Origin of the sequence: Kitasatospora sp. NPDC048286 (genome assembly GCF_043201735.1) — a bacterium.
Taxonomy (GTDB): domain Bacteria; phylum Actinomycetota; class Actinomycetes; order Streptomycetales; family Streptomycetaceae; genus Kitasatospora.
On record NZ_JBICZE010000002.1, the window covers coordinates 167,622 to 395,588 of the forward strand.

Annotated in this window: 206 protein-coding genes, 1 tRNA gene, 2 pseudogenes and 2 riboswitches (1 of these 211 cut by a window edge); of the genes and pseudogenes, 86 read left to right on the forward strand and 123 right to left on the reverse strand. The window is 73.0% G+C overall.

Going from position 1 to position 227,967, the window contains the following annotated elements:
• Positions 1–126: 126 nt before the first annotated feature.
• Complete coding sequence (locus tag ACGF13_RS05060; protein ID WP_392869073.1) at positions 127–585, forward strand: ASCH domain-containing protein; 459 nt, start codon at positions 127–129, stop codon at positions 583–585.
• 64 nt (positions 586–649) lie between these two features.
• On the opposite strand, the gene rsgA is transcribed toward ACGF13_RS05060, so the two are convergent.
• Positions 650–1,789, reverse strand: a complete 1,140-nt coding sequence (rsgA, locus tag ACGF13_RS05065; RefSeq protein WP_392869075.1) for a ribosome small subunit-dependent GTPase A — start codon at positions 1,787–1,789, stop codon at positions 650–652.
• A 293-nt stretch (positions 1,790–2,082) separates the two neighbouring features.
• On the reverse strand, positions 2,083–3,261 hold the full coding sequence (locus ACGF13_RS05070; RefSeq protein ID WP_392869077.1) for a cytochrome c oxidase assembly protein: 1,179 nt from the start codon (positions 3,259–3,261) through the stop codon (positions 2,083–2,085).
• A 302-nt stretch (positions 3,262–3,563) separates the two neighbouring features.
• Between ACGF13_RS05070 and ACGF13_RS05075 the strand changes: the two genes are divergently transcribed.
• Positions 3,564–5,234, forward strand: a complete 1,671-nt coding sequence (locus tag ACGF13_RS05075; protein WP_392869079.1) for an FtsW/RodA/SpoVE family cell cycle protein — start codon at positions 3,564–3,566, stop codon at positions 5,232–5,234.
• A gap of 70 nt (positions 5,235–5,304) precedes the next feature.
• Here ACGF13_RS05075 and ACGF13_RS05080 read toward each other — a convergent pair whose 3' ends face one another.
• The gene (locus ACGF13_RS05080; RefSeq protein ID WP_392869081.1) at positions 5,305–6,714 is read right to left on the reverse strand and encodes a YihY/virulence factor BrkB family protein; all 1,410 of its coding nucleotides are present in this window, start codon (positions 6,712–6,714) and stop codon (positions 5,305–5,307) included.
• 177 nt (positions 6,715–6,891) lie between these two features.
• Between ACGF13_RS05080 and ACGF13_RS05085 the strand changes: the two genes are divergently transcribed.
• The 11 genes from ACGF13_RS05085 (at position 6,892) to ACGF13_RS05135 (ending at position 16,861) form a co-directional block, all read left to right on the forward strand.
• Positions 6,892–6,975, forward strand: a complete 84-nt coding sequence (locus ACGF13_RS05085) for a putative leader peptide (RefSeq protein WP_318264789.1) — start codon at positions 6,892–6,894, stop codon at positions 6,973–6,975.
• Between the two features lie 199 nt (positions 6,976–7,174).
• Positions 7,175–8,899, forward strand: a complete 1,725-nt coding sequence (locus tag ACGF13_RS05090; RefSeq protein ID WP_392869083.1) for a nitrite/sulfite reductase — start codon at positions 7,175–7,177, stop codon at positions 8,897–8,899.
• 100 nt (positions 8,900–8,999) lie between these two features.
• Positions 9,000–9,182 (forward strand): hypothetical protein, encoded by a 183-nt coding sequence (locus ACGF13_RS05095; RefSeq protein WP_392869085.1) that lies wholly within the window; start codon positions 9,000–9,002, stop codon positions 9,180–9,182.
• Complete coding sequence (locus ACGF13_RS05100; RefSeq protein WP_392869087.1) at positions 9,163–9,864, forward strand: phosphoadenylyl-sulfate reductase; 702 nt, start codon at positions 9,163–9,165, stop codon at positions 9,862–9,864. Before ACGF13_RS05095 ends, ACGF13_RS05100 begins: the two co-directional genes overlap by 20 nt.
• A 60-nt stretch (positions 9,865–9,924) precedes the next feature.
• Positions 9,925–10,506 carry an adenylyl-sulfate kinase gene (cysC, locus tag ACGF13_RS05105; RefSeq protein ID WP_392870029.1) on the forward strand — a complete coding sequence of 194 codons (582 nt, stop codon included), beginning with the start codon at positions 9,925–9,927 and terminating at the stop codon, positions 10,504–10,506.
• Positions 10,503–11,441, forward strand: a complete 939-nt coding sequence (gene cysD / locus ACGF13_RS05110; protein WP_392869089.1) for a sulfate adenylyltransferase subunit CysD — start codon at positions 10,503–10,505, stop codon at positions 11,439–11,441. The genes cysC and cysD overlap by 4 nt, the downstream gene beginning before the upstream one ends.
• Before the next feature lie 2 nt (positions 11,442–11,443).
• On the forward strand, positions 11,444–12,769 hold the full coding sequence (locus ACGF13_RS05115; RefSeq protein WP_392869091.1) for a sulfate adenylyltransferase subunit 1: 1,326 nt from the start codon (positions 11,444–11,446) through the stop codon (positions 12,767–12,769).
• A 244-nt stretch (positions 12,770–13,013) separates the two neighbouring features.
• The gene (locus ACGF13_RS05120) at positions 13,014–14,207 is read left to right on the forward strand and encodes an aliphatic sulfonate ABC transporter substrate-binding protein (protein ID WP_392869093.1); all 1,194 of its coding nucleotides are present in this window, start codon (positions 13,014–13,016) and stop codon (positions 14,205–14,207) included.
• A 216-nt stretch (positions 14,208–14,423) separates the two neighbouring features.
• Entirely contained in the window at positions 14,424–15,227 is an 804-nt protein-coding gene (locus ACGF13_RS05125; RefSeq protein ID WP_392869095.1) for an ABC transporter ATP-binding protein, read from the forward strand.
• Positions 15,214–16,116, forward strand: a complete 903-nt coding sequence (locus ACGF13_RS05130) for an ABC transporter permease (protein WP_392869097.1) — start codon at positions 15,214–15,216, stop codon at positions 16,114–16,116. The genes ACGF13_RS05125 and ACGF13_RS05130 overlap by 14 nt, the downstream gene beginning before the upstream one ends.
• A 10-nt stretch (positions 16,117–16,126) precedes the next feature.
• Entirely contained in the window at positions 16,127–16,861 is a 735-nt protein-coding gene (locus ACGF13_RS05135; protein WP_392869099.1) for a sirohydrochlorin chelatase, read from the forward strand.
• Between the two features lie 3 nt (positions 16,862–16,864).
• On the opposite strand, the gene ACGF13_RS05140 is transcribed toward ACGF13_RS05135, so the two are convergent.
• Entirely contained in the window at positions 16,865–17,125 is a 261-nt protein-coding gene (locus ACGF13_RS05140) for a hypothetical protein (RefSeq protein WP_392869101.1), read from the reverse strand.
• 167 nt (positions 17,126–17,292) lie between these two features.
• On the opposite strand from ACGF13_RS05140, the gene ACGF13_RS05145 reads away from it, so the two are divergent.
• A complete protein-coding gene (locus ACGF13_RS05145) occupies positions 17,293–17,682 on the forward strand; it encodes a DUF6463 family protein (protein ID WP_392869103.1) in 390 nt (129 codons plus the stop codon).
• Between the two features lie 20 nt (positions 17,683–17,702).
• Here the strand turns inward: ACGF13_RS05145 and ACGF13_RS05150 are convergent, their stop codons facing one another.
• From ACGF13_RS05150 to ACGF13_RS05170, 5 genes are all read right to left on the reverse strand, one after another.
• Positions 17,703–18,416 carry a ricin-type beta-trefoil lectin domain protein gene (locus ACGF13_RS05150; RefSeq protein ID WP_392869105.1) on the reverse strand — a complete coding sequence of 238 codons (714 nt, stop codon included), beginning with the start codon at positions 18,414–18,416 and terminating at the stop codon, positions 17,703–17,705.
• Between the two features lie 108 nt (positions 18,417–18,524).
• The gene (locus ACGF13_RS05155; protein WP_392869107.1) at positions 18,525–19,301 is read right to left on the reverse strand and encodes a ricin-type beta-trefoil lectin domain protein; all 777 of its coding nucleotides are present in this window, start codon (positions 19,299–19,301) and stop codon (positions 18,525–18,527) included.
• Between the two features lie 343 nt (positions 19,302–19,644).
• Entirely contained in the window at positions 19,645–21,330 is a 1,686-nt protein-coding gene (locus ACGF13_RS05160; RefSeq protein WP_392869109.1) for a DEAD/DEAH box helicase, read from the reverse strand.
• Between the two features lie 158 nt (positions 21,331–21,488).
• Entirely contained in the window at positions 21,489–21,695 is a 207-nt protein-coding gene (locus ACGF13_RS05165) for a cold-shock protein (RefSeq protein ID WP_049657493.1), read from the reverse strand.
• Between the two features lie 297 nt (positions 21,696–21,992).
• Entirely contained in the window at positions 21,993–24,143 is a 2,151-nt protein-coding gene (locus tag ACGF13_RS05170) for an MMPL family transporter (protein ID WP_392869111.1), read from the reverse strand.
• A gap of 617 nt (positions 24,144–24,760) precedes the next feature.
• On the opposite strand from ACGF13_RS05170, the gene ACGF13_RS05175 reads away from it, so the two are divergent.
• The 4 genes from ACGF13_RS05175 (at position 24,761) to ACGF13_RS05190 (ending at position 30,052) form a co-directional block, all read left to right on the forward strand.
• Entirely contained in the window at positions 24,761–27,001 is a 2,241-nt protein-coding gene (locus ACGF13_RS05175) for an MMPL family transporter (protein WP_392870032.1), read from the forward strand.
• Positions 27,002–27,119: 118 nt separating this feature from the next.
• Entirely contained in the window at positions 27,120–28,013 is an 894-nt protein-coding gene (locus tag ACGF13_RS05180; protein ID WP_392869113.1) for a phosphotransferase enzyme family protein, read from the forward strand.
• 172 nt (positions 28,014–28,185) lie between these two features.
• Positions 28,186–29,208 (forward strand): polysaccharide deacetylase family protein, encoded by a 1,023-nt coding sequence (locus ACGF13_RS05185; RefSeq protein WP_392869115.1) that lies wholly within the window; start codon positions 28,186–28,188, stop codon positions 29,206–29,208.
• Between the two features lie 100 nt (positions 29,209–29,308).
• A complete protein-coding gene (locus ACGF13_RS05190) occupies positions 29,309–30,052 on the forward strand; it encodes a DUF3592 domain-containing protein (protein ID WP_392869117.1) in 744 nt (247 codons plus the stop codon).
• A 148-nt stretch (positions 30,053–30,200) separates the two neighbouring features.
• Here the strand turns inward: ACGF13_RS05190 and ACGF13_RS05195 are convergent, their stop codons facing one another.
• From ACGF13_RS05195 to ACGF13_RS05205, 3 genes and pseudogenes are all read right to left on the reverse strand, one after another.
• Positions 30,201–30,902, reverse strand: coding sequence for an exonuclease domain-containing protein (locus tag ACGF13_RS05195; protein ID WP_392869119.1), 702 nt, complete (start codon positions 30,900–30,902; stop codon positions 30,201–30,203).
• A 569-nt stretch (positions 30,903–31,471) separates the two neighbouring features.
• Positions 31,472–31,906 (reverse strand): annotated as a pseudogene (locus ACGF13_RS05200) (GNAT family N-acetyltransferase); the annotation flags it as partial.
• An 83-nt stretch (positions 31,907–31,989) separates the two neighbouring features.
• Complete coding sequence (locus ACGF13_RS05205) at positions 31,990–33,180, reverse strand: SAV2148 family HEPN domain-containing protein (RefSeq protein WP_392870035.1); 1,191 nt, start codon at positions 33,178–33,180, stop codon at positions 31,990–31,992.
• 479 nt (positions 33,181–33,659) lie between these two features.
• Here ACGF13_RS05205 and glgX point away from each other — a divergent pair, with 479 nt between their 5' ends.
• The 3 genes from glgX to treZ all read left to right on the forward strand — a co-directional run bounded on the left by glgX (position 33,660) and on the right by treZ (position 40,118).
• Entirely contained in the window at positions 33,660–35,783 is a 2,124-nt protein-coding gene (gene glgX, locus ACGF13_RS05210; protein ID WP_392869121.1) for a glycogen debranching protein GlgX, read from the forward strand.
• Positions 35,784–35,949: 166 nt separating this feature from the next.
• Complete coding sequence (gene treY, locus ACGF13_RS05215) at positions 35,950–38,385, forward strand: malto-oligosyltrehalose synthase (protein WP_392869123.1); 2,436 nt, start codon at positions 35,950–35,952, stop codon at positions 38,383–38,385.
• Positions 38,385–40,118, forward strand: a complete 1,734-nt coding sequence (gene treZ, locus ACGF13_RS05220) for a malto-oligosyltrehalose trehalohydrolase (RefSeq protein WP_392869125.1) — start codon at positions 38,385–38,387, stop codon at positions 40,116–40,118. The genes treY and treZ overlap by 1 nt, the downstream gene beginning before the upstream one ends.
• 37 nt (positions 40,119–40,155) lie before the next feature.
• Here treZ and ACGF13_RS05225 read toward each other — a convergent pair whose 3' ends face one another.
• Positions 40,156–41,049: a transketolase family protein gene (locus ACGF13_RS05225; protein ID WP_392869127.1), complete on the reverse strand. Its 894-nt coding sequence runs from the start codon at positions 41,047–41,049 to the stop codon at positions 40,156–40,158.
• A 65-nt stretch (positions 41,050–41,114) separates the two neighbouring features.
• Positions 41,115–41,828 (reverse strand): thiamine pyrophosphate-dependent enzyme, encoded by a 714-nt coding sequence (locus ACGF13_RS05230; RefSeq protein ID WP_392869129.1) that lies wholly within the window; start codon positions 41,826–41,828, stop codon positions 41,115–41,117.
• A 57-nt stretch (positions 41,829–41,885) separates the two neighbouring features.
• Between ACGF13_RS05230 and soxR the strand changes: the two genes are divergently transcribed.
• Entirely contained in the window at positions 41,886–42,443 is a 558-nt protein-coding gene (gene soxR / locus ACGF13_RS05235; protein WP_392869131.1) for a redox-sensitive transcriptional activator SoxR, read from the forward strand.
• A 243-nt stretch (positions 42,444–42,686) separates the two neighbouring features.
• On the opposite strand, the gene ACGF13_RS05240 is transcribed toward soxR, so the two are convergent.
• The 4 genes from ACGF13_RS05240 to ACGF13_RS05255 all read right to left on the reverse strand — a co-directional run bounded on the left by ACGF13_RS05240 (position 42,687) and on the right by ACGF13_RS05255 (position 45,079).
• Complete coding sequence (locus ACGF13_RS05240) at positions 42,687–43,193, reverse strand: GNAT family N-acetyltransferase (RefSeq protein WP_392869133.1); 507 nt, start codon at positions 43,191–43,193, stop codon at positions 42,687–42,689.
• A gap of 192 nt (positions 43,194–43,385) precedes the next feature.
• The gene (locus ACGF13_RS05245; RefSeq protein WP_392869135.1) at positions 43,386–44,006 is read right to left on the reverse strand and encodes a formylglycine-generating enzyme family protein; all 621 of its coding nucleotides are present in this window, start codon (positions 44,004–44,006) and stop codon (positions 43,386–43,388) included.
• Positions 44,003–44,575, reverse strand: coding sequence for a GNAT family N-acetyltransferase (locus ACGF13_RS05250; RefSeq protein ID WP_392869137.1), 573 nt, complete (start codon positions 44,573–44,575; stop codon positions 44,003–44,005). The genes ACGF13_RS05245 and ACGF13_RS05250 overlap by 4 nt, the downstream gene beginning before the upstream one ends.
• A 63-nt stretch (positions 44,576–44,638) precedes the next feature.
• Positions 44,639–45,079: a hypothetical protein gene (locus ACGF13_RS05255; RefSeq protein ID WP_392869139.1), complete on the reverse strand. Its 441-nt coding sequence runs from the start codon at positions 45,077–45,079 to the stop codon at positions 44,639–44,641.
• Positions 45,080–45,463: 384 nt separating this feature from the next.
• Here ACGF13_RS05255 and ACGF13_RS05260 point away from each other — a divergent pair, with 384 nt between their 5' ends.
• Complete coding sequence (locus ACGF13_RS05260; RefSeq protein WP_392869141.1) at positions 45,464–46,237, forward strand: class I SAM-dependent methyltransferase; 774 nt, start codon at positions 45,464–45,466, stop codon at positions 46,235–46,237.
• Positions 46,238–46,383: 146 nt separating this feature from the next.
• On the opposite strand, the gene ACGF13_RS05265 is transcribed toward ACGF13_RS05260, so the two are convergent.
• Positions 46,384–46,875: a MarR family transcriptional regulator gene (locus tag ACGF13_RS05265; protein WP_392869143.1), complete on the reverse strand. Its 492-nt coding sequence runs from the start codon at positions 46,873–46,875 to the stop codon at positions 46,384–46,386.
• A gap of 99 nt (positions 46,876–46,974) precedes the next feature.
• Here ACGF13_RS05265 and ACGF13_RS05270 point away from each other — a divergent pair, with 99 nt between their 5' ends.
• A complete protein-coding gene (locus ACGF13_RS05270) occupies positions 46,975–47,358 on the forward strand; it encodes a hypothetical protein (RefSeq protein ID WP_392869144.1) in 384 nt (127 codons plus the stop codon).
• Positions 47,359–47,791: 433 nt separating this feature from the next.
• The gene (locus tag ACGF13_RS05275) at positions 47,792–48,559 is read left to right on the forward strand and encodes a hypothetical protein (RefSeq protein ID WP_392869146.1); all 768 of its coding nucleotides are present in this window, start codon (positions 47,792–47,794) and stop codon (positions 48,557–48,559) included.
• Between the two features lie 225 nt (positions 48,560–48,784).
• On the opposite strand, the gene ACGF13_RS05280 is transcribed toward ACGF13_RS05275, so the two are convergent.
• Both ACGF13_RS05280 and ACGF13_RS05285 read right to left on the reverse strand, forming a co-directional pair.
• Positions 48,785–49,345 carry a GNAT family N-acetyltransferase gene (locus ACGF13_RS05280; protein ID WP_392869148.1) on the reverse strand — a complete coding sequence of 187 codons (561 nt, stop codon included), beginning with the start codon at positions 49,343–49,345 and terminating at the stop codon, positions 48,785–48,787.
• Positions 49,342–50,310, reverse strand: a complete 969-nt coding sequence (locus ACGF13_RS05285; RefSeq protein ID WP_392869150.1) for a LysR family transcriptional regulator — start codon at positions 50,308–50,310, stop codon at positions 49,342–49,344. The genes ACGF13_RS05280 and ACGF13_RS05285 overlap by 4 nt, the downstream gene beginning before the upstream one ends.
• Before the next feature lie 70 nt (positions 50,311–50,380).
• On the opposite strand from ACGF13_RS05285, the gene ACGF13_RS05290 reads away from it, so the two are divergent.
• A complete protein-coding gene (locus ACGF13_RS05290; RefSeq protein ID WP_392869152.1) occupies positions 50,381–51,112 on the forward strand; it encodes a hypothetical protein in 732 nt (243 codons plus the stop codon).
• A gap of 80 nt (positions 51,113–51,192) precedes the next feature.
• Here the strand turns inward: ACGF13_RS05290 and ACGF13_RS05295 are convergent, their stop codons facing one another.
• Positions 51,193–51,747, reverse strand: coding sequence for a GNAT family N-acetyltransferase (locus tag ACGF13_RS05295; RefSeq protein ID WP_392869154.1), 555 nt, complete (start codon positions 51,745–51,747; stop codon positions 51,193–51,195).
• Between the two features lie 102 nt (positions 51,748–51,849).
• Here ACGF13_RS05295 and ACGF13_RS05300 point away from each other — a divergent pair, with 102 nt between their 5' ends.
• Positions 51,850–53,139 (forward strand): sensor histidine kinase, encoded by a 1,290-nt coding sequence (locus tag ACGF13_RS05300; protein WP_392869156.1) that lies wholly within the window; start codon positions 51,850–51,852, stop codon positions 53,137–53,139.
• A gap of 97 nt (positions 53,140–53,236) precedes the next feature.
• Here ACGF13_RS05300 and coaE read toward each other — a convergent pair whose 3' ends face one another.
• The gene (coaE, locus tag ACGF13_RS05305) at positions 53,237–53,836 is read right to left on the reverse strand and encodes a dephospho-CoA kinase (RefSeq protein ID WP_392869158.1); all 600 of its coding nucleotides are present in this window, start codon (positions 53,834–53,836) and stop codon (positions 53,237–53,239) included.
• A gap of 59 nt (positions 53,837–53,895) precedes the next feature.
• On the reverse strand, positions 53,896–54,540 hold the full coding sequence (locus ACGF13_RS05310; protein ID WP_392869160.1) for an MBL fold metallo-hydrolase: 645 nt from the start codon (positions 54,538–54,540) through the stop codon (positions 53,896–53,898).
• Between the two features lie 62 nt (positions 54,541–54,602).
• Here ACGF13_RS05310 and ACGF13_RS05315 point away from each other — a divergent pair, with 62 nt between their 5' ends.
• A complete protein-coding gene (locus ACGF13_RS05315; protein ID WP_392869162.1) occupies positions 54,603–55,034 on the forward strand; it encodes a MarR family winged helix-turn-helix transcriptional regulator in 432 nt (143 codons plus the stop codon).
• Here the strand turns inward: ACGF13_RS05315 and ACGF13_RS05320 are convergent.
• Positions 55,017–57,272, reverse strand: a complete 2,256-nt coding sequence (locus tag ACGF13_RS05320; RefSeq protein ID WP_392869164.1) for an MMPL family transporter — start codon at positions 57,270–57,272, stop codon at positions 55,017–55,019. The genes ACGF13_RS05315 and ACGF13_RS05320 overlap by 18 nt on opposite strands.
• A gap of 209 nt (positions 57,273–57,481) precedes the next feature.
• Positions 57,482–58,972: a 30S ribosomal protein S1 gene (rpsA, locus tag ACGF13_RS05325; RefSeq protein WP_049653883.1), complete on the reverse strand. Its 1,491-nt coding sequence runs from the start codon at positions 58,970–58,972 to the stop codon at positions 57,482–57,484.
• Positions 58,973–59,385: 413 nt separating this feature from the next.
• Here rpsA and ACGF13_RS05330 point away from each other — a divergent pair, with 413 nt between their 5' ends.
• The 11 genes from ACGF13_RS05330 to ACGF13_RS05380 all read left to right on the forward strand — a co-directional run bounded on the left by ACGF13_RS05330 (position 59,386) and on the right by ACGF13_RS05380 (position 70,249).
• Positions 59,386–60,264 (forward strand): class I SAM-dependent methyltransferase, encoded by an 879-nt coding sequence (locus ACGF13_RS05330; RefSeq protein ID WP_392869166.1) that lies wholly within the window; start codon positions 59,386–59,388, stop codon positions 60,262–60,264.
• 8 nt (positions 60,265–60,272) lie between these two features.
• The gene (hrpB, locus tag ACGF13_RS05335; RefSeq protein WP_392869168.1) at positions 60,273–62,783 is read left to right on the forward strand and encodes an ATP-dependent helicase HrpB; all 2,511 of its coding nucleotides are present in this window, start codon (positions 60,273–60,275) and stop codon (positions 62,781–62,783) included.
• Between the two features lie 239 nt (positions 62,784–63,022).
• Positions 63,023–63,766, forward strand: coding sequence for an alpha/beta hydrolase (locus tag ACGF13_RS05340; protein ID WP_392869170.1), 744 nt, complete (start codon positions 63,023–63,025; stop codon positions 63,764–63,766).
• Positions 63,767–64,153: 387 nt separating this feature from the next.
• A complete protein-coding gene (locus ACGF13_RS05345) occupies positions 64,154–64,855 on the forward strand; it encodes an HAD family hydrolase (RefSeq protein WP_392869172.1) in 702 nt (233 codons plus the stop codon).
• A gap of 45 nt (positions 64,856–64,900) precedes the next feature.
• Entirely contained in the window at positions 64,901–66,100 is a 1,200-nt protein-coding gene (locus tag ACGF13_RS05350; protein WP_392869174.1) for a helix-turn-helix domain-containing protein, read from the forward strand.
• A 103-nt stretch (positions 66,101–66,203) separates the two neighbouring features.
• The gene (locus ACGF13_RS05355; protein WP_392869175.1) at positions 66,204–66,638 is read left to right on the forward strand and encodes an ATP-binding protein; all 435 of its coding nucleotides are present in this window, start codon (positions 66,204–66,206) and stop codon (positions 66,636–66,638) included.
• Between the two features lie 14 nt (positions 66,639–66,652).
• A complete protein-coding gene (locus ACGF13_RS05360) occupies positions 66,653–67,240 on the forward strand; it encodes a hypothetical protein (protein ID WP_392869177.1) in 588 nt (195 codons plus the stop codon).
• Positions 67,241–67,314: 74 nt separating this feature from the next.
• Positions 67,315–68,487 carry a cyclophane-forming radical SAM peptide maturase AmcB gene (gene amcB / locus ACGF13_RS05365; protein ID WP_392869179.1) on the forward strand — a complete coding sequence of 391 codons (1,173 nt, stop codon included), beginning with the start codon at positions 67,315–67,317 and terminating at the stop codon, positions 68,485–68,487.
• A complete protein-coding gene (gene amcA / locus ACGF13_RS05370) occupies positions 68,484–68,717 on the forward strand; it encodes a multiple cyclophane-containing RiPP AmcA (RefSeq protein WP_392869181.1) in 234 nt (77 codons plus the stop codon). The genes amcB and amcA overlap by 4 nt, the downstream gene beginning before the upstream one ends.
• Before the next feature lie 92 nt (positions 68,718–68,809).
• Positions 68,810–69,496 carry a pentapeptide repeat-containing protein gene (locus ACGF13_RS05375; protein ID WP_392869183.1) on the forward strand — a complete coding sequence of 229 codons (687 nt, stop codon included), beginning with the start codon at positions 68,810–68,812 and terminating at the stop codon, positions 69,494–69,496.
• 21 nt (positions 69,497–69,517) lie between these two features.
• On the forward strand, positions 69,518–70,249 hold the full coding sequence (locus tag ACGF13_RS05380; RefSeq protein WP_392869185.1) for a hypothetical protein: 732 nt from the start codon (positions 69,518–69,520) through the stop codon (positions 70,247–70,249).
• 155 nt (positions 70,250–70,404) lie between these two features.
• Here the strand turns inward: ACGF13_RS05380 and ACGF13_RS05385 are convergent, their stop codons facing one another.
• From ACGF13_RS05385 to ACGF13_RS05395, 3 genes are all read right to left on the reverse strand, one after another.
• On the reverse strand, positions 70,405–71,283 hold the full coding sequence (locus ACGF13_RS05385) for a glycosyltransferase family 2 protein (protein ID WP_392869187.1): 879 nt from the start codon (positions 71,281–71,283) through the stop codon (positions 70,405–70,407).
• Between the two features lie 232 nt (positions 71,284–71,515).
• Complete coding sequence (locus ACGF13_RS05390) at positions 71,516–71,914, reverse strand: NUDIX domain-containing protein (protein WP_392869189.1); 399 nt, start codon at positions 71,912–71,914, stop codon at positions 71,516–71,518.
• A gap of 85 nt (positions 71,915–71,999) precedes the next feature.
• Entirely contained in the window at positions 72,000–72,611 is a 612-nt protein-coding gene (locus ACGF13_RS05395; protein WP_392869191.1) for a hypothetical protein, read from the reverse strand.
• Positions 72,612–72,920: 309 nt separating this feature from the next.
• Here ACGF13_RS05395 and ACGF13_RS05400 point away from each other — a divergent pair, with 309 nt between their 5' ends.
• From ACGF13_RS05400 to ACGF13_RS05415, 4 genes are all read left to right on the forward strand, one after another.
• Complete coding sequence (locus ACGF13_RS05400) at positions 72,921–73,349, forward strand: WXG100 family type VII secretion target (protein WP_392869193.1); 429 nt, start codon at positions 72,921–72,923, stop codon at positions 73,347–73,349.
• Positions 73,350–73,354: 5 nt separating this feature from the next.
• Positions 73,355–74,986: an alpha/beta hydrolase gene (locus ACGF13_RS05405; protein WP_392870038.1), complete on the forward strand. Its 1,632-nt coding sequence runs from the start codon at positions 73,355–73,357 to the stop codon at positions 74,984–74,986.
• A gap of 86 nt (positions 74,987–75,072) precedes the next feature.
• Positions 75,073–75,501 carry a hypothetical protein gene (locus ACGF13_RS05410; RefSeq protein ID WP_392869194.1) on the forward strand — a complete coding sequence of 143 codons (429 nt, stop codon included), beginning with the start codon at positions 75,073–75,075 and terminating at the stop codon, positions 75,499–75,501.
• A gap of 336 nt (positions 75,502–75,837) precedes the next feature.
• Positions 75,838–76,290 carry a hypothetical protein gene (locus tag ACGF13_RS05415; RefSeq protein ID WP_392869196.1) on the forward strand — a complete coding sequence of 151 codons (453 nt, stop codon included), beginning with the start codon at positions 75,838–75,840 and terminating at the stop codon, positions 76,288–76,290.
• A 24-nt stretch (positions 76,291–76,314) separates the two neighbouring features.
• Here ACGF13_RS05415 and polA read toward each other — a convergent pair whose 3' ends face one another.
• The gene (gene polA / locus ACGF13_RS05420) at positions 76,315–79,053 is read right to left on the reverse strand and encodes a DNA polymerase I (RefSeq protein ID WP_392870041.1); all 2,739 of its coding nucleotides are present in this window, start codon (positions 79,051–79,053) and stop codon (positions 76,315–76,317) included.
• Between the two features lie 278 nt (positions 79,054–79,331).
• Here polA and ACGF13_RS05425 point away from each other — a divergent pair, with 278 nt between their 5' ends.
• The 6 genes from ACGF13_RS05425 (at position 79,332) to ACGF13_RS05450 (ending at position 86,285) form a co-directional block, all read left to right on the forward strand.
• Entirely contained in the window at positions 79,332–79,808 is a 477-nt protein-coding gene (locus tag ACGF13_RS05425; protein ID WP_392869198.1) for a PaaI family thioesterase, read from the forward strand.
• A 608-nt stretch (positions 79,809–80,416) separates the two neighbouring features.
• Positions 80,417–81,634 carry an ABC transporter substrate-binding protein gene (locus ACGF13_RS05430; RefSeq protein ID WP_392869200.1) on the forward strand — a complete coding sequence of 406 codons (1,218 nt, stop codon included), beginning with the start codon at positions 80,417–80,419 and terminating at the stop codon, positions 81,632–81,634.
• A 241-nt stretch (positions 81,635–81,875) separates the two neighbouring features.
• Positions 81,876–82,805: a branched-chain amino acid ABC transporter permease gene (locus ACGF13_RS05435; RefSeq protein ID WP_359819021.1), complete on the forward strand. Its 930-nt coding sequence runs from the start codon at positions 81,876–81,878 to the stop codon at positions 82,803–82,805.
• Between the two features lie 5 nt (positions 82,806–82,810).
• Positions 82,811–84,742 carry a branched-chain amino acid ABC transporter permease gene (locus tag ACGF13_RS05440; protein ID WP_392870044.1) on the forward strand — a complete coding sequence of 644 codons (1,932 nt, stop codon included), beginning with the start codon at positions 82,811–82,813 and terminating at the stop codon, positions 84,740–84,742.
• Positions 84,743–84,750: 8 nt separating this feature from the next.
• Positions 84,751–85,572 carry an ABC transporter ATP-binding protein gene (locus ACGF13_RS05445; protein WP_392870047.1) on the forward strand — a complete coding sequence of 274 codons (822 nt, stop codon included), beginning with the start codon at positions 84,751–84,753 and terminating at the stop codon, positions 85,570–85,572.
• A complete protein-coding gene (locus ACGF13_RS05450) occupies positions 85,569–86,285 on the forward strand; it encodes an ABC transporter ATP-binding protein (protein ID WP_392869202.1) in 717 nt (238 codons plus the stop codon). The genes ACGF13_RS05445 and ACGF13_RS05450 overlap by 4 nt, the downstream gene beginning before the upstream one ends.
• Before the next feature lie 58 nt (positions 86,286–86,343).
• On the opposite strand, the gene ACGF13_RS05455 is transcribed toward ACGF13_RS05450, so the two are convergent.
• Complete coding sequence (locus tag ACGF13_RS05455) at positions 86,344–86,958, reverse strand: ANTAR domain-containing response regulator (RefSeq protein ID WP_392870050.1); 615 nt, start codon at positions 86,956–86,958, stop codon at positions 86,344–86,346.
• 142 nt (positions 86,959–87,100) lie between these two features.
• On the opposite strand from ACGF13_RS05455, the gene ACGF13_RS05460 reads away from it, so the two are divergent.
• Together ACGF13_RS05460 and ACGF13_RS05465 are read left to right on the forward strand one after the other, a co-directional pair.
• Positions 87,101–87,173 (forward strand) — tRNA-Leu (locus tag ACGF13_RS05460).
• A gap of 119 nt (positions 87,174–87,292) precedes the next feature.
• Positions 87,293–88,066: a transcriptional regulator gene (locus ACGF13_RS05465; RefSeq protein ID WP_392870052.1), complete on the forward strand. Its 774-nt coding sequence runs from the start codon at positions 87,293–87,295 to the stop codon at positions 88,064–88,066.
• Between the two features lie 4 nt (positions 88,067–88,070).
• On the opposite strand, the gene ACGF13_RS05470 is transcribed toward ACGF13_RS05465, so the two are convergent.
• Complete coding sequence (locus ACGF13_RS05470) at positions 88,071–88,214, reverse strand: hypothetical protein (protein WP_392869204.1); 144 nt, start codon at positions 88,212–88,214, stop codon at positions 88,071–88,073.
• 84 nt (positions 88,215–88,298) lie between these two features.
• Positions 88,299–89,729, reverse strand: coding sequence for a pyruvate kinase (gene pyk, locus ACGF13_RS05475; RefSeq protein WP_392869206.1), 1,431 nt, complete (start codon positions 89,727–89,729; stop codon positions 88,299–88,301).
• 312 nt (positions 89,730–90,041) lie between these two features.
• Here pyk and ACGF13_RS05480 point away from each other — a divergent pair, with 312 nt between their 5' ends.
• From ACGF13_RS05480 to ACGF13_RS05500, 5 genes are all read left to right on the forward strand, one after another.
• Entirely contained in the window at positions 90,042–91,133 is a 1,092-nt protein-coding gene (locus ACGF13_RS05480) for a hypothetical protein (RefSeq protein ID WP_392869208.1), read from the forward strand.
• On the forward strand, positions 91,130–92,788 hold the full coding sequence (locus ACGF13_RS05485) for an extracellular solute-binding protein (protein ID WP_392869210.1): 1,659 nt from the start codon (positions 91,130–91,132) through the stop codon (positions 92,786–92,788). Before ACGF13_RS05480 ends, ACGF13_RS05485 begins: the two co-directional genes overlap by 4 nt.
• Positions 92,775–93,347 (forward strand): hypothetical protein, encoded by a 573-nt coding sequence (locus tag ACGF13_RS05490; protein ID WP_392869212.1) that lies wholly within the window; start codon positions 92,775–92,777, stop codon positions 93,345–93,347. Before ACGF13_RS05485 ends, ACGF13_RS05490 begins: the two co-directional genes overlap by 14 nt.
• Positions 93,348–93,672: 325 nt before the next feature.
• Positions 93,673–95,505 carry a bifunctional metallophosphatase/5'-nucleotidase gene (locus ACGF13_RS05495; protein ID WP_392869214.1) on the forward strand — a complete coding sequence of 611 codons (1,833 nt, stop codon included), beginning with the start codon at positions 93,673–93,675 and terminating at the stop codon, positions 95,503–95,505.
• Positions 95,506–95,579: 74 nt separating this feature from the next.
• Positions 95,580–96,149, forward strand: a complete 570-nt coding sequence (locus tag ACGF13_RS05500) for a Uma2 family endonuclease (RefSeq protein WP_392869216.1) — start codon at positions 95,580–95,582, stop codon at positions 96,147–96,149.
• A gap of 67 nt (positions 96,150–96,216) precedes the next feature.
• Here the strand turns inward: ACGF13_RS05500 and ACGF13_RS05505 are convergent, their stop codons facing one another.
• The 20 genes from ACGF13_RS05505 to ACGF13_RS05600 all read right to left on the reverse strand — a co-directional run bounded on the left by ACGF13_RS05505 (position 96,217) and on the right by ACGF13_RS05600 (position 117,624).
• Positions 96,217–97,674, reverse strand: a complete 1,458-nt coding sequence (locus ACGF13_RS05505; protein ID WP_392869218.1) for an aldehyde dehydrogenase family protein — start codon at positions 97,672–97,674, stop codon at positions 96,217–96,219.
• 49 nt (positions 97,675–97,723) lie between these two features.
• Positions 97,724–98,590, reverse strand: coding sequence for a helix-turn-helix domain-containing protein (locus tag ACGF13_RS05510; protein ID WP_392869219.1), 867 nt, complete (start codon positions 98,588–98,590; stop codon positions 97,724–97,726).
• Between the two features lie 336 nt (positions 98,591–98,926).
• On the reverse strand, positions 98,927–100,405 hold the full coding sequence (locus ACGF13_RS05515) for a glutamate synthase subunit beta (protein WP_392869221.1): 1,479 nt from the start codon (positions 100,403–100,405) through the stop codon (positions 98,927–98,929).
• Complete coding sequence (gene gltB / locus ACGF13_RS05520) at positions 100,398–104,999, reverse strand: glutamate synthase large subunit (RefSeq protein WP_392870055.1); 4,602 nt, start codon at positions 104,997–104,999, stop codon at positions 100,398–100,400. Before gltB ends, ACGF13_RS05515 begins: the two co-directional genes overlap by 8 nt.
• 418 nt (positions 105,000–105,417) lie before the next feature.
• Positions 105,418–106,155 (reverse strand): VIT1/CCC1 transporter family protein, encoded by a 738-nt coding sequence (locus ACGF13_RS05525; protein WP_392869223.1) that lies wholly within the window; start codon positions 106,153–106,155, stop codon positions 105,418–105,420.
• A gap of 148 nt (positions 106,156–106,303) precedes the next feature.
• Positions 106,304–107,311, reverse strand: a complete 1,008-nt coding sequence (lgt, locus tag ACGF13_RS05530; protein ID WP_392869225.1) for a prolipoprotein diacylglyceryl transferase — start codon at positions 107,309–107,311, stop codon at positions 106,304–106,306.
• Between the two features lie 119 nt (positions 107,312–107,430).
• Complete coding sequence (locus tag ACGF13_RS05535) at positions 107,431–108,294, reverse strand: DsbA family protein (RefSeq protein WP_392869226.1); 864 nt, start codon at positions 108,292–108,294, stop codon at positions 107,431–107,433.
• A 75-nt stretch (positions 108,295–108,369) separates the two neighbouring features.
• Positions 108,370–108,879: a MauE/DoxX family redox-associated membrane protein gene (locus ACGF13_RS05540; RefSeq protein ID WP_392869228.1), complete on the reverse strand. Its 510-nt coding sequence runs from the start codon at positions 108,877–108,879 to the stop codon at positions 108,370–108,372.
• Between the two features lie 128 nt (positions 108,880–109,007).
• On the reverse strand, positions 109,008–109,211 hold the full coding sequence (locus ACGF13_RS05545) for a hypothetical protein (RefSeq protein WP_392869230.1): 204 nt from the start codon (positions 109,209–109,211) through the stop codon (positions 109,008–109,010).
• Positions 109,212–109,465: 254 nt separating this feature from the next.
• The gene (gene trpA, locus ACGF13_RS05550; protein WP_392869232.1) at positions 109,466–110,290 is read right to left on the reverse strand and encodes a tryptophan synthase subunit alpha; all 825 of its coding nucleotides are present in this window, start codon (positions 110,288–110,290) and stop codon (positions 109,466–109,468) included.
• Positions 110,291–110,292: 2 nt separating this feature from the next.
• Positions 110,293–111,555 (reverse strand): tryptophan synthase subunit beta, encoded by a 1,263-nt coding sequence (gene trpB / locus ACGF13_RS05555; RefSeq protein ID WP_392869234.1) that lies wholly within the window; start codon positions 111,553–111,555, stop codon positions 110,293–110,295.
• 67 nt (positions 111,556–111,622) lie between these two features.
• On the reverse strand, positions 111,623–111,772 hold the full coding sequence (gene trpM / locus ACGF13_RS05560) for a tryptophan biosynthesis modulator TrpM (RefSeq protein ID WP_188296911.1): 150 nt from the start codon (positions 111,770–111,772) through the stop codon (positions 111,623–111,625).
• 9 nt (positions 111,773–111,781) lie between these two features.
• A complete protein-coding gene (gene trpC, locus ACGF13_RS05565; RefSeq protein WP_392869235.1) occupies positions 111,782–112,588 on the reverse strand; it encodes an indole-3-glycerol phosphate synthase TrpC in 807 nt (268 codons plus the stop codon).
• Positions 112,589–112,871: 283 nt separating this feature from the next.
• Positions 112,872–113,312, reverse strand: a complete 441-nt coding sequence (locus ACGF13_RS05570; RefSeq protein ID WP_392869237.1) for a DUF2752 domain-containing protein — start codon at positions 113,310–113,312, stop codon at positions 112,872–112,874.
• Between the two features lie 102 nt (positions 113,313–113,414).
• Positions 113,415–113,678 (reverse strand): HGxxPAAW family protein, encoded by a 264-nt coding sequence (locus tag ACGF13_RS05575; RefSeq protein WP_392869239.1) that lies wholly within the window; start codon positions 113,676–113,678, stop codon positions 113,415–113,417.
• Between the two features lie 136 nt (positions 113,679–113,814).
• Positions 113,815–114,345 (reverse strand): TIGR02234 family membrane protein, encoded by a 531-nt coding sequence (locus tag ACGF13_RS05580; protein WP_392870057.1) that lies wholly within the window; start codon positions 114,343–114,345, stop codon positions 113,815–113,817.
• A gap of 53 nt (positions 114,346–114,398) precedes the next feature.
• Positions 114,399–114,986, reverse strand: a complete 588-nt coding sequence (locus tag ACGF13_RS05585; protein ID WP_392869241.1) for a Uma2 family endonuclease — start codon at positions 114,984–114,986, stop codon at positions 114,399–114,401.
• A 20-nt stretch (positions 114,987–115,006) separates the two neighbouring features.
• A complete protein-coding gene (locus ACGF13_RS05590; protein ID WP_392869243.1) occupies positions 115,007–116,530 on the reverse strand; it encodes an anthranilate synthase component I in 1,524 nt (507 codons plus the stop codon).
• Between the two features lie 38 nt (positions 116,531–116,568).
• Positions 116,569–116,940, reverse strand: a complete 372-nt coding sequence (hisI, locus tag ACGF13_RS05595) for a phosphoribosyl-AMP cyclohydrolase (protein ID WP_392869245.1) — start codon at positions 116,938–116,940, stop codon at positions 116,569–116,571.
• A 105-nt stretch (positions 116,941–117,045) separates the two neighbouring features.
• On the reverse strand, positions 117,046–117,624 hold the full coding sequence (locus ACGF13_RS05600; RefSeq protein WP_392869247.1) for a hypothetical protein: 579 nt from the start codon (positions 117,622–117,624) through the stop codon (positions 117,046–117,048).
• A gap of 223 nt (positions 117,625–117,847) precedes the next feature.
• Here ACGF13_RS05600 and ACGF13_RS05605 point away from each other — a divergent pair.
• A pseudogene (locus ACGF13_RS05605) lies at positions 117,848–118,084 on the forward strand (hypothetical protein); the annotation flags it as partial.
• Here the strand turns inward: ACGF13_RS05605 and ACGF13_RS05610 are convergent.
• A complete protein-coding gene (locus ACGF13_RS05610; RefSeq protein WP_392870130.1) occupies positions 118,039–118,185 on the reverse strand; it encodes a hypothetical protein in 147 nt (48 codons plus the stop codon). The pseudogene ACGF13_RS05605 and the gene ACGF13_RS05610 sit on opposite strands and share 46 nt — an antisense overlap.
• 108 nt (positions 118,186–118,293) lie before the next feature.
• On the opposite strand from ACGF13_RS05610, the gene ACGF13_RS05615 reads away from it, so the two are divergent.
• Positions 118,294–118,938 (forward strand): TIGR03085 family metal-binding protein, encoded by a 645-nt coding sequence (locus ACGF13_RS05615; protein ID WP_392869249.1) that lies wholly within the window; start codon positions 118,294–118,296, stop codon positions 118,936–118,938.
• 139 nt (positions 118,939–119,077) lie between these two features.
• Positions 119,078–119,857 carry a VOC family protein gene (locus ACGF13_RS05620; RefSeq protein WP_392869251.1) on the forward strand — a complete coding sequence of 260 codons (780 nt, stop codon included), beginning with the start codon at positions 119,078–119,080 and terminating at the stop codon, positions 119,855–119,857.
• An 87-nt stretch (positions 119,858–119,944) separates the two neighbouring features.
• Here ACGF13_RS05620 and hisF read toward each other — a convergent pair whose 3' ends face one another.
• From hisF to hisD, 8 genes are read right to left on the reverse strand one after another with little or no spacing between them, the layout of a single operon-like run.
• The gene (gene hisF / locus ACGF13_RS05625; protein WP_392869253.1) at positions 119,945–120,715 is read right to left on the reverse strand and encodes an imidazole glycerol phosphate synthase subunit HisF; all 771 of its coding nucleotides are present in this window, start codon (positions 120,713–120,715) and stop codon (positions 119,945–119,947) included.
• The gene (locus tag ACGF13_RS05630) at positions 120,712–121,188 is read right to left on the reverse strand and encodes a RidA family protein (protein ID WP_392869255.1); all 477 of its coding nucleotides are present in this window, start codon (positions 121,186–121,188) and stop codon (positions 120,712–120,714) included. The genes hisF and ACGF13_RS05630 overlap by 4 nt, the downstream gene beginning before the upstream one ends.
• Positions 121,185–121,907, reverse strand: a complete 723-nt coding sequence (gene priA / locus ACGF13_RS05635) for a bifunctional 1-(5-phosphoribosyl)-5-((5-phosphoribosylamino)methylideneamino)imidazole-4-carboxamide isomerase/phosphoribosylanthranilate isomerase PriA (protein WP_392869257.1) — start codon at positions 121,905–121,907, stop codon at positions 121,185–121,187. The genes ACGF13_RS05630 and priA overlap by 4 nt, the downstream gene beginning before the upstream one ends.
• Positions 121,908–121,929: 22 nt before the next feature.
• Positions 121,930–122,565: an imidazole glycerol phosphate synthase subunit HisH gene (gene hisH / locus ACGF13_RS05640; protein WP_392869259.1), complete on the reverse strand. Its 636-nt coding sequence runs from the start codon at positions 122,563–122,565 to the stop codon at positions 121,930–121,932.
• Positions 122,566–122,602: 37 nt separating this feature from the next.
• The gene (locus tag ACGF13_RS05645; RefSeq protein ID WP_392870133.1) at positions 122,603–122,755 is read right to left on the reverse strand and encodes a hypothetical protein; all 153 of its coding nucleotides are present in this window, start codon (positions 122,753–122,755) and stop codon (positions 122,603–122,605) included.
• Positions 122,752–123,345, reverse strand: coding sequence for an imidazoleglycerol-phosphate dehydratase HisB (hisB, locus tag ACGF13_RS05650; protein ID WP_049650368.1), 594 nt, complete (start codon positions 123,343–123,345; stop codon positions 122,752–122,754). The genes ACGF13_RS05645 and hisB overlap by 4 nt, the downstream gene beginning before the upstream one ends.
• A gap of 5 nt (positions 123,346–123,350) precedes the next feature.
• A complete protein-coding gene (locus ACGF13_RS05655) occupies positions 123,351–124,451 on the reverse strand; it encodes a histidinol-phosphate transaminase (RefSeq protein ID WP_392869261.1) in 1,101 nt (366 codons plus the stop codon).
• A gap of 5 nt (positions 124,452–124,456) precedes the next feature.
• The gene (hisD, locus tag ACGF13_RS05660) at positions 124,457–125,764 is read right to left on the reverse strand and encodes a histidinol dehydrogenase (RefSeq protein ID WP_392869263.1); all 1,308 of its coding nucleotides are present in this window, start codon (positions 125,762–125,764) and stop codon (positions 124,457–124,459) included.
• Between the two features lie 90 nt (positions 125,765–125,854).
• On the opposite strand from hisD, the gene ACGF13_RS05665 reads away from it, so the two are divergent.
• The 3 genes from ACGF13_RS05665 to ybaK all read left to right on the forward strand — a co-directional run bounded on the left by ACGF13_RS05665 (position 125,855) and on the right by ybaK (position 128,765).
• Entirely contained in the window at positions 125,855–127,435 is a 1,581-nt protein-coding gene (locus ACGF13_RS05665; protein ID WP_392869265.1) for an oxidoreductase, read from the forward strand.
• An 84-nt stretch (positions 127,436–127,519) separates the two neighbouring features.
• On the forward strand, positions 127,520–128,248 hold the full coding sequence (locus tag ACGF13_RS05670) for an LON peptidase substrate-binding domain-containing protein (RefSeq protein WP_392869267.1): 729 nt from the start codon (positions 127,520–127,522) through the stop codon (positions 128,246–128,248).
• A gap of 22 nt (positions 128,249–128,270) precedes the next feature.
• Positions 128,271–128,765: a Cys-tRNA(Pro) deacylase gene (gene ybaK, locus ACGF13_RS05675; protein WP_392869269.1), complete on the forward strand. Its 495-nt coding sequence runs from the start codon at positions 128,271–128,273 to the stop codon at positions 128,763–128,765.
• Between the two features lie 25 nt (positions 128,766–128,790).
• On the opposite strand, the gene ACGF13_RS05680 is transcribed toward ybaK, so the two are convergent.
• The 6 genes from ACGF13_RS05680 to ACGF13_RS05705 form a co-directional block, all read right to left on the reverse strand.
• Positions 128,791–129,555, reverse strand: coding sequence for a hypothetical protein (locus tag ACGF13_RS05680; protein WP_392869271.1), 765 nt, complete (start codon positions 129,553–129,555; stop codon positions 128,791–128,793).
• Between the two features lie 82 nt (positions 129,556–129,637).
• Positions 129,638–130,447, reverse strand: coding sequence for an ABC transporter permease (locus ACGF13_RS05685; protein ID WP_392869273.1), 810 nt, complete (start codon positions 130,445–130,447; stop codon positions 129,638–129,640).
• Entirely contained in the window at positions 130,444–131,442 is a 999-nt protein-coding gene (locus ACGF13_RS05690) for an ABC transporter ATP-binding protein (protein WP_392869275.1), read from the reverse strand. The genes ACGF13_RS05685 and ACGF13_RS05690 overlap by 4 nt, the downstream gene beginning before the upstream one ends.
• 67 nt (positions 131,443–131,509) lie before the next feature.
• Positions 131,510–132,793, reverse strand: coding sequence for an NYN domain-containing protein (locus ACGF13_RS05695; RefSeq protein ID WP_392869276.1), 1,284 nt, complete (start codon positions 132,791–132,793; stop codon positions 131,510–131,512).
• Positions 132,794–133,103: 310 nt separating this feature from the next.
• A complete protein-coding gene (locus tag ACGF13_RS05700) occupies positions 133,104–134,132 on the reverse strand; it encodes an aspartate-semialdehyde dehydrogenase (RefSeq protein ID WP_392869278.1) in 1,029 nt (342 codons plus the stop codon).
• Positions 134,133–134,246: 114 nt separating this feature from the next.
• Positions 134,247–135,134, reverse strand: coding sequence for a dihydrodipicolinate synthase family protein (locus tag ACGF13_RS05705; protein ID WP_392869280.1), 888 nt, complete (start codon positions 135,132–135,134; stop codon positions 134,247–134,249).
• A 105-nt stretch (positions 135,135–135,239) separates the two neighbouring features.
• Between ACGF13_RS05705 and ACGF13_RS05710 the strand changes: the two genes are divergently transcribed.
• Positions 135,240–136,127 (forward strand): LysR family transcriptional regulator, encoded by an 888-nt coding sequence (locus tag ACGF13_RS05710; RefSeq protein ID WP_392869282.1) that lies wholly within the window; start codon positions 135,240–135,242, stop codon positions 136,125–136,127.
• Between the two features lie 207 nt (positions 136,128–136,334).
• Here the strand turns inward: ACGF13_RS05710 and dnaE are convergent, their stop codons facing one another.
• On the reverse strand, positions 136,335–139,868 hold the full coding sequence (gene dnaE / locus ACGF13_RS05715) for a DNA polymerase III subunit alpha (RefSeq protein ID WP_392869283.1): 3,534 nt from the start codon (positions 139,866–139,868) through the stop codon (positions 136,335–136,337).
• Positions 139,869–139,992: 124 nt separating this feature from the next.
• Positions 139,993–140,838: a hypothetical protein gene (locus ACGF13_RS05720; protein WP_392869285.1), complete on the reverse strand. Its 846-nt coding sequence runs from the start codon at positions 140,836–140,838 to the stop codon at positions 139,993–139,995.
• Between the two features lie 194 nt (positions 140,839–141,032).
• On the opposite strand from ACGF13_RS05720, the gene ACGF13_RS05725 reads away from it, so the two are divergent.
• Together ACGF13_RS05725 and ACGF13_RS05730 are read left to right on the forward strand one after the other, a co-directional pair.
• Positions 141,033–141,452, forward strand: coding sequence for an I66 family serine proteinase inhibitor (locus ACGF13_RS05725; protein ID WP_392869287.1), 420 nt, complete (start codon positions 141,033–141,035; stop codon positions 141,450–141,452).
• Positions 141,453–141,652: 200 nt separating this feature from the next.
• Positions 141,653–142,438, forward strand: coding sequence for a VOC family protein (locus tag ACGF13_RS05730; RefSeq protein WP_392869289.1), 786 nt, complete (start codon positions 141,653–141,655; stop codon positions 142,436–142,438).
• 31 nt (positions 142,439–142,469) lie between these two features.
• Here the strand turns inward: ACGF13_RS05730 and ACGF13_RS05735 are convergent, their stop codons facing one another.
• From ACGF13_RS05735 to ACGF13_RS05760, 6 genes are all read right to left on the reverse strand, one after another.
• The gene (locus tag ACGF13_RS05735) at positions 142,470–143,672 is read right to left on the reverse strand and encodes an MFS transporter (RefSeq protein ID WP_392869291.1); all 1,203 of its coding nucleotides are present in this window, start codon (positions 143,670–143,672) and stop codon (positions 142,470–142,472) included.
• A gap of 49 nt (positions 143,673–143,721) precedes the next feature.
• Positions 143,722–144,447, reverse strand: a complete 726-nt coding sequence (locus ACGF13_RS05740; RefSeq protein ID WP_392869293.1) for an HAD family hydrolase — start codon at positions 144,445–144,447, stop codon at positions 143,722–143,724.
• Positions 144,448–144,592: 145 nt separating this feature from the next.
• Positions 144,593–146,320, reverse strand: a complete 1,728-nt coding sequence (locus tag ACGF13_RS05745) for a carbamoyltransferase (RefSeq protein ID WP_392869295.1) — start codon at positions 146,318–146,320, stop codon at positions 144,593–144,595.
• A gap of 479 nt (positions 146,321–146,799) precedes the next feature.
• On the reverse strand, positions 146,800–147,378 hold the full coding sequence (locus ACGF13_RS05750; protein WP_392869297.1) for a dienelactone hydrolase family protein: 579 nt from the start codon (positions 147,376–147,378) through the stop codon (positions 146,800–146,802).
• Positions 147,379–147,477: 99 nt separating this feature from the next.
• Positions 147,478–148,335, reverse strand: a complete 858-nt coding sequence (locus tag ACGF13_RS05755) for an ABC transporter permease (RefSeq protein ID WP_392870060.1) — start codon at positions 148,333–148,335, stop codon at positions 147,478–147,480.
• Positions 148,336–148,382: 47 nt separating this feature from the next.
• Entirely contained in the window at positions 148,383–151,160 is a 2,778-nt protein-coding gene (locus tag ACGF13_RS05760; RefSeq protein ID WP_392869299.1) for an alpha/beta fold hydrolase, read from the reverse strand.
• 97 nt (positions 151,161–151,257) lie between these two features.
• Between ACGF13_RS05760 and ACGF13_RS05765 the strand changes: the two genes are divergently transcribed.
• Entirely contained in the window at positions 151,258–152,277 is a 1,020-nt protein-coding gene (locus ACGF13_RS05765; protein WP_392869301.1) for a mechanosensitive ion channel family protein, read from the forward strand.
• A 113-nt stretch (positions 152,278–152,390) separates the two neighbouring features.
• Here ACGF13_RS05765 and ACGF13_RS05770 read toward each other — a convergent pair whose 3' ends face one another.
• The 4 genes from ACGF13_RS05770 to ACGF13_RS05785 all read right to left on the reverse strand — a co-directional run bounded on the left by ACGF13_RS05770 (position 152,391) and on the right by ACGF13_RS05785 (position 155,141).
• Positions 152,391–152,855, reverse strand: coding sequence for a GNAT family N-acetyltransferase (locus ACGF13_RS05770; RefSeq protein WP_392869303.1), 465 nt, complete (start codon positions 152,853–152,855; stop codon positions 152,391–152,393).
• 1 nt (position 152,856) lies between these two features.
• Positions 152,857–153,795, reverse strand: coding sequence for an RluA family pseudouridine synthase (locus ACGF13_RS05775; RefSeq protein ID WP_392869305.1), 939 nt, complete (start codon positions 153,793–153,795; stop codon positions 152,857–152,859).
• Positions 153,796–153,859: 64 nt separating this feature from the next.
• Positions 153,860–154,435 carry a signal peptidase II gene (gene lspA / locus ACGF13_RS05780; RefSeq protein WP_392869307.1) on the reverse strand — a complete coding sequence of 192 codons (576 nt, stop codon included), beginning with the start codon at positions 154,433–154,435 and terminating at the stop codon, positions 153,860–153,862.
• Positions 154,436–154,676: 241 nt separating this feature from the next.
• Positions 154,677–155,141: a TraR/DksA family transcriptional regulator gene (locus tag ACGF13_RS05785; protein ID WP_392869309.1), complete on the reverse strand. Its 465-nt coding sequence runs from the start codon at positions 155,139–155,141 to the stop codon at positions 154,677–154,679.
• Positions 155,142–155,826: 685 nt separating this feature from the next.
• On the opposite strand from ACGF13_RS05785, the gene ileS reads away from it, so the two are divergent.
• The gene (ileS, locus tag ACGF13_RS05790; RefSeq protein ID WP_392869311.1) at positions 155,827–158,955 is read left to right on the forward strand and encodes an isoleucine--tRNA ligase; all 3,129 of its coding nucleotides are present in this window, start codon (positions 155,827–155,829) and stop codon (positions 158,953–158,955) included.
• A gap of 210 nt (positions 158,956–159,165) precedes the next feature.
• Here the strand turns inward: ileS and ACGF13_RS05795 are convergent, their stop codons facing one another.
• The 16 genes from ACGF13_RS05795 to rsmH all read right to left on the reverse strand — a co-directional run bounded on the left by ACGF13_RS05795 (position 159,166) and on the right by rsmH (position 177,725).
• Positions 159,166–160,524 carry a DivIVA domain-containing protein gene (locus ACGF13_RS05795; protein WP_392869313.1) on the reverse strand — a complete coding sequence of 453 codons (1,359 nt, stop codon included), beginning with the start codon at positions 160,522–160,524 and terminating at the stop codon, positions 159,166–159,168.
• Positions 160,525–160,583: 59 nt separating this feature from the next.
• Complete coding sequence (locus ACGF13_RS05800; RefSeq protein ID WP_030060143.1) at positions 160,584–160,865, reverse strand: YggT family protein; 282 nt, start codon at positions 160,863–160,865, stop codon at positions 160,584–160,586.
• A gap of 99 nt (positions 160,866–160,964) precedes the next feature.
• Positions 160,965–161,582 carry a cell division protein SepF gene (locus ACGF13_RS05805; protein ID WP_224276937.1) on the reverse strand — a complete coding sequence of 206 codons (618 nt, stop codon included), beginning with the start codon at positions 161,580–161,582 and terminating at the stop codon, positions 160,965–160,967.
• A gap of 310 nt (positions 161,583–161,892) precedes the next feature.
• Positions 161,893–162,681 (reverse strand): YggS family pyridoxal phosphate-dependent enzyme, encoded by a 789-nt coding sequence (locus ACGF13_RS05810; RefSeq protein ID WP_392869315.1) that lies wholly within the window; start codon positions 162,679–162,681, stop codon positions 161,893–161,895.
• The gene (gene pgeF, locus ACGF13_RS05815; protein ID WP_392869317.1) at positions 162,681–163,412 is read right to left on the reverse strand and encodes a peptidoglycan editing factor PgeF; all 732 of its coding nucleotides are present in this window, start codon (positions 163,410–163,412) and stop codon (positions 162,681–162,683) included. Before pgeF ends, ACGF13_RS05810 begins: the two co-directional genes overlap by 1 nt.
• Positions 163,409–164,641 (reverse strand): cell division protein FtsZ, encoded by a 1,233-nt coding sequence (ftsZ, locus tag ACGF13_RS05820; protein WP_392869319.1) that lies wholly within the window; start codon positions 164,639–164,641, stop codon positions 163,409–163,411. Before ftsZ ends, pgeF begins: the two co-directional genes overlap by 4 nt.
• A gap of 364 nt (positions 164,642–165,005) precedes the next feature.
• Entirely contained in the window at positions 165,006–165,782 is a 777-nt protein-coding gene (locus tag ACGF13_RS05825) for a cell division protein FtsQ/DivIB (RefSeq protein WP_392869321.1), read from the reverse strand.
• Positions 165,775–166,881, reverse strand: coding sequence for an undecaprenyldiphospho-muramoylpentapeptide beta-N-acetylglucosaminyltransferase (murG, locus tag ACGF13_RS05830; protein WP_392869323.1), 1,107 nt, complete (start codon positions 166,879–166,881; stop codon positions 165,775–165,777). Before murG ends, ACGF13_RS05825 begins: the two co-directional genes overlap by 8 nt.
• A 6-nt stretch (positions 166,882–166,887) precedes the next feature.
• Positions 166,888–168,201, reverse strand: coding sequence for a putative lipid II flippase FtsW (gene ftsW / locus ACGF13_RS05835; RefSeq protein WP_392869325.1), 1,314 nt, complete (start codon positions 168,199–168,201; stop codon positions 166,888–166,890).
• A 103-nt stretch (positions 168,202–168,304) separates the two neighbouring features.
• Positions 168,305–169,738: a UDP-N-acetylmuramoyl-L-alanine--D-glutamate ligase gene (gene murD, locus ACGF13_RS05840; protein WP_392869327.1), complete on the reverse strand. Its 1,434-nt coding sequence runs from the start codon at positions 169,736–169,738 to the stop codon at positions 168,305–168,307.
• Positions 169,735–170,796 carry a phospho-N-acetylmuramoyl-pentapeptide-transferase gene (gene mraY / locus ACGF13_RS05845; RefSeq protein ID WP_355249882.1) on the reverse strand — a complete coding sequence of 354 codons (1,062 nt, stop codon included), beginning with the start codon at positions 170,794–170,796 and terminating at the stop codon, positions 169,735–169,737. The genes murD and mraY overlap by 4 nt, the downstream gene beginning before the upstream one ends.
• The gene (gene murF, locus ACGF13_RS05850; protein ID WP_392869329.1) at positions 170,796–172,199 is read right to left on the reverse strand and encodes a UDP-N-acetylmuramoyl-tripeptide--D-alanyl-D-alanine ligase; all 1,404 of its coding nucleotides are present in this window, start codon (positions 172,197–172,199) and stop codon (positions 170,796–170,798) included. The genes mraY and murF overlap by 1 nt, the downstream gene beginning before the upstream one ends.
• Positions 172,196–173,761, reverse strand: coding sequence for a UDP-N-acetylmuramoyl-L-alanyl-D-glutamate--2,6-diaminopimelate ligase (locus ACGF13_RS05855; RefSeq protein WP_392869331.1), 1,566 nt, complete (start codon positions 173,759–173,761; stop codon positions 172,196–172,198). The genes murF and ACGF13_RS05855 overlap by 4 nt, the downstream gene beginning before the upstream one ends.
• Before the next feature lie 94 nt (positions 173,762–173,855).
• A complete protein-coding gene (locus ACGF13_RS05860; protein ID WP_392869333.1) occupies positions 173,856–176,075 on the reverse strand; it encodes a penicillin-binding transpeptidase domain-containing protein in 2,220 nt (739 codons plus the stop codon).
• Entirely contained in the window at positions 176,072–176,593 is a 522-nt protein-coding gene (locus ACGF13_RS05865) for a hypothetical protein (RefSeq protein WP_392869335.1), read from the reverse strand. The genes ACGF13_RS05860 and ACGF13_RS05865 overlap by 4 nt, the downstream gene beginning before the upstream one ends.
• Positions 176,594–176,750: 157 nt before the next feature.
• Entirely contained in the window at positions 176,751–177,725 is a 975-nt protein-coding gene (rsmH, locus tag ACGF13_RS05870) for a 16S rRNA (cytosine(1402)-N(4))-methyltransferase RsmH (protein ID WP_392869337.1), read from the reverse strand.
• 538 nt (positions 177,726–178,263) lie between these two features.
• Between rsmH and ACGF13_RS05875 the strand changes: the two genes are divergently transcribed.
• The 4 genes from ACGF13_RS05875 (at position 178,264) to ACGF13_RS05890 (ending at position 183,869) form a co-directional block, all read left to right on the forward strand.
• On the forward strand, positions 178,264–178,806 hold the full coding sequence (locus ACGF13_RS05875) for a beta-class carbonic anhydrase (protein ID WP_392869339.1): 543 nt from the start codon (positions 178,264–178,266) through the stop codon (positions 178,804–178,806).
• A gap of 398 nt (positions 178,807–179,204) precedes the next feature.
• Positions 179,205–180,119, forward strand: a complete 915-nt coding sequence (locus tag ACGF13_RS05880) for an AAA family ATPase (RefSeq protein WP_392870063.1) — start codon at positions 179,205–179,207, stop codon at positions 180,117–180,119.
• 1 nt (position 180,120) lies between these two features.
• Positions 180,121–181,443, forward strand: a complete 1,323-nt coding sequence (locus tag ACGF13_RS05885) for a DUF58 domain-containing protein (protein ID WP_392869340.1) — start codon at positions 180,121–180,123, stop codon at positions 181,441–181,443.
• The gene (locus ACGF13_RS05890) at positions 181,440–183,869 is read left to right on the forward strand and encodes a DUF3488 and DUF4129 domain-containing transglutaminase family protein (protein ID WP_392869342.1); all 2,430 of its coding nucleotides are present in this window, start codon (positions 181,440–181,442) and stop codon (positions 183,867–183,869) included. Before ACGF13_RS05885 ends, ACGF13_RS05890 begins: the two co-directional genes overlap by 4 nt.
• Positions 183,870–183,967: 98 nt before the next feature.
• Here the strand turns inward: ACGF13_RS05890 and ACGF13_RS05895 are convergent, their stop codons facing one another.
• From ACGF13_RS05895 to ACGF13_RS05905, 3 genes are all read right to left on the reverse strand, one after another.
• On the reverse strand, positions 183,968–184,357 hold the full coding sequence (locus ACGF13_RS05895; RefSeq protein WP_074000911.1) for a DUF3040 domain-containing protein: 390 nt from the start codon (positions 184,355–184,357) through the stop codon (positions 183,968–183,970).
• A 479-nt stretch (positions 184,358–184,836) separates the two neighbouring features.
• Positions 184,837–185,589 (reverse strand): methyltransferase domain-containing protein, encoded by a 753-nt coding sequence (locus ACGF13_RS05900; RefSeq protein ID WP_392869344.1) that lies wholly within the window; start codon positions 185,587–185,589, stop codon positions 184,837–184,839.
• Positions 185,590–185,797: 208 nt separating this feature from the next.
• Positions 185,798–186,373 carry an SAV_6107 family HEPN domain-containing protein gene (locus ACGF13_RS05905; protein ID WP_392870066.1) on the reverse strand — a complete coding sequence of 192 codons (576 nt, stop codon included), beginning with the start codon at positions 186,371–186,373 and terminating at the stop codon, positions 185,798–185,800.
• Positions 186,374–186,986: 613 nt separating this feature from the next.
• Between ACGF13_RS05905 and ACGF13_RS05910 the strand changes: the two genes are divergently transcribed.
• Positions 186,987–187,586 carry a DUF4126 domain-containing protein gene (locus ACGF13_RS05910; protein WP_392869346.1) on the forward strand — a complete coding sequence of 200 codons (600 nt, stop codon included), beginning with the start codon at positions 186,987–186,989 and terminating at the stop codon, positions 187,584–187,586.
• Between the two features lie 23 nt (positions 187,587–187,609).
• Complete coding sequence (locus ACGF13_RS05915; RefSeq protein ID WP_392869348.1) at positions 187,610–189,127, forward strand: phytoene desaturase family protein; 1,518 nt, start codon at positions 187,610–187,612, stop codon at positions 189,125–189,127.
• Positions 189,128–189,129: 2 nt separating this feature from the next.
• Here the strand turns inward: ACGF13_RS05915 and ACGF13_RS05920 are convergent, their stop codons facing one another.
• Positions 189,130–190,014 (reverse strand): hypothetical protein, encoded by an 885-nt coding sequence (locus ACGF13_RS05920; protein WP_392869350.1) that lies wholly within the window; start codon positions 190,012–190,014, stop codon positions 189,130–189,132.
• Positions 190,015–190,183: 169 nt separating this feature from the next.
• Positions 190,184–191,098 (reverse strand): methylenetetrahydrofolate reductase [NAD(P)H], encoded by a 915-nt coding sequence (gene metF, locus ACGF13_RS05925; RefSeq protein ID WP_392869352.1) that lies wholly within the window; start codon positions 191,096–191,098, stop codon positions 190,184–190,186.
• 198 nt (positions 191,099–191,296) lie between these two features.
• Here metF and ACGF13_RS05930 point away from each other — a divergent pair, with 198 nt between their 5' ends.
• A complete protein-coding gene (locus tag ACGF13_RS05930) occupies positions 191,297–192,451 on the forward strand; it encodes a polyprenyl synthetase family protein (RefSeq protein WP_392869354.1) in 1,155 nt (384 codons plus the stop codon).
• A 91-nt stretch (positions 192,452–192,542) separates the two neighbouring features.
• On the opposite strand, the gene thiE is transcribed toward ACGF13_RS05930, so the two are convergent.
• From thiE to ACGF13_RS05945, 3 genes are read right to left on the reverse strand one after another with little or no spacing between them, the layout of a single operon-like run.
• Complete coding sequence (thiE, locus tag ACGF13_RS05935; protein ID WP_392869356.1) at positions 192,543–193,190, reverse strand: thiamine phosphate synthase; 648 nt, start codon at positions 193,188–193,190, stop codon at positions 192,543–192,545.
• The gene (locus ACGF13_RS05940) at positions 193,190–193,555 is read right to left on the reverse strand and encodes an Rv2175c family DNA-binding protein (RefSeq protein ID WP_392869358.1); all 366 of its coding nucleotides are present in this window, start codon (positions 193,553–193,555) and stop codon (positions 193,190–193,192) included. Before ACGF13_RS05940 ends, thiE begins: the two co-directional genes overlap by 1 nt.
• 42 nt (positions 193,556–193,597) lie before the next feature.
• Complete coding sequence (locus ACGF13_RS05945) at positions 193,598–194,803, reverse strand: NAD(P)/FAD-dependent oxidoreductase (protein WP_392869360.1); 1,206 nt, start codon at positions 194,801–194,803, stop codon at positions 193,598–193,600.
• Positions 194,804–194,957: 154 nt separating this feature from the next.
• A riboswitch (TPP riboswitch) is annotated at positions 194,958–195,070 on the forward strand.
• Here ACGF13_RS05945 and thiO point away from each other — a divergent pair.
• The 4 genes from thiO to pknB all read left to right on the forward strand — a co-directional run bounded on the left by thiO (position 195,065) and on the right by pknB (position 199,227).
• Positions 195,065–196,249, forward strand: a complete 1,185-nt coding sequence (gene thiO, locus ACGF13_RS05950; RefSeq protein WP_392869362.1) for a glycine oxidase ThiO — start codon at positions 195,065–195,067, stop codon at positions 196,247–196,249. (Overlaps the previous riboswitch by 6 nt.)
• Positions 196,246–196,515 (forward strand): sulfur carrier protein ThiS, encoded by a 270-nt coding sequence (gene thiS, locus ACGF13_RS05955; RefSeq protein WP_392869364.1) that lies wholly within the window; start codon positions 196,246–196,248, stop codon positions 196,513–196,515. The genes thiO and thiS overlap by 4 nt, the downstream gene beginning before the upstream one ends.
• A gap of 3 nt (positions 196,516–196,518) precedes the next feature.
• Positions 196,519–197,316 (forward strand): thiazole synthase, encoded by a 798-nt coding sequence (locus ACGF13_RS05960; protein WP_392869366.1) that lies wholly within the window; start codon positions 196,519–196,521, stop codon positions 197,314–197,316.
• A gap of 129 nt (positions 197,317–197,445) precedes the next feature.
• Positions 197,446–199,227 carry a Stk1 family PASTA domain-containing Ser/Thr kinase gene (gene pknB / locus ACGF13_RS05965; protein WP_392870069.1) on the forward strand — a complete coding sequence of 594 codons (1,782 nt, stop codon included), beginning with the start codon at positions 197,446–197,448 and terminating at the stop codon, positions 199,225–199,227.
• A 13-nt stretch (positions 199,228–199,240) separates the two neighbouring features.
• Here pknB and ACGF13_RS05970 read toward each other — a convergent pair whose 3' ends face one another.
• Positions 199,241–199,870: a sulfite oxidase-like oxidoreductase gene (locus tag ACGF13_RS05970; RefSeq protein ID WP_392869368.1), complete on the reverse strand. Its 630-nt coding sequence runs from the start codon at positions 199,868–199,870 to the stop codon at positions 199,241–199,243.
• 223 nt (positions 199,871–200,093) lie between these two features.
• Between ACGF13_RS05970 and bfr the strand changes: the two genes are divergently transcribed.
• Positions 200,094–200,573, forward strand: coding sequence for a bacterioferritin (bfr, locus tag ACGF13_RS05975; RefSeq protein ID WP_224281434.1), 480 nt, complete (start codon positions 200,094–200,096; stop codon positions 200,571–200,573).
• 18 nt (positions 200,574–200,591) lie between these two features.
• On the opposite strand, the gene ACGF13_RS05980 is transcribed toward bfr, so the two are convergent.
• Entirely contained in the window at positions 200,592–200,882 is a 291-nt protein-coding gene (locus ACGF13_RS05980) for a bacterioferritin-associated ferredoxin (protein WP_392869370.1), read from the reverse strand.
• A 160-nt stretch (positions 200,883–201,042) separates the two neighbouring features.
• Positions 201,043–202,392, reverse strand: coding sequence for a class II 3-deoxy-7-phosphoheptulonate synthase (locus ACGF13_RS05985; RefSeq protein WP_392869372.1), 1,350 nt, complete (start codon positions 202,390–202,392; stop codon positions 201,043–201,045).
• A gap of 302 nt (positions 202,393–202,694) precedes the next feature.
• Here ACGF13_RS05985 and ACGF13_RS05990 point away from each other — a divergent pair, with 302 nt between their 5' ends.
• Positions 202,695–204,632, forward strand: a complete 1,938-nt coding sequence (locus tag ACGF13_RS05990) for an anthranilate synthase family protein (RefSeq protein WP_392869373.1) — start codon at positions 202,695–202,697, stop codon at positions 204,630–204,632.
• A gap of 75 nt (positions 204,633–204,707) precedes the next feature.
• Here the strand turns inward: ACGF13_RS05990 and ACGF13_RS05995 are convergent, their stop codons facing one another.
• The 3 genes from ACGF13_RS05995 to ACGF13_RS06005 all read right to left on the reverse strand — a co-directional run bounded on the left by ACGF13_RS05995 (position 204,708) and on the right by ACGF13_RS06005 (position 207,503).
• Positions 204,708–205,403, reverse strand: coding sequence for a response regulator (locus tag ACGF13_RS05995; RefSeq protein WP_392869375.1), 696 nt, complete (start codon positions 205,401–205,403; stop codon positions 204,708–204,710).
• Entirely contained in the window at positions 205,400–206,626 is a 1,227-nt protein-coding gene (gene macS, locus ACGF13_RS06000; protein WP_392869377.1) for a MacS family sensor histidine kinase, read from the reverse strand. Before macS ends, ACGF13_RS05995 begins: the two co-directional genes overlap by 4 nt.
• A gap of 64 nt (positions 206,627–206,690) precedes the next feature.
• Positions 206,691–207,503: a lysophospholipid acyltransferase family protein gene (locus tag ACGF13_RS06005; RefSeq protein WP_392869378.1), complete on the reverse strand. Its 813-nt coding sequence runs from the start codon at positions 207,501–207,503 to the stop codon at positions 206,691–206,693.
• Between the two features lie 200 nt (positions 207,504–207,703).
• Between ACGF13_RS06005 and ACGF13_RS06010 the strand changes: the two genes are divergently transcribed.
• Entirely contained in the window at positions 207,704–208,498 is a 795-nt protein-coding gene (locus ACGF13_RS06010) for an alpha/beta hydrolase (protein WP_392869380.1), read from the forward strand.
• Positions 208,499–208,508: 10 nt separating this feature from the next.
• Positions 208,509–209,270: a hypothetical protein gene (locus tag ACGF13_RS06015; RefSeq protein WP_392869382.1), complete on the forward strand. Its 762-nt coding sequence runs from the start codon at positions 208,509–208,511 to the stop codon at positions 209,268–209,270.
• Positions 209,271–209,327: 57 nt separating this feature from the next.
• Here the strand turns inward: ACGF13_RS06015 and ACGF13_RS06020 are convergent, their stop codons facing one another.
• The 5 genes from ACGF13_RS06020 to ACGF13_RS06040 form a co-directional block, all read right to left on the reverse strand.
• Positions 209,328–210,155: an endonuclease/exonuclease/phosphatase family protein gene (locus ACGF13_RS06020; RefSeq protein WP_392869383.1), complete on the reverse strand. Its 828-nt coding sequence runs from the start codon at positions 210,153–210,155 to the stop codon at positions 209,328–209,330.
• 164 nt (positions 210,156–210,319) lie between these two features.
• Positions 210,320–211,264, reverse strand: coding sequence for an ROK family glucokinase (locus tag ACGF13_RS06025; protein ID WP_392869385.1), 945 nt, complete (start codon positions 211,262–211,264; stop codon positions 210,320–210,322).
• Between the two features lie 191 nt (positions 211,265–211,455).
• Positions 211,456–211,944: a DUF5304 family protein gene (locus ACGF13_RS06030; RefSeq protein ID WP_392869387.1), complete on the reverse strand. Its 489-nt coding sequence runs from the start codon at positions 211,942–211,944 to the stop codon at positions 211,456–211,458.
• A gap of 148 nt (positions 211,945–212,092) precedes the next feature.
• On the reverse strand, positions 212,093–213,265 hold the full coding sequence (locus ACGF13_RS06035) for an ArsA family ATPase (RefSeq protein WP_392869389.1): 1,173 nt from the start codon (positions 213,263–213,265) through the stop codon (positions 212,093–212,095).
• Positions 213,266–213,290: 25 nt separating this feature from the next.
• Positions 213,291–213,752, reverse strand: coding sequence for an SRPBCC family protein (locus ACGF13_RS06040; RefSeq protein WP_392869390.1), 462 nt, complete (start codon positions 213,750–213,752; stop codon positions 213,291–213,293).
• 336 nt (positions 213,753–214,088) lie between these two features.
• On the opposite strand from ACGF13_RS06040, the gene ACGF13_RS06045 reads away from it, so the two are divergent.
• Entirely contained in the window at positions 214,089–215,882 is a 1,794-nt protein-coding gene (locus ACGF13_RS06045) for an AMP-dependent synthetase/ligase (RefSeq protein WP_392869392.1), read from the forward strand.
• Between the two features lie 58 nt (positions 215,883–215,940).
• Here ACGF13_RS06045 and ACGF13_RS06050 read toward each other — a convergent pair whose 3' ends face one another.
• On the reverse strand, positions 215,941–217,077 hold the full coding sequence (locus tag ACGF13_RS06050; protein WP_392869394.1) for a glycosyltransferase family 4 protein: 1,137 nt from the start codon (positions 217,075–217,077) through the stop codon (positions 215,941–215,943).
• A 216-nt stretch (positions 217,078–217,293) separates the two neighbouring features.
• Here ACGF13_RS06050 and ACGF13_RS06055 point away from each other — a divergent pair, with 216 nt between their 5' ends.
• The gene (locus tag ACGF13_RS06055) at positions 217,294–218,664 is read left to right on the forward strand and encodes a glycosyltransferase 87 family protein (protein ID WP_392869396.1); all 1,371 of its coding nucleotides are present in this window, start codon (positions 217,294–217,296) and stop codon (positions 218,662–218,664) included.
• 12 nt (positions 218,665–218,676) lie between these two features.
• Here ACGF13_RS06055 and ACGF13_RS06060 read toward each other — a convergent pair whose 3' ends face one another.
• From ACGF13_RS06060 to ACGF13_RS06085, 6 genes are all read right to left on the reverse strand, one after another.
• A complete protein-coding gene (locus ACGF13_RS06060; protein ID WP_392869397.1) occupies positions 218,677–219,708 on the reverse strand; it encodes a hypothetical protein in 1,032 nt (343 codons plus the stop codon).
• A gap of 179 nt (positions 219,709–219,887) precedes the next feature.
• On the reverse strand, positions 219,888–220,934 hold the full coding sequence (locus ACGF13_RS06065; protein ID WP_392869399.1) for an NlpC/P60 family protein: 1,047 nt from the start codon (positions 220,932–220,934) through the stop codon (positions 219,888–219,890).
• Positions 220,935–221,160: 226 nt separating this feature from the next.
• A complete protein-coding gene (locus tag ACGF13_RS06070) occupies positions 221,161–222,273 on the reverse strand; it encodes an NlpC/P60 family protein (RefSeq protein ID WP_392869401.1) in 1,113 nt (370 codons plus the stop codon).
• 10 nt (positions 222,274–222,283) lie between these two features.
• A riboswitch (cyclic di-AMP (ydaO/yuaA leader) is annotated at positions 222,284–222,437 on the reverse strand.
• Positions 222,438–222,775: 338 nt separating this feature from the next.
• Positions 222,776–223,813: an NlpC/P60 family protein gene (locus ACGF13_RS06075; RefSeq protein WP_392869402.1), complete on the reverse strand. Its 1,038-nt coding sequence runs from the start codon at positions 223,811–223,813 to the stop codon at positions 222,776–222,778.
• A 201-nt stretch (positions 223,814–224,014) separates the two neighbouring features.
• On the reverse strand, positions 224,015–225,328 hold the full coding sequence (locus tag ACGF13_RS06080; RefSeq protein ID WP_392870072.1) for an NYN domain-containing protein: 1,314 nt from the start codon (positions 225,326–225,328) through the stop codon (positions 224,015–224,017).
• Positions 225,329–225,581: 253 nt separating this feature from the next.
• The gene (locus ACGF13_RS06085; RefSeq protein WP_360353827.1) at positions 225,582–225,845 is read right to left on the reverse strand and encodes a hypothetical protein; all 264 of its coding nucleotides are present in this window, start codon (positions 225,843–225,845) and stop codon (positions 225,582–225,584) included.
• Positions 225,846–226,046: 201 nt separating this feature from the next.
• Here ACGF13_RS06085 and ACGF13_RS06090 point away from each other — a divergent pair, with 201 nt between their 5' ends.
• Together ACGF13_RS06090 and ACGF13_RS06095 are read left to right on the forward strand one after the other, a co-directional pair.
• The gene (locus ACGF13_RS06090) at positions 226,047–226,874 is read left to right on the forward strand and encodes a rhomboid family intramembrane serine protease (RefSeq protein ID WP_392869404.1); all 828 of its coding nucleotides are present in this window, start codon (positions 226,047–226,049) and stop codon (positions 226,872–226,874) included.
• A complete protein-coding gene (locus ACGF13_RS06095; protein WP_224278336.1) occupies positions 226,871–227,152 on the forward strand; it encodes an Lrp/AsnC family transcriptional regulator in 282 nt (93 codons plus the stop codon). Before ACGF13_RS06090 ends, ACGF13_RS06095 begins: the two co-directional genes overlap by 4 nt.
• A gap of 3 nt (positions 227,153–227,155) precedes the next feature.
• On the opposite strand, the gene ACGF13_RS06100 is transcribed toward ACGF13_RS06095, so the two are convergent.
• Positions 227,156–227,967, reverse strand: partial view of an aminotransferase class V-fold PLP-dependent enzyme gene (locus tag ACGF13_RS06100; RefSeq protein ID WP_392869406.1) — the 3' portion only. 631 nt of this gene lie beyond the right edge of the window; 812 of the gene's 1,443 nt are visible here — the last part of the coding sequence; its start codon lies beyond the right edge, outside the window — the gene reads right to left on this strand; its stop codon occupies positions 227,156–227,158.

The following is a 227,967-nucleotide window of genomic DNA, read 5'->3' on the forward strand; positions in this document are numbered from 1 at the left end:
CTGGACCCACCGGCCACCAGCTCCCGGCCCACCGGACCCACCGGCCACCGGCTCCCGCGGCCCGGCCGCGGCCGCCGGGCCCGAAATTCGCGAGCCCGTAGGCCGTCCCGCCGCTACCCTCGCGCCATGAGTGAGCAGCAGTCCTACACCGGTCCGGACGACCCGCGCGTCGTCGCCCTGCCTCCGGCCGAGTTCGCGTTCCCCGGCCCGCTGCGGGACCAGCTGGTCGCCGCGATCCTCGACGGCGCCAAGACCAGCACCACCGGCCTGGTCGCCGACTACGAGCACGAGGGCGAGCCCCTGCCGCTGCCCGGTGAGTGCGCCGCGGTCCTCGACTCGGACGGCCGCAGGGTCGCCGTGATCGAGACCACGGACGTCCGAGTGGTCCCGCTCGCGGAGGTCGACCTCCAGCACGCCCTGGACGAGGGCGAGGGGTGCACCAGCGTGGCCGAGTGGCGCGCGGCCCACGAGGAGTTCTGGAGCAGCCCGGAGCTGCTCGACGCCCTCGACGACCCGGAGTTCACCGTGGACGACACCACTCCTGTGGTCCTGCAGCGCTTCCGCCTGACGGCCGACCTCCGCTGAGCCGGGCGAGCCCGGCGGAGGCCGACCGGCGGCCGTTGCGCGGCGGCCGGTCGGCGCCGGGGGGTCAGCGCTTCACCGGACCTCCTGCGGCTCGCATCGACTTGTTGATCGTCTTCCACTTGTTCAGCCGCGCCTTGGCCACCCGGGCGTCCGAGCGCGAGGCGATCCACTCGTTCTCGCGCTGGAGCTTGAGGTAGCTGTCCATCCGGCGCTGCGGCAGGGTGCCGTCGGCCAGCGCCACCTGCACCGCGCAGCCGGGCTCGGTGTGGTGGCCGCAGTCGTGGAAGCGGCATTCCTCGGCCAGCTCGGCTATGTCGGCGAAGGCCAGGTCCACGCCCTCGCCACCGTAGAGGCCGACCTCGCGCAGCCCGGGGGTGTCGATCAGCACGCCGCCGCCGGGCAGCGGGATCAGCTCGCGGGTGGTCGTGGTGTGGCGGCCCTTCTGGTCGACCGCGCGGGCCTCCTGGACCGTCATCACGTCGATGCCGACGAGCGCGTTGGTGAGCGTGGACTTGCCGACGCCGGACTGGCCGATCACCGCGGTGGTGCCGGGGGTGCAGGCGCGGAGCACGTCCATGCCCTCGCCGGTTTCGGCGCTCACCACGACCACCGTGACCCCGGGGGCGACCGCCTCGACGTCGGACCGGATGAAGTCGGCGTCGTCGACGAGGTCGGCCTTGGTGAGGACGACCAGCGGGTCGGCGCCGGACTCCCAGGCCAGGGCGAGGAAGCGCTCGATCCGCCCGAGATCGGGGTCGGTCGCGAGGGAGGAGGCGATCAGCACGGTGTCGACGTTGGCGGCCAGCACCTGGCCGTCGGAGCGCTTGCCGGCCACCTTGCGGATGATCGCGGTGGAGCGCGGCATCAGGGCGGCGACGGAGGCCATCGGCTGGGCGTGCAGGTCGACCGCCGCCCAGTCGCCCGTGCACGGGCAGTTGATCATGTCGGCGTCGCCCACCGGCCGGGTGTCGAACCGGACGGTGCGCAACTCGCCCGTCTCCGGGTCGGCGATGACGGCGTCGCACTGGCCGCGGTCGACCCGGACGATCCGGGCCGGGAGCAGCCCGGCCTCGCCGAACGGGGTGAACAGCTCTGCGAGCTCGGGCGTCCAGCCGTAGCCGGCCAGCGCGGAGGCGTCAGCGGAGGGCGACGGGGACGAGGAAGAGAGAGAAGAGAACGACGGAACGGAGGCAGCGTTGAACAACGCAGTGGCCCTTCGGGAGGAGATGGTCCCGGCGGGCTACGGCTGGCGTGAAGGGCTCAGCCGGCGGCCGGGGAAAGGAGGTGAACGCGAGTGCTGCCCTGGGCAGCTATCGGGGCGACAACGACCACTGGGGTTCACCTCCTGCTCTCTACTCCTCGGGCGGCCCAATGGCCCCCGAACCGGATGTGTCACACGCTAGCGGGGCGGGGGATTTTGGCCAACCTATTTTTGACCTGCGGAAACGTGGCGAGGGGGGCGCCGGGGAGGCCTCAGCGGGCCAAAATTGGCCCGCCCTATCCTCTTCCGTACCGGTGCTTGAGGTTCGGGTCGTCCAGCCACCACGGCCGCATCCCCGTCTCCTCTTCCTCCGGCTGCCCCGCCGCCCGTGCCCGCGCGGCCGCCGCCGCGAAGCGGGCGTCCAGTTCGGCGTCCACCGCCTCGGTCTCCTCCCGCCCCTGCACGACCATCCGCCGCACCAGCGCGGCCAGGAACGGCAGCCCGACCAGGTCCCCCAGCACCCAGAACGCGTTGCCGCCCCAGGTCTGGTCCTGTGCCAGGCTCGGGCCCCACGGCCGCCCGAGCGCCAGGTAGTGGTGCTCGGCGACCAGGTGCCCGCCGTAGATCAGCACGATCCCGAGCCCCGCGTCGAAGATCACCTCGGCGAAGGTGATGAACAGCCCGACCAGGTGCGGGTACTCGTGCCCGACCGGGTCGATCTGCAGGCGCGGCCAGAAGTACGCGAGGCCCAGCAGCACCAGCGCCAGGTGCAGCACCGTGTTCCCGAGCCCGCTGGACACCGACCACTCGTACCAGGGCGTGAAGTAGAGCAGCCACGGCGGCGCCATCAGCAACGCCGTGGAGACCGCCGGGAACATCAGCACCTTGGACGGGCGGCTGCGCAGCGCCCGCAGGAGGCGCTCCCGCCGGGCCGCCGGCGCCGACTCGACCAGCAGCGAGACCGGCGCGCCGAGCGCGAGCAGCAGCGGGACGACCATCAGCAGCAGGACGACCTGCACGGCCCGGTCGGTGAAGAGGATCCGGTCGTACACGCCGAGGCCGGAGCAGGTGCACCAGATCCACAGCAGCAGCCCGCCGAGGAACGCCGCGGTACGGGTGGGCTGCCAGCGCCCACCCCCGGCCCCGGCCCCGGCCCCCGGCCACCCGCCAACGCGCCGCGCACCGCCGCGCCGGTCTCCGCCGCCCCCCGCGACCGCCCGTTCCCCGGCCGCCCGCTCCCCGCCCGTCCGCTCCCCGGCCGCCCGGCCGACCCTGCGCACCGCCGCCAGGTACCAGACGGCGAGCAGCACCGACAGCGTGAGCACCAGCGGCTCCGCCGTCCAGGACGTCGCCAGGTCGGACCACCGCCACGGCGGCGGCCCGCTGTAGGCGAGCACCGAGGCGGGGCCGCCCACCAGGCCACCCACCGGGCCACCCGCCAGGTCGCCCGCCGCGCCGTGCACCACTGCGTCCATCCGCCCGCTCACCTCGCTCGTCCCGGCGGCCCCGCCCGGTCGGCAACCCCGGGTCGGCTGCCCCGGCGCCGGGGCACCCCGGCGCCCGGCCATGATGTCCCTGCGCGGCCGCCCCGCCGCATCCGGGGCCCGCCTCTATACCCGGACCTGAACAAGGCTTTACCCGACCCCAACAAAGCTTTGCCCAGGCAAAGTTCTGCCCTCCTGCCGCTCCTTCCGGCAACCGCGGCGAAGACACAAACGTCTGGCAGGATGCGCCGTCGGCGAGACCCGCCACGTGCTCGACAAGGGGATGACAAGAGGTGCGAACGACTGCACGCGGCGACGGCCGCCGCCTCGCGGCGCGCCACCGCAACATCGAACTGGGCCTGTTGGCCCTCGCGGTGGCCGTCTGTCTGGCGGGACACATCGACGCCGACCTGGCGCTCACCGGCCGGATGCCGCCCGGGCTGCTGGTGCACGGCCTGTCGCTGGGCGCGCTGGCCGGGGTGGCCCATCTGGCGGTGCGCCGGTTCGCCCCGTACGCGGATCCGCTGATCCTGCCGCTGGGCGTCTTCCTGACCGGTTTCGGGCTGGTGCTGCTGGACCGGCTGGACTTCAGTTACAAGGCCGCGCACGCCGCGAAGGGCGACTACCAGAAGATCCCGGCCGCGCCGTCCCAGCTGATGTGGGTGTTCGTCTCGGTGGCGGTGGCGCTCGCGCTGATCGTCCTCGTCAAGCACCACCGTTTCTTCCAGCGTTACGTCTACCTGCTGATGGCGGGTGCGCTGGTCCTGCTGGCCGCGCCGGTGCTCTCCCCGGGCGACAGCTTCGGCGCCAAGCGCTGGATCCGGCTGTTCGGGCTCTCCTTCGAGCCGGACGAGTTCGTGAAGGTCGCGATCACGATCTTCTTCGCGGGGTACCTGATGGCCTCCCGGGACGCGCTGGCGCTGGCCGGGCGGAAGGTCTGGGGGCTGACCCTGCCGCGCGGACGGCACGCCGGCCCGGTGCTGGCGATCTGGGTGGTCAGCCTGCTGGTGCTGATCTTCGAACGCGACCTGGGCACCTCGCTGATCTTCTTCGGCGTCTTCATCGTGATGCTGTACGTGGCGACCGAGCGCACCAGCTGGGTGGTGCTCGGCCTGCTGATGGCGGTCGGCGGCGCGGCGGTGGTCGGCACCGTGGAGCCGCACGTGCACGGTCGCGTCGAGGCCTGGCTGCACCCGCTCGACTACTACAAGCCGGTGCACGACCAGGCGATCTCCGAGCAGCCCGCCGAGGCGCTGTTCAGCCTGGGCACCGGACACCTGACCGGGACCGGCCTGGGCTCGGGGCGGCCCTGGCTGATCGGCTTCGCCGGGCGCAGCGACTTCATCTTCACCACCATCGGCGAGGAGCTGGGCCTGGCCGGGGTGACCGCGGTGCTGCTGGTCTACGTGCTGCTGATCCAGCGCGGTCTGCGCACCGCGATCGGCCTGACCGACCCGTTCGGCAAGCTGCTGGCGACCGGCCTGTCGGCGGCGCTGGCGCTCCAGGTGTTCGTGGTGGTCGGCGGGGTGAGCGGGCTGGTGCCGCTGACCGGCAAGGCGCTGCCGTTCCTGGCCGCGGGCGGTTCGTCGTTGCTGGCGAACTGGTTGATGCTGGCGCTGCTGATCAAGCTGAGCGACTCCTCCGGTCGCACCGCGCTGGACCCGCCCCAGCCCTCCCCGGAGCCGCTCCCGGCCCAGGCCCAGGGCCGTGCGGCGGAGGCACTCGCGACCGACCCGTCGCCCTACGACCCGTACGGCCTGTACGACCCGTCAGCCCCGAACCCGCAGGCCCGGAACCCGCAGGCCCAGGACCCCACGGACCCGGCGGCCCCGACCGGCCCGGTCCCCGCCGCCTACACCCGCACCGCCTACACCCCCGCCACCTACACCCCCGCCGCCCCGGCCGAGCCGCACCCCGGCCACGGCCTCCCGCCGGACCAGGCCGTCCCCCGGTCGGCCACCTGACCCACCGACGCGACAGGGCCTCCCCCGCACCCGCGGGAGAGGCCCTGCCCGTCTCCTGTCGTCCGCCCGCCTACCGCTGTTCCCACGGCGGCCGGGGCGGCCGCGGCGGGAACCCCGGCACCGGCCCCGGCTGCGAACCCGCCGCACCAGGCGCACCAGGCCCGCCCGGCTGCGCACCAGGCGCTCCGGGCTGCCCGCCCGGCTGCGGCCCCGGCACACCCCCCGGCGGCGGCCCCGCCGGCCGGTCGCTGTCCGGCGGCGGCGGTCCGGGCCGGTGGTGCGGCCCGCCGCGGGCGGTGAGCCGCCCGCGCACGTTGTCCGCGGCCAGCACGTCGGCCCACCGCTCCGGGTACTCGGAGGGCGCGTCGACGTCGTCGCCCTCGTCCTCGCCCCACTCCTCCTCGACGCCCTCGGCGAGCCCGAGTTCGCGGGCGCGCCGGGCCCGTTCGACGGCCCGCCGGGCGGCGACCTCGCGGACCACGGCGGCGGCCGCCTCCTCGTGGGCGCGCTCGTTCTCGGCGCGCGCGTCGGCGGTCTCCAGGGTGGGCCAGCGGCGGTCTATCGCGGCGTTCATCGCGGCGCCGATGAGCACCGCGAGCGCCACCACGAAGATCCACAGCAGGACGGCCACCGGCGCCGCCAGCGAGCCGTACACCGAGGGGCCCTCGCCCGAGCGGCCCTCGATCGAGCTGACCAGGTAGACCCGCAGGCCGACGCTGCAGAAGACCAGCACCACCAGGGCGACCAGGGCGCCGGGGATGTCCTCGCGCCACGGGGTCGAGACCGGGACGGCCAGGTGGTAGAGGGTGGTCAGCGAGACGATCAGCAGCACGATCGCGACCGGCCAGTAGAGGGCGCCGACCAGCCCGGCCACCCCCGGCACGGCGTTCTCCACCAGCCCGGGCCCGGCCATCAGCAGCGGCAGCACCAGCGAGCCGATCACCAGGGCGCCGAAGTAGAGGCCGAGTGACATCAGCCGGGTCTTGACGATGCCCCGCTTGCCGTCGAGCCCGTACATGACGGTGATGGTGTCGATGAAGATGTAGAGGGCTCTGGAGCCGGACCACAGGGACAGCAGGAAGCCGATCGAGACGAGGTCGGGCCGGGCGGTGTCGAACACCTGGTTGAGCAGCGGGACCACGACGTCGTTGACGGAGGAGTCCGACAGGACCGTGCCGGAGGCCGAGACGATGTCGTGCTTGAGCCGCTCGATGGTCTCCGCGCCGAGGAACTGGTCGAGGTAGCCGAGGGTGCCGGCCAGGCCGAGCAGCAGCGGCGGGATCGACAGCAGGGTGAAGAAGGCCGCCTCCGCGGCGAGCCCGGTGACCCGGTACTCGACGCAGGTGTTGGTGGTGTCCTTCACCAGGTCCCACGCCGTGCGGTACCAGGTGGCCTGTTTGGCCGCGCGCCGGGAGCCCTTGCCCCGGCGTCGGGAGGGCCGCTCGGCGTTCGGTCTGCTCGTATCGCCTGCTGCTTGCACAGGGCCAACCGTATCGGGCCGGGGCCGCGCGGTTGATCTCCCCGGGGCGGGGACGTGCGGCCGGGCGTCCGGGCGGGGAGCGGCGGGAACGTCCGGGTGTCCCATATGACGAAACCTCAGCGTCCACTATTCGGATGTTAGTGGACCGCGAGTCCCGCGCCATGCGAATCTCTTGCCATGTCTAGCGCCGGAACCACCTTGGTAGGTCGACTCCACGTCGATCTCCTTCGCGTGTCCAGCGCCATCTGTCCGGTGACCTGAGCCCAACGCCGCCCGCACCACCGCACCCGGCGTCGACCTTCCCCGCCATCCCCGCCGCAGCGGATGCGCAGGAGCCCGCCCGGTCCCGGCCACTGCCCTCAAGGCCTTGAGAAATCCGCAGGTCAGAGCAGCACCGCACGGCCGAGCACGCCCCGCGACCCATTCGGCGCCAGCGCCACCTGCCCCGAAGGACTTCACCATGGCCACCTCCCCCGAGACCGTCGAGCCCATGGCCGACCGCGCCGCCGAGCGCCGCCCCGCGGCGGCCCGCAAGGTGACCCGCCACCGCGGCGAGGGCCAGTGGGGCATGGGCCACCACACCCCCCTGAACGCCAACGAGCAGTTCAAGAAGGACGACGACGGTCTCAATGTGCGGACACGCATTGAGACGATCTACGCGCACCGGGGCTTCGACTCGATCGACCCCGCCGACCTGCGCGGCCGGATGCGCTGGTGGGGGCTCTACACCCAGCGCAAGGAGGGCATCGACGGCGGCAAGACCGCGATCCTGGACCCCCACGAGCTGGACGCCGAGTTCTTCATGCTCCGGGTGCGCATCGACGGCGGCCGGCTGACCGTCCCCCAGCTGCGGGCGATCGCCGAGGTCTCCGAGGAGTACGCCCGCGGCACCGCCGACCTGACCGACCGCCAGAACATCCAGTACCACTGGATCCGGATCGAGGACGTCCCGGCGATCTGGCGGAAGCTGGAGGCCGTCGGCCTGTCCACCACCGAGGCCTGCGGTGACACCCCGCGCGTCATCCTCGGCTCCCCGGTGGCCGGCATCGCCGAGGACGAGATCATCGACGGCACCCCCGCGATCGAGGAGATCCAGCGCCGCTTCATCGGCAACCCGGACTTCTCCAACCTGCCGCGCAAGTTCAAGAGCGCCGTCTCCGGCTCCCCGCTGCTGGACGTCGCGCACGAGATCAACGACGTCTCCTTCGTCGGCGTGGTCCACCCCGAGCACGGGCCCGGCTTCGACCTGTGGGTCGGCGGCGGCCTGTCCACCAACCCCAAGCTGGGTGTGCGGCTGGGCGCGTGGGTCCCGCTGGACAAGGTGCCCGACGTCTACGGCGGCGTCATCGGCATCTTCCGCGACTACGGCTACCGGCGCCTGCGCAACCGCGCCCGGCTGAAGTTCCTGGTCGCCGACTGGGGCGTGGAGCGGTTCCGCCGGGTGCTGGAGGAGGAGTACCTCGGGCGCCCGCTGCTCGACGGCCCCGCCCCCGCCGAGCCCGCCGCCCGCTGGCGCGACCACGTCGGCGTCCACCGGCAGCGGGACGGCCGGTTCTACGTCGGCTTCGCGCCGCGCGTCGGCCGGGTCGACGGCAAGCTGCTCGGCCGGATCGCCGACCTCGCCGCCGCCCACGGCAGCGACCGGGTGCGCACCACCGCCGAGCAGAAGATGCTCGTCCTCGACATCGCCGAGGAGCACGTCGAGGCCGTGGTTGCCGGCCTGGAGGCGCTCGACCTGCGGGTCACCCCCTCGCCGTTCCGCCGCGGCACCATGGCCTGCACCGGCATCGAGTACTGCAAGCTCGCCATCGTCGAGACCAAGGAGCGCGGCCGCACGCTCATCGACGAGCTGGAGCAGCGCCTGCCGGACTTCGCCGAGCCGCTGACCATCAACATCAACGGCTGCCCGAACGCCTGCGCCCGCATCCAGGTCGCCGACATCGGCCTCAAGGGTCAGCTGGTCACCGACGAGCACGGCGACCAGGTCGAGGGCTACCAGGTGCACCTCGGCGGCGCGCTCGGCCTGGAGGCCGGCTTCGGCCGCAAGGTCCGCGGCCTCAAGGTCACCAGCGCGGGCCTGCCCGACTACGTCGAGCGGGTGCTGACCCGCTACCAGGCCGACCGCGCCGAGGGCGAGCGCTTCGCCCAGTGGGCGGCCCGGGCGACCGAGGAGCAGCTGTCGTGAGTGAGCGATGGGGGCACCCCCGGCCGGAGGCCGGGGGAGAGGGAACCGATCAAGCAGGGTGTCGTTCGCGAAGCGAACGCCGAGCGCAGCGAGGTGGGCGATGAGTGAACGAGCCGCCCCCTTCTTCTGCCCGTACTGCGGCGACGAGGACCTGCGCCCCTCCGAGGCCGGGCACGGCGCCTGGGAGTGCCACGGCTGCCGCCGCGCCTTCCAGTTGAAGTTCCTCGGCCTGCTGGCACCGACCGACCACGGGGGTACGTCACATGAGCAGCACCGTTCCTGACCACGCGTCGGTCGCGGAGCGGGCCGGCCACGAGCTGGAGGAGGCGAGCGCGCAGGAGGTCCTCCGGTGGGCCGCGGACACCTTCGGCCCGCGGTTCTGCGTCACCTCCTCGATGGAGGACGCGGTCGTCGCCCACCTGGCGTCCTCGGTGTTCCCCGGGGTGGACGTGGTGTTCCTGGACACCGGCTACCACTTCCCGGAGACCATCGGGACGCGGGACGCGGTGGCCGCGACGATGCCGGTCAACGTCATCACGCTCACCCCGCTGAAGACGGTGGCCGAGCAGGACGCCGAGCTGGGGCCGCACCTGCACGACCGCGACCCGGACCTGTGCTGCTCGCTGCGCAAGGTCGAGCCGCTCAACCGGGGCCTGGCCGGCTACGACGCCTGGGCGACCGGGCTGCGCCGCGACGAGTCGCCGACCCGGGCGAACACCCCGGTGGTGTCCTGGGACCCGAAGCGCCGCAAGGTCAAGATCGCACCGATCGCCCGCTGGACCCAGGAGGACGTGGACGCCTACGTCGCCGCCAACGGCGTGCTGCTCAACCCGCTGCTGTGGGAGGGCTACACCTCGATCGGCTGCTCCCCGCTGTCCTGCACCCGCAAGCCCGGCGAGGGCGAGGACGCCCGGGCCGGCCGCTGGTCCGGCTCCGGCAAGACCGAGTGCGGCATCCACCTCTGACGAACCCGTCGGACGAACCGTCAACCACTGCGTAAGGAAGAACCCGTGACAGCTCACACCCTGGCCGCCGACGGAGCCGCAGAGGCGGCCCCCACGGCCGCACCCTGCGAGCGCGGCGCCACCGTGTGGCTGACCGGGCTGCCCAGCGCGGGCAAGACCACCCTCGCGTTCGCCCTCGCCGAGCGGCTGCGCGCCGAGGGGCACCGGGTCGAGGTCCTGGACGGCGACGAGATCCGCGAGTTCCTCTCCAAGGGCCTGGGCTTCTCCCGCGAGGACCGCCACACCAACGTCACCCGGATCGGCTTCGTCGCCGAGAAGCTGGCGGCGAACGGCGTCAAGGTACTGGCCCCGGTGATCGCCCCGTTCGCGGACTCCCGCGCCGCGGTGCGCGAGCGCCACGCGGCGAACGACACCGAGTTCCTGGAGGTGCACGTCGCCACCCCCGTCGAGCTGTGCGCCGAACGCGACGTCAAGGGCCTGTACGCGAAGCAGGCCGCCGGGGAGATCTCCGGCCTCACCGGGGTGGACGACCCGTACGAGGCGCCGAAGGACCCCGAGCTGCGCCTGCAGACCCGGGGCCGCGAGGTGGCCGAGTCCGCCGCCGAGCTGTACGTCTTCCTGACCGAGAGGGGTCTGGCATGACCACCGCGACGGACAGCCCGGTCCGGACCGACGACGCCCCGTTCGCGCTGTCCCACCTGGACGCGCTGGAGGCCGAGTCGGTGCACGTCTTCCGCGAGGTCGCGGGGGAGTTCGAGCGCCCGGTGATCCTCTTCTCCGGCGGCAAGGACTCCATCGTCATGCTGCACCTGGCGCTCAAGGCCTTCCACCCCGCCGCCGTCCCGTTCTCCCTGCTGCACGTCGACACGGGGCACAACTTCCCCGAGGTGATCGCCTACCGCGACCGCGTCGCCGCGCGGCACAACCTGCGCCTGCACGTCGCCCACGTCCAGGACTTCATCGACCGCGGCGTCCTGCGCGAGCGCCCCGACGGCACCCGCAACCCGCTGCAGACCGTGCCGCTGCTGGACGCCATCGAGCAGAACCGCTTCGACGCGGTCTTCGGCGGCGGGCGCCGCGACGAGGAGAAGGCCCGCGCCAAGGAGCGCGTCTTCTCGCTGCGCGACGAGTTCGGCGCCTGGGACCCGCGCCGCCAGCGCCCCGAACTGTGGTCGCTGTACAACGGCCGGCACGCCGTCGGCGAGCACGTGCGCGTCTTCCCGCTGTCCAACTGGACCGAACTCGACGTCTGGCAGTACATCGAGCGCGAGGGCATCGAGCTGCCGGAGATCTACTACGCCCACGAGCGCGAGGTCTTCGCCCGCAGCGGCATGTGGCTCACCGCCGGCGACTGGGGCGGCCCCAAGGACCACGAGCCGGTCGAGCGGCGGCTGATCCGCTACCGCACCGTCGGCGACATGTCCTGCACCGGCGCCGTCGACTCCGACGCCACCACCATCGAGGCCGTCATCGCCGAGATCGCCGCCAGCCGCCTCACCGAGCGCGGCGCGACCCGCGCCGACGACAAGCTCTCCGAGGCCGCGATGGAAGACCGCAAGCGCGAGGGGTACTTCTAACCATGACCAGCACCGCCACCCAGCACACCGCCGCCACCTCGCTGCTGCGCTTCGCCACCGCCGGCTCCGTCGACGACGGCAAGTCCACGCTCGTCGGCCGTCTGCTGCACGACTCCAAGTCCGTCCTCGCCGACCAGCTGGAGGCCGTCGAGCACGCCTCCCGCAGCCGAGGCCAGGAGGCGCCCGACCTCGCGCTGCTCACCGACGGCCTGCGCGCCGAACGCGAGCAGGGCATCACCATCGACGTGGCCTACCGCTACTTCGCCACGCCGCGGCGGCGGTTCATCCTCGCCGACACCCCCGGCCACGTGCAGTACACCCGCAACATGGTCACCGGCGCCTCCACCGCCGAACTCGCCGTCGTCCTCGTCGACGCCCGCAACGGCGTCGTCGAGCAGACCCGCCGGCACGCCGCCGTCGCCGCGCTGCTGCGCGTGCCGCACGTCGTCCTCGCCGTCAACAAGATGGACCTGGTCGACTACGCCGAGCCGGTCTTCGCCGCCATCGCCGCCGAGTTCACCGCCTACGCGGCCTCCCTCGGCGTCAAGGACGTGCTGGCCGTCCCGATCTCGGCGCTGGCCGGCGACAACGTGGTCGAACCCTCCGCGCACATGGACTGGTACGGCGGCCCGACCCTGCTGGAGCACCTGGAGACCGTCCCCGTCGGCAGCGACCCGGGCGCCGAACCCGCCCGCTTCCCCGTCCAGTACGTCATCCGCCCGCAGACCCAGGAGCACCCCGACTACCGCGGCTACGCCGGCCAACTGGCCTCCGGCGTCCTGCGGGTGGGCGACACCGTCACGGTCCTGCCCTCCGGCCACACCACCACCGTGGCCGGGATCGACGCGCTCGGCCGGGAGACGGACCTCGCCTGGGCCCCGCAGTCGGTGACCGTCCGCCTCGCCGACGACATCGACATCTCCCGCGGCGACCTCATCGCGGCCGGCCCCGCGCCCGTCCCCACCAAGGACATCGAGGCCACCGTCAGCCACCTCAACGAGCGTCCGCTGCGCGCCGGCGACAAGGTCCTGCTCAAGCACACCACCCGGACGGTGCGGGCGCTGGTCAAGGAGATCACCTACCGGATCGACATCGACACCCTGGAACAGCGCTCCGGCGCCGACGGGCTGGACGTCAACGACATCGGCCACATCGTGCTGCGCACCGCCGAGCCGCTGGCCCTCGACAGCTACACCGACAACCGCCGCACCGGATCGTTCCTGCTCATCGACCCGGCCGACGGCACCACCCTCACCGCCGGCATGGCGGGCGAGGCCTTCGACACCGCACCCACCACCGGCACACCCGACGAGGAGGACTGGGTCTGATGCCCAGCGAGGCGTTCTCGGGCATGGACAAGGAAGGCGGCCGCATCGGCAGCGGCGTCCTCGGCAGCGGCCAGGGCGGCCTGACCCGATGTGCGGGCCGACAGGGCTGAGTTCGCCCTGCCACCGGGCTGGCTTCCCCCACGGCCGCCCGGCCTGCCCCGGCACACCGCTGCCGCGCGCACCACCTTCCGCACCTTCCGCCCGAGACCGCCTCCTGACGGTCCGTCCGCGAACAGGACTCACCATGGCACCGAACCCGGCACCCTCGCACGGCACGCCCCCGCACGGCCCGTCCGCCCATAGCCGCCCCCGCCCCCGCGCCGGGCGGATCAGACGGCCCGCCGCCGCGGCCGCGGCCGGCCTGACCGCGGTGGCCCTGCTGTCCGCCTGCGGCTACGGCTCGCAGGCCGACGGCAAGTCCTCCGACACCAAGGCCGACACCGCGGCCACCGCCGGGGATTCCGGCGCGAAGCTGTCCGCGGACACGGTGAGGATCGGCTACTTCGCCAACCTCACCCACGGCACCCCGCTGGTCGGCCTCCAGGAAGGCATATTCCAGAAGGAGCTCGGCTCCACCCAGGTCAAGACCCAGGTCTTCAACGCCGGACCCGCCGAGATCGAGGCCCTGAACGCCGGCTCCATCGACATCGGCTGGATCGGCCCCTCCCCCGCGATCAACGGCTACACCAAGTCCGACGGCAAGTCCCTGAAGATCATCGGCGGTTCCGCCTCCGGCGGTGTCAAGCTGGTCGCCAACCCGGACAGGATCGCCTCCCTGGACGACCTCAGGGGCAAGAAGATCGCCACGCCCCAGCTCGGCAACACCCAGGACGTCGCCCTGCTCAACTACCTCGCGGGCAAGGGCTACAAGGTCGACGCGGCCTCCGGCGCCGGTGACGTCTCGGTCGTGCGCACCGACAACAAGGTCACCCCCGACGCCTACAAGTCCGGCTCCATCGACGGCGCCTGGGTGCCCGAGCCCACCGCCTCCAAGCTGGTCACGCTCGGCGCGAAGGTCCTGCTCAACGAGAAGGACGTCTGGCCGGACAAGCAGTTCGTGATCACCAACATCATCGTCTCGCAGAAGTTCCTCAAGGAGCACCCGGACGTGGTGGAGGCCGTGCTGCGCGGCTCGGTGAAGACCAACGCCTTCATCAAGGCGAACTCCGACAAGGCCAAGGCCGACGCCAACGAGGCGATCAGGAAGGAGGCCGGCAACTCCCTGGAGCCCGCCGTCCTCGACCCGGCCTGGGCCGACATCGACTTCCTGGACGACCCGCTGGCGAACACCCTCCAGGCCGAGGCCGACCACGCCGTCACCGCCGGGCTCCTCAAGAAGCCGAACCTGAACGGCATCTACGACCTCACCCTGCTGAACAAGGTGCTCGCCGCCCAGGGCCGGCCGGCCGTCGCGGACGCCGGACTCGGCGCCAAGTAGCGCCCGCGGCAAGGCCATTCATACCGGCACCGCCGTTCGCCGCGGCATCGCCGCCAGGCCCGGCGCCGCCGCCCGTCCCGACTCCGCGGTCCGGCCCCCGCCCGCCCGGTCGATCCCCGATCGATGCCCACCGGGACGGGCGGGGCCCGGGCCCCGGCCCAGACCTCTCCCTCCCGCCCGGAGGACCCCATGACCACTCACGCAGGAGGTGCCCGGATGACTCCGGCACTGACCACCTCGGCGGACGCCCCCGGCGCCGACGCCCCCGGCGGCGCGCCCGCCGTCCGGATCTCGCACGTGCACAAGTCCTTCGGCCGACCCGGCGCCCGGACCCACGTCCTGGACGACATCACCCTCGACGTCGCCCCCGGCGAGTTCGTCACCCTGCTCGGCGCCTCCGGCTGCGGAAAGTCCACCCTGCTCAACCTGGTCGCCGGCCTCGACCGGCCCAGCGCCGGCACCATCGAGGTGCCCGGCGGCCGCCCCGCCCTGATGTTCCAGGAACACGCCCTGTTCCCCTGGCTCACCGCCGGCCGGAACATCGAACTCGCCCTCAAGCTGGCCGGCGTCCCCCGCCCCGAGCGCCGCGCCGAGGCCGAGCGCCTCCTCGAACTCGTCCGCCTCGCCGGCGCGTACGGCAAGCGCGTGCACGAGCTGTCCGGCGGCATGCGCCAGCGCGTCGCCATGGCCCGCGCCCTCGCCCAGGGCAGCCAGGTGCTGCTCATGGACGAACCCTTCGCCGCCCTCGACGCCATCACCCGCGACGTCCTCCACGACGAGATCACCCGCATCTGGGCCGAACGGCAGCTGTCCGTCCTCTTCGTCACCCACAACGTCCGCGAGGCCGTCCGCCTCGCCCAGCGGGTCGTCCTGCTCTCCTCCCGCCCCGGCCGGGTCGCCCGCGAGTGGCACATCGACCTGCCGCAGCCGCGCCGCATCGAGTCCGCCGGCGTCGCCGACCTGTCCATCGAGATCACCGAAGAACTGCGTGGGGAGATCCGCCGCCATGGCCAGCACTGACACCACGCTCACCAAGCCCACCGGGAGCGCGAGCGACACCGCCGACGTCGGCGCGGGCCTCGACGCCCTCGACGCCGTCACCACCCAGCGCGGATCCCTCGGCGAGGCGCTGCGCGGCAAGGTCCTGCCGCCGCTGATCGGCGTCCTCGTGGTGCTCGCGCTGTGGCAGGGCGCGTACAGCCTGCAGCTCACGTCCTCGTACAAGCTGCCCAGCCCGGCGGACGTGTGGCGCTCCGCCCAGGACCTCTGGTACCAGGGCACCCTGTTCTCGATCATCTGGACCAGCGTCTGGCGGGGCCTGTCCGGCTTCCTGCTCGCCGTGGTCATCGGCACCCCGATCGGGCTGGTCGTCGCCCGGGTCCGGCCGGTGCGCACCGCGATCGGGCCGGTCCTGCAGGGCCTGCAGTCGCTGCCCTCGGTGGCCTGGGTGCCCGCGGCCGTCATCTGGCTCGGCATCAACGACTCGATGATGTACGCGGTGATCCTGCTGGGTGCCGTCCCGTCGATCGCCAACGGGCTGGTGGCCGGCATCGACCAGGTGCCACCGCTGTTCCTGCGGGCCGGACGCACCCTCGGCGCCACCGGCCTCACCGGGGCGCGCCACGTCCTCATCCCCGCGGCCCTGCCCGGCTACCTGGCCGGCCTCAAGCAGGGGTGGGCGTTCTCCTGGCGCTCCCTGATGGCCGCCGAACTCGTCGCGTCCTCGCCCGACCTGGGCCGGGGACTCGGCCGCTTCCTGGAGGACCAGCGCGAGTTCTCCGACATGTCGGGCGTCCTGCTCGGCATCATCCTCATCCTCTTCGTCGGCATCGCCATCGAGCTGCTGGTGTTCACCCCGGTCGAGCGCCGGGTGCTGCGCAACCGCGGGCTGCTGGCCGCGAGCAAGTGAGGCACCGCTGATGCCCGCCCTCCTCCTGATCGCCCACGGCAGCCGCGACCCGCGCCACGCCGCGACGGTGGCCGCGCTCGTGGAGGAGGTGCGGGCACGGCGGCCCGGCGTCGAGGTCGCCACCGCCTACCTGGACCACTGCGCGCCGCGGATCCCGCAGGTGGTGGGACGGCTGGCGGACGCGGTGGCGGTGCCGCTGCTGCTGAACCGGGCGTTCCACGCCAAGCACGACATCCCGGCCGCGCTGCGTGCCGCCGGCTCCCGGCTGCCGGTGGCGGACGTCCTCGGCCCCTCGCCGCTGCTGCTCGCGGCCCTGGACCGGCGGCTGGCCGAGGCCGGTCTGGAGGTCGGCTCGCCGGCGGTGCGGGCCCGTACCGGGGTCGTGCTGGCGGCGGCCGGCTCCTCCGATCCGGCCGCCGACGCGGCGACCCGCGCGGTCGCCGCGCAGTGGCGGCGCACCCGCGGCTGGGCGGGCGTCGAGGTCGCCTACGCCTCCGCGGCGGGCCCGCGCGTCCCCGACGCGCTCGCCGCCCTGCGCGCCGCCGGCGCCGGGCGCACCGCCGTCGCCCCGTACCTGCTGGCCCCGGGGCTGCTGCCGGACCGCATCGCGGCCGCCGCCGGGGCCGCCGGGGCGGACGTCCTGGCCGGCGTCCTCGGCGCGTGCCCCGAGGTGGCCGCACTGCTCCTGGAACGCCACGCCCAGGCCCTGCGCGCCACCGCAACGGCCCCCGCGCTCACCGCCTGAGCCTCACGAGGCCCTGCGGTGCTGGTACTCGGCGACCGCCGCGGTGATCACGCTGAGCGGCACCGGCTTCAGCCCCCGTTCCCGCGCCCGGCGCCGGACCTCGTCCATCACCGGCTTGGGCAGCCGCAGCGAGGTGGTGATCATCACCGACTCGGCCGCCACCGGTTCCCCCGGCTCGGCGCTCATGATCTCGTCCTCGGTCAGTTCGTGCGTCTCGTGGTACTCGGCAATCGCTTCGAGGTCCGCACCGTCGTCACCGTCCACGAGCAGCAGCGTGATGCACCTGCATTGCACGACTCAAGGCACTGTCGCTCCCCCGGGTGACGGCTCGCAGGGGCTCGCAGGGGCGCGGGCGGCGCGGCGGGCGCTGGTTCGGCGGCCGTAGCATACGGCGGGGTACGAAGCATTCGGCGCGGCGCGGGGAGGGCATCATGACCAGGGGCCTGGCCCGCTGGATACCGGGGCTGGTCATCGGCACGGCGGTGCTGCACCTGGTGTTCGGGCTGTGGCGGCCCTACGCCTGGGGGGCGATCGTGCGGGACGGGGTGCTGGCCGCGGTGGTCGAGCCGGGTGCGGCCGGGCGCGCGTCCCCCGCTGCCGCGGTCGGGTTCACGCTGGGCGGGGCGGCCGTGGTGGTGCTCGGCCTGCTGGCCCGCCGCAGCCTCCGGGCCACCGGTGAACTGCCCGCCCTGATCGGCTGGTCGCTGATCGCGGTCGGCCTGCCGGTGTGCGTCGTCTGCTTTCCCGGCAACGGCGGCTGGATGCTGCTGGTGATCGGTGTGCTGGCCCTGGTGGCGGCCCGGAAACCGGGCCGCCACTGAGTGCGGGCCTACCGGGGTCGTCAGACCGGCAGGTTCCACTTCTGGTTCTCGGCGCCGTTGCAGTCCCAGATGCCCAGCTGGTTGCCGTTGGCGGTGGAGAAGCCGAGGTCGTCCAGGCAGCGGCCGGACTGCGGGTTCAGCAGCGAGCCGTCACCGCGGGCCTGCCACTGCTGGGCGCCGGTGCCGTTGCAGTCGTAGATCTGCACCAGGGTGCCGTTCCCGGTGTTGCCACCGGAGACGTCCAGGCACTTGCCGAGCGCGCGGATGGTGCCGTCGACGCCGATCCGCCACTTCTGCGCGACCGTGCCGTTGCAGTCGTAGATCTGGACGGGGGTGCCGTTGCCGATGTTGGCGCCCTTCACGTCGACGCACTTGCTCGCGTAACCGGAGATCTGGCCGGTCGGGCCGGCCGGCGGGGTGGCGCCGAGGATGATGCGCGGGAACTGGACGGCGTCGCCGATGCCGCAGGCGGCGGAGGCGCTGCCGTCGCCGATCGCCAGGCCGCCGATGGCGGGGCGGGAGAACTGCACGGTGTGGGTGGAGTTCCAGTAGAGGCAGTTGGCGGTGACGGACCAGGTCTGCATCGGGTCGAGGCCGCTGCAGCTGCCGACGGCGTTCCAGGCGGAGGCCCAGGCGGAGCAGGCGGGGGCGGCCTGGGCGGCGGTGGCCGGTGCGGCCAGGGAGGCGGCCCCGGCGAGCAGGGCGGTGGTCAGCAGGGCGGAGGTGCGGCGCATGGGAAAGTCGTCCTTCCGGATCGAGGGGTGGGAACGCCAACTCGTCTTCCAGGGCGTCATGGTGACGATCCGTCGGACCGCTGGCGCGAGGTCGGGCCGGGGCGGCCGTCAGACCGGCAGGTTCCACTTCTGGTTGTCGGCGCCGTTGCAGTCCCAGATGCCCAGCTGGTTGCCGTTGGTGGTGGAGAAGCCGAGGTCGTCCAGGCAGCGGCCGGACTGCGGGTTCAGCAGCGAGCCGTCACCGCGGGCCTGCCACTGCTGGGCGCCGGTGCCGTTGCAGTCGTAGATCTGCACCAGGGTGGCGTTGCCGGTGTTGCCACCGGAGACGTCCAGGCACTTGCCGAAGGCACGAATGGTGCCGTCGGTGCCGATCTTCCACTGCTGGTTGGCGTTGCCGAGGCAGTCCCAGATCTGGACGGGGGTGCCGTTGGAGTTGATGCCGCCGCGCACGTCCACGCACTTGCTCGCGTAGCCGGAGATCTGGCCGGTCGGGCCCGCCGGGACGGCGGGGCCGGAGACGATCCAGCCGGAGGTCGGCATCGCCGGCCACATGCACACCGCGGTGGCGGTGCCGTTGCCGGTGGCCCAGGCACCGTACGCCGCCGAGAAGACGGGGAACCCGTTGGCGCCGATGCTCTGGCAGCTGCCGGCGACGCGCCAGGTCTGATTCGGGTCCAGGCCCGAGCAGGTGCCGACGAAGCCGTTGCCGCCTCTGCCGACGGAACAGCTCGCGGCGGCCAGGGCGTTGGCGCCCGCCGCGGTCTGAGAACTCTGGGAGATCTGGGAGCCCTGGGTGGCCTGCTCGGTGGCGTTGGCGGCCGGCGCGGTGAGTGCGGCGGCTCCGGCCAGCAGGGCGGTGGCGAACACGGCTGCGATACGGCGCATGGAAGGTCCTTCCGGGTCGTGGGATCACGTCGACCCACCGTCGGCGCGACCGTGGTGACGGTGCGTCGGATGTGTGGGCCGCGTGAAAGACTCGGGGGTGCGCGGTCGGCCGTCAACCGGCAGGTCACCGGCAGCTGCCGGGCGTGGGCGCCCTGATCAGGGCCGTCGCTCCGAGCGGCAGTTTCGCCGGGCCTGTTCGACTCCCCGCCGCCGGACAACCGAACAGGCCCGGAGAGCCGGACGGGCCCGCAGAACCGAAACAGGCCCGGAAAGCCGGACGGGCCCCGCACGCCCCCCTGCCGTGGGGAGGTGCGGGGCCCGTTCGGTGCGGGTCGGACGGCCGTCAGTCGGCCTTGCGGCGCTGGCGGCCGGTGCCGTAGTTGGAGCCGGACTTGGAGCCGCTGCCGGGCTTGGCCCGGCCCGAGGAGCGGCCGATGAAGCCGGCCGCCTGCGGGCGCTCGCCCTGGGCGGCGCCGCCCATGCGCTGCTTGGGGCGGGGGCGGCGCGGGTTGCCGTTCATGTCGACGTCGGTGGGCAGCCCGGAGCGCTTGCCGGAGCGGCGGCGCGGGGAGCCGGACTTGGCCCCGGCGGGCTTGTCGGCGCCGGCCTGGGCCGCGGCGCCGGAGGCGGCCTGGTCCGCGGGGACCGGCACGGCCAGCGTCACCGGGACGCCGCTGGGCGTGCGGGCGCCGGTGATCCGGGCCAGGTCGGCGTCGCCCGGGCGGATCTTGGTGATGGTCGGGCGGATGCCGGCCACCGTCATCAGCCGGTTGACCTCGCGGCGCTGCTCGGGCAGCACCAGGGTGACGACCGTCCCGGACTCGCCGGCGCGGGCGGTGCGGCCGCCGCGGTGCAGGTAGTCCTTGTGGTCGACCGGCGGGTCGACGTTGACGACCAGGTCCAGGCCGTCGATGTGGATGCCGCGGGCGGCGACGTTGGTGGCGATCAGCGCGGTGACGTGGCTGTCCCGGAACTGGTCGAGGACCCGGTTGCGCTGCGGCTGGGACTTGCCGCCGTGCAGGGCGGCGGCCTTCACGCCGTTGGCGAGCAGCTGCTTGGCCAGCCGGTCGGCGCCGTGCTTGGTGTGCACGAACATGATGACGCGGCCGTCGCGGGAGGCGATGTGCGCGGTGGCGGAGGCCTTGTCGGCGGGCTCCAGCTGGAGGACGTGGTGGTCCATGGTGGTGACCGCGCCGGCCGAGGGGTCGACGGAGTGGGTGACCGGGTCGGTCAGGAAGCGCTTGACCAGCCGGTCGACGTTGCGGTCCAGGGTGGCGGAGAACAGCATCCGCTGCCCGCCCTCGGCGACCTGCTCCAGCAGCTTGCTGACCTGCGGCAGGAAGCCCATGTCGGCCATCTGGTCGGCCTCGTCGAGGACCGTGATCGCGACGTCGGAGAGCTTGACGTCACCGCGCCCGATCAGGTCGTCCAGCCGGCCGGGGGTGGCCACCAGCACCTCGGTGCCGCGGCGCACCGCGTTGGACTGCCGCCCGATCGACATGCCGCCGACGACGGTGGTGATCCGCAGGTTGACGGCGGTGGCGTACGGGGTGAGCGCCTCGGTGACCTGCTGGGCCAGCTCGCGGGTGGGCACCAGGACGAGCGCCAGCGGGTGCCGGGAGTCGGCGCGGCGCCCGGCGGTACGGGCGAGCAGCGGCAGGCCGAAGGCCAGGGTCTTGCCGGAGCCGGTGCGACCGCGGCCGAGCACGTCGCGCCCGGCGATCGAGTCGGGCAGCGTGGCGGCCTGGATCGGGAAGGGCTCGGTGACGCCCTGGCGGGTGAGCGCGGAGAGGAGCGCCTTGGGCAGTTCCAGCTCGGCGAAGGACGCCGCCGGGGGCCGGGCCGGGGTGCCCTGGACCACGGTGAAGTCGGTGGCCTCGGGGGCGGCGGCGGGGCGGTTCTGCCGGGGGGCGCCGGCGCGGCTGCGCGGCTTGCGCCGACCGTCGCCGGAGGCGGTGCCGGCGGTGCGGCGGGCCTGGTCGGACTTGCGGGGGCCGCGGTCGCGCGGCGGGCGGGCAGGGGTGGTCACGGGATCTCCATCCATCGGTCTACAGCCCGGTTCGCGGGCTGGGTCGGCCGTCGGAAGGGAGAGTGCGCCGCCCCGGCCGTACGGCGGCATGAGCGGGGGCCCGCACCATGGGTGCGGGCCCCGCTTCGCGATGATCGCGAGTCAGCGTGAAGCTGACGTCAGCCGATGATCTGGATGTTCTCGGCCTGCGGGCCCTTCTGGCCCTGGGTGACGTCGAACTCGACCTTCTGGCCCTCGAACAGCTCACGGAAGCCCTGAGCCACGATGTTCGAGTAGTGGGCGAACACGTCGGCGCCGCCACCATCCTGCTCGATGAAGCCGAAGCCCTTTTCGCTGTTGAACCACTTCACGGTGCCGGTAGCCATAACCGTCTCCTCTAACTGGGGCATCAGGGACCCACACCTCGTGGATCCCCAAGTAGCCGCGATCCCCATCCGGAGACTGAAACACCGGACAAAACAAATGCGCCTGTCGGTTGGAACCAGCAGGCGCACACCACGTTCATGGGAACCAAAACTGCAACTGCTTCGACTGTAGCACGGTGGAACCGGGGTTGACCGGGGATTTTCTGCCCGGGAGATCACGTTTGGCGGCCCGGGGTAAGGGGCAGGCGGCGCCCCGCCGAAGCGGGACGCCGCCTGCCCCTTACCGATCCGTCCGGGTCAGCTCCGGCCGGCCGGCTCCGGCACGCCGTGGGCGTCGGCCAGCGGGGTCGGGCCGTGGCCGTGGCCGTGGCCCGGGCTGTCCGCGCGGCCGGGCCACCAGGCGCGGTGACCGAGCAACGCGGTGAGCGCAGGTGTGAAGAACATCGCCATCACGAAGGCCGCCAGCACGATGCCGAAGGCCAGCGAGAAGCCGAGCTCCATGAAGAGCACGTTGCCCGCGAACATGAAGGTCGCGAAGGACGCCGCCAGGATGAAGCCGGCCGCCGCGACGGTCGGGCCGCCGTGCTTGACGGCCTCGCGGGCCGCGTCGCGCGGGTTGCGGCCCTCACGGGCCTCCTCGCGGAGGCGGGCGATGATCAGGATGTTGTAGTCCGTGCCGATCGCCACCACGAAGAGGTAGATGAAGATCGGCAGCATGAACATCAGGCCGGGCTCGCCCTTGACGTTCTGGAACAGCAGGGTGGTGGCGCCGAGGGTCGCACCGAAGCCGAGGCCGACGGAGGCCATCAGGTACCAGGGGGCGACCACGCTGCGCAGCTGGAGGCCCAGGATGAGCATGATGAGCACGGCCGCGATCGGGAAGACCAGCGTGTAGTCGTGCACCATCGCGGTGTTGATGTCCTTGTACACCGCGGTGACGCCGCCGACCAGCGCCTTGCTGCCGGACGGGGCCGACGCGTGGGCGGTGTCCCTGACCTTCTCGATGGTGTCGATGGCCTTGTTGGAGGCCGGCACGTCCTTGAGCAGGACGGTGAAGTCACCGGTGGCACCGTCGGCGCTGATCGTCTTGGCCTCGGCGCTCGGCGCGACCACGCTGGCCACCCCGGGGACGCCCTGGAGCTTGTCGGCGAAGTCCTTGATCGCCGCGTCGCCGAGCTTGGCTCCGCCGCTGCTGGTCAGGAAGACGTGGCTGGGGTCGGCGGCGCCGGCCGAGAAGGCCGACATCAGCTTCTCCTCGACGACGATCGACTCCTTGCCCTTGGGCATCGAGCTGCCGGCCAGGTCGTAGGTGCCGTTGTAGTTCACGCCGGCCAGGGCAAGCACCAGCAGGACGCCGCCGGAGACCAGGGCGACCAGGCCGGGCTTCTTGCCGGTCATCCGGCCCAGCGCGGCGAAGCGGGCGTTCGACGGCTCCTGCATCCACTTCTTACCGGGCCAGAACACGCCCTTGGACGGGATGACGGCGAGCACGGCGGGGGCCAGGGTCAGCGAGACCAGGGCGGTCGCGATGACGGCGATGGCCAGTGCCGGGCCGAGCGCGGTGAACATGCCCAGGCTGGAGAGGACCAGGACGGCGAAGGCGACGGCGACGGCACCGGCGGCGGAGGCGATCGCCTCGCCGACCCGGCCGACGGCGTTGGCGACGGCCGTCTTGCGGTCCTCGCCCAGGCGCAGCCGCTCGCGGTAGCGGAACGCCAGGAAGAGGAAGTAGTCGGTGCCGACGCCGAGGACCACGATGATCAGGATCGCCGAGGTCATCGGGGAGGACTTGAGGTCGAACATCTTGATCGCGTCGGCGATCAGGCCGTTGGCCACCGGCATCGCGATGGCCAACGAGAGTATGACCGGCAGGATGCCGGCCAGGATGCTGCGGAAGATGATGCCGACGATCAGGATGACCAGCAGCAGGCTGCCGAACATGACGATGGCGTCGGTGGCGCCGGAGGCGTCCTGCTGGTCCAGGGCGCTCGCGGCCCCGCCGCCGACCTGGAACTTCAGGCCGGAGCCGTCGGCGAGCTTGGTGCCCTCGCTGCGCAGCTTCTTCGCGGCTTCGGTGTACTCCTCGCTCTGCATCTTGGTCTTGTCGATGGCGACCATGGACAGCGCGTACTTGCCGTCCTTGGACATCGAGGTCTTGGGGTCGACGGGCACGACCGTCTCGACGGCGGGGATGTGCGCGTCGGTGAGGCCCTTGACGACCTTGTCCATCGTGGCCTGGTCGGCGCCGTTCAGCGCCTGGCCGTCGTTGCGCTCGAAGAGCAGCAGCGCGGCCGGGGTGAAGCTCGACGGGAAGGCCTCTCCTTGGAGCTGCGCCGCCTGGATGGACTCGTAGTGCTTGGGCAGGAACGCGGACTCGTCCGTCTGCGAGGTGACCTTCGGCGCCGTCATGACGATGGCGAGCATCGCGACGACCCATGCGGCGATCACCCACCACGCACGGCGAACGACGAATTGTCCTAGTCGGTGGAACATGCTCGTGATGCCTCCTGGGCATGGTTCACCGCAGCCCTCGGGGGACGGGTTTCGGGGCGACGGCAAGGCCGGCTCGGGAGCGCCCGCGGGCGCTCACTTGCCGGTCGGCAGGTAAGTGAATCTGGGGCATCATCCTACGAGCACTTGCTTGCCGCCCGGCAAGGAGCCCCCGCGTGTTTCAACCCCCGTCGGGCCGCCACGAAGCGGCCCCGGCCCAGTTTCTCCCGGGCGCGGGCCCGTTGACCTCGTACTGCGGGTGGAGACTTCTCCCCCTCAGGGTGGAGGTGGATCCCCTACCCCCCAGGAGGAGATCTCGGGGTCGGGGGGTAGGGAAAACCCCACCCGGGCCCCGAGGAGAGCACCAGGAAGAGGCCACCCGCCAGCCGGATTAACCGCCAACCCCCGCTTCCCTACTGTCGATCGGGACGCCGGACCGCAGTCGGCGCACCGCGATCGGCGGCTCCCGGGACCCGGGGCCGCCGCCGCTCCCGTCCGGCGACGACCGCCGAATCTCCCAGGGGGGAAGAACCACCGTGAAGCCCGTGAAGCCCAGACTCGGCCTGGCGGCGGCGATGGGCGCCTGGAGCGCCCGGCACCGCAGGACGGCCGTGTTCGGCTGGCTGCTGTTCGTCGTCCTGACCGCCGTCCTCGGCGGCCTGCACGGCAGCACCAGGATCACCGAAGCCGAGCAGGTCCCCGGGCAGGTCTCCCGGGCCGCGCGGATCCTCGACGAGGCCGGTCTGAAGAGCCCGGCCGGCGAGACCGTGCTGGTCCAGAGCGCCACCCGCAGCGCCGACGACCCGGAGTTCCGCGCCGCCGTCGCCCAGGTGGTCGCCGCCGTCAACGGCACCGGCGAGGCCGCCGAGGTCCACTCGCCGTACGACACCAAGGCGGTCTCCGCGGACGGCCACTCCGCGCTGGTGACGCTGACCCTCAAGGGTGACGCCACCGAGGCCGTGGACCACGTCCAGCCGGTACTGGACGCGGTGGCCGGCGTGCAGAAGCGGAACCCCGACCTGACCGTGGTCCAGCTCGGCGACGCCAGCTCCGGCAAGTGGGTGCAGGACCAGCTCACGAACGACTTCGCCCGCGCCGAGTGGACGGCCGTGCCGCTCGCCCTCGGCATCCTGCTGGTCGCCTTCGGCGCGCTGGTCGCCGCCGTGCTGCCGGTGGTGCTGGCGCTCACCGCCTTCGTCGCCGCCGCCGGGCTGGTCGCGCTCGGCAGCGGGTTCCTGCACACCAGCGGCGACGCCAGCTCGGTGATGCTGCTGGTCGGCCTCGCCGTCGGCGTCGACTACTGCCTGTTCTACCTGCGCCGCGAACGCGAGGAGCGGGCCGCCGGGCGCGACGCCGCCACCGCGCTGGCCGTGGCCGCCGCCACCAGCGGCCGGGCGGTGCTGGTCTCCGGCATCACCGTGGTCGTCGCCATGGCCGGCATGTTCCTCACCGGGATCTCCACCTTCAAGGCGATGGCCTTCGCCACCATCGTGGTCGTGATCACCGCCGTACTCGGCTCGCTCACCGTGCTGCCCGCGCTGCTGTCGCTGCTCGGCGACCGGGTCGAGAAGGGCCGGGTCCCGTTTCTCGCCAAGCTGCGCCGCCCGGACACCGGACAGGACGGCGGACGGTTCTGGAACGCGGTGCTGACCCCGGTGCTGCGCCGCCCGCTGGCCGCCACCGTGCTCGCCTGCGCCTTCCTGCTGGCCCTGGCCGCACCGCTGCTCACCATGCACACCGCCAAGCTGACCTTCCAGCAGCAGTTGCCCAGGGGCAACGCCCTGGTCGCCGCCTCGCAGAAGATCGAGGCCGCCTTCCCCGGCAGCCCCGCCCCCGCCACCGTGGTGATCAGGGCCGCCGACATCGACTCCCCCGCGATGACCGCCGCGATCGCCGAGCTCCAGGCCAGGGCGCTGGCCGGCGGGCGGATGCACGGCCCGGTGGAGGTCGCCGTGCACGCCGACCGGAACGTGGCCGTCGTCAACATCCCGCTCAACGGCAGCGGCAACGACGCCACCAGCAACGACGCCCTGAAGAGCCTGCGCGAGGACCTGCTGCCCGCCACCGTGCTCAAGGTGCCCGGCAGCGAGGCGCCGGTCACCGGCCAGACCGCCGCCTCGTACGACTTCAACCGGAAGATGACCGGCTCGATGCCGCTGGTCTTCGGCTTCGTCGTCGCCTTCGCCTTCCTGCTGATGCTCACCTCGTTCCGCTCCCCGGTCGTCGCGGCCACCGCCGTGGTGCTCAACCTGCTCTCGGTGGGCGCCGCGTACGGGGTGCTGACGCTGGTCTTCCAGCACGGCATGGGCGCTTCGCTGCTGGGCACCGCCGGGGTCGGCGCGGTGGAGTCCTGGGTGCCGCTGTTCCTCTTCGTGATCCTCTTCGGGCTCTCGATGGACTACCACGTGTTCGTGGTCTCCCGGATCAAGGAGGGCCGTGACCGCGGCCTGCCGACCCGGGCCGCCGTCGCCCACGGCATCCGCTCCACGGCCGGGGTGGTCACCAGCGCCGCGGTGATCATGGTGGGGGTGTTCTCGGTCTTCGGCTCACTGTCCATGCAGGTGATGAAGCAGATGGGCGTGGGCCTGGCGGTCGCGGTGCTGATCGACGCCACGGTGATCCGCGCGGTGCTGCTGCCCTCGGTGATGACGCTGCTGGGCGAGCGCAACTGGTACCTGCCGCGCTGGCTGCACTGGCTGCCGGACCTCTCGCACGGCGAGTCCGTCCCGCCGCTCGGCGCCGACGGGGCCGCGCCGCCCGCCCGGCCGGCCGCCGCGGCGACGGAGGGGGCGCGCCACCGCCGGGCCGGGGTCTGAGCCCCCCGCCGGAACGCCCCGACGCCGGGTCCCGCAACGCGCGGGGCCCGGCGTCCGTGCGTCATGATGATCACCGTCCGGGATCCTCCGGACGAACGTCGGCGGAACGGAACCAGTCATGATCCCCTTCGACGAGGGCCGCGCCCGGCTGCTGCTCGCCCAGGCCTGCGAGTCGGCCGGACTGGCCGCCCCCGACGGGGCCACGCTGCTCGCCCTCGGCGAGAACGCCGTCTTCGACCTCGGCGTCCCGGCCGTGGTCGCCAAGGTCGGCCGCGGTCCCGAGCTGTACGACCGGGCGCACCGCGAGCTGGCCCTCGCCCACTGGCTGGCCGGGCAGGACGTGCCGGTGGTCCGCCCGTACGACGCGGTGGCACCCGAGCCGCAGCTCGCCGACGGCCACCCGGTCACCTTCTGGCACCGGCTCGCGCCCGCCGTCCGGCCCGCCCGCCCGGTCGACCTCGCCCCGCTGCTGTGCGTCCTGCACCGGCTGCCGCTGCCGCCCTTCACGCTCGGCCGGCGCGACCTGCTGGCCCCGGTCGAACGCTGGCTGGCCTCCGCCGAGGGCCACGTCGACCCGGCGGACGTCGCCTTCCTGCGCCACCGCCGGGACGCCTTCGAGGCCGCCCTGCCGGACCTCGTCCCGCAGCTGCACCCCGGGGTGATCCACGGCGACGCGCTGCCGCGCAACGTCCACATCGGCCCCGAAGGCCCGGTGCTGCTCGACCTGGAGTTCATGGCGAACGACCTGCGCGAGCACGACCTGGTGGTCCTCGCGCTCAGCCAGGACCGGTACGGCGTGCCCGCCGAGGAGTACCGGGCGTTCACCGAGGCGTACGGGTGGGACGTGCGCGAGTGGCCCGGCTTCACGGTGCTGCGCGGCGCCCGGGAGACCGCCAGCGCCTCCTGGGTGGCGCAGCAGGCGGCCAGCAACCCGGCCGCGCTGAAGGAGTTCCGGCGCCGGGTGGACTCGCTGCGGGACGGGGCCACGGAGGTGCGCTGGTACCCGTTCTGACGGCCCTCCCGTTACCCGTGGCGGGGCGGCTCTGCCAGCGGGGCGGGTGTGAGAAGACTCTTACGGCGGTTCGGTCCGGTCAGCAACCGAGGAACGTACGATCGGCGTCCTATCGGACAGTCGTCCTGACCCGAGAGATCGGCACCGTACTCGCACCTCAGGAGCCGCCGCCATGCACCGGACCGCCCGCCGCCGCCCCTTCGCCCCGACCCGACCGTCCCGCTCCCGGCGCCGGCTGCTGGCGGGCTGTGTGGTGGTGGCCGCCGCCCTGGGGCTGGCCGCGTGCGGGACGGCCGGCAGGACGCCCCAGGCGGCGCCGAGCGCGGCCGCGGCCGGGACACCGTCCCCGGACGCCGCCCGGCCGAGCGGGACGGCGGCGACCACCATCGCGCCGGCACCCGGCTCGGACGCCGCGCCGCCGGTCTCCCCCGCGGCCCCCTCCGCGCCCGCCGCCGCCCCGTCGGCGCCGGCGAAGCCGAACCCGCCCGCGGCCACGGGCTCCCCGGTGTCCACCGCGCCCGCCGCGCCGGCCGCTACCCCGACCGCACCGGCCGCCGACCCGTCCTCGCCCGCCGCGCCGCCCCCGCACACCGGGGCGGGCACCGTGATCGGCTCCACCGCCTCCGGCGGCCGCACCGTGGCGCTCACCTTCGACGACGGCCCCGGCCCGGCCACCGGCCAGATCCTGGACCTGCTGGCCCAGTACCACGCCAAGGCCACCTTCTGCGAGATCGGCCAGAACGCCGCCGCCAACCCGGCCATGGTCAAGCGCGTCCTGGCCGCCGGGCACCGGCTCTGCGACCACAGCGTCCACCACCCGCAGCCGTTCGCGAAGCTCCCGCACGACAAGGCCGTGCACGAGATCACCGCCGCCCGGGACATGATCGTCCAGGCGGGCGGCCCCGGCACCGAGGTCGGCTGGTTCCGCGCCCCGGGCGGCGGCTTCAACGCCGACAACGAGCAGATCACCGCGAGCCTGGGGATGTCCTCGCTCGGCTGGTCCGTCGACCCGCGCGACTGGGCGCGGCCGGGGACGCCGGCGATCGTCTCGGCCGTGCAGAAGCAGCTCAAGCCCGGCGGCGTCATCCTGATGCACGACGGGGGCGGCGACCGCGGCCAGACCGTGGCCGCGCTCAAGCAGCTGCTGCCCTGGCTGGTCGCCCAGGGCTACACCTTCGACTTCCCGGCCGCGTAGGGCCGCCGGGGCCCGCCACCGCGGGATGTTTCCCCCTCGTTCACCGGCCGGACGGCGGCCCCCACACCGCCCGCCCCGGCCGCCGCACTAGCCTCCCGGCATGACTGCCGGCGCTCCGTCGAGCTCCCGACTCCCTTACCTCGAACGGCGCCTGGGCTTCGGACGGGCGCTCGCGGCGCTGCTCCTGCTGGCGCTGTGCGCGATGGCCGGCCGGCTGTTCGCGGCCGGGGTGGTCGCCTACCGCGACCCGGAGACCTGCTCACGGCTCTGCCTCGGCTCGCCCTACACCCAGGCGTACTGGGCCGGCGCCGCGCTGTGCTGGCTGACGGGCATGGTGGGCGCGGCGATGGTGGGCCGCTCCCCCGGCGCCGGCGCCCCGAACCGGCTGCCCGCCGGCGGGGTCCTGCTCCTCGCCATCCTGGCCGGGGCGCTCGGCGCGGTCTATGGGCCCGGCGGGCCGTACCGGGCCGCGCTGCCCGCCGTCGGGCTCCTGGCGGCACTCACCCTGATCCTGGTCACCCTGTCCGAGTCCCGGCTCCGGGCGCAGTACCGCACGTACCGGGCCGCCCGGACGACCGCCGACCGGCTCGCCGCGCACGGGGTGAGCACCACCGGCACCGTCACCGCCGTCCAGCCCGGTGAGCCGACGGGCTTCGCCCAGCCGCAGTTCCGGCTCACCGTCGGCTACGCGGCCCCCGACGGCGTCGCCCGCAGCCTGGTCTGCGTGGTCCGTGTCCAGGCCTACCTCGCGCCCCGGGTCGGGCAGTTGATGACCGTCCGCTACGACCCGCTGGCGCCGGACACCGCCGAGGCCGCCATCGTGGCCCCGCCCGAGGGGGTCTGACGCCGCAGGCGGGCCCGGGGCCCGGGCCCGGCGCGGTGGAAGCCCGGCTCGGCGACCATCGGGCCGGACCGGTGCTCGACCTCGGCGGCGAGCGCGAGGAAGCCGGGCAGGTCCGCGGGGCGGGCGGGGCGTACCGCGCGGACGTCCGTCACCGGGCGGGCCAGCGCGGGTCGACCACCGCCTGCGGGTCCTTGCCGCGGCGCAGCCAGGCCTGGAGGCCCTCGGCCCACTGCCGGTACCAGTCGATCTGCCTCCGGTGCAGCTCGGCCGGGTCCAGCGCGCCGACCTCGTTCGGGTAGCGGCCGGCCAGCGCGACGGCGACCCGGACGGCGGCCAGCGCGTCGCTGCCCGCCTCGTGGGCGTCCGTCAGCTCCACCCCGTACAGCTCGCAGACCCGCTGCAGGGTGCGCGAGCCCTTGCGGTACTTGTCCACGGCGCGGTCGATCACCAGCGCGTCCAGCACCGGCCCGACGGGGCGGCCCAGGCGCTCGGCGAGCGTCGCCAGCCCGTGCCGGCGCAGCTCGGCGTCGAGCAGCGACAGGTCGAACGGCGCGTTGAACGCCACCACCGGCCGCCCGTCGGCGATCCGCTCGCACAGCGCGGCGGCTATCTCCTCCACCGCCTCCTTCGCCGGTCTGCCCTTGCTCCGCGCCACCTCGTCCCCGATCCCGTGGATCGCCTCCGCCTCGGCGGGTATCGGCACCCCGGGGTCGAGCAGCCAGTGCGCGGCGCCCACCAGGGCGGCCCCGACGGTGTCCACGAGCGCGGCCGTGACGATGCGGTCCACGGCCGGGTCGGTGCCCGTGGTCTCCAGGTCGAAGCCGACCAGTGGCTGCTGCCACCAGCTCATCAGGTGTGTCCTTCCGTCCTGCCTCTCGAAACAGCCCCTATCATCACCCGCCCCACCGACAGCCCGACCCACGGGGAGCCCGGGCCGGGTCGCTACGAGGCCAGGCGCCGGGCTTCGGCGAGGACTTCGGCGTCCACCTGATCCCGGGTGCGGGTGCCGTACTCGAGGGTGTCGTACTCGTCGTCGAGTTCGGCGAGTCGTTCGGCCGGGCCGTGGTCGTGTCCGAAGCGTTCGTGGACGCGGCGGGTGAGGTCCTGGGGTCCGTAGTGGCCGTCGAGCAGCCGGGTGGCGAGCGCGCGCAGGACGGTCTGTTTGGCGAGCATGCCGCCGGGCGGGTGGTGGAGCAGCCCGAACTCGGCGAGGGCGGGCGGCAGCAGGTCGGGCACGCGGTCGGAGGCCTCGGCGTCCGGGCAGGAGGCGAGGGCGAGGAGCGCCTCGTCGCCGGATCCGGCGACGAGTGCGGCGCAGGCGGCGTCGACGACCTCGCGGGCGGTGAGTTCCCCGGCGCTCCACAGCAGGGCGGTGTCCCGCAGCCGTTCGGCGGCCGGGTCGGTGCACGGCGTCGGCACCGGGCGGTACAGGAAGGCGTCGACCGGGTCCTCGTGTTCGAGCCGGAAGCCGTGCCGCTCGTAGAGGCGGCGGGCGGCGCTGCCCTGCAGGACGTTCAGGCGGACGGGTTCGCCCGCCGCGTCGGCCTCGGCGAGCACGTGTCGCAGGACGGCCGTGCCGAGGCCCCGGCCCTGGTGGCTCGGGTGGAGGTAGAAGTGCTCCAACAGGCGGCCGCCCCGTTCGGCGGGGCGGACGGTGACGGAGCCGGCGAAGTGGCGGCCGAGGAAGGTCTGTCCGACCAGGACGATCGAGGTGTGTTCGGGCGAGAAGCCGTCGCGCAGCCGTTGGCGGACCCGGTGCTCGTCGTAGCGGCCGAGGCGTTCGAGGTCGGCGCGCATGACCCGGGCCCGCAGTTCGGCGACGGGTTCGAGGTCCTCGGGTGTGGCGGGGCGCAGGCTCCAGTCTGGTTCGCTGTTCACGGCCGCAGTCTGGCAGCGGCGCGACCGCCCCGACCAGCGCCTTTTCGAGGGCGCGCGGCTCAGGAGACGGGCCGGGAGTCGGCCCAGACGCCCTCGAACTCCTCGCGGTAGACCTCCAGCAGTCCGGGTTCGGTGCCGCCGGGCTGCTGGCCGGCGCCGCCGCGCAGCACCAGGGCCGGGGACTCCATGCCGCGGGCGCGGCGCAGGTAGGGCTGGACGACGCCGAGGTCGCGGCCCTGCCGTCGGCCGCCGGCCTGGCCGGCGGTGCGGGGGCCCTCGACGAGGTAGGCGGTGAAGCGCGGGGTCTCGTCGAAGACCCGGATCTCGAAGCCGCCCTGGTCCCGCAGCCGGGCCCGCACCCTCCGCACGTGCATGATGTTCATCTCGATGGAGCGGGACAACTCGCTGCGCCCGAGGCCGAGTTCGCGTTCGCGGCGGCGCACCGCGCTGCTCGCCGGGTTGAGGAAGAGCAGCCGTACCCGGCAGCCCTCGCCGGCCAGGCGCACCAGGCGCTTGCCGGTGTAGTTCTGGCAGAGCATGCCGAGGCCGATGCCGAGCGCGTCCAGGCGCCGGGCGCCGTCCAGCAGGTCCTCGACGGGCAGGTCGCGCTGGAGCCGGACCCGGTCGGCGTGCACGGCGACGACGTCGGCGTACCGGCCGGCCACCAGGGACTCGACCACGTCGGCGGGCACCCCGCCGGCGCCGCCGTCCAGCACGGCCAGCAGCCGGGCGGCGGCCCGTTCGGTCTGGGCGAGCACGGTCTGGGTGAGCACCCGGTTGCGGGAGACCACGTGCCGGGCCACCTCCAGCTCGTCCAGCGCCAGTTCGATCTCGCGCCGGTCGGCCAGGTACGGCTCGAAGCAGGGCCAGTGCTGCACCATCAGTTCGCGCAGCTGGGGCAGGGTGAGGAAGACCAGCGGGTCGTCGTCGGCCGGGTCGAGGAGGTAGCCCTTGCGGCGGCTGACCTCGCGGACGGCTCCGGCCCGGTGCGCCCATTCCTCGCCGGCCGGTCCGGCGGCGGCGGTGACCCAGTCCTCGCCGTGGGCGGGGGCGTAGATCGGGTGCAGCACCTCGTCGACCAGGGCGCGCAGCCGCTGTTCGACGAGGTTGAGCCAGACGTAGGCGCGGCCGGACAGCCGGACCCGCTGGTAGGCGTCCTCCCATTCGCCGGCCGACCAGGCCAGGGCGGGCACCTCGACCGGGCCGCCCTGGGCGGGCACCAGGGCCCGGCCGGTCAGGGTGGGGCGCATGACGACCGTGGGCGCCTCGCTGCGGGCCGCGCCCCGGCCGGGGCCGTCGGCGGGGAACACCATGCGCCACCTCGTCTGGTCTGCTGCGGCCGACCCCCGCGGGCGCGGGGGCCGCTGACTCCCTGTGACTTCCTGGAGGCCCGCCCACGCGGCCGGACGATCAAGGGTACTGCCCGTCGCGAGCCGTTCGCAGCCGGATGCCCGGGGGCTCCCCCGCACCACCGGTCGCACTCTTCACACGAATGCCCGGTGGACGCTCGTTCGGCCCAACCCGGGCCGGATGTCCCGGCCGCCGGGGACGGGCTCGGGGAGTATGCGCTGTGCCGCCCGTCGCGGCCGCTGTGCCGTGCGTCACGGCGCCCGGTCGCGCACATGCCCGGCCGCCCGGCCGGGAAGAGAGCGTCCGGTCCGGGCAGGCGATCCGGATCACCCTCGGATCACGTGCCAGTTTCCGTCGCCAGGAAGGAAGTTGAGGAGTCATGCAGGTCTGGCCCGGTACGCCCTACCCGCTCGGCGCCACCTACGACGGGGCCGGCACCAACTTCGCGGTGTTCTCCGAGAGCGCCGACCGGATCGAGCTGTGCCTGATCGCCGAGGACGGCTCCGAGACGGCCGTCGAACTGCGCGAGACGGACGCCTTCGTGCGGCACGCCTACCTCCCGGGCGTCCAGCCCGGCCAGCGCTACGGCTTCCGCGTGCACGGTCCGTACAACCCGGGCCTGGGCCAGCGGCACAACAGCGCCAAGCTGCTCCTGGACCCGTACGCCAAGGCGATGAGCGGGCACGTCGACTGGGACGAGTCGGTCTACGGCTACCACTTCGGCGCCCCCGAGCGCCGCAACGACCTGGACTCCGCCCCGCACACGATGCACTCGGTGGTCATCAACCCGTACTTCGACTGGGGCACCGACCGCCCGCCGCGCACCGACTACCACCGCACCGTCATCTACGAGGCCCACGTCAAGGGCCTCACCCGGCTGCACCCGGGCATCCCCGAGGAGATCCGCGGGACGTACGCGGGCCTGGCCCACCCGGCGGTGATCGAGCACCTGGCCAAGCTCGGCGTCACCGCGATCGAGCTGATGCCGGTGCACCAGTTCGTCCGTGACCACCGGCTGCGGGACCTCGGCCTGGCCAACTACTGGGGCTACAACACCGTCGGCTTCTTCGCCCCGCACTCCTCCTACTCCTCCACCGGCGACCGCGGCCAGCAGGTGCAGGAGTTCAAGTCCATGGTCAAGGCGCTGCACGCGGCCGGGATCGAGGTGATCCTGGACGTCGTCTACAACCACACCGCCGAGGGCAACCACCTGGGGCCGACGCTGTCGCTGCGCGGCCTGGACAACGTCTCCTACTACCGCCTCGCCCGGGACCAGCGCTTCTACGAGGACACCACCGGCACCGGCAACAGCCTGCTGATGCGCAGCCCGCACGTGCTCCAGCTGATCATGGACTCGCTGCGCTACTGGGTGACCGAGATGCACGTGGACGGCTTCCGCTTCGACCTCGCCGCCACCCTCGCCCGGCAGTTCCACGAGGTGGACCGGCTGTCCTCCTTCTTCGACCTGGTCCAGCAGGACCCGGTGGTGTCCCAGGCCAAGCTGATCGCCGAGCCCTGGGACCTCGGCGAGGGCGGCTACCAGGTGGGCAACTTCCCGCCGCTGTGGACGGAGTGGAACGGCATGTACCGGGACACCGTGCGGGACCTGTGGCGCGGCGAGAACGCCACCCTCGCCGAGTTCGGCTCCCGGCTCACCGGCTCCTCCGACCTGTACCAGGACGACGGCCGCCGCCCGATCGCCTCGATCAACTTCGTGACCTGCCACGACGGTTTCACCCTGCGCGACCTGGTCTCGTACAACGAGAAGCACAACCAGGCCAACGGCGAGGACAACCGGGACGGCGAGTCCTTCAACCGCTCCTGGAACTGCGGCGTCGAGGGCCCCGGCGCCGACCCGGCCGTCGAGGAGCTGCGGGAGCGCCAGCAGCGGAACTTCATCGCCACCCTGATGCTCTCCCAGGGCGTGCCGATGCTCTCGCACGGCGACGAGCTCGGCCGCACCCAGCTGGGCAACAACAACGCCTACTGCCAGGACAACGAGCTCACCTGGGTGCACTGGCCCGAGGGCGACGGGCCGCAGGCGCGGCTGCTGGAGTTCACCCAGGGGATGATCTGGCTGCGCCGCGACCACCCGGTGTTCCGGCGGCGGCGGTTCTTCCACGGCCGGCCGGTGTCCGCCTCCGGCGGCTTCGACGACCTCACCGACATCGCCTGGTTCACCCCGACCGGGGAGGAGATGACCAAGCGCAACTGGGGCGCCAGCCACGCCAAGTCGCTGACCGTCTTCCTCAACGGCTACGCGATCTCCGAGCCGGACCGGCGCGGCGGGCGGATCGTCGACGACTCCTTCCTGCTGATGTTCAACGCCCACTTCGAGCCGCTGGAGTTCACCGTGCCCGCCGACCACGGGCAGGAGTGGCAGGTCGTGGTCGACACCGCCCGGCCACGGCTGCCCGCCCCGGGCACCGGCGCGCGGGTCAAGGCCGGGGACAGCCTGTGGCTGACCGACCGCTCGCTGATGGTGCTGCAACGGCCCGCGTAGCCGGCGCGCGCGGGCGGTGCCCGAAGGCGGTCCTCGAAGCGGGTCCTCGAAGGCGGTGCCCGGCCGCTCCCCGGGGGTGGCGCGGCCCTTCGGACGGTCGGACAGGTCACCTGTTCGGGTCAGCAGCGGGTCTTGGCGGCGCCCTCCCCCGGGTACCTATGGAGCTATGACCCCCGCCGCCGAGCCCGCGCAGCCCCGCCCGGCCGCCGCCGTCCCCTCGTCGTCGTACCGCCTCCAGCTCCAGCCCGGCTTCACCCTCCGCGACGCCGGCGCCGCCGTCCCCTACCTGGCCGCCCTCGGTGTCTCCCACCTGCACCTCTCCCCGCTGCTGGAGGCCGTCCCCGGCTCCACCCACGGGTACGACACCGTCGACCACACCCGGATCAGCGAGCAGCTCGGCGGGGAGCCGGCGCTGCGCGAGCTGGCCGCCGCCGCGCACCGCCACGGCCTGCGACTGATCGCCGACGTGGTGCCCAACCACATGGCCGTGCCCGCCCCCGAGCGGCTCAACCGGCCGCTGTGGCAGGTGCTGCGCGACGGGCCCGACTCGCCGTACGCGCGCTGGTTCGACATCGACTGGACGGCCCAGGCGGGCCCCGTCGACGCCCCCGGGCGCGGTCGGGTGCTGCTGCCGCTGCTCGGCGACCGGCTCGGCGCGGTGCTGGACCAGCTCACCGTGGACGCCGGGGTGCTGCGCTACCACCGGCACGAGCTGCCGCTGCGCCCCGGCACCGAGGAGCTGCCGCTGCCGGAGCTGCTCGCCCGCCAGTGGTACCGGCTGGCCTGGTGGCGGCTGGCCCGCACCGAGCTCAACTACCGGCGCTTCTTCACCGTCAACGAGCTGATCGCACTGCGCGCCGAGGACCCGGAGGTGTTCGCCGCCACCCACGCCGTCCTCCTGCGGCTGCACGCCGACGGCGTCCTGGACGGCTTCCGGATCGACCACCCGGACGGGCTCGCCGACCCGCGCGGCTACCTGGAGCGCCTGGCTGCGGCCACCGGCGGGGCGTACGTCGTGGTCGAGAAGATCCTCACCGGCGAGGAGCGGCTCCCCGCGGACTGGCCGGTGGCCGGCACCACCGGCTACGACGCGCTGCGCCGGATCGACGGCGTGCTCACCGACCACGCGGGTGCCTGCCGCCTCGCCGGGGCGTACGAGTCCTTCCTGCACGGCGGGCCGGTCCGGGACCTCTGTGTCGACCCGCACCCCGCGATCGCCGAGGCCCGGCGCGGGCGCGCCGACATGGCCGGGCCGGACGGCGAGCTCGCCGCCGAGGTCGAGCGGCTGGTGCGGATCGCGCTGCGGATCGGCGCGGCCGAGCCCGCGCACGCCGACCACGCGCCCGGGCAGCTGCGCGCGGCACTCGGCCGGCTGCTCACCGGCTACCCGGCGTACCGGCCGTACGCCCGGCCCGGCGAGGCGCCGTCGACGGCGTCGGTGGAACAGCTGCGGGCGGCCCTGGACGGCTCCGCCGACCCGACCGACCGGCTGGTGGCCGCGCTCGCGCTCGGCGAGCTGGGCCGCGGCGCCGACAAGGACGAGTTCTGCGCGCGCTTCGCCCAGACCGCCGCCGCGGTGGCCGCCAAGGGCGTCGAGGACACCGCCTTCTACCGCTGGAACGCCCTGCCGGGCCTCAACGAGGTCGGCGGCGAGCCCGCCCGGCCCGGGCTGCGCCCGGCGGAGTTCCACGACTGGTGCCGCTACCTGGAGCGCACCTGGCCGCACAGCATGACGGTGCTCTCCACCCACGACACCAAGCGCAGCGCCGACGCCCGGGCCCGCCTCGCCGTGCTCGCCGAGCGGCCGGACGCCTGGGCCGCCGAGGCCGCCGCGTGGTCCACCGCCGCGGGCCCCGGCTTCGACCGGGACGCCGACTGGCTGCTCTGGCACACCCTGGTCGCCGCCTGGCCGATCGACCCGGACCGGCTGGTCGCCGCCCTGCTCAAGGCCGCCCGGGAGGCCAAGCTGCGCACCTCCTGGACCAACCCCGACCCCGGCTACGAGCGGGCCCTGGAGCAGCGCGCCCGCTCCGTCCACGGCAACCCCGGGCTGCTCCCCAGGATCGAGGGCGCCGTGCACGCCCTCGCCCCGTACGCCCGCGCCAACACCCTCGCCGCCGCGCTGCTGCACCTCACCGTGCCGGGCGTGCCGGACCTCTACCAGGGCAGCGAGGAGCCGCTGTACACCCTGGTGGACCCGGACAACCGGGGCGTGGTGGACTTCGGGGCGCTCGCCGTGCGGCTGACCGACGCGGCCGCGCCGCGCCCCGGCGACCTCGCCCGGGAGAAGCTGCACCTCACCGCCACCGCGCTGCACCTGCGCCGCGCCCGCCCGCTCGGCCCGTACCGGCCGCTGCACGCCGTGGACCTCTCCGGTGACCACCTGCTGGCCTTCGCCCGGGGCGAGGACGTGGTCACCGCCGTCACCCGGCTGCCGTACGGGCTGGAGCGGGCGGGCGGCTGGCGCGACACCGTGCTGGAGCTGCCGGCGGGCGGGCCGTGGACGGACGAGTTGACCGGGCGGGGCTTCCCGGCGGGCGCGGTGCCGGTGTCCGAGCTGCTGGCGGCCCTGCCGGTGGCGCTGCTGACGAGGAGGGGATGATGCCGGCCTACGAGGTGTGGGCGCCCAACGCGGCTGACCGCGTGCGGGTCGAAGTCAACGGTTTCGCCTACGAGTTGGCCCGCTGCCCGGACCGGGACGGCTGGTGGTCCGGCGAGGCCCCGGCGGGCGACTACGCCTTCCGGCTCGACGACGGCCCGCCGCTGCCCGACCCGCGCTCGGCCCGGCAGCCGCACGGGCCGGACGGGCCGAGCCGCGCGGTGGACCACGCCGCGTTCCGCTGGTCGCAGGAGGGCCGGCGCGGCCGGCCGCTGCCCGGCGCGGTGCTGTACGAACTGCACGTGGGCACCTTCACCGCCCGCGGCACCTTCGACGCCGCAGCCGAACGTCTGGACCACCTGGTCGAGTTGGGCGTGGACTTCGTCGAGCTGATGCCGGTCTGCCCGTTCCCCGGCAAGCACGGCTGGGGCTACGACGGGGTCTCACCCTGGGCCGTCCACGAGCCCTACGGCGGCCCCGACGGACTCAAGCGCTTCGTGGACGCCGCCCACCGCAGGGGCCTCGGGGTGGTGCTGGACGTCGTCCACAACCACCTCGGCCCCTCCGGCAACCACCTGCCCGCGTACGGCCCGTACTTCACCGACCGGCACCACACCCCGTGGGGCTCGGCGGTCAACCTGGACGCGCCCGGCTCGGACGAGGTGCGCGCCTACCTGATCGGCAGCGCGCTGGCCTGGCTGCGCGACTACCGGATCGACGGGCTGCGGCTGGATGCCGTGCACGCCCTCGTGGACCACAGGGCGGTCCACTTTCTGGAGGAACTCTCCGGTGAGGTACGGAAGTTGGCTGTCACGACCAACCGGCCGCTGTTCCTGGTCGCCGAGTCCGACCGCAACACCCCGGCCACCACCGCCCCGCCCGAGGCCGGCGGGCAGGGCCTCACCGCCCAGTGGAGCGACGACTTCCACCACGCCCTGCACTGCGCGCTCACCGGCGATTCCCAGGGCTACTACCGGGACTTCGCGCGCGCGCCGCTCGCCGCCCTCGCCAAGGCGCTCACCCGGGGGTTCTTCCACGACGGCACCTGGTCCTCCTTCCGCGGCCGCACCCACGGGCGCCCGTTCGCCCCGCTCGGCGACGGACACCGGCTGCTCGGCTACCTCCAGACCCACGACCAGGTCGGCAACCGGGCGCTCGGGGACCGCGTCTCCACCAGCCTCTCCCCCGGCCGGCTCGCCTGCGGCGCGGCACTGGTGCTCACCTCGCCGTTCACCCCGATGCTCTTCATGGGCGAGGAGTGGGGAGCCGCCACCCCCTGGCAGTACTTCACCGACCACACCGACCCGGACCTCGCCGAGGCCGTCCGGCAAGGCCGGCGGCGGGAGTTCGCCGAGCACGGCTGGGCCGCCGAGGCCGTCCCCGACCCGCAGGAACCCGCCACCGTACTGCGCTCGGTCCTCGACTGGACCGAGCTCCGGCGCGCCCCGCACACCGAACTGCTCGCCTGGTACCGGCAGTTGATCCGGCTGCGGCGCGAGCGCCCGGAACTGTCCGACCCCGACCTCGGCGCGGTGCGGGTGACGCACGACGAGGCGGCGGGCCTGCTGGTGGTGCACCGGGGGCCGTACCGGATCGCCGTCAACCTCGGGCCGGGCGAGGCCGCGCCGGCACTGGGGGCGACCGGGCGCGAGGTGGTGGCGGCCTTCGGGGCGGCGGCGCTGGAGGGGCCGGCGGTGCGGCTGGCGGCGGACGCGGTGGCGATCGTCGCCGTCTGAGAACCCTCCTCCGGCAGGAACCCGCCGTGGGAGTCGCCTACCAGAGGAAGGTGCCGATCCGCTCCCGCAGCGACGGGGCGTCCAGGCCGTAGGCGGCCAGGTGCTCCTCGATCGAGCCGTAGTGCCGGTGCTCCTCGCGCGGCACGCCCAGGCCCAGCACCCGGTGCGGGCGGTCGGCGAGCGCCGCGTGCGCCTCACCGGCGGAGGTGCCCGCCAGGTACGGCTCGACCAGCACCACATCGGCCCGGTCGCCGAGCGCCGCCCGCAGTCCGGCGGCGTCGAAGGGGCGCACCGTCGCCGCGTACAGCACGGAGACGTCCAGGCCCTCGGTGGCCGCGAGCACCGCGTCCAGCATCGGCCCGACGGCGAGCACCGCGCCGCGCGAGCCCGTCCGGACGGTGGTGAAGCGGCCCGGTTCGACCGGCAGCGGGGCCGCGTTCTGCTGCACCGACAGCCGGACGTACACGTTGCGGTCGCCGTCCGCGTAGGCGTGGCGCAGCAGTTGCTCGGCCTCGTCCGGGTGGCCGGGGACGTGGACCGTCCAGCCCGGCAGGGTGTCCAGCAGGGCGACGTCCCCCGGGGACATGTGGGTGCGGCCGCCGGCCGGCCAGTCGTACGAGCCCGCCGCGCTCACCAGCACGGCGCCGACGCCCTGGTGGACGAGGTCCAGCTTGACCTGTTCGAAGGGCCGCTCGATCAGGAAGCTGGCGAAGGTGTGGGCGATCGGGCGCATCCCGGTGAGCGCCAGGCCGCCGGCCGCGCTCACCAGCAGCTGTTCGCGGATGCCCACGTTGACCACCCGGTCGGGGTGGAGTTCCTGGGCCGGGGCGAAGGCTGCCGCGGTGATGTCGGCGAGCACCAGGGCCAGCCGGGGGTCCTCGTCCAGCAGGCGGGTGGTCACGGCCACGAAGCGGTCGCGCATGGTGTCCATCGGTGAAGGTCCTTTCGTCGCCGGGAGGTCGGCGGTGCTCGGCGTGTTCAGGAGTACGTGGGTGCTCAGGAGTTCTTGGGCTCGACCCGGGCGACCACCACGTGCGGGCGGCCCGGGTGCTCGGCGGTGTAGGCGCGGTACAGCGCCTCGTGGTCGCGGCCGTCCACCGTCGCGGTCGACCAGCCCTCGGCCGCGAACCGCTGGGCGATGCCGCCCTGCCAGCCGTGGGTGGCGGAGGAGTTGTCGATCACCACCACGTGCAGCCGCTCCAGCCCGTAGGCCCCGGCGAAGGCCACCGCCTCGGCGTTGGAGCCCTCGTCGAACTCCGCGTCGCCGACCAGCACCCAGACCGCGGGGTCGGTCAGGCCCTGGGCCCGCAGCCCGAGCGCGGTGCCGACGGCCAGCGGCAGGCCGTGGCCGAGCGACCCGGAGGCGATCTCCACGCCGGGGACCAGCGTGCGGTCCGGGTGGTGGCCGAGCGGCGAGTCGTAGCCGCCGAAGCTCGGCAGCACCTGCGGGTCGAGGAAACCCCTGGCCGCCAGCACGGCGTAGTACGCCATCGGGCCGTGGCCCTTGGAGAGCAGGAAGCGGTCGCGGTCCTGCGCGTCGGCGGTCTCCGGGGCCACCCGCAGCACCCGGTCGTAGAGCACCCAGAGCGCGTCCAGGGTGGAGGTGGCGGCGGGGCCGTGCTTCTCGTCGCCGGTCATCAGGCTCATCAGGGCGGGCAGGTCCTCGAAACGGGTGCCGGTCCCGGCCTCGGCCGTCGGGTTCGTCGTCATGCCCCCGATCGTGCAACTTAAAGCCGACTTGAGGTCAAACGGCTAGAGTGGGTCCCCGTGACCGCCCGCCACGAAGCCCGCCCCGAAGCCCGCCACGCCCCCGGCCCGCACCACGGCGACCTGCTCACCATCGGCCAACTCGCCCGGCGCAGCGGCCTCGCCCCCTCCGCGCTGCGCTACTACGAGAGCCTCGGCCTGATCCACGCCACCCGCACCACCGGCGGCCAGCGCCGCTACACCCGCGGCACGCTGCGCCGGATCGCCTTCGTCCGCGCCGCCCAGCGGGTCGGCCTCTCGCTGGACGAGGCGAAGGTCGCCCTCGACCGCCTCCCCGACCGCCCGGCCCCCAGCCGCACCGAGTGGGACCGGGTGGCCGAGTCCTGGCAGAGCCGGATCGACGAACAGATCGCCGAACTGCGGCGACTCAAGGAGAAACTCTCCGGCTGCATCGGCTGCGGGTGCCTCTCGCTGTCGCGCTGCGCCCTCTACAACGCCGCCGACCGTGCGGGCGAGGCCGGTCCCGGCGCCCGCTACCTGCTCACCCGCGACCCGTCCACCCCGGAGCCGGTCGCCACGGACGCCGACGCCTGCGGCAGCCGCCGGGACGGGGACTGAGAACCGACGCCGCGCAACGGCGCCGCGTTCACCACCCGGACCGACCCGCACCCGCTCGGACACCTGCCGGACGCCCACGGGCGCCGCGTCGAGCCCCGCCTGCCGATGGCGTGCACCCTGCTCCACGTGTACGGCAACCTGCCGTGGCACCTGCGGGAGTTGAGGCCCTCGGCGCGGACGCTGGACGCCCTCGCCGAGGAGTGGTTCGGCGTCCAGGTCCGCCGGCGGTCGGGTCAGGGCCGGTCAGGGCCGCGGGTCGGTGCGCAGCAGGCTGTACCGGACGACGTCGCGCCACTCGCCGCCACGGAAGGTCACCGCGCGCTGCACACCCTCCCGGGTGAAGCCGAGCTTCTCCAGGACGCGCTGCTCGGCCAGGTTGCCGGCCTCCGTGTCCGCCTCCAGCCGCATCACCGGCGAGTGCGCGAACAGGTAGTCCACCAGCAGCCGTTGGGCCCGGGTGCCGATCCCGCGCCCGCGCACCTGGGGCCGCAGCTGCACGCCGATGCTCCAGTACGGGGCGGACGGCCGCACCCCGCTGCGGCTGGCGGCGACGAAGCCGCCGAACCCGCCCCCGACGACGACCGCCAGCATCCACTGCCGGTCGTCCAGCAGCCCGCCCTCCACCCACTGGCGGCGGAACCGCTGCGGGTCCCGCCAGCCGTACCACTGGAACTCGCCCAGGGCTTCCGGGTCGTTCACCATCTCCTCGATCACGGCCAGGTCGGCCTCGGCGATCGGGCGCAGGGACACCGGCTCATCGGATCTCTCGTCACTCATGCAGGCGCCAACGCCGGTCCGTTCGTGACGGTTCCTCGATTCCGCGAGAAATTCCGGACGGATGTCCGGGAGCCCGCGATTCACCGCACCGGAGGGCTTCCACCGCACCCGGCCCGTCCTTCACCGCGCCCGCCTTCACCGCACCCGTCTTCACCGCGCCCGTCTTCACCCGGCGATCGAGCGCGCGAGCCGGAATCCCACGTCGTCGATCCGCAGGGTCGGATGGCTGCGGCGGCGGACGGAGGCGCGGCAGCTCCAGTGCTCGTCGAACCAGCCGCCGCCGCGCAGCACGCGGTAACTGCCGTACACCTCGGGGTCGTAGTGGTCCCAGCACCACTCCCAGACGTTGCCGAGCAGGTCGTACAGCCCGTAGGCATTCGGGCGCAGCCCGCCCACCTCGTGCGGCCGCTCACCCGAGTTTCCGCGGTGCCAGGCGATCTCGTCCAGCGGGCCGTAGCGCGGGCCGTCCGTGCCGGCGCGGCAGGCGTGCTCCCACTCGGCCTCGGTGGGCAGCCGGTAGCCGTCGGCGGCGCGGTCCCAGGAGACCTCCTCGCCGTCCACCGCGTAGGCGGGTACGAGGCCTTCGCGGCGGGAGAGTTCGTTGCAGTGGCGGACGGCGTCGAGCCAGGAGACGCTGTGCGCGGGGCGGTGGTCGCCGCTCGCGCCCTCGTACTGCTCGCGGGTCACCGGGCAGGCCGCCAGCCGGTACGAGGCCACGTCGACGGTCCAACTGCGTTGGGTGCGGCGGTCGGAGAGGGTGACCCGGCCGGCCGGAACGGTGATCATCGGCCGGTCCCGGGCCGTTCCGGGCGGGGGTGGTTCCCGTCCGGCTTCCAGTCCCGGTCCAGCAGCCCGAGCACCACCTGGTCCACGAACTCGCCCATCACCCAGACCGCGGAGCGCAGCACGCCCTCGCGGACGAAGCCGTTGCGCTCGGCGGAGCGCAGCATCCCGGCGTTGTCCGCCAGCGTCTCGATCTGCAGCCGGTGCAGGCCGCGCACGACGAAGCCGTAGTGGCAGAGCACCGCGACCACGTCGGTGCCGTAGCCCTTGCCGCGGCAGGAGGGCAGCATTCCGAGGCCGATGTGCGCGGACCGGTGGTGGGTGTCGATGCCCCACAGCGTCGCGGTGCCGACCAGCGCGCCGCCGTCCAACTCCACGACGGAGAAGGGCACGTGGGTCGGTACGGTGTCGTCCACCACGAGCCGGCGGTCCTTCGAGCCGGGCGGGATCGGCCGCCACGGGGCGCCCTCGGACCGCGCGGAGGTGGCCACGTCGTCGAAGAGTTCGGTCCGCAGGACCGGGATGTCTTCCTCGTGCCGGGCCCTGAGCCCGACCTTGCTTCCCCTGAGCATGCGAGTTTCCTATCCGACCGGGCCGTGGGGCGGCAATCCGATTGATCTCTCGGGGTCCGGCGCTCAGGCCGTCGCGAGGCCGCCGATGTACCCCCAGCCGGTCACCGTGATCGCCGTGGCCGCCCAGGCGACCGCGACCGCCCGCCGACCGCTGTCGCGGCCCTTGGCCCGCTGGAAGCCGGCGATCAGTGCGGCGATCGCGGTGACCGGCAGGGCGAGGAAGGCGAGGTAGAGCAGCCAGCCCCAGCCCGGCGCGAACACCGCGAACAGGAGGCCGAGGACCCCCGGCGGAGCCGACACCGCCGCCACCGTCATCCCGGCGGCCGCGCAGGCGATCCGGAAACGGTCCCGGCGGCGGAAGAACGACGGCACGGCACAGACCGCGACGCACAACAGCGCGGGCAGGTAGAACGCCGGCGCCGACATCCTGCGACTCGCCGCCATGGCGAGCATCGGCAGCAGGAACGCCACGATCCCCAGCCCGGTCAGCCACCGGGCACTCATCGGCACCGCCACCATGCTTCCCCCCGTGCACACCGGACCGTTCGAATGCGCGCGAACCTAGCACACGGGCGGCGCGGGCCGTCACGGTCCCAGCGGGTTCTCATCGCCGTCAGGTCCGGCCCCGGCGCGCCGTTTCGACCGGTTCCGCGCACCCTTCGGCCCTTCACCCGGAAGTCCCCGGAGGAATTTCCGGAACGCTCCCCCGAGCGCCTCTCCCCGCCCCGCGGAAACGGCCTTTCCCGGCTCCCGGCGGGGGCGCCGCCGCCCGTCGACCCCGAACCTGGACCCTCGTCCCGACCTGGCCTTCGACAGACCCAACAGGCCTCCGTACAGCGGTTATTGCGCCCCGCGCGCCCGCCCGGCGAGCCGCCTAGGCTCGGCCGCATGAACCGTACGATCCGCACCACCGAAGACGTCCTCACCCTCCTCGACGGCCTCTTCCCGCCGGCCGAACCGTTCTGGGACCGGTTCTACGCGGACCGGTCCGCCGGGCGCCCGTTCTTCGCTCCCAAGCCGGACGAGAACCTGGCCCACTACCTCGACCGCGGTCTGCTCGCCCCCGGCCGGGCGCTCGACCTCGGCTGCGGCAACGGCCGCAACGCGATCCACCTGGCCTCCCTCGGCTTCGAGGTGGACGCCGTCGACCTCTCCGTCACCGCCATCGCCTGGGCCGAGGAGCGCGCCCGCGAGGCGGGCCTCGGCCTCGACACGGGCACGGGCACGGGCACCGGCACCGGCACCGGCACCGGCCCGAGGTTCCACCGGGCGAGCATCTTCGAGGCCGAACTCCCGCACACCCGCTACGACCTGGTCTACGACTCCGGCTGCCTGCACCACCTCCCGCCGCACCGCCGGGTCAGCTACCTGGCCCTGCTGGACCGGGTCCTGGCGCCGGGCGGGCACTTCGCCGTCACCGCCTTCGCGGCCGGCGCGACGGGGTCCGAGCGGCCCGACGAGGAGCTCTACCGGCTCGGCGCGCTGGAGGGCGGCCTGGCCTACTCGCCGGACGAACTCCGCTCGCTGTTCCGCGGGTTCACCCCGCTGGAGATCCGCCCGATGGCCGCCCAGGACCCCGACTCGGCGCTGTTCGGCGTCCCCTTCCTCCTCACCGCGCTCTTCCAGCGAACCGTCAGCCTCCGACCGGCCGCTCGTCCGTAGACCGCGCTCGCCCACCACCCCCGGTTCCAGGGCGTGTCCGGCCGCTTCGCCCGGGCCCTTCCCCGGCTCGCCCGGCAGCTCGGCGTCCCCGGCGCCCGCGGACAGCTTCCCGCGCCCCGGCCACCGGCTCCGCGTCGCCCCCGCGGTCAGTCCCGCTCCCGCCCCACCGCCGCCTCGTACGCCAGCAACGTGTCCACCACCAGGCGCCGCTGCTCCGCGCCGAGCGGTCCGAGGGCCGTGCGCCAGGCGGCGGCCCCAGGGGCGAGCCAGGCCTCGATGGCGGGCAGCCGGTCGGGGGTGATCGCGGCGATGCGCCGCCGCCGGTCGACCTCGTCCTCCCGCCGTTCGAGGACGCCCTGCCGGCTGAGGTCCCCGACCATCAGGCTGACCGTGGTGGGGGCGACCTCCAGCCGGGCGGCGAGCTCGTTGACGCCCATCGGCCCGTCCAGCAGCAGGCAGGCCAGCAGGGACAGGTGCCGGGGCGCCAGCGCGAGGCCGCGCAGCGCTTCGGGGACGGGGATCCGTTTGGCCCGCCCGACCAGCCGGGGCATCAGCAACAGCATCGACCGCACGGCGTCGTCGAGCCCCTCCCCGCCCGCCGCTCCCGCGTTCCGCGGTTCTCCCTCGGGCGTTGACATCGCCCACCTCTCCCCAACTATCTTTGAAATCAAAGCTATTTTATGTGCAAAGCGAACCCGTCAGCCCATGGTACGAACCGAGCCGAACGGAGCTCCACCATGCCGCACCTGAGCCTGCACATCCGCGAGGAGTCCCTCACCCCCGCCGTCGAGCCGACGCTCATCGCCGGCCTCACCGACGCCGTCACCTCGGTCTTCGGCGAGCAGTTCCGTCCCCTGGTCGCGGTCGAGCTGATCGGGGTCCCGCAGCGCCGCCGGGGCATCGGCGGGGTGCCGACCGACGAGGCCGCCCCCGTGGTCACGCTGAGCATGCGGGAGGCGGCGTACCACCTGCCGCAGTTCCCGGACGCGCCCGCCCGGCTGGTCGCGGCGGCGGCCGGGGCGATCGCCGCCGTGTTCGGCGAGGCCGTCGGCCGACAGACCGTGGTCACCCTCGACGGCGTTCCGGCGGGCCGCTCCGGCATCGGCGGCCTGGTCGCCTGACCAGGCCGGACGCGTCCCCGGCCGGGGCCCGCGCGGGGGCGATCACGCGCCCCGGGGGCCATCCCGAACCCCGTCCACGGCCCCCGCCGCATCCGATCACATCCACCACACAGGCCCAATCAGCACCATCGGCCACAAAAGGGAATCCGGGCGTCCGGCCCGGAACCCGGCTTTGCGACCGACGGTCCGTTGACATAGGTTTTCGATCGCCGTCGATGCGCATCGGCCCTGACCACCCCTCAATCCCGGGGCGGCGGGCGGGGCGAGGAGCCAGGCGGCCCCAAGCACAGGGGGAGGAGCCGCCATGCCGCACGCCCGTGACCACGGGTCGACCGGGCGGCGAGGACGGACGGACGGCGCCGCGCACCAGCGGCCCGCGGCCGGCGCGCGCCCGACCCCGACCCATGCCACCGGACATCCGAGGAACCGTCAGTTGCGCACCACCAGAGTCGTCACCGCCACCGCCGCAGCCCTCGTCTGCCTGGGCGCGCTCAGCGCCTGCGGGCCGGACAACGGTCAGGACGGCGGCACGATCGCCGCCCCGGCCGGGGCCACCACCCCCGCCACCAACCCCACCAAGCCCACCGGAAGCGACAAGGGCATCCCGGACAAGGCCTGGATGGATACCAAGAGCATCCCGATGGACGAGAGTTACCACTACACGCCGCTGGCGGCCAACGCCAAGCCGGTCTCCGGCGTCACCCAGTTCAAGGGCATGGAGCTGTGCCGCGCCGCGGTCGCCAAGGACGACGAGGCGCTGTTCACCGGCGCCGCCGCCGCGAAGTCCGAGGTCGGCTTCGGCGGGGACCGCTGGGCGGCCCAGCAGACCCTGCTGTTCCACGGTGACCCGACCCACAGCAGCGGCGCCAAGCAGTCCACCAACCTGGCCCAGGCCCGCCTGACGGAGGCCGTCAAGTCCTGCGCCAAGACCGTGCCCGGCGCCACCGTGAAGGTCGACAGCGCCCCGGAGGCGCCCTACTTCGCGGCCGTCCTGACCGTCCCGCAGGCCGACGGCGGCACCGTCACCCTGCACGAGTACGTGGTCAGCGACGGCGGCGTGGTCAGCGAGCTGACCGTCTGGGCCACCACCAAGGCCGGCGCCCAGCCGAAGGACGCCTGGAAGGCGCCCGAGGACAAGTACGTCGGCACCGGCATGACCGCGCCGATGTGCGAGGCCCTCCCGGGCTGCGACGGGCACTGACCCCCGGCGGGCACCCGCCCGCACGGCACGGAGGAACCGCACCGCACGGAAGGCCGCCCGGCCCGTTCACGCCCCCAGGGGACCGGACGGGCCGGGCGGCCCCTTCACGCCCGCTCCCGGGGAGCCGGGCGACTGTGCTCATGGCAGCACCTCACGGCCGACCACCGTCAGGCCCGGGGCGTGAACGCCTGGTGCCCGGGTCTCCACAACCGACCGCCCCCCGGGTCAGCTCCGGAGCACCGCGAGTTCGATCTCCCGGCCGGCCCCGCCGCCGGGCACCGGCAGCGCCACGCCGGAGGGCTCGAAGCCGGCCTTGCGGTACATCGCCTCGGCCCGCGGGTTGTCCTCGTGGACGAACAGCCGCACCCGCTCGATCCTGGGCTCGGTGAGCGACCACGCCCAGTCCTGGACGGCCCGGATCAGGTCCCGCGCCAGCCCGGTGCCGCGCGCCTGGGGCCGGACGTAGACCCCGACCACGTGGACCTGTTCGACCTCGATGACGTCGCCTCCCAGCGCCCCCTCCCCGCCGGACCGCTCGACCACCCCGGTCATGGAGCCGAGCAGGCGCCCGTCCTGGGTCTGCGCGACGAGCTGCGCCACGTCCGGACTGGTCGCGGCCCGGGTCACGCGGTCCTGCCAGAACTCGTCGGGCTTGGTGACGGCCAGCTCGTACGTCTCCAGGAAGGCCACGGCCGCGACCGGGTCCTGCAGCGCTTCCAGGCGGAGGTCCCTGAGCGACTGCCACTCCTCGGCCCGCACCCGTCTGATGATGATTCCGGTACTCATCGCGTGATCATTTCATCGGGGCCGACGCCCCGTGCAACCGAATTCGGCGCCGCCAGCCGGTCCCGATCGCCCCGGGATCCCTCCAACAGCCGCACCAGCAGCGCCGCCGGGCCCTCCGGCAGGCTGCCGTGGACGAGTTCGGTGCGGTGTGCCAGCCGGGGCACCGCGATCGGCGCGGACCCGACCCCGGGCGCCCGCGCGAGCACCGGCTCGGGCAGCAGGGTGAGCCCGTGCCCGGCCGCCACCAGCGCGAGCAGTCCGTGCAGGTCGGTGCCCTGGTAGCGGACGGCGGGCCGGAAGCCGTCGACGCCCGCGGCGGCACGCAGCCGGGCCGCCGTCGGGGTGAGGTCGGGCGCGTCCAGCCAGCGGGCGGCGGAGAGGTCGGCGAGCGCGAGGCCGCGGTGGCCGGCCAGCGGGTGGCCGACGGGCAGGGCGACGGCGACCGGCCGCTCGGCCACCGCGACGGTGCGCAGCGGGCCGACGTCGGGCAGCGCCAGCGGGTCGCTGGGCGCGGCCAGTCCGTCGATCAGCGCGAGGTCGACCTCTCCGGTGGCGACCTGGGCGGGCAGCACGTCCTGGGCGAGCACCCGGACCACCGGCTCCACCCCGGGGTAGATCCGGCGCACCTCGCCGAGCGCGCGCCCCAGGGTCGCCCCGACCGCCAGCGGGGTGGCACCGAGCACCAGCCGGGCGCTCGGTGCGCCCGCCAGGCGCGCGACGTCGGCACGCGCCGCCTCCAGCCGGACCAGCAGCGGCGCGGCGTGCTCCAGCAGCCGCCGCCCGGCGCCGGTCGGCCCGACCGGACGGCGGACCAGCAGCGCCGCCCCGAGGTCCGCCTCCAGCGCGGCGATCTGCTGGGAGACCGCGGACTGGGTGTAGCCGAGCTCCCGCGCGGCCTCCGAGAAGGAGGCCAGGCGGGCGACGGTGACGAAGGTGCGCAGCTGCTGGGGGTCCACGGCGACCATCAACCGATCTGATCGAAGCTTAAGGAATCATCGTTGGCACTGATCTCGGGTGCGGGGTCAGGATAGCCCCATGACCTACCTGCCCCCGCGGATCGCCCTGGTCGGCGACCGCTCCCCCGCCGTCCGCTCGCACGCCCGGATCCCGGGCCTGCTGGACGCCCTCTCCGAGCACGACCACCTCGTCCTGGACGCCTACTGGATCCCGACCGGGGACGCCGCCGCGCCCGACGCCCTGGCCGGTTTCGACGCGGTCTGGCTGCTGCCCGGCAGTCCGTACCGCAGCGAGGCGGGCGCGCTGGCCGCCGTCCGGACCGCCCGCGAGCGCGGCATCCCCTTCCTCGGCACCTGCGCCGGGTTCCAGCACGCGGTGCTGGAGTACGCCCGGAACGTCTGCGGCCTGACGGACGCCGTCCACGGCGAGGCGCACCCGGACGCGGAGCAGCAGGTGATCGCGCCGCTGGCCTGCTCGCTGGTCGGCCACGAGGGGCCCGTCACGGTCACCCCCGGGAGCCTCGCCGAGCGGGTCCTCGGCGCCACCCGCACCCTGGAGCGCTACCACTGCGCGTACGGCCTCGACGGCGCCTACCTGGACCGGCTGTCCGCGCACGGCCTGCGGTTCAGCGGCGCGGACGGGTCGGGCGAGGCGCGCATCCTGGAGCTGCCCGGCCACCCGTTCTTCCTGGCCTCGCTGTTCCAGCCGGAGCTGTCCGGCGACGGCACCCGGGCGCACCCCATGATCCGCGCCCTGGCCGGCGCCGCCCTGGCGCACGCGGACGCGGGCACCCCGGCCACGAGGGCCTGACCCCGGCCCTGAACGGCCGGCCTCCTCGCCGCGACGACCCGAGCCAGGCCCGGGGCGGCCCGGGGCGGCCCGGGCACACCTCACATCGGCAGCGAGCGCAGCCGTACCGGGCCCTCCGGCCACCCGGCCCCGGCGGCCAGCGGCGCCCACATGGTGCGCAGCGGCATCTCCGCCAACCGCCCCTCCGGCTGTTCCACCGTCACCCCCCGCACCACCTCCCGGAACCCGAGCCCCCGATAGAACGCGGCCAGCGGCGGGCGGCAGAACAGCAGCGCGTACCGGTGGCCGAGCGTGCGCGCGTGGTCGAGGGCGGCCCCGACCACGGCCTGCGCGAGGCCGCCGTGCCGCCGGTCGGGGGCGACGCAGACCCCGCCGACGCCCATCACCGTCAGGTCGGTGCCGCCGGCGGTGAGCGGCAGCGGCACCAGCCCGGTGTGGGCGACGAGCCGGCCGTCCGCGGCCCGGATGCCGAAGTGGATCTCCTTGGGCCGGAAGGTCAGCCCGGTGTACGCGACGCCGTACGGGTCCTCCCCCGGGCCGAGGACCTCCTCCTGCTCGGCGCGGCCGTACCGCGCGAGCCGTTCGACCACCGGCGCCCCGGCGAGGGCCGGCTCGGGCGAGAAACGATCATCCATCCCGCCATGCTCCCCTCCCGCCCGGGCCTTTCACCAGTCCCTTCCCGGCCACTCGATCCGACGACCGTCCCGGCGCCGCGCCGGTGTGGAAGCATGCCCCTCATGCAGCAGCCCACCGACCGGTCGGCCACCGGCGAGTCGGCCACCGGGCCGTCAGGCGCCGGACGGTCAGCCGGTCCGTCGGCCGAGGACCTCGCCGCACCGCTGCCCGGCCCACCGCTGCACCTGCCACGCCCGGTCCGGGCGCTCGCGCCGACCGCCCTGGTGCTGCTGCTCCTCGTCCCGCTCGCCGCCGGCGACCCGGACTTCGGCCCGACCGCCTCACCGGCGACCAACACGGGCCTGATCGCGATCGGCGCGCTCGCCCTGGCCCTGCGCCGCCGCCACCCGGCCGCGGTCACCGTGGTCACCCTGGTGAGCGGCCAACTCCCGCTGGCCGTCGCGCTCTACGGGCTGGCCGCGCGGCGCGGCGGCACCGTGCCGGTGTCCGTCCTGGCGGCACTGGCCCTGCTGCGACTGTTCGTGCCGTTCGATCTCGGGGACGTCGGCAACCCGTCCGGACTCGCCAACCTGGTCGAGGACCCTCTGGTCTTCGGCGCCGTGCCGCTCGCCCTCGGGCTGACCGCGCACCAGCGCGCCCGCACCGTCAGCGTGCTGGCCGAACGCAACCGGCTGCTCGGCGAGCGCAACCGGCTGCTGGAGGAGGCCCGCCGGCACGCCGAGGAGCGCGCGGTGGCCGCCGAACGCGCCCGGCTCGCCCGGGAGATGCACGACGTGGTGTCCAACCGGGTCTCACTGATCGCCCTGCACGCGGGCGCCGGGCAGGTCGCCCTGGCCGAGGACCCGGCTGCCGTCCGGGAGACGCTCGGGCTGATCCGCACCCTCGGCCTCCAGGCGCTCACCGAACTGCGCGCCCTGCTCGGCGTGTTGACCACCCCAACCGCGCAGGTGCCGCCCTCGCTGCGCGGGCTGCCCGCTCTGGTCGAGGAGTCCCGGCAGGCCGGGTTGGCGGTCGGGCTGACCGTCAGCGGCCCGGCCGAGGGCCTGCCCGACCCGGGGCCCGCCGTGCAGTACGCGGCGTACCGGATCGTCCAGGAGGCGCTGACCAACGCCCACAAGCACGCCCCGGCCGCCGAGGTGGCCGTCACCGTCGAGGTCGCACCGGACGCGCTGAGCCTGGCGGTGGTCAACTCCCCCGCCGCCCGCGCTCCCGAAATAGACGGCGCCGGAGCCGCCGACGGGCGGGCCGAGCGCCCCGAACTGCCCTCCGGCGGCCACGGCCTGCGCGGCATGCGCACCCGGGCCGGGGACCTCGGCGGCACCCTGCACGCCGGGCCGACCCCGGAGGGCGGCTTCGCCGTCCGGGCCCGGCTGCCGCTCGGCGCCGCCTGAACCCCGACACCGCACCCCGGCACCGAACCCCGGCCGTATCCGCGGGCCGTATCCGCAGCGTGTATCCGCGGCCCCGGCCCTCAGCCGAAGCCCGGGCTCAGGCCGCCGCGCGCCGCGCCAGCTCCGCCCAGACCTCGTCCACCCGCGCCTCCAGCTCCGCCAGGCCGGCGCTGTTGTCGATCACCAGGTCGGCGATCGCCAGCCGGTCCTCCCGGGAGGCCTGTGCGGCCATCCGGGCCCGGGCCTCCTCCTCGGCCATCCCGCGCAGCCGCACCAGCCGGTCCACCCGCACCTCGTCGGCCGCGTCCACCACCGCGACCAGGTCGTACAGCGGCGCCAGGCCGTTCTCGGCCAGCAGCGGCACGTCGTGCACCACAACCGCGTCCGGCGCGGCCGCCGCCTCCAGCTCGGCGGCGCGGTCCCGCACCAGCGGGTGGACGATCGCGTTGAGCGCCTTCAGCCGCTCCGGGTCGGCGAACACGACCGCCCCGAGCGCGGGACGGTCCAGTGTGCCGTCCTCGCGCAGCACCTGCGGTCCGAACTCGGCGACCACGGCCGCCAGACCGTCCGTCCCGGGGGCGACCACCTCGCGGGCGATCACGTCGGAGTCCACGATCACCGCGCCGCGCGCGGCGAACAGCCGGGACACCTCGCTCTTGCCCGCGCCGATGCCACCCGTCAGTCCGATCTTCAGCATGGCGTCAGGCTACCGGCGCGGCACCGGGCCCGTCAGTACGGGCCACCCCCGGAGCCCGCTCAGTCCAGCTCCAGGCTCTCGCCCTCCCCCAGCACCGTCAGCTCCGCCCCCGTCCCCGGCCCCTGCGGCCCGACCAGCCGGGTCTGCACGGCGAACCCGATCGGGCTGAGCACCGCCTCGTGCACCGGCACCGCCCGGCGCGGACCGGCCTCCCGGACGTAGTCGATCACCTCGGAGGCCTTGCTCCACGGCGCCGCGAGCGGCAGCAGCAGTGTCTCCACGGCGTGCGGCGGCACGGTGAACTCGTCGCCGGGGTGGAACAGCCGACCGTCGAAGAGGAAGCCGATGTTGTGCACCCGCGGGATGTCCGGGTGGATCACCGCGTGCCACTCGCCGTGCACCGAGACCCCGAGCCCGCCGATCTCGAAGGCGTCGCCCTCGCCGACCACGGTGACCCGCCGCGCCACGCCGTCCAGCTGTGCGGCGACGGCCCGGTTGGTCCACACCCGCAGCGCCGGGTCGGCCTCCAGCGCGGCGCGCAGCCCGGACTCCTCGAAGTGGTCCATGTGCTCGTGGGTGATCAGGACGGCGTCCGCGCCGGCCAGCGCGGCGGCGGAGTCGGTGAACGCCCCGGGATCGACGACGACGGTGGTGTCGCCGTGCTCGACGCGTACGCAGGCATGTCCGAACTTGGTGATTCGCATGGCGGGAACCATACAGCAAGACTGTACAGCGATGCTGTAGATCTTCCCGGTAGACTCATCCCATGAGCAGCGAAGCCCCGCACCCGGACACCCTGGAACTCGCCGCCGACCTGCGCGCCGCCCTCGGGGGCCTGGTCCGCTCCCTGCGCGACGGCGACGAGCTGCCGCAGAACCAGGCCGGCGTCCTCGGCCTGCTGGTCCGCGACGGGCGCACCTGCACGGTCGCCGAACTCGCCGCGCTCCAGCGGGTCCGCCACCAGTCGATGGCCCGCACCGTCGCGCTGATGACCGAGGCCGGACTGGTCACCCAGCAGCCCCACCCCACCGACGGCCGCAAGCTGCTGATCACCGCCACCGAGGCCGGCCGCAGCGCCCTGCTCGACCAGCGCGCCCGCCGCGAGCACCGGATCGCCACCGCCATCGAGGCCCGGCTCACCCCCGAGGAGCAGCACCGGCTGCGCGCGGCGGTCGACCTGCTACGCCGACTGGGCTGAGCCCACCAGGTCCTTGCCCGCCGGCGCCTCTCCCACCGGGCCCTCTCCCACCGGCTCCGCCACCGGCCGCGGCACCGGGACCGCCGCCGGCCGGACCTCCGGCAGGTCGACGTGCTCGCTCAGCCCGAACCGCCGGTGCAGCCGCCGCAGCGGAGCGGGCGCCCACCAGTTGAACTCGCCGAACAGGCTCATCGCGGCGGGCACCAGCAGGCAGCGCACCAGGGTGGCGTCCACCGCGACGGCGACGGCCAGCGCGATGCCCATCTGCTTGACCATCAGCATGTCCCCGAGCGCGAACCCGGCGAAGACGATCACCATCAGCAGCGCCGCCGAGGTGATGATCCGACCGCTGCGCTGCACGCCCAGCTCCACCGCCCGGACGCAGTCGTGCCCGCGCAGGGTCAGCTCCCTGATCCGGGAGAGCAGGAACACCTCGTAGTCCATCGACAGCCCGAAGGCGAAGGCGAAGACCAGCACCGGGATGAAGGTCTCCAGCCCGCCGGTCGGACTGAACCCGAGCAGCCCGCTGAACCAGCCGTCCTGGAACACCAGGGTGAGCGCGCCGAGCGAGGCGCCCAGCGAGAGCAGGTTCATCAGCAGCGCCTTGACCGGCATCACCACCGAGCCGGTCATCAGGAACAGCAGCACCAGGGTGCCGACCGCCACCAGGCCCAGCGCCCACGGCCCACGTGAGAGCAGCTCGTCCTGGAAGTCCACCACCGAGGCCGCGCCGCCGGTGACGTAGGTGGTCAGCCCGCCGCGGTCGGCCCGCAGCTCCTCCACCACCTGCTTGGCCTGTGCGCCCTGCGGGTCCCCGTGCACCAGCACGTCGATCGTGGAGACCGTGTCGCCCACCGGCGACACCGCCCGCACCCCGCTCACCCCGGGCAGCTTGGCGATCACGTCGTCCGCGTACGCCTGGGCCACCGACGCCCCGCCCTCGACCACCACCGTGATCGGCGCGGCCGAGACCTGCGGGAAGCGCTGGTCGATCGTCTCGGCGACCTGCCGCCCGGCCGAGGAGGCGGGCAGCACCGCGGCACCGGAGTTGCGCATGTCGGCGTGGAGGAACGGCACCCCGGCCGCGATCAGCAGCGCGACGGAGGCGAGCGTGACGGCGACCGCCCGCTTGCGCACCCGGCGCACGGTCCGGCTGAAGAACCCCTCGTCCGCGACGGGCGCGGTGGGCGTCTTGATCCGCGCGCCGGCGAAGCCGAGCAGCGCGGGGATCAGGGTGAGCGCCGCGGCGACGGCGATCACCACCACGCTCACTCCGGCCGCCGCCACCGCGCCGAGCACCGGGCTGGTGAAGACGAACAGGCCGGAGAGCGCGACGGCCACGGTCAGCCCGGAGAAGGCGACGGTGCGTCCGGCGGTCGCCGCGGTCCGCTCCACGGCGGCGGCGATGCCCGCGCCGAGGCCGCGTTCCTCGCGGAAACGATTCACCATGAGCAGCGCGTAGTCGATCGAGAGCCCGAGCCCCAGCACCGTGGCGATCGGCAGCACGCTGGTGTCGATGTCCATGATCCGGCTGAAACCGAACATGGCCAGCAGCGCGCCGCCCACCGAGGCGACCGCCCCGATCACCGGCAGTGAGGCCGCCGCCAGCCCGCCGAAGACCAGCACCATGACGATCAGCGTGAGCGGCAGCGTCACCAGCTCACCGAACCGGGTGTCCTTCTCGGTCTGCTGCTTGACCTCCTGCTGGAGCACCAGGTCCCCGCCGACCGTGACGTGGGCGCCGCCCACTCCGTCCAGCGCGGCGAGCCGCGCGGTGACGGCGTCGGTCTGGGCGGTGCTCGCGGTGTCGGCCATCCGAACGGTGACCAGGCTCGCCGTCCCGTCGGCGGAGCTCAGCGCGGCCGCCTCCGGGCCGGTGCCGTACGCGTCGAGCGAGGAGGAGACCCCGGGCAGGGCGGCGATCTCGGCGGTGGCCCGCTCCACGGCGGCCTTCACCGTCGGATCGTCCACCGGCTTACCGTCCACCACGGCGGTGACGGTGCCCTTGGCCGGGTCGGCCGCGGCGACCACCGCGCTCCCCCGGTCGGCCTCGGCGCTGGCGGAGGACGCCCCGGCCACCGAGCCCTCGAAGACCCGGCCCCCGATCAGGACGCCGACCACCAGGACGACGGCCCACAGGCCGAGTACCCAGCGACGGTGACGGAAGCAGAACCGGCCGATGGCCGCGAGCCGGCCGCCGACCACGGCGGTGGGGGCGACGGAGGAGGTATTGCGCATGAGAAGCCTTTCGGGCAGCTCCTCTCAATCTAGGTGGAACCCGAACCAAGGCCTATAGATGGGCAATGAGCCTCATCTCACACTTTTCTTCACATCAGCTTCACATAAGTCAAGCCGGTATAAAACATCGCGAAAAACGAAATGGGCCCCACCCGGAAATTCCGGGTGGGGCCCACCGTCTAGCTATCGGCTAGCGGGAAGCGAGAGCCTCAGCTCTGGCCGCCGGCCAGCTTCTCGCGCAGGGCGGCCAGGGCCTCGTCGGAGGCCAGGGCGCCCGAGCCCTCGTCGCTGCTGGACGAGTAGGAGCCACCGGCGGCAGCGGCGACGGCGTCGCCACCCTCCTCGGCAGCCTGGGCGTCGGCCTCGCGGCTCTTGATGACCTGGGCCTGGTGCTGCTCGAAGCGGGACTGCGCCTCGGCGTACTGGCGCTCCCACTCCTCGCGCTGCTTCTCGAAGCCGGGCAGCCAGTCGTTCGCCTCGGGGTCGAAGCCCTCCGGGTAGATGTAGTTGCCCTGGTCGTCGTACGAGGCGGCCATGCCGTACAGGGTCGGGTCGAACTCGACCTCGGCCGGGTTGGCACCCAGGGCCTCGTTGGCCTGCTTCAGCGACAGGCTGATGCGACGACGCTCGAGGTCGATGTCGATGACCTTGACGAAGATCTCGTCGCCGACCTGGACGACCTGCTCCGGGATCTCGACGTGGCGCTCGGCCAGCTCGGAGATGTGGACCAGACCCTCGATGCCCTCGTCCACGCGGACGAACGCACCGAACGGAACCAGCTTGGTGACCTTACCCGGAACGACCTGGCCGATCTGGTGGGTACGGGCGAACTGCTGCCACGGGTCCTCCTGGGTCGCCTTCAGCGACAGGGAGACGCGCTCGCGGTCCATGTCAACGTCGAGAACCTCGACGGTGACCTCCTGGCCGACCTCGACAACCTCGGACGGGTGGTCGATGTGCTTCCAGGACAGCTCGGAGACGTGAACCAGGCCGTCGACGCCACCCAGGTCCACGAAGGCACCGAAGTTGACGATCGAGGAGACGACGCCGGAGCGCACCTGGCCCTTCTGCAGGGTGGTGAGGAAGGTCTGGCGGACCTCGCTCTGGGTCTGCTCCAGCCAGGCACGGCGGGACAGGACCACGTTGTTGCGGTTCTTGTCCAGCTCGATGATCTTGGCCTCGAGCTCCTTGCCCACGTAGGGCTGGAGGTCGCGGACACGACGCATCTCGACGAGCGAGGCCGGGAGGAAGCCACGGAGGCCGATGTCGAGGATGAGACCACCCTTGACGACCTCGATGACGGTACCGGTGACGATGCCGTCCTCTTCCTTGATCTTCTCGATCGTGCCCCAGGCACGCTCGTACTGAGCGCGCTTCTTGGACAGGATGAGACGACCCTCCTTGTCCTCCTTCTGGAGAACCAGGGCCTCGATGTTGTCACCGACGGCGACGACCTCGTGCGGGTCAACGTCGTGCTTGATCGAGAGCTCGCGGGACGGGATGACGCCCTCGGTCTTGTAACCGATGTCGAGGAGGACCTCGTCACGGTCGACCTTCACGATGACGCCCTCGACGATGTCGCCATCGTTGAAGTACTTGATGGTCTCGTCGATCGCGGCGAGGAACGCCTCCGCGTCGCCGATGTCGTTGACCGCGACCTGCGGGGTGGTGCTGAGGGAGGAGTCGGTGGGGCTCGTCATTAGGAAAAGGGCTCCGGTACGGACATGAAAGTCGTAGGTAATGCCACGCGGAGGGCCTGTATCGCTCCCACCGAAAGCCGGACAGCCAAGAACACGGCACACCAGGATCCCGTACAACGAGAACCGGCGTCCGTCTTGCGACCGTGGGGTCTTCGACAGATGCGAGCGCGACCTGCTCCGTCCGAGGCGCGCAGGCCCGCAGCGCAACTTGTAGCATACGGGGACGGCCAGGCACGGTCAATGCCGAAGGACGGCAAGACGGTGGAGCCCGGTACGGATCAGGCCATATCCTCCGAATGCGCGCCTCGCGGCGGCGCCCGAAGGGGCCCTGTCCCCGGATGCCACCGCCAGGATCCGGACCCTTACGGGCCGGTTCGCGGCAGCGGCGCTTCCGCACTTACATACCCTACGCGATGGGCATTGTCACCGTGGCCACCACCCCCCAGTCAGACCTGCACGATCTTGACACCTCCCCCGCGCGGGCCGAGGAGGAGGACGGCGACGAGGCCACCCGCAGGGAGGCCGGCACCGGGGAGAGCAGCCGGGCCAGCCGGCACTGGTGGGACCGCAACGCCGACGAGTACCAGGACGAGCACGGCGAGTTCCTCGGCGACGACCGCTTCACCTGGTGCCCCGAGGGCCTGGACGAGGCCGACGCCCACCTGCTCGGCGAGGTGGCCGGCCGGGACGTCCTGGAGATCGGCGCCGGCGCCGCCCAGTGCTCCCGCTGGCTGGCCGCCCGGGGAGCCCGACCGGTCGCCCTGGACATCTCCTACCGCCAGCTCCAGCACTCCCGCCGGATCGACCTCGGCCGCGGCACCGCACCCGTCGCGGTCGTCCAGGCCGACGCCGCCGTACTGCCCTTCGCCGACGCGTCCTTCGACCTCGCCTGCTCCGCCTACGGCGCCGTCCCGTTCAGCGCCGACACCGTCGCCCTGATGCGCGAGGTGCACCGGGTGCTGCGGCCCGGCGGGCGCTGGGTGTTCTCGGTGACCCACCCGATCCGCTGGGCCTTCCCCGACGAGCCGGGCGTCGAGGGCCTCACCGCGACATCCTCCTACTTCGACCGCACCCCGTACGTCGAACAGGACGAGCAGGGCCGCGCCACCTACGTCGAGCACCACCGCACCCTCGGCGACCGGGTCCGCGAACTCGTCACCGCCGGCTTCCGCCTGGTGGACCTGGTCGAGCCCGAGTGGCCGGCCGGCCTGGAGCAGGAGTGGGGCGGCTGGTCCCCGCTGCGGGGGCGGCTGATCCCCGGCACCGCGATCTTCGTCACCGAGCGGGGCTGAGCGCCCCGATGAACCCGGCCTGGCGCGAACTGCCCGTCCGCACCGCCCTGCCCGCCCTGCACGACGCGCTGGACGAGCACGGCGCCGCCGTCCTCGCCGCACCACCCGGCACCGGCAAGACGACGCTGGTGCCGCTCGCCCTGGCGGGGCTGCTCTCCTCCGAGGGCCCGGTACGGCGGGTGCTGGTCGCCGAACCGCGCCGGCTCGCCGTACGGGCCGCCGCCCGGCGGATGGCCTGGCTGCTCGGCGAGGCCGTCGGCGGCCGGGTCGGGTACACCGTGCGCGGCGAGCGCCGGGTCGGGCCGGAGACGGTCGTCGAGGTGGTCACCACCGGAGTGCTGCTGCAGCGCCTCCAGCGCGACCAGGAACTCCCCGGCGTGGACGTGGTCGTGCTCGACGAGTGCCACGAACGGCACCTGGACGCCGACACCGCGCTCGCCTTCCTGCTCGACGTCCGGGCGGCGCTGCGGCCCGAACTCCGGCTGGTCTGCGCCTCGGCCACCTCCGACACCGAGGCCTGGGCCGACCTCCTCGGCGGCGCGCCCGTGGTGGAGGCGCACGGCGTCTCCCACCCGGTCGAGGTGCTCTGGGCGCCACCGCCGCGCGCCGTCCGGCCCGCCCACGGCACCCGGGTCGACCCGGCGCTGCTCGACCACGTCGCCTCGGTGGTGCGGCGAGCCCTCGCCGAGCAGGACGGGGACGTGCTCTGCTTCCTGCCCGGCGTCGGCGAGATCGCCCGGGTGGCCGGGGCGCTGGGCGCAGTGGGCGTCGACGTCCTGCAACTCCACGGCCGCGCCCCGCAGGCCGTCCAGGACGCGGCCCTCTCCCGTGGGGAGGGCCGCCGGGTCGTGCTGGCCACCGCCGTCGCCGAGTCCTCGCTCACCGTGCCCGGCGTACGGGTCGTCGTGGACGCCGGGCTCGCCCGCGAGCCGCGCACCGACCACGCCCGCGGCCTCGCCGGGCTCGTCACCGTCCGGGCCTCCCTCGCCGCCGCGCGCCAGCGGGCCGGCCGCGCCGGGCGCGAGGCGCCCGGCACCGTCTACCGCTGCTGGAACGAGGCCGAGGACGCCCTCGCGGCACGCTTCCCCACCCCGGAGATCGCGCTCGCGGACCTCACCTCGTTCGCCCTCCAGGCCGCCTGCTGGGGCGACCCGGACGCCACCGGCCTCGCCCTGCCCGACGCGCCACCGGCGGGGGCGATGGCCGCCGCCCGGCAGACCCTCCAGGCGCTGGGGGCGGTCTCCTCCGACGGGCGGGCGACGAAGCGCGGCATGCGCCTCGCCCGCACGGGGCTGCACCCGCGGCTCGGCCGCGCCCTGGTCGACGGAGCGGCGGCGGTCGGGGCTCGGCGGGCGGCCGAAGTGGTCGCGCTGCTGTCGGAGGAACCGCCGCGGGCCCTGGGGGACGACCTCGGCGCGGTGTGGCGGACCGTTCGCTCCTCCCGGGACCCGTACGCGGGCCGCTGGCGCGACGAAGTCCGCCGCCTGCTGCGCGCCACCTCCGACGAACCCGCCACCGACCTGCCCGACTCGACGGCCGCAGGGCTGGTCGTCGCCCTCGCCTTCCCGGAACGGATCGCCCGCGCCCGGGTCGAGCGGCCCGCGCCGGGCGAGCGCAGCCCGTACCTGATGGCGAGCGGGACCGCCGCCGAACTCGCCCCGGGCACGGCACTCGGCGCGCTGCCCTGGCTCGCCGTCGCGGTCGCCGACCGCCCGGCCGGCTCGCACTCGGCACGGGTGCTGCACGCCGCGGCGCTGGACGAGGACACCGCGCTGGCCGCCGGAGCGGCGCTGGTGACTGCCCGCGAGGAGGTCCACTGGGACAGCCGGCGAAGTGAGGTCGTCTCCCGCCGGGTGGAATCCTTGGGCGCGATCGAACTCGCCGAAAAGCCCCTCAACCGCCCCGACGCCCAACTGGTCCGCGCCGCCCTCCTCGAAGGCCTGGCTCGCGAAGGCGTCAGCGCGCTGCTGACGTTCCCGTCCAACCTGCGCGAGCGTCTGGCCTTCCTCCACACCGCCATCGGTGAACCCTGGCCCGACGTCTCCGACGAGGGGCTGTTGGACCGCGCCGACGAGTGGCTGGAACCCGAACTCTCCCGCGCCCGCCGCCGATCCGACCTCGCCAGGATCGACACGACGTCAGCCCTCCAGCACCTCCTCCCCTGGACCACCGGCGAGGCGGGCCGCCTGGACGAACTCGCCCCCGAACGCATCACCGTGCCGTCAGGATCCAAGATCCGCGTCGACTACACCACCGAACGCCCCGTGCTGGCCGTCAAGTTGCAGGAACTCTTCGGCTGGACGGCCGCTCCTGCCCTGGCCGGCGGACGCGTCCCGCTGACCATCCACCTGCTCTCCCCCGCCGGCCGCCCCGCCGCCGTCACCGGTGATCTGGAGTCCTTCTGGCGCGACGGCTACCGCGCCGTCCGCGCCGATCTGCGGGGCCGCTACCCCCGCCACCCCTGGCCCGAAGACCCGACGACGGCCGAGCCCACCCGCCGCACCAACGCCCGGAAGTAGCCTGCGCGACTGACGCCGCCCGGCAGCGGAGTCAGTCGCGCCGCCCGGATCCCCGTTCGCAACAACCCGCTTGGCGGACCACGGCGACCACTGCTACCTTTCCGGAGGCCGTGTGAGAGAACGAGGAGGTGGTACCCGTGAACGCAGTATCGACATGGGTGCTCCCCTCCGGGGTCACGGTCGGGCGATAGGTCGTCGTCCGGGAGCGCCATCTCTGAGCACTCCCGAAAGGCACGACCATGCACTTCACTTCTGAGCAGCGTTTCGACGACGGCGTCATCGAGCGCGAGTTCACCCTCGGCGAGATCCCCGGCATCCTGTGGACGCCCGCGTCCGCCTCCGTGTCCGCACCGGTGCCGCTGATCCTGATCTGCCCCCCGCCGCTCGGACTGGGCAAGATGTACCCCCGGCTGGCGGGTCGGGCCCGGTACTACGCGGCGGAGTACGGCTTCGCCTCGGCCACCATCGAGCTCCCCGGAAGCGGTGACCGTCCCCGTTGGGCCGCCGCCGATCAGGCCCGCGCCGACCTGCGCCGGGTCATGGAGGCGGGGGAGCCGGTCAGCGACGAGATCATCGACGCCCTGATCCTCCCGCTGGTCGAGAAGTCCGTCCCGGAATGGCAGGCAGCGCTCGACGACCTCCTTGCGCTGCCCGAGATCGGCGGCCCGGTCGGATACGAGGGGGGAATCATCTCCATCGGCGTCCGGCTGGCGGTGGTCGAGCCGCGCATCGCGGCCGCCGGTCTCTTCGCCGGGAGTCTCGTGCCCGCCGCCATCTTCGAGGAGGCCCGGCAGGTCACCATCCCGCTGCAGGTCCTGCTGCAGTGGGACGACGAGGGGAACCCCCGGCAGGCAGCCCTGGACCTGTTCGACGCCTTCGGCTCCCAGGAGAAGACCCTGCACGCCAACATGGGCGGGCACACCGGCGTCCCGCAGCACGAACTCGACGCCGGAGCCCGCTTCTTCGCCCGCCACCTGAAGTGAGTCCGGGCCGTCAGGCCGGCGGTAGGCGGTAAGGACGCCGCTCATCGAGGACGGGCCGCAGCTCCCTACACCGCGGGCCCCTGCCACGTTGGCAGGGGCCCGCGGTACCCGAAGCCCCCAGAAGTAGTCGCAGAAGGCCCCACTGCCCGACTGGCGGGCAACCAGCCTGAGTTCACCCCGTGAGTACTGGACCACCCTCGTCACCACCGGCGAGCTCCCGCACCACCACCCCCACCCCCAACCCCGCCCCGCCCCGCCCCGCCCCAAGTACGCCCTCACTCACTGCCGCACGCGACGGCCGGAAGTGACAGAAGTCCAGCGGGTACGGTCCTGGAGAAGCCACTCCACCGGAGGACGACACCCGCCATGGCACCGACTGCCCCGACCGTGACCCGTCCCCGCGAACCCGAACTTCCCTTCGCGGCTCTGATCCTGGACTTCGTCGGCGTACTGACAGCCAACGCCGGACCCGCTCACCGCGCATGGTGCCTCGCCCAGGGCCTCGATGCCGGGGCATGGCGGCACACGCTCGGCCATGACCCGGAGGCAAGCCAGCTGTACACCGAACTCGAAGCCGGACGCCTGAGCCAGGCGGAGTGGAACCGGCGGGTGGCTCCCATCCTCGGCGTGCCACAACACGAGAACCTGATGGGCCGGGCGTGGTCGGGCGTCCGTGCGGCCGACGACATGATCGCGCTCGCCCGCTCGGCACGTCAGGCCGGCCTGGCGGTCGCGCTGCTCTCCAACTCCTTCGGCCTCGACCCGTACGACCCGTACGAGGCCCTGGGCGTGTGGGAGTTGTTCGATGTCGCGGTAATCTCCGAGCGCGAGGGCATCGCCAAACCCGATCCGGCGATCTACCAGCTCACCCTGGATCGGCTCGGACTACCCGGCAAGGCGTGCCTGTTCGTGGACGACCACCCGAGGAACCTTCCCCCGGCCGAAGCGCTCGGCATCACCACCGTCCTCGCCGACGGCACACCCGGCACTGCCGCCCGCATCACAACCCTGCTCGGCGTCCCCGCCACGACCCGGGCCGTCGTCAACACGGATGACAGTCAAGCCGTTCCGGTACCGGGCGCGAAGTGACGGAGGTACGGTCCGCTTCGAGGCCGCTCACCTTCGGAGGCACCCATGACGCAGTGGTCCGACTACTCCACTGGCCAACGCATCAAGATGTTGCGAGCAGGCATGACACAGGAAGAACTCGCCGAGGCTGCCGGGGTGTCCGTGCCGACTGTCCGCAAGGCCGAGAAGGCAGGAGGCAGCATCGGGCTGCCGTCGCTACTCAAGCTGTCCGCCGCGCTGCACGCGGACGTCTCGGTGATCCTCGGGCAACAGGCACCCCGCAGGGCGTCACTGATCGGTGACCGGGCGATGCTGCACAGCTTGTCCCGGACCGTGCACGACACCGCCGCAGGGGTCGGAACCGATGTCGAACCACCGGACGCCGCAGCACTGCGGGCCGATCTGGCACGAGCCTGGGCGGACTACCGGGCCGGGGACTACACCCGCGCCGGCGGCCTCGCCGCCCCCGCCATCACGGAGGCCGCCGCCCTACTGCGCTCTGCCCCGGACGGCGAGCAGTGCTCGGCCCACGGCATCCTCGCCGACGCCTACCGGCTCGCCTCCTACGCCGCCCAGTTCCATGGCGCCCGAGACCTCGCGTACGCGGCGATCGGACACGCACGTCGCCACGTCCTCAAGGCCGCCGACCCGCTACGGGCAGCCATGGTGGACTGCGGCCGGTCATGGATCTACATGCGCGACGCACGACTCGACCAAGCCACCACGATCGCCGAGAACGCGTTCATGTCCATCGAACCCCGCTATACAGAACGTGATCCTGAGACGCTGGCCACCTATGGATGGCACGTCACCTTCGCCGCTGTCGTCGCGACCCGCCACGGCGACACCGACCGGGCCCGCGACCTGCTCTCCCAGGCACACGCGGTCGCCGCCCGGATGGGCCGCGATGTGATGATCAACGGCACCAGCTACGGGCCGACCACGGTCACCGCACAGGCCGTCGGCATGCACACCGTCATCGGCGAACCCGGAAAGGCCCTGACGCTCGCCCGCTCCCTTGGGGACCTGGCCCCGCTGCCACAGGCCGCTCGCAACCGGCTCGCTCTGGACATCGCACTCGCGCAAGCCGACACCCGCCAGTACGACGCCGCTCTGGACACCTTGCTCCAGGTATGCAGCACACACCCCGACTGGGCCCGCCACCAGGCCCTACCGGGAGCGATCATGCAACGGGCCGGCCACGCCAGCACCACGCGCGTGCGCAAGCTCGGCAGCATTCTCGGCATCAGCCTCTTCACGTACTGAGATCAAACCGATACGGGGCGTATCATCCGGGGCCGATACGACTTCCGAAAGTGGTACGCGCCGCACGTTCACAGGCTCCCGATTCGTCGGCAGCCTAGGCACCATGCTCACTGCCAGCCGGCCCCGCGTGTTCGTCGCACGTCTCGACTCGCGGACCGAATCCACGCCCCTGGCCCGCTATTTGCTCCGGGCCTACCTCTCCGGGCTCCCCTCGGGCGAGCGCTATGGCGACACCGCCGAGTTGATCCTCGGCGAGCTGTTCGCCAACGCTGTCCAGCACTCCGACGCGCCCGACGACCGGCACATCGAAGTCCGCTTCTCCCTGGTCAACTCCCGCCTGCGGATCGAAGTCCACGACACCGGCTCCGAGCACCCCGCCCTCCACGTGCCGACCCTGGACGACGAGCACGGGCGCGGACTGTTCCTCGTCAACAGGCTCGCCGAGCGCTGGGGCTGCACCTTCCGGCCGGGCGGGATCGGCAAGTTCGTCTGGGCCCACGTCGCCCCCATCCCGGCCCCCGCGCTCGTCACCGTCTGAAAGTCCACTCCCCCGTGAACCTCTCAACCCTCGCCCGCCACACCCTCTCCCGCGGCGCCACCCCCGCCGCCACCTACGCCCTCCTCGCCCGCCTCGGTCACCAGCCCCTGCCCGTCGCCCGAGCCGTCTGCCTCGCCCTCGACATCCCCCACGCCGAGACCACCCGACGCCTGGCCGACTGCCACGACGCCCTCCTCGCCGACCCCCGCCCCAACTCCGAAGCCGACACCGGCGAACTCCTCGAAGCCCTCGGCGTCTTCGACATCCCCAAACCCCTCACCCCCACCCAACACACCATCGTCGCCCTCCTCATCACCGCCATCGACGCCATCGGCGGCATCCGCCCCGGCCACCACCACGGCCTCAACCGCTGGTTCACCACCGGCAACCTCACCACCGCCTACCTCTCCCTCACCGCCACCCACCCCCTGCCCCGCACCGGCGACCCCACCACCTACTGGACCACGCTCACCACCGCCGGCGAACTCCTCACCACCACCACCAACCCCGACCCCCGCCTCAAGTACGCCCTCACCCACTGCCGCACCCAAGCCACCGCCCAGCACCAGAAGTCGACCCCGCCGACTTCCTGCGCGCGGTAAGAACCGATGCGACGGCCCAGGAGCGGAATCGCACACGTCCACACCATCCTCGCGCCGTACGGAGAGGACCGACCGTGAACACCGCGCCACCCCATCAACAGGCGGCCCTGCTGCGCCGCTACCAGCATCGGATCCACCGCGTCCCCAGAAACCTTGTGGTCCAGCCGACCGGCTTCTGCAATCTGGACTGCGCGTACTGCTACCTGCCCGACCGCGACGACAAGACCCCCATGCCGACAGCGGTCGCCGAGGCCGTCGCACGGTCAGCGAACGAGCTGGTCGACAACCACCGCAAACCCCTCGGCCTGATCTGGCACGCCGGAGAGCCGCTGGCACTCGGACGGCGACGGTTCACGGAACTGCTCCAGCCGTTCGAGGAACTGCGCCGCAAGGGCGTGCTGGAGCACGCCGTCCAGACGAACGCCACCTTGATCGATGACGAGTGGTGCGACCTCCTGACCGAGTACGGGTTCCGGGTCGGCGTCAGCATCGACGGCCCGAAGGATCTGACTCTGCGGCGCACCGACCGCAGGGGTCGCCCGGCATTCGACCGGATCATGAAGGGAATCGAGCGGCTGCAGCACCGCGGTGTTCCGTTCTCGTTGATCGCCGTCGTCAGCCGGGAGAACATCACCTGCCCTGACCGGCTCCTCGACTTCCTTGCCGCGCTCCGGCCGGTCAGTATCGGCCTCAACATCGAGGAGTCGGAGGGCGTCAACACCGAGCGCCACCCACCCACCCGAGAACAGGCCATCGAGTTCTGGCGCAAGGTTCTTGCCTGGTCGCGCCGCCAGCCGGGCGGCACCGCCCCGGTACGGGAGCTGGAACGTCTCGGCCGGTACCTGAGGATGAGCCGCACCCAGCGCGCGGACCGCGCGCACCTGAGCCGAGTGGACCCGTTGCCGACCATCGCCAGGAACGGCGACGTGTTCCTGCTGTCTCCCGAACTGGCGGGCATCACCGCGCCCACCTACAACGACTTCCGGGCCGGGAACGTCCTCGAACAGCCGATCAGCGCCATCCTGCGCGAGGCGCACCGGCTGAGCTACGTGGGCGAGTTCCTGACCGGCCTGGAGGAGTGCGAGTCCACCTGCGAGTTCTTCGACTACTGCCGAGGCTCACAGGCCGGAAACCGCTACTTCGAGCACCAGACCTTCGCCGTCGCCGAGACCGACTACTGCCGCGTCACCGAGCAGGCCCCGGTCCTGGCACTGGCCGACACCGTACGCAAGGAGCAAACCACGTGACCGTTCTGGAACAGCTCTCCGCCGCCGACAACGCTTCCGCCGTCGCGGATCTGATCACCGCCGTGGCCCCGTCGGACGGGACGCCCACGATCGAGTGGGGCAACCAGCCGACCTGGGACAACAGCGGCGGAGGCCCGTGGAACAACGCCCCGTCCTGGGACAACTGGCAGAGTGCCCCTTGGGACAACTGGAACAACGGACCGTCCTGGTCCGACTGGTCCAACCGCTGACACCACGGCAGCACCATGGGCCCTCCCCAACCCATGCCGCCCGCTGCCTCCCAGGGCAGCGGGCGGCACCCGACCACCGACCGGAGAACCCCGTGCCCACCCGCCGTTACGGCCGCACCACCGTCACCCTCCCGGACCTGGCCGACGACCCGTACCTGGGCGTCATCAGCTCCCCGCCCAGGCCCGGCAGCACGGTCACCGAGTTCCGCTACACCGACCAGGACCTGCGGGACCTCGACCTCACCGAGGCCGATCTGCGCAACGGCATCCTGCACAACGTCACCGCCCGGCGGACCACCATCGAGAACGTCCGGTTCAGCTCCGTCCAGATCACCGCCGGCGACCTCGGCTCGCTCCAGCTGACCGGCACCAAGGCCTCCCGCACCCTGATCCGAGACTGCCGGCTCATGGGTGCGGCCATCACCGGCACCGTCCTGGACAGCGTCCTGTTCGAGAACTGCCGCCTCGACTACGCCACCTTCGACCAGGTCCGCGCGAGCGGCCCCCTCGTCTTCGACCGGTGCGTGCTCACCGAGGCCACCTTCACCGGCTGCGACCTCACCGGCGTGGTGATGCGCGACTGCACGCTACGCGCCACCGCATTCGAGACCGGCAGCTACAAGGACCTCGACCTCAGCGGCAGCGACCTGTCCACCGTCCGTGGCGTCGGCAACCTACGGGAGGCCGTGATCAGCCGCACCCAGCAGTACCAGCTCACCGATGCCCTCCTCGCCGAACTGAACGTCACCTTCAGCGAGGACCTGCCGCAGCACCACTGACCGTCACCCGGAGGGGCCCACGTGCGGCCGTTCATCGTCTTCACCGACTACGCCAAGCTCCGCGACCGCTGCCAGATCACCAGCACGACCGTCGCCCACGACCACCCAGCTCACGAGGACGGGACGGTGGTCCCGACCGGCCAGTGGACACCCATCAGCCCGGCCGAGGCCAATCTCCTACGCGCACCGCACCACGCACCGGAAGCCGAGGCCGTCGAACTCGTCGCCTTCCCCACCCTCCGCACGCTGGACGCCGTGGACGGCCCCTGGTGGACCGCCCATCCGCCCTTCGCCCCCTCAGCACGTACCTGGTACGCCAACCACGCCACCACCCCCGCGGGCGATCTCACCGCCACGGTGAACCCCGCGAACGGGAAACGGCTCGGCATCCACCTCGACAACTGGGACCGGCTCCCCTACGCCCACCGCCGGCTGTCCCGCCGCAGGCTCTGCTTCAACGCGGGCCCTGGCTCCCGCTACCTCCTCGTCGGCGACACCGACGCGTTGACCATCTGTCGCCGCCTCGGCAGGGACGATCCAACGCACCACCCTCACACCGACGACATCCGAGCCTACGTCCACGCCGGGCATCCGCTGCGCTGCCTGCGGCTGTGGCTCGACCCCGGCGAGGGATACCTCGCCCCCACCGAACTACTGCCCCACGACGGCTCCACGATGGGCCTCCCCGAGCCCTCCACCGCCGCGTTCTGGCTCGACCACTGGCCGATCGGGGCGTTCCCGTCACTGATCTGACCGACCGGACGCGGCAGCCGTGTGCGGTCCAGGAGAGCGAGCGCCTTGCGCCTGCGTGGCAGCACTCGAAGCTTCCTGCATCCGCACCGCGGGGCGCTGCCACACACAGGAAGTCGGCCCCGCCGACTTCCTGCGCACCCCCACAGCCTTACCGCTCAGAACACCGGCGGTCGGCCCAGCTTCGCCATCCGCCACACCGTGCTCCACCGCATCGGCCGCCTCGGCGGGTACGGCGTGCGCACGCCCTCGAAGAAACCGGACCACCACGCCTTGAGGCCGGACAGCGGCGGCCGGCGGAGCAGCGTGTACAGCGCCCAGGAGGTGAGGTAGACCGGCACCAGCGCCGCGGGCAGGTGGCGCTTGGCCAGCCAGACCCGGTTGCGGGCCGTCAGCCGGTAGTAGGTGGTGTGCCGGGCCGGGTCGGTGCGGGGGTGCTGGAGCAGCATGTCGGCGCGGTAGTCGATGCGCCAGCCCGCGTCCAGGGCGCGCCAGGCGAAGTCGGTCTCCTCGTGGGCGTAGAAGAACTCGGCGGGGAACAGCCCGATCTGGTCGATCACGCGCATCCGGATGGCGTGGCCGCCGCCAAGGAACGTGGTGACCGGCCCGGACCGCATCGGGTCGCCGGCTCCGAGGCGGGGGACGTGTCGGCGCTGGGTGTGCCCGGTCTCGTCCGCGATGCGGAAGGCCACGATCCCCAATCGCGGTTCCTGCTCGAAGGCTTCCCGGATCAGCCGGAAGGTGTCGGTGCGCGGCAGCAGGCCGTCGTCGTCCAGGACGACCAGCACGTCCGTGCCGCCCAGTTCGCGCAGCCGCTCGACGCCGGCGTTGCGGCCGCCGGGGATGCCGAGGTTCTCGGGAAGTTCCACGGCGTCCACCCAGTCCGGCAGTTCGGGCAGCTTCGCGCCCTGGCCGAGCACCACGGTCCGCACGCCGCTGCCGCTGCCGTCCTGGGCCCGCATCGAGTCCAGCAGCGCCGTCAGCTCCGCAGGTCGATCTCCCATCGTCAGCACCACCACGCCCAGCGTGACGCCCATCGCACCCGACCCCAACGTGAGGAACCCATAACGATCTTGCCTGCGACGCGGCCCAGGCCCGCGTCGATACGCGGGCCGGCCGGCTCCCGGGCCACCATCCCACACCGTCCGCTCCTGCCGGCAGGCGAAGGCTCCCGGTTCACCTGTAGGGAGGTCCCCCCACCCCTGAACCCCACCGCGCAGGTCGGCCCCTCCGACTTCCTGAGCGACGCGCCCCGGGCCTGACGTCAGCTCAGCACCCCACCGCATGCAGGTGGTCGAAGATGATCCGGTCGACGGAGGACGTACGATGCCAGTCGCGGTACGTGAGCCGGACCGCCTCCTCGATCTCGCCACTCGCCTCCGGGCGCCCCTCGAACTCCGCGGTGTAACAGGTCATCCGGACGACGACGAAGCCGTCCGGGTGACCGTGGGCCTGGGCCTCGAACACGCCCAGGAGGGTCCCCGACTCCGGTGCGATGGCGGCCCTGAGCTCCTCGCCGATCTCCCGTACCAGGGTGTCGATGCCGCTCTCCCCGAGCTCCCGCTTGCCACCCGGCAGGTAGCAGGTGCCCTTGCCTCGCGACCGCGCACTCAGCGCCCTCCCGCCCTCGGTGTGCATCCAGGCCACTTTGTCGATGACGACTGCCACGCCTCTGCCGCACTCTCCGACTGGTCCGCCTGGGCTCAACCCCGGGAACACGCTACGGACTTCGCACGCCCGGGTCGCACCCGCGTCAGTGGGTGTGGTCGGGCCGGCCGGGTGTGGGGGTGGAGAGCGTCTGGCCCGGGCGCGGGATCGGGGTGCCGATCTGGACGGGGCTGCAGGTGAGGATCCGGCCGGCCGCGTCGTGGATGCACGTGTGCTGCGGGTCGGGTTCCTGCGGGTTGGTGTGGCAGTCGGCGCAGGCCGTCGGCGGCAGGTTGTGCGGGTCCTGCGCCGCCGGGGCCTTGGGCTTCCCGGTGGACGCGCCTTGAGGCTTGGCGGCAGGGGTGGGCTCGGCCTTCCCGGTTGGCTTCCGGGCGACGGACGGGGCGCCGCTCCCGGGCTCATCAGCATCGGACTCGGGCTCGCGCTCGGGCTCGACAGAAGCGGAGGCGGAGGCCGGGGCGGGCTCCGGCACCGCGGAAGGGCTCGGCGAGGGCTGCGCCTGCGCTGCTGCCGGCGGCGTCACCGACGGCTCGGCGGTCGCCGTCGCACCCGAGCCGGCCGAAGCCGTCGACCCGCCGCCGCCGGACACTGCCCAGACCGACCCGCCCACCAGCACCAGCACCGCCAGTGCGGCCGGGATCACCAGCCGGGGCCGCAGGAGTCTCCGCTGCCTGGCCGCGCCCTCGTCCGTTTCCACCGTCGCCGCTCCCCCAATCCGCACCGCGCCCACTGCGCGGCGGACCGGCAGGATCGTAGCGACGGGCCCGGACTCCCACGCAGCCGGGTCCACTCGAAGATCACCACGCCAGTACGGGGCAGCGGCCTCCCAGTTCCCCTTTTCGCGGCGGCGACCGGTGCAGGCGCCCGAAGGGCGACGCCTTCCCCGCAGGGTGGCACCGAGGCCGACCGGCACGATGTCACTCTCCGTGTCTGCAATGAAATTGTCTGACGATAGCTCTTATGCTGACGAGCGCCAAGGACCGCACTTCGAGACACGGGGGGAACCGTGCCGAGTCCCTATTCGTCATCCGCTGTCGCCGTCAACCCGTCGGTGCTGGAGGGCTGCGGACAAACCGCCCAGCACCTGGGCGGCCAGATCCCACCCGAGACGGCGAAGATCGCCGAGCCCAACGACCAAGCCGCATCGACTCTCCAGGGCTGGCTGACCGGGCCCGCGATCCACAACTGTGCCGCCAACTGGAAGACACTGCTGGACAAGCTCGCCGGCGACATGGGCAGCGCCGGCGCCAAGCTCACGACCACTGCCACCGCCTACCGGCAGAACGAGCAGAACGTGTCGGTGTCCATGAGTGGGAACACCGACAACGGCACCCATCGGCCTTCGGTGAAGGACCCGTTCAACACCGTCCTCACCAGCGACCTGTCCCCGGCCGCCGAAGCCCGCCGAGCTGCCGGCGCAGGAAAGGCCCAGTGACACCGATGGACATCGCCACCCTCAAGAACGCCAACATCAACAACATCACCACGGCGAAGAACTCCTACGACATCCTCATCACCGCGTTCGGACAGCACGCCGAGTCCTGGCAGCACGAGGTCGTCGACCGGCTCGGCTCCTCCCAGTGGACCGGAACCAGCGCCGACAACGCCACGGCCGAGATCAAGTCGCTCGCCACCAAGCTCCAGAACGCCAAGCAGGAACTCTCCTTCGTCAGCCGTGCCCTCGCCGAAGCCGCCGAAGGCTTCGCCGCCGCCCAGGCGCACCTGATCGGTGCCCTGGACGACGCCAAGGCGGGGAAGTTCACGGTCGCCGCGGACGGCGCCCTCACCTGGGACAACGAGCCCACCTCGGCGAACTACGCCGGCGACAAGGCCGAGGCGACCGCCAAGGAACTCAGTCGACGGATCACGGCCGCCCTCAACGAGGCAGCCCACGCCGACTCGGAGATCGAACAGCGGCTCAGCCATCTCGCCTACAACGCGAGCAGCGGCACCGGGCTGGACGCGGCCACCGTCAAGAAGGACCAGGAGGCGGTCGCCGCCCGCGACGTGGTACCCCCGGCCGGAACCGACACCGATACCGTCAAGCGCTGGTGGGACAGCCTCACCGAAGCCCAGCAGCAGCGCTTCATCCTCAACCACCCCGACCAGGTCGGAAACCTCGACGGCATCCCGGTCGTGGCCCGCGACCAGGCCAACCGGATCAACCTGGCGCGGAGCAAGCAGGACCTCCAACTCCAGCTCGACCACCTGGGCCCCGAGCCCAAGCAGTTCAGCGGATGGGTCAGGGGAGAGCCGATCCCGAACCCCGACTACGACGAATGGCACCGCAAGCAGAAGGACCTGCGGGAAAAACTCGCGTCGATCAACGACATCGAAAGCCGGCTGACGGGCGACAAGCTGAAGTCGCGCGGTGCGCCTGCCTTCCTGATGGGCTTTGACACAAAGGGCAAGGGCCGGGCGATCATCTCCGTCAACAACCCCGACACCGCCGACAACGTCGTGACCTTCGTCCCCGGCACCACCTCCCGGTTCGGTGTGGCCAGCGGCGACGTGGACAAGGCGGACGAGATGGTGAGGGCTGCCAAGGACTCGGACCCGGGCAGCCCCAAGACAACGGCCGCCATCGCCTGGGTCGGCTACGACGCTCCGCAGAACCTCGCCGAGGCCTCGACAAACTCGTACGCCGACAACGCCGAGAAGGACCTGGCACGGTTCCAGACCGGCCTGCGCACGACCCACGAGGGCAATCCCTCGCACAACACCCTCATGGGCCACAGTTACGGAACCGTCGTCGTCGGCTTCACCATGCGCGACCACACACTTCCCGTGGACGACGTGATCCTGGTCGGCAGTCCCGGCGTCGGCGTCGACCACGCCAAGGATCTGAACATCGACCCGTCCCACGTCTACGTCGCCCGGGGCAGTGAAGACACGATGATCAAACATGTAGCGGGCACCAGTCTGCTCTTCGGGCTGGACCCAGTGGACAACGGCTTCGGGGCCCAGCACCTGCCGGCCGGTAGTACCGACCACTCGCACTACTGGCAGCCGGGCAGTACGTCCGTCAAGGCGTTCGGTGCCGTGATCGCGGGCAACGGGATCGGCCGGTGAGGCGACACCGGGCGATCACGGCAGCGGTGGCCGCCGGACTGCTGTTGACGGTGGCAGCGTGCAGCAAGGAGTCCGATACCCCGACCATGACGCAGGCGCAGGCGAAGCAGCAGACCGTGGACTACATGGGTCAGGCCCTCGCCGAGCTGCCCCAGCCGGTCACCACGGCCAGCGAGCGGGAGGACGGCACCAACTGCTTCAAGAACGACGCCCCCTCCGAGTACGACGGCCGGGTCGTGGAGGTCACGGAGAAGCGACTCTCCGGCATCCCGGTGGACCGTCAGGCCGAATACGTCGAACACCTCCGGAGCCGGATCGAGTCCATGGGATTCCAGCGGGACGACTCCGGCGCCCTGCGAACCTCCGCCCACTTCACGAACCCGACCAACAAGTTCGCCGGCTCCATCGACGGGATCGGCAGCTCGTACGGGACGCTCGTGATCGGCTTCTTCTCCCCCTGCGTGTGGCCCAACGGCACCAAGCCTCCACAGCCGGCCGCTTCTGAGCGGCGATGAACTCCGAGGTGTCTTGTCGATGCCGGCTGCCACGCCTCTGCCCCGCTCTCCGACCGATCGCCGGCGGACGGCTCCAGACCCGACCAGGCTTCGAAGCCAACTCCGTTCCGATGCACGGCTGTTGCCGTTCGTGAACGCTACCCGGCCGCCGCGATGGGAAGAACGAGGGAAACGGCACGGGGGGAGAGAGGCACGGTGGGACGAAGAGCGTGGGCGGCAGCGGCGGCAGCGGCACTGGTGCTGGGGGCTTCGGCCTGCACGGAGCGGTGGGGTGGTGACGGCGGGGCGATCCAGCCCGTCGTCACCGCGAGACCGGCATCGGCCGGGAGCGGGTACGTGCTGTCCCAGGCGGCTCCGGCGTCGACGCAGTGGATCGTGGATGCTCTGACCAGTCCGGGCGCGAGCCTGGACATGTGTCCGGCGCTCTCCCGGCAGAACATGATCGTGCTCGACGCCGGAGGCGTATTCGGCCCCGCGGTCGTGGCGTGGCCGGGCGACGACAAGGTGATCTGCCTGGGTGGGCTCATGAGGGATCGCCAGCCCGGCATGGCCGTCCTCGCCAGTCCTTCGATCGACTACCTGGCGGACCAGGCCAGGCCGATGGCCTTCGGGAACGGGAGGTTCCTCGCCTGGTTCGCCGTCTTCCCCGGCGCCGTGTGGAAGGTTGCGATCGGGGACGACGCCCACGCGTTCGGGCCGCTGCACCAGCGAACGGTGGACTTCGGCGCTGGCCGGGAGTTCACGATCGTCGAGTACATCGACCTCAAGCTGGGCTCGGGCACTCCGTAGCGCCCCGAGCCCAGCCGAGGAACGTCAGTGCGCCGCGGCCTCCCAGTTGGGGCCGACGCCGACGGAGACGTCCAGCGGGGCGCGCAGCGGGTAGGCGCCCGCCATCTGCTCGCGGACGACGGCCTCGACCTGCTCGCGCTCGCCGGGGGCCAGCTCCAGCACGATTTCGTCGTGCACCTGGAGCAGCATCCGGGAGGTGAGGCCGGCGGCGCGCAGCGCCTCGTCCACCCGGAGCATGGCGATCTTGACGATGTCGGCGGCCGAGCCCTGGATCGGGGCGTTGAGGGCCATCCGCTCGGCCATCTCGCGGCGCTGGCGGTTGTCGCTGTTGAGGTCGGGCAGGTAGCGGCGGCGGCCGAGCAGGGTCTCGGTGTAGCCGGTCGCCCGGGCCTCGTCGACGACCCGGCGCAGGTAGTCCCGCACGCCGCCGAAGCGCTCGAAGTAGGTGTCCATCAGGCCCTGGGCCTCGGCCGGCTTGATGCCGAGTTGCTGCGAGAGCCCGTACGCGGACAGCCCGTACGCCAGGCCGTAGGACATCGCCTTGATCTTGCGGCGCATCTCGGCGTCCACCGCGGCGCGCGGCACCTCGAAGACCTGGGAGGCGACGGTGTTGTGGAGGTCCTCGCCGGAGGCGAAGGCCTCGATCAGCGCCTCGTCCTCGGACAGGTGCGCCATGATCCGCAGTTCGATCTGCGAGTAGTCGGCGGTGAGCAGCGACTCGTAGCCCTGGCCGACGACGAAGGCGCGGCGGATCGCCCGGCCCTCCTCGGTGCGGACGGGGATGTTCTGCAGGTTCGGGTCCTGCGAGGAGAGCCGGCCGGTGGCGGCGACCATCTGGTTGAAGGTGGTGTGGATCCGGCCCTTGGGCGAGACGGTCTTGAGCAGGCCCTCGACGGTGGTGCGCAGCTTGGCCTGGTCGCGGTGGCGCAGCAGGATGACCGGCAGCTCGTTGTCGGTCTGGGTGGCCAGCCAGGTGAGCGCGTCGGCGTCGGTGGTGTAGCCGGTCTTGATCTTCTTGGTCTTGGGGAGCGCGAGCTCGCCGAAGAGGATCTCCTGGAGCTGCTTGGGCGAGCCGAGGTTGAACTCGCGCCCGGCGGCGGCGTGCGCCTCCTCCACCACGCGCTGGATCTCGGCGGCGAACTGGGCCTCCAGGCCGGTGAGCCACTCGCGGTCGGCGGCGATGCCGTAGCGCTCCATGCGGGCGAGCAGGGCGGCGATGGGCAGTTCCATGTCGTGCATCAGCCCGGCGGCGCCGACCTCGGCGAGGCGGGTGTCGAAGAGCGCGGCGAGGTCGAGCACGGCGCGGGCCTGGAGCATCAGCGACTGGGCGTGCGCGGTCGGGTCCTCCTCCGGTGCGTCGAAGGCGAGTTGGCCGCTCTCGGTGGCGGGTGCCGGGGTGAGCGAGCGGGCCAGGTACTCCTCGGCGAGCACCTCCAGGGTGAAGGTGCGGCGGCCGGGCTTCTCCAGGTAGGCGGCGAGCGCGGTGTCGGCGACGACGCCCTCGATCGTCCAGCCGCGCTCGGCGAAGGCGCGCATGACCTGCTTGGCGATGTGCAGGGCCTTGGGGGCGGTGGCGTCGGCGAGCCAGGCGGCGAAGGCCCGCTCGTCCTCCTCGGCGAGCAGCGCCGGGTCGAACCAGGCGGCCGACTCGCCCTCCCGTCGCCCACCACCGCCCTTGTCCGAGGCGCTTTGCGCCGCCCCTACTGTTGCGAGGGCGACTTCGGTGACCTCGCCGGCGCCGAGCGCCCACTGGTAGACGGCGGTGAGCGCGACGGTGGTCTTGCCGTCGGCGGCGTGCTCGGCGAGCCAGGCGGCGAGGGTGCCCGGGTCGGTGAGGAGTTCGCCGTCGACCTCGACGCCGGGGGCGAGTTCGGCTTCCGCCGAGTCCTCGCCGGCGGACGGGTCGATGCCGTAGACGCGGTCGCGGAAGTTGGCGTTGCGGAACTCCAGCGACTCCATCAGGGTGCCGACGGCGTCCCGGTCGAACGGCTTGCGGTCCAGCTCGGCGACGCCGAGCGGGAGTTCGACGTCGCGGACCAGCTCGGTGAGCACCCGGTTGCGCTTGACCGAGTCGAGGTGGTCGCGCAGCTTCTCGCCGATCTTGCCCTTCACCTCGTCGGCGCGGGTGACGAGTTCGTCGAAGGAGCCGAACTGGTTGACCCACTTGGCGGCGGTCTTCTCGCCGACGCCGGGGATGCCGGGCAGGTTGTCGGACGGGTCTCCGCGCAGCGCGGCGAGGTCCGGGTACTGGCGCGGGGTGACGCCGTACTTCTCGGTGACCTTCTCCGGGGTGAAGCGGGTGAGCTCGGAGACGCCCTTGGTCGGGTAGAGCACGGTGACGTGGTCGGTGACCAGCTGCAGCGAGTCGCGGTCGCCGGTGACGATGTCGACGTCGAAGCCGGCCGCCTCGGCGGCGGTGGCCAGGGTGGCGATGATGTCGTCGGCCTCGAAGCCCTCGGCCGTCAGCCGGGGGATGTTCATGGCGTCGAGCAGTTCGCCGATCAGGCCGACCTGGCTGCGGAACTCGTCCGGCGTCTTGGCGCGGTTGGCCTTGTAGTCGGGGAACTCGACGGAGCGGAAGGTCTGCCGGGAGACGTCGAAGGCGACGGCGAGGTGGGTGGGCTGTTCGTCGCGGACGGTGTTGGCGAGCATCGAGGCGAAGCCGTAGACCGCGTTGGTGGGCTGGCCGGTGGAGGTGTTGAAGTTCTCCACGGGCAGGGCGTAGAAGGCCCGGTAGGCCATCGAGTGCCCGTCGAGCAGCATCAGCCGGGGCCGCGGGCCGGCCCCGCCGCCACCCGTCGCGCCCTTGTCCGTACTCTGCGTAGCCACGTCAACGTCCGTTCCTGCCGATTCCACTACCGGCCACCGATCCTATGGCCCGGCACCGACAAAAAGGGCGCCGCGCCGGCCCGGCCGCAGCTGTTACCTACGAGTAGGACGGTCGTACGATCACAGGCAGCACACCCCCGAACAACCCCCCGAGCAACCCCCGAACATCGCCCGAGCGACACCCGGCGTCCCCCAGCGGCAGGAGCACCCCCATGACCGACGCGGCCCCCGACACCGCCCCCGACACCGAGCCCGTCCTGAACGTCCCGCAGGACGTGCTGGACCACTTCGCCAAGCTCGGCGTGAGCCCGCAGACCTTCTCCGGCGGCCACCTCGGCGAGAAGATGGGCATCCGGATCGTCGAGGCCTCCGCCGACCGCGTGGTCGGCACCATGCCGGTGGAGGGCAACCAGCAGCCGTACGGGCTGCTGCACGGCGGCGCGTCGGCGGCGCTGGCCGAGACGCTGGGCTCGATCGGGGCGATGCTGCACGCCGGCCCCGGCCGGTACGCGGTCGGCGTGGACCTCAACGCCACCCACCACCGCTCGGCCACCTCCGGACTGGTGACCGGGGTGGCGACCGCCGTGTTCAAGGGCCGCACCGCCGCCACGTACGAGATCGCGATCACCGACGACACCGGCCGGCGGATCACCAGCTGCCGGCTGACCTGCATGCTGCGCGACCTCTGACCGGCCATACCCCGAAAGCTCCCGACAACGTCCCTACGGCGTCGGCGAGTTCACTCCGGACAACATCAAGTCCCTTTTCCGCCCCCTTGTTTGACCATCCGCCGGCCTGGGCAGGCGTTGATCTGGACAAGGGGGCGTTCGCATGTCCGGGCGCGGCGGGCACGAATCCCGCGCTTGTAACGCTGCGTAACAAGTAGGAAATCCGATCAATTGCCGGCTCCGAGGCCTTCAGGCGCCCCGGAGCGACTCGGCCGCGCCCTCCCTGTCCGCAATACGGACGCTCAAGGCCGGAACCAGGGCATCGGACACAGGTGTCCGATAATCGACGCTGCCAGCTGCAACCCCTATTTCTGGGCCTTACATCGCCCTACCAGCGCGTAAACGCCCGTCATCGCGGGATCGATCGAGCCGGAACGACCACATCGTGAGACATATACTCCGTGTGCTCATAACAAGAGAATCACAGCCTGCTCGCAGCACTGCCCGAGTCGCCCAACGGCATCTAGAGTCACGGCCAGTCACCGCGCCATTCGATTGGGCCAGGCCCTCCGCGCACTCCGGCTCCCGCCACTCCGGCGCGGGCGCCTCCCGAACCGAAGGGGACCCTCGTGCGTCATCGTTCAGCAGTTGTCGTGAGCATTGCCGTGATCGGCGCCCTCAGCCTCAGCGCCTGCGGCTCCCGCGGAGAGAAGAACAGCGGCAACGGCGGCGACTCCGCCTCCACCACCGTCGTCATCGGGGTCGACGCCCCGCTCACCGGCGACCTCTCCGCCCTCGGCCTCGGCATCCGCAACTCCGTCGACCTCGCGATCAAGAAGGCCAACGAGACCAACGAGGTCCCCGGCGTCAAGTTCGAGATCAAGGCGCTGGACGACACCGGCAAGCCCGCCCCCGGCCAGCAGAACGCCACCCAGCTGGTCGGCGACTCCAAGGTCCTCGGCGTCGTCGGCCCGCTCAACTCCAGTGTGGCGCAGTCGATGCAGCAGATCTTCGACGACAAGAACCTGGTCGAGGTCTCCCCCGCCAACACCGGCGTCGCCCTCAGCCAGGGCGAGAAGTGGGCCAGCGGCGAGAAGAAGCGCCCCTTCAAGTCCTACTTCCGCACCGCCACCACCGACGCCGTCCAGGGCCCGTTCGCCGCCCAGTTCCTCTACAACGACGCCAAGAAGACCAAGGTCTTCCTCATCGACGACCAGAAGACCTACGGTGCCGGCCTGGCCGGCACCTTCAAGGGCGAGTTCACCAAGCTCGGCGGCACCCTCGTCGGCGAGGAGCACGTCAACCCCGACGACCGCGACTTCGCCGCCATCGCCACCAAGGTCAAGAGCTCCGGCGCCGAAGCCGTCTACTACGGCGGCGAGTACCCCGCGGCCGGCCCGCTCTCCCTCCAGCTCAAGGAGGCCGGCGCCACCATCCCGCTGATGGGCGGCGACGGCATCCAGAGCGGCGACTTCATCAAGCTCAACCCCAAGAGCCAGGGCGACTACGCCACCGCCGTCGGCCTGCCCGTCGAAAGCCTCGACACCGCCAAGAAGTTCATCGCCGACTACAAGACCGCCGGCTACAAGGACGCCTACGAGACCTACGGCGGCTACTCCTACGACAGCGCCTGGGCCGTCATCCAGGGCGTCAAGGCCGTGAAGGCCAGCGGCAAGCCCCTCACCCGCGAGGCCGTCCGCGACGCCGTCCAGAACGTCTCCTTCGACGGCGTCACCGGCAAGGTCTCCTTCGACGAGTTCGGCGACACCACCAACAAGCAGCTCACCGTCTACACCGTCAAGGACGGCAAGTGGGCCGTGGAGAAGTCCGGCACCTTCAAGGGCTGACACAGGCCCGCACAGGCCCGCACGGGCTGACACGGGCCCACCCGGGCCGACGCAGCCCCGCACGGGCCGCGCAGGCCCACCCGGGCCGGCACAGACCCAAGCAGCCTGACGCACTGTCACCACCCGCACCACCAGCGCCACTTCACCACCACCGCGCGCGGGGGCTCCACCAGTGCCCCCGCGCGCACCCACATCCACCACCCACGCGGACAACCCCCGAACGCACTACGGAGGCCCAGCGGTGCACGACCTACCGCAGCAGCTGGCCAACGGCCTGATCCTCGGCGCCCTCTACGGGCTCGTCGCGATCGGCTACACGATGGTCTACGGCATCGTCCAGCTCATCAACTTCGCCCACGGCGAGATCGTCATGGTCGGCGGCTTCGGCGCCCTGACCGCCTACCTCGCCCTCCCCGGCGGCACCACCCTGTGGCTGGCCCTGCCGCTCATGCTGATCGCCGGCATCCTGGTCTCCACCCTCACCGCCGTCGCCGCCGAGCGCTTCGCCTACCGCCCCCTGCGCAACGCCCCCCGGCTCGCCCCGCTGATCACCGCGATCGGGCTGTCCATCTTCCTCCAGCAACTCGTCTTCTCCTTCTACCCGGACGCCAAGAAGGCCCGCGTCTTCCCCAAGCTCCCCGGCGACCCCTTCAGCCTCGGCTCCGTCACCATCCAGCGCAGCGACCTCTTCCTGATCATCGCCGCCCCGCTGTGCATGCTCGCCCTCGGCTGGTTCGTCACCCGCACCCGCTCCGGACGCGCCATGCAGGCCACCAGCCAGGACCCGGACACCGCCAAGCTGATGGGCATCGACACCGACCGCATCATCGTCATGGCCTTCGCCATCGGCGCCGCGTTCGCCGCCGTCGCCGCCGTCGCCTACGGACTGCGCAGCGGCCAGGTCGACTTCCGGATGGGCTTCATCCTCGGCCTCAAGGCCTTCACCGCCGCCGTCCTCGGCGGCATCGGCAACATCTACGGCGCCATGCTCGGCGGCCTCGCCCTCGGCCTCGCCGAAGCCCTCGCCACCGGCTACATCCAGCACCTGCCCGGCATGCACCTCTTCGGAGGCGGCGCCTGGAAGGACGTCTGGGCGTTCGTTCTCCTCATCCTCGTGCTCCTGATCCGGCCCCAAGGCCTGCTCGGCGAGCGCGTCGCGGACAGGGCGTGACCACCATGACCACCACCCACACCGAAACCACCCCGGTCATCCCGCTGCCCGCCCGCGCCGCCGCGGCCACCACCGGACTCGGCGCCCTCGCCACCACGGCCTCCGCCGCCATGTCCTGGACCTGGACCCCCGACTTCCCCGGCGACCTCACCTACTACGGCTCCCCCGCCGGACTCCAGTGGCTCGCCCTCGCCGCCGGCCTGCTCACCCTCGTCCTGCTGCTCGCCTGCCAGGGCCTCCCCGGCCTGCGCTGGGCCGCCCCCACCCGCAGCAACAACGCCGTCCTGTACGCCGCCACCGGCGCCCTCGCCGTCGCCGTCTACGCGGTGTCCGCCATCTCCGCCGAACTCGGCGGCCTCGCCAACCTCGAACCCGGCGGCTGGGTACTCGCCGCGGGCGGCCTGATCGGCGTCCTCGGCGCCCTCGGCCTGCCCCTCGACCGCCGCACCGCCGTCCCGCTGCGGATCCTCGACAAGCGCCTCTTCCTGCTCGTCCCGATCGCCCCCGCCGCCTGGTTCGGCGCCCACGCAGTCCCCACGGACCAGCCCGTCGCCCCCGTCCTCACCGCCCTGGCCGGCGGCCTCGCCATCGCGGCCGGCGTCGTCCTGCTGCTCCAGCTCGGCCACCTCGCCAACAGCGGACTGCGCCTCGGCCGGGCCGACCGCCCCCTGGCCGCGCCGCGCGCCCTCCCCTCCTGGATCGAGGTGCTGCTGATCGTCCTCGCCTTCGGGCTCGGACTGTTCGCCATCACCTTCGGCATCGACACCGAGTACGGCGAACTCTTCACCGGCTACCTGCTGTTCGTCGCCCTCGCCGTCCCCGCCCTCACCAGGTCCGGCCTGATCGCCCGGCTGCGCGCGCTGACCGTCAAGCACCGCCCCGTCACCACCGGCGCCGCCTTCGCCGCCGCCGCCAGCTTCCCGTTCACCCAGACCAGCGACCAGTACACCTCCGTCGCCACCAACATCCTGATCTTCGCCACCGTCGCCCTCGGCCTCAACATCGTCGTCGGCCTGGCCGGCCTGCTCGACCTCGGGTACGTCGCCTTCCTCGGCGTCGGCGCCTACGCCGCCGCCCTGGTCTCCGGCTCCCCCGCCTCGCCCATCCACGTCCAGTTCCCGTTCTGGGCCGCGATGCTCACCGGCGCCGTCGTCTCCATGGTCTTCGGCGTCCTCATCGGCGCCCCCACCCTGCGACTGCGCGGCGACTACCTCGCCATCGTCACCCTCGGGTTCGGCGAGATCTTCCGCATCACCATGCTCAACCTCAACGGCACCACCGGCCCCAAGATCACCAACGGCTCCAACGGCATCCCCCGCATCCCGGACCTGGAGATCCTCGGCTTCGACCTCGGCAAACCGCACACCGTCGCCGGCATCGAACTCGGCCGCTTCTCCAACTACTACCTGCTGATGCTGCTGGTCACCGCCCTCGTCGTGCTGGTCTTCGCCCGCGTCGGCAACTCCCGCATCGGCCGCGCCTGGGTCGCCATCCGCGAGGACGAGACCGCCGCCGAGGCCATGGGCATCAACGGCTTCCGCCTCAAACTGCTCGCCTTCGCCCTCGGCGCCCTGCTCGCCGGCCTGGCCGGCACCGTCCAGGCCCACGTCAGCTACACCGTCACCCCCGACCAGTACACCTTCGCCGAAGCCCTCCCCCCGAACTCCGCCTTCCTGCTCGCCGCCGTCATCCTCGGCGGCATGGGCACCATCAGCGGCCCGCTGGCCGGCGCCACCCTGCTCTTCCTCATCCCGAAGAAGCTCGAATTCCTCGCCGACTACCAGCTCCTCGCCTTCGGCGCCGCCCTCATCGTCCTGATGCGGGTCCGCCCCGAAGGCCTCATCCCCAACCGGCGCCGCCAGTTGGAGTTCCACGAGACCGCCCTCCCGGCCCAGACCGCCGGCGAGCCGACCGCACTCACCAAGGCAGGGGCGTGACCGACCCGATGACCACCACCGCCGCACCCCTGCTCGAAGTCACCGGCGTCACCATGCGCTTCGGCGGCCTCACCGCGGTCAACGACGTCTCCCTCACCGTCGGCGAAGGCGAGATCATCGGTCTCATCGGCCCCAACGGCGCCGGCAAGACCACCTTCTTCAACTGCCTCACCGGCCTCTACGTCCCCACCGAGGGCGCCGTCCGCTTCCGCGACACCCTGCTGCCGCCCAAGCCCCACCTGGTCACCCAGGCCGGCATCGCCCGCACCTTCCAGAACATCCGGCTCTTCGCCAACATGACCGTCCTGGAGAACGTCCTCGTCGGCCGGCACACCCGCACCAGGGAAGGCATCTTCTCCGCCATCCTGCGCGGCCCCGGCTACCACCGCGCCGAGGCCGAGAGCCGCGCGAAGGCCATGGAACTGCTGCAGTTCACCGGCCTCGCCGAGAAGGCCGACCACCTCGCCCGCAACCTCCCGTACGGCGAGCAGCGCAAACTGGAGATCGCCCGCGCCCTCGCCTCCGAACCCGGCCTGCTGCTCCTCGACGAACCCACCGCCGGCATGAACCCCCAGGAGACCCGGGCCGCCGAGGAACTCGTCTTCGCGATCCGCGACAAGGGGATCTCCGTCCTCGTCATCGAGCACGACATGCGGTTCATCTTCAACCTCTGCGACCGCACCGCGGTGCTCGTCCAGGGCCAGAAGATCGTCGAGGGCGACCGCGAGACCGTCCAGAGCGACGAACGCGTCATCACCGCCTACCTGGGCGCCCCGCTCGAAGGCACCGCCCCGGCTGCCCCGGAGAACGTTACGGAGTCCGACCAGTGACCGCACTTCTCGAGGTCCAGGACCTCCGCGTCGCCTACGGCAAGATCGAAGCCGTCAAGGGCATCAGCTTCACCGTCGAGCAGGGCGAGGTCACCACCCTCATCGGCACCAACGGCGCCGGCAAGACCACCACCCTGCGCACCCTGTCCGGCCTGCTCAAGCCCACCGCCGGACGGATCACCTTCGACGGCCAGGACCTCTCGACCGTCCCCGCCCACCGCATCGTCGCCCTCGGTCTCGCCCACTCCCCCGAGGGCCGGCACATCTTCCCCCGGATGACCATCGAGGAGAACCTCCTCCTCGGCGCCTTCCTGCGCACCGACGCGGCCGGCATCGCCGCGGACGTCGAGCGGGCCTACGGCCTGTTCCCGATCCTCGGCGAACGGCGCCGCCAGGCCGCCGGGACGCTCTCCGGCGGCGAGCAGCAGATGCTCGCGATGGGGCGGGCGCTGATGTCCCAGCCCAAGCTGCTCATGCTGGACGAGCCCTCGATGGGGCTCTCCCCGCTGATGATGCAGAAGATCATGTCCACCATCGTGGAACTGAAGTCGTCCGGTACGACCATCCTCCTGGTCGAGCAGAACGCCCAGGCGGCCCTCTCCCTCTCCGACCGCGGCTACGTCATGGAGACCGGCCGCATCGTCCTCTCCGGCACGGGCGCCGACCTCCTGCACGACGAGTCCGTGCGGAAGGCCTACCTCGGCGAGGACTGAGCCCTCCGCGGACGCGAAAGGCCCGGCAGAAACGTTCTGCCGGGCCTTCGTACGCGCGTTACTCGGACTGGCCCTCTTCCGCCTTCTTGCGGTCCTGGGCCTCGCCCTCCTCGATGACCGCCTCGGCCACCGCCGCCATCGTCATCCGACGGTCCATCGACGTCTTCTGGATCCATCGGAAGGCCGCCGGCTCGTTCAGCCCGAACTTGGTCTGCAGCACACCCTTCGCCCGGTCCACCAGCTTCCGCGTCTCCAGCCGCTGGCTGAGATCCCCGATCTCCTTCTCCAGCGCCCGCATCTCCGCGTACCGGGACACCGCCATCTCGATCGCCGGCACCAGGTCCGACTTCGAGAACGGCTTGACGATGTACGCCATCGCCCCGGCGTCCCGCGCCCGGTCCACCAGCTCCCGCTGCGAGAACGCCGTCAGCATCAGCACCGGCGCCAAGTGCTTCTCGTGGATCTGCTCGGCCGCCGAGAGCCCGTCGAGGATCGGCATCTTCACGTCGAAGATCGCCAGGTCCGGCTTCAGCTCCTCCACGAGCCGCACCGCCGTCTCCCCGTCGCCGGCCTCACCGACGACGGTGTACCCCTCCTCCTCGAGCATCTCCTTGAGGTCGAGACGGATCAGCGCCTCGTCCTCGGCGATCACAATCCGCGTGATCTGGGGCATATCGGTCTCAAGCGGCTGCGCCTGCTCGTCGGCGGTGCTCACGGGGCTCCTAGTTCCGGCGGGGTACTGCATGCACGAGGGTACCCAGACACGGTATGTTTGAGACCAGCGGGTCCGAAGTTCAACCTTCGAATCCATGGGCGCCCCGGTAGCCCAGCGGGAGAGGCGATGGTCTCAAACACCATACAGCGTGGGTTCGAATCCCACTCGGGGCACTTATCCTTCGATTCGCAAGCCACTTAGGTCAGCCTAACCGTTGGCGATCTTCATCAATCCGGATGAAAATCGCCGCATTCACCAGATCCACCGGTGCGATTCGCACACGCTCGGCCGTATGTACGACATGGCCGCACGCCAGCGAGCACTCGATCTGCACGCCTCCGGGCTGACATTCAGCCAGGTGAGTCGTGCGACCGGGATCTCCCGCTTCTCGATCCGTCAGTGGGCATCCGGCGCAGTGCCCGGTCCACGCATGACCGCCGAATGCCCGGTCCGCAGCGGTCGGCTCGATCCCTCAAGGCCACGCCCCCTGTACTCCTACCTGCTCGGCCTCTACCTGGGCGACGGCTGCATCAGCGAGGGCCGCCGCCATGTCCACGCCCTCCGTATCGCATGCTGCGACACCTGGCCGGGCCTCATCCTCGAGTGCGAGCGGGCCGTCGCCGCCGTCATGCCGCACAACAAGGTCAACCGGGTCCAGGCGCCCGGCTGTACCAGCGTCATCAGCACCAGCAAGCACTGGCCCTGCCTCTTCCCCCAGCACGGCCCCGGCCCGAAGCACCTGCGGCCGATCGTCCTCACACCGTGGCAGCAGGAGATCGTCGATGCCCACCCCTGGGAGTTCCTGCGTGGCCTGATCCACTCCGACGGCTGCCGCATCACCAACTGGACGACCCGCACCGTGCGCGGTGTCACGAAGCGCTACGAGTACCCGCGTTACTTCTTCACCAACACCTCGGCCGACATCATCGGCCTCTTCACCGCCACCCTCGACGCCGTCGGCGTCCACTGGAAGGCCGCTTCACGCCTCACTGGCGCCACGAACGTTTCCATCGCCCGCAAGGACTCCGTCGCCCTCATGGACGCCCACATCGGGCCCAAGTACTGACGGTTCAGGTGTCCTCGGACTTCTCCGCCCGCTGCTGCTCCTCGCACTCGAAGCGAGCCTTGGCGGCCTCATAGGCCGATCCGGCGCCGGGGCGGTTGAGGACCTCTTCGCGAAGCTCGCGCCAGAACGTGTGGCTGTGATCGCTCATCTCGCCGATTCTCTCCCGAACCAGCACGCGGGCGGCATCCCTCACACGAGGGATGCCGCCCGCGGAAGACCGAGAGAATCCCGCTCAGGCGTCCAACGTCCCCACGTGGTGGACGCGGACGAGGTTGGTGGAGCCGGCCAGGCCGGGGGGTGAGCCGGCGGTGATGACGACGATGTCGCCCTTCTGGCAGCGGCCGAGCGAGAGCAGGGCCGCGTCGACCTGTTCGACCATCTGGTCCGTCGTCGGGGCGAACGGGCCGAGGAAGGTCTCCACGCCCCAGGTGAGGGCGAGTTGGGAGCGGACGGCGGGCTCGTAGGTGAAGGCGAGCACCGGGATGGGCGAGCGGTAGCGGGTGAGCCTGCGCGCGGTGTCGCCGGACTGGGTGAAGGCGATGAGGTACTTGGCGTGCAGGAAGTCGCCGATCTCGGCGGCCGCGCGGGCGACGGCGCCGCCCTGGGTCCGCGGCTTGCTGCCGGTGGTCAGGGGCGGCAGCCCGGCCGCGAGGATGTCGTTCTCGGCGGCCTCGACGATCCGGGCCATGGTCTTGACCGTCTCGACCGGGTACTTGCCGACGGCGGTCTCCCCGGAGAGCATCACGGCGTCGGTGCCGTCCAGCACGGCGTTGGCGACGTCGGAGGCCTCCGCGCGGGTGGGCCGGGAGGTGTTGATCATCGAGTCGAGCATCTGGGTCGCGACGATGACCGGCTTGGCGTTGCGGCGGGCGAGCTTGATGGCGCGCTTCTGGACCAGCGGGACCTGTTCGAGGGGCATCTCCACGCCCAGGTCGCCGCGGGCCACCATGATCCCGTCGAAGGCGTCGACGACGGATTCCAGGTTCTCCACCGCCTGCGGCTTCTCGATCTTGGCGATGACCGGGACGCGGCGCCCCTCCTCCGCCATGATCCGGTGGACGTCCTCGACGTCCCGCCCGCTGCGGACGAAGGAGAGCGCGACGAGGTCGGCCCCGGTCCGCAGTGCCCACCGCAGGTCGGCGACGTCCTTGTCGCTGAGCGCGGGGACGGAGACGGCGACGCCGGGGAGGTTGAGGCCCTTGTGGTCGGAGACCAGCCCGCCCTCGATGACGAGGCACCGCACGTGCGGACCGTCGACGGCGACGACCTCCAGGGCGACCCGGCCGTCGTCGACCAGGATGCGCTCGCCGCGGCTGACGTCGGCGGCGAGCCCGGAGTAGGTGGTTCCGCAGCGGTCCTTGTCCCCCACGACGCCCTTGTCGGTGGAGATGGTGAACTCGTCGCCGCGTTCGAGGAGTACGGGTCCGTGGGCGAAGGTGTCGAGCCGGATCTTCGGGCCTTGAAGGTCGACGAGGATGCCGACGCTGCGGCCGGTCTCGTCGGCGGCCTTGCGGACGCGGCGGTAGCGTTCCTCGTGCTCGGCGTGCGAGCCGTGGCTGAGGTTCAGTCGGGCGATGTCCATCCCGGCGTCGACCAGGGACTTGATCTGGTCGTACGAGTCGGTGGCGGGCCCGAGGGTGCAGACGATTTTTGCTCGGCGCATAGTGCTGAGACTAGGCATTACCGGTGCGTAACCGCGACGCGGGTCCGGACTGCGGGATGACCGTTTCTGTAAGGCGAGTTGAACAATCTGACACATCCTCGGACCGCAGTGCGAACGCCCTTCGCCGCGCGCCCTCCGCACGCCCTGCGCGCCCCCGTCGATGCGATTCCGTGAAGGGGTGTTCACCCCTGGTTCACCGCCGCTTCCGCCCCCGCTCCCCGCCCGGCGGGACGCTCGTCACCCCCGGGTGGCTACCCGGGCGCCCCGGGTCACCACCCGGACGAAGTAGCGGACGAGGGGGAGGCGTTCGGTATGCGACGCGCACTGGGGGTGGTTGCGGCCCTGGCGCTGCTGGGCGGGGTCGCCTTCGCGCTGATCCCCGACGACGACCCGAAGAAGGACACCAAGACGGTCACCGTCACCGGCCTGATCGGCTCGGAGAAGCGCGCCTTCTTCGAGAACGACGAGGTCAAGGCCGAGTTGGCGAAGCAGGGCCTGGTGGTCCGGGCGGACTCGACCGGCTCCTGGACGATGAGCGACCAGGCGGACAAGACCCCGGGGCTCGACTTCGCCTTCCCGGCGAGCGCGGCACCGGCCCAGGAGATCCAGCGCATCTGGAAGTTGAAGGACTCCCCGCCGGTTCCGTTCTACTCGCCGCTGGTGATCGTGGCCCACGGGCCGGTGGCCGACGTCCTGAAGCAGAACAAGCTGGCCGACAAGGACTCCACCGGCGTCTGGACGTTCCGGATGGACGAGTACGTCAACGCGCTGCGGAGCAACCGCAGATGGGAGGACCTGGCGGGCGCCCGCGAGCACCCGGAGCTGTCCGGCCAGCTCTTCGTGACCACCACCGACCCGGAGAGCTCGTCCTCCGGGGCGATGTACCTCGCGCTGCTCTCGTACATCGCGAACAACCACCAGGTGGTGTCGGACGACGCCGGCGTCGCCGCCGTCAAGGACGTCCTGCACACCGCGAACGCGCTGCAGGGCATCCAGAAGAGCAGCAGCGACGAGCCGTTCCGGGACTTCGGCGCGGGGATCGGCAGCCCGCTGATCTTCGCGTACGAGTCGCAGGCCGCCGCCCTGTCGCTGCAGGGCAAGCCCACCGGCGACATGGTCGTGCTGTACCCGGACACCACGGTCTACTCGGACCACACCGTCGTGGCCCACACCGACGACGGCCGCAGGCTCGCCGAAGTCCTCCAGAACGACGAGGTGCTGCGCGGCCTGGAGGCCAGGTTCGGCCTGCGGCCGCAGGCCAAGCCGGAGGCCTTCGCGAACCTGATGCGGGACAGGAAACCGACCTTCGCCCCCGATCTGAACGCCGCCAGGATCAAGCAGGCGACCCTGCCCTCGCTGGACAACCTGATCAAGCTGACCGCCGCGGCGAAGGGGACCAAGTGACCATCCCGAAGAAGCGGCGCGGCCGGCTCGTGGCCGCGCTGGCCGCCGTGCTCGTCGCGGCGACCGCCTGCACCTCCGGCGGCTCCGGTTCCGGGCCGGGCCCCGACCCGAGCGGCCCGCCCGCCGAGACGGCCCGCCCCGGGGTGCTGCGCGTCCTGGCGGGCAGTGAACTCCAGGACCTGGCACCGGTCCTGGAGGAGGCCCGCAAGGCCACCGGGGTGACCGTGCAGTTCTCCTGGACGGGCACCCTGGACGGCGCGGACACCGTCGCCTCGGGCCGGGCCGACGGCAAGTACGACGCCGTGTGGTTCCCGTCCGACCAGTACCTGCGGCTCGATCCGGCCGGCCGGTCCAAGGTGGTCTCCGAGATCCCGGTGATGGTCTCGCCGGTGGCGATCGGGGTGCGTTCCTCGACGCTCGGCGAACTCGGCTGGGGCGACGGCTCGAAGGTCACCTGGGCGCAGGTCGGGGACGCGGCCGCGGCCGGCAAGCTGGCGTACGGGATGGCCGACCCGTCCCGTTCCAACTCGGGCTTCTCCACGCTCGTCGCGGTGGCCTCGGCCTTCTCCGGCGCGGGCGCGGCGCTGACCGACGCGGACGTGCAGAAGGCCTCGCCGCAGCTGAAGCAGTTCTTCAAGGGCCAGAAGCTGACCTCCGGTTCCTCCGGCTGGCTGGCGCAGGCGTACACCCGGGCCGAGTCGGGCACGGTGGGCGCGCTGGTGAACTACGAGTCGGTGCTGCTGTCGCTGAACCGGACGCTGCCGCCGCAGCAGCAGCTGACCGTGGTGCGGCCGCTGGACGGCGTGGTGTCGGCGGACTACCCGCTCGGGCTGATGTCCTCGGCCGCGCCGGAGCAGCGCGACTCCTTCCAGCGGCTGACGGCGTACCTGCTCAAGGAGGACGTGCAGAAACGCATCTCCGAGGCGACGCTGCGCCGCCCGGTGACGGCGGGCGTGACCCCGGCGGCCGGGCTGCCCGCGGACCGCCGCAAGGAGCTGCCGTTCCCGGGCACCAGGGCGGTCGCGGACGGCCTGCTGGCCGCGTACCAGAACGAGCTGCGCCGCCCGTCCCGGACGGTGTACGTGCTGGACACCTCGGGCTCGATGGAGGGCTCGCGGATCGCGGCGCTGAAGACCGCGCTGGGCCGGCTGACCGGGGCGGACGACACCCGCGGGGTGCGCCGCTTCCGGGACCGCGAGGAGATCACGCTGCTCTCCTTCGCCTCCGAGGTGAAGTGGACCAAGACCCACGTGGTGCCGGCCACCGGGAGCCAGCCGGGCCCGCAGGCGGAGTTGGCGTCGATCCAGGCGGACGTGCAGTCGCTGGCGGCCGCGGGCGGGACGGCGGTGTACTCCTCGCTGGAGGAGGCGTACCGGGTGATCGAACGTCAGCAGGCGGCGGCCGGTGACGACCGGTTCACCTCGATCGTGCTGATGACCGACGGGGAGAGCAACGCCGGTGCGACGGACGGCGACTTCAAGCGCTTCCACGACGCGCTGCCGGCCGGGGAGAGGTCGATCCCGGTGTTCCCGATCAAGTTCGGGGAGGCGGCGGTGGGCCAGCTCCAGGGGATCGCGGACCTGAGCGGCGGCAAGCTGTTCGACGGGACGGGTTCGCTGGACGGGGTGTTCGAGGAGATCCGTGGCTACCAGTGACGGGTTCGGCCCCCGGGTGCTGCGCTACCTGGAGTCGGCCAGGAACCTGGTCGGCTGCGCGGGTGGCGCGGTCGGCCTGGGGCTGCACTTCGCGGGGCTGGGCGGGGTCTGGTGGCCGGGGGTCGTGGCGGGGCTGTACGGGGTGGGCGCGCTGCTGACGCCCGGCCCGGGGCCCCGCCAGGGCCCGGGGCCGGATCCCGGTGACCCCGAGCTGCCCGGCGCGCGGGTGCCGGGGCGCGAGGAGCCGCGGCCTCCGGCGCCCAAACCCAAGCCGGAGCCCGAGCCGGCCCCCGTGCCCGATCCGGAGCTGGTGGCGCTGGCCGCCTACCTGGACACGGTGCCGCTGCCGCCCTCGGCCGGGGTGGACGGCCTGCTGGCGGCACTGCGCGCGGCCGGTCCGGGGCCGGTGGCGGAGCGGATCGTCCGGCACCGGCTGCCGGTGGCGGTGGCCGGCTACCTGCGGGCGCGGACCTGGCAGCCCTGGGCGGGGCCGGGTGATCCGGATCCGGCGGTCCAGCTGGGCCACGAGGTCGACCGGCTCACGGCCGAACTGTCCTGACCGGCCGTCCGCCCCGGGACGGGCGGCGGCCTCCCGCCCGTCCGTCCCGGGGCCGCCCCTCGGGAGCCCGACATTCGCCCCCGTCCCGGGGTCGGTCTCCGGAAGTCCGCCCTCCGCCCTACCACCCGGTACCTCCCCCGTCCCGTCACGAACGAGTCGTTAAGATCTCACCTCCTGGACAGGTCTGGGGGCTATCCAGCGCCCCGACCTGCACGGCACACTTCTACGCGCGTCCTTCTACGCGCGTCGACGCGTACACGCACACCTGCCAACGAATGCCAGTTGACGGTCCATCCGCCGTCGGTCCCACTCGGGAGAGTCGTCCATGCCCCTGAACCGCCGTGACTTCGTCACCCGGTCCGCCGCCACCGCCGCCGGCGCCGCCCTGGCCGGCGGTGCCACCCTGGCCGCCGCCCCCTCCGCCGCGGCCGCCCAGCCGGACACGGCGGCCGCCAAGGGCCGGCCCCAGCCGCACAAGCAGGCCTTCACCGTGATGGGCACCACCGACCTGCACGGCCGGGTGCTCAACTGGGACTACTTCACCGACGCCGAGTACACCGACAAGGGCCACAACGCGGTCGGCCTCGCCAAGATCTCCACCCTGGCCAACCAGGTGCGCGAGGAGAAGGGCTGGGACCGCTGCCTCCTGATCGACTCCGGTGACACCATCCAGGGCACCCAGCTGTCCTACTACTACGCCCGGATCGAGTCGATCGACACCGAGGCGAACACCGTGCCGGACCACCCGATGGCCGTCGCCATGAACCTCATGGAGTACGACGCCGCCGCACTCGGCAACCACGAGTTCAACTACGGCATCCCGCTCCTGAAGGCCTACCAGGACCAGCTGGAGTTCCCGCTGCTGGGCGCCAACGCGCTGAACGCCAAGAACGAGAAGCCGGCCTTCAAGCCGTACGTGATCAAGGAGCTGCGCCTGGGCGGCGGCCGTCCGGTGCGGGTCGGCATCCTCGGCCTCACCAACCCGGGCATCGCGATCTGGGACAAGGCCAACGTCAGCGGCAAGCTGGTCTTCCCGGGCATCGTCGAGACCGCCGCCACCTGGGTGCCGAAGATGAAGGCCGCGGGCGCGGACGTCATCGTGGTCTCCGCGCACTCCGGCTGCGACGAGGCGACCACCTGGGGCGACCAGCTGCCCTGGGCCGAGAACGTCTCGGTGGCCCTGGCGGAGACCGTCCCCGACATCGACGCGGTGCTGGTGGGCCACGCCCACAAGGAGATCGCGCAGCGCCTGGTCGTCAACAAGAAGACCGGCCGGACGGTCGTGCTCTCCGAGCCGCTCTGCTACGGCCAGCGGCTGACCTGCTTCGACTTCGAGGTCGAGTTCGCGGCCGGTGTCTGGAAGGTCACCTCGGTCTCCTCCCGGCTGCTGAACTCCAACACGGTGCCGGAGAACCCGGAGATCACCAACGCGATCGCCGAGCAGCACAAGAAGGTCGTCGCGTACGTCAACCAGAACATCGGCACCAGCAAGATCGCGCTCTCGATCGCCGAGGCGCCCTTCAAGGCCACCCCGATCATCGACCTGATCGGCCGGGTCCAGGCCGACGCCGTCAAGGCCGCGCTGGCGGGCGGACAGTACGCCAACCTCCCGGTGCTCGCCCAGGCCGCCCCGTTCAACCGCACCGCCCTGATCCCGTCCGGTCAGGTCAAGCTGCGCGACGCCGCGGGCCTCTACATCTACGAGAACACCCTGGAGGCCCGCATCATGACGGGCGCCCAGCTCAAGGACTACCTCGAGTACTCGGTCAAGTACTACAACCAGCTCGCCCCGGGCGCCCCGGTCGACAAGGACAAGCTGACCGGCGCCGAAGCCACCCCGGACTACAACTACGACTCGCTCTACGGCCTGAGCTACGACATCGACATCGCCCAGCCGAAGGGCCAGCGGATCGTCAACCTGTCCTTCCAGGGCAAGCCGATCGACCCGGCCGCCGAGTTCGTCCTCGCCGTCAACAACTACCGTGCCAACGGCGGCGGCAACTTCCCGCACGTCGCCAAGGCCAAGATGGTCTGGTCGAACTCCGACGAGATCCGCAACACCATGATCGCCTGGGTGAAGGCCAAGGGCACCATCGACCCCGCGGACTTCTTCACCGACTCCTGGCGCCTGGTCCGCGCCGGCCAGCCGGTCTTCTGACCCGCACGACCCACCGGAAGGCCGTCGCCCCGCAGGCGACGGCCTTCCGGCCCGTTCAGTGGAAGAATGGCGCCATGAGCGAGTCCCGGATCCCGGAGCGCCACGCGCGGCTGCTGGCCTACGCGCAGAGCCTCACGCCTCCAAACGGTTGGAAGATCGAGATCTCCGGCGACGAGATCATCATGACGGCCGGGCCGTCGGTGATCCACCAACGCAACCTGCTGCTCGTACGCGAGCAGTTCGACGCCCACCGCCCCACCGACACGATGCCCAGCGAGAACACCGACCTCGCCTCCCCGAACGTCGGCAAGCTGCGCAACCCCGACCTGACCTACATCCCCCTCTCGGCGCTCGAGGAGGGCGGCAACCAGGTCCCCGCCGAACAGGCGGCCATCGCCGTGGAGATCGTCTCCCCGTCGAACCCGGAGAACGACCTGGTCGGCAAGGTCCGCGACTACCCGCTCATGGCCATCCCGCTCTACCTGGTGATCGATCCGCGCGAGGGCGATCTGACGCTCCACTCCGAGCCATCCGGCAGCGGCTACCACCGGCAGTGGAACGGCAAGTTCGGCGACCCGGTCCCGATCCCGGCCCCCTTCGGCTTCGATCTCGCCACCGACGGCCTGCTCCGCTACCAGGTCTGAACGGTCAAGCGGCAAGGGCCTCCTGGCGGCTGCCGCCAGGAGGCCCTCACCGTTCGGCGGCCCGTGGTCAGAACGGGAAGACCGCGCGCTCGTGCTGGACGGAGATCCACTTCACGGTGGTGAAAGCGTCCACCGTGGACTCGCCGTTGAGGCGGCCGACGCCGGAGTTCTTCTCGCCGCCGAAGGGCACGCCCGGCTCGTCGGCGATGGTGCCGCCGTTGACGTGGATCATGCCGGTCTCGATCCGCTGGGCGAGCCGCACGCCGCGCTCGACGTTCGCGGTGTGCACCGCGCCGCTGAGCCCGAACGGGGTGTCGTTGGCGAGCCGCACGGCCTCGTCCTCGCCGTCGAAGGGCACCAGCAGCACGACCGGGCCGAAGAGTTCGTTGCGCAGGATCGGCGCGTCCTGCGCCAGGCCGGTGAGCACCGTCGGCGACATCAGGCTGCCGACCGTGCCGCCGCGCAGCAGCGCGGTGGCGCCGGCCGCGACCGCCTGGTCGACCTGGGCGAGGAGGTTGTCGGCCTGGACGGGGTTGATCAGCGGGCCGATGTGGGTGGCCGGGTCCTTGGGGTCGCCGACGGTGAGCGAGGCGACCTTGGCGACGAACTTCTCGGTGAACTCGGCCTCGACGCTCCGGTCCACCAGCACCCGGTTGGCGGCCATGCAGACCTGCCCCTGGTGGACGAAGCGGCTGAACACGGCGGCGTCCACGGCGTGGTCCACGTCGGCGTCGTCCAGCACGATCAGCGCGCTGTTGCCGCCGAGCTCCAGGACCGTCCGCTTGAAGTGCGCGGCGGCGACGGTGGCGACGTGCCGGCCGACCTTGTCGGAGCCGGTGAAGGAGATCACCTTGGGCACCGGGTGCTCCAGGAAGCTGTCGCCGATCTCGGCGATGTCGGTGACCACCACGTTCAGCAGGCCGGGCGGCAGCCCCGCGTCCTCGAAGAGCTTGGCGATCAGCCCGCCGCCGACCACCGGGGTCTCCTGGTGCGGCTTGAGGACGACGCCGTTGCCGAGCGCGAGCGCCGGGGCGACGGCCTTGAGCGCCAGGAACAACGGGAAGTTGAACGGGCTGATCACGCCGACGACGCCGACCGGCAGCCGGTAGAGCCGGTTCTCCCGGCCGTGGGCGGGCGAGGCCAGCAGCCGGCCCTCGGCGGCCACCGACAGGTGCAGGCACTCCCGCAGCACGTCCTTGACCAGCGACAGCTCGAAGCCCGCCTTCAGCGCGGTGCCGCCGAGTTCGAGCATGATCGCCTGGACGATCTCCGGCTCGCGCTCCTCCAGCAGCCGCAGCGCGCGCTCGAAGACCAGCCGCCGCTGGTACGGGTTGGCGGCGGCCCACCCCTTCTGGGCGCGCTCGGCGGCGCGGTAGGCCTGGTCGACCTCGGCGACGGTGGCGACGGTGATGGTGGCGAGCTTGTCACCGGTGTAGGGATCGACGTCGACGATGTCCCAGGAGCCGCTGCCGCTGCGCCACTCGCCATCGATGTACTGCAGCGCCAACTCGGAGAAGTACGACATCTGTTCCCTCTCATACACCGACCTGATGGGAAATCATCGTACTGACGGATCAGAGCTCTTGGCGCACCGCGTGCAGCAGGTCGCGGGTCCGCTCCGGGCTCAGGCTGTCGGCGAGCAGGTCGTCCATCGCCTTGCGGTACTCGGCCACCTCGGCGGGCTTGTCGAGGTAGAGCGCGGTGGTGAACTGTTCCAGGTACACCACGTCCGCCAACTCGGCCTCGGAGAAGCCCAGGACGGTGAAGGCGCCGCTCTCCGCGCTCAGTCCGGCGTTGCCCAGCGGCAGCACCTGGATCCGGACGTTGGGCAGTTCGCCGGCCTCCAGCAGCCGGTCCAGCTGGCCGCGCATCAGCTCCGGTCCGCCCCAGGGTCGGCGCAGCGCGGCCTCGTCCAGGACGGCGACCAGGTGCGGTGCCCGCTCGCCGGTCAGGACCGCCTGCCGCTGGAGCCGTACGTCGACGCGGCGCTCGATCTCCTCCGGCCCGTTGGCGTGGCAGCCGGCGGTGACCACGGCGCGGGCGTAGTCGGCGGTCTGGAGCAGCCCGTGGACGAACTGGACCTCGTAGCTGCGGATCTCGGCCGCGGCCTCCTCCAGGCCCAGGTAGTTCTGGAACCAGCCGGGCAGCACGTCGCCGTACTCGTTCCACCAGGAGCTGGCGTTGGCGTCGCGCAGCAGGCCGAGGACGGTGGCGCGTTCCTGTTCGGCCTCGACTCCGTAGAGGGTCAGCAGGTCGGCGACGTCCCGTTCCTTGAAGCCGACCCGGCCGAGTTCCATCCGGCTGATCTTGGATTCGGAGGCCCGGATCGAGTATCCGGCTTCCTCCCTGCTGACGCCTCTGGCCTCGCGGAGCTTGCGCAGCTGGGTGCCGAGCTGCAGACGCCGTACGGTGGCGCCCCCGCCTGCCTGAGTCGTGCCCATCGAAGTCGTCCTCCGCACTCGCCCAGCCCCCCGGCCGTCGGCCGCAGTCTGCCACCTGGCACCGACGAACAACAGTCCGCTGCCTTGCGAACCGTGGGGGTTGCGGTCGGCTCCGGCCGGGTTCCGGGAGACGTGCCCCGGGTGTCCGGTGGGTTGTCGCGGTTGCGGGGTCCTGGCCCCGGGAAACGCGACGGCGCCCGCCCTCCAACTGGTCGGGGAAGAGGGCAGGCGCCAGGAGACCGCGTTGGCCCGGCGACGCTGGCGGGGGCAGCGGGTTGAGCTCCCGGCGATGCGGCGCCGGGGGTTCGGTGGGGGCCGGTCGGAGACCGTCCGCCGTCAGACCACCAGGGGGCGGTCGGTGGGCCGGATCGGGGCGGGAAGCGGGGTCTTGCCGCCCAGGTACCTGTCCACCGCGGCTGCGGCCGAACGGCCTTCCGCGATGGCCCAGACGATCAGCGACTGGCCACGGCCGGCGTCTCCGCAGACGTACACGCCATCGACATTGGTGGCGAACCGGCCATCACGGGCAATGTTACCGCGCGCGTCGAGGTCCGCTCCCAGCTGCTCGACCAGCCCGTTGCGCACGTCCGTCCCGGTGAAGCCCATGGCCAGGGTGACGAGCTGCGCGGGGATGGCCCGCTCGGTGCCGGGCACCGGCTCGAACCGGCCGTCCTTGAACTGCACCTCGACGAGGTGCAGTTCCTGGACGTTGCCGACCGCCTGTCCCTCTTCGGGGGCGGAGCCGGTGAAGCGGGTGGTGTTGACGGAGTAGACCCGTTCGCCGCCCTCCTCGTGGGCGGAGGTGACCTTGTAGGTCATCGGCATGGTCGGCCACGGCTGGTGCCCGGGCCGTTCCTCGCCGGGCCGGGGCATGATCTCCAGCTGGGTGACGGAGGCCGCCCCCTGCCGGTGCGCGGTGCCGACGCAGTCCGCGCCGGTGTCGCCGCCGCCGATCACAACGACGTGCTTGCCCTTGGCGCTGATCGGCGACTCCACGAAGTCGCCTTCCTGCACCTTGTTGGCCAGCGGCAGGTACTCCATGGCCTGGTGGACGCCCTTGAGCTCGCGTCCGGGCACCGGCAGGTCGCGAGCGGTGGTGGCGCCGGCCGCGACGACCACGGCGTCGAAGCGCTCGCGCAGCTGCTGTCCGGTGATGTCCTCGCCGACGTGGACGCCGGTGCGGAACCGGGTGCCCTCGGCCCGCATCTGCTCGATGCGGCGGTTGATGTGGCGCTTCTCCATCTTGAACTCGGGGATGCCGTAGCGCAGCAGCCCGCCGATCCGGTCGGCGCGCTCGTACACCACGACGGTGTGCCCGGCGCGGGTGAGCTGCTGGGCGGCGGCGAGGCCGGCCGGTCCCGAGCCCACGACGGCGACGGTCTTGCCGGAGAGCCGCTCGGGCACCTGCGGGGTGACCCCGCCGCGGTCCCAGGCCTTGTCGATGATGGTGACCTCGACGTTCTTGATGGTCACCGCGTCCTGGTTGATGCCGAGGACGCACGCGGACTCGCACGGGGCCGGGCAGAGGCGGCCGGTGAACTCCGGGAAGTTGTTGGTGGCGTGGAGCCGCTCGATGGCGCCGACGAAGTCGTCCCGGTAGGCGAGGTCGTTCCACTCGGGGATGAGGTTGCCGAGCGGGCAGCCGTTGTGGCAGAAGGGGATGCCGCAGTCCATGCAGCGGCCGGCCTGCTTGGTGATGATCGGCAGGAGGCTGCGTTCGACGTAGACCTCGTTCCAGTCCTTGATCCGGACGTCGACCGGGCGGCGCTCCGCCAGCTGCTTGGGCGTGGTCAGGAAGCCCTTGGGGTCAGCCATTAGCCGCCTCCATCATCTTCGCGGTGGTCTCGGCCTCGGAGAGGCCGTCGCGCTCAGCGGCGTCCTTGGCGGCGAGCACTGCCTTGTAGTCGGTCGGCATGATCTTGGAGAAGCGGGAGACCCCGCTGCCCCAGTCCGCCAGGAGCTCGGCGGCGACGGTGGAGCCGGTCTCCTCGTAGTGCTGCTGCACGGTCTCGCGCAGCCAGTCGCGGTCGGCGGCGGTGGGGGCCTCGATGCCCACCATGCCGTCGTTGACGTTGGCGGGGCGCAGGTCCAGGACGTACGCGATGCCGCCGGACATGCCCGCCGCGAGGTTGCGTCCGGTCTCGCCGAGGACGACGACCCGGCCGCCGGTCATGTACTCCAGGCCGTGGTCGCCCACGCCCTCGACGACGAGGGTGGCCCCGGAGTTGCGGACGGCGAAGCGCTCGCCGGCCTTGCCGCGCAGGTGGACGCGGCCGGAGGTGGCGCCGTAGCCGATGGTGTTGCCGGCGATGACGTGGTTCTGCGCGTCGTTGCCGATGGCGGCCGCCTCGCGGGCCGGGCGGACGATGACGACGCCGCCGGAGAGGCCCTTGCCGACGTAGTCGTTGGCGTCGCCCTCCAGTCGCAGGGTCACGCCGCGCGGCAGGAACGCGCCGAAGGACTGCCCGGCGGAGCCGGTGAAGGTGACGTCGATGGTCCCCTCCGGCAGGCCCTCGCCGCGGTACCGCTTGGTGACCTCGTGGCCGAGCATGGTGCCGACGGTGCGGTTGACGTTGCGGATCGGCAGCTCGATGCGGACGGTCTCGCCGCGCTCCAGGGCGTCCTGGGCGAGCTCGACGAGCTGGTTGTCCAGGGCCTTGTCGAGCGCGTGGTCCTGGGCGGTGGTGCGGTGGCGGGCGGCCCCTTCGGGCAGCTCCGGCACGTGGAACAGCGGGGCGAGGTCGAGCCCGGCGGCCTTCCAGTGGTCGATCGCGGCCCGGGCGTCGATGTGCTCGGCGTGGCCGACGGCCTCCTCGATCGAGCGCAGGCCCAGCGAGGCCAGGATCTCCCGGACCTCCTCGGCGATGAACTCGAAGAAGTTGACGACGAACTCGGGCTTGCCGGAGAACCGTTCGCGCAGCACCGGGTTCTGGGTGGCGACGCCGACCGGGCAGGTGTCCAGGTGGCAGACGCGCATCATGATGCAGCCGGAGACGACCAGCGGGGCGGTCGCGAAGCCGAACTCCTCGGCGCCGAGCAGCGCGGCGATCACGACGTCGCGGCCGGTCTTCAGCTGGCCGTCGGTCTGGACGACGATGCGGTCGCGCAGCCCGTTGAGCAGCAGGGTCTGCTGGGTCTCGGCGAGTCCGAGTTCCCAGGGGCCGCCGGCGTGCTTGAGCGAGGTGAGCGGCGAGGCGCCGGTGCCGCCGTCGTGTCCGGAGACCAGGACCACGTCGGCGTGGGCCTTGGAGACGCCCGCCGCGACCGTGCCGACGCCGACTTCGGAGACCAGCTTCACGTGGATGCGGGCCGCCGGGTTGGCGTTCTTGAGGTCGTGGATCAGCTGGGCGAGGTCCTCGATCGAGTAGATGTCGTGGTGCGGGGGCGGGGAGATCAGGCCGACGCCGGGGGTGGAGTGCCTGGTCCTGGCGACCCACGGGTAGACCTTGTGGCCGGGCAGCTGGCCGCCCTCGCCGGGCTTGGCGCCCTGGGCCATCTTGATCTGGATGTCGTCGGCGTTGACCAGGTACTCGGAGGTGACGCCGAAGCGGCCGGAGGCGACCTGCTTGATCGCGGAGCGGCGCTCCGGGTCGTACAGGCGGTCCGGGTCCTCGCCGCCCTCGCCGGTGTTGGACTTGCCGCCGAGGCGGTTCATCGCGATGGCCAGGGTCTCGTGGGCCTCGCGCGAGATCGAGCCGTAGGACATGGCGCCGGTGGAGAAGCGCTTGACGATCTCGGAGACGGGCTCGACCTCCTCGACCGGGATCGGCTCCCGGTCGAGGCCGTCCAGTCGGAACAGGCCGCGCAGGGTCATCAGCCGCTCGGACTGCTCGTTCACCCGGTCCGTGTACTGCTTGAAGATGTCGTACCGGCGGTTGCGGGTGGCGTGCTGGAGGCGGAAGACGGTGTCCGGGTCGAACAGGTGCGGTTCGCCCTCGCGGCGCCACTGGTACTCGCCGCCGATCTCCAGGGCGCGGTGCGCGGCCGGGATGCCGGAGGCCGGGTACGCCTTGGCGTGCCGGGCGGCGGTCTCGCGGGCGATCTCCTCCAGGCCGATGCCGCCGAGCTTGGTGGTGGTGCCGGCGAAGTAGCCGTCGACGAGGTCCTGGGCGAGGCCGATGGCCTCGAACACCTGGGCGCCGCGGTAGGAGGCGACGGTCGAGATGCCCATCTTGGACATGACCTTGAGGACGCCCTTGCCGAGTGCCTTGATCAGGTTCCTGATGGCCTTCTCGGCTTCGAGGCCCTGGATGAAGACGCCCTGGGCGACGAGGTCCTCGACGGTCTCCATCGCCAGGTACGGGTTGACGGCGCCGGCGCCGTAGCCGATCAGCAGGGCGACGTGGTGCACCTCGCGGACGTCGCCGGCCTCGACGAGCAGTGACACCTGGGTGCGCTGCTTGGTGCGGATCAGGTGGTGGTGGACGGCCGAGGTGAGCAGCAGGGAGGGGATCGGGGCGTGCTCGGCGTCGGAGTGCCGGTCGGAGAGCACGATGATCCGGGCGCCGTCGGCGATCGCCGCGTCGGCCTCGGCGGCGATCTCGGCGAGGCGGGAGGCGAGGCCCTCGCCGCCGGAGGCGACCCTGTAGAGGCCGGAGAGCGTGACGGCCTTGAGGCCGGGCTGGTCGCCGTCGGCGTTGATGTGGACGAGCTTGGCCAGTTCGTCGTTGTCGATCACCGGGAAGGTGATGCCGACCGAGCGGCAGGACGCGGCCTCGGCGGTCAGCAGGTTGCCCTCGGGGCCGAGGTTGGAGAGCAGCGAGGTGACGAGTTCCTCGCGGATGGCGTCCAGCGGCGGGTTGGTGACCTGTGCGAAGAGCTGCACGAAGTAGTCGAACAGCAGGCGGGGCTTCTCGCTCAGCGCGGCGATGGGCGAGTCGGTGCCCATCGAGCCGAGCGCCTCGGCGCCGGTGCGTGCCATCGGGGCGAGGATGACGCGCAGTTCCTCCTCGGTGTAGCCGAAGGTCTGCTGGCGGCGGGTGACGGAGGCGTGGGTGTGGGCGATGTGCTCGCGCTCGGGGAGCTTGGCGAGCTGGATCTGTCCGCCTTCGACCCACTCCTCGTAGGGGTGCTCGGCGGCGAGGGCGGACTTGATCTCGTCGTCCTCGACGATGCGGCCCTCGGTGGTGTCCACCAGGAACATCCGGCCGGGCTGGAGGCGGCCCTTCTTGGCGACCTTCTCCTGGTCGATGTCGAGCACGCCGACCTCGGAGGAGAGGACGACCAGGCCGTCCTCGGTGATCCAGTAGCGGGCGGGGCGCAGGCCGTTGCGGTCGAGCACGGCGCCGATCCGGGTGCCGTCGGTGAAGGTGACGCAGGCCGGGCCGTCCCAGGGCTCCATCAGGTTGGAGTGGTACTGGTAGAAGGCGCGGCGGTCGGGGCTCATGGTGGCGTGGTTCTCCCACGCCTCCGGGATCATCATCAGCACCGCGTGCGGCAGCGAGCGGCCGCCGAGGTGGAGCAGTTCCAGGACCTCGTCGAAGGAGGCGGAGTCGGAGTGCTCGGGGGTGCAGATCGGGAAGATCCGGCTGAGACCCTGCCCGTTCCTGTTGGCCGGGATGAGGTCGGTGGCGAGCTGCGACTCCCGGGCCCGCATCCAGTTGCGGTTGCCCTTGACGGTGTTGATCTCGCCGTTGTGCGCGACGAAGCGGTACGGGTGGGCGAGCGGCCAGCTCGGGAAGGTGTTGGTGGAGAACCGGGAGTGCACCAGGCCGATCGCGGAGGCGTAGGTGCGGTCCGACAGGTCGGGGAAGAAGGGTTCGAGCTGGCCGGTGGTCAGCATGCCCTTGTAGACGATGGTGCGCGCGGACAGCGACGGGAAGTACAGCCCGGCTTCGCGCTCGGCGCGCTTGCGGACCACGAAGGCGATCCGGTCCAGCTCGATGCCGGCCAGGCCGTCCTTCGCCAGGAAGAGCTGCCGGAAGCGCGGCATCACGCCGCGTGCGGTGGCGCCGAGCAGGTCGGGGGTGACGGGGACGTCGCGCCAGCCGAGGACGGTCAGGTCCTCCTCGGCCGCGATGGCCTCGACCTGCGCGACGGCGGCGGCGTCGGCGGCGTCCTCGTCCGGCAGGAAGGCGATGCCGACGGCGTAGGCGCCGGCGGCCGGGAGTTCGAAGTCGACCTTCCCGCGCAGGAAGGCGTCCGGGACCTGGGTCAGGATGCCCGCACCGTCGCCGGAGTCGGGCTCGGCGCCGGTGGCGCCGCGGTGCTCCAGGTTGCGCAGGACGTTCAGCGCCTGCTCGACGATGGTGTGGTCGGCGATGCCGGTCAGCGTGGCGACGAAACCGACGCCACAGGCGTCGTGCTCGTTCCGCGGGTCGTACAGGCCCTGAGCAGCAGGTCGCGCATCCGGCACGAGCGCGTAGGGCCGGCGGGCGGTGCCGGCCTGGGGCTCGTTGGCGGAGTGCATGGATGCAGACAGCATCGGCTCTCCCGTCGTCGTCTTTCGGCAAGTTGGTGCAAGTAGGGACGACGTTGGCCCTGATGCGATGGTGCGGTGTCGTGCAAGTTACATGATGCCCGTGATCCCGAGAAGCGGAAATATCCCGTCCAGATGGCGGGACGACGCGCAGGCCAGGCGGTGTGTGAGAGGACGCGCCACAGTGCACGTCCCGACGATTGTGCCCAACCGTCCACGGCCTGAAACAGGGGCGAAACCGGCTCGCCACGGAAGCCGATCATGGATGCCTGGGATTCCATTCCGGGAGCCCGTCCGCGGATACGAATCCGCGGCTCGGGGGCCCGAATGATGAGACACTGCCAGGCGCCGCCCGGCGCTCATGTGTGAAACGTCACGCACTAGTCAGCATAGTCATGCACTGCCGCGCTCAGCCCACGTGGCCGCCGATCAGCCACCCGAGCAGGTAGGTCACCCCGGCGGCCGCGCCGCCCAGCACCAGCTGCCGCAGCCCGCTGAACCACCAGCTGCGGGCCGTCACCCGGGCCACCACCGCGCCGCACAGGAACAGTCCGGCCCCCGCCAGCAGCAGGGCGGGCAGCAGCGCGGTCGCCCCCAGCAGGTACGGCAGCAGCGGCAGCAGCGCGCCGAGCGCGAAGCACAGGAACGACGAGCCGGCCGCCACCAGCGGCGAGGGCAGGTCGGTCGGGTCGACGCCCAGCTCCTCGCGGGCGTGCACCTCCAGGGCCAGCTCCGGGTCCGCGGACAGCTGCCGGGCCACCTCGTGGGCCAGTTCCGGGTCCACCCCGCGCGAGACGTACAGCTGGGCCAGCTCGGCCAGCTCGCCGTGCGGGTTGCGACTCAGTTCCAGCCGCTCGACCTCGATCTCGGCCTGCACCAGCTCCCGCTGCGAGGCCACCGAGGTGTACTCCCCCGCCGCCATCGAGCAGGCGCCGGCCGCCAGGCCCGCCAGTCCGGTCAGGATCACCGTCCCGTTGGACGCCGCACCGCCGACCACCCCGGTCATCAGCGCGAAGTTGGACACCAGTCCGTCCACCGCGCCGAACACGGCCGGCCGCAGCCAGCCGCCGTTGACGTCCCGGTGGTGGTCGGCCGCGGGTATCCGCGGCTGGTGCCCGGCGTCGGCCTCCACAGCGGTCGCACTCATCGTTCTTCCCCTCCGTCGTCGTTCCTCGGCCCTGACCGTAGCCCGCCTGACCTGGGCATTTCCAGCAAAGTAAGGCTGTCCGAACACCACTGAGGCCACCCTTCGCGGCGTTCGCGAAGGGTGGCCTCAGTCGGGGGAAAACCCCTGGTCAGATCGGGTTCTTGGCGTCCTTGCCGGCCGTCCCGGCGGCCGGTTCCGCGTCCACGGGCCCGGCCGGCTCGCGCAGCACCGGCTTCCCGTCAGCCTTGTCCACGGCCTTCCCGTCGGCCTTCTCCCCGGCGCCCTTCCCGCCCTTGTCGGCGGGCTCGGCGTCCTCCGCCAGGTGCGCGGCCGGGTCGATGCTCGCCGGGTCCTCCCGCCCGGGCCGCGTCCGGCCCACGATCACGAAGTACGCCACCGCGCCCGCGAACACCGCGATGGACACCCAGTCGTTCAGCCGCAGGCCGAAGTAGACGTGGGCGTCGTCGATCCGCAGCCACTCGATCCAGAACCGGCCCACCGTGTACGCGGCCACGTACAGCGCGAACGCCCGGCCGTGGCCCAGCGTGAAGCGGCGGTCCGCCCAGATCACCAGCAGCGCGACACCGACGCACCACAGCGACTCGTACAGGAAGGTCGGGTGGTAGACACCCTTCACGACCTCGCCGTTCGCCAGCGTCTTGTCGATCTCCAGGCCCCACGGCAGGGTGGTCGACCGGCCGTACAGCTCCTGGTTGAAGTAGTTGCCCCAGCGGCCCAGCGCCTGCGCGAGCGCGATGCCCGGCGCGATGGCGTCGGCGTACGCGGGCAGCGGCACGCCCCGGCGGCGGGCACCGATCCAGGCGCCGACCGCGCCCAGCGCGACCGCGCCCCAGATGCCGAGGCCGCCCTCCCAGATCTTGAGGGCGTCCCAGGGGTTCTTCCCCTCGGCGAAGTACAGTCGGCCGCCGTCGGTGATCACGTGGTAGAGGCGGCCGCCGACCAGGCCGAACGGCACGGCCCACACGGCGATGTCGCCGACGGTGTGCTTGGCACCGCCCCGGGCGACCCAGCGCTTGCTGCCGAGCCAGACGGCGACGACGACACCGAGGATGATGCAGAAGGCGTAGGCGCGCAGCGGGATCGGTCCGAGGTACAGGACGCCCCGCGACGGGCTGGGAATGTAGGCGATATCCATGGCAGTTCCGACGCTACAGGGTCCGGCGGCCCGCTCGGACACCCCTGGGGTCACAGAAACCGAACAACGGACGGCGCCGCCCCCTCCGGACGGGGAGGGGGCGGCACGGTGGAACGGGCTCAGCCGGCCGTCGGCGACGGGTTGTTGGCCTCCGAGGCGGCGCTGGTCGGCGCCGGGCTCTGCCCGTGCGAACCCGGCGTGCCCAGCTGCTTGCCCTGGTTCGCGGCGTCCACCCACTTCGCCAGGTTGGCGGGGGTGATCTCCTCGCTGCCGTTCTTCGGGTAGATCGGTTGGCCGTTGAGCAGCACCGTCGGGGTGGACTTGAAGCTGGACTTGTCGAAGTCCTGCTGCACCGCGGACACCCACCCGCCGAACTTGTTGTCGTTGACGCAGGCCTGGAACTCGGGCGTGTCCAGGCCGTTGACCTGCTTGGCGAGGCCGAGCAGCACGTTCTTGTCGCCGAAGGCGTCGTTGGTCTCGTCCGGCTGGTTGCGGTACAGCACGTCGTGGAAGTCCCGGAAGTGCCCGGCGTCCTGGGCGCAGCCGAGCGCGTTGGCGGCGGTCCTGGAGCCCTTGCCGCCCACGGCCCGGTCGATGAACGACACGATGTGGTAGTTCGTGTAGATCTTCCCGGCGTCCTCCATCTGGTCGATGGTGGACGAGAACTCGCGCTCGAAGGTGCCGCAGGCGGGGCAGCGCGGGTCCTCGTAGACCGTGAGGACGGAGGGCGCGTCGGCGGCGCCGACGGGGATGACCAGGCTCTTGTCGCCGATCGTCCCGGCCGGGGCGGCGGTGGGCGTCTCCGGCTTGGAGCGCTGGTTCTGCACCACGACGCCGGCGATCACCGCGGCGGCGATCACCGCAAGCACGGAACCGCCGACGATCAGCTTCTTCCTGCGCTTGGAGGTGGCCTCCTCGGCCGCCCGCTGCTCCAGCATCCGCTCGCGGGCGGTGCGCTTGCCTTCTCGGTTCTTCTCGCTCATTGCGTTGACGTCCACGGTCGGGGGCCTTCGTCGGGGTGCGGGATGTGGGGGCGGGGTCGTGGGGGGCGGGTGGGGTCAGCTCGCCAGCCAGCCGTCCACCGACAGCCGGGTGCGGGGCCGCCAGAGCAGCCATCCGGCCATCAGCAGGAACCCGGTGTCGCGCAGGATCTCCTGGAGGTACTTCGTCTGGGACTCGTCGACGTGCCCGCCGCCGCCGAAGCAGCCGCAGTCGATCGAGATGCCGCGCGCCCAGGCGGAGGCGATCCCGGCGATGAAGACCAGCAGCAGCACGGCGGAGATCCCGGCCACCAGTCGGACGCCGAGGCCCACCAGCAGCAGCACGGCCAGTGCCAGCTCCAGGAACGGCAGGCCGTAGCCGATCGGCTTGACCAGGCCTTCGGGGAGGATCTCGTAGGCGCGGACGGCCTGCGCGGCCTCCGCCGGGTCGGAGACCTTCGCCAGCCCGGCCCACCCCCAGACCACCGCGAGGCCGAGCCGGACGACCGTGCCGAGCCACTCGCTCCAGGCCGGCACCGGCCGACGCGCCGTCGGCGCGGGCGCGGAGCCCTCGGGCTGCGCGGTCATCAGGGAAACCCCCTCGGGAAGCTCGTTCACTCCCTGATGAACCGTGGGGGATGAAGAGTGGTTCCTCCGTATTCAGGAATTAAGCCGGACGAGTGACGTTCTGTCCGAATGTGACGAACATCCGTGCGTCAGCGACATCCGGCCAACCACCCCGCCTCGAACAGCTCGGGGTGCCGGGCCGCCTGCGCGCACGCCACCGCCTCCCGCTCCGCCCGCTCGGCCCCCCGTCTGGCCAGCGCGTGCCCCACCTGGACGTGCACGCCGACGGCGGCGCCGAGCACCAACACGGCCGTCGCCGCCCGCAGCAGGACGGCCCGCTGGAGACTCCGCACCGGCTCACCCCTTCCGCTCGACCGCGAAACCGTTCGTGCACTCGTCCCTCCTCTCAACGTCCGTCAACCCCGGCTGATGCGTGTCCCCACCCCTTGTTCACCCGTTCGGGTCCGCGAGCCCGGCCGGGAGCGCGGAGCGGAGCCGCACGCCCGTGCCCGCGCCCCGCAGCGGACCGGCGACGCCGGGTGGAACGCCGACGGCCCCCCACTCCCGCTGGAGTGGGGGGCCGTCGGCCGGATGTCCCTGCCGCGCGTCAGTGCCGGCGCACGCCCTCGGCCAGCTCCCCGGCCAGGGCCCGCACCGCGTCCAGCGCGGCCGTCTCGTCCTCGCCCGCGGCCAGGATCCGCTTGACGAACGCCGACCCGACGATCACCCCGTCCGCGAACCGGGCGACCTCCGCCGCCTGCACCGCGTCCGAGACCCCGAGCCCGACGCAGACCGGCAGGTCCGTCGTCGCCCTGGTCCGGGCGACCAGGTCCTCGGCCATCGACCCGACGGCGGACCGCGTCCCGGTCACGCCCATCACCGCGGCCGCGTACACGAAGCCGCTGCCGGCCGCCGTGACCTCCGCCAGCCGGGCGTCCTTGCTGCTGGGGGCGACCACGAACACGGTGTCAAGACCGTGCTCGTCCGCCGCCTTGCGCCACTCCTCGGACTCCTCCACCGGCAGGTCCGGCAGGATGCACCCGGCCCCGCCCGCGGCCGCCAGGTCGGCCGCGAAGCGCGCCACGCCGTAGCGGTCGACCGGGTTCCAGTACGTCATCACGAGCACCGCGGCCTCGGGGTGCGCCGCGGCGACCTCCCGGACGGTCCGCAGCACGTCCTTGATCCGCACTCCGCCCCGCAGGGCGATGTCGTCGGCGGTCTGGATGACCGCGCCGTCCAGCACCGGGTCGGAGTGCGGCAGCCCGACCTCGACCACGTCGCAGCCGCCCTCGATGAGCGCGTTGATCGCCCGGATGCCGCCGTCCACGGTCGGGAAGCCGGCCGGCAGGTACCCGATCAGCGCGGCCCGGTCCTCGGCCTTGGCGGCCGCCAGCCGGCCGCTCAGCTTGCTGGTGCTCAGCTTGGAAGTCATGGTCACTTACCCCCCTCGGCGGAGGCGTCGCCCGAGCCGCCGGCCTGCTCGTCGTACAGTCCGAAGTACTGGGCCGCGGTGTGCATGTCCTTGTCCCCGCGTCCCGACAGCGAGACCAGGATGGTCGCCTCCGGCCCGAGCTCGCGCCCCAGCTCCAGCGCCCCGGCGAGCGCGTGGGCGCTCTCGATGGCCGGGATGATCCCCTCGGTGCGGGACAGCAGCCGCAGCGCCTGCATCGCGGCGTCGTCGGTGACCGGCCGGTACTCGGCCCGCCCGGTGTCCTTCAGCCAGGCGTGCTCCGGGCCGACGCCCGGGTAGTCCAGGCCCGCCGAGATCGAGTGCGACTCGATGGTCTGCCCGTCCTCGTCCTGCAGGACGTACGTCCGGGAGCCGTGCAGCACCCCCGGGTCGCCCTTGGTGAGGGTGGCCGCGTGCCGGGGCGTCTCGGCGCCCTCGCCCGCCGCCTCGAAGCCGACCAGCCGCACCCCGGCGTCCGGGATGAACTCGTGGAAGATCCCCATCGCGTTGGAGCCGCCGCCGACGCAGGCCACGACCGCGTCGGGCAGCCGGCCGGTCCGGTCGAGCACCTGCTGCCGCGCCTCGACCCCGATGATCCGGTGGAAGTCCCGGACCATCATCGGGAACGGGTGCGGCCCGGCGACGGTGCCGAACAGGTAGTGGGTGGAGTCGACGTTGGCGACCCAGTCCCGGAACGCCTCGTTGATGGCGTCCTTGAGCGTCCGGCTGCCGGACTTGACGGCCACCACCTCGGCGCCGAGCATCCGCATCCGGGCGACGTTGAGCGCCTGGCGCTCGGTGTCGACCTCGCCCATGTAGATGGTGCAGTCGAAGCCGAACAGCGCGCAGGCGGTCGCGGTGGCCACGCCGTGCTGGCCGGCGCCGGTCTCGGCGATGATCCGGGTCTTGCCCATCCGCTTGGTGAGCAGCGCCTGGCCCAGCACGTTGTTGATCTTGTGCGAGCCGGTGTGGTTGAGGTCCTCGCGCTTGAGCAGGATGCGCGCGCCGCCCGCCTCGGCGGAGAAGCGGTGCACGTCGGTCAGCGGGCTCGGGCGCCCGGTGTAGTCCTTGAGCAGCGCGTCGAGCTCGGCGGCGAAGGCCGGGTCGGCCTTGGCCTTCTCGTACTCCTCGGCGACCTGCTCGACCGCGGCGACCAGCGCCTCGGGGATGAAGCGGCCGCCGTACGCGCCGAAGTAGCCGCGCGCGTCCGGCACCTGGGCACCGGGCAGGTAGTCCTTCTCGGACATGGTGGTTTCCCTTGAACGGAGATGAACGACGATGACGTCTTCTCGGCCGCTCCGGCTGGTGGGCCGGTCAGCCGGACGTCACGCGCCATCGCCGTCCCGGTACCTGCCCGGGCTCGCACCCGATGACGTACCGCACCCGACGCCCCAACACCCGGCGTGCGGGTGCGCGGCAGCCGCGCGGGCGGCAACCGGGGGCGAGTCGGGCGGCGATCTTCATCGGGTGGCGTCAGTCCTTGTGCCGGACGGCGGGGTGGGCCCCGGCGGCGACCAGGTCGGCGACCGCGGCACGCGGGTCCTTGCCGGTCACCAGGGTCTCGCCGACCAGCACCGCGTCGGCGCCCAGGTTGGCGTAGTTGATCACGTCCAGCGGGCCGCGCACGCCGGACTCGGCGACCTTGACGATGCCGTCCGGGATGGCGTGGACGACGTTCTCGAAGGTGTTGCGGTCCACTTCGAGCGTCTTGAGGTTGCGGGCGTTGACGCCGATGATCCGGGCGCCGGCGTCCACCGCGCGCTTGATCTCCTCCTCGTCGTGCACCTCCACCAGCGGGGTGAGGCCGATCGACTCGGCGCGCTCGATCAGCGACACCAGGGCCGACTGGTCGAGGGCGGCGACGATCAGCAGCGCGAGGTCGGCGCCGTGCGCGCGGGCCTCCCACAGCTGGTAGGCGGTGACCATGAAGTCCTTGCGCAGGACCGGGGTGTCCACCGCGGCGCGGACGGCGTCGAGGTCGGCCAGCGAGCCGCCGAAGCGGCGCCGCTCGGTCAGCACGCTGATCGCGGCCGCACCGCCGGCCGCGTAGTCGACCGCCAGGGCGGCCGGGTCGGCGATCGAGGCCAGGGCGCCCTTGGACGGGCTGGAGCGCTTCACCTCGCAGATCACCCGGACCCCGTCGCCCCTGAGGGCGGCGACGCCGTCCTTGGCCTCCGGGGCCCTGGCGGCGAGCTCCTTGAGCTCGTCCAAGGAGACCCGGGCCTGCCGCTCGGCGAGGTCCTCGCGGACCCCTTCGATGATCGAGTCGAGCACACTCACTCAGGAGCCCCCATCTTTTCTGCCAGTTGGTCGGCGCGAGTCGGCGGGCGACAGCCCACCGGCTCTTCGATGGTATCGGCACCCGGCGGCGGGGGGCGCATCGGTTCGAGCCGCGTCTCGCGGACCGGACGTCCGCACCGACGGCCCCCAGCTGCGGCTTCACCGGTCCCGCACCGGTTTTCGGCCGGCCTTCGCACTGGTTTTCGGCCGGTCTTCGAGCCCGGCGACGGCGGCCCGGGAGGGCGGCGGTCCGGTGGCCGGAAGGGGCGCCCGGGTGGCCGGATCAGACCAGCGGCGGTGCCAGCCCGGCACCGATCCCCGAGTTCCGCACCACGGTGAACACCAGCACCAGCAGGGCGATCAGCGCCCAGCGCCGGGCCCCGACGGTGATCCTGGGCGGCGGACCGCCGGTCAGCGCGGCCCAGCCCCAGCGCAGCCAGAGCACCGCCAGCACCCCGACCAGCAGGACCAGGACGGCGTTGTCGTGCAGGGCGCCGGTGAGGTCCCCGTGGGTCAGCGCGTGGACGCAGCGCAGCCCCCCGCAGCCCGGGCACCACCAGCCGGTGGCGGTCAGGAACGGGCAGTCGGGGTAGTGCCCGGGGGTGTTCGGGTCCACCACGGCGACGTACGCGGCGGGGACGGCCACCGCCGCCAGCGCGGTCAGCGGCGGGCTCAGCCGGCGCAGCACGGGCGGCGGGGCGGAGGCGGTGGGGGCGGAGGTCACGCCCCGATTCTGCCCGGGTCGGGCCCGGACACGACGAAACGGCGGGCGTGGCGCGCCCGCCGTTCCGATGTACGACAAACGTGTGGTGCGACGAGCCGTTCGTCAGGCGGCGACGACGGCGCGGGCCTCACGGGCCGCGATCTGCTCCTCGGCCGACTTGTACACGTTGGTGCTGGCCTGCTGGCCCATGCCCGCGAGGGACATGGCCTTGCCGACCACGCCGCCGGCCAGGACGACCGCCAGGCCGACCCAGACGAGCAGCACCGACGGCAGGATCATCGCGACGCCCGCGACGCCGAAACCGACGAAGGAGATGACGACGCCGGTCCAGGCGGCGGGGGTGTGGCCGTGTGCTGCTGCTGCCATCTGAGTGGTGCTCCTTGGCTCTCGGGGCCCGGCCGGGCCTGCGGGGCCGCCGGCGGGTTGACGGGTTCCATTGTGCCGGGCCACACATCGGTGACCCAAAGCGGGTGGCGGGTCTATCGCGTCACATGCCCGCGGCTCACACCGCGGTCGGGTCCTCGCCCCGGTCCAGCGCCTTCCACAGGTCGCCCGGCGTGTCGGACTTCACCGGGGCCTTGCGGGTCGGCGCCTCGTAGCGGCTGCCCATGGCCGGCCAGCCCCGGCCGTACCGCAGGGTGAGCACGCCGGCCAGGGCCAGCAGCAGCCCGCCGACCAGCGCGACCCACGGCCAGGCGGTGTGCGCGACCTCGGTGGCCGCCGATCCGGTCAGCGCCAGCTTGCGGGCGGCCTCGGCGTCCAGCGCGGCGGTGTCGCCCGCCCCGGCCACCGAGGCGGCGGCCGCGCCGAGCCCGGCCAGCAGGGTCAGCGCGCCGACCGCCAGCCGTCCGACGCCGCGCACCGCGAACACCGCGACGGCCGCGGCGAGGCCCACCAGGGCCAGCCCGCCGGGCAGTTCGGAGATCTTGCCGCCGGTGACGGACACGTCCAGGGTGCCGGCCCGGCCCTCGGCCCAGGTCCGCCCGGCCGCGGTCAGCACCAGGACGGCGCTCAGCACCGTCAGCAGCAGCATCACGCCGAGGGTGCGGCGGCTGGGAGCGGCGGGGGCGGGAGTCTGCTCTGCGGTCACCCGTCCACTATCCCCCGGCCGACGCCCGGGTCCGTACCCGGGGTGGGGAACGGCGCCGGGTCCGGAGCGTCGGGCGGCGCGGCGGACGGAGCGGGTGACGGCGTCGGGAACTCGTCCGTCCGCAGCACCACCGTGCGGCCGCCGAGCGCCAGGAACAGGTCGTTGCCGAAGGGCACCCGCTCGGCCTCCCGGTACACGCCCTCGGGGGACGGCGCGGTGTGCAGGGTGCAGACCGCCGCCGCCGGATCGACCACCAGGTACAGCGGCACGCCGCTGCGCGCGTACGCCCTCGCCGCCTCCGCCAGACCGGGCCGGGCCACCTCCAGCACCGCCTCGACCCCGGCCGCGCCGAACCGGCCCCGCCCGCCGCGCACCGCGTCCCGGGCGAGCACGGCCAGGTCCGGGGCGAGCACCACCCGGTCCGGCCGGTCGGGCCCGTACGGCCCCGGACCGCCGGGCGCCGCCGGGAAGTCGATCGCTACCCCCGACAGCACCCGCCCGTGACCGGCCGGCTGCTCGCCGAGCTGTCCGGCGGCGCCGAGCACGACCGCCCAGCGCAGCTCGTCGTACGGCACCTCGGGCATCCCGGCCGCCTCCTCGCGCCTCAGGACAGTTCCGGCCTCCGCAGCGTATTGGCGGTGGCGACGGCCCGCAGCACGGCGGCCGCCTTGTTGCGGCACTCGGTATCCTCGCCGTGCGGGTCGGAGTCGGCGACCACGCCCGCGCCGGCCTGCACGTACGCGGTGCCGTCGCGCAGTACCGCGGTGCGGATCGCGATCGCGGTGTCCGAGTCCCCGGCGAAGTCCAGGTAGCCGACGCAGCCGCCGTACAGGCCGCGGCGGGTGGGCTCCAGCTCCTCGATGATCCGCATCGCCCGCGGCTTGGGCGCGCCGGACAGGGTGCCGGCCGGGAAGCAGGCGGTCAGCACGTCGAAGGCGGTGCGCCCGGGCGCCACCTTGCCGGTGACGGTCGACACGATGTGCATCACGTGGCTGTAGCGCTCGATCTGCATGAAGTCGACCACCTCGACGCTGCCCGGCTCGCAGACCCGGCCGAGGTCGTTGCGGCCGAGGTCCACCAGCATCAGGTGCTCGGCCCGCTCCTTGGGGTCGGCGAGCAGCTCGGCGGCCAGCTCCGCGTCCTCGTGCGGGGTGGCCCCGCGGTGCCGGGTGCCGGCGATCGGGTGCACCATCGCCTCGCCCTCGGTGACCTTCACCAGCGCCTCCGGGCTGGAGCCGACCACGTCGAAGCCGCCCTCGGCGGCGCCGTCCGGCCCGGGGAAGCGGAACAGGTACATGTACGGGCTGGGGTTGGTGGTGCGCAGCACCCGGTAGACGTCCAGCGCGGAGGCCGGGCAGGGCGCCTCGAAGCGCTGCGAGGGCACCACCTGGAAGGCCTCGCCGGCCCGGATCCGCTCCTTGACCTCCTCCACCGCGGCCCGGTACGGCTCGCCGCCGAACGGCGAGTGCACCTCGCCGGGGCCGGCCGGGGTGAAGGTGGCCAGGCCCGGGTCGACCGGCTTGGACAGCTCGGCCTCCATGGCGTCCAGCCGGGCCACCGCGTCCGCCCAGGCCTCGTCGGCGCCGCTGGCCAGGTCGTTGTGGTTGACGGCGTTGGCGATCAGCAGCACCGTGCCGTCGACGTGGTCGAGCACGGCGAGGTCGGTGGCGAGCAGCATCGTCAGCTCGGGCAGGCCGAGGTCGTCCGGGTTGAGGTCGGGGAGCTTCTCCAGCCGGCGGACGATGTCGTAGCCGAGGTAGCCGACCAGGCCGCCGGTGAGCGGCGGCAGGCCGTCGTCCGTCATGCGCGGGGTGTGCAGCGCCTGGAGGGCGGCGCGCAGCACCTCCAGCGGGTCGCCGTCGGTGGGGATGCCGACCGGCGGGGTGCCGAGCCAGCGGGCCCCGCCGTCCGGGCCGACGGTGAGCACGGCGGCGCTGCGCACCCCGACGAAGGAGTAGCGCGACCAGCTGCGGCCCTGCTCGGCGGACTCCAGCAGGAAGGTGCCGGGCCGCTCCTCGGCGAGGCTGCGGTAGAGGCCGATCGGGGTGAGGCCGTCCGCGAGGAGCCTGCGGGTGACCGGGATGACCCGGGTGTCGACGGCGAGCTTGCGGAAGGCTTCGAGATCCATGACGGGCGGCACCTTCTGGAGTTGTGGACGGGGTGGGGTCAGGACAGCGGGAGCACGTCGGCGTCGAAGCAGGTGCGGTCGCCGGTGTGGCAGGCCGCGCCGCTCTGGTCGACCCTGACCAGCAGGGTGTCGCCGTCGCAGTCCAGGGCCACCGACTTGACCGCCTGGACGTGGCCGGAGGTGTCGCCCTTCACCCAGTACTCACGGCGGCTGCGGCTCCAGTAGGTGCAGCGGCCCGTGGTGAGGGTGCGGTGCAGCGCCTCGTCGTCCATCCAGCCGAGCATCAGCACCTCGCCGGTGTCGTACTGCTGGGCGATGGCCGGGATCAGCCCGTCCTCGGTGCGCTTGAGCCGCGCGGCGATCTCGGGGGCGAGGGCGGTGCTGCCGGGAGTGGCGGGTGTGGTGGACATGAGCCCCATTGTGTCAGCCCGCCCCACCGCCCCGGCGTGCCCCGCCCCGCTCCCCCGCGGGGGCACGGATCGCCCGCGGGGGAACCGCTGGGAATCGGGGAACCGCTAGGAATGCAGTTGCCCGGTGAGCTTGGGGCCGCCCTGCTTGTTGCTGACGGCCAGGGCGCAGGTGTAGTCGCGCCAGCCCTGCTGGTAGTTGGCCATCGCCGGGCCGAACTGGCGGCCGTAGTAGGTCCTTCCGTCGGTCTGGTGGGCCCTGGCGGCGGCTTCGACGTCCTTGCACCCCTCCCGCATGGCGAGGGCGACCTGGATCTCACCGGTCAGGCCGTCGGCGAGCCTGAGGTCGGCGATCACCTCGCCGTCGTGCTCGCCGGCGCAGGGCCGCTCCTCGGGCTTGGTGATCACCGGGCTCAGCTGCGGGTGGTCGAAGCAGGCGCCGACCGGGAAGAAGGCGTACGGCGGCTGCGGCTTGGCCGGCGTGGGCGTCGGGGTGGGTGTCGGCGTCGGGGTCTCCGTGGCCGTGGGGGTGGGCGGGGGCGGCGCGGCGGCCGGCTTCCTGTCGTCCGGCCACAGCACCGCGGTGGCCACCACCGCGAGCAGGACGACCAGCACGACGGCGACGGTGAGGACCAGGCCCCGGGACGGACGGGAGCCGGCTGCGGGCGGCGGCTGCTCGGAGGTCATGGCCAAGAGGATGGCCCACCCGCCCCGTCCCCGGCAGGCGGTTCGCCGAACTCACCCCGTCCGGGCGGCGGCGCCGGGGGTCGAACGGTCGCGCTCGAGGGCGGACGGGGGTTCGGGTGACGCGCCTTCGGCCGGGTGAACGGGGGTGGCCGCGGCGGCCCGGCTGCGAGGGTGACGCCGGGCCCGGCCGCGGACGCCGCCGCCGGACTGGCCGACGGAACGGGTGCGGACGGCGCCGGCCGGCCGGCCGCCGTCGAGTTCGAGGCCCGTTGCGGCCGTCGTCGGGCGGGCCGCCATCGCGGCCGCGGCCCGTACCCTCGTCGACGACTACGACCGCCGCGGCGTTCAGCGCCGGCACTGGCTCGGCATGGTCGACGTCGAGTCCGGCGACGAGGACGAACTGCGGGTCAGCGGCTACGCGTTGGTGCCGGGGATCCCGCGCGGCAACACGCCGACGATCCGTTCCAGCAGCACCTGCGACGACGTCCCGGTGCGGCGGGACGGCGTCTGGCTGGTGAGGGCCGCCGGATCAAGCGCGACGACCTGCCGAGGTAGCCCCACCCGTCGGCCACCGGTGCTCCCGGACGCCACCGGGGCGGGGCCGTCTCCGCTCCCCCGAGCAGGAACGGCCCCGCCCCGGCGCGGATCCGCAGGCCCTAGGCTGACGCCATGTCGAACCACGCCCTCGCCGAACGCCACCGCCTCGCCCGGCTGCTCACCGCCGCCGGCCCGGACGCCCCCACCCTCTGCGCCGGCTGGACCACCCGGGACCTGGCCGCCCACCTGGTGATCCGCGAGCGCCGCCCCGACGCGGCGGCCGGCATCCGGGTCGGTGCCCTCGCCGGGTGGACGCGGCGGGTGCAGGACGAGTACGCCGAGCGGCCGTACGAGGAGCTGGTGCGGCTGTTCCGGGCCGGCCCGCCGGTCTACTCCCCGTTCGCGCTGCCCGGCGCCGACGAGGCGGCGAACACCATCGAGTACTACGTCCACGCCGAGGACGTCCTGCGCGCGGCCGAGGACTGGACCCCGCAGCCCGTCCCGCCGGGCCGCGCCGAGGCCCTCTGGCGCCGTATGCCCCTCATCGCCCGCATGGAGGCGGGCCGCCGGTCCCCGGTCCGCCTGGCCCTCACCCACCCCGACGGCCGCTCCCTCACCGTCGGCCCCGCGGGCTCCCCCACCGTCCGCCTCGCCGGCGAACCCGCCGAGCTCGTCCTCTTCACCTACGGCCGCGGCGCCCGGACCACCCTCACCGTCGATGGCGCCCCGGACGCCGTCGAGGCCCTGCGCCACGTGCTGCCGCTGCCGCCGCGGTAGCGGCCCGGGCCGTCCGGCGCGGACGGCCTCCGGCTGCGGATGTCCGGGCCCGGGTGCAGACTCGCAGGTGGCCGGGGTGGCGCGTGGGCGCGCCCGATGGAACCGTCCCGGTCCCTCCGCGTCGAAGGAGCACCCCGCAATGCTCACCACCGACTTCCCCATCGGCTCGCCCTGCTGGATCGACCTGGGCAGCCCGGACATCCCCGCCACCGCCGCGTTCTACGGCAAGGTGTTCGGCTGGACCTTCCAGGAGATCCCCGAGGCCGGCGGCTACGGGTTCCTCCACTTGGACGGCAGGACTGTCGGAGCCCTCGGCAACCTCGACCCGGGCGCCCGGTCCGCCTGGACGACGTACTTCCGCACCGGGGACGCGGACGCCACCGTGGAGGCCGCCGAACAGGCCGGCGCGACCGTCCGGGTGCCGCCGATGGACGTGATGCAGGAGGGCCGGTTCGCCGCCCTCACCGACCCCCAGGGCGCCGAGTTCGCCCTCTGGCAGTCCGGCGGCACCACCGGGCTGGGCGCCGTCTCCGAGGAGGGCGCCCTGGTCTGGGCCGAGCTGCACACCTCCGGCCCGGACGCCGCCCTCGCCTTCTACGAGAAGCTCTTCGGCTGGCGGATGCAGAAGTTCGAGCCGTCGCCGGGCATGACCTACCGGGTGCTCTCCACCGCCGAGGGCGACCAGGAGGACACCAGCTTCGGCGGCATCGCCCCGACCATGTCCCCGGAGCAGCCCTCCGCCTGGACGCCGTACTTCGCCGCCGAGGACGTGGACGCGCGGGTGGCCGCCGCGACGGCGGTCGGCGGCTCGGTGCTGATGGCGGCCTCGGACGTGGAGAACGTCGGCCGGATCGCCTGGCTGGCGGACCCGAACGGCGCCCCGTTCGCGCTGATCCACGGCGAGCCGCAGGAGTCCTGAGCACGCGGGACTCCCGGGCACACGGGAGTCCCGAGCACACGGCGAGGGCCCGCCCCGGAACCGCGGGCCCTCGTCACGCACGCAGCGTCACCGCACCGGGTGCCCGGCCTCCCGCAGCGCGCCCTTGACCTCGCCGATCCGCAGGTCCCCGAAGTGGAACACGCTGGCGGCCAGCACCGCGTCCGCGCCCGCGTCGACGGCCGGCGCGAAGTCCGCGAGCTTGCCGGCCCCGCCGGAGGCGATCACCGGCACCGAGACGGCCTTGCGCACGGCCCGGATCATCTCCAGGTCGTAGCCGTCCTTGGTGCCGTCCGCGTCCATCGAGTTGAGCAGGATCTCGCCCGCGCCCAACTCGGCGGCGCGGCCCGCCCATTCGACGGCGTCCAGGCCGGTGCCCTGCCGCCCGCCGTGGGTGGTGACCTCGAAGCCGGACGGCGTCTCGGTGCCCTCGGGGCAGCGCCGGGCGTCCACCGAGAGCACCAGGACCTGCCGCCCGAACCGCTGGGCGATCTCGCGGACCAGCTCCGGCCGGGCGATGGCCGCGGTGTTGACGCCGACCTTGTCGGCACCGGCCCGCAGCAGCTTGTCGACGTCCTCGACGGCGCGGATGCCGCCGCCGACCGTCAGCGGGATGAAGACCTGCTCGGCGGTGCGGCGGACCACGTCGTAGGTGGTCTCCCGGTCGCCGGAGGAGGCGGTGATGTCGAGGAAGGTCAGCTCGTCGGCACCCTCGGCGTCGTAGAGCTTGGCCATCTCGACCGGGTCGCCCGCGTCGCGCAGGTTCTGGAAGTTGACGCCCTTGACCACCCGCCCGGCGTCGACGTCCAGGCAGGGGATGACACGTACTGCGAGGGTCACGGCTGTTTGCCTTCCAGGGGTTCCGGGGATTCCAGGGGCTTCGGGGGCTCCTGGGTTTCCAGGATCCTTGCCAGCCCGGATCGGTACGCGTCGAGTTCGACCTCGACCAGCATCCGGGAGTCGATCAGTCCCTCGACGACCACCATGGTGGCCGCCGGGCGGGCGGCGTCGAAGAGTTCGCGGTGGGCCCGGCCCACGTCCTCGGCGTCGCGGACGTGGGTGATGTACATCCGGGTGCGCACCACGTCCTGCGCGGTCAGACCGTACGCGGCCAGGGCGTGGAGCCCGACGCCGAACGCGGCGAGGGTCTGCCGGTACGGGTCCCCCTCGTGCTCGATCCGGCCGTCCACCCAGGCGGTGGAGCCGGCCACGTGCACGTGGTCACCCGCGGCGACCGCCCGGGCGTAGCCGAACTCGTCCTCCCAGGGGGAGAATCCAGCGACCCTGCCGCGTACGATCCGACCGTCCGTCATCCGGAAACCGCCTCCAAGGCCTCTTCGAGGGTGAACTTCTGCTCGTAGAGTGCCTTGCCCACGATGGCGCCCTCGACACCCTCGGCGACGAGCGAGGCGATCGCCCGCAGGTCGTCGAGCGAGGAGACGCCGCCGGAGGCGACGACGGGCTTGTCGGTCGCGGCGCAGACGTCGCGCAGCAGCTGGAGGTTGGGGCCGGTCAGGGTGCCGTCGCGGTTGACGTCGGTGACGACGTAGCGGGCGCAGCCCTCCCGGTCCAGGCGCTCCAGCACCTCGAAGAGCTGGCCGCCGTCGCGGGTCCAGCCGCGGCCGCGCAGGGTGGTGCCGACCACGTCCAGGCCGACGGCGATCTTGTCGCCGTGCTCGGCGATGGCCTTGGCGACCCACTCCGGGGCCTCCAGGGCGGCGGTGCCGAGGTTGACCCGGGTGCAGCCGGTGGCGAGCGCGCGGGCGAGCGACTCGTCGTCGCGGATGCCGCCGGACAGCTCGACCTTGACGTCCAGCTGTGCGGTGACCTCGCGCAGCAGCTCGTAGTTCGAGCCGGTGCCGAAGGCGGCGTCCAGGTCGACCAGGTGCAGCCACTCGGCGCCGGCGTTCTGCCAGGCGAGGGCGGCGGCGAGCGGCTCGCCGAAGGAGGTCTCGGTGCCGGAGGCGCCCTTGACCAGGCGGACGGCCTGACCGTCGCGGACGTCGACGGCGGGCAGCAGTTCGAGGCTCATCAGAGATCCAACTCTCAGAAAGTCAGAGGGTGTTGACCCAGTTGGTCAGCAGGGCGGCGCCGGCGTCGCCGGACTTCTCGGGGTGGAACTGGGTGGCCCAGAGCGGGCCGTTCTCGACGGCCGCGACGAACGGCTGCCCGTGGGTGGCCCAGGTGACCAGCGGCGCGTTGATCCGCGCGCTGTGGGCTTCCAGTTCCCAGTGCCGCACCCCGTAGGAGTGCACGAAGTAGAAGCGGGTCTCGGGGTCGAGGCCGGCGAACATCCGGCTGCCCTCGGGGGCGTCCACGGTGTTCCAGCCCATGTGCGGGACGACGGGGGCCTCCAGCGGCTCCACGGTGCCTGGCCACTCGTCGCAGCCGGCCGTCTCCACGCCGTGCTCGACCCCCTTCTCGAAGAGGATCTGCATGCCGACGCAGATGCCCATGACCGGTCGACCCCCGGCGAGCCGGCGGCCGATGATCCAGTCCCCGCGGACGGACCTGAGTCCGCGCATGCAGGCCTCGAAGGCCCCCACGCCGGGGACGAGCAGGCCGTCCGCGGCCATCGCGGTGTCGTAGTCGGCGCTGACGGTGACGTCCGCTCCGGTCCGCTCCAGGGCGCGCTGCGCGGAGCGGAGGTTGCCGGAGCCGTAGTCGAGGACGACGACGTTCTTGCCCATGTTCAGGTGTCCAGTCTCTCTGCGGCGGGCGGCGGGTCTACAGGCGCATGAGGCCGGAGGCCAGGCACATCACGGAGCCGAAGGCGAGCACCAGGATGACGCCCTTCGACTGCTTCTGCTTCCAGAAGGAGATGACTCCGCCGGCCAGGAAGAGGCCGACGAAGACGAGGATCATCGCGGTGTTGCTCACAGCGCACCCTTGGTCGACGGGAGGATTCCGGCCGCGCGCGGGTCGCGCTCGGCGGCGTAGCGCAGCGCCCGGGCCAGCGCCTTGAACTGGCACTCCACGATGTGGTGCGCGTTGCGCCCGTACGGCACGTGGACGTGCAGCGCGATCTGCGCCTGGGCCACGAAGGACTCCAGGATGTGCCGGGTCATGGTGGTGTCGTACGAGCCGATCATCGGCGCGATGCCCTCGGGCTCGGTGTGCACCAGGTACGGCCGGCCGGAGAGGTCCACGGTGACCTGGGCGAGCGACTCGTCCAGCGGCACCGTGCAGTTGCCGAAGCGGTAGATGCCCACCTTGTCGCCGAGCGCCTGCTTGAAGGCGGCGCCGAGCGCGAGGGCGGTGTCCTCGATGGTGTGGTGGGTGTCGATGTGCAGGTCACCGTCGGTCTTGACGGTGAGGTCGAACAGGCCGTGCCGGCCGAGCTGGTCGAGCATGTGGTCGTAGAAGCCGACGCCCGTGGAGATGTCGGTCCTCCCGGTGCCGTCGAGGTCTATCTCGACCAGGACCGAGGTCTCCTTGGTGGTGCGCTCGACGCGTCCGATGCGGGACATGGGGGTTACAGCTCCTTGATCACAGTGCGGACGGCGTCCAGGAAGGCGTCGTTCTCGGCGGGCGTGCCGGCGGTGACGCGCAGCCACCCGGGGACGCCGTTGTCGCGGACCAGGACGCCCTGGTCGAGGATCGCCTGCCACACCGCGTGGGTGTCGGCGAAGCGGCCGAACTGGACGAAGTTGGCGTCCGAGTCGGTGACCTCCAGGCCCATCCCGCGCAGCGCGTCGACCAGCCGGTCGCGCTCCTCCTTGAGCCGCCCGACGTACCCGAGCAGGGTGTCGGTGTGCTCCAGGCAGGCCAGCGCGGTGGCCTGGGTGACGGCCGACAGGTGGTACGGCAGGCGCACCAGCTGCACCGCGTCCACCACGGCCGGGTCGGCGGCCAGGTAGCCCAGGCGCAGCCCGGCCGCGCCGAAGGCCTTGGACATGGTGCGGCTGACCACCAGGTTGGGCCGGCCCTCGATCAGCGGCAGCAGCGAGGCGCGGTGCGAGAACTCGACGTACGCCTCGTCCACCACGACCAGGCTGGGCCGGGCGGCCTGCGCGGCCTCGTACAGCCGCAGCACGGTGTCGGCGTCCACGGCGGTGCCGGTCGGGTTGTTGGGCGAGCAGATGAACACCACGTTGGGCCGGTGCTCCGCGATGGCGGCGACGGCGGCGTCCACGTCGATGGTGAAGTCGTCGTTGCGCGGCCCGGAGATCCAGGCGGTGCCGGTGCCCCGGGAGATCAGCGCGTGCATGGAGTACGAGGGCTCGAAGCCGAGCGCGCTGCGGCCGGGGCCGCCGAAGGTCTGCAGCAGTTGCTGGAGCACCTCGTTGGAGCCGTTGGCGGCCCACACCTGCGCCCGGCCGACCGGGAAGCCGGTGGTCTCGGCGAGGTACGCGGCGAGGCCCTCGCGCAGCTCGACCGCGTCCCGGTCGGGGTAGCGGTTCAGCCCGCGGGCGGCCTCGGCGACGCGCTCGGCGATCCGGGCCACCAGTTCCTCGGGCAGCGGGTACGGGTTCTCGTTGGTGTTCAGCTGGACGGGCACGTCCAGCTGCGGCGCGCCGTACGGGGACTGGCCCCGCAGCTCGTCCCGGACGGGGAGGTCGTCGATGCGAGTCATGTGAGTCACGAGCCGGGCACCGTCCAGTCGAAGCGGGCCTTGATCGCGTCCCCGTGCCCCGGCAGGTCCTCGGCGTTCGCCAGGTTGACCACGTGCGCGGCGACGTCCGCCAGCGCGTCCCGGTCGTACTCGACGACCTGGACACCGCGTAGGAAGGTCTGCACCGACAGCCCGGAGGAGTGGCAGGCGCAGCCGCCGGTCGGCAGCACGTGGTTGGAGCCGGCCGCGTAGTCGCCCAGCGAGACCGGGGTCCAGCGGCCGATGAAGATCGCGCCGGCGTTGACCACCCGGGCCGCCACCGCGTGCGCGTCCCGGGTCTGGATCTCCAGGTGCTCGGCCGCGTAGGCGTTGACCACGGCGAGGCCCTGCTCCAGGTCGTCGACCAGGATGATGCCGGACTGCTTGCCGCCCAGCGCCTCGGCCACCCGCTCGGCGTGCTTGGTCCGCGCGACCTGCGCGGCCAGCTCGGCCTCGACGGCGTCGGCGAGCGCCGGGGAGTCGGTGACCAGCACCGAGCCGGAGGTCGGGCCGTGCTCGGCCTGGCTGATCAGGTCGGCGGCGACGTCGGACGCCAGCGCGCTGTCGTCGGCGAGGACGGCGATCTCGGTCGGGCCGGCCTCGGAGTCGATGCCGATCCGGCCGGCGAAGTAACGCTTGGCGGCGGCCACGTAGATGTTGCCCGGACCGGTCACCACGTTGACCGGCGCGCACTCCTCGGTGCCGAGGGCGAACATCGCGACCGCCTGGGCGCCGCCGACGGAGTAGACCTCGTCCACGCCGAGCAGCGCGCAGGCCGCCAGGACGGCCGGGTGGACGCGTCCCCCGAACTCCTTCTGCGGCGGGGAGGTGACCGCGATGCCCCGGACGCCCGCCTCCTGGGCCGGCACCACGTTCATCACCACGGAGGACGGGTAGACCGCCAGCCCGCCCGGCACGTACAGGCCGACCCGCTCGACCGGCACCCAGCGCTGGGTGACGGTGCCGCCCGGCACCACCTGGGTGGTGTGCCCGCTGCGGCGCTGGTCCGCGTGCACGGCGCGGGCCCGGCGGATCGACTCCTCCAGCGCGGCCCGTACCTTCGGGTCCAGCGTCTCCAGCGCGGCGGTGAGCTGCTCGGCCGGGACACGGGTCGACTCCAGCCGGACGCCGTCGAAGCGCTCGGTGATCTCGATCAGCGCCGCGACCCCGCGATGGCGTACGTCCTCGGCGATCGGCCGCACCTTCTCCAGGGCGGCCGCGACGTCGAACTCGGCACGGGGCAGCAGGTCACGCGGGTCGTCCAGCGAGCCGCGGAGGTCGATTCGAGAGATCACGCCACCCAGTGTAAGGAGTGGCCGGAACCGCTGGTCCCGCATTTCAGTCCGTGATACGAAAGGCGAGACGACCGGGGGACGGGGGAAACCATGGCGGAGCGTGCTCCGGAGGGCTGGACGGGGGTCGAGCAGCGGCTCTGGGAGGCTTACCGCCAAGGTGTGATCCTGGACCTGCGAACGGGCGACGCGGACGCCGACGACCCCTTCGGCGACGCCGACTGGGGCCCCGAGCGCACCGTCCGCGCCGAGGTGCTCGCCCACCTGCTGCTGGCCGGCCCGCGGCCCGCCCCCGGGCGGGTCGCCTCGCTGCGGTTCAGCGGTGTGCTGGTCACCGGCGCGCTCAACCTGGCCGGCGCCGCCATAGACCGCTACATCGAGCTCCACGAGTGCCGCTTCGAGCACAAGATCCTGCTCTCCGAGGCCTCGGCCCCGACGCTGCGCTTCGTGAACTGCCTGATCCCCCGGCTGGAGGCCTCCCGGATCTCCACCACCGGCGACCTCCACCTGGCCCGCTGCCGGCTCCCCGAGGGCATCCGGCTCACCGACGCCAAGATCGGCACCGACCTGCTGCTCAACCAGACGCACGTCGGCGGCGACCGCTACGGCCGGGCCGTCTCCGCCGACGGGATCACCGTCAACCAGGACTTCGAAGCCGAACGCCTGGAGACCCGGGGCGAGTTGAGCATACGCACGGCCCGGATAGGCGGCCGGCTCTCGCTGCGCGGCGCCCAGCTGCACGCCGACCGCCGGCACAACCAGACCTGCCTCAACGCCGTCCGGGTCACCATCGGCCACACCCTCTACCTGACCGGCTCCGCCGACCTCGGCTGGATCGGCTCCCGGGGCTACTACGGCTCCGGCTACGGCCAGGTCCCGCCGCCCGACGGCCCCGTCACCCCGTTCCGGGCCTTCGGCCGGGTCCGGCTGTCCGACTCCCGCTTCGAGGGCGCCTGCCTGATCTCCGGCGAGTTCCACCTGGAGGACGACGACGAGCTCTCGCTGCGCCGCATCCAGACCCCCGAGCTGCGGTTCTCCTGCGACTTCCGCCCCACCGGCACCGTCTCGCTCTCCCGCGCCCGGGTCGGCAACCTGGTCGACCGGCCGCACGCCTGGCCGCTCGGCAAGCACCTGGGCCTCACCGGCTTCGTCTACGAGAACCTGCGCCCGATCAGCACGTTCACCGTCCAGCAGCGGATCGCCTGGCTGGAGGGCTCCTCGGTGGACTTCCAGCCCGAGTCCTACGAGCAGCTGGCCGCCGCCCTGCGCCGCGACGGCGCCGACGACGACGCCCGCGAGGTGCTCTACGCCAAGCAGCGCCGGCGCCGCCGCACCCTGCCGCTGCCCGCCCGCGCCTGGGGCGCGGTCCAGGACGCCACCGTCGGCTACGGCTACCGGCCGGGCCGGGCGGGCCTGTGGCTGCTGCTCGCCTGGATCCTCGGCAGCCTCTGGTTCGCCACCCACCCGCCGGAGCCGCTCAAGGCCGACGAGCGCCCGCACTGGAACGCGGTGCTGTACACCCTGAACCAGCTGCTGCCGATCGTGGACCTCAACCAGGGCGGCTGGAACCCGGGCGGCCTCTCCCAGTGGATCTCCGCCGGGCTGGTCGTCATCGGCTGGTTGCTCGCCTCCACGGTCGTCGCCGGCGCCACGCGGATGCTCCAGCGTGGCTGAGCCGGGCGGCGGCGGGGGCCGCCGACCGGGTGGCCTCGTCATCCGTGCGACAAGGCCCCCGTCCGGGGAACTACGCTGTCCGCCGTGACAGAACGGCTGCCGCTCTTCCCGCTGAACACCGTGCTCTACCCGGGCCTGGTGCTGCCCCTGAACGTCTTCGAGGAGCGCTACCGCCGTCTCGTCGCCGACCTGCTCGAACACTCCGAGGACACCCCCCGGCGGTTCGGCGTGCTCGCGATCAGGGACGGCCGGGAGGTCGCGCCGGTCAGGCCCGAGGAGGGCCCGGCCGGCCCGTTGGACGGCCTCGGCACCGCCACCGGGGACCCGTTGGAGGCGCTGTTCCACATCGGCTGCGTCGCCGACGTCGCCTCCGTCGAGCACCAGCCGGACGGCCGCTACGAGCTACTGGTCACCGGCACCACCCGGTTCCGGCTGCGCTCGGCGGACGTCTCCGGCCCGTACCTGACCGGCGAGATCGAGCCGATCGAGGAGCTCCCCGGCGAGGGCTCCGGCGCCCTGGCCTCCGAGGTCGAGCGGGCGTTCCGGGTCTACCAGAAGCGCCTGGCCGGCGCCCGCGAGGCCAGCACCGTCGGCCGCCAGGAGCTCCCGGACGACCCCCAGGTGCTCTCCTACCTGGTCGCCGCCGCCTCGGTGTTCGAGACCCCGGTCAAGCAGCGGCTGCTCGCCTGCCCGGACACCGCCCAGCGGCTGCGCGCCGAACTCGACCTGCTGCGCCGCGAGACCGCCGTCCTCAGCTGGCTGCCCTCGCTGCCCGCCGCCGACCTCACCCGCCAGCGCTTCAGCCCCAACTGACCGAGGAGCCCGAGGACCCCGCATGGCCAAGAAGAGCAGGAAGGGCGGGCAGGGCACCCCCGCCACCGTCGCCCTGGAGGCCGCCGCCGTCCCGTTCACCGTGCACGCCTACGACCACGACCCGGCCGCCGCCTCCTACGGCGGCGAGGCCGCCGAGGCCCTCGGTGTCACGCCCGAGCGGGTCTTCAAGACCCTCGTCGCCGACGTGGACGGCACCCTCACCGTCGGCGTGGTCCCGGTCGCCGGCCAGCTCGACCTCAAGGCCCTGGCGGCGGCCGTCGGCGGCAAGCGCGCCGCCATGGCCGACCCGGCCGCCGCCGAGCGCAGCAGCGGCTACGTCCGCGGCGGCATCTCCCCGCTGGGCCAGCGCCGCCCGCTGCGCACCGTCGTCGACGCCAGCGCGCTCGGCCACCCCACCGTCTACGTCTCGGCCGGCCGCCGCGGCCTCGAAGTGGAACTCGCCCCCGCCGACCTGGTCGCGCTCACCGGGGCCCACACCGCCGCCATCGCCCGCTGAGCGCACCCCCGCCCGCGGGCAGCGGTCAGCGCTCCGGGCCGCTCCCCGTCCCCGGCCCGGCCCACTGCCCCGTCGGCGCACCCGTCGGAGTCCCCGTCGGCGTGCCCGTCGGCGGCACCCCCAGCGGAGCCTGCGCGACCGGCGCCCAGTACGGCGGCGGGTCCTCCTCGCGCTTCCCGAACGCGGCCGAGAGCAGGAGCAGCACCACCATCGCCGTCATCGGCCAGACCAGCAGCGCCCCCAGCGCCCCCAGGTCGATGCTCGCGTCGAAGTGGCCGCCGTCGCCGACCCGCCGGGCCTGGCCGATCAGGTCGCCGCTCGGCCCGAGCCACCGCCCGATCCGCCAGGCCCCGATCGATCCGAGCAGCCCGCCGACGGTCAGCCCCACCGCGACCGCGATGCCGCCACCGCGCCGCCGGGTCACCAGGAAAGCCCCGAGCGCGGTCAGGATCCCGGCCCCCAGGGCGATGAGCACGAACACCGCGTCGGCCCCGGCCCGCTGCTCGCCCTCGGGGTCGGCGTAGAGGATGCGGTCCCCGTCCACCAGCAGCGGCACCTTCGGCGCCAGCCAGACCCACAGCCCGGCCACCACCAGTGCGGCCACCAGACAGGCGACCACGACACCGGCACCGACCCGCACCTCCGGCAGCAGCCGCTTCCCCAGCGGAGTCGTCCCCTCCCCGAAGGCGGTGGCGCCGTGCGCCGGCGGCGCGAACGGGTCGGGCGCTGCGTCCGGCTCCGCCTGCGCATCGGCGGGGGCGGGATCCGGAGGTGTGTTCGGTACGGTCACAGGCCCCATCGTTTCACGACGGCCACTCGAACGACCCACCACCGTACCCACGGAACCGGGACGGTCCCGCCACGGGACGCCCCTACCGCGAGACCGCCCGCCGGTACGCCCAGGTGGCGACGGCCAGCGACACCACGCCCACCCCCGCGCAGACCGCGAGGTCCCCGAGCACCAGCGCCCAGTCCGGATCCGGCGCGAAGGTCCGCGCGAAGGCGTCCACCCCGTACGTGGACGGCAGCAGGTCCCGCAGCCACTGCACCGGCTGCGGCAGGTGCTCCGCCGGCAGCACGCCCAGCAGCAGGGCGGCCGACATCCCGAGCTGCCCGAGCATCGTCGCGATCTCCTGCCGCGGCGCCAGCAGCCCGCAGGCCGCCCCCAGCCCCGACAGCGCGGCCCCGGCCAGCGGCACGACCGCCAGCAGCACCCACAGCTGCCCGAGCGGCAGCCCGAACGTCACCGCCCCGAACGCCGCCGTGGCGAGCGTCCCGGGCAGGGTGAAGGAGGCGTACGCGGCGGCCGTCCCCAGCACCACCGAGGCGGCCGGCACCGGCAGCGTCGCGTAGTGGTCGAGCCCGCCGGTGGCCCGCAGCTTCCCGAAATACTGGGCGAGCAGGTTCAGCGCGACGAAGGCCACCACCAGCACGCTCGCGCCGGCGACCACCGACCGCGCCTCCGAGGACTGCCCGGCGTCCACCACGCCCCGCATCATCACCAGGATGCCGACGGACTGGAAGGTGGCCACGAACAGCAGCGGGATGCGCGCCACCCGCGCCCGGGCGAGCTGCGCCCGGTACACGGCCGCGAGCGCCGGCAGCAGCCCGGCCGCGGGGGCGAGCGGAGCGGGGGCGGCCGTGGACCGGCGGGTCTCCGGCGGCACCGAGAGCAGTGTCACTTGGCCAGTCCTCCGTGGCGGCCGCCCAGCTTGAGGTAGGCGTCCTCAAGGCTCGGGGTGGCGAGGGTGAAGTCGTCGAGCGCGGCGAAGGCCGGGCCGGTGGTGACGGCGGCGACCAGTTCGCGGGCCTGCTCGGGGGTGGTGCGGACGGTCCAGCGGCGCCCGGTGCACTCGGCCCGTTCGCGCAGCGCGGCGACGGCGGGCACGCCGACCGGCGCCTCGTCCCGCCAGACCAGGTCCAGCCGGACATCGCCGTCCACCAGTGCCTTGAGCCCGCCGGGCGTGTCGCAGGCGATCACCCGGCCGTCGTCGACCACGGCGACCCGGTCGAGCACCGTCTCCGCCTCGATCACGTTGTGGGTGACCAGCAGCACCGTCGTCCCGTGCTCGGCGCGCCGCCGGTCCACGGCGCTCCACACGGCCCGCCGGGCGACGGGGTCCATGCCGGTGGTGGGCTCGTCCAGGACGAGCAGCGGCCGCTCCCCCACCAGGGTGGCGGCGAAGCAGGCGAGCCGCCGCTGTCCGCCGGACAGCTTGGCGAGCGGCCGGGTGGCGATCGGCTCCAGCCCGAGTTCGGCCAGCACGTCCGCGGCCGCGCCGCGGGCCTGCGCCCGGGTGAGTCCGCGCAGCCGTCCGGTGGTCTCGGCGGCGAGCGCCACCGTCAGCTCGTCCAGCGCGGTGGATTCCTGCCCGAGGTAGCCGAGCAGCCGGGCGGCCCGGTCGGGGTGGCGCACGATGTCGTGACCGAGGAGTTCGACGGATCCCGAGTCGGGGCGCAGCAGCCCGGTGAGCTGGCGCACCAGCGTCGACTTCCCGGCTCCGTTCGGCCCGAGCAGCCCGAAGATCTCGCCCTGGCGGACGGTGAGGCTGATGCCGTCGTTGGCCCGGATCTCGGTGGCGGCCGCGCCGCGTCCGCTGCGGTAGGTCCTGACCAGGTCGCGTACGGCCACGCACGGCTGGGGTTCCTCGGGTGCTCGCCCGGCCGTCTCGTTCACGACCGACGACTCTACGCGCTCATACGGGCGAACCGGACAAGGGGGCCCTCGGACCGGTCGGGTCGGCTCAGTCCTCGACGACCATCGACCCGCCCGGTACCCGCGCCGCCAGTTCCTTCCAGAACCCGGCCCGGATGGCGTAGCGGTCGTGTTCGTCGATCTGGTCGTCCTTGTGCGCCAGCAATCCGAAGCGGGCCGCGTAGCGCAGCAGCTCGCCGTCCACCCGGTGCGGGATCCGCGGGTAGTCGGGCCAGAGCACGGTGAGTCTCTCGTTGTCGCCGAGGCGTTCGCTCCAGCGGCGGGCGAAGACCTGCCCGACCTCGTGGGCGTCGCCGCCGATGGAGGTGATGTCCTCCTCGCGGTCGGCCCAGCGCTGCTCGGCGGTGGTGAGCTGGGCGAGGGTGGGCAGGCTGTCGCCGGCGGTGACGGCGGGCTCCGGGGCGGGCCGGTCCACCCAGCCCCGGTCGGAGGACCAGCGCAGCACCGGCCCGCCCTGCGCGGCGGCGGCGTGCCCGTTGGTGGCGTGGCCGTTGGTGGCGCCGGCCACCGGGGTGACCGGGGTGACGGAGGGGGCGCGCCCGGCCAGGTCCTTCGGTGTCGGTACGACCTTGAGCGCGGCCGCGGCCGGCTGCGGCCGTCCGTCGACGGCGGCGGCGGCGCTCTCCGGGGCCGCGGCGGCGGCTGCCTCGGCGGCGGCCGGGCGGACCACCGGCGGCACCACGGTGGGCAGCGTGGCGGGCGGGGCGGCGAGGATCTTGGCGATCTCCTGCCGGGCGCCCGGGGCCGGGAACAGGCTGGAGTGCTCGCGCAGCGAGAAGGACCCCTCGATCCACTCCCGGTCCAGCACCCGCCGCTCGTCCGCCTCGCCGACCAGGTCCTCAGACTGGTTGAAGTCGCCGTCGGCGGCCTGCAGGGCCCACAGGTGGACGGCCACCCCGTGTTCCTTGGCGGTCATCATGCCGGGCAGCAGGTCCCCGTCGCCGGTGATCAGCACGACGTCGGCGCAGGCCCGGTTGCGGGCGAGTTCGGAGAGTTCGGCGTGCATCGCGGCGTCCACGCCCTTCTGCACCCAGCGCCCCTCGGCCCGGGTGAGCGCGCCCAGCCGTACGGTGACCCGGGGCAGCACCCGCAGCCGCCGGTGCTCGGGCATCGGGCGCCGGTCGGGCGCGGCGTCGAACCAGTAGATCCGCAGCAGCGGCAGCCCGGTCTCGGCCTCGGCCCGCTCGCGCAGTGCGGTGATCAGGGCTGTGTGGTTCACGGTGACCCTGGAACGGGACGGATCCCCGGCGAGCAGGCTGGCGGCGGCGCCCAGCAGGTATCCGGCGTCCACCAGGACGACACAGCGGTCCATCGCGCACCTCTTTTCGCTCGCCCTCGGAATCAGTCGGGTGGATCGATTCGGGAACGGGCCGGTCGGCCCGTCGTCCGGACGTGCCGAGGTGAGGGGCCCCCGTCGCCGCCCGATCGTTGGGTCAGCTTTTACCCGCGGTTCGCCCGCCGAACCTCGCCGCTTGTCCCGGTACCGCAACAGCCGCCCCGGCCGGGAGCGGACAGAAGCGAGGGCGGGCCCCGTACAACGACGGGGCCCGCCCTGGGTCACGCGGCGGTGTTCCGGACGGTGGACACCGGTGGTCCGGCCGGTGCGGCTCGGCCGGGGACGCTCAGCCCCTGAGCTCGGCGGCGACCAGCTCGGCCAGCTGGACGGCGTTCAGCGCGGCGCCCTTGCGCAGGTTGTCGTTCGAGACGAACAGCGACAGGCCGTTGTCCACCGTCTCGTCCGCCCGGACGCGGCCGACGTAGCTCGGGTCCCGGCCGGCGGCCTGGAGCGGGGTGGGGATGTCGGACAGCTCGACGCCGGGGGCGCCATCGAGCAGCTCGACGGCGCGCTCGGGGCTGATCGGGCGCTCGAAGCGGGCGTTGATCTGCAGCGAGTGGCCGGAGAAGACCGGGACGCGCACGCAGGTGCCGGAGACCTTCAGCTCGGGGATGCCGAGGATCTTGCGGCTCTCGTGGCGGAGCTTCTGCTCCTCGTCGGTCTCGTTGGAGCCGTCGTCCACGAGGGAGCCGGCCAGCGGCACCACGTTGAAGGCGATCGGCCGCGCGTAGACCCTGGGCTCGGGGAACTCGACGGCACCGCCGTCGTGGGCGAGCCCGGCGGCGCCCTCCACGACCTTGGCGGCCTGGTCCTGCAGCTCGGCGACGCCGGCCACACCGCTGCCGGAGACGGCCTGGTAGGTGGAGACGACGAGCGCGGCCAGGCCGGCCTCCTCGTGCAGCGGGCGCAGCACGGGCATGGCGGCCATGGTGGTGCAGTTCGGGTTGGCGATGATGCCCTTGGGGCGGTCCGCGACGGCCTCCGGGTTGACCTCGGAGACGACCAGCGGGACCTCGGGGTCACGGCGCCAGGCGGAGGAGTTGTCGATCACGACGGCACCGGCCGCGGCGACCTTGGGGGCCAGGGCCTTGGAGGTCGAGCCGCCGGCCGAGAAGATCACGATGTCGAGGCCGGTGTAGTCGGCCGTGGCCGCGTCCTCGACGGTGACCTCGGTGCCCTGCCAGGGCAGCGTGCGCCCGGCCGAGCGGGCCGAGGCGAACAGCCGCAGCTGCTCCACCGGAAAGTTGCGCTCCGCCAGGATCTCGCGGACCACGCCGCCGACCTGGCCGGTGGCGCCGACAATGCCGATCTTCATCTCCGACTACTCCTCTGAATGGTGCTGTTCACGGCCGCACTCCGTCCATCATGCCTTGTCACGCGGGTGGGGCGGCCTGGCGTTCCACGGTGTGAGAGGCCGCCCGGACGGACTCTAGTGGTCCAGACCACTGGCGAGGGCCAGTGCGGCGCGGACCTCCGCCTCCCCGGCCGGCAGCAGGGGCAGCCGCACGTCGGGGGTCGGGATGCGGCCCTGGGCGTGCAGCACGCCCTTGGTCACCGTCGGGTTCGGCGCGGTGAAGGCGGACAGCGCCAGGCCGGTCAGCCGGTGCCCGAGCGCCCGAGCCCGCGCCACGTCCCCGGCCTGCCAGGCCTCGACCAGCTCGACGAACCGGCCGGTCGCCAGGTGGGCGGAGGCGAGGATGCCGCCGGCCGCGCCGAGCGCCAGCATCGGCGAGAGGTACGCGTCCTCGCCGGTGAGGAACGCGAACCCCGCGGGGGCGTCGGCGAGCAGTTCGGCGGCCGTCTGGTCCAGCCCGCCGGTCGCGTACTTGACGCCCACCACGCCCTCGATCGCGGCGAGTTCGCGCAGCGCGGCGGTGGAGAGCTGCTGCCCGGTGCGGTACGGGATGTGGTAGACGACCAGCGGCAGCGGGCTGCTCGCGGCCAGCGCCCGGAAGTGCGCGACCGTCCCGGCCTCGCCGGCCCGGACGAAGGACGGCGTGGTGACCAGCGCCGCGGCCTGCGGCACCCGCGCGCCGAGCGCGGCCAGCGCCTCGCCGACGACCCGGGTGCCGCCGCCAGAGGCGCCGACGGTCAGCTGCGCCCCGCGCGCGGCGCAGGCGGCCGCGGCGACGTCCACCACCGCGTCCCGCTCCCCGGCGGTCAGCGCGGCCGGCTCGCCGGTGGTGCCGAGGGCGACCAGCCCGGCCGCGCCGGCGTCCAGGAGCTCGTACGAGAGCTTCTCCAGCGCGTCGAGGGCGACGGAGCCGTCGGCGGCGAAGGGGGTGATCAGGGGGACGTGGATGCCCTTGAGTTCCATGCCCACGATCCTGCGGCGCGCCGATCGCCCAGGTCCAGTTCACATTTCCGACGCTACTCGTAAGCTGAGCCGATGCTCGGGCCGGTGCCCGACTAGGCTGGACCGATGCTGGACGTCCGACGCCTGCGCCTGCTGCGCGAACTCGCCCACCTCGGCACCATCGCGGCCGTCGCCGAGGCACTCTCCTTCAGCCCCTCGGCCGTGTCCCAGCAGCTGTCCGTCCTGGAGAAGGAGGCGGGCGTCCCACTGCTGGAGCGCACCGGGCGGCGGGTCACCCTCACCCCGGCCGGGCGCAACCTGGTCCGGCACGCCGAGGCGGTGCTCGCCCTGCTGGAGCAGGCCGGCGCCGAACTCGCCCACACCAAGCGGGGGTTGGCCGGTCCGCTGCGGATCGGCACCTACCCCTCGGCGGCCCGGGCGATCATCCCGGGGGTGCTCGCCGAACTGGCGAGCTGGCACCCGGGACTGGAGCCGATGGTCACCGAGGTGGACCCGGCGGCCGTCGGCGCGGCGCTGCGGGCGGGCGAGCTGGACGTGGCGCTGGTGCACGAGTACGACCTCGTCCCGACCGACCCCGAGCCGGGCCTCGCGGTGACCCGCCCGGTCTTCACCGAGCCCATGTACCTGGCCGCCCGCGTCCCGGGCACCGTCGCCGAGCAGCGCGCCGCGCCGTGGATCATGTCCCCGCCCGACACGCTCTGCCACACCATGGCCGTCCGCGCCTGCGAGGCGGCTGGCTTCGCACCCCGGATCCGGCACCAGATCGACGACTTCACCACCGTGCTGGCCCTGGTGGCGGCCGGCCAGGGCGTCGCCCTGGTGCCCCACCTGGGCACGGCCGGACTCCCGCCCGGCGTCGTCCTCACCCGCCTGCCGATGTACCGCCGCACCCGCGCCGCCTTCCGCGCCGGCGCCGGCTCCCACCCGGCCATCTCCGCCTTCGTCTCGGCCCTGCACACGGCCGTCCCACCCGGCCTCGGCAGCGGCACCTGACACCCCCACACCCTCCCGACGCCGCCCACCGCCACTCCCCCAACAGCAGCTCCCCGCGCCCCCTCCCCTTCCCTCCCGCCCCCGCGCCTCCTTCCCCTCCCCACAACAGAAGTTCCCCGCGCCCGAAGGGGCGCGGGGAACTGCGCGAAGCGGAAGGCCGCTACCCGCACTCAAGCACCGGCAGCCGCTCCCGGCAGCCGCCCGGTCTCACCCCGCCAGACAGCTCGGCCCGAGCAGCTGCTTCAGGTCCCCGAACAGCGCCGGGTCCGACTTCACCCGGTGCCGGTCCAGCCGCAGCACCGTGGTCTTGTTGCGGCCCTCCAGCCGCACCCGCACCTCGGTGGTGCCGCGGTGGCTCCCGAGCACCTCGCCGAGCCGGGCCACCAGCGGCGGGGTGACCTTCCCGCTCGGGATGTTGATGGTGATCGGCGCCTCGGCGTGGGCGTTCGACAGGTCGGGGACGGACAGCTCCATCCCCATCAGCCGCGGCACGTCCTCCCGCTTGTCCAGCTTGCCGCGCACGAACACCACGGCGTCCTCGACCAGTTGCGAGGACACCAGCTGGTAGCTCGCCGGGAAGAACATGCAGTCGATGGACCCCGCGAGGTCCTCCACCGTCGCGATCGCCCACGCGTTGCCCTGCTTGGTCATCTTCCGCTGGAGGCCCGAGATGATGCCGCCGATGGTGATGATCGTCCCGTCCGGCCGCTCCGCGAGGTCGGCCACCGCGCAGTCCGCCTTGTCGGCGAGCACGTGCTCGATGCCGTGCAGCGGGTGCGAGGAGACGTACAGGCCGAGCATCTCCCGCTCCTGGGTGAGCAGGAAGGACTTCTCCCACTCCTCCTCGGAGAAGACGACGTCCAGCCCGAAGCTCGGCTCGTCCGTGGTGGCGTCGCCGCCGAAGAGGTCGAACTGCCCCTCGGCCTCCTTGCGCTTCACGCCGACGACGTTGTCGATCATCGGCTCGAACTGCGCGCTCAGGCCCTTGCGGGTGTGCCCGAGCGAGTCGAACGCACCGGCCTTGATCAGCGATTCGACGGTCCGCTTGTTGCAGACCACCGACTCCACCTTGTCCAGGAAGTCGGGGAAGGACGCGAACTTCCCCTTCGCCTTCCGGGTCCGGATCATCGAGTCGACCACCGGCCCACCGACGTTGCGGATGGCGGTCAGGCCGAAGCGGACCAGGGTGTCACCGTGCGGGGTGAAGTCCGAGTCCGACTCGTTGACGTCCGGCGGCAGCACCTGGATGCCCATCTTGCGGCACTCGTTGAGGTAGACCGCGGACTTGTCCTTGTCGTCCTTGACGGAGGTGAGCAGGCCGGACATGTACTCGGCCGGGTAGTTGGCCTTGAGGTAGGCGGTCCAGTACGAGACCAGCCCGTAGCCGGCGGTGTGCGCTTTGTTGAACGCGTAGCCGGAGAAGGGGACGAGGACGTCCCACACGGCCTGGATGGCCGCGTCGGAGTAGCCGCGCTCGCGGCAGCCCTTCTGGAAGGGGACGAACTCCGCCTCCAGGATCTCCTTCTTCTTCTTGCCCATCGCCCGGCGCAGCAGGTCGGCCTGGCCGAGGGAGTAGCCGGCCAGGATCTGCGCGGCCTTCTGCACCTGCTCCTGGTAGACGATCAGGCCGTACGTCGGCCGGAGTACCTCCTCCAGGGGCTTCTCCAGCTCCGGGTGGATCGGGGTGATCTCCTGCTGCCCGTTCTTGCGCAGCGCGTAGTTCGTATGGGAGTTGACGCCCATCGGGCCCGGGCGGTACAGCGCCAGGACGGCGGAGATGTCCTCGAAGTTGTCGGGCTTCATCAGGCGCAGCAGCGAGCGCATCGGCCCGCCGTCGAGCTGGAAGACGCCGAGCGTGTCGCCGCGGGCGAGGAGTTCGTAGGTCGGCTTGTCGTCCAGGGGCAGATCAAGCAGGTTGATCTTGACGCCCTTGTTCTTCTCGATCGCCTTGACTGCGTCGTCCATGATCGTCAGGTTGCGCAGGCCGAGGAAGTCCATCTTGAGGAGGCCGAGGCCCTCACAAGTGGGGTAGTCGAACTGCGTGATGGTGACGCCGTCGGTGTGCCGGGTCCAGACCGGGATGTGGTCGGTCAGCGGCTCGGCGGACATGATGACGCCCGCGGCGTGAACGCCGGGCTGGCGGATCAGGCCCTCGATGCCGCGCGCGGTGTCGATGACCTTCCGGACGTCCGGGTCGGTCTCGTACAGCCCGCGGATCTCCCCGGCCTCGCTGTAACGCGGGTGCGAGGAGTCGGTGATGCCGGACAGCGGGATGCCCTTGCCCATGACGTCCGGCGGCATCGCCTTGGTGATCCGGTCGCCCATCGCGTACGGGTAGCCGAGGACGCGCGAGGAGTCCTTGATGGCGGCCTTCGCCTTGATGGTGCCGTACGTGACGATCATGGCGACCTTGTCGGATCCCCACTTCTCGGTCACGTAGCGGATCACGTCACCGCGCCGGCGCTCGTCGAAGTCGATGTCGACGTCGGGCATGGAGATGCGCTCGGGGTTGAGGAAGCGCTCGAAGATCAGGCCGTGCGGGATCGGGTCGAGGTCGGTGATGCCCATCGCGTACGCGACCAGCGAGCCGGCCGCCGAACCACGGCCGGGGCCCACCGCGATGCCCTGGCTCTTGGCCCACATGATGAAGTCGGCGACCACGAGGAAGTACGCCGGGAACCCCATCTGGATGATGGTGTCCATCTCGTACTCGGCGAGCTTCTTGTGCTCCTCGTCGTACCCGTTCGGGAAGCGCCAGTCCATGCCCTCCCAGACCTTGGACTTGAAGAAGTCCGCCTCGGACTCGAAGCCCTCCGGGATGGGGAAGCGGGGCATCAGGTTCTTGAACTTGAACATGCCCTCGGTGTCGACCCGGGAGGCGACGAGCAGCTGGCTGTTGCGGCAGCCCTCCTGCCAGGCGTCGGAGGAGTCGAGGGCGTACATCTCGGCCGCGGACTTGATGTAGTAGCCGGTGCCGTCGAAGCGGAAGCGGTCCGGGTCCGAGAGGTTCTTGCCGGTCTGGACGCAGAGCAGCAGGTCGTGCGCGCCGGCGTCGGCCTCGGTGGTGTAGTGCGAGTCGTTGGTGACGACCGGGGGGATGTCCAGCTTCCGGCTGATCTCCAGCAACCCGTCGCGGACCCGCTTCTCGATGTCGAGGCCGTGGTCCATCAGCTCCAGGAAGTAGTTCTCCTTGCCGAAGATGTCCTGGTAGTCGGCGGCCGACTTGAGGGCCTCGTCGAACTGGCCGAGGCGCAGCCGGGTCTGCACCTCGCCGGAGGGGCAGCCGGTGGTGGCCATCAGGCCGCCGGAGAGCTCGGAGATCAGCTCCTTGTCCATCCGGGGCCACTTCACCAGCCAGCCCTCGGCGTAGGAGCGCGAGGTCAGCTTGAAGAGGTTGTGCAGGCCCTCCTTGTTGCGGGCCCAGATCGTCTTGTGGGTGTACGCGCCGGACGCGGAGACGTCGTCCCGCTTCTGGTGCGGCTGGCCCCACAGGATGCGCTTGGTGTTGGAGCGGGACTCGGGGGCGACGTACGCCTCGATGCCGATGACGGGGGTGATGCCGGCGTCGGTGGCCTGCCGGTGGAACTCGGCGGCGCCGTACATGTTGCCGTGGTCGGTCATCGCCACGTGGGTCTGACCGAGGCGCTCGACCTCCTTGAACATCTGCTTCAGCCGGGCGGCGCCGTCCAGCATCGAGTACTCGGTGTGGACGTGCAGATGCGCGAACGGCTGGTCGCTCAAGGCGGGGCCTCCGGAGGCTCTGGTGCTGGTCTGGTGGGCCGGTGAACGCGCAGGTCACAGGGGATGCCCTGGAAATGGATGTGGCCCGGAGCGCCTCTCGGGGCCCGGACCACCACTCACACGTTCACGCGTCTACTCTAGCCCCCTCGAACAGCTGACGACCCAGTCCCGAGAGGCGCGCCGCGGCGGCCTCGCGGACCTCCGGCACCTCCAGCGGATCGTCCCGCAGGCGGCCGAGGCGGGCCCGCACGGCGGGCCGGTCGGGGGCGTGGCGGACGGCGAGGAGCCGGGCCCGCGGTTCGCAGTCGTCCAGCGACTCGACGTACACCTCGGGCATGCCCGCGGCCCCCATCGCCGCCAGCGCCTCCAGGTAGGCGGGGCGCTCGGACGAGTGCGGGGTCGAGAGCCAGAAGCGGCGCAGCAGGGAGACGGCGTCGGCGGCCCGCGGGCCGAAGCGGGTTAGGTCGCGGGCGAGGGCGGCGGGGCCGCACCAGGCCCGCGCCACCCAGCACCGCTCCAGCTCGGCGACCAGGGCCGGTATGTCGCGCTCGTCGCCGGGGCCCGCCGGTGGGTACGCGTCGCCGCGGTCCGGGCAGGCCTCCTTCGCGGGGTGGTGCGGGGTCGGGCCGTCCGGCGCCGGGGCGGGGTCCGGCAGTGCCGCCCGGGCCTGCGCCGAGCCGCCGAGCGCGAGCAGTTCCAGGACGCGGGTGGCCCGGCGCCGGGTGCCCTCGTCGCCGGGCAGGAGCTCCACCACCGGCGCGAGCGGCAGCCCCAAGTCCCGGATCAGGCGGGCGAGGTAGCGGTCCCGGTCGTCGGCCGTCGGGTCCCACCGCCAGTCCCAGCGGATGCAGCCGTACACCAGCTCGGCGACCGACGGGCCGTCCTCGGCGGCGATCAGCGCGCCCTGGCCGCGGCCGCGCTGCAGGAGCCCGGGCAGGGTGGTCGTCGGCGCGTAGTGGTCGCTGTGCATGGGGTCCATCGTGCCGCAGCCCCCGGGGCACGGGCGGCGGGGCGGGCGATCGGGCGGCGGTCGGACGGCGGTCGGACGGCGGGCAAGGGGGCGTAGCTCGTTCAGGTGATGACACGCCGAGGCCCGCTCCCCGGCTTCCTCCGAACACGTACAACTGTCCTGCACCTCGCCCACACCGCGAAGGAATGACAGCCATGGCCCAGCTGGAGTCCGGCCTCTACACCATCCAGAACGGCGACGCCAGGATCGGCCGAGCCCGCCACGAGGCCCTGGACCTCGCCCCCAAAGCCGTCTTCGCCAACACCGACGACGAGGACGCGGTCTGGGTCGTCGAGGCCTTCCCCAACAACCACTACCGGCTCTACGCCAAGGGCGCCCCGACCGCCGTGGAGGACCTCAAGCCCGCCGGCCCGCTGGTCTCCCTCCTCCTCGACCAGGGCGACGCCACCGAGTGGGAGCTGATCCCGGTGGCCGGCGCCCCGGACACCTACCGGATCAAGTCCCCGCACGGTTCGTCGTGGACCGTCCTCGAACCCGGCAGGCAGAGCCGGATCGAGGTCATCCCCGTCCTCGAAGGCTCCACCGCCTTCACCTTCGAGAAGATCGACGTGTAAACCCCCGCCCCCGAGCCGCGGCCCCTCGCCCAGCCCCCGCGCGGGGCCGCACCCTCCCCGCCGCCGCTGCCGCTGTCGGCGGGCAAGCGGCCCCGCCGCGCCGGTCCGCCCGGGCCCGGCGGGGCGGGTGGCCCGAGTGGCGAACCGCCGGGCGCGAGGAGATGGTGGCCGGGAGAGACTCCTCACCAGAAAGGGCGATCATGCCCGAGGTCACCTCCCCGTACGCGACCGGCACCCCGTGCTGGGTCGATCTGATGGCCAAGGACCAGCAGGCCGCGCTGGACTTCTACCGCGACCTCTTCGGCTGGCAGGGCCAGGTCGGCAAGAAGGAGTTCGGCGGCTACGCCGTCTGCGAGCTCGACGGCAAGGCCGTGGCCGGCATCGGCGCGGCGGTGTCCCCCGACGGGGCCCCGGAGCCGCCGACCGTCTGGACCAGCTACCTGGCCACCACCGACGCCCAGGCCACCCAGGACGCGATCGTCTCCGCGGGCGGCACCCTGCTCGCGCCGGCGATGGACGTCGGCACCCTGGGCCGGATGCTGATCGCTGCCGACCCGCAGGGCGCGGTGTTCGGCGCGTGGCAGCCGGGTGAGTTCTCCGGCGCCAAGGTCGTCAACCAGGCCGGTGCGCTGATCTGGAACGAGCTGCACACCAGTGACATCCCGGCCGCCACCGCCTTCTACGGCGAGGCGTTCGGCATCGAGATCGAGCCGCTGGAGGGTGTGGACTCGTACTGGGAGCTGCGCGTCGGCGGCCGCCCGGTGGGCGGCGCCACTCTGCTCTCCAACGACCCGCCCGGCATCCCGTCGCACTGGCTGACGTACTTCTCGGTCGACGACGTCGACTCCACCGTGGACGCCCTGGTCAGGAGCGGCGGCTCTGTCTTCGTCCCGCCCTTCGACATGATGGCCGGCCGGATGACCGTGGTCGCCGACCCGCAGGGCGCCCCCTTCGCGATGATCAAGCCCAAGCCGCTCCGACCCTGAGGATCTCCCGACCGCCCGGGCCGGCCGGCGCTCACCGCCGTACGGCCCGCAGCCATCCCGCGAGTCCGAGGCAGAGCAGGCACGCCCCCGCCAGCACCACCGGGATCACCACCGGCCCGCCGGACCCGCCGAGCGCCCCCACCACCGCCGGTACGACGGCGTTGCCGAGCATGCAGCAGAGCGTCAGCACCGAGGTCGCCTGCTGCGGCACCTCCGCCACGCCGGAGACCCAGGCGATCAGCGTCGGCAGCACCGGCGCCAGCGCCAGCCCGGCCAGCGGGTAGGCCGCCACCGCGAGGTGCGGCACGGCGGCGAGCGCCAGCGCGCCGAACGCGGCCGCCAGGTAGGCCGGCAGCGCGGTGCGGCCCGGCACCCGCCGGGTCAGCTGCGGGATCACCAGGCGGCCGACGGCCAGCCCGGCCCAGAACCCCGAGGCCGCGGTGGTCGCCGCCTGGGTGCTCCAGCCCTCGCGGACCAGCTGGGTCGACTGCCAGGCGCCGATGCTGGTCTCCAGGCCCGCGTACACCAGGCCGACCAGCAGGAACGGCAGGAACGCCACGACGACCCCGCCGCGCCGTCCGCCGGCCTCGCCGCGGTCCTCGGCCTCGGTCCGGGGCGTCGTGGCGAGCACCGCCCCGGCCCGCCCGACCAGGAAGCACGGCAGCGAGCACACCGCCGCCGCCAGCGCCAGCAGCCGGATGTCGGTTCGGCCCAGGGCCCCGGCGGCCAGCGGGCCCAGCATCGCGCCGATCCCGAACACCGCGTTCAGCCGGTTGACCATCACCACGCTGTTGCCCGCGAAGCCGCGCGCGAACGCCGTGTTGAGGGTGAGCGCCAGTCCGCCGTACCCGACGCCGGCCACCGCCGCGCAGCCGAGGTAGCCGACCCAGCCGGGGCTGGCCGCCATCCCGGCCGCGCCCGCCGCGAAGACGGCGAGCAGGACGGGCGGCGCCGCCCTGACGTTCAGCCGCCGCCCGAGCAGGCCGATGCCGACGGTCGCGGCGAGCGCGCCGAGGTTGTAGGCGGAGACCACCCGTCCCACCTCGTGCTCGGCGCCGAAACGTTCCCGCAGGAAGGGCAGCGAGGCTCCGAGCGAGGCGGTGAGCACCCCCAGGACGAGGAAGACGCCGAACGCCGAGACGGCCGCCGACCCGGCCATCACCGGCGTGTCCGCCGCCCCGGACGCCACCCCCGCCGGCGCCCCTGCCGGCACGTCCGCCGACACGTCCGCCATCGCATCCGCCGAAGCGCCCGACGGCACGTCCGCCGCCGCCCGCCCCGGCTCAGCCACCGTGCGGCCCGGCCGTCAGCACCACCGCCACCAGCCCGTCCGGGTCGGTCAGCACGAGCGGCCCCGCGTCACCGGCGTGGTCCACCACCAGCGCGGTGAAGTCCGGCACCGCGACCACCGCGCCCGCCTCCACCAGGGCCGGCCCGCCGATGCCGACGCACACCGCCCCCGCGTCAACCGCCGAGCGGACCCCGCTGACCGAGTCCTCGAAGACCAGCGTGCGCTGCGGCCGGATCCCGAGCCCCCGACAGGCCGCCAGGTACGGGTCCGGGTGCGGCTTGCCCCGCTCGACGTCGTCCCGGGTGACGCGCACCCGGAAGACGTCGAGCAGGCCGAGCCCGCCGAGCGCGTTCTCGATCTTCCGCGGCCAGCTGCTGGTGGCCAGGCCGACCGGCACGCCCGCCCGCCGGAGCCGGGTGGCCAGCCCGTCGGCCCCGGGGATCACCGGGTACGGGGCCTCCTCCTCGACGGTGTCCACCTCGGCCCAGATCGCCTTCCGGTCGGCGTCCGAGTGGTCCGGGAAGATCAGCCGGACCGTCTGGTCGCCGGTCCGCCCGTGGACGTACTCCTCCAGCTCCGGGTCCGTCAGTACCCGGCCGTGGCGCCGAGCCGCCGACCGCCACGCCTCCTCGATCACCGGCCTGGAGTCGATCAGGACCCCGTCCATGTCGAAGACGACGGCCTCGACCTCGTACCGCGTTCCGGCTTGCGGCTGCATCGGTCTCCTCACTCGGCGCTCGCGCCATACGGTCTGACGATGGTTCACACTCTCCCGGCCGACGGGCCGGACGGTCAATTGGACTAGACCTCGCTCCACGATCCAGGCCCCTCGCCCGCCCGGCCCGCCCCCGGGTCGGGCCCGGTCAGACCGACTGCCGCGCCATGAAGCCCTCGGCGGAGTCCTTCCAGACCAGGTACACGTCGTCCACCAGCAGCAGGTCGACCACCTCGTCGAGCACCGGGTCGAGCGCGTCGCGGTGCGAGCCGACGATCGGCTCCTCGTGCTTGTTGAACGAGGTGTTCACCAGCGCGGCCTGCCCGCTGCGCTCGTACCAGGCCATCAGCAGACCGTGCAGGAACGGGTCGTCCTGGGCCCGGACGATCTGCGGCCGGGCGGTGTTGTCGACGTGCACCACCGCCGGGCAGGCCTTGGCGAAGGTCTCGTGGCAGTCGTAGGTGATCGTCATGAACAGCGCCGAGGGCTGCTCGGGGTCCCAGCCCACGTAGCAGTCGGCCGCCAGGTCCTCGGCGGTGATCGGCGCGAAGGGCATGAACTCGGTACGGTTCAGGCGCTTGTTGAGCCAGTCGTTCATCGTCACGTCGGCGGTGCCGTAGATGACGCTGCGCCGCCCGAGCGCGCGCGGGCCGAACTCCATCCGGCCGCGGTAGGTGCCGATGACCTGGTCCGCCTCCAGCGCGGCGAGCAGCACCTCGCGCATGTCCTCGCCGATCCGCCGGTAGCGCAGCTCGGGGTAGTCGTTCAGGATCTCCTCCAGCCGACCCTCGGAGATCGCCGCGTCCGGCCCGAGCGCCATCGAGGGCACCCGCGGGCGCTCGCCGGTCTCCCGGTGGGCCACCACCACGGCGGCCTGCAGCGGCAGCCCGCCGTCGCCCATCGGCGGCAGCACGTAGATGTTCCGCACGCCCGGGGTCTCGAAGATCCGCTGGTTCAGCTTGACGTTGGCGAAGACCCCGCCGGACAGGCAGACGTTGCCGCTGGGCACCCGGCCGATGTGCCGCGCCACCACCGCGGTCAGCAGGTTCTCCACGTGCCGCTGGGCCGCCGCCGCGACATCGGCCGGCTCGTGGGTCGCGATCTCGCGCAGCAGTTCGTCGGAGTAGCCGTCGTAGGACGGCTGGTACCAGTCGCCGCAGCGGGCGCGGATCGAGCCGTCCTCCTCGACGTCGATCATCCGCCGCATCAGCGGGAGGAGCTTGTCCGGGTCGCCGTTGGCGGCCAGGCCGGTGATCTTGCCCTCGTGACGGTTGGGGCGGAAGCCGAGCAGCTTGGTGATCCGGCCGTAGAAGTAGCCGAGGCTGTCGATCGAGGTCTCGCGCTGGAGCACCTCCTCGCCGCCGGGGTGGTAGTGGGTGACGGTCAGGGACTGGAAGTCCCCGCGGCCGTCACAGGTGACCACGAGCGCCTCGTCGAACGGCGAGCACAGGAAGGCGCCGAGCCCGTGGGACTCGTGGTGGTCGACGTGAACCACCTTGGCGCGCAGCCCGTTGTCCTCTGTGAAGGCGTCGAACTCGGCGCGCTTCGCGCGGTCGTTGCGAATTTCGTCGGATATCCGCTTACGGAGGTGCGGAAGCGCCTCGGGACGCCGCAGGGCCTCCTCCGAAATGCGGTCCACATAGAGCAGCAGGTGCTTTTCGGCGTCGAATCCGGCCTGCCATCCGTAGGCCACCCGGTCGACCTCGGAAAGCGTGACCCCGGCCTCCTTCAGAACGTACTCGATGGATTGCTCCGGCCAGGCCCTGTGGTCCTTGACCCGGCTGAACCGCTCCTCACTGACGGCCGCGAGGACGGTCCCGTCCTGAACCAGACAGGCGCCGGCCAGGTCATTGTTGGTAATTCCGAGAACAAGCATGTGCCGCTCCAAGCTGGGTTCGCGGGAAATGGCCCGAGGTAGGACTCGAAGGCATTTCCACGGATTCGTCAGGCAAGTGAGGGTTGGAGTGCACACCGATGCTATGAAGGCAATTCACGGGAGATCAACAACGCCCTGGGAATTCCGGCCGTCCGGACGGGCCCGCCGACTGTTACGCGCGGGCGGCCGCACGGTGAACTATCGTCCACGGTCCGGCCATCAGTGCTGGCCGGGCGGCGCGGGGCGCCCGAGAGGTCTGGACCACTCGGGCCTCGATCACGCTCCGTAGCTGTCCGGAAACAGTCCTTCCGGCCCGGAGCGCGGCCCCACCCGCCACCGCGGCGTCAGCGGTCCGGGCCGCGGCGCCGGCCGCCCCGGTCACGGCGCCGCGTTCCGTCTCGACGTCGGCTCCCGGTCACGGCGCCGGGTTCCGTCATGGCGCCGGCTCCCGGTCATGGCGCCGGCTCCCGGCCGAGGCGTCAGCCGTCCAGCTCCGCCAGGAAGTCCAGCGACGCCGCCCAGGCGCGCTCGGCCGCCTCCTCGTCCCAGTCCGGCAGCTCCGGGTCGGTGAACAGGTGTCCGGCGCCCCGGTAGCGGTGCACCTCCACCTCGGCCCCGGCCCGCCGCATCCGCAGGTACCAGGCGTTCAGCCAGTCCTCCGGCTCGAACGGGTCCGGCTCCGCGATGTGCAGCTGCACCGGGATCTCGGTGGCCGCGTCCTCCCGCAGGTCCGAGGTGCCGTGCAGGAGCAGCAGTCCGCGCGCCTTCTCGTCGGCCAGCGCCAGGTTCTGCGCCACCGCGCCGCCGAGCGAGAAGCCGGCGTACACCAGCCCGCCCTCGGACACCGGCGCGGCCGCCGTCACCGCCCGCCGCAACAGCTCGTCGCGGCCGCCGAGCTCCTCCTGGAACTCCTGCGCCTCCTCGACGGAATCGAAGGTCCGCCCGTCGAACAGGTCCGGCGTGTGCACGGTGTGCCCGGCGGCGCGCAGCCGCTCGGCGGCGGCGTGCACGGCCGGGCGCAGTCCGTAGGCGGAGTGGAAGAGGATGATCTGGGCCACGGTCGGGGTCCTTCACCAGGGAGGTCAGCTACCCACCCATGATCGCGCATCCCCCGCCGGGCCCCGCGAACGCACGTCCGGCCGGGGCCCGGCGGTCGTTCAGGACACCACGTCCTTGCGCGCGAAGCCGCGGAACGCCAGCGCCAGCAGCACCACCGCGTACGAGAGCGACAGCGAGACGCCCTGCACCATGCCGCCCCACTCCAGCTGCGGCTGCAGGGCGTCCGCCCAGGAGTACTGCCAGTGCGCCGGCAGCCACTCCCGCAGGTCGCCCAGCGCGGTGACGGCGTCCAGCACCCCGGTGATGATCGAGGCGAACACGGCGCCGCCGACCGCGCCCAGCGGCGCGTCCGTCGCGGTGGAGAGCCAGAACGCGAGCGCGGCGATCACGATCTCGCCGAGGAACACGAAGGCCACCGCGATGGCGATCCGGGGCAGCGCCTGTCCGGCCGGCAGGCTGACCCCGGCGGGCAGCTTGAGGTCTCCCCAGCCGTACGCCGCCGTGCCGACGACCAGTCCGATCGCGGGCAGCATCGCCACCGCCACCGCCGAGAACGCCAGCCCGACCGCGAACTTGCGGGCCAGCAGCCGGGCCCGGGGCACCGGCGCGGCCAGCAGGTAGCGCAGCGAGGACCAGCTGGCCTCGGAGGCGACGGTGTCCCCGCAGAACAGCGCGACCGGGATCACCAGCATGAAGCCGGTGCCCACGAACAGCATGGTGACCGCGAAGTTGGCCCCCGAGGCGGTGGCCAGCTCGATGAAGGTGGTGCGGCCCGGACGGCCGGGGGTGCCGCCGATCTGGAACGCGGCCAGGATGACGAACGGCATGGCGGCCAGCACCCCGCCGATCACCATGGTGCGGCGCCGGCGCAGTTGCCGCATCGCCTCCACCCGCAGCGGCAGTGTCCGGCTCGCCCGGTACCCCTCGGCGTGGTCCGTCGACCCTGCGTGGTTCATCGATCCGGCACGGTCCTTCGACTCGGCGCGGTCCTCGGGAACGACGCTCACGCTCCACCTCCGATCAACGACAGGAACGCGTCCTCCAGCCGCCGCTGCGGCCCGGCGCTCTCCACCGGCACCTCCAGCCGCACCAGTTCGGCCAGCAGCGCACTGGCCGCCAGTCCGTCCAGGCGCACCAGCAGTCCGCCCTCGACGGCCTCCACCGAGCCGACCCCGGCCAGCGCGCCCACCTTCTCGACCACCGGCACCGGGTCGTACGGCCCGGCGATGCCGATCATCAGCAGCTCGCCGGCGCCCACGATATCCGCGACCGGGCCGGCCGTGACCAGCTGCCCGCGGTCCATCACCACCAGGTCCGTACAACTCTGCTCGACCTCGGACAGCAGGTGGCTGGAGACGATCACGGTCCGCCCGCCGGCCGCGTACCGGATCATCACCTCGCGCATCTCGCGGATCTGCGGCGGGTCCAGCCCGTTGGTCGGCTCGTCCAGGATCAGCAGGTCCGGCATCCCGAGCATCGCCTGGGCGATCGCCAGCCGCTGCCGCATGCCCTGTGAGTACGTGCGCACCGCGCGGTCCAGCGCCTCGCCGAGCCCGGCGATGGCCAGCGCCTCGTCGAAGCGCGCGTCGGCCTCCGGCCGTCCGGTCGCCTGCCAGTAGAGCCGCAGGTTGGCCCGCCCGGTGAGGTGCGGCAGGAAGCCCGCGCCCTCCACGAACGCCCCGACCCGCGACAGCACCGGCGCGCCGGGCCGCACCAGGTGCCCGAAGATCCGGATCTCCCCGGCGTCCGGCCGGATCAGCCCCATCAGCATCCGCAGCGTGGTGGTCTTGCCCGCGCCGTTCGGCCCGAGCAGCCCGAGCACCTGCCCCTGCTCCACCCGGAAGCTCAACTCCCTTACGGCGTAACGGTCCTGGGCGCCCTTGTAGCGCTTGCTCAGCCCGTTGATCCACAGTGGCACCGCGGCCAGCTCCGGGTCGAGGGCGGGGCCGGTGGCGGTCCGCCGGCGCCGCAGCCGCGGCGCCAGTACCAGGGCCGCGGCCACCAGCACGGCGATCACCGGCAGCACCCACGTGCGCGAGGGCAGCGGCGCCGCCCCGGTGACGAGCTCCTCGACGGTCGGCGCGGTGAGCGCCCCGGCCGGCGCCACCCGGTAGGTGGCCGGCTCGACCGGCGAGGCGTACGCGAGGTCGGTGCTCGCCAGCACCAGCCGCACCCGGTGCCCGGCCGGGAAGGTGTGGTCCACGGTCGGCAGCGCCACCGTGACGGTCTGTCCGGCGTCCGCGCCGGTGACCCGCAGCGGGGCGGCGAGCTGCTGCGGCAGCACCGCCTTGCCGTCCGACCCGACGTCGTACAGCTTCGCGAACAGCACGGCGTCCGGCCGGTCCGCCGTCACCCGCACCGGGACGGTCGGCTGCCCGGTCAGGTGCAGCGGCGAGTCCAGCGGCGCCGAGTCGAAGGCGGCGTTCTGCCCGGGGAAGTCCAGTGAGAGCCCGGCGCCCAGCGAGGCCGCCTGGCTGAGTGCGCCGACGCCCGGCAGCGTCGAGATCCCGGGCGGCGCGCCGCCGGGCGGGTTGGCGAGGGTCCGCTCGCCGCCCGTCAGCTCGACGGTCCGCGAGCCGGTGCCGCCGAGCCCCGGGTACCGGTCGGCGGTGGCCCCGCGCAGCACGGCCTGGAAGCCGGTCGAGTCGACCCCGCCGGTGCGGGTGACCCGGAACGCGGCGCCGGTGTCGTTCCCCCGCTCCTTCAGATAGTGGTCGAACCAGGCCGTCACCCGGTCGTCGACCCTTGCGCTGGTGTCCGTCCCTCCGTCGTGGCCGCCGGCGAACCAGTCGACCGCCACCGGCGCGCCGTTGGCGGCCACCGCCCGGGCGATGCGGTCCCCCTGGTCCAGCGGGAACAGCGAGTCCTGCTGCCCCTGCACCACCAGCGTGGGCGCCTTGAGCTGCGCCGCCACCGAGGACGGGCTGGAACGCTCCAGCAGCGCGACGGCCTCCGGATCGGCGTGCCCGGCGGTGGCGACCCGGTCGTACATCCGGCAGAGCGACTCCAGGAACCGCCCGCAGCCGACCGGCCCGTCCGTCTTCGGCTCCGCCCCGCCGCTCTCCCGCGGCGCCTCGCCGGAGGGCCCGAGGTCCCCGGCCGCGCCGGTGGTGAAGAAGATCCCGGCCCACAGCTTCTTGAACACGCCGTCCGCCGCGCCCGAGCCCTGCACGCCCTGCGGGAACAGCGCGTCGGCCAGGTTCCACCAGGTGATCTGGGTGGCCACCGCGTCGATCCGGTGGTCGTACGCGGAGGCCAGCAGCGACACCGCCCCGCCGTACGAGGCGCCGGTGATGCCGACCTTCGGATCGCCGGGCGCGTCCAGCCGCACCTCGGGCCGCTGAGCCAGCCAGTCCACCAGGTGCCTGACGTCCTCGACCTCGCGGTCCGGCGCGTTCAGCCCGATCCGGCCGCCCGAGTGCCCGAAGCCGCGCGCCGACCAGGTCAGCACCGCGTACCCCTGCCGCGCCAGCTGCTCGGCGCGCTCGCGCTGGCCCTCCTTGGAGCCACCGAAGCCGTGCGCCAGCAGCACCGCCGGGCGCGGTCCGCCGCCCTCGGTGGTGAAGAACGAGGTGTCCAGCTGGACCTGCTCGGCGCTGCCGGGGGTCTCCGGCATGCCGAGGAAACGGTCCTCCCGATGAACCGCCTGCTCACCGCCGGACGCCACCGTCGCGGTACCCGCCGCGGCCACCGCCACCAGGGCCACCGCCCCGGCGAGCAGCCTGCGTCTGACCGCTGTTCCCCGGGCGCGCCAGCGACGCCATGCCCCACCGAACTCCATGGGCGCTGATCGTATCGGCCATCCGGGTAGGCGTCCGATAAGGCCACCACACCATTTCGCCCGTTTCACCCCGCTGTGCCCGAGTATCGTACGGCCCATGCCCTGGCTGCTGATCTCGCTCCTCGCCACCGTCGCCGCCACCCTGGCGGTCGGCTGGATCGTCGACCAGGCCCTCCAGCGGACCGCCGCCCGCCACCCCTCGGCCCCGGTCTGGCCACTGCTCCGCAGATGCCGGATCCCGCTCCAACTCACCGTGGCGTCAGCCCTGTTGCTCGCCAACAAACCACTCCAGCGGATCCTCCGCACGGCGGGCGACGACGGCGCGCACCACCTGCTCCTGCTGCTCCTGATCGCCTCGCTGGGCTGGCTCACCGTCCGCGTGGTGGCCGCCGCCCTGGAGGCCCTGCTCAGCCGCTACGAGACCCGCGTCGACGACCCGGCCCGGATCCAGCGGGTGCACACCCAGATCAGCATGCTGCGCCGCGTGGTCAGCGCGCTGATCGTCGTGGTCACGGTGGCCGTGATGCTGCTGACCTTCTCCGCCATGCGCACCGTCGGCGCCAGCCTGCTCGCCTCGGCCGGCCTCATCGGCATCGTGGCCGGCATCGCCGCCCAGAGCACCCTGGGCAACTTCTTCGCCGGCCTCCAGATCGCCTTCAGCGACACCGTCCGGATCGGCGACACCGTGGTGGTGGACGGCCAGCAGGGCACCGTCGAGGAGATCACCCTCACCTACCTGGTGGTCCGGCTCTGGGACTACCGCCGACTGGTCGTCCCGGTCTCGTACTTCGTCAACAAGCCCTTCGAGAACTGGACCCGCCGCGACCCCGGCCTACTGGCCGCCGTCCTGCTCCACCTCGACCACACCACCCCGGTGGACGAGCTGCGCACCACCCTGCGCGCCCGCCTCGACCGGCACCCGCTCTGGGACGGCGCCGAGTGGGCCCTCCAGGTCACCGACACCACGCCCAGCACCATCGTCGTCCGCGCCACCATGACCGCCCGCACCCCCGACGACGCCGCCCAGCTCCGCTTCGACATCCGCGAACAGCTCATCGCCCACCTGCGCGACGAACACCCCCACACCCTCCCCCGCCTGCGCACCACCGACTCCTGACCCGAAAGACAGAGCTCCCCGCGCCCCGTCAGGGGCGCGGGGAGCTGCGCGCAGCGGAAGGCGACCACCGGAAACCCACCCCCGGAGGTCCAGCCCCACCCGCCTCGATCGCCTCAGAGCACCCGCGTCATCGTCCGGTGCGCGATCCCCGCGTCGTCGTACACCGGCCCCTGCGCCACGTACCCCAGCCGCTCGTAGAACCCGAGCGCCTGCACCTGGGCGTGCAGCTCGACCTCCGCACCCCCGTGCTCGGCCCCCGCCGCCTCGACCGCCCGGACGAGCTCCGCGCCCAGCCCCGTCCCCCGGGCCGCCGCGACGACCGCGAGCCGCCCCAGCAGCACCCGCCCGTCGACACCGCCCGTCAGCTTCCGCGCCGGCTCGCCGTGGATCAGCCGCGCCGTCCCCAGCGCGGCCCCGTCGGCCCCGACGGCCAGCAGGTGCACCGAGGTCGCGTCGTACTCGTCGTACTCCAGCTCCTCCGGCACGTTCTGCTCGACGACGAAGACCTCGTGCCGGACGGCGCGCACCAGCTCCAGGTCCGCTTCCCCCACGGCGACCCGGATCGCGGCGACCGTCACCTCAGCTCTCCGCCGTGATGATGTCCAGCGCCTTCCGCAGGTCCTCCGGGTACTCGCTGGAGAACTCGACCCACTGCCCGTCCGACGGGTGCTCGAAGCCGAGCGACACCGCGTGCAGCCACTGCCGGGTCAGCCCGAGCCGCTTGGCCAGCGTCGGGTCGGCGCCGTACGTCAGGTCGCCCACGCAGGGGTGGCGCAGCGCGGACATGTGGACGCGGATCTGGTGGGTGCGTCCGGTCTCCAGCTTGATCGCCAGCAGCGACGCGGCCCGGTACGCCTCGATCAGGTCGTAGTGGGTGACGGACGGCTTGCCGTCCTGGGTGACGGCCCACTTCCAGTCCGAGCTGGGGTGCCGCCCGATCGGCGCGTCCACCGTCCCGCTCATCGGGTCCGGGTGGCCCTGCACCAGCGTGTGGTAGCGCTTCTCGGTGATCCGGTCGTGGAACTGCCGCTTGAGGTCGGTGTAGGCGCGCTCGGACTTGGCGACCACCATCAGCCCCGAGGTACCGACGTCCAGCCGGTGCACGATGCCCTGGCGCTCGGCGGCGCCCGAGGTGGAGATCCGGTACCCGGCCGCGGCCAGTCCGCCGATCACGGTGGGGCCGGTCCAGCCCGGGCTGGGGTGCGCGGCGACGCCGACCGGCTTGTCCACCAGCACGATGTCCTCGTCGTCGTGGACGATCCGCATGCCCTCGACGTGCTCGGCGACGACCTGCACGGGGGCGGCCGGGGCGGGGATCTCGACCTCCAGCCAGGAACCCGCGGTGACCCGGTCCGACTTGCCGGCCACGGCGCCGTCGAGCGTGACCTTGCCGTCGGCGGCCAGCTCGGCGGCCTTGGTCCGGGAGAAGCCGAACATCCGGGCCAGGGCGGCGTCGAGGCGCTCGCCCTCCAGGCCGTCGGGTACGGGGAGGCTTCGGTTCTGCGCTGCGGTACTCACCCGTACGAGTATGCCGGAAACGCGGCCCGCCCCCGCCCGCCGGTGGCCCGGCCCACTTCTAGGCCTACTTCTCGGCCTGCTCCGTCTTCTCGGCCTTCTCGGTCGGCTGGTGGACGGTCCCGTCCGGGTTGCTGCCCCGGAAGGAGAGCAGGACCACCAGGATCCCGCCGCAGACGATCGCCGAGTCCGCGAGGTTGAAGACCGCGAAGTGCTGGACCGAGATGAAGTCCACCACGTGCCCGCGGAACACGCCGGGCGCGCGGAACAGCCGGTCGGTGAGGTTGCCGAGCGCCCCGCCGAGCAGCAGCCCGAGCGCGATCGCCCAGGGCAGGCTGTACAGCCGGCGGGCGATCCGCCAGATCACCACGATGACGGCGGAGGCGATCATCGTGAAGACGACGGTCAGCGCCTGCCCCATCCCGAAGGCCGCGCCCGAGTTGCGGATCACCTGGAAGGTGACGACGTCCCCGATCACCTTGATCGCCGCGTGGTTCTCCAGCCGGGCGACGACCAGCAGCTTGCTGCCGAGGTCGATCAGGAAGGCGAGTACGGCGACGACCAGCAGCACGCCGACCCGGCGCGGCCCCTTGGGCTTCTCGGCCGTGGCGGCGTCCGCGGACGCCCCGGTCGGCTCGGCCACGGGCACCTCCACGGCATCGGCGGGGGACGGGACGGCGTCGTCCCGGGTCTGGGGGGAACCTTGCGTACTGATGATCCGCTCCGCTGCCGATGGAGCTCCCCCGGTCCGCTGGAGGGGGAGGGTGGTGGGCCCGTGACGGCCTGCCCGCGTTCACGAACGCGTCAGGCGGCGTTATTCAGGCGACGTTACGGGGTCGAGCGTACGGCAAGCCCGACCCCCCGCGTCGCTCCGGTCGCCCGGTTCAGCGGCGTTCCTGCTTGGCCTTGCACTGCACGCAGAGCGTCGCCCTGGGGAAGGCCTGCATCCGGGCCTTGCCGATGGCCTGGCCGCAGGACTCGCAGGTGCCGAAGCCGACGCCCTCCAGCCGCTCCAGCGCGCGCTCGGTCTGGGCCAGGCTGTCCCGCGCGTTGTTGGCGAGCGCCAGCTCGCTCTCCCGCGAGATGTTCTTCGTACCGGCGTCCACCTGGTCGTCGCCGGCCCCGTCGTTGGAGTCGCGCATCAGGCCGGAGATGGCCGTCTCGGCGGCGTCGATCTCGCTCCGGAGCCGGTCCAGCTCGCTGATCAGCTCGTCGTGCAGCTCGTGGACCTCCTCGGTGGTCCACGGGTCCTCGCCGGGCCGGACCGGCAGCGTGGCCGGGTCCACCGACTCGGCGCCGCGCGACGCGGTGACGGTGTCGGTGCTGCTCTTCGGTGCGGTAGTGGTCACGGTCCCCTCCCCTGGGTCGACCGCCACGGCCTTGCGTGCCCGCTTGGTGGCGGTACCCGCGCCGGTTCCCTTCTCAGCCATGGCTTTCGACCCCATCTACGAACGAATCGAGCCGCCGGTTCCCGGCGGCTCCCAGTGCCGGAACGATAATCCCGATCAAAACCGGTCACAACATGACATACCGGCGCCTCATAACGTTCCCACCCAGGCAGCCGCCCCAATCGTCACGCCCCGTGTGCTCAGAGATTTGTGCCCAGATCGACTCCGGCTAACCTCCGTCGCCGCACGCCCTCGCAGTGCTTCGGGAGTGCCCCGGAAGTGCTCCCCGAGCGCCCCGGGGAGCGCTCCCACCCGCCCGCCGGAAACGGTTTGGACAAACCGACTCACCCGGCCGATACACTGGCCGTGCAAGGCGCAGATGGGACGAGTACCGACGTACGCAGCCACCAGCGACCCGGGGACGGTGTGAGCCCGGGGGTGTGCACGACGGGAAGATCACCCCGGAGCCGCCGGAAGAACGGCCGCCGCGATCACCGCGGTGGCCCACTAGACCCGGCAGCAAGCCCAAACAAGAGGGCCGCGAACGCATCACCGCGGCCAAGGAGGGTGGTACCGCGGGGCGGCAGGTCCGTCTCGTCCCTCCGGAGGATCCAGTCCCAGCATCCGCCGGAGGTAGACGCCCGCGATGAGCTCCTACAACCCCGTTCCCGCGCAGGTGGATCTGCCTGCCCTGGAGCACCAGATCCTGTCCTTCTGGCAGGACAACAAGATCTTCCAGCGCAGCCTGGAGCAGTCCGAGGGCCGCCCCGAGTGGGTGTTCTACGAGGGCCCGCCCACCGCCAACGGCATGCCCGGCGCCCACCACATCGAGGCCCGCGTCTTCAAGGACGTCTTCCCGCGCTACCGGACCATGAAGGGCTACCACGTCGCCCGCAAGGCCGGCTGGGACTGCCACGGCCTGCCGGTCGAGCTCGCCGTCGAGAAGGAGCTGGGCTTCTCCGGCAAGCAGGACATCGAGGCGTACGGCATCGCCGAGTTCAACGCCAGGTGCCGCGAGTCGGTGACCCGCCACACCGACGCCTTCACCGAGCTGACCACCCGCATGGGGTACTGGGTCGACCTCGACGAGGCCTACCGGACGATGGACCCGTCGTACGTCCAGTCCGTCTGGTGGTCGCTCAAGCAGATCTTCGACAAGGGCCTGCTGGTCCAGGACCACCGGGTCGCCCCCTGGTGCCCGCGCTGCGGCACCGGCCTCTCGGACCACGAGCTGGCCCAGGGCTACGAGACCGTGGTCGACCCCTCGGTCTTCGTCCGCTTCCCGCTGACCAGCGGCCCGCTGGCCGGCCAGGCCGCCCTGCTGGTCTGGACCACCACCCCGTGGACCCTGGTCTCCAACACCGCCGCCGCCGTCCACCCTGAGGTCACCTACGTGGTGGCCACCGACGGTACCGAGAAGCTCGTCGTCGCCGAGCCGCTGGTCGCCAAGGCGCTCGGCGAGGGCTGGGAGACCACCGGCGAGTCCTTCACCGGCGCGGAGATGGAGCGCTGGAACTACCGCCGCCCCTTCGACCTGGTCGAGATCGAGAACGCCCACTACGTCCTCACCGCCGACTACGTCACCACCGAGGACGGCACCGGCATCGTCCACCAGTCCCCCGCCTTCGGCGCGGACGACCTCGCGACCTGCCGCCGCTACGGCCTGCCGGTGGTCAACCCGGTGCTCGGCGACGGCACCTTCGCCCCCGAGGTCCCGCTGGTCGGCGGCCAGTTCTTCAAGAAGGCCGACGAGGCCCTGGTCGCGGACCTCAAGGAGCGCGGCCTGCTCTTCCGCCACCTGCCGTACGAGCACAGCTACCCGCACTGCTGGCGCTGCCACACCGCGCTGCTCTACTACGCGCAGCCGTCCTGGTACATCCGGACCACCGCCGTCAAGGACGCGATGATCCGCGAGAACGAGGCCACCAACTGGTTCCCGGAGACGGTCAAGCACGGCCGCTTCGGCGACTGGCTGAACAACAACATCGACTGGGCGCTCAGCCGCAACCGCTACTGGGGCACCCCGCTGCCGATCTGGCGCTGCGAGGAGGGCCACCTCACCTGCGTCGGCTCGCTGGCCGAGCTGTCCGAGCTCACCGGCACCGACCAGAGCGGCCTCGACCCGCACCGCCCGTACATCGACGCGGTGACCTTCGCCTGCCGCGACTGCGGCGGCACCGCCACCCGCGTGCCCGAGGTCATCGACGCCTGGTACGACTCGGGTTCGATGCCCTTCGCCCAGTACGGCTACCCGTACCAGAACAAGGAGCTGTTCGAGAAGCGCTACCCGGCGCAGTTCATCTCCGAGGCGATCGACCAGACCCGCGGCTGGTTCTACACGCTGATGGCCGTCGGCACCCTGGTGTTCGACAAGAGCAGCTACGAGAACGTCGTCTGCCTGGGCCACATCCTGGCCGAGGACGGCCGCAAGATGTCCAAGCACCTGGGCAACATCCTCCAGCCGATCCCGCTGATGGACCAGCACGGCGCCGACGCCGTCCGCTGGTTCATGGCAGCCGGCGGCTCGCCCTGGTCGGCCCGCCGGGTCGGCCACGGCACCATCCAGGAGGTGGTCCGCAAGACCCTCCTCACCTACTGGAACACCGTCGCCTTCCAGGCCCTGTACGCCCGCACCGCGAACTGGGCGCCCTCGGCGAACGACCCGGCCCCGGCCGACCGTCCGCAGCTGGACCGCTGGGTGCTCTCCGAGCTGAACACCCTGGTCCGCGAGGTCGACGCCGCCTTCGAGGCGTACGACACCCAGCGCGCCGGCAAGCTGCTCTCCGGCTTCGTCGACGACCTGTCCAACTGGTACGTCCGCCGCGGCCGCCGCCGCTTCTGGCAGGGCGACGCCGCCGCGCTCGCCACCCTGCACGAGGCCCTGGAGACGGTCACCCGCCTGATGGCCCCGCTCACCCCGTTCATCACCGAGCGGGTCTGGCAGGACCTGATCGCCCCGGTCGCCCCGGACGCCCCGGCCTCGGTGCACCTGGCGAGCTGGCCGACCGCCGACGAGTCGCTGATCGACACCGAGCTCTCCCGGCACATGGCGCTGGTCCGCCGCCTGGTCGAGCTGGGCCGGGCCACCCGCGCCGAGTCCGGCGTGAAGACCCGCCAGCCGCTCTCCCGCGCGCTGGTCGCCGCCCAGGGCTGGGAGGAGCTGCCCGCCGACCTGCGCGCGCAGATCGCCGAGGAGCTCAACGTCTCCACCCTGGAGTCGCTGGCCGAGGTCGGCGGCTCCCTGGTCGACACCAGCGCCAAGGCCAACTTCCGCGCGCTGGGCAAGCGCTTCGGCAAGGGCGTCCAGGACGTCGCCAAGGCGGTCGCCGCCACCGACGCCGCCCGCCTGGCCGCCGAACTGCGTGCCGGCGGCGAGACCTCGGTCGAGCTGGACGGCGAGACGGTCACCCTCTCCCCGGACGAGGTGATCATCACCGAGACCCCGCGCGAGGGCTGGGCCGTCGCCAACGAGTCCGGCGCCACCGTCGCGCTCGACCTGGCCATCACCCCGGAGCTCAAGCGCCTCGGCATCGCCCGCGACGCCATCCGCCAGATCCAGGAGGCCCGCAAGAACTCCGGCCTGGACGTCGCCGACCGGATCGTCCTGCGCTGGCGCGCCACCTCGGAGGAGACCGCCGAGGCCGTCGCCGAGCACGGCCCCCTCGTCGCCGAGGAGGTCCTGGCCACGGACTTCGCCGCCGGTGCGGCCGACTGGGAGTCCGAGACCTTCACCGACGAGTCCCTCGGCCTGGCCTTCCAGCTTCGCAAGGCCTGACGCCCCACCACGAAGCCGCCGTCACCCCCGGGGTGACGGCGGCTTCGCCGTACCCACCCACACCCCACGCCCCCAACTCCCGCACGCCCCCTCCGAGTTCCCCACGCCCGCGCCCCGTACCCACGAGCACGCCCCCACGCACGCCAAAGGGCGCCCCCTCCCCGACCGTGGGTCGGAAAGGGGGCGCCCTCAGAAGGCCCTGCTACAACCTCAGTTGTCGCCGTCCTCGTCGATCAGGAAGCCCCGCATCGGCGCCGGAGCCTGCTGCATCGGCTGCGGCGGCTGCGGACGGACGGCCGCCATCGGCTGGGTCATCCCGGCCGGCTGCATCTGCGGAGCACCGCTGTTGCCACCGGTCGACTGCCCGCCGAAGCTCGGCGCGGAGGAGCCGCCACCGAAGGAGCTGTTCCCACCGAAGGACGGCGAGCTGCCCCCGAAGGACGGCTGGTTGCCACCGAAGCTCGGCGCGCCACTGCCCATCGCACCGGCACCGGCCGGAGCCATCGACGAGGCCGCCGGCGGCAGCGACGCGGTGGCGGGGATCCGCGGCGGAGCGAGCGAGTCGTCGGCCTGCGACTCCAGCTGACGCAGCTGGGTCTCCAGGTACGACTTCAGACGCGTGCGGTACTCACGCTCGAACGCCCGCAGGTCCTCGACCTTGCGCTCCAGCGTGGCCCGCGCCGACTCCAGCGAACCCATCGCGACGCGGTGCTTCTCCTGCGCGTCCCGCTCCAGCGCGTCGGCCTTGGCACGGGCGTCGCGCTCCAGGCCCTCGGCCCGGCTGCGCGCCTCGCCGACGATCTTGTTGGCCTCGGAACGGGCCTCCGAGATCGCCTGGTCGGCGGTCTGCTGAGCGAGCGCCAGCACGCGGGCGGCGCTGTCGCCACCGGGGCCCTGCTGCTGCATCGGGGCGCCCATCGGGCCGCCCATCTGCTGCGGGCCGCCCATGGGGCCACCCATCGGCTGCATCTGCTGCTGGCCCATGCCCTGGCCCATGCCCTGGCCCATCGGGTTGCCCATCTGCTGCGGGCCACCGGGGCCGCCCATGGGCTGGAGCATCTGACCGCCCATCGGCTGGACCAACTGCTGCTGGCCACCCATGGTCTGGTTCATCTGCTGCTGCGGGCCGCCGGCAGCGGGAAGCTGCGGGGCGGAGCCGGCGGGCAGGCCGAGGGGCTGGTTGCCCATCTGCTGCTGGGGGCCGCCGGGGCCCATCTGCTGCGGACCACCCGGACCCATCTGCTGCGGACCACCGGGGCCCATCTGCTGGGGGCCGCCCGGACCCTGCTGGCCGGGGACCGGCGGGCCGGATATGGCGGCGGGCACCGGAGCGCCACCCTGTCGGGGGGCCTCCTGCTGCGGTTCCTTGCGCAGGTTGGCCTGGTTCTGCGCGGCGGCACGAGTCGCGGCGGCCAGCTTGGCGCGCAGGTCCTCGTTCTCCCGGAGGAGGCGGGTCAGCTCCGCCTCGACCTCGTCGAGGAAGGCATCGACCTCGTCCTCGTCATAGCCTTCACGCAGGCGGACGGTCGTGAACTGCTTGTTCCGAACGTCCTCGGGGGTCAATGGCATCTCTTCACCTCAACGTGATCGTCGGCACACCGGCATCCTGTCGCATCGCTCACCTACGACTAGGGGTGCACAAGCGAGATCAGGACATACACAATGATCATCAGTACGAAGAAGGACAGGTCGAGCGCCACGCCCCCGAAACGCAACGGCGGAATGAGCCGCCGAAGAAGCTTGAGCGGCGGATCCGTGACAGTGTACGTGGCCTCCAGGACCAGGACCATGGCCTTGCCGGGCCGCCACGAACGCGCGAACTGGAAGACCCAGTCCATGACCAGTCGTACGAGCAGGAACACCAGGAAGACGGTCAGGGCGTAGTAGAGCACCGCCCACACGATGTCCATCGCGTTTCCCTCTCCCCGGTCCCGATCCCTCGGGCCTGCCGCTCGTCACCTGTCGCTAACCCACTGTTGATCAGATCCACACGTAAAGTCGTGGCCGGGTCAGCTCTGGTTGAAGAACCCACCCTCGGCGATCCGAGCCTTGTCCTCCGCCGTGACATCGACGTTAGCAGGCGACAGCAGGAACACCTTCTGTGTCACGCGCTCGATACTGCCGTGCAGACCGAAGACGAGTCCAGCGGCGAAGTCTACGAGTCGCTTCGCGTCGGTGTCGTCCATCTCGGTCAGATTCATGATCACGGGAGTCCCGCCACGGAACTGTTCCCCGATGGTACGGGCCTCGTTGTAGGTTCGGGGGTGCAGCGTGGTGATGCGGTAGGGCTCTCGTTCGTTCACGACCTTGGGCATGATCACCGGTGCGCTCTTCTCCAGGTTGTGGCGGCGTTCGGGTGTGATGGACGACACGGGGGCCATCCTCGGAGTCTCCTGCCGGATCGGCACCGCCGCGGGCACCGGCTGCGGGGTGATCGAGGAGACCGGGGCGGGCGCGGCGGCCGCGGGGGCCGGAGCCGGCCGGGGGATGTCCTCGGTCCGCTGGCCCGTCCGGATCGGTTCGGGATCCGCGTCGTAGTCGTCGTCGGGGTCGTACCCCTGGCCGTCGTACGTCTCGTCCTCCACGAGGCCGAGGTAGACCGCCATCTTGCGCATTGCGCCGGCCATGCTCCTGTCTCCTCCGCTCATAGCCGCCTCGCTGACGCTCGGCGGCAGCTTCGCGACGCGCGCACCTTCTGACGGTCGCCCGCTTCGCTCGCTCCGTGCGGACCGGCGCTCCGTCCCGGCAGCCCGGGCTCGTATGACGGCCCCGCCTGCGGATTCCGCGGTCCCTCCACGACGGCGTGTCAGCCCGACGGCCGGTCAGATGCGTGGAGCGGGGGCCGCGGAGCTGCGATCCACGGTTCGCTAGCACTCCGAAGAGCTGCTAGATTCTGTCCTATTTTGTCCTGCTGTCTGATCTACTTACCCGGTGACGTTACCTGAGGGGTGACCTCACTCCGAGTACCGCCGTTCCGACGCGCACATGTGTCGCTCCGGCCGCGATCGCCTGCTCAAGGTCGCCGCTCATCCCTGCGGAGACCATGGTGGCAGCCGGATGGTCCGCCCGTACGGCGGTTGCGATTTCCGCCAGTCGATCGAAGGCGCGGGCCGGATCTCCGGCCAACGGGCCGGCCAGCGGAGCGACGGTCATCACACCGTCCAGTCGCAGCCCGGGCGTGTCGGCGATGGCGTCGGCCAGTCGCGCGACGTCCTCCGGCGCGACCCCGGCCCGGTGCTCGCCCTCCCCGTGCGCCTTGTCCAGCGCCACCTGCACCAGGCAACCCAGCTCCGGGCGCTCCGACTTGAGCACCGCCGCGGAGAGCGACTCGACCAGCCGGAGCCGGTCCACCGAGTGCACGTGGTTCGCGTACCGGACGACCGAGCGGACCTTGTTGGTCTGCAGCTGGCCGACGAAGTGCCAGTCAAGAGGAAGGTTTCTGCACTGCTCCGCCTTGGGAGCGGCGTCCTGGTCGCGGTTCTCGGCGACGTCCGTCACACCGAGTCCGGCCAGCAGCGCGGTGTCCTCGGCGGGGTAGGTCTTGGTGACGACGACCAGGGTGACCTCGTCCCGGGCGCGCCCGGCGGCCGCGCACGCGTCCGCGATCCGGCGCTCGACCACCTCGAGGTTGGTGCCGAGTTCCTCGTACCGGGCCCGCTGGCCCTCCGTCAGCGCCGCCACGAACTCGGTGCTTCCCGGGAACGGTCCGTAGATGTCGTTCGTCATCAGTGATCAGAGCCCAACCAGACGTAGCTCGCGAGCCGGCCGGTGCGCTGCTCGCGGCGATAGGAGTAGTGATCGGCGGATTCGAGGGTGCAGACCGGTGACCGCACCAGCTCGTTGACCCCCGCCGCGGCCAGCTGGGCCGCGACTCCCTCCGGAACGTCCAGGGCCGGAGTCCCCCAGGAGGTCTCCGCGAAGGCCTCCGGCACCACCGCCGCGACCTCGTCGCGCAGCCCGGCCGGCACCTCGTAGCAGCGGCCGCAGACCGCGGGTCCGGTGGCGGCGGTGATCCGCGAGGGCTCCGCGCCCAGTTCGACCATCGCCCGGACGGCCGCGGGCACCACCCCGGCCGCCAGCCCGGGCCGGCCCGCGTGGGCCGCGCCCACCACGCCCGCCACCGGATCGGCCAGCAGCACCGGGGTGCAGTCGGCGGTCAGCACCGCCAGCGCGAGCGGCCGGTCGGAGACCACCGCGTCCACCGTCGGGGCCTGCCCGAGCTGCTGGCGCTCGGTCACCACGGCGACCTCGGCGCCGTGCACCTGGTTCATCCACACCACGTCGGCCGGGTCGAGCCCCAGCCGCCGGGCGGCCAGCGCCCGGTTCTCCCGCACGGCCCGCGGGTCGTCCCCCACGGCGCCGCCGAGGTTGAGCTCCCCGTACGGCGAAGTGCTCACCCCGCCCCACCGGGAGGTGAAGGCGAAGTGAGCACCCGCGCGGATCGCGTGATCGATCACTTAAGGAAGTCCGGGACGTCGAGCTCCTCGGCCGGGCTCTCCACGAACGGCTGCCGGGCCGGCTGCACCTGCGGCGGCACCGGGGCGGCGGCGGTCGCGGTGACCTGGGTCTCGGCGGTCCGGCTCGACCCGGAGGTCGAGGACTCGCCCTCCGAACGGGACGTCACCGAGCCGATGCTCCCGTACGGGCGGCCGGCCGGGCGCTCCGGGGCGGCCGGCGGAGTGGCCGGGCGCTCCGGGGTGGTGGACTTGACCACGGGGTCGCGGACGATCGCCGGCGGCTGCCCGCCGTCGAAGCCGGCCGCGATGACGGTGACCCGGACCTCGTCGCCGAGCGCGTCGTCGATGACCGCACCGAAGATGATGTTCGCCTCGGGGTGGGCCGCCTCGCTGACCAGCTGGGCCGACTCGTTGATCTCGAACAGACCGAGGTCGGAGCCGCCCGAGATGGACAGCAGCACGCCACGGGCGCCGTCGATCGAGGCCTCCAGCAGCGGCGAGGAGATCGCCATCACGGCGGCGGCCTTGGCGCGGTCCTCGCCGCGGGCCGAGCCGATGCCCATGAGCGCCGAACCGGCTTCCGACATGACGGACTTGACGTCGGCGAAGTCGAGGTTGATGAGACCCGGGGTGGTGATCAGGTCGGTGATGCCCTGGACACCGGAGAGCAGGACCTGGTCGGCCGAGCGGAAAGCGTCGAGCACGCTGACCTGGCGGTCCGAAATGGACAGCAGCCGGTCGTTGGGGATCACGATGAGGGTGTCGACCTCTTCGCGCAGGGCGGCGATGCCGTCCTCGGCCTGGTTGGCCCGGCGGCGGCCCTCGAAGGTGAACGGGCGGGTGACCACGCCGATGGTCAGGGCGCCCAGCGAGCGCGCGATGTTGGCGACGACGGGAGCGCCGCCCGTGCCCGTGCCACCGCCCTCACCGGCGGTCACGAAGACCATGTCGGCCCCCTTGAGGACCTCCTCGATCTCCTCGCGGTGGTCCTCGGCGGCCTTGCGGCCGACCTCGGGGTTGGCGCCGGCGCCGAGGCCCCGGGTGAGTTCACGGCCCACATCGAGCTTGACGTCGGCGTCGCTCATCAGGAGGGCCTGCGCATCGGTGTTGATCGCGATGAACTCGACGCCCTTGAGACCGACCTCGATCATCCGGTTGATGGCGTTGACACCACCGCCGCCGATTCCGACGACCTTGATGACTGCGAGGTAGTTCTGCGGTGCTGCCACGTCGAAGGCCTCTCGCCTCGAATTTCCGGGTCGGCCCGACCCGGGGCGGGGCCGTACCGACGGATGTCGATGGGTAGGGAGCCTGGTTTCTGACTGAATGTCCGAAATGCCGACCGCCGACCCCAACCCTAAACTTGACCTTTAGGGTTAGTTCTGTGTCTCCGTCACATCACCAGGAAACACAGTCTGGTGACACAGGACACTAGGTGGCTCCAGGCACGTGTTTCAACGAACACGCCGAGCTTCCCTTTTTCTTTTGAGCCTATGTGATCATCGGCCGGCTTAGGAAACCGGGGGTGACCACCAAGAGTCGGGCCGACACTTCGAGGCGTCAACCCCACCCTCAGGCAGAGAACCTACCGGATCATCCCGACACCGCCGGCGCCTCCGGCGCCGTCACGTCGAAGTTCGTGCCCTTCTGTTTCATCAGGGCGACCAGGACCCGGGCCTTGCGGTCGATCTGCTCCGGACTCCCCCAGCGCACCGTCGCACCCCCGCTGAGCTGCAACTCGATGTCGTCGTACGAGTGCACCAGCACCGATCCCGCCCGCTTGGCGACCTCCGGCGGCAGCCCGGCGGCCACCGCCACCGCGCCCTGCACCAACTGCGAACGGGAGATCACCCCGTCCGCGTCGTTCGCCTGCTGACTGAGCCGCAGCTCGACCACGGGAAGGCCCTCCGGCGGGGCCGGTTCGGTGGCGAAGCTCACGCCCCCGGCATCCACCTGGGTGAACTGGCCGTCATCCCCCTTGACCGCGGCCACCGCCTTGCGTTCGACGACCTTCACCCGCAGGGTGTGCGGCCAGCCCCGCCACACCTCGGCCGTGGCCACCCGGGGGATCGTCTCCACCCGGTGGCGGACGTCGTCCAGGTCCACGCGCGCCAGCGGGCCGTCGCCGAGCCCGCCGATCGTCGCGCGGACCTGGTCCGCCGTCAGCTTGTCGTCGCTCGTCCCCTGGACGGCGACGTCGCGCACGTCCAGGACCGAGGAGAAGAACACCAGCCAGGCCAGCACGCCGAACACCGCGGCGCCGAGCGCGCCCAGCACCACGATGCCCCGCCGGGAGAGCCGGAGGCGGGGAGCGGACTCCTCCTCCTCCAGCTCCTCCTCCAACGGGTCGGCGAGCCGGCCGTCAGCCACGGCGGCGGCCGCCGCGGTGGGCCTGGATCGCCTCGTAGACCATGCCGACCAGCAGGTCGTCGGCGTCCCGGCGACCGAACTCGGCGGCCGCCCGGCTCATGTCCCACAGCCGCTGCGGGTCGGTGAGCACCGGCAGCACGTTCTGCAACACCCAGTCCGGGGTCAGCTCGGCGTCGTCCACCAGCAGACCGCCGCCGGCCTTGACCATCGGCTGGGCGTTCAGCCGCTGCTCGCCGTTGCCGATCGGCAGCGGGACGAAGGCGGCGGGCAGGCCGACGGCCGCCAGCTCGGCCACCGTCATGGCACCGGCCCGGCAGAGCATCATGTCGGCGGCCGCGTAGGCCAGGTCCATCCGGTCCAGGTACGGAACCGGGCGGTACGGCGGCATCCCGGGGACGTCCGCCACCTGCGGCAGCTCGTTCTTCGGGCCGACCGCGTGCAGGATCTGCACGCCGTACTGCTGGAGCCGCGGGGCGATCGCGGTGATCGTCTCGTTGAGCCGGCGCGCGCCCTGGGAGCCGCCGGAGACCAGCAGGGTGGGCAGCCGCTGGTCGAGGCCGAAGTACTGGCGGGCCTCGGGGCGGGCGGCGCCGCGGTCCAGGGTGGCGATGGTCCGGCGCAGCGGGATGCCGATGTACCGGGAGTCGCGCAGCTTGCTGTCCGGCGTGGAGACCGCCACGAAGTCGCTGTAGCGGGCGCCGATCTTGTTGGCCAGGCCCGGACGGGCGTTCGCCTCGTGCACCACGATCGGCACGCCGGCCCGCTTGGCGGCCAGGTAGGCGGGCATCGCGACGTAGCCGCCGAAGCCGACCACGGCGTCCGCGTTGACCCGCTCGATGATCTCCTGGGCGGCCCGGACGGTGCCGCGCAGCCGGCCGGGGACGGTGATCAGCTCCGGGGTGGGCTTGCGGGGCAGCGGGACGGCCGGGATGAGCTCCAGCTGGTAGCCGCGCTCGGGTACCAGCCGGGTCTCCAGTCCGCGCTCGGTGCCCAGGGCGGTGATCCCGACGGACGGGTCGTGCCTGCGGAGGGCATCCGCGAGGGCCATGGCCGGCTCGATGTGACCGGCGGTCCCCCCGCCGGCGAGTACGACATGCACCGAAATTCACCGCTCCCTGCGTGCCGGCCCCGGGGCCGGGCGCGCTGTGGTTCGTCGTCGTGGCAGCACCCGGGCCAGTTGTCTCCTGATCCGGGAGTTCTTGGTCCGGGCGGCCAGGGCCGCCTTCGCGCCGGAGGAACTGCGCGCCAGGCACAGCAGCACTCCGATCGCGGACATGGCCGACAGCATGGCGGAACCGCCGTAGGAGAACAGCGGGAGCGGGACGCCCGCGATGGGCAGCAGTCCCAGTGCCGACCCCAGGTTGATCATGGCCTGCGCCATGATCCAGGTGGTGGCGGCTCCCGCGGCGTACCTGACGAAGGGGTCCTTCGTGCCGATGGCCACACGGATACCCGCGTAGCCTAGTGCCGCGAAGAGGCCGAGGACCGACAGCGTCCCCACCAGACCGAGTTCCTCGCCGGTCGCGGCGAAGATGAAGTCGGTGTGCGCCTCGGGCAGCTGGCCCCATTTCTCCACGCCGGCGCCGAGGCCGGTGCCGAAGCCGCCGCCGTTGGCGAACGCGAAGGCGCCGTGCAGGGCCTGGAAGCAGGCGCCCTCCGGGTCGATCTTGGTGACGCCGATGCAGCTCAGCCGCTCCGCCCGGTGCGGCACGGTGACCACCAGGGCGGTGCAGACCACCACCGCCACCCCGAGGGTGGCCACGAACAGCCGCAGCGGCGCGCCGACCATCCAGAGCAGCGCGAACACCATGGCCACCAGGATCATCGAGGTGCCCATGTCGCCGCCGAACATGATCAGCGCGAGCAGCAGCAGGGCTCCCGGCACCAGCGGCACCAGCAGGTGCTTCCAGGAGGTGAGGGTGCCGGCCTTCTGCTTGCGGGCGAGCAGGTCGGCGCCCCAGAGCACCAGCGCGAGCTTGGCGAACTCCGAGGGCTGGAACTGGAAGAAGCCGAAGTCCAGCCAGTTCTGGTTGCCGTTGATCCGCACCCCGATGCCGGGGATGGCGACCAGGGTGAGGGCGCCGATCACCCCGATCATCACCGGGTAGACGATCACCCGCAGCACCGCCAACGGGACGGAGGCGAAGCCGATCAGCAGGACCAGGCCGAGGATGGCCGCGATCAGCTGCTTGAGGAAGTAGTACTGCGCCGTGTGGTGCTGGTTCAGGGCGAGGATCTGCGAGGCCGAGAAGACCATCATCAGGCCGAGCACGACCAGCAGCAGGGTGCTGCCGACGATCAGCAGGTACGGGGTGAGCGGCCGGTCCAGCCAGTACCGCACCCGGGCCCGGAGGGCCTGGACGCGGGCCAGTGGACCGGCCGACTTGTACTTGGTCGTGGTGGCGGAGATCACTCTCATCGGCTCGGCGGCATCCCGCTTCACGACGCCGGAATCCGCTCTGCCCTGCCCCGCCACCGCTCCCCGCTCACTCTCTTCCGTCCGACGCTCCGCGCCGACCCGCCTACTCGCCCGCCAGCTCCCGGACGGCCGCCGCGAAGAGGTCGCCGCGCTCGCCGTAGTTGGTGAACATGTCCATCGAGGCGCAGGCCGGTGCCAGCAGCACCGTGTCACCCGATCGGGCGAGCGACGCGGCCGTTCGAACGACCTCGGCCATCGCCACCGCGCCAGTCTGGCCCTCGGCCGCCTCGATCACCGGCACATCCGGAGCGTGTCGCTCCAGTGCCTCGCGGATCACCGCCCGGTCCTGCCCGATCAGCACCACCGCGCGCAGCCGCTCGGCCGCGCCCTGCACCAGGTCGTCGAAGGTCGCGCCCTTGGCCAGGCCCCCGGCGATCCAGACGATCGGCCGGTAGGCGGCCAGCGAGGCGGCCGCCGCGTGGGTGTTGGTGGCCTTGGAGTCGTCGATGTACGTGACCTCGCGGACCGTACCGACCTCGGCGATCCGGTGGGCGTCCGGACGGAAGGCCCGCAGGCCCTCCCGGACGGCCTTCGGCTCGACGCCGTACGCCCGGGCCAGCGCCGCCGCGGCGAGCGCGTTGGCGATGTTGTGGGGCGCCGGCGGGTGCACGTCGGCGACGGCGCCCAGCTCGGCCGCGTTCTTGGCCCGGTCCTCGACGAAGGCGCGGTCCACCAGCAGCCCGTCCACCACGCCGAAGTTCGACGGGCCGGGCGCGCCGAGGCCGAAGCCGATCGCCCGGCAGCCCTCCTCGACGTCGGCCTCGCGGACCAGCGCCTCGGTGGCCGGGTCGGCCAGGTTGTACACGCAGGCGACCACGTTGCCCTCGTAGATCCGGCCCTTGTCGGCGGCGTACGCCTCCATCGAGCCGTGCCAGTCGAGGTGGTCGGGCGCCAGGTTGAGCACCGCCGCCGAGTACGGGCGCAGCGAGGGCGCCCAGTGCAGCTGGTAGCTGGAGAGCTCGACGGCGAGCACGTCGTAGGGCTCCTCGGCGAGCACCGCGTCCAGCACCGAGACCCCGACGTTGCCGACCGCGGCGGTGCGCTTGCCGGCGGCGGTGAGGATCGAGGCGAGCATCTGGACGGTGGTGGTCTTGCCGTTGGTGCCGGTGACGGCCAGCCAGGGGGCTGGCTCGCCGGTGCCGGGCAGCGGTTTGCGCAGCCGCCAGGCCAGCTCGACGTCGCCCCAGACCGGCACCCCGGCCGCCTCGGCGGCGGCGAACAGCGGGCTGTCCGGCGCCCAGCCGGGCGAGGTGACGATCAGCTCGGTGCCCTCGGGCAGGCTCGCGCCGTCGCCGAGCCGCACGGTGACGCCCAGCGCCTCCAGCTCGGCGGCCCGGGCGGCCAGGCCGGGCCCGCTGCCGCCGTCCACCACGGTGACCCGGGAGCCGAGGCCGTGCAGGACGCGCGCAGCACTGATGCCCGAGACGCCGAGCCCGGCCACGACGACCGGCAGGCCCTGGAAGTCGGGGTTGGTCATCCGGTCACCCATCCCGCGTAGAACAGGCCGAGGCCGACCGCGACGCACAGGCCCTGGATGATCCAGAACCGGACGACGATCAGGACCTCGGTCCAGCCCTTGAGTTCGAAGTGGTGCTGCAGTGGCGCCATCTTGAAGACGCGCTTGCCGGTCATCCGGAAGGAGCCGACCTGGATGATCACCGAGAGGGTGATGATCACGTAGAGGCCGCCGAGCAGGGCGAGCAGCAGCTCGGTGCGGGAGCAGATCGCCAGACCGGCCAGGGCGCCGCCGAGGGCGAGCGAGCCGGTGTCACCCATGAAGATCTTGGCGGGCGAGGTGTTCCACCACAGGAAGCCGAAGCAGGAGCCCATCAGGGCGGAGGCCACGACGGCGAGGTCCAGCGGGTCGCGGATGTCGTAGCAGTTGGCGGTCGCGGTGATGGCGTAGGCGCAGCTCTGGGTGTGCTCCCAGATGCCGATGAAGGTGTAGGCGCCGAAGACCATCACCGAGGCACCGGTGGCGAGGCCGTCCAGACCGTCCGTCAGGTTCACGCCGTTCGACATCGCGGCGATCATGAAGTACGCGAAGATGACGAACAGGACGGGGCCGATCGCCCACTTGAAGTCCCGGACGAAGGACAGGCTCTGGGACGCCGGGTTGAGCCCGCGGTCGTCCGGGAACTGCATCGCCAGCACGGCGAACCCGAGGCCGACGATCGACTGGCCGGCCAGCTTCGCCTTGGCCCGCAGGCCCAGCGAGCGGCGCTTGACCACCTTGATGTAGTCGTCCAGGAAGCCGACCAGGCCGAGGCCCGCGGTCAGGAAGAGCACCAGCAGCCCGGAGGCGGTCGGGCTCTCGCCCGTTATCGCCTTCGTGGCGAAGTACGCGATCAGGGTCGCCAGGATGAAGGCGATGCCGCCCATGGTGGGCGTGCCCTTCTTGCTGTGGTGCGCCTTGGGGCCGTCGTCACGGATGTACTGGCCGTAGCCGTGCTTCGCGAGCAGCTTGATCAGGGCCGGGGTGCCGAGCAGCGACAGGATGAGACCGATCATCCCGGAGAAAAGGATCTGCTTCATTATTCGGCCACACCGTCCGCCAGGAGGGCCTCGGCCACCTTCTCCAGCCCCACCGAACGGGAAGCCTTCACCAGGACCACATCCCCCGGCCGAAGCTGACTGCGCAGCAGCTCGACCGCCGCGTCCGCGTCGGACACCAGCACCGACTCCTCACCCCACGAACCTTCGTTCCTCGCGCCGAGTTCCATGCAGGCCGCCTCGCGTCCGCCGACCGCCACCAGCTTGGTGACGTCCAGCCGGACGGCGAGCCGCCCGATGGCGTCGTGCTCGGCCAGGCTCTCCTCGCCGAGCTCCCGCATCTCGCCGAGCACCGCCCAGGTGCGGCGGCGCTCCGGGCCCCGGCCCCCCATCGAGACGAGCGCCCGCAGCGCGGCCCGCATCGAGTCGGGGTTCGCGTTGTAGGCGTCGTTCACGATGGTGACACCATCGGCCCGGTCGACGACCTCCATGCGCCAGCGGGACAGCGCACCCGCTTCGCCCAGGGCTGCCGCGGTGTCGTCGACGGACATCCCGAGCTCCACCGCCACCGCGGCGGCGGCGAGGGCGTTCGAGACGTGGTGCTCACCGTACAGGCGCAGCTGCACGGGCGCGGAACCGGCCGGGGTGGTGAGCGTGAACGATGGCCGCCCGGTGGCGTCCAGGCGAACGTCGGTGGCCCGTACGTGGGCGTCCGGGGATTCCCCGAACAGGACCACCTTCGCCCTGGTACGGGAGGCCATCGCGCGCACCAGCCGGTCGTCCGCGTTGAGGATCGCGGCGCCGTCGGCGGGCAGCGACTCGACCAGTTCGCCCTTCGCCTCGGCGATCGCCTCCTGGGAGCCGAACTCGCCGACGTGGGCGGTGCCGACGTTGAGGACCAGGCCGATCCGGGGCGGGGTGATCGAGGTGAGGTACTCGATGTCGCCCTTGTGCCGGGCGCCCATCTCCATGACCAGGTGCCGGGTGCCGGCCTCGACCCGCAGCGCGGTCATCGGGTGGCCGATCTCGTTGTTGAGCGAGCCGGGCGGGAAGACGGTCTGGCCGCGGCGCTGGAGCAGCTGGGCGATCAGGTCCTTGGTGCTGGTCTTGCCGGCCGAGCCGGTCAGCGCGACCACGGCGGTGCCCTCGGCGCGGGCGACCACGGTGCGGGCCAGCCTGCCGAGCGCCTCCACCACACTGTCCACCAGGACGGCGGGCACGCCGACCGGGCGGGAGGCCAGCACCGCGACGGCGCCGTCCTCGACCGCCTTGGCCGCGTAGTCGTGGCCGTCCACGTGCTCGCCGACGAAGGCCGCGAACAGGCCGCCCGGGCCCACCTTCCGCGAGTCGACCTCGACCGGGCCGGTGACCAGGGCGTCCGGGTCGGCGCCGTCCAGCGTGCCTCCGACGGCGGCGGCCACCTCGGCGAGGGTCAGTGCGATCACTGCTGCTCTACTCCTCGGTCGCCCCGTGCGGCCGTGGTCCGCACGATGGATTCGCGCAGCACCTCCCGGTCGTCGAAGGGGCGGATCTCGTCTCGTACGTACTGGCCGAGCTCGTGGCCCTTGCCGGCCACCAGCACGGTGTCCCCCGCCTGGGCGCGGGCGACGGCGAGCCCGATCGCCTCGGCCCGGTCGGGGACGACCAGGACGGCGCCGCGCTCGGCCTCGGGCACCGTGGCGGCGCCGGTCAGCATGCTGGCGAGGATCGCCAGCGGGTCCTCGCTACGCGGGTTGTCGCTGGTCAGCAGGGCGGTGTCGGCGAGACGGGCGGCGATGGCGCCCATCGGGCCGCGCTTGTGCGGGTCGCGGTCGCCGCCGCAGCCGACCACGACGTGCAGCCGGCCCTCGGTGACCTCGCGCAGCGAGGCGAGGACGGCCTTGAGGGCGTCCGGCTTGTGCGCGTAGTCGACGACGGCGACGAACGGCTGTCCGGCGTCCACCCGCTCCAGCCGGCCCGGGACGCCGGGGACGGCGGCGACGCCGGCCACGGCCCGGTCCAGCGGCAGCCCGGCGGCGACCAGCGTGGTGATCGCGGCGAGCGCGTTGGCGACGTTGAACGGGCCGGGCAGCGGGACGGAGGCCTCGGCCTCGGCGCCGTCCGGGCCCAGCACCCGGAAGGTGGAGCCGACCGGCCCCAGCCGGACGTCCACGGCCCGCCAGTCGGCCTCGGCGGCGCCGGTGGCCGAGAAGGTGGTCACCGGGATCTTGGCCTCGGCGGCGAGCCGGCGGCCGTACTCGTCGTCGAGGTTGACCACGCCGTGGCGGGACTTGCCGGGCTGGAAGAGCCGGGCCTTCGCCTGGAAGTAGTCCTCCATGTCCGGGTGGAAGTCGAGGTGCTCGGGGGTCAGGTTGTTGAACAGCGCGACGTCGTACGCCACCCCGTCGGTGCGGCCGAAGACCAGGGCGTGGCTGGAGACCTCCATGGTCACCGCGTCGGCGCCGCGCTCGGCCATCACGCCGAGGATCGCGTGCAGGTCGGTGGCCTCGGGGGTGGTGCGCTCGCTCTTGATCCGCTCCTCGCCGACCCGCATCTCGACGGTGCCGATGACGCCCGGGCTGCGCCCGGCGCCGCGCAGACCGCCCTCGACCAGGTAGGAGGTGGTGGTCTTGCCGTTGGTGCCGGTCAGCCCGATCATCAGCAGCCGCCGGGAGGGGCGGCCGTAGACGATCGCGGCCAGCTCGCCCATGACGGCCCGCGGCCGGTCGACGACCAGCAGCGGCAGGCCGGTGGCGGCCGCGATCTCGGCGCCGGCCGGGTCGGTGAGCACCGCCACCGCGCCGGCCTGGGCGGCCTTGGCGGCGAAGGCCGCGCCGTGGTGGTTGGCGCCCGGGAAGGCCACGTACACGTCGCCCGGCCGGACCGCGCGGGAGTCGTGGGTGACGCCGCTGACGGCGCCGCCCTCGACGGGCGCGAGGCCCAGTTCGGCGGCCAGCTCGGCGAGCGGAAGGGCGGTGGTCCCGGTCGGGCGGGGCGGACTCACGGTGGTTTGATCGGGTTTCGGCACGGCGGGAAGGCTATCCGCCGAAGGGTGTCCAGGGCCAAACCGGCCCTCCGCCGCGCCGTGCTCCGGCCCCGTCCGTTCGTTGCTCATCGCTCGCTCACGGCTTCCAGTCGACGGTGAGGTTGGGCGCCTGGCTGCCGCTCGGCGGGACCTGCATGGTCTTCAGGGTGAACTCCATCACCTGCTTGAACACCGGGCCGCAGAGCTGGCCGCCGAAGTGGCCGTTGACCGGGCCCTGGAGGGTGCAGGAGACGGTGTACCGGGGGGCGTCGGCGGGGGCGAAGCCGATGAAGGAGGCGGTGTAGCCGTCGTAGCCGACGCCGTTGGCGGCGCCCCGGTTGGCGGTTCCGGTCTTGCCCGCGACCCGGTAGCCGGGGATGGCGGCCTTGCCGCCGGTGCCCTGCTCGTCGTCGACGACCGACTCCAGCATCGAGGTGAGGGTCTTGGCCGTCTCCGGGCTGACCACCCTCGTCTGCTCCCCCGGCGCGCTCGGCTTGTACGTGCCGTTCGGGTCGGTGACGCCCTGGACGATGCTGGGCGCGACCCGCACCCCGCCGTTGGCGATGGTCGAGTAGACCGAGGTGGCCTGCAACGCGTTCATCTGCATCGGGCCCTGGCCGAAGGAGATGTTGTACTTCTCCGAGGCGACCAGGTCCTCCGGCTTCTTGAGCATCCCGGGGGTCTCCCCGGGGAAGCCCAGGCCGGTCGGCGCGGCCACGCCGAACTTGCGCATGTAACCGTCGAGGGCCTGGTTGGCCTTCAGCTGGTCGCCGTCGCCGAGGGTCTCGACCGCCTCGATGGTGCCGATGTTGGAGGACTTGGCCAGCACCCCGGCCAGGGTCAGGTACCAGGTGTCGTGGTCGACGTCGTCCTTGAACTGCTGCCCGGCGCGGACCAGCCGGTTGGGCACGGTGACCTTGGTGTCCCAGGTGGCCTTGCCGGAGTCCAGCACGGCGGCCATGCTCATCAGCTTGGCGGTGCTGCCCGGCTCGTACGCGTCGCCCAGGGCGGGGTTGCCCAGCTGGGCCTGCTTGGACAGGCTCAGGTCGTTCGGGTTGAAGCCGGGCGCGGAGGCCATCGCGAGGACCTGGCCGGTCTTCACGTCCTGGACGACCACGTAGCCCTTCTCCGCGCCGGAGTTGGCCACCTGGTCGGTGATCGCCCGCTGGGCGGCCCACTGGATGTCCCGGTTGACGGTCAGCTTCACGTCGCTGCCCGACACGGCCGGCTCCATCGAGCCCCCGGCGGTGGGCACCAGCCGCCCGCCCGACTGGGCGTAGCTGCTGTGGCCGTCCTTGCCGGCCAGCAGCTTCTGGTACTGGAGTTCCAGGCCGCCGGTGCCCTCGCCCTCGGCGTTGACGAAGCCGACCAGGTTGGCGGCCAGGCCGTCCGCCGGGTAGATCCGCTTCTGGGTCTCCCGGTTGAACACCCCGGCCAGCGGGTTGGCGCACTCGTTGTCCACCCGGGTGCGCCCGCCCTGGTCGGCGGGCTTGCCGAGCAGCTTCTTCTGGGCCTGGCAGGCCCGCGATCCGGCCTGCTTCTCCAGGCCCGACTTGAGGTCGCTGATCTGCTTCTTGGCGGCCGGGGTCTGCTGGGCCGCGAGGCGCTTGTAGCGGCTCTTGGGGGTGTGCAGGTCGGCGGCGATCTTCTCCTTGGGCACGCCGAGGATCGGCGACAGCAGCGCGGCCGCCTGCTCCGGCGCGTCCGGGATGCCGGTCGCCTCCGGGGTGAACATCGCCGGGTCGGCGGTGATGTCGTACGCGTCCACGGTGGCCGCCAGGGCGACCCCGTCGGAGGACGTTATCGAGCCGCGCTCGGCGGTGATCGGGATGTTCAGGTAGCGGTTGGTGTTGGCGTCGGCGGCCAGCGCGTCGGCGTCCACCAGCTGGAGCTGCACCAGGCGGCCCGCGAAGACGGAGAACACCAGCGACAGCACCACGGTGATCACCCGCAGCCGGCGCTTCGGCTCGGCCAGCTTGAGCGCCTTGGGGCGCAGCGGCGGACGGCTCTTCGGGCGCACCGCCGCCTGACTGCGGGCCGGCGGGCGGCCCTCGGGGCGGCGCTGCTGGGGCGCCCGCGGGGTACGGCCGACGGAGCCCGACTTGGCGGGCTGGGCCTTGGCCGACTGGCTGCGGGCGGGCTGGGCCTTCGCGGGCTGCGGCTTCGCGGGCTGGGCCTTGGCCGACTGACCCCGGGCGGGCTGGCCCTTGGCGGGCTGGCTGCGGCCGGAGGCGGACTGCGCGCTGCCCCGGGGCACCGGACGGCGGCCGTTGCCGCTGCCGGATTCGGAACCGGAGGGCTGACGTGGAGGAGTCATCGGCCGGCACCCCCGCTCGGCTTCGCGGCCGCGGTGGGCTGGACCGGGTTGAGCTGGATCACCGAGTCACCGGCGGAGGCCGCCGGGGTCGGCGCGGGCGGCGCAGGCGGCGGGGCGGCCGGCGACGGGGCCCCGCCCGGCTGCGGCACGGCCGGCGACGGCCCGGCGGCGGGCTGGGCCGCGCCGGACTGGGCCCTGGTCGGCCACGGCTCGGCCGTGGAGCGCTTGACCGGCGGGCTGTCCTGCGCCGCGCCGGGGGTGCCGACCACCTTGCCGCCGTTCGGGACGTCCAGGAAGGCCATCCCGCCGGCCGGGACCAGGCCCAGCTCGGCGGCGCGCCTGGCCAGCGCGTCCGGGGCCGAGTTCTTGTCGATCTCGTGCTGGAGGCTCTGCTGCTCGTCGGTCGCCGCGGTGGTCTGCTTCTGCAGCCGGGACAGCTCGAAGGAGCCCTCGTTGAGCGCAGTGTTCAACGCGAGCAGGCCGAGCAGCCCGGCCGCCAACAGCACCACGATGAGCACGGCGAACGGCGTACGCCGCCGTACCGGACGCCTGCCCGGCCGGACCGTGATCCGCGCCCTGCCCTGCCCGGGGAGTCCACCCCGCCCCGCCCGGACCTCACCGGCCACCGGCCCCACTGCTTTCCTCCGCCCTTCGGACCCCGCTGGGGCCGGTTCGTCAGCCCCGCTTGCTTCGGTCCCTGATCCTCTCCGCCACCCGCAGCCGTACGGGCGCGGCGCGCCGGTTCTCCTCGATCTCCTCCTCGGTGGCCAGCTCGGCACCGCGAGTGATCAACTTGAGCCAGGGCTGGTGCTCCTCCGGGATGAACGGCAGCCCCGGCGGGGCGGTGCTGGTCGCACCGGCGGCGAAGTACTGCTTGACCAGCCGGTCCTCCAGCGACTGGTAGGACATCACGGCGATCCGGCCGCCGACCGCGAGGGCGTCCAGCGCGCCGGGGATGGCCCGGTCCAGGACCTCCAGCTCGCCGTTGACCTCGATCCGCAGCGCCTGGAACGTCCGCTTCGCCGGGTTCCCGCCGGTCCGGCGGGTCGCCGCCGGGATGGCGTTGCGCACCAACTCGACCAGACGCGCGCTGTTGGTGAACGGTTCCTTCTCCCGCTCCCGCAGGATCACCGAGGCGATCCTCCCGGCGAACCGCTCCTCGCCGTACACCTTGAGGATCCGGGCCAGGTCGCCGTGGCTGTAGGTGTTCAGCACCTCTGCGGCGCTGATCCCCCGGGTCTGGTCCATCCGCATGTCCAGCGGCGCGTCCTGCGCGTACGCGAAGCCGCGCTCCGCCTCGTCCAGCTGCATCGAGGAGACGCCGAGGTCGAACAGGACGCCGTCCACCCGGTCGATGCCCAGGCGCTCCAGCACCTCGGGGATCTCGTCGTAGACGGCGTGCACCAGGGTGGCCCGGTCGCCGAACGGGGCCAGCCGCTCGCCGGACAGCTTCAGCGCCACCGGGTCGCGGTCCACCGCGACCAGCCGCACGTCGGGGAACTGGGTGAGCAGCGCCTCGCTGTGCCCGCCGAGGCCGAGGGTGGCGTCCACCACGACGGCACCGGGGCGGGAGATCGCCGGGGCCAGCGCGTCCATGCACCGCTGGAGCATCACCGGAACGTGCTTGGGGCCCGGTTCGTTGGTGGTCATGCGCGGTGGCGCCCTTCCTCGGTGCGGAGCAGCCCGACGTCCGGGAGCTGCGACCATTCTCGCCCACCGCGCCCCGGCACGACGAAGCGGCCCGTGGTCCCCGCCCGCTCGAGGGGAAGATCGTGACCGCCCGGCGCCGGGGAAGGTGCGCCAGGTGGGCACGGAGCGGGAGGAGGCCACGGGCCGCGTCGACCGGGCCGCACCGGCCGGGAGGACCCCGTTGACGGGCCCCGGCGGGTGTGCTCCACTGCGCCGCAAACTCTATCGCGCGGGTCCTGCCAGTCAATGGCCCGCTCCGGCGCACCACCCGGGCGGCGGTACGGATCACCGCAGGTCGCAGCCGTCGGGGCGGCCCGGCGGCGGTGCGGACTGGGGGCCTTCGGCGGCGGACGCGCGCCCCCTGTCCGCCACCGCGTGCGGGCACTGTGGGACCAGCCCGGACAAACCCTCCGGTTGTGGCTATGCGCTCGATCACAGCGCCAGGTTCTGTCGCCACTCTCCCCACCGCGCGGGCCCGATCCGCACTAACGTCGCCACCATGACAGTGACACCTGACCGGCCCTCGCCGAACGCCGCTGCCGCCCCTGCCAGACCCACCGTCATCGACCGCTTCGTCACGGCCAACCGCGGCTACGCGGTGACCTTCCAGGACGGCGGCATGGACGCCCGTCCGGTGCAGAAGATCGCCGTGGTCGCCTGCATGGACGCCCGCCTCGACCTGTTCGCGGCGCTCGGCCTCGAACTGGGCGACGCCCACGTCATCCGCAACGCCGGCGGCGTCGTCACCGACGACACCATCCGGTCCCTGACCATCAGCCAGCGCGCCCTCGGCACCCGCTCGATCGCGCTGATCCACCACACCGGCTGCGGCCTGCTCGGACTCACCGAGGACTTCCGCCGCGAGCTGGAACTGGAGGTCGGCCAGCGCCCGCAGTGGGCGGTGGAGGCCTTCGTCGACCTGGACGGCGACGTCCGCCAGTCCATGCAGCGCGTCCGCACCTCTCCCTTCCTGCTCCACACCGACGACGTCCGCGGCTTCGTCTTCGACGTCCACACCGGCCTGCTGCGCGAGATCGACTGACCCGCTCCGCCCGACCCGGCCCGGCCGACGACGTCCGGGCGCTCGGGCATTCGGGCGTCTCCGAATGGTGACTTCCGGCCATCCCGCGGGGGAGAATGCGCCTGCCGGTCGGACCCCGAACCACCTGGGGCGGCCAGGCCGCAGGCCGCCTTCCCGGCGCCGGATCCCTCGTGCGGAACCGCCCCCGGGACGGCCGCGTCAAGCATGGGGTGGGGTCCGGCCTCGGGACGGGGCGGGCACAGGGTGCCAGGGAGCGTAAACGGGTGACGAGCTACAACGACCAGGCCGGTCTCGGCAGTCCTGCGGGGGACGAGAAGCAGAGGGCGAACGGGTACCGGCAGGTCGGGCTCCCCGAGCTCGCCGCGGTCGTCGACCGCGTCCGCGCCAACGTCGAGAGCGTGATCGAGGGCAAGCCGGAGGCCGTCCGGATCGCCCTGACCGTCCTGCTCGCCGAGGGCCACCTGCTGCTGGAGGACGTGCCCGGCGTCGGCAAGACCATGCTGGCCAAGGCGCTCGCCCGCTCGCTCGACTGCACCGTGCGCCGCATCCAGTTCACGCCCGACCTGCTGCCGTCGGACGTCACCGGCACCAACATCTACGACCAGCAGCGGCACGACTTCGAGTTCCGCCCGGGCGCGATCTTCGCCCAGGTCGTGGTCGGCGACGAGATCAACCGCGCCTCGCCCAAGACCCAGTCCGCGCTGCTGGAGTCCATGGAGGAGCGCCAGGTCACCATCGACGGCACCAGCTACGAACTGCCCTCGCCGTTCATGGTCGTGGCCACCCAGAACCCGGTCGAGATGGAGGGCACCTACCCGCTGCCGGAGGCCCAGCGCGACCGCTTCATGGCCCGGATCTCGATCGGCTACCCCAGCCCCGAGGCCGAGCTCGCGATGCTGGACGTGCACGCCGGCGCCAGCCCGCTGGAGGACCTCCAGCCGGTCGCGCACGCCTCCGACATCCTCAAGCTGATCGACCTGGTCCGCGGTGTGCACATCGCCGACCCGGTCCGCCGCTACGCCGTCGACCTGGTCGGCGCCACCCGCACCAGCCCCGAGCTGCGCCTGGGCGCCTCGCCCCGCGCCACCCTGCACCTGGTCCGGGCCGCACGCGCCGCCGCCGCGCTGGACGGGCGCGACTACGTCACCCCGGACGACATCCAGCGCCTCGCCGTCCCGGTCCTGGCGCACCGTCTGATGCCGACCGCCGAGACCCAGCTCAGCCGCCGCACCTCCGAGCAGATCGTGGCCGACCTGATCTCCCGGCTGCCGCTGCCGCGCCCGCAGGGCGGCCCGGCCGTCCGGAGGGGCTGAGGTGGCCCAGTCCGACTCGGCATCGGGACTGCGGGCCGGGTTCCGCGGTCTCACCACCCGGGGGCGGTCCTTCCTCGCCGCCGGGGTCACCGCGGTGGTCTGCGCGTACCTGCTCGACCAGAACGCCCTGCTGCGCGTCGGCGTGCTGCTCGCCGCGCTGCCGCTGGCCGCCGTGGTGGTGGTCGCCAACACCCGCTACCGGGTGGCCAGCGGACGCCGGCTCAGCCCGCGCCGGGCGGTCGCCGGCCAGGAGGCCCGGGTCCACCTGCGGGTCGACAACGTCTCCCGGGTGCCCACCGGCGTGCTGCTGCTGGAGGACAAGGTCCCGTACGTGCTCGGGCCGCGCCCGCGCTTCGTGCTGGACCGGGTCGAGCCGCGCGGCCACCGCGAGGTCTCCTACCGGGTCCGCTCCGACCTGCGCGGCCGCTACCCGCTCGGGCCGCTGCAGCTGCGGCTGTCCGACCCGTTCGGGATGTGCGAGGTGACCCGCGCCTTCACCGCCTCCGACGTCCTCACCGTCGTCCCCCAGGTCCAGGCCCTGCCGTCGGTACGGCTCAGCGGCGAGTGGATCGGCCAGGGCGAGAGCCACAGCCGCACCCTGGCGCTGGCCGGCGACGACGACGTGATCCTGCGCGAGTACCGGCCCGGCGACGACCTGCGCCGGGTGCACTGGCGCTCCACCGCCCGGTACGGCGAGCTGATGGTACGCCGCGAGGAGCAGCCCCAGCAGGCCCGGGCCACCGTCGTGCTGGACACCCGGGAGATCGCCCACCGGGGCAGCGGCCCCGCCTCCTCCTTCGAGTGGGCGATCGGCTGCGCCGCCTCCGTCGCCGTGCACCTGCTGGAGCGCGGCTACCAGACCCGGCTGCTCACCGACACCGGGCAGTCCGTGCCCGGGCCGGGCGCGGGCGGAAGCCACAGCACCGCCGACGCCTCCGGGCTGGTCCTGGACGCCCTCGCGGTCGCCGACCTGTCCGACGGCGGCACCCTCTCCCGCGCCGAGGACCCGCTGCGGGCCGGCGGCGAGGGCCTGCTGGTCGCCGTCCTCGGCGAGCTGGACGAGGCCCAGGCCACCCGGCTGGGCCGGCTGCGCAGCCGGGCCGGCGGGGCGATCGCCTTCCTGCTGGACACCGGCACCTGGGCCGGCCTGCGGATGCTCGCCCCGCACACCGGCGGCGACGACTTCGAGGCCAGGGTCCGGCAGCTGCGGGAGTCCGGCTGGACGGTCATCCCGGTGCGCGCCGGGGACTCCGTACCGGACCTGTGGCGGGCCGCCGACGGCAGCAGGACGACCGCCCCCTACCGAGAAGAGGCCGGCGCGTGACCACCCGGGCCAAACTGACCGCGTACTCGGCGCTGGCCACCGCCCTCGCCGCGCTGTGCATGATGCCGCTGCTCACCACCCGCGGCTGGCTCACCCACGCCTTCCTGGTGGTCGCCGTGATCGCCGCGGTCGGCGCGGGCCTGCGCCGCGCCCCGCTGTACCGCTGGACGGTGCCGCTCGGGCAGCTGCTGGTGCTGTTCCTGCTGATGCTGCTCGGCTTCGCCGGCGCCGGCGGGGTGCTGCCAGGACCGGCCACCCTGCGGGTGCTGGGCCAGGTCTTCAGTGCCGGCCTGGACGACATACAGCAGTACGCCATCCCGGCTCCGCCCAGCGCCGGACTGCGGCTGATCCTGGTCTCGGCGGTCGGTCTGATCGCCGTCGCGGTGGACACCGTCGCGGTGACCTACCGGCGCTCGGCGCTGGCCGGGCTGCCGCTGCTGGCGCTGTACTCGGTCGGCAACGGCCTGGCCGGGGAGCACAGCAGCTGGGTCTGGTTCGCCGCCGCCGCGGTCGGCTACCTGCTGCTGCTGTTCGCCGAGGGCCAGGACCGGGTCTCCCGCTGGGGCCGGGTGTTCTACGGCGGCGCGCGCGGCGCCGCAGAGTCCGGCAAGGTCAACCCGGGCGGCCGCCAGGTCGGCGTGCTGGCCCTGGCGGTGGCGCTGCTGCTGCCCGTCGTCCTGCCGAACTGGAGCTCCGGACTGCTGGACTCCGGCTCCGGCGGATCGAACGGCAAGCGCGCCGGCGGGAGCCTGTCGACCAGCCTGGACCCGCTGGTCAGCCTGGAGGCCGCGATCACCAAGCCGACCGACGCGGAGCTGCTCACCTACACCATGGAAAGCCCGCTGGCCGACCAGATCTACCTGCGGACCGGCTCGCTCGACCAGTTCGACGGCACCAACTGGAAGCTCGGCAGCACCGCGGTCACCGACCTCCCGGCGACCCTGCCCACCCCCGAGGGCCTGCGCAACGCCCAGGTCCCGCGGATCGAGGGCGAGTTCAAGGTCACCGAGCAGCTGGGGGGCAGCAGCTGGCTGCCGATGCCCTACCCGGCCGCCACCGTCCAGGTCCCCAACCGCGGCGACTGGAAGCTCGACCCGCTGACCCGCACCGTCCTGCCGGCCAACGACAAGGCGATCCGCGGCCTGGAGTACCACGTCAGCGCCCTGGACCTGCGGCCCACCGCCACCGAGCTGCGCCTCGCGGCCTCAGCGCCGTCCGACATCAGGGAGCACTACACCGCCGTCCCGGCCGACCTGCCGCCGGTGGTCGCCGAGAAGGCCAAGTCCGTCACGGCCGGCGCGCGGAACGACTACGACCGGGCGACGGCACTGGTCAACTGGTTCACCGGGCCGGACTTCACATACGACACCTCGGTCAACGGCGGCACCGGCAACAACGCGATCGCCGTCTTCCTGCAGGACCGCCGGGGCTTCTGCGTGCACTTCGCCTCCACCATGGCGGCGATGGCCCGGGTCCTCAAGATCCCGGCCCGGGTGGCCGTGGGCTTCACCCCCGGCGACAGCAAGGGCGGCGACAAATACTCGGTGACCGGCCGGATGTACCACGCCTGGCCGGAGCTGTACTTCGCGGGCTACGGCTGGCTGCGCTTCGAGCCGACCCCGAGCCGCGGCGTCCCGGCCCGCTACACCGACACGTCCGGCGCCCCGACCACCGCGCCGACCCAGCAGGCGACCTCCGCCCCGCAGACCGCGTCGGCCGCCCCGGCGCCGACCTCCAGCTCGGACTGCACCCCCAAGCAGCGCCAGCTGGGCGAGTGCGGCACCAAGGACAAGGCCGTCTCCACGGCCGCCGAGGAGTCCTGGCTGCTCTCCGGCCAGGTGCTCGGCACCCTGGCCGCGGTGCTCGTGCTGATCGCCCTCATGCTCGTCCCGATGCTCTGGCGCACCGCCCTGCGCCGCCGCCGGCTGGGCGGCGGCGGGCGGCGCGGGCCCGGCGGCGGACCGGCGGAGCTGACCGACGCCCAGGTGCTGGCTGCCTGGGACGAACTGATCGACTCCGCCTGGGACCTCGGAATTCCCCCGGACGAGTCACGCACCCCGCGCTCGGCGGCACGCCGGATCACCGAGAAGGCGAAGCTGGACGCGGACTCGGCGGCGGCCACCGGCCGGCTGGCACTGGCCACCGAGCGGGTGCTCTACGCCCCGCCCGGGCAGGCCGCCACGGAGCCGCTGGCCGCCGACGTCCGCACCGTCCGGCGGGGGATGCTGGCGACGGCCGGGCGGGCCGGGCGGACCCGGGCGCTGCTGCTGCCGCCGTCCTCGGCGCAGCTGTGGTGGCGGATCTCCGACGCGGTGCGGGCGGCCCGGACGGCGGTCGGCACCGCGGTCGAGCGGATGGTCGAGACGCTCTCCGCGCCGGCGCGGCGGGTGCGCGCCCGGCGCAAGCGGTCCACTCCGGAGTCCTGACTCCGGCGTCCGGTCCCGGTACGAGGGTCCGGACACGAAGCCGGGGCGGGCAGTCGATCGACTGCCCGCCCCGGCTTCACACGTATCGGCCGGGCGGCTCAGAAGCCCCCGGTCTGCTCGTCCCGGCGGCGCTGCCAGCGCTGCTCCACCCGGTCCATCATCCCGGCCTTGCGGCGCGGGGCGGCGGCCGGGCGGGCCCCGGCCCCCTGGCCGGCGGGCCCACGGCGCCAGCCGGTCACGGCGAACACCGCACACCCGAGCATCACCAGGAAGCCCACGACGCTGACCCAGATCTGGTCCGGCACGACCATGCCGCCCATCAGCAGGCCGATGCCCACCACGAAGCCGGCGACGGCCAGGTAGACCCGCCGACGGGTGTAGGTGCGCAGCCCGGTTCCCTCAAGCGCAGACGCGAATTTGGGATCTTCGGCATACAGCGCTCGCTCCATCTGGTCGAGCAGTCGCTGCTCGTGCTCCGAGAGCGGCACGGAGTCCTCCTACTCGTCGGTCGCGGGTGCGACCGGTCCGCCCACCCCGGTCGGGGAGGCAAGTCCAATCAGCCTTGGGGCACACGGTCGGACGCCCGTGTGGGGGACCCGGCCCGTGTCGTCCATATGCCCCACGCGTCCGGCTGTCATGCTTTCCGGCTTTACCCAGATCATACGGTCCGTGGGCCCGTTACGGAGTGGTCGGCGCCGCGTGGGACGGGCCACTTCGTGCGGGGACGGCCGCACCGGTGTCAACGCACCACGCCCCGGACAAGTGCCCGATCGGATGGAATCGTCCCGGACCTGGGCAGGTTCGCCGCCGGGCGCCGTGGCAGGGCCGGAACCGGGCGGCGCGGGGCGGGATCACGGCCGGGAGAACCGACGGCTTCAAGATCATGAACCGCCGCCGTACGGAGTGCGAAGAAGCCGTCCGGCGGCGGGAGAGTGGGTGAAGGGGCGCGCGGGCCCGGAGGGGCGCCTCAGCCCAGGGTGGCCAGCAGGTGCAGCTGGGTCGCCACGGCGTGGAAGGCGGGCTGCGCGGCGGCGGCCTCCTCCAGCTTCAGCAGCGCGTCCAGCGCGCCCGGCTCGGTGTCCACCAGCACGCCGGGGACGAGGTCGGAGAAGACCCGTACGCCGTGCACCGACTCCACCCGCAGGCCCGCGGCCTCGGCCAGCCGGCCCAGTTCCTCGCCGGTGAAGCGGCGCGGCATCGGGTCCTGCTCGCCCCAGCGGCCGTCGGCGGCGGTGAGCACGGTGCGGGCCTCGTTGAAGTGGCCGGCCAGCGCGCGGGCCAGCACGGCGCCGTTGCGGTTGGCCGCCAGCAGGCTGACCACGCCGCCCTCGCGCAGGGTGCCCGCCAGGCTGCCGAGCGCCTCGGCCGGGTCGTCCACCATCTCCAGCACGCCGTGGCAGAGCACCGCGTCGACGCTGCCGGCGGCGACCAGCTCGGGCAGGGTCTGGGTATCGCCCTGGACGGCCCGCACCAGGTCCGTCACACCGGCCTCGGCGGCCCGGCGCTCCAGCGCGAACAGGGCGTCCGGGCTCGGGTCGACCACGGTGACCCGGTGGCCGAGCTTGGCGACCGGCACGGCGAAGTTCCCGGTGCCGCCGCCGGTGTCGACCACGTCGAGCACCGGCTGGTCCAGCTTGGCCGACCGCTTCTCCAGGGCCGCCCGGACCACCTCCCACACCACGGCGGTACGCAGGGCACTGCGGGGACGCGTCGGGTACAAGGTGGGGCTCCTTGGCACGTGCAGTTCGATCAGGATGCCTCCACCTTAGAGCCTGTCTCTCGGATCCTTGCCGGGCCCACGACGCCGGGGCACGCACCTCGCCGCGTTGTCGTCAGTCGCCAATGCTCCGCAGTGGCTCCCTCCTCCGCCTTGCGATGCACGCACCCCAACGCCGCGCCCTGATCCGACAAAATCCAAGAGACAGGCCCTAGACCGGCCCGGCGGGGACCCCGCCCACGCCCGGCGGCTCGCCGCCGTCCGGCGGCAGCCGGGGCGGGGGCGGGGCGGCGTGCAGGCCGAGCAGGCGCTCGACCAGGCGCAGGAACAGGGCGGAGTTGCGGATCAGGTCGTCGGCGTCGCGGGCCGAGGCGGCGCCCCTGATCCCGGCCTCGGCGGCGGCCCGGCGGCGGGCACCCGCACCGTAGTAGAGCGCCCACTCGGCGAGCTCGGGGGCCACCTCGGGCAGCACCTCCCAGGCGCTGCGGATGGCCTTGCGGCGGCGCGGGCTCTTCTCCGGGCGGCCGCGCACCGCCAGGACGGCGGCCACCGTGCGCAGCGCGGCCAGGTGGGCGGTGGCGTAGCGCTCCAGCGGGTCCTCCAGGGCGCGGGCCCGGGCGAGGGTGCGGTGGGCGTCGGCGAGCAGGTCGAGGGCGGCCGGCGGCGCGGAGACCCGGCGCAGCACGGGGTGGACGTCCGCTGTGGCGGGGCGTCCGGCGGACGGACCCGGGAAGAGCGGCAGGGCGGCGGAGTGGAGGCGGGCGGTGACGGGCTCAGGACGGCTGATGGTCATGGTCTCCCCCGTTCCGAGGCAGCGCGCGGACCGGGTGGTCCGTGCGTCTCCATCGTGAACGGCGGCACTGACAATCCGGGCCCCCGGTGAGCCGGAAGCGGGCAAGGGTGGCCGGAAAGGCTCCGGAAACGGCGTAAGGCGGCGGGCGCGGTCCTCCCCCTGTTCCGCGCCGCCGCCATGCCGTCGCTCCGCCGATCCCACGGTCGGCGGTGCGACTCCCCCGTACGGCCGGTCTCCCCCCGGCCCGCTCCGCCGCCCCGTGTCGGCGGTGCGAGGACCGTGACCAGCCCCGTGGCGGTCCGTCCGCCGCCTCCCCCTGGCGTTTCGCTTCCGGGGGACGGACGGATCCGCCGCCCGGGTGGGCCCGGCGCCCGACGCGCCGCCCTCCCGGGTACCTCCACTCTCCCGTCTGCGCAGGTCGGCGGCCATCCGCTGAGGTACTCAACCGTGGATCTGAGTATCCGTACTCAGTCCGCCCCGGCCCGCCGGCCGCCGGAACCGGGAGGTGCGCCCGCCGCGTCCCGGCTGCCGGTACGGTACGGCGGAGCCGGGCACGGACCGGCCCCACCGGACGACGAGGGGACGCGATGACGAGGAGGGGGACGAGATGACGGTCCTGCCGCTGATCTTCACCAGCGGACTGGCCAGCGGCGTCAACGCCTACGCGGTGGTGCTGCTGCTCGGCCTGCTGGGCAGGTTCGCCGACGCGGACTCGGTGCCGCGGGCGCTGGAGCGCACGGACGTGCTGGTCGTGGCCGGCGTGCTGTTCGCGCTGGAGGCGGTGGCCGACAAGATCCCGTACGTGGACAGCGTCTGGGACGCCGTGCACACGGTGATCCGGCCGGTCGCCGGCGCCACCGTCGGCGTGCTGATCGCGAGCAACGACCCCGGCTCGCTGAGCGAGGTCGCGGCCGGCGCGATGGGCGGCACCTCGGCGCTGGTCAGCCACCTGGTGAAGGCCTCGCTGCGGATGGCCGTCAACACCTCCCCCGAGCCGGCCAGCAACATCGTGGTCAGCCTGGCGGAGGACCTCTCGGTGGCCGGTCTGATCACCCTGGCGATCTTCCACCCCTGGCTGGCCGCCACCGCGGCCGCCGTGGTCCTGGCCGTCGGGTTGCTGCTGGTCTGGCTGGCGATCAGCAGGGTCCGGGCCTTCCGGGCCCGCCGTCGCGAGCGCCGGGCCGCCCGGGCGGCGGGAGTCGCGTAAGGGTCGTCCTAGGATCTGGTGCCATGGCACGGATCGTCATCATCGGCGCAGGAATGAGCGGGCTCGCGGCGGCCTCACGGCTGGCGACCATCGGCCACCGGGTGACGGTCTGCGAGGCGGGCGGCACCCACGGGGGCATGGTCGGGCGGTACGAGCGCGAGGGCTTCGCCTTCGACACCGGGCCCGGCCTGCTCGCCCTCCCCGCGGTCTACCGCGACCTGGCGCTGAAGACCGGGAAGGAGCCGCTGGAGCAACTGGTCGAGCTGGCCCCGGTCGACCCGGAGAGCCGGCACCTGTTCGCCGACGGCACCGTCGTCACCCTGCCGAACGCCTCCCGCGGCGGTGTCAGCCAGGCCCTGGACGCCGCCTTCGGCGCGGGCTCCGGCGCCCGCTGGAGCGCGGTGATGAACCACGGCCGGACGGTCTGGGAGGCCACCCGCCGCCCGCTGCTGGAGGAGCCGCTGCCGGCCGAGCGCGGCGTGCTGTCCGCGGCCGACCGGGCCCTGCTGGGCACCGACCCGTACCCCGTCCCGCCGCGCACCGGCCTGGCCCGGCTGCGCCGCGCGCGGCCGTGGTCCCTGGAGCACGTGGCCGCGCGCGAACTCGGCGACCACCCCGGTCTGACCGCCCTGCTGTTCGAGTCGGCCCTCCGGTACGGCTTCAACCCGGCCGAGGCGCCCGCCGGGGCCACCGTGCTGCCGTACATGGAGCAGTCCTTCGGCGTCTGGTACGTCCGGGGCGGCCTGCGGGCGCTCGCGGACGCGGTGTTCCGCCGCTGCGAGCTGCGCAAGGTCGAGTTCCGTTTCGACACCCCGGTCACCCGGGTGGTCGTCGAGGGCGGCCGGGCGCGCGGGGTCGAGACGGCGGGCGGCCGGATCGACGCGGACCTGGTGGTCTCCGCGATGGACACCGCCGCCCTGTACCACCACGGCCTCTCCGAGTGGCCGGGGGTGCCGGCCGGGGACTGGGAGCCGCAGGAGGTGCCCGGCCGGTTCAGCGTGCTGCTCGCGCTGCGCGGGCCCCGCCCGGCGGGCATCGCGCACCGCACGGTGGTGCACGCGGCCGATCCGGCCGACGAGGCGAACGCCCTCACCCTCTCCGTCCCGCCCTGCGAGCGCCCCACCGTCCAGGTGCTGCGCCCGGACGACCCGGAGCTGCGGCCCGACGACGACCACGAGAGCGTGGTGCTGACCGCGACCGTCCCCGCCCAGGGCGAGTTCGACTGGACGGCGCCGGGCGTCGCCGACCGCTACGCCGACCACCTGCTCGCCCATGTGGACGCGGCCGGCCTGGGCCTGCGCGAGCGGGTGCTGTGGCGGGTCGTGCGCACCCCGGAGGACACCCGCCGGGAGACCGGAGCCCTCGGCGGCGCGGTCGCCCGCCCGGCCCTGGCCGGCTCCGGGGGCTCCTGGCTGAAGGCCGCCAACGAGTCCCCCGTCCCCGGGCTCTACCTGGTCGGCGGCAACGCCCACCCCGGCGGCGGCCTCGCCCGGGTCGGCATGTCGGCCTGCATCACCGCCGGGCTGATCGGCCCGGCCTAGGGTCAGCCCTGGTGCCAGGTGTGCTGCTGGTAGCCGTGGTTCTGGTCGTACGTCGGCTGCTGCGGGATGCCCTGGACGTTCGGGTCGGGCTGGGGCTGCCACTCCTGCTGGGGCTGGGGCTGGGGCTGGGCGTGCTGGTCCCAGGCCTGCTGGTGCTGCGGCTGCTGGTAGCCCGCGTACGGGTCCTGCTGCGGGTAGCCGCCGTACGGGTCCTGCTGCTGCTGGGGGTAGCCGCCGTAGGACTGCTGGTCGTAGGACGGCTGCTCGTAGGGCTGCTGCTCGTAGCCGAAGGCGGGCTGCTGCTGGGTCTGCCACTGCTGCTGGTCGTAGCCGGCCTGGTAGGCGCCGGCGTACGGGTCCTGGGGCTGCTGCTGGACCTGCGGCTGCTGCTCGTAGTACGCGGAGGCGTAGACGCCGTCCTGGGCGAGTTCCTGCATCTCGAAGGCGGCGGTCTGCTCGACCTCCGGCACCTCGTCGGGCACCGGCAGGGGCTCCGGGGTCTCCTCGACGGCGCTGACCTCGCCGACCCGCTTCCGGGTGGCCGCGGCGGCCGCCACCGCGGCGACGCCGCCGGTGAGGGCGCCGAGCAGCGGCACCTTGGCGAGCGGTCCGGGCAGGCTGCCGTCGGGCTTCCGCAGGGACCAGCCGGTCTGGTAGCCGCGCTTGACCGAGAGGGTGACGAAGGTCTGGCCGACCGCGAACAGTGCGGCGCCGGCGCCGATCACCACGACCGAGCCGAGGATCATCCCGACGGCCACGCCCAGGAAGCCGACCAGGGCCAGGACCCGCCAGTGCACCGGAGCCCGGTTCTGCAGCAACACCTCCGCGACCAGCCAGAGCGCCACCACCGCCAACGCGGCGTACAGCAGCAGGTATCCGATGCCCATCCGCCCGCTACCTCCAGTCGCGTGCCCGCGCGTGTGCGCCGCGCGTGTGCGGCGACTGTACCGGTTCAACGGCCGGGGTACCGCATCGCGTTCCCCGGCCCCCGGACACCGGCCGCACACGACCGAGCCCGCCACCCCGGTACGGTGACGGGCTCGTGAACACCCGGCGTCAGCGCTGGTGCAGCCCCAGGTTCTGGTAGATCTCCAGCGTCGCCGTCGAGTGGTTCAGCGTGATGAAGTGCAGACCGGGCGCACCCTCGGCGAGGAGGCGCTCGGCCATCGCCGTGGCGTGCTCCATGCCGATGGCCCGCAGGGCCGCCGGGTCGTCGATGGCCGCCCGCAGCCGGGCCTCCAGGTCGGCCGGGAAGGCCGAGCCGCTGAGCTGCGGGAAGCGCTCCAGCTGCTTGGCGTTGGTGACCGGCATGATCTCCGGGATGATCGGCGCCTCGCAGCCGGCGGCCGTCACCCGGTCGCGCAGCCGCAGGTAGTCGTCCACCTCGAAGAACATCTGGGTGATCGCGTAGTCGGCCCCGGAGCGGATCTTCGCGACGAAGTGCCGGATGTCCTCGTCCCAGTCGGTGGAGCGCGGGTGCATGTTCGGCGAGGCCGCGACGCCGACGCAGAAGTCGCCGATGCCCTTGATCAGCTCCACCAGCTCGTACGCGTAGGTGACGCCGTCGGGGTGGCTGACCCACTCGCCCATCGGGTCCCCGGGCGGGTCGCCCCGGACCGCGAGGACGTTGCGCACGCCCTGGTCGGCGTACTGGCCGATGATGTTGCGCAGCTCGGCGATCGAGTGGTCCACCGCGGTGAGGTGGGCGACCGGGGTCAGGGTGGTCTCGGTGGCGATCCGGCCGACCATGTTGACGGTGCGCTCGCGCGAGGAGCCGCCGGCGCCGTACGTCATGCAGACGAAGTTGGGGTCGAGGGGCTCGAGCCGGCGGATGGCGTCCCAGAGCTTCTGCTCGCCGACCTCGGTGCGCGGCGGCATGAACTCGAAGGAGAAGGAGCGCTTGCCGGCCGCCAGGAGTTCGCGCACGGTCAGTGCGCGATCCGTTCTCGTGGAAGCGATGCCGAGTGCCATGCTGGCAGGCTATCCGGCGGTCGGAGGGGCCGGACATCGGATTCCATCTATTGAGACAACTGATGGACGGCGCTCCGGTTCACCCCGGTAGGGCTCTCCGCGGCGCCTCCCACGTGCCCCCGGCGGGGCCGCTCGCACGCCCGTTCCCAGCCGCCCCGCTACGCTTGCTGCACCCCAGAGAACCAGCGGAGCCCCATCGTGACCTCGTCCAGCACCCGGCCGGCCAACCCCGGTTCGGCCATCAGTGCGGCCAGCAGTGCGGCCAATCCCATTGACGTGGAGGACGTCCGCACCCGCGTCAACGCGGCGCTCGCCGCGTTCATGGACGACCAGTCCGTGCTGCTCGACAAGATCTCGCCCCGGCTGGCCCCCGCCGCCGACGCGCTGCGCGACTTCCTGCTGGACGGCGGCAAGCGACTGCGCCCGGCGTTCTGCTACTGGGGCTGGCGCGGCGCCGGCGGCCCGGCCGGGGGCGCCACCGGCGAGGCGATCGCCAACGCGGCCGCCGCCCTGGAGCTGCTCCAGGCGAGCGCCCTGGTCCACGACGACCTGATGGACCGCAGCGACACCCGCCGCGGCCTGCCCTCGGTCCACCGCCGCTTCGAGGCGCTGCACCGCGACAACGGCTGGCGCGGTGACCGCGAGCAGTACGGCACCTCGGCCGCGGTGCTGCTCGGCGACCTGCTGCTGATCTGGTGCGACGAGCTCTTCCTGCGCTCCGGCCTGGAGCCCGCCGCCGTCCTGGCCGCCAAGCCGGTGTTCGACCTGATGCGCACCGAGGTCATGCTCGGCCAGTACCTGGACGTGCTGGAGCCGGTGGCCGGCGACTCGACCGACGAGGGCGCGCTGGACCGCGCGCAGACCGTGCTGCACTACAAGTCCGCGAAGTACACCATCGAGCGGCCGCTCCAGGTGGGGGCGCTGCTGGCGGGCGCCGGCCCCGAGCTGGTCGAGGCGTACGGGGCGTTCGGGCTGCCGCTGGGCGAGGCCTTCCAGCTGCGCGACGACCTGCTCGGCGTCTTCGGGGACCCAGCCGTCACCGGCAAGCCGGCCGGGGACGACCTGCGCGAGGGCAAGCGCACCCTGCTGGTCGCCCACGCGATGCGGGGCCTGTCGGCCGCCGACGCCCGGCACCTGGACGAGCGGCTCGGCGCACCGGACCTGGCCGCCCCCGAGGTCGCCGAACTGCGCGCGCTGGTCGCCCGCAGCGGCGCGCCGGAGGTGGTGGAACGCCGGATCGAGGAGCTGATGCGGCAGTCGCTGGCCGCGCTGGAGGCGGCGCCGCTCGCCGACGGGCGGGCCCGTACGGTGCTGCTGGCACTGGCCGAGGCCGCCACCGTCCGCAAGTACTGACGGACGGCGACGGCCTCGGGCGGGTCCTACCGGTTCGGAGCGGGGCCCCGCGGATCCGGGCGGATCCGGCGGGTTCCGCGGATCCGGGCGGTCAGAGCGCGGCGCGCACCCGGCGGGACAGCTCGGCGGCGGCCGCCCCCGGGTCCGCCGCGGCGGTGATCGCCCGCACCACGACGACCCGGCGGGCGCCGGCGGCCAGCACCTCGTCCAGGTTGCCGAGGTCGATCCCGCCGATCGCGAACCACGGCCGGTCGGTGGCCTGCTTCGCCGCGTACGAGACCAGGCCGAGGCCCGGGGCCGGGCGGCCCGGCTTGGTCGGGGTCGGCCAGACCGGGCCGGTGCAGAAGTAGTCCACGCCGGGCTCGGCGATCGCCGCGTCCACCTCGGACTCGGCGTGGCAGGAGCGGCCGATCAGCACGTCCTCGCCGAGGATCGCCCGGGCGGCCGGTACCGGCAGGTCGTCCTGGCCGAGGTGCAGCACGTCCGGCCGGGCCGCGTGGGCGACGTCGGCGCGGTCGTTGACGGCCAGCAGCTTGCCGTGCCGGCGGCAGGCGTCGGCGAAGACCTCCAGGGCCGCCAGCTCCTGCCGGGCCTCCAGGCCCTTGTCGCGCAGCTGGACGACGTCCACCCCGCCCGCCAGCGCCGCGTCCAGGAACTCGGCGAGGTCGCCCTGCTCCCGACGGGCGTCGGTGCACAGGTACAGCCGGGCGTCGGCGAGGGCGGCACGGGGGTCCGTCATCACAGCGCCATGGCCTGGGCGCGGCGCTTGACCTCGGTCGCCCGGTTCTCCCACAGCGCCTGGATCGGGCTGCCGGGCAGCGACTCGTCCTCGGTGAACAGCCACTCGACGATCTCGTCGTCGGAGAAGCCGCTGTCCCGCAGCACGGTCAGCAGGCCGACCAGGTGCTTGACCGGGCCGGTCTCGTCGATGAAGGCCGCCGGGACCTGCAGGGACTTGTTGGGACCGCGGCGGACCGCGATCAGGTCACCCTGCTTGACCATGTTGCGGACCTCGGTGACCAGCACACCCCACCGCTCGGAGATGTCGGGCAGGTACAGCCACTCGGGGACCAGGGCTTCAGTCTTGGCATCGATCTCACTCACGGCACCAGACTGCCACCTCCACGGCCCACCGCGCACATGGCCCTACGCCACGGCCGCCTTCAGTGGCACCGACGGGTCTGCCGCGCGGGCCGGATCCAGCGCCGTGCCGCGCTCGATCAGCCTGCGCCCCTGGGTGAGGTCGCGCGGCCGGTCCACGGTCAGCAGCGCGCTCGGCACGCCGTCGCGCAGCCAGAGCACCGACCACTCGGCGTCCTGCGGACCGCCGCGCCAGAGCGGCACGTCGCCCTCGGCGTGCCGGCCGGCGTACTGGACCATCCGCCCGAACTGCTCGGACCAGAAGTACGGCACCGGGTCGTAGTCCGGCGCGTCCGCGCCCAGGACGGCGGCGGCCACCGCCTCACCGGACTGCAGGGCGTGGTCCCAGTGCTGGACGGCCAGCCGGGCGCCGGCCCGGGCCGACGGGTAGCTGACGCAGTCGCCGGCCGCGAAGACGCCGGGCACCGAGGTGCGCAGCCGCCCGTCCACGACGACGGCGCCGGTCGCGTCCAGCTCGACCCCGGAGCCGGCCAGCCAGCCGGTCGCGGGGCGGGCCCCGATGCCGACCACCACCTCGTCGGCGGGCAGGTGCGAGCCGTCCGCCAGCAGCACCGCGCCGGGCTCCACGGCGGCCACGCCGACGCCGCAGTGCAGCTCGACCCCGGCCGCGGCGTACCAGGCGGCCATCGCCGAGCCGATCTCCGTCGGCAGCGCGCCGGGCAGCGGCGCCGGACCGGCCTCGACCACCGTCACCTCGCAGCCTGCCGCGCGGGCCGCGGTGGACACCTCGGCGCCGATCCAGCCCGCGCCGACCAGCACCAGCCTCAGCCCGGGGCGCAGCAGCGCGCGCAGCGCCAGGGCGTCGTCCAGGGTGTGCAGCAGGTGCGCCCGCTCGGCGCCGGGCAGGGCGCGCGGCACGGCGCCGGTGGCGATCACCAGCGAGCCGTACGGGAGGTCGCCGCCGTCGGTGTGCAGCACGCCGGGGGTGAGGCCGGTGGCGCGGCGGCCGGTGAGCAGCTCGATGTCGAGCTGCCCGTAGTCGATGCCCAGGGCGGTGGAGTCGGCCTTGCCGAGCAGCACGTCCTTGGAGAGCGGCGGCCGGTCGTACGGCGCGTGCGGCTCCTCGCCGACCAGCACGATCCGCCCCCGCCAACCGCCCTGCCGCAGCTTGAGGGCGCACTGCGCCCCGGCCAGCCCGGCTCCGACGACGACCACCTGATCCGTTCCGCTCAGCTCTGCCACGCCCGTCACTGTACTCAGCGGCCGACCGGCGGCCGGGGGTGGGCCGGGAGGTGCGGGCGGTCCCTCTCCGGTACGGGCCTGCGGCCGGGCGGGTCCCACCGCCCACACCGCTGTCCACCCTGCGTACGGGCCTTCGGCCGGGCCGACCCCCGGCGTTAAGGTGGGGGCACCACACGGGAGCCCGGCGGACCGGGCTGAGAGGCGGGCTGACACGGCCTGCGACCGTCCGAACCTGATCCGGGTCATACCGGCGAAGGGAGAAGAGCAGCTTTGTCACGCTTGCCATCGCCCGCCCACGCCGACGTGCTGGTGATCGGCGGGGGCATCATCGGCCTCGCCGTCGCCTGGCGCGCCGCCCAGCGCGGCCTGCGGAACGTGACCGTGGTCGACCCCTCCCCCGGCGGCGGCGCGGCCCGGGTCGCGGCCGGCATGCTCGCCCCGGTCACCGAGCTGCAGTACGGCGAGGAGCCGCTGTTGCGCCTCGGCATGGCCTCGAACGAGCGGTACGCGGACTTCGCCGCCGAGCTCACCGAGGCCGGCGGCGGCCGGGACACCGGCTACCGCCGCTGCGGCACGCTCGCCGTCGCGCTGGACTCCGACGACCGCGCGGAACTGCGCGAACTGCACGCCTTCCACCAGCGGCTCGGCCTGGACTCCGGCTGGCTGACCGGCCGGGAGGCCCGCAAGCTGGAGCCGATGCTCGCCCCCGGGGTGCGCGGCGGCCTGCACGTGGCCGAGGACCACCAGGTGGACGGCCGCCGGCTGCTGGACGCCCTGGTCTTCGCCTGCGAAGGCGCCGGGGTCCTGTTCCACCGGGCCGAGGCCGTCGAGCTGCTGGTCGGGAACGGCCGGGCGACCGGCGCCCGCCTGAGCACCGGGGAGACGGTGAGCGCCGAGCAGGTCGTGCTCGCCGCCGGCCCGCACAGCCACCGGCTGCCCGGCCTGCCCGAGGGGGTGCTGCCCGCGATCCGCCCGGTGAAGGGGCAGGTGCTGCGGCTGCGCGTCCCGGACGCCTACCGTCCGTTCCTGTCCCGCAACGTCCGTGCCGTCGTCCGCGGCCGGCACCTGTACCTGGTGCCGCGCGAGAACGGCGAGCTGGTGGTCGGCGCGACCACCGAGGAGCAGGGCTACGACACCACCGTCACCGCCGGCGGGGTGTACGAACTCCTGCGCGACGCCCACGAGTTGGTCCCGGGGATCACCGAACTCCCGCTGCTGGAGACCTCAGCCGGGCTGCGCCCGGGATCACCGGACAACGCCCCACTGCTGGGCCCGACCTCGCTGCCCGGGCTGGTCGCCGCCACCGGCCACCACCGCAACGGCGTGCTGCTCACCCCGGTGACCGCCGACCTGGTCTCCGAGTACCTGGCCACCGGCGAAGTCCCCGAGCTCGCAAGGCCGTTCACGCCCCTGCGCTTCTCCCCCGACCGCTCCACGACGAAGGCCTCCGCATGACCGAGACCACCCGGACCGGGATCCCGCAGAACGGGACCGCCCCGACCGAGATCACCCCGACCGAGATCACCCTGACCGTCAACGGCGAGCCCCGCCGACTGCCCGCCGGGACCACCCTCGCCGAGGTGGTGGCCTCCGTCAGCGCCGCCAACACCGGCGTCGCCGCCGCGCTCAACGAGGCCGTGGTGCCGCGCGGTTCGTGGCCCGCGACGGCGCTGGACACCGGCGACCGGATCGAGATCCTCACCGCCGTCCAGGGAGGCTGAACCATGGCCGACGACCTTCTGACCATCGCCGGGACGTCCTTCTCCTCCCGGCTGATCATGGGCACCGGCGGCGCCCCCAGCCTGGAGGTCCTGGAGCGCGCGCTGCTCGCCTCCGGCACCGAGCTGACCACCGTCGCGATGCGCCGGCTCGACGCCGGCACCCAGGGCTCCGTCCTGGACGTGCTGACCCGCAACGGCATCCGGGTGCTGCCCAACACGGCCGGCTGCTTCACCGCCGGCGAGGCCGTGCTGACCGCGCGACTGGCCCGCGAGGCGCTCGGCACCGACTGGGTCAAGCTGGAGGTGATCGCCGACGAGCGCACCCTGCTGCCCGACCCGATCGAGCTGCTGGACGCCGCCGAGACGCTCGTCGACGACGGCTTCACCGTCCTGCCGTACACCAATGACGACCCGGTGCTGGCGCGCAAGCTGGAGGACGTCGGCTGCGCGGCCATCATGCCGCTGGGCTCGCCGATCGGTTCGGGCCTGGGCATCCGCAACCCGCACAACTTCCAGCTGATCGTGGAGGGCGCCGGCGTCCCGGTGATCCTGGACGCGGGCGCCGGCACCGCCTCCGACGTGGCGCTGGCGATGGAGCTGGGCTGCGCCGCGGTGATGCTCGCCTCCGCGGTGACCAGGGCTCAGGACCCGGTACTGATGGCCGAGGCGATGCGGCACGCCGCCGAGGCGGGCCGGCTCGCCCACCGGGCCGGCCGCATCCCGCGCCGCTTCCACGCCGAGGCCTCCTCCGCGATGGCCGGCCGGGCCGACCTGGACACCCGCGAGCACCCCGCGTTCTGAGCGTCCGGCGCGCCCACGGCACCGGCCCCCGCGGCGCGAAGCCGTGTCACAAGCAGGGCACAGCCGGGCCCGGAGACGGTGTCCTCCGGGCCCGGCTTCGCCCGGCGGCACTAGACTCACCGGGTGGACATGGCACTGCACGACCCCCTGATCGGCAGCCTGCTCGACAACCGGTACCGGGTCGAGCAGCGCATCGCGACCGGCGGGATGTCCACCGTCTACCGGGGCACCGACACCCGCCTGGACCGGGTGGTCGCGCTCAAGGTGATGCACCCCTCGCTGGCCGGGGACGAGGGCTTCACCGCCCGCTTCATCCGCGAGGCCAAGGCGGTCGCCAAGCTCACCCACCCCAACGTGGTCAACGTCTTCGACCAGGGCGCGGACGGCGGCCACGTCTTCCTCGCCATGGAGTACGTGCCCGGCCGCACCCTGCGCGACCTGCTGCGCGACCGCGGGGCGCTGTCCGTCCGGGCCGCGCTGGACGTGCTGGAGCCGGTGCTGGCCGCGCTCGGCGCCGCCCACCGGGCCGGGCTGGTCCACCGCGACGTCAAGCCCGAGAACGTGCTGATCACCGAGGGCGGCCTGGTCAAGGTCGCCGACTTCGGTCTGGTCCGGGTGCTCGGCACCGCCGACGGCGCGCCCACCTCGACCACCACCGCCACCGGCGGCACCGTCCTGGGCACCGTCTCCTACCTGGCTCCCGAGCAGATCCTCCCGGACGCCCCCACCGACCAGCGGGTGGACGTCTACGCGGCCGGCATCCTGCTGTACGAGATGCTCACCGGCCACCGCCCGCACACCGGCGACAACCCCGTCCAGGTCATGTACAAGCACCTGCACGAGGACGTCCCGGCCCCCTCGCTGGTCGCCCCCGCCGTGGGCCCCGAGCTGGACGCGATCGTGGCCGGCGCCTGCTCCCGGTCCGCCGACGCCCGTCCGTACGACGCGGTCGAGCTGCTCGCCGCCGTCCAGCGGGTCCGCCGCACCCTCGCCCCGGCCGAGCTGGACGCCGAACCGCCGGCCTCCACCCGGCCCAGCCCGCGCTACCCGACCAGCGAGCCGACCTCGGTGATCCAGCCGCTGCCGCGGCCCGCCGACGAGCCGCCGACGGAGCGCACCAGCGTGCTGGACATGCCGCCGGAGCTGATGGACGAGCTGCTCGCCGAGCCGCGCCCGTACGACGAGCCGACCCCGGTGCACCGGCGCCGGCCGGGGCGGCCGCGCCGCCGTCTGCCCCGCAGGCCGCTGATCTGGACGGCCGCGGCGGTCGCCCTGGCACTGGCGATCGGCGGCGCCACCTACGGGATCTCCGAGGGGCTGTACGGTTCGGTGCCGGGCGTGCTCGGCACGGACCGGGCCGAGGCGCAGCGGGTCCTGGACAGGGAGGGCCTGCACGGGAAGTTCGTCGAGGTGTTCAGCGAGTCCGTCCCGTCCGGGCAGGTGATCTCCACCGACCCCGGGGTGGGCGCGCGCACCCGCAAGAGCGACAGCGTCACCGTCACCCTGTCCAAGGGCCCCAAGCGGATCGCGGTGCCGGACCTCGCCGGGAGGAGCGCCGCCGACGCCGCCTCGGCGCTGACCGGCGCCCAGCTGACCAGGGGCACCGTGACCGAGACCTACGACGACACGGTGCCCGAGGGCTCGGTGATCAGCAGCTCGCCGGCGGCCGGGCAGCTGCTGCAGGAGAACTCCGCGGTCTCGCTGGTGGTCAGCAAGGGCATGGTGCCGGTCCCGAACGTCACCGGGATGAGCAAGGACGAGGCGCAGAAGGCGCTCCAGGCGGCGGGCTTCACCATGCAGACCAGCGGCTGGGACGTGTTCGGCGCGGTCACGTCGTCCGGCCAGAGCCCGGCCGCGGGCGAGCGGCGCCCGCAGCGCAGCACGGTGACGGTCAAGTTCTCGCTGTTCTGAGAACCGGACGGGGTCAGCGCAGCGGCCCGTCGCCGGGCTCCTCCTGGTAGGAGTAGCGCTGCTCCCGCCAGGGGTCGGCGAGGTTGTGGTAGCCGCGCTCCTCCCAGAAGCCGCGCCGGTCGGCCCGCATGTACTCCACCGCGCGCACCCACTTGGGGCCCTTCCAGGCGTACAGCCGGGGCACCACCAGCCGGACCGGGAAGCCGTGTTCGGCGGTGAGCGCCTCGCCGTTGCGGTGGGTGGCGAGCAGGGTGTCCGGGTCGGCGAAGTCGGCCAGCCGCAGGTTGGCGCTGTAGCCGTACTCGGCCCAGACCATGACGTGGGTGACGCCGGGAGCGGGCGGCACCAGGTCGAGCACGGCGGCGGCCGACACGCCCGTCCACTCGTTGCCGAGCACCGAGAACTTGGTCACGCAGTGCAGGTCCCCGACGACGGTGGTGCGCGGCAGGGCGTTGAAGGCGTCGAAGTCCCAGCTGTGCTTCTCCGCCGAGGCGGTGGCTCCGAACACCTGGAGGTCCCAGGTCAGCGGCTTGAAGCGGGGCACCGGCCCGTAGTGCAGGGCGGGCCAGCCGCGCTGCGCGCGCTGTCCCGGGGGGAGCCTGGGGTCAGACGGCGGAAGCGGTTCGTGTTTCGACTGACCCATGGATCCATGGTGACAGACGGCGGGCAGGCCTCGGCGCGCGCCCCTTCGCGCTGATTCGCGCCCCCGCCCGTACGGACCGGCGGTCGCCCGCCCACCAGCACGTTTCGGCATGAATCGGATATTCCGACACATGTCCTAGTGAGTGTGAACTTACTGGAATTTCCTCCCAAAGCGGTGCCAGGATGCGCAGCACACCGGCAGCACGAGCGCAGGAGGCATCACCATGCAGGGCGATCCCGAGGTCATCGAGTTCCTCAACGAGCAGCTCACCGCCGAGCTGACCGCGATCAACCAGTACTTCCTGCACGCCAAGATGCAGGAGAACTTCGGCTGGACGAAGCTCGCCAAGTACACCCGGCACGAGTCCTTCGACGAGATGAAGCACGCCGAGACGCTCACCGACCGGATCCTGTTCCTGGAGGGGCTGCCCAACTACCAGCGGCTGTTCCACGTCCGGATCGGCCAGACGGTCAAGGAGATGTTCGAGGCGGACCGCCAGATCGAGGTCGAGGCGATCGACCGGCTCAAGCGCGGGATCGTGGTGATGCGGGCCAAGAACGACGTCACCTCGGCGAACATCTTCGAGGACATCCTGGCCGACGAGGAGCACCACATCGACTACCTGGACACCCAGCTGGAGCTGCTGGAGAAGCTCGGCGAGGCGCTCTACATCGCCCAGGTCATCGAGCAGCCGGAGTCCTGAGGGCGCACGGCCCCGGGCTCAGGCCGCCCGCAGCGGGACCACCGGGGCGATCCCCGGGGCCGGCGCCGGCACGGTCGGCCCCGCCGCCGGGACCTCCGGGTCCGCGAGGCCGAGCTTCGCGGCCAGCCGGGCGGTCGGGCAGGGGCGGGCGCCGTGCTCGCCGAGCAGCGCCTGGATGCGGCGCACGCAGGACCCGCAGTCGGTGCCGGCCCGGCAGCCCTTCGCGATCTGGCGCGGGGTGCCGGCACCGCCGTCGATCGCCTTCTTCACCTGGTCCTCGGTGACCGCATGGCACATGCACACGTACATCGCGGTGTCTCCTGGGGGTGAAGCGGAGTGGATCTTGACTAAGGTCTGCCTTAGTTCACTGAGGCTTACCTTACCCGGCGAAACCGGTACGAAAAAGCCCCTCCGGGCTCGGGAACACCGAATCCGGAGGGGCCTTCGTCACATCGGACGGACGCCGGGCCTACTGGCCGCGGTACATCTCCGCCACCAGGAACGCCAGGTCCAGCGACTGGCTGCGGTTGAGGCGCGGGTCGCAGGCCGTCTCGTAGCGCTGGTGCAGGTCGTCCACCATGACCTCGTCGCCGCCGCCGACGCACTCGGTGACGTCGTCGCCGGTCAGCTCCACGTGGATGCCGCCCGGGTGGGTGCCGAGCGCGCGGTGCACCTCGAAGAAGCCCTTGACCTCGTCCAGGACGTCGTCGAAGCGGCGGGTCTTGTGCCCGCTGGAGGCCTCGAAGGTGTTGCCGTGCATCGGGTCGCAGATCCACACCGGCTTGGCGCCGGAGGCGGTGACCTTCTCCACCAGGGTGGGCAGGTGGTCGCGGATCTTGCCCGCGCCCATCCGGGTGATGAAGGTCAGGCGGCCGGGCTCGCGCTCCGGGTCCAGCTTCTCGATCAGGGCGAGCGCGTCGTCCACCGAGGTGGTCGGGCCGAGCTTGACGCCGATCGGGTTGCGGATCTTGGAGGCGAACTCGATGTGCGCGTGGTCCAGCTGCCGGGTGCGCTCGCCGATCCACACCATGTGGCCGGAGACGTCGTACAGCTCGCCGGTGCGCGAGTCCACGCGGGTCAGCGCGGTCTCGTAGTCGAGGACCAGCGCCTCGTGCGAGGAGAAGAACTCGACCGCCTTGAACTCCTCCGGCACCACGCCACAGGCGCTCATGAACGCCAGGGCGTTGTCGATCTCCCGGGCGAGCTGCTCGTAGCGCTGGCCGGCCGGCGAGTTGCGGACGAAGTCCTGGTTCCAGGCGTGCACCTGGCGCAGGTCCGCGTAACCACCGGTGGTGAACGCGCGCACCAGGTTGAGCGTCGCGGCGGACGCGTTGTACATCCGCTTCAGGCGCTCCGGGTCCGGGATGCGGGACTCGGGGGTGAACTCGAAGCCGTTCACCGAATCGCCGCGGTAGACCGGCAGGGTCACACCGTCGCGGGTCTCGGTCGACTTGGAGCGCGGCTTGGAGTACTGGCCGGCGATGCGGCCGACCTTCACCACCGGCACCGAGGCCGCGTACGTCAGCACGGCGGCCATCTGCAGCAGGGTCTTCAGCTTGTTGCGGATGTGCTCCGCCGAGACACCGTCGAAGGCCTCGGCGCAGTCACCGCCCTGGAGGAGGAAGGCCTCCCCGCGCGCCACGGCTCCGAGCCGGGCGCGCAGCTGGTCGCACTCGCCGGCGAAGACGAGCGGCGGATACGAGGCGAGCTCGGCAAGGGTCTTGCGCAGAGCCTCTTGGTCCGGCCATTCAGGCTGCTGCGCCGCGGGCAGGGACTGCCAGGAGTGGGCAGCCCTCGAAGTGTCAGTCGTAGCGGTCACACCGCAAGGCTACGTGGTGACAGGAGTGACTTGTGACTATTGCCCGAAGGATGAGACACATCTCGGACAAACGCGTGATCCCCCTCACCCGTCCTGGCGTATCCGCTAGTCTCGAACCATGCACGCGCCCCACACCCACTCCTGGTGGTGGGCCTCCCCCAAGGGTGGCCCACAGACGACGCGTTCCTAGACGAACACGACGGCCGCCCCTCGGGGCGGCCGTCGGCGTCTGAGCAGACGGCCCTCCGGGAGCGGACCTTGCACCGCCTCTCAGCCAGTCCACCCGGAAGGATGCCGTTCCCGTGACCACCGCCGTCGACCTGCTCTCCCGCCTCACCGGCCCCGACGCCCCCGCGTTCGCCCTGCTGCACCGCCGCACCCCCCGGCTCAGCCCGGACACCGTCGAGGTGCTGATCGGCACCGTCGACAGCTACGAGCGCCTCGCCGACCTGCCCGTACGCAGCGGCGCGCCGACCGGCGGCGGCCCGGTGCACGACCTGCTGGCGCTCGTCCCGTACCGCCAGATCCGCGAGCGCGGCTTCGAGGCGCACGACGACGGCACCCCGCTGCAGGCCCTCTCGGTGACCGAGCAGCACACCCTCCCGTTGGCCGAATTCACCCACGCCCTGCCGAACTTGCCGGTCTCACTTGCCGGTGGCGGGTTCGACGTGGACGACGACGCGTACGCGTCGATCGTCCGCCGGGTGATCCGCGACGAGATCGGCAACGGCGAGGGCGCCAACTTCGTGATCCGGCGCGACTTCCACGCGACGCTGGAGGACTTCGGGCCCGAGCTCGCGCTGACGCTCTTCCGCCGGCTGCTGGAGCAGGAGCGCGGCGCGTACTGGACCTTCCTGGTGCACACCGGCGGTCGGGTGCTGGTCGGCGCGTCCCCCGAGGTGCACGTCCGGCAGAGCGGCGGCACCGTCGTGATGAACCCGATCTCCGGCACCTACCGCTATCCCACCGGCGGCTCCGACCTCGACTCGCTGCTCCGCTTCCTGCACGACCCCAAGGAGCTGGAGGAGCTCACCATGGTCGTGGACGAGGAGCTCAAGATGATGTGCACGGTCGGCGACCTCGGCGGCCAGGTGCTCGGGCCCCGGCTCAAGGAGATGGCCCACCTCGCCCACACCGAGTACGAGCTGCGCGGGCGCACCTCGATGGACGTCCGCGAGGTGCTCCGCGAGACGATGTTCGCCGCGACCGTCACGGGCAGCCCGGTCGAGAACGCCACCCGCGTGATCAGGCGCTACGAGCCCACCGGGCGCGGCTACTACTCCGGCGCGCTCGCCCTGATCGGCCGCTCCGCCAGCGGCGGGCAGCTGCTGGACTCGCCGATCTGCATCCGCACCGCCGACATCGACCCGGCCACCGGCCGGCTGGTCGTCCGGGTCGGCGCCACCCTGGTCCGCCACTCCGTCCCGGAGTCCGAGGTCGCCGAGACCCACGCCAAGGCCGCCGGGGTGCTCACCGCGATCGGCGCCCGGCCCGCGCCCGCCCGGCTCCCCCACCCGGTCGGGCCCCGGCTCGCCGACGACCACCGGGTGCAGGCCGCCCTGGACGCCCGCCGGGCCGACCTCGCGCCGTTCTGGCTGCGGATGCAGCAGCCGGCCGAGATCACCGAGGCCGAGCCGACCCTGGTCGTGGACGGCGAGGACACCTTCACCTCGATGCTCTCCCACCTGCTCGGCTCGCTCGGCCACCGGGTGACCGTGGCCCGGTACGACGAGCCGGGGCTGCGCGAGCGGGTCGCCGCGCACCGGGGCGCGCTGGTGCTCGGCCCCGGCCCGGGCGACCCGGCGCTCGCGGACGACCCCAAGATGGCGGTGCTGCGGCCGATCGTCGCGGACGCGCTGGCCGCCGTCCGCTCCGGCGCCCGCACCGCGCCGCTGCTCGCGGTCTGCCTGAGCCACCAGCTGCTGGCCGCCGAGCTCGGGCTCGCGCTGGGCCGCAAGGCCGTCCCGTACCAGGGGGCGCAGGAGCGCATCGACCTGTTCGGCAGCAAGCGCACGGTCGGCTTCTACAACACCTTCACCGCGCGCTGCTCGGAGGCCGACGCGGCGCGGCTCGCCGCGGAGGGCGTCGAGGTCTCCCGGGACGCCCTCACCGGCGACGTGCACGCGCTGCGCGGGCACGGCTTCGCGGGGCTGCAGTTCCACCCGGAGTCGGTGCTCACCCGCGACGGGGTCGACATCGTGGCGGGCCTGCTGCGCGAGGCGACGGCCGCGCTGCGCTGAGCCGACGGGCGTGGCCGGGGGCGGATCCCCCGGCCACGCCCGGGCCAGGCGCCCCGGCCACCCTTCGGCCGGTCCTCAGATCTCGTCGTCCAGGCCCTGCTCGATGGCGTACCGGACCAGCTCCACCCGGTTGTGCAGCTGCAGCTTCCCGAGCGTGTTCTGCACGTGGTTCTGCACCGTCCGGTGCGACAGCACCAGCCGGTCGGCGATCTGCCGGTAGGACAGCCCCTTGGCCACCAGCCGCAGCACCTCCGTCTCCCGGGCGGTCAGCTGCGGGGCGGCCGGCGCCGAGGCCGGGGCCGGCTCGGCCGCCAGCCGGCGGAACTCGCCGAGCACCAGGCCGGCCAGGCCCGGGGTGAACACCGCGTCGCCGACGGCCGTACGGCGCACCGCGTCCAGCAGTTCCTCCCGCCCGGCCGACTTCACCAGGTAGCCGGTCGCGCCGGACTTCACCGCCTCCAGCACGTCCTGGTGCTCGCCGCTGGCCGACAGCACCAGCACCCGGACCGCCGGGTCGTGCGCGACCACCTGGCGGCACACCTCGGCGCCGGGCAGGCCGGGCAGGTTGAGGTCCAGCACGACCACCTGCGGCGTGCAGGCGCGGGCGCGGCGGACGGCCTCCTCGCCGTCGCCCGCGGTGGCCACCACGTCCAGCCCGGCCTCGGCGAGGTCGCGCGAGACGGCGTCCCGCCACATCGGGTGGTCGTCCACCACCATCACCCGCACCGGCCGGTCGGCGGTCGGCTGATCGGTCATCGGCTGGTCGGTCATCGGGTGGCCTTCCTCGGGACGCGCAGTTCGACCTCGACGCCCTCCCCGGGCGCCGAGTACAGCTCGGCCGTGCCGCCGAGGTCCAGCAGCCGGCCGCGGATGGACTGGGAGACGCCGAGCCGGCCGGCCCGCTCCGCCTCGCCGAGCCGGCCGGGGGCGTACCCGGGGCCGTCGTCCCGGATGCCGACCGTGACGGCCTGCGGCTCGTCCTCGACCAGGATCCAGGCCCGGGCCCGCTCCCCCGCGTGCTTGCGCACGTTGTCGACGGCGGCGCCGACCGCCGCCGCGAGCTCGCCCGCCGCCCGGCCGGGCAGCAGCACCGGGGTGCCGGGGGCGGAGAGGGTGATCCGCTCGTCCGCGTACGGGCGCAGCAGCGCGGTGAGGTCGCACGGCGCGTCCGGGTCCGCCGGCCCGGCGGCGTCGGCCAGCGGCGAGCGCTGGGCCGGCAGCGGACCGCCCGTCATCAGGGCCCGCAGCGCGCGCTCCTGTTCGCCTGCCAGCCGGCCGAGCTCGGCGAAGCCCGCGCCGGGGCCCGGTCCGCCGCCCGGTTCCGTGGCGCGGCGCTGGACCAGGGCGAGCACCTGGAGCACGCCGTCGTGGATGTCCCGGGACAGCCGCTCGCGCTCCCGGGTGGCCGCCTCGACCTGGAGCGCCCGGGTGAGGGTGGCCTCGCTGGCCCGGGCCAGCTCGATCACGTAGCCGATCGCGCAGCCGGCCACCATCAGCAGCACGATGTTGTGGATGTTGTCGCCGGTCGGACCGCCGTGGCCGAGGATGTTGGCGACGCCGATCACCGAGCCCGAGGCCGCCGCCGGGCGCCAGCCGCCCTTCGCGGCGAAGCCGAGCACCGTGCCGGCCGCCCAGATGGTCGGCAGGGTGGGCGCGCCGTGGCTGATCCTGGCCGGGGAGTCGGTCATCCCGCTCATCACGATGCCGGTGACGGCGAGGGTGAGGTCGGTGCCCAGGACGTACCAGGTGCAGCGCTGCGGGTTGCCGAAGGCCCGGGTGCTGGCCAGGGTCCACAGGGTCAGCGCGCCGAGGAAGATCCAGCCGGCCACCGGGTGCAGGAAGTGCAGGTACGAGTTGAAGTACCGCAGCAGCGCGTAGCACAGGGCCAGCACCCGGAAGTAGGAGATCGCCCGCCACAGCGGGAGTTCGACGGACATGCCGCCGGCCGCCACCGTGCCGCCGACCGCGCCGGCTCTGCCGCCGTCGTCCGTCATCCGCCCCCGCCCCTCCCCTGGGACCGTCCGGGTGGCACCGCGGCCACCCGGACGCCTGCTCCGGCTACTCCGACTTCTCCGAGCCGCCCGCCTCGGCGGCCTTCTCGGCCTTCTCCGCCTTCTCGGCCTCGGCGGCCTCCGCCTTCTCCGCCTTGGCGGCGGCCCGGCGCTCGGCGTCGGCCTTCTTCTTCTCCTCGGAGATCTGCCGCTTGGCGGCGGTCGCGTAGATGTCCACGTACTCCTGGCCGGACAGCCGCATGATCTCGTACATCACCTCGTCCGTCACCGAACGGAGGATGAAGCGGTCGTTCTCCATGCCGTGGTAGCGGGAGAAGTCCAGCGGGCGGCCAATCCGGATGCCGGGACGGATACCGAAGTTGGGGACGACCTGGCCGGGCGGCTGCACCTTCTCGGTGTCGATCATGGCGACCGGGATCACCGGGGCGCCGGTGGCCAGCGCGACGCGGGCCAGACCGCCGACCTTGCCGCGGTACAGCTTGCCGTCGGGCGAACGGGTGCCCTCCGGGTAGACGCCGAACAGCTCGCCGCGGTCCAGCACGGCGATGGCGCTGCGGATCGCGGCCTCACCGGCGCCGCGCACGCCCGAGCGGTCCACCGGCAGCTGGCCGACGCCCTTGAAGAACGCGGCGGTCAGCCGGCCCTTGAGGCCCGGGGTGTTGAAGTACTCGGCCTTCGCGATGAAGGTGACCCGACGCCTGATCAGCGCGGGGAAGAAGAACGAGTCCGAGAAGGACAGGTGGTTGCTCGCGATGATCGCCGCACCCTCGGCGGGGATGTTCTCCTCGCCCTCGATCCAGGGCCGGAAGAAGATCCGAAGCAATGGCGCGACGATCATCTTCATCAGTCGGTAGAACAACCCGGGCCTCCTGTTATGCGGACCGGTCGATCCTAATGCCCCGCGGCCGTCCGCCGCGCCCGGCCCCGCCGGAGGGCCGGTGCCCGGGCCCGCCCGTAGGGGGTGTACGACCCGGCGCGGCGCGTGGGACGATGCGGTTCCGCAGCACCTCCCCTCCAGCGTCCCTCCCCCAGCGCCACCCGCCCGCGAAGGAGTCCGCCATGCCGTTGCTGCCCGGTGCCGAGCCGTACCGCCACCGTGGCGGACCGGTGGGAGTGCTGCTCTGCCACGGCTTCACCGGGTCGCCGCAGTCGCTGCGGCCGTGGGCCGAGGAGCTGGCGGCGGCCGGCCACACCGTCTCGCTGCCGCTGCTGCCCGGGCACGGGACCCGCTGGCAGGACATGCAGGTCACCCGCTGGGAGGACTGGTACGCGGAGGTCGAGCGCGAGCTGCTGGCGCTCGCCGAGGAGTGCGAGCAGGTCTTCGTCTGCGCGCTGTCGATGGGCGGCGGGCTGGCGCTGCGGCTCGCGGCGCTGCACGGGCCGACCGTCTCCGGCCTGGTGCTGGTCAACCCGTCGGTGCGCTCGGACACCCCCGCGAGTGTGCTGCTGCCGGTGCTGCGCCACCTGGTCCCCAGCCTGCCCGGGGTCGCGGGCGACATCGCCCGGGCGGGCGCGGCCGAGGTCGGCTACGACCGCACCCCGCTGCACGCCGCCTGGTCGCTGAGCCGGCTGTGGCGGGAGGTCCAGGGGCTGCTGCCGGAGGTGACCCAGCCGGTGCTGCTCTTCCACAGCCCGCAGGACCACGTCGTCTCGCCGGCCAACTCCGAACTGGTACTGGCCCGGATATCCTCGACGGACGTGGCGGAGCGGCTGTGCCAGCGCAGCTTCCACGTCGCGACGCTGGACCACGACGCGGCGGAAATATTCGCGGCCAGCCAGGACTTCATCCGACGGCTGGCTCCCGCGCACGCGGCGGGCGTCATCCGGGTTGAATCCGACGACCACCATGGCTGAAGGGCCGGAAGTGCACGAGAGCAGCACGGCGGGCGGCGGGGACGAGACTCCCCGCGAGGACGGCGCGACCAAGGACGGCGGGACGAACGCCGCTGCCCCGGGCGGTGTGCCGGCGGACCGTAGCGGAGCGGACGGCGGCTCCCCGACGCCCCCGCCCGTCCGGGACGCCGTCAAGGACGCCACCGAGGGCTCCGCGCAGGACGCCACCGAGCCCCCCGCGACCCCCGCCGAGCGCCGTCCGCGCCGCGCGCCCGAGCGCAGCCAGGCCGAGCAGGACGAGATCTTCGCCGCGCTGGTCGCCCAGTTCGACGACCCGGTCGACCTCAACAACCCGAACTGGCCCGAGATCGAGAACCTCCGGGCGCAGAACGAGCTCAAGGGCGGCTACCAGGACGGCGGCCGCGGCGACCAGGACGACCTCTCCGACCTCGCCCCCAAGCCCCGCCCCCGCTCCGGCCGGCCGGTGATGCCGGCGGGCGGCGCGGGTCCTCGGGACTTCGAGCTGGCCGAGGAGACCGACGAGGGCCACTTCGTCCCGCCGGAGCCCCCGCCGCTGCCGACCGCCGACGTGACGGCCAAGTTCGCCTGGCTGGCGGTGCTCGGCGGCCCTGCCCTGCTGCTGGTCGACGCGGTGGTCTGGCGGGAGATCTCCGGCTGGCCCGCCTGGGTCGGGATCACCGCCTTCCTCGGCGGCTTCGTCACCCTGGTCGCGCGGATGAAGGACCGGGACGAGGACGAGCCGGAGGACCCGGACCACGGCGCGGTCGTCTAGGGCCTGTCTCTTGGATCCTTGCCGCGCCCTGATCCGACAAAATCCAAGAGACAGGCCCTAACCGTTCAACGGGACGATCGGCAGTTCGAGGACGGCGAGCACCGGCAGGTGGTCGGTCGCGGCCCGCAGGTCCGCCTCGGTGACGCCGGGCAGCCCGTGCGGCACCCCGCAGCCGAGGACGGTGATCCCGGGCGTGGCGAAGACGGCGTCGATTCGCTGGTAGGGGCGCTCCGGTACAGAGGTGAACTCGCCTCCCCAGGGCGCGGTCGGGTACCCGTCCTGGAGCCGGGAGGCCAGCAGCCGCCAGCCCGGCCCGTCCGGGTGCTCGTTGAAGTCCCCTGCCACGACGCCGAGTTCGGCGATGCCGAGCTGGTCGAGCAGCAGCTCGAACTGCCCGTGGCGCTCCTCCTGGTCCAGGCTGAGGTGGCAGCTGGTGACGGTGAACGGCGCCGTGCCGGGCAGTCGCAGCAGCGCGCCGGCGAAGCCCCTGGCGTGCAGGCCGCGGGTCTTGGGCAGCAGCCGGTCGTGCACCTCCAGCAGTTTCACCGCGCCGGGCCGGGCGAGCAGCAGCGGACCGGCGGCGGTGCGGCCGCCGCCGGCCAGCACGGCCGTCCCGGTGCTCCGGGCCAGCCAGGCGGCCTGGCCCTCGGGCCGCCAGTAGCGCGGGGCCTCCTGGACGCAGACCAGGTCCGGCTCGCAGGCCCTGATCACCCGGGCCAGCGCCCGCCGGTCGTCGCGCAGCGAGCGGATGTTGTAGCTGAGCAGACGCAGCCGGCCCGGGCCGGGCGGCGGCAGCGGTGCGGGCCTCGCGGCGGCCTCGGCCGCGGGGGCGTCCGCGCTCGGGCCGGCGTTCTCGGTCGAGGCGTTCGTGGTCGCGGCGCTCATGGTCCTCCCCTGGGCGGTCACCGGATCGATCCGACCGTACGCGGCCGGGCCGGGACGTGCGACGGCGGCGGTGCGTCCGGGATCGGTCGGGGCCCGGTCGCACCGCCGCCGGCGGGCTCGAGGAGTTCTCCCCCGCGGCCGAAGGCGCAAGGGGGAGGCTGCGGTTACGGGACGCGGGCGAGGTCCGCCGCGCCGACGATGCCGGCGGCGGAGCCCATCGAGGCCAGCACGACCTCGGCGCGCGGGCGGTGCACCCCGCCGGTCAGGTAGTGCTCGAAGGCCTTGGCGACCGGGTCGAGCAGCAGCCGGCCGGAGTCGGAGACGCCGCCGCCGAGCACGAAGACGCCCGGGTCGAACAGCGCGGCGAGGTCGGCCATGCCGCGGCCCAGCCAGTCGGCCAGCTCGGCGTAGCACTCCAGGGCGAGCGGGTCGCCCTCCTCGGCGGCCTGGGTGATGTGGATGCCGCGGATGGTCTCGGCCACGCCGTCGTTGAGCTCCAGCATCCGGTGGCCGCGCTGCGGGTCGGCGGCCGTCTTCTCCCGGCCGTAGCGGCGCAGCGCGCGCCCGGAGCCGTACTGCTCCCAGCAGCCCTTGCCGCCGCAGCCGCAGAGCAGGCCGTCGGGGACCATGTTGAGGTGGCCGATCTCGCCGGCCACGCCGAAGCGGCCGCGGTGCAGCCGGCTGTCCAGGACGATGCCGCCGCCGATGCCGGTGCCGACGGTGATCAGCACCATGTCGCGGTGGTCGGCGGCCGCGCCGAAGCGGAACTCGGCCCAGGCCGCGCAGTTGGCGTCGTTCTCGACGACGGTGGACAGGCCGGTGAGCTCCTCGATCCGCCCGCGCAGCGGCTCGTTCTCCCAGTCGATGTTGGGGGCGAAGATCACCGTGGAACGGTTGCTGTCGACGAAGCCGGGGGCTCCGACACCCACCGCCGTGACGTCGGGGTGCTCCTCCTTGAGCTCGCGCACCGCCTGCGCGATGGCGTCGACCGCCCACTGCGGATCGGCCGGGGTGGGCACCCTCGTCCGGGCCAGGATCGCGCCCGCGTCGTCGACCACGCCTGCCGCGATCTTGGTCCCGCCGACATCGACGCCGATGGTCAGAGCCATGTGTCCCTCAGCTATTCACTCGTTCCGCTGGACGGAACGCTACCGCCCAACCCGGCCCCCGTATACAGCCTCGCATACATTATCCGAAGACAATCTTGGGGAAACCGGGCCGCGAAGCTTCAAAAGTCGTATCTAATCTCCTCCTTCGTGACGTATGAGAGCAGCGCGATCACCCTCCGAAAGTTACGGTTTCACTGCTTGGCGGACGGCCCGTCAGCCTCGTCAAAGCCGGCGCCACGGCCGGCACCACGGTCCGCGCCGGGGGCGGCGTCGGAGTCGGCGTCGAGGTCGATCTTCTCGGTCGGCGCGCCCGGCCCGGCGGTCCAGCGGCTCTCGTGCCCGGCCACGGCGGCGCGGTAGGCGGCCAGCAGTTCGGAGCCCGCGGCGGCGAGCCCGGTGCCGGCGGCGGCGAGGTGGGAGTAGACCTCCGGCTGCTGGGTGCGCAGCCGGTCGGCCAGCCCGGAGAGGGTGATCAGGGTGGTGGCGCTCGCCTCCTGGGCCTTCTCGCCGAGCGCCCCGGCGAACCGGCGCACCTCGTCCACCAGCGGGCCCAGCTCCGGCCCGAACGGGTTCCCCTGGCCGCCGTGCCCGCCGTCCTGTCCGTCGCCGGGCTCGGTGCGGTCGTCGTCGGGCTCGGTGCGGTCGTCGCCGGGCTCGGTGCGGTCGTCGGTGCTGGTCATCGCGGGCGCCTCCTCAGCCGTGGCCGCACCCCGCGGCCCTCCGGCCCGACGCTACCCGACCGGCCGGGCGGCCCGAAAAGCCGCCGAACGCCCGCCGGACGCCCGCCGAGGGCCGCGTCGAACGCCCGCCCCCCCGGCCGAGCCCCCGTCAGCCCCGGGGCCAGAGCGCCGGGTCGGGCGCGAACCGCACCGAGAGCACTCCCTCCTGCAGCCCCGCCCCGGCCACCGTGCAGCGGCGCAGCGCGGACGGCAGGGTGAGCACCCGGCGGTGGGTACCGAGTCCGACCACCAGTTCGTCGCCCCGACGGACCAGGTCCAGCTCGGAGCGGTCGGCGCCGGGCAGGTCGAGGTGCCAGACCAGCAGGCCCTCCTCGGCGAGCCGGTCCTCGACCGGCCAGGGCTCGGGCGCGAGCCGCTCGGGCCCGTCCGCGTCCCCGTAGAGCCGGTCGGCGACGTCCTCCAGGGTGGCCTCGGCCAGGCCGGTGACCAGCACCGGGGCGTCGGTCTCGGCGGCGAGCCCGGTCAGCTCCTCCTGCCGGCGGCGGGCCAGGGCGGCCAGCCAGGGGTCGGGTGAGGCGGCGGCGGCCTCGGGCAGCGCGCCGTGCACCACCACGGCGTCCGGCCGGTGCCCGTGCAGCGCGAGCCCGGCCCTGATCCGGCGCAGCTCCCGGTACGGGTGGCCGTCGGCCGGGACGACCAGCCGGACGCTGGTGCCGGGGTCGGTGATCGCGGCACGGGACTCGGCGAGGGCCGCGGCGGCCTTGGTGCGCCCCTCGTACAGCCAGTCGGCGGGCATCGGGACGCCGGCCAGCCCGGCCAGCAGCGGGCGCAGGGCCCGGGCGGCCTGGCGCTGCTCGGGGACGAGCCGGTCGAGGTAGCGGGCGAGTTGCTCGGGCAGGGCGAGGGTGGCGATCAGTTCGGCGGGCGGCGGGGCGAGCACCACCAGGACGTCCTGGTCGGCGGCGGGCAGGGCGCGCAGCAGGGCGAGCCGGGCGATGCCGGGGAGGGCGGTGAGCTCCTCGGGGTCGAGCTGTTCGGCGCCGAGCAGGTCGAGGGCGGGCTTGAGCCGGCCGGTGAGCTCGCCGACGGCGTAGCGGAAGGCGGCCTGCTCGTCGATCCGGGAGACGGTCAGGCCCGGGGCGTACAGCAGCGGTTCGGGCTCCAGCCGGGTGCCGAGGGCGGAGTCCAGGGCGCGGTGCGGATCGTCGGCGGCCAGCAGCCAGGTGCGGTGGCCGCGCCGGGCGGCGTGCAGTGCGGTGGCGGCGGCCACCGTGGGCGCGCCGGCGTCGCCGCTGACCAGGATGGTGCGTGTCGCCGTCATGCCGTCCTCCCCCCGTTCGGTGGTGTCAGCTCTGGGCGGGCTTCTTGCCGTCGGTGTCCTCGACGCGCTTCTTCAGGCCGGCCAGGGCGCGGTCGATGATGACCTTCTCGGCCTTGCGCTTGATCATGCCGAGCATCGGGATCTTGACGTCCACGGCGAGCTGGTAGGTCACCTCGGTGCGGCCGCCGGCCAGCGGGGCGAGGGTGTAGGAGCCGTCCAGCGAGCGGAGCATCTGGCTGCGGACGAGGGTCCAGGAGACCTCGCGGTCGCCGTCCCAGGTGTAGGCGAGGACGTGCTCGTCGCGGATGGCGCCGGCGTCGAGCAGCAGCCGGACCTCGGCGGCGCGGCCGTCCTCACCGGTCTTCAGGACCTCGATCTCCTTGACCTCGCCGGTCCAGGCCGGGTAGGCGGCGAAGTCGGCGATCACGGCCATGACCGTGGCCGGGGTCGCGTCGATGGTGATGCTCGACCTGGTGTGCTCCGCCATGGAATGGCCCTCCGCCTCGTCCCTCTGCCTGCCGGTCCGGCCGGGGCGCGCTCGGCCCGGTCCGCCCGGAGCAGGCTATCGCGACCGGTGCGCGGCCCGGCGGCGCGGGCCTCGCTCCGCGGGCGGCCGTGGCACGGGCGGGCGCCTTGCGGGCGGTCATGTTACCGGTGGGTCGGGCCGCGCTGCCGTAGGGTGCCATTCGAACGACCCGGTCACGGCCTGGTCGGACCCGGCCGGGTGTGACACTTCGAACACCGGGGCCGACCCCTCTGGTCGAAGCTGCCTACCGGGCAGTAACGTCCTGCCGTCCCGCAGCGTCGCGAACGAGGAGCAGTCTTGCTCGACTTCAGCCTTCCGGCCCTCTACCAGGTACCGAGCGGCGGCAACCTCGCCGACCCGGTGCACCGGAACGCCGAGGAGCACCCGGACGTCGCCGTGCTCAGCCGCAAGGTGGACGGCCACTGGCAGGAGTTGACGTCGGTCCAGTTCCTGGCCGAGGTGCACGCCGCCGCGAAGGGCCTGATCGCCGCGGGCGTCCGGCCGGGCGACCGGGTGGGCATCATGTCCCGCACCCGGTACGAGTGGACGCTGCTGGACTTCGCGATCTGGACGGCCGGCGCGGTCACCGTGCCGGTGTACGAGACCTCCTCCCCCGAGCAGGTCGAGTGGATCCTCGGCGACTCGGGTGCCGTCGCCGTGATCACCGAGACCGCCCAGCACGTCGCGGTGGTCGGCGAGGTCCGCGACCGGCTGCCGGAGCTGAAGCACACCTGGCAGATCGAGGGCGGGGCACTCGCCGCGCTGGCCGCCGCCGGGCAGGACGTCCCGGACGCGACGGTCCACGAGCGCCGCCGGATCGCCGGCCCCGACGACGTCGCCACCATCGTCTACACCTCGGGCACCACCGGCCGCCCGAAGGGCTGTCAGCTGACGCACGGCAACTTCCTGGCCGAGTGCGGCAACGTCGTCGAGCGCCTGACCCCGCTGTTCCGCACCGGCGAGAGCTCCGTCCTGCTCTTCCTGCCGCTGGCCCACGTGCTCGCCCGGATCGCCGAGATCGCCCCGGCGATGGCCCCGATCAAGCTCGGCCACGTCTCCGACATCCGGGACGTCACCGCCGAGCTGGCCGCCTTCAGGCCGACCCTGATCCTGGGCGTGCCCAGAGTGTTCGAGAAGGTCTACAACACCGCCCGCGCCAAGGCCCAGGCCGACGGCAAGGGCAAGATCTTCGACAAGGCCGCCGACACCGCGATCGCCTACAGCCGGGCGCTGGACGCCGGCGGCGCCGGTCTGGTCCTGCGGCTCAAGCACGCGGTCTTCGACAAGCTGGTCTACAGCAAGCTGCGCGCCGCCCTCGGCGGCCGGGCCACCCACGCCATCTCCGGCGGCGCCCCGCTCGGCGAGCGCCTGGGCCACTTCTACCGCGGCATCGGCTTCACCGTCCTGGAGGGCTACGGCCTGACGGAGACCTGCGCGGCCACCGCCTTCAACCCGTGGGACAGGCCGAAGATCGGTACGGTCGGCCAGCCGGTGCCCGGCTCCTCCGTCCGGATCGCCGAGGACGGCGAGGTCCTCCTCAAGGGCCCGCACGTCTCCACCGGCTACTGGAACAACCCGCAGGCCACCGCCGACGCCTTCAAGGACGGCTGGTTCTCCACCGGCGACCTCGGCTCGCTGGACTCCGACGGCTACCTGACCATCACCGGCCGCAAGAAGGAGATCATCGTCACGGCCGGCGGCAAGAACGTCGCCCCGGCCGTGATCGAGGACCGGATCCGCGGCCACGCCCTGGTCGGCGAGGTCATGGTGGTCGGCGACCGCAAGCCGTTCGTCGCCTGCCTGATCACCGTCGACCCGGACTTCTTCCCGAAGTGGAAGGAGCTCAACGGCAAGCCCGCCGGCGCCACCGTCGCCGACCTCGCCGAGGACCCGGACCTGCTGGCCGCCCTCCAGGCCGCGGTGGACGACGGCAACGCGGCCGTGTCGCACGCCGAGGCGGTCAAGAAGTTCCGCCTGCTGGACACCGAGTTCTCCGAGGAGAGCGGCCACCTGACGCCCTCGCTGAAGCTCAAGCGCAACGCCGTGCTGAAGGACTTCGCGGCCGACGTCGAGGCGCTCTACCGGAAGTAGCCGCCGGCGCCGTACGGGCCCCGCCTCTCCAGGAAGGAGGCGGGGCCCGTACGCGTCGTCACCCGGCCAGCAGCGAGGTCAGCCGCCCGGCCAGCAGGTCCCAGCGCCAGGAGCGCTCCACCCAGCGCCGCCCGGCCTCGCCCATCCGCCGCCGCAGCTCCTCGTCGCGCAGCAGCCGCACGATCCGCTCGGCCGCCGCCGAGGCCGAGCCGCCGGGCACCACGTACCCGGTCTCGCCTTCCAGTACCGCGTCCGGCGCCCCTCCGGAGTCCCCCGCGACCACCGGCAGGCCGGTCGCCGACGCCTCCAGGTAGACGATGCCCAGGCCCTCGACGTCCAGGCCCCCGCGCCGGGTCCGGCAGGGCATCGCGAAGACGTCCCCGGCACCGTAGTGGGCCGGCAGCTCCTCCCACGGCACCGAGCCGGTGAACCGCACCGAGTCCCGTACGCCGGTGGCGTCCGCGAGCTTCTCCAGGTCCGCCCGGTACGGGCCGCCGCCGACGATCAGCAGCACCGCGTCCGGCACGTCGGCGAGGATCTGCGGCATCGCCTCGATCAGGGTGTCCTGGCCCTTGCGCGGCACCAGCCGGGAGACGCAGACCACCACCGGCCGGTCCGCCAGCCCTAGCCGGCGGCGCACCTCGGCGCCCCCGGAGTCCGGGTGGAAGGTCGTCTCGTCCACGCCCGGCGGCAGCTGGACCATCCGGGCCGCGGCCTGCGGCCCGACCGCGGCGGCGATCCTGGAGCGGGTGTACTCGCCCAGGTACGTCAGCACGTCGGTGCCCGCGCCGATCCGCCGCAGCAGCTGCCGGGAGACCGGCAGCTGGGCCCAGGCGGCCTCGTGCCCGTGGGTCATGCCGAGCAGCCGGCCGGCCCCGGCCCGGCGCAGCGTGGGCGCCATCAGCCCGAGCGGGGCGGCGGCACCGAACCAGACCGAGTCGCACTTCTCCGCCCGCAGGATCTCGGCGGCCCGCCGGGTGACCCGCGGTGTGGGAACCATCACCTTCGTCCGGTCCCGGATCACCGGGAACGGCTGCTCCGCGTCGAAGCGGGCCACCTCGCTGCCGTCCCGCCAGGTAGAGGCGTAGACCACCACGCTGCCTGCGGGCTGACGGACGGCCATGTTGTGCACGAACGCCTGGATGCCGCCGGGGCGGGGCGGGAAGTCATTGGTGACGATCAAGGTTCTGTGCATCAGGCCACGGCTCGTTCGGTCGGGGGGTGCGCGGTGTACCGCTGGGTGATCCGTACGATAGGTCAACACCATGACCCGCCGGGAACGGAACCGCACACGGCAACCGTTTGACCCCCGGGTCAGTCCTAGTACCTAGGCCGTCGTCCAGGACGCGGCCCGGGCGTCCGTCGGTACGACGCCTCCGGTGGGGACGTCCGAGACGAACGAGGGAGCGCAGTGGAATTGGCCCCGGCCACCGAGCCCGGTTCTTCGCGCGGCCGCCTCGGCCGCCCGCTCGGGGCGCTCGCCGCGCTCGGTGCCACCTGGGTCGCCACCCGCGCCCTGCTGGTGCTGCTGGCGACGGGCGTGCTGAAGGCGCCCGGCGGCGACGTCACCGCGGACGTCTGGATGATCTACCACGCCTGGTACGGCGTGCTCCAGACCGGCACCTTCCCGTTCGACGACGTGACCTGGCAGTACCCGCCGGGCGCCGCCCTGGTGATCCTGCTGCCGGGCCTGCTGCCCTGGTCGTACCTGGTGTCGTTCTGGGTGATCTGCGGGATCGCCGACGCCGCCGCGGCCGCGCTGCTGGTGCGCACCGGCCTGCGCCGGGGCCGGGCGCTGACCGGCGCCTGGATGTGGGTGGTGGGCGTCCCGCTGCTCGGCCCGATGATCTACAACCGCTTCGACGTCATCGTCACCGCGGTCGCCCTGGCCGGCCTGCTGGCCCTGATCCGCCGCCCGGCGGTGGGCGGACTGCTGCTGGGCCTGGGCGGCATAGTCAAGATCTGGCCGCTGCTCGGCCTGATCGGCACCCCCTCCGGCCGCCGCACCCGCCGCTCCTGGACGCTGGCGGCGGCCACCGCCGTCTCGATCGGCTTCCTGCTGACGGCCGGGATGAACGGCGCCTTCGAGTTCCTGGCGTTCCAGAAGGACCGCGGCATCGAGGTCGAGTCGCTCGGCGCGCTGCCGCTGCACTTCGCCCGGCTCGCCGGCGCCTGGGACGGCAAGGTCACCATGAACTACGGCTCCCCGGAGATGCTCGGGCCGTGGGTCAGCGTGATCAGCAAGGTGATGCTGGCCGGCACCCTGCTGGGCTTCGCCTGGCTGCTGCTGTGGCGCTACACCTCCAAGCGCCGCAGCGCGGCCACCATGTACGACGCGGCGCTGTGCGCGCTGCTGATCTTCGTGGTGACCAGCCGGGTGATCAGCCCGCAGTACCTGGTCTGGCTGGTCGGCGTCGCGGCGGTCTGCCTGACCGTGCGCAACAGCAGCCAGCGGCCGGTGGCGCTGCTGATCCTGATCGCCTGCCCGCTCACCCTGGTCGAGTTCCCGACCGTGTTCACCCAGGTCCTGGCCAGCGAGCCGATGGCGGTCGCCGTACTGGCCGCGCGCAACCTGCTGCTGCTGGCCGCGGCCGTGCTCTCCTGCGTCCGGCTCTGGCGCTCCACCCGCGGCGAGGCGCCGCTGCCGCCCACCGTGGTGCTGGACCGCGAGCCCGCCGCGCTGCCGGCCGCCGGCTACCCGGTGCGCCCGGGCATCGCCTACGAGCAGGACCTGCTGGACGGCATCGACCACCCGGGCGCCCCGGCCCGGCAGCACCGCTGAGCCGAGCGCCGGTCAGCCCTTCAGCGCCGCCACCTGCTCCAGCCAGAGCCGGGTGAACTCCGCCAGCCCGACGCCCAGCTCGCGGCGCATCAGCCGGTCCGTCCGGCGCTCCCGGTCCTCGCCCTGCCCGTCGGCCGCGCCGACGGCCCGGTAGAAGGCGACCAGCCGCTGCGGCCCGTGGGTGCGGGCGATCAGCTCGCAGGCCAGCCAGGACTGCTCGTAGGCCTGGGCGATGCCCTCCGCCCCGGCGGCGAAGTCCCGGTCGGCGGGCAGCGCGGCGGGCAGCCTCCCGGCGGCGACGTCCCTGGCCAGCTCGGGGGCGATCTGCTGCGGGCCGCGACCCGAGTCGCGGTAGGCCGTCCAGTCGGCGACGCCCTCGGAGAGCCACAGCGGGGTCCAGGCCCGGGTGTCGGCCCTGGTGGCGACGTGGGTGGCCTCGTGGGTGATCACCACCTGGCGGCCGAAGTCGCTGAGCCGCCCGTACGCCTCCGGGTTGACCAGCACCCGGTCCGCCCGGGTGTGCCAGGGCGCGCCGGGGGCGGCCACGGTGACCGCCGCCATGCCCGTCCAGCCGTCCGGGTCGCCCTCCAGCAGCCGGGCGAACCGCTCCTCGGTGGCGGGCCGCTCCAGCAGCAGCCGCTGCGGCCAGGCGCCGCCCCAGACCTCGGTGACGGCGGGCACCGCCCGGTCCGCCACCGCGACCAGCTCGGCCGGGTCGGGGCCGGCGACCGGCCCGAGCACCAGGCAGTGCGCGCCCGGCGCCGACCGCAGCGGCCCGAAGTCCCAGGGTGCGGGCGGTCCGCCCGCGCTCTCCTCGCGCTCCACCCGCCAGCCGTCCCCGGCCGGGACCAGCTCGATCCGGCGCGGGTACACCACCGGGTACTCGTCGTACCCGGCGATCCGCACCGTCAGGTCGGCGGCCGCGGTCAGCCGTTCCGGCCCGCCGGAGGCGGCGAGCACCACGTTGCGGTACGCCGCCTCGGCCACCGGCAGCCCGGCCCACGGCGGTGCCGACCGGGCCCGCTCCGCCAGTGCGGCGGCCACCTCGCCGTGCCGGTCCGCCGAGCGCGCCGCGGGCGGCGCCGCCGGGGCGGCCGGGGGCAGCGACAGCTGGGCCAGCCCGCCGGCCGCGAGCAGCAGCGCGCCCCGCCGGGACAGCGCGCGGCGGGGGCGGGGTATCCCGGCGGGGTCTGCGGGGTCGGCGGAGCCGGGCGTCGGGGCGTTCAGAGCCGGACCACCCCGGAGACCGGCATGGCGGTGACGCTCTCGTAGCGGACCTTGGCGCCCGGGCGGGGGGCGTGCACGATCACGCCGCCGCCGGCGTACATGCCGACGTGGTGCATGTCCCGGTAGAAGATCACCAGGTCTCCCGGTCGCGCTTCGGACAGGCTGATCCGCTGCCCGGCGTACGCCTGGGCCTGCGAGGTGCGTGGCAGGGTCACTCCGGCCTGCCGCCAGCTGTAGTACATCAGACCGGAGCAGTCGAAGGCGTGCGGTCCGGTGGCCCCGTAGACGTACGGGGAGCCGATCATCCGCACCGCAGCGGCCAGCGCGGCCGCCCCGCGCTCGGAGGCGGGCGGGGCGGTGCCGAGGTCCAGCCGGTCGGTGCCCCGGGTGGCGCGCTGCTCGGCGTCCCGGGCGTCCTGGGCCGTCATCCGGGCCCGCTCGGCGGCACCCAGACCGTTCAGCAGCTTCTGCGCCCCGGCGAGCCGCTGCTGGATCTGCTGCTTGGTGTCGGCGAGCGTGCGGCGGGTCTGGTCCAGTTCGGCGAGCTTGCCGGCCGCCTCGGTGCGGCGCTGGTCGAGCCGGCGCTGCCGGGTGACCAGCTCGTGCAGGGTCTCCTGCTGGCGCGCGGCGGCCTGGCCCAGGGTGCGGGCGCGGACCAGGTAGCCCTCCGGGTCGGGCGAGAGGAACAGCTGGGCGGTCTGGGCCATCCCGCCGCCGCGGTACTCGGCCCCGGCCACCGTCGCCAGGTCGCCGCGCAGCTCGTTGAGCTGGTCCTGGGCGATGGCGATCTCGCCCTGGAGGATCGTGGTCTCGCCCTGGAGCCGCCGCTGGGCCTCCTGCGCCGCGTTGGCCTTCTCGGAGGCCTGCTCGGCCTCGTCGTACAGCTGCTCGACCTGCGTCCTGACGTCCTGACGGTCGCCCGGGTCCGGGCTGTCCGGCGCGGCCTGGGCGCGGCCTCCGGCGGCCACGCCCAGCGCGGTGGCGGCGGCCGCGGTCAGCACCAGCGCCCGGGTGAGCAGTTGGGAACGGCGGTGCACGGGCATGGCGGCAGCGGCTCCAATCCTGCGGCGCGGCCCCGCCGCCGCACCGGGACGGGCGGCCGTCGAGCGGGAGTCCGGTGGCAGACGTTAGCGAGTCCGGGCAAGCGAGTCCAAACCCCTCCCAACCCGAATATTCGACCCCTAATCGGACATCAGCTCGATCCGCCGGAAAAGCCGCAGGCCCGGCCTTCCCTGGGGAAGGCCGGGCCCGGAGGCGTCCGAGCGGGGATCAGACCCGCACGATGGAGGCCAGCGGCATGTTGCCGACCGCCTCGTAGCGCACCGACGCACCCGGCTTGGGAGCGTGCAGCACCTGGCCGTTGCCGGCGTAGATGCCGACGTGGTGGGCGTCGCTGTAGAAGATCAGCAGGTCGCCGGGCTGGGCCTGGGAGATGTCCGAGCCGATCCGGGTGCCGGCCCCGGCCTGCGCCTGCGAGGTGCGCGGCAGCGACACCCCGGCCTGGTTGAACGCCCAGACCATCAGGCCGGAGCAGTCGAAGGAGCCCGGGCCGGTGGCGCCCCAGACGTACGGGCTGCCGACCTTGGACGCGGCGTACGAGAGGGCGGCGGCACCGCGCGAGCTGCCCGCGGCCACCTTCACCGGAGCGGCGGTCGAGCCGGTCGCCAGGTTGCCGCGGCTGTTGTCGCGCGAGGCGCGGTCGGCCTGCTGCTGCGCCTGGGCGGCGTCGGCCTTGGCCTTGGCGTCGGCCGCGGCCTTCTCCTCGGCCTGGCGCAGCGCCTGGCGGTCCTGCTCGGTCAGGGTGTTGAGCAGGTCCTGGGCCGCCTTCAGCTTGCCCTGGACCTCGTCCTTGGAGGCCTTCAGCTGCTGGGTGGTCGACTCCAGCTCGGCGAGCTTGCCCTGGGCCTCGTTGCGGTCCTGGTCGAGCTTGCGCTGCTGCTCCTGGAGCTCCTTCAGCTGACCCTTCTGGGTGCTGCCGGCCTGGTTCAGCGTGCCGGCCTGGCTGAGGAAGTTGTCCGGGCTGGAGGAGAACATCAGCTGGACGGTCGGGGATATGCCCCCGTTGCGGTACTGCTCGCCGGCGATCTCGGCGAGGCCGCCCTGGAGCTCGGTGACCTGGGCCTGCTGACGGGCCACCTGGTCCTGCAGGCCGGAGACCTGCTTCTCCAGCTCCTGCTGCTTGGCCTGGGCGGCGTTGTAGTTCTCGGTCGCGACCTCGGCCTGCTCGTTGAGCTGGTCGACCTGCCCCTTGACCTGTTCCTTGGTCGGCTGCGGGTCCGCGTGGGCACCCTGCGCGGAGAGGACGACGGCCGCCGCGGCGACACCCGTCAGGATCGAGACGCGGGCGCGACCGGCGGGCTTGGGACGACGATGGGACGCCACGAAGGCGGACTCCTTCTTCCTACATCCGCCTACCGGGTGAGCTGACGGGTTCGGGCCGGAAGCATGCCCTACGACGCCTCACGGCCGTTCCACCGGCCGACCTGGCGCCGATTCACCCCGGAGGAACGTGGTTCCCCGGCTCCGCTCCGCAGCGCCCCCGAATACTGGGCTCCCCTGTCGGGCAGTCGCTTCGACCTGCCCCGCTGCCTCGCGAACTCGGCGGTAACCACCGCCGCCACCCTGGCTGGGCGATCGACAGTGCGGTGGTTCGGAGCATGACCCTAGTAACTGAACCGTGATCCGTTCAAATCCTTGTCAGAAAAAAGACAGAAGATTACCCAAGTTCTTTTGTGAAAATGACCGATGGTGACCACAGGCACACACAAGGCTGATCGGTTCTCAGCATGTGGTCAGGAAAGGGCGGGAAAGCCGAACGCCACCCCCACGGCGAGGGTGGCGCTTTTCACAGGCCCCCGAGGAGCCCCGCGGGCGTGTCGGGCCGTCAGACCCGGCGGATGGTGTTGATCGGCATCGCGTCGGCCTTCATCACCTTCACCACGTCACCGGTGTGCGGCGCGTGGACCACCATGCCGTTGCCGATGTACATCCCGACGTGGTGCATGTCGGAGCCGTAGATCACCAGGTCGCCGGGCTGGGCCTGGTCCAGCGAGGGCACCCGGGTGCCGTAGTGGCCCTGCTCCTGCGAGGTGCGCGGCAGCGAGACGCCCGCCTGCCCGTACGACCAGACCATCAGGCCCGAGCAGTCGAAGGTGGTCGAGCCGGTGGCGCCCCACACGTACGGCGAGCCCTGCTTGCTCATCGCCTTGGCCATCGCCACGGCCGCGTAGCCGCTGGCCGGCGGCAGGCTGCCGAGGTCGACCCGCTCGCTGCCGCGCGAGGCGCGGTCGTCCTGCGCCTGCTGGGCCTTCAGCGCGGCGCGGTCGGCGGCGCTGAGCGAGTTCAGCAGGTCCTGGGCGGCCTTCAGCTTGGTGTTGACGTCCGCCTTGGCCTGGTTGAGGTCCTTGGTGGTGGTGTCCAGCGAGGCGAGCACGGCGGCCGCCTCGGCCTTCTCCTGGTCCAGCCGGCGCTGCTGCTCCAGCAGCCCCTTGAGCGCCTCGGCCTGGCTGGTGCTGGCCTGCTGGACGGTCGAGGCCTTCTCCAGGTAACCGGACGGGTCGGAGGAGAGCATCAGCTGGACGGACGGGTCGATGCCGCCGGAGCGGTACTGATCCCCCGCCACCTCGGCCAGGCCGCCCTGGAGCTGGGTCATCTGCTCCTGGCTGCGGGCCACCTGGTCCTGCAGCTGGTCGGCCTGCTTGCGCAGCTGGTCGGCCCGCTCCTTGGCGCCGTTGTACTTCTCCGCCGCCTGCTCCTGCTCCTCCTGGAGCTGGTCGATCTGCGCCTTGACGTCCGCCTTGTTCGGCTGCGGCGCGGCGTGCGCGGCCACCTGGGCGGAGAGGGCGACCGCGGTCGCAGCGGCAGCGGTGAGCACGGAGATCCGCGCGCGGCTCGGCTGCTTGGGACGGCGGTGGGAGGCCAAGGGACCGGCTCCTTCTTCCAGCGGACTCACCTGATGGGATGAGATTCCCGAAAATAGGTTTGACGCCAGACCCTAGTGAAGATCTATCCGTTTTGCCACTCCCCCGATGGCATGAACTCGGCCACCCCACACTGACTCCACAGCCCCCTCACAAAGCCCCGGGACCACCCCTGACCAGGAATCACACGGAATCGGCCGAGGTCAGGGCCGGGCCAGCCGGTTCAACAGCAGCACCGACGCCACGGGGCGCGCGCCCGCCTTCCGCACGCCCTCCGCGACCTCCCGGTCGGTGGACACCACCACCACCGGACGACCCTGCGGCTCGGCCCGCACCAGACGGCGGATCAGCTCGTCGGCCGTCTCCCCGGTCCGACTGAACCGCACCCGGACCCCGCGCGGTGGCGCCATGATCACCGGGACGTCCAGATCCTGCCCGTCGAACACGCAGGTGACCTCCGCCTGGGTGCGCTGGGCCAGCATCGCCAGCCCGCCCAGCAGCCGGATCCGCTGCTGCTCCAGCGGCAGCGCCGGATAGCCGGTCTTGGTCACGTTGTAGCCGTCCACCACCAGGTGCACCTGGGGGATCGCCAGCAGCTGGTCCAGCAGCGCCGGATCGTCCTCGGCCAGCCCGCGCCGGGCCACGTCGTGCGGCGAGGCCGCCCCCGGCACCACCGCCTCCACCAGGTCCGCCGGGCGGATCTGGGAGACCGGCAGCGCCAGCTCCCGCTGCAGACCCTGGGCCGACTGCAGCACGGTGTCCAGCAGCAGCCGCAGCCGCATGTCCTCGACGCTGCGCCCCTCGCGGGCCGACCGGCGGCCCTGCTCGGCCGCGGTCTCCAGTTCGGAGAGCCGGTGCCGGAGCCTGCGCGCCTCGGTCTCGGCAGCGCCGCGCTCGGCCGCGGCCTGCGCCTTCAGGGCCTCCAGCTCACCGCTCACCCGGCGGGTCTCGGCCTGCGCCCGGCGGGTGTCGCTCTCCAGCGACCGCACCTTCTTGCGCAGCGACTCGGCCTCCTTGCGGACACCGTCGGACTCGGCCCGCTGCCGGTCCAGGTCCGCCCGGGCGGCGGCCCGCACCTCGGCCAGCTCGGCCTGCAGCTTCTCCACCAGCCGGGCCGCCTCCGCGGCCGCGTCCTCGGCACCGGCCCGCTCGGCCTCCTCGCCGGCCTCGGCCACCAGCCGGCTCCAGCCCGACGAACGCACCAGGTAGGCGGCGGCCGCGACGTCCATCGGATCGGCCGCGCTCGGGACGGTGCCGGACTCCAGCGCCCTCACCAGGTCCGGCTGCCCGAGGCGCAGCCGCTCAGCTATCCGCACCCGGAAGGCCGGCTCCGCCTCCAGCGCCGCCGCCAGCGCCGTGGCCGCGTACTTGGCCCGCCGCACCGGGGTGAACTTGACGTACTGGCGCAGGCTCTGCGGGAGCTCGGCCGGCGGCAGCCCACCGAGCGCGTCCGAGGCCAGCCCGACCACGCGCCGGCGCACCCCCTCGGGCAGCGGCCGGTCGAGCCTCTCGGCCACGCGCTCCGCCGCGGGCTCGGAGGAGTCGTCCGCCGTCCCGGCCGCCTCGGCCTGGGCCTCGGCCGCAGCGGGCTGAAGCCCCTGGGCTTCGCCGGGCTCCTTCGCTGCGTCCACCACGTCCTCGGCTCCGATCCTGGTCCAGCGGGGTACGGCCGCGGCCGCCCCTGTCGTCACGCTCCGTGCGTCTTGTTCTGTATTGTCCCGTGCGGCGCGGGCGGGTGCTCCGCGCACCCGCCCGCCGCGGCGGCGGGGGTCAGCCCTGCTCGGCGGGGGCCTGCTCCCCTTCGGCGCCCGGGCGGGCCACCAGCTCGACCTGGTCCACCGCGTTGCACCAGCGGCAGCGCACCGACTCGATCGTCTCGCTGAGCACCTCGGTCTCCTCGACCTTGGACTCGCCGGCCAGGTCGAAGTGCAGGAACTCGGTCACCCGCGCGGTGCGGGTCACGTCGAAGCGGGTGAGGTTGCCGCACAGGGTGCAGCGCCAGCGCGTCTCGGCGGTCAGGGCGGGGACGGTCATCGGGGGTCCTCTCGGGTGGTCCCTGCGTGGGCTAGGCGCTCCCCCCGGAGCCCCGGCATCGGCGGCGGGAGGCGGGAATGCCCGCCCCAAGCCTATTGCCTGGGGCAACCACCGCGGCCACCGGTCGTCTGAACTCCCCGGCTAGTCCACCTGCCGTAAACCACCGTGTCACCTGCGGCGCCCGGAGGGATGCTTGGCCGCATGGCGCTCGCGGTCCCCGACCACACCGCCGCCCTGGGCGGCCGCCCGGCGGTGCCCGTCCCGGTGGTCAGCTACGCCCTGATCGCCCTCAACACCCTGGTCTTCCTGCTCGGCCCCGCCGCCGGGCTCAACCCGCTGTACGGCACCGGCCAGGCCCGGGTCTGCTCGGAGCAGCGGTACGAGCAGCGCTGGGGCGCCGTCCCGGCCGAGGTGCTGGCCGGACGGCCGCTGACCGCCGAGCAGCTGGCCGAGGCCCCCGACCCGGCCCCCGGCTGCCCGGCCGCCCCGACCCCGGGCAAGCACCCGGCCCTGTCCGTCCTCACCGGGCTGTTCCTGCACGCCGGCTGGCTGCACCTGCTGGGCAACCTGCTCTTCCTCCAGGTCTTCGGCCCCACCGTGGAACGGCGGCTCGGCCGGGCCCGGTACGCCCTCTTCTACCTGGCCGCCGGCAGCCTGACCACGTACGGCTTCGCGCTCGCCGAGGCGCACTCGCCGAACTCCACCCGGGTGCTCATCGGGGCCTCCGGGGCGATCGCGGCCGTCCTCGGCGCCTATCTGCGCCTCCACCCCCGGGCCCGGGTGACCACCCTCGTCCCGCTGCTCCTCTTCCTGCCGCTGCGCTTCCCCGCCTGGCTGGTGCTCGGCCTCTGGTTCGCCCTGCAGTGGTGGTCGGTGCACTCGGCCGGCCCCGGGGTGGCCTACCTGGTCCACGTGATCGGCTTCTCGGCCGGGTTCCTCTACGCCTGCACCGTGGTCCGCCACCCCCCGCGACGACCGGGCCGACGCCCGATACGCTGGCGGCACCCCACAAAGGAGCCCGAACTGTGATCACCGCCATCGTCCTGATCAAGACCAGTGTCGACCGCATCCCGGAGATCGCCGAGTCCATCGCCGCCATCGAGGGTGTCAGCGAGGTCTACTCGGTGACCGGCGGCTACAACCTGGTGGCGATGGTGCGGGTGCGCCGGCACGACGACCTGGCCGAGGTCATCCCGGGCCGGCTCAACAAGGTCCCGGGCGTGGCCCACACCGAGACCCAGATCGCCTTCCGCACCTACTCCCAGCACGACCTGGAGGCCGCCTTCGCCCTCGGCCTGGACGAGTAGCGGTCAGCCCTCGCGCCGAGAGTCAGCGACACAACGCCCGCCCTCGTTGCGGTAGTTCCACGCCGCACCGTCCGTGACCAGCTCCCGGACGGCGGTCAGGAAGCGGTCGACGTGCTCGTCCGGCGTCCCGGCGCCGAAGCTCACCCGGATCGCGTTCAGGCTGCGCTCGCCCGGCAGCGAGGGCTCGGGCGCCCCGCACTCGGACGGCGCGACGTCCTCGTCCCCGAGCAGCGTGCGCACCAGCGGGTGGGCGCAGAACAGGCCGTCGCGCACCCCGATGCCGTACTCGGCGGACAGCGCGGCCGAGAAGTGCGAGCTGTTCCAGCCCCGGACGACGAAGGACAGCACGCCCACCCGGGCGGAGTCGGCCCCGAACAGGTTCAGCACCTTGACCTGCGGGATCCCGGCCAGCCCGGCCGTCAGCCGGGCGACCAGCTGCCGCTCGCGGGCCTCCAGCGCGTCGAAACCGGCCTCGGTCAGCGCCCGGCAGGCCGAGGCGATCGCGTAGGCGCCGATGACGTTCGGCGAGCCGGCCTCGTGCCGGGCCGGGCCGGTGTGCCACTGCACGGCCACCGAGCCGTCGGCCTCCCGGGCCACCGTCCGGGTCGCCCCGCCGCCGGCCAGGTACGGCTCGGCCTCGTCCAGCCAGTCCGCCCGGCCGGCCAGCACCCCGGCACCGAACGGCGCGTAGATCTTGTGGCCGGAGAAGGCGATCCAGTCGACGTCCAGTTCGCGCACCGAGACCCGGTGGTGCGGCGCCAGCTGGGCGGCGTCCAGCACCACCCGGGCGCCGTGCCGGTGCGCGGTCCCGGTCA

Excerpts from the sequence above, each read along its gene's own strand:
- ACGF13_RS05705 (WP_392869280.1), bottom strand. The coding sequence starts at position 135,134 with ATGGAACTCAAGGGCATCCACGTCCCCCTGATCACCCCCTTCGCCGCC.
- ACGF13_RS05115 (WP_392869091.1), top strand. The coding sequence starts at position 11,444 with ATGACCAGCACCGCCACCCAGCACACCGCCGCCACCTCGCTGCTGCGC.
- ACGF13_RS05515 (WP_392869221.1), bottom strand. The coding sequence starts at position 100,405 with ATGGCTGACCCCAAGGGCTTCCTGACCACGCCCAAGCAGCTGGCGGAG.
- ACGF13_RS06020 (WP_392869383.1), bottom strand. The coding sequence starts at position 210,155 with ATGAGCGCCGCGACCACGAACGCCTCGACCGAGAACGCCGGCCCGAGC.
- ACGF13_RS05260 (WP_392869141.1), top strand. The coding sequence starts at position 45,464 with ATGAACCGTACGATCCGCACCACCGAAGACGTCCTCACCCTCCTCGAC.
- ACGF13_RS05760 (WP_392869299.1), bottom strand. The coding sequence starts at position 151,160 with ATGGAGTTCGGTGGGGCATGGCGTCGCTGGCGCGCCCGGGGAACAGCG.
- ACGF13_RS06085 (WP_360353827.1), bottom strand. The coding sequence starts at position 225,845 with ATGACCGTCCCCGCCCTGACCGCCGAGACGCGCTGGCGCTGCACCCTG.
- ACGF13_RS05165 (WP_049657493.1), bottom strand. The coding sequence starts at position 21,695 with ATGGCTACCGGCACCGTGAAGTGGTTCAACAGCGAAAAGGGCTTCGGC.
- ACGF13_RS05875 (WP_392869339.1), top strand. The coding sequence starts at position 178,264 with ATGACAGTGACACCTGACCGGCCCTCGCCGAACGCCGCTGCCGCCCCT.
- ACGF13_RS05510 (WP_392869219.1), bottom strand. The coding sequence starts at position 98,590 with ATGGGCACGACTCAGGCAGGCGGGGGCGCCACCGTACGGCGTCTGCAG.
- ACGF13_RS05300 (WP_392869156.1), top strand. The coding sequence starts at position 51,850 with ATGCAGCAGCCCACCGACCGGTCGGCCACCGGCGAGTCGGCCACCGGG.
- ACGF13_RS06030 (WP_392869387.1), bottom strand. The coding sequence starts at position 211,944 with ATGACCAGCACCGACGACCGCACCGAGCCCGGCGACGACCGCACCGAG.
- trpA (WP_392869232.1), bottom strand. The coding sequence starts at position 110,290 with ATGACTTCCAAGCTGAGCACCAGCAAGCTGAGCGGCCGGCTGGCGGCC.
- ACGF13_RS05445 (WP_392870047.1), top strand. The coding sequence starts at position 84,751 with ATGACCACCACCGCCGCACCCCTGCTCGAAGTCACCGGCGTCACCATG.
- mraY (WP_355249882.1), bottom strand. The coding sequence starts at position 170,796 with ATGAAGCAGATCCTTTTCTCCGGGATGATCGGTCTCATCCTGTCGCTG.
- ACGF13_RS05175 (WP_392870032.1), top strand. The coding sequence starts at position 24,761 with ATGGGCGCCTGGAGCGCCCGGCACCGCAGGACGGCCGTGTTCGGCTGG.
- trpM (WP_188296911.1), bottom strand. The coding sequence starts at position 111,772 with ATGAAGATCGCCGCCCGACTCGCCCCCGGTTGCCGCCCGCGCGGCTGC.
- treZ (WP_392869125.1), top strand. The coding sequence starts at position 38,385 with ATGCCGGCCTACGAGGTGTGGGCGCCCAACGCGGCTGACCGCGTGCGG.
- ACGF13_RS05270 (WP_392869144.1), top strand. The coding sequence starts at position 46,975 with ATGCCGCACCTGAGCCTGCACATCCGCGAGGAGTCCCTCACCCCCGCC.
- glgX (WP_392869121.1), top strand. The coding sequence starts at position 33,660 with ATGCAGGTCTGGCCCGGTACGCCCTACCCGCTCGGCGCCACCTACGAC.
- coaE (WP_392869158.1), bottom strand. The coding sequence starts at position 53,836 with ATGCTGAAGATCGGACTGACGGGTGGCATCGGCGCGGGCAAGAGCGAG.
- ACGF13_RS05700 (WP_392869278.1), bottom strand. The coding sequence starts at position 134,132 with ATGAAGATCGGCATTGTCGGCGCCACCGGCCAGGTCGGCGGCGTGGTC.
- ACGF13_RS05505 (WP_392869218.1), bottom strand. The coding sequence starts at position 97,674 with ATGTCGTACTTCTCCGAGTTGGCGCTGCAGTACATCGATGGCGAGTGG.
- ACGF13_RS05340 (WP_392869170.1), top strand. The coding sequence starts at position 63,023 with ATGCACTTCACTTCTGAGCAGCGTTTCGACGACGGCGTCATCGAGCGC.
- ACGF13_RS05350 (WP_392869174.1), top strand. The coding sequence starts at position 64,901 with ATGACGCAGTGGTCCGACTACTCCACTGGCCAACGCATCAAGATGTTG.
- ileS (WP_392869311.1), top strand. The coding sequence starts at position 155,827 with ATGAGCTCCTACAACCCCGTTCCCGCGCAGGTGGATCTGCCTGCCCTG.
- metF (WP_392869352.1), bottom strand. The coding sequence starts at position 191,098 with ATGGCACTCGGCATCGCTTCCACGAGAACGGATCGCGCACTGACCGTG.
- ACGF13_RS05315 (WP_392869162.1), top strand. The coding sequence starts at position 54,603 with ATGAGCAGCGAAGCCCCGCACCCGGACACCCTGGAACTCGCCGCCGAC.
- ACGF13_RS05155 (WP_392869107.1), bottom strand. The coding sequence starts at position 19,301 with ATGCGCCGTATCGCAGCCGTGTTCGCCACCGCCCTGCTGGCCGGAGCC.
- pknB (WP_392870069.1), top strand. The coding sequence starts at position 197,446 with ATGGCACTGCACGACCCCCTGATCGGCAGCCTGCTCGACAACCGGTAC.
- ACGF13_RS05455 (WP_392870050.1), bottom strand. The coding sequence starts at position 86,958 with ATGCCCCAGATCACGCGGATTGTGATCGCCGAGGACGAGGCGCTGATC.
- ACGF13_RS05135 (WP_392869099.1), top strand. The coding sequence starts at position 16,127 with ATGCCCGCCCTCCTCCTGATCGCCCACGGCAGCCGCGACCCGCGCCAC.
- ACGF13_RS05960 (WP_392869366.1), top strand. The coding sequence starts at position 196,519 with ATGGCCGACGACCTTCTGACCATCGCCGGGACGTCCTTCTCCTCCCGG.
- ACGF13_RS05615 (WP_392869249.1), top strand. The coding sequence starts at position 118,294 with ATGTCGAACCACGCCCTCGCCGAACGCCACCGCCTCGCCCGGCTGCTC.
- ACGF13_RS05920 (WP_392869350.1), bottom strand. The coding sequence starts at position 190,014 with ATGGGCATCGGATACCTGCTGCTGTACGCCGCGTTGGCGGTGGTGGCG.
- ACGF13_RS05630 (WP_392869255.1), bottom strand. The coding sequence starts at position 121,188 with ATGACGGACGGTCGGATCGTACGCGGCAGGGTCGCTGGATTCTCCCCC.
- ACGF13_RS05800 (WP_030060143.1), bottom strand. The coding sequence starts at position 160,865 with ATGGACATCGTGTGGGCGGTGCTCTACTACGCCCTGACCGTCTTCCTG.
- rsmH (WP_392869337.1), bottom strand. The coding sequence starts at position 177,725 with ATGACCACCAACGAACCGGGCCCCAAGCACGTTCCGGTGATGCTCCAG.
- polA (WP_392870041.1), bottom strand. The coding sequence starts at position 79,053 with ATGCTGCTCGACGGGCACTCGATGGCCTACCGGGCCTTCTACGCCCTG.
- ACGF13_RS05130 (WP_392869097.1), top strand. The coding sequence starts at position 15,214 with ATGGCCAGCACTGACACCACGCTCACCAAGCCCACCGGGAGCGCGAGC.
- ACGF13_RS05070 (WP_392869077.1), bottom strand. The coding sequence starts at position 3,261 with ATGGACGCAGTGGTGCACGGCGCGGCGGGCGACCTGGCGGGTGGCCCG.
- ACGF13_RS05100 (WP_392869087.1), top strand. The coding sequence starts at position 9,163 with ATGAGCAGCACCGTTCCTGACCACGCGTCGGTCGCGGAGCGGGCCGGC.
- ACGF13_RS05590 (WP_392869243.1), bottom strand. The coding sequence starts at position 116,530 with ATGGATCTCGAAGCCTTCCGCAAGCTCGCCGTCGACACCCGGGTCATC.
- ACGF13_RS06065 (WP_392869399.1), bottom strand. The coding sequence starts at position 220,934 with ATGCCCGTGCACCGCCGTTCCCAACTGCTCACCCGGGCGCTGGTGCTG.
- ACGF13_RS05205 (WP_392870035.1), bottom strand. The coding sequence starts at position 33,180 with ATGCGCCCCACCCTGACCGGCCGGGCCCTGGTGCCCGCCCAGGGCGGC.
- ACGF13_RS05470 (WP_392869204.1), bottom strand. The coding sequence starts at position 88,214 with ATGAGCGATCACAGCCACACGTTCTGGCGCGAGCTTCGCGAAGAGGTC.
- hrpB (WP_392869168.1), top strand. The coding sequence starts at position 60,273 with ATGAACCCGGCCTGGCGCGAACTGCCCGTCCGCACCGCCCTGCCCGCC.
- ACGF13_RS05695 (WP_392869276.1), bottom strand. The coding sequence starts at position 132,793 with ATGGACCGCTGTGTCGTCCTGGTGGACGCCGGATACCTGCTGGGCGCC.
- ACGF13_RS05125 (WP_392869095.1), top strand. The coding sequence starts at position 14,424 with ATGACTCCGGCACTGACCACCTCGGCGGACGCCCCCGGCGCCGACGCC.
- ACGF13_RS05745 (WP_392869295.1), bottom strand. The coding sequence starts at position 146,320 with ATGCTTGTTCTCGGAATTACCAACAATGACCTGGCCGGCGCCTGTCTG.
- ACGF13_RS05120 (WP_392869093.1), top strand. The coding sequence starts at position 13,014 with ATGGCACCGAACCCGGCACCCTCGCACGGCACGCCCCCGCACGGCCCG.
- ACGF13_RS06035 (WP_392869389.1), bottom strand. The coding sequence starts at position 213,265 with ATGACGGCGACACGCACCATCCTGGTCAGCGGCGACGCCGGCGCGCCC.
- ACGF13_RS05860 (WP_392869333.1), bottom strand. The coding sequence starts at position 176,075 with ATGACTCCTCCACGTCAGCCCTCCGGTTCCGAATCCGGCAGCGGCAAC.
- ACGF13_RS05195 (WP_392869119.1), bottom strand. The coding sequence starts at position 30,902 with ATGAGCTGGTGGCAGCAGCCACTGGTCGGCTTCGACCTGGAGACCACG.
- thiS (WP_392869364.1), top strand. The coding sequence starts at position 196,246 with ATGACCGAGACCACCCGGACCGGGATCCCGCAGAACGGGACCGCCCCG.
- ACGF13_RS05535 (WP_392869226.1), bottom strand. The coding sequence starts at position 108,294 with ATGAGCGAGAAGAACCGAGAAGGCAAGCGCACCGCCCGCGAGCGGATG.
- rpsA (WP_049653883.1), bottom strand. The coding sequence starts at position 58,972 with ATGACGAGCCCCACCGACTCCTCCCTCAGCACCACCCCGCAGGTCGCG.
- ACGF13_RS05385 (WP_392869187.1), bottom strand. The coding sequence starts at position 71,283 with ATGGGCGTCACGCTGGGCGTGGTGGTGCTGACGATGGGAGATCGACCT.
- thiE (WP_392869356.1), bottom strand. The coding sequence starts at position 193,190 with ATGACGGACCCCCGTGCCGCCCTCGCCGACGCCCGGCTGTACCTGTGC.
- ACGF13_RS05190 (WP_392869117.1), top strand. The coding sequence starts at position 29,309 with ATGACTGCCGGCGCTCCGTCGAGCTCCCGACTCCCTTACCTCGAACGG.
- ACGF13_RS05185 (WP_392869115.1), top strand. The coding sequence starts at position 28,186 with ATGCACCGGACCGCCCGCCGCCGCCCCTTCGCCCCGACCCGACCGTCC.
- ACGF13_RS05255 (WP_392869139.1), bottom strand. The coding sequence starts at position 45,079 with ATGAGTGCCCGGTGGCTGACCGGGCTGGGGATCGTGGCGTTCCTGCTG.
- hisH (WP_392869259.1), bottom strand. The coding sequence starts at position 122,565 with ATGGGCAAGAACGTCGTCGTCCTCGACTACGGCTCCGGCAACCTCCGC.
- ACGF13_RS05405 (WP_392870038.1), top strand. The coding sequence starts at position 73,355 with ATGGACATCGCCACCCTCAAGAACGCCAACATCAACAACATCACCACG.
- ACGF13_RS05250 (WP_392869137.1), bottom strand. The coding sequence starts at position 44,575 with ATGCTCAGGGGAAGCAAGGTCGGGCTCAGGGCCCGGCACGAGGAAGAC.
- ACGF13_RS05710 (WP_392869282.1), top strand. The coding sequence starts at position 135,240 with ATGCTGGACGTCCGACGCCTGCGCCTGCTGCGCGAACTCGCCCACCTC.
- ACGF13_RS05995 (WP_392869375.1), bottom strand. The coding sequence starts at position 205,403 with ATGACCGACCAGCCGATGACCGATCAGCCGACCGCCGACCGGCCGGTG.
- ACGF13_RS05915 (WP_392869348.1), top strand. The coding sequence starts at position 187,610 with ATGGCACGGATCGTCATCATCGGCGCAGGAATGAGCGGGCTCGCGGCG.
- ACGF13_RS05725 (WP_392869287.1), top strand. The coding sequence starts at position 141,033 with ATGGCCCAGCTGGAGTCCGGCCTCTACACCATCCAGAACGGCGACGCC.
- lgt (WP_392869225.1), bottom strand. The coding sequence starts at position 107,311 with ATGGATATCGCCTACATTCCCAGCCCGTCGCGGGGCGTCCTGTACCTC.
- ACGF13_RS05665 (WP_392869265.1), top strand. The coding sequence starts at position 125,855 with ATGGCGGAGCGTGCTCCGGAGGGCTGGACGGGGGTCGAGCAGCGGCTC.
- gltB (WP_392870055.1), bottom strand. The coding sequence starts at position 104,999 with ATGCACTCCGCCAACGAGCCCCAGGCCGGCACCGCCCGCCGGCCCTAC.
- hisI (WP_392869245.1), bottom strand. The coding sequence starts at position 116,940 with ATGTCCACCACACCCGCCACTCCCGGCAGCACCGCCCTCGCCCCCGAG.
- ACGF13_RS05095 (WP_392869085.1), top strand. The coding sequence starts at position 9,000 with ATGAGTGAACGAGCCGCCCCCTTCTTCTGCCCGTACTGCGGCGACGAG.
- ACGF13_RS05795 (WP_392869313.1), bottom strand. The coding sequence starts at position 160,524 with ATGCCATTGACCCCCGAGGACGTTCGGAACAAGCAGTTCACGACCGTC.
- ACGF13_RS06025 (WP_392869385.1), bottom strand. The coding sequence starts at position 211,264 with ATGGCTCTGACCATCGGCGTCGATGTCGGCGGGACCAAGATCGCGGCA.
- ACGF13_RS05245 (WP_392869135.1), bottom strand. The coding sequence starts at position 44,006 with ATGATCACCGTTCCGGCCGGCCGGGTCACCCTCTCCGACCGCCGCACC.
- ACGF13_RS05585 (WP_392869241.1), bottom strand. The coding sequence starts at position 114,986 with ATGCCCGAGGTGCCGTACGACGAGCTGCGCTGGGCGGTCGTGCTCGGC.
- murD (WP_392869327.1), bottom strand. The coding sequence starts at position 169,738 with ATGACCAACCCCGACTTCCAGGGCCTGCCGGTCGTCGTGGCCGGGCTC.
- treY (WP_392869123.1), top strand. The coding sequence starts at position 35,950 with ATGACCCCCGCCGCCGAGCCCGCGCAGCCCCGCCCGGCCGCCGCCGTC.
- ACGF13_RS05720 (WP_392869285.1), bottom strand. The coding sequence starts at position 140,838 with ATGCACAGCGACCACTACGCGCCGACGACCACCCTGCCCGGGCTCCTG.
- ACGF13_RS05440 (WP_392870044.1), top strand. The coding sequence starts at position 82,811 with ATGACCACCACCCACACCGAAACCACCCCGGTCATCCCGCTGCCCGCC.
- bfr (WP_224281434.1), top strand. The coding sequence starts at position 200,094 with ATGCAGGGCGATCCCGAGGTCATCGAGTTCCTCAACGAGCAGCTCACC.
- ACGF13_RS05755 (WP_392870060.1), bottom strand. The coding sequence starts at position 148,335 with ATGAACCACGCAGGGTCGACGGACCACGCCGAGGGGTACCGGGCGAGC.
- ACGF13_RS05085 (WP_318264789.1), top strand. The coding sequence starts at position 6,892 with ATGTCTAGCGCCGGAACCACCTTGGTAGGTCGACTCCACGTCGATCTC.
- pyk (WP_392869206.1), bottom strand. The coding sequence starts at position 89,729 with ATGCGCCGAGCAAAAATCGTCTGCACCCTCGGGCCCGCCACCGACTCG.
- ACGF13_RS06050 (WP_392869394.1), bottom strand. The coding sequence starts at position 217,077 with ATGCACAGAACCTTGATCGTCACCAATGACTTCCCGCCCCGCCCCGGC.
- ACGF13_RS05310 (WP_392869160.1), bottom strand. The coding sequence starts at position 54,540 with ATGCGAATCACCAAGTTCGGACATGCCTGCGTACGCGTCGAGCACGGC.
- ACGF13_RS05730 (WP_392869289.1), top strand. The coding sequence starts at position 141,653 with ATGCCCGAGGTCACCTCCCCGTACGCGACCGGCACCCCGTGCTGGGTC.
- ACGF13_RS05765 (WP_392869301.1), top strand. The coding sequence starts at position 151,258 with ATGCCCTGGCTGCTGATCTCGCTCCTCGCCACCGTCGCCGCCACCCTG.
- ACGF13_RS05090 (WP_392869083.1), top strand. The coding sequence starts at position 7,175 with ATGGCCACCTCCCCCGAGACCGTCGAGCCCATGGCCGACCGCGCCGCC.
- ACGF13_RS05735 (WP_392869291.1), bottom strand. The coding sequence starts at position 143,672 with ATGGCGGACGTGTCGGCGGACGTGCCGGCAGGGGCGCCGGCGGGGGTG.
- ACGF13_RS05060 (WP_392869073.1), top strand. The coding sequence starts at position 127 with ATGAGTGAGCAGCAGTCCTACACCGGTCCGGACGACCCGCGCGTCGTC.
- ACGF13_RS06040 (WP_392869390.1), bottom strand. The coding sequence starts at position 213,752 with ATGGCGGAGCACACCAGGTCGAGCATCACCATCGACGCGACCCCGGCC.
- ACGF13_RS05740 (WP_392869293.1), bottom strand. The coding sequence starts at position 144,447 with ATGCAGCCGCAAGCCGGAACGCGGTACGAGGTCGAGGCCGTCGTCTTC.
- ACGF13_RS05320 (WP_392869164.1), bottom strand. The coding sequence starts at position 57,272 with ATGCGCAATACCTCCTCCGTCGCCCCCACCGCCGTGGTCGGCGGCCGG.
- ACGF13_RS06090 (WP_392869404.1), top strand. The coding sequence starts at position 226,047 with ATGGCGCTCGCGGTCCCCGACCACACCGCCGCCCTGGGCGGCCGCCCG.
- hisB (WP_049650368.1), bottom strand. The coding sequence starts at position 123,345 with ATGTCCCGCATCGGACGCGTCGAGCGCACCACCAAGGAGACCTCGGTC.
- ACGF13_RS05290 (WP_392869152.1), top strand. The coding sequence starts at position 50,381 with ATGACCTACCTGCCCCCGCGGATCGCCCTGGTCGGCGACCGCTCCCCC.
- ACGF13_RS05495 (WP_392869214.1), top strand. The coding sequence starts at position 93,673 with ATGCCCCTGAACCGCCGTGACTTCGTCACCCGGTCCGCCGCCACCGCC.
- ACGF13_RS05580 (WP_392870057.1), bottom strand. The coding sequence starts at position 114,345 with ATGCTGCTGCTGACGGTGCTGAGCGCCGTCCTGGTGCTGACCGCGGCC.
- ACGF13_RS05330 (WP_392869166.1), top strand. The coding sequence starts at position 59,386 with ATGGGCATTGTCACCGTGGCCACCACCCCCCAGTCAGACCTGCACGAT.
- macS (WP_392869377.1), bottom strand. The coding sequence starts at position 206,626 with ATGACGGACGACGGCGGCAGAGCCGGCGCGGTCGGCGGCACGGTGGCG.
- ybaK (WP_392869269.1), top strand. The coding sequence starts at position 128,271 with ATGGCCAAGAAGAGCAGGAAGGGCGGGCAGGGCACCCCCGCCACCGTC.
- ACGF13_RS05410 (WP_392869194.1), top strand. The coding sequence starts at position 75,073 with ATGACGCAGGCGCAGGCGAAGCAGCAGACCGTGGACTACATGGGTCAG.
- ACGF13_RS05980 (WP_392869370.1), bottom strand. The coding sequence starts at position 200,882 with ATGTACGTGTGCATGTGCCATGCGGTCACCGAGGACCAGGTGAAGAAG.
- ftsW (WP_392869325.1), bottom strand. The coding sequence starts at position 168,201 with ATGAGAGTGATCTCCGCCACCACGACCAAGTACAAGTCGGCCGGTCCA.
- ACGF13_RS05540 (WP_392869228.1), bottom strand. The coding sequence starts at position 108,879 with ATGACCGCGCAGCCCGAGGGCTCCGCGCCCGCGCCGACGGCGCGTCGG.
- ACGF13_RS05805 (WP_224276937.1), bottom strand. The coding sequence starts at position 161,582 with ATGGCCGGCGCAATGCGCAAGATGGCGGTCTACCTCGGCCTCGTGGAG.
- ACGF13_RS05145 (WP_392869103.1), top strand. The coding sequence starts at position 17,293 with ATGACCAGGGGCCTGGCCCGCTGGATACCGGGGCTGGTCATCGGCACG.
- ACGF13_RS05425 (WP_392869198.1), top strand. The coding sequence starts at position 79,332 with ATGACCGACGCGGCCCCCGACACCGCCCCCGACACCGAGCCCGTCCTG.
- ACGF13_RS05355 (WP_392869175.1), top strand. The coding sequence starts at position 66,204 with ATGCTCACTGCCAGCCGGCCCCGCGTGTTCGTCGCACGTCTCGACTCG.
- ACGF13_RS05910 (WP_392869346.1), top strand. The coding sequence starts at position 186,987 with ATGACGGTCCTGCCGCTGATCTTCACCAGCGGACTGGCCAGCGGCGTC.
- ACGF13_RS05575 (WP_392869239.1), bottom strand. The coding sequence starts at position 113,678 with ATGGCAGCAGCAGCACACGGCCACACCCCCGCCGCCTGGACCGGCGTC.
- ACGF13_RS05970 (WP_392869368.1), bottom strand. The coding sequence starts at position 199,870 with ATGGGTCAGTCGAAACACGAACCGCTTCCGCCGTCTGACCCCAGGCTC.
- ACGF13_RS05180 (WP_392869113.1), top strand. The coding sequence starts at position 27,120 with ATGATCCCCTTCGACGAGGGCCGCGCCCGGCTGCTGCTCGCCCAGGCC.
- ACGF13_RS05810 (WP_392869315.1), bottom strand. The coding sequence starts at position 162,681 with ATGACGAACGACATCTACGGACCGTTCCCGGGAAGCACCGAGTTCGTG.
- priA (WP_392869257.1), bottom strand. The coding sequence starts at position 121,907 with ATGAGCCTCGAACTGCTGCCCGCCGTCGACGTCCGCGACGGTCAGGCC.
- ACGF13_RS05295 (WP_392869154.1), bottom strand. The coding sequence starts at position 51,747 with ATGGATGATCGTTTCTCGCCCGAGCCGGCCCTCGCCGGGGCGCCGGTG.
- ACGF13_RS06010 (WP_392869380.1), top strand. The coding sequence starts at position 207,704 with ATGCCGTTGCTGCCCGGTGCCGAGCCGTACCGCCACCGTGGCGGACCG.
- ACGF13_RS05600 (WP_392869247.1), bottom strand. The coding sequence starts at position 117,624 with ATGACCTCCGAGCAGCCGCCGCCCGCAGCCGGCTCCCGTCCGTCCCGG.
- cysD (WP_392869089.1), top strand. The coding sequence starts at position 10,503 with ATGACCACCGCGACGGACAGCCCGGTCCGGACCGACGACGCCCCGTTC.
- ACGF13_RS05655 (WP_392869261.1), bottom strand. The coding sequence starts at position 124,451 with ATGACTCGCATCGACGACCTCCCCGTCCGGGACGAGCTGCGGGGCCAG.
- ACGF13_RS05230 (WP_392869129.1), bottom strand. The coding sequence starts at position 41,828 with ATGACGACGAACCCGACGGCCGAGGCCGGGACCGGCACCCGTTTCGAG.
- ACGF13_RS05465 (WP_392870052.1), top strand. The coding sequence starts at position 87,293 with ATGTACGACATGGCCGCACGCCAGCGAGCACTCGATCTGCACGCCTCC.
- ACGF13_RS05285 (WP_392869150.1), bottom strand. The coding sequence starts at position 50,310 with ATGGTCGCCGTGGACCCCCAGCAGCTGCGCACCTTCGTCACCGTCGCC.
- ACGF13_RS05150 (WP_392869105.1), bottom strand. The coding sequence starts at position 18,416 with ATGCGCCGCACCTCCGCCCTGCTGACCACCGCCCTGCTCGCCGGGGCC.
- ACGF13_RS05225 (WP_392869127.1), bottom strand. The coding sequence starts at position 41,049 with ATGGACACCATGCGCGACCGCTTCGTGGCCGTGACCACCCGCCTGCTG.
- ACGF13_RS05265 (WP_392869143.1), bottom strand. The coding sequence starts at position 46,875 with ATGTCAACGCCCGAGGGAGAACCGCGGAACGCGGGAGCGGCGGGCGGG.
- ACGF13_RS05620 (WP_392869251.1), top strand. The coding sequence starts at position 119,078 with ATGCTCACCACCGACTTCCCCATCGGCTCGCCCTGCTGGATCGACCTG.
- trpB (WP_392869234.1), bottom strand. The coding sequence starts at position 111,555 with ATGTCCGAGAAGGACTACCTGCCCGGTGCCCAGGTGCCGGACGCGCGC.
- ACGF13_RS05280 (WP_392869148.1), bottom strand. The coding sequence starts at position 49,345 with ATGAGTACCGGAATCATCATCAGACGGGTGCGGGCCGAGGAGTGGCAG.
- ACGF13_RS05525 (WP_392869223.1), bottom strand. The coding sequence starts at position 106,155 with ATGAGTGCGACCGCTGTGGAGGCCGACGCCGGGCACCAGCCGCGGATA.
- ACGF13_RS05480 (WP_392869208.1), top strand. The coding sequence starts at position 90,042 with ATGCGACGCGCACTGGGGGTGGTTGCGGCCCTGGCGCTGCTGGGCGGG.
- ACGF13_RS05500 (WP_392869216.1), top strand. The coding sequence starts at position 95,580 with ATGAGCGAGTCCCGGATCCCGGAGCGCCACGCGCGGCTGCTGGCCTAC.